Source organism: Vibrio coralliilyticus ATCC BAA-450 (assembly GCF_000176135.1).
In the GTDB taxonomy this organism is placed as follows: Bacteria; Pseudomonadota; Gammaproteobacteria; order Enterobacterales; family Vibrionaceae; genus Vibrio; species Vibrio coralliilyticus.
On sequence record NZ_ACZN01000017.1, the window covers coordinates 403700 to 634385 of the forward strand.

Genomic DNA, 230686 nt, shown 5'->3' on the forward strand with positions numbered 1-230686 from the left:
CAGATATGGCAAATTTGAGTCATAAATCGTTTTCGGTACGTGGTTCACGTCTGGCGCTGATTTCAGTTTGCTAGCTAATTGAAAAACAGAAGAGGCTGGGCTGGAACTTAATACTTTAGGACCAAGAAAATGCTCAGATGCACTGTAATTACCTTCTGGCATTTCTATTCCTAAAGCCAACTGACAGTAATCATTTACTTTTTCGTTTTCAAAATGTCTTGTGAGTAATTGATGAGCATTTTCTCTCTTATTATAGTGCTCAACTACATTTCGAATGTTGATTCCTTCAAACAATTTATTCTCCTTAGTCAATTAATATACATAACGCCCGCGTAATAGGCGTGAGCTTGCGAACGTCCTGATTAACCTGTTTGTTATGTTCAACTGTCTACGAACTAACTGCACAAGCTCGGGTGACATTTTTTGACCATTCCACTGTATCGCAACTAGGAATGGAAAGCCCTTGTGGTAAAGTAACCTCATCTCCACATGCTTTATTTAATTGTTCTTGAGTTAAGCCTTTTACATTACTCATATCCAAAATAGATAATTGCGTTCTGACTAAAGTCGCGTCAGTAAAATCAGCACCATCAAGAGTAGCGCCATAAAAGTCAACGTCAGTTAAAAATGCTCCTTTAAAACTCGAATTTCTCGCCTCAATACCACTCAGATCTGCACGGTACATAGATGCATTCGAGAAATTCACCGAGTCAGCTTCAGCAGCGCTCAAACAACTATTGTCTAGTTTTGCTTCGGTAAAATCGCTACCCACTAAGTCAGCAAAAGCAAAGTACATATCTGTTAATGGAGCATCTCGTAGATAAGAATATCTGAAGTTAGTATTAGACTTGGCGGTTAACTCAGTTAAATCGACGCCGTAATTATGTAGTGTAATTAATATTTGTCCTCGTTCTGGGCTTAATCTTAATTCTGTAACCAACGGAACCGGGTCTTGGGCTAACAATTGTCCAGAAGACCCGGAGAGTAACTTCGAATTGATCATCTCACCAGCCCACAATGCTAACCCAGAATCACTACCACCCGCAGAAAGAATCGACTCGACAGATGTTTCCTCACTGTTGACCCAACGATATGGCGATAGTGCATTTACCAATCCGATAATGCGACTATATAGACGTTTACTAAGGCAATAAGTGTCGCCCCTCTGCGCAAGAACCGGATACTGTTCCGGTGCACATACTTTTGGATCTCCACTTGTTTCTTTCTCGATAGATCCAACAATAAGGGGGAACAACTGAAATAGTTGATTGTTACGTTGAGACTCCACCAAATAGCTATCAACGATCGCTAAGTGGTTCTGCAAGTCTAGCTTCTTATTCTGTTCAAAGAACAGAAAATTGGCGTGTAACGCTAGGAAGCCACCTACTCCCAAGGTTAATACGATGGCTGGACGTCCGAAGAAGACATAACGAAATAGTGCGCCCCATGCCCCCATTTTACGATTAGCAGTCCATTCATTATTTACTGTTGCACGATATACATTTCGAAAAACTTCCAAAAGGCGGTGTTCCTGCCCAACTATTTCATCTTCACAGTTTTTTAACCGTGAGTCCAAGGAGGATATTTCATTAGTGTTTAACGATGCTTCAGAGTTATTTGTTCCATTCATAGCGACTCCTTTCCCTACTCCGAGAATTCGACTACATATATATAATGCCGCATTAAGGTGTGAGCAACGCTGCCAACAAACTTAACCATACCACCGAAAACACAGAGCAAAACGTTGAGAATCACTCTTAAGTACTTTGTTAGAAAAACTAGAATACTCGTACATCTCCATCTAAAAAGGTATTGGAAAAACTAGTACTCTTAGTAACATGATCCCCAAATATGGTATCGTACTTAAGAAGGACAAATGTTCCTTTTGTGAATGAATCAAATCTACAACTTTGATTTTCTAGCTTTCCACACAATTTTTCTTGTAAGGCAAAGGGGAGTTTTTCTTCATTTGAAACTGTAAAATCTACCAAATCTTCTGGTGACGAACTTTCACTAATTTCTTGCACATATTTAGACAATGGTGCTATCGGAAAATCATGATCCTCACCAGAACGAATGATCAAGTTATCTATATGATACTGCTTACGAATACTATCTTTTGAAATGATTTCTTGATCTGTTCCTTTCCAGAAAGTGGCAGTTACATTTTTAGCAGACACAGTAGAGCCATTTTTAACAACAGCAACCACGTAAGGTTCATCAATTCCCCAGTAATTTTTTAGTTCGATAGATTGAATTTCTATTTCTGTAGGATTCTGGTCTTTAATAAGAGCTTCACTATTTTTCATAGAACTAGGTGTCTCAGGTGGCAATACGAGCTTATTTTGGAGGTCTCTCCAGACATCCATTTTACAATTAGCCGACTTGTTGACAATTGAAGCAAGATCTTTTTGAAGGACACCTTCATATTCATTGCTCTCGTATTTTACCGCTCCTTCTAGTCCTAAATCAGCTAACTTTTTTACTATGCCACTCACCTTCGCTTTTGCTTCTCCAGTAAGTTGTACACCTTCTGTTCCTCCTGATAACGGAACATTGTCGCAAAGTTCTTTTGCTGTAGTGACTATTAAATTAAGTGCCTCTTTTTGTTTATCTAGTTCATAGCCGTAGCTACTCCAAGATAGTGCCATTCCTGTAGCTAAAATACTGATTAATGAAAATTTCAAATTAAACTCCTTTTCTAATATTTGTATATTGTGTGAGCTAACTCTAGCCAAAAGTATGCATGCTCAATTTCACCACGCAATAATGTGCTAAGCACCTCTGTTAACCCTATGAAAGGCATGGAATATAACAAACATAACCATGGTGAATGAGTGTGGAGATCTCAAAAATAAGCAACTGATAACATGCGCATCGAGTTGAATTTAAAAAATGTGAAAGAAAGCGGGTTTGGGGGGATGCAAAGGATCATGAGAGCAGCTTGCACAAGCATCAGCTCAAGGCGTCGTAACGCTAAAGTAAACTCTATAGCTTAACCAAGCGTTCAAATTTTATATAAATATACGCTTATAGTTTAGCTCTATTTAATTCAAACATTTACTCTTAAATAAGTAATTTTACGTAAACAAATACCTTCTGTTTATCGAGTAAACATCATCGTAATAATATTTCCACCATTTGATATTTACGTTATTAGTTTACGTTGAAGATAATAAAGAAAAGGCCGCGTAAGCGGCCTGATTAGATTGAGTAAAACCTTAGCCACCCCTTATACCACCTAATGCGTAGCACATATTCGGTTGGAGCATGATAGCTTTACCATCAAGATAGCAGAGCTCGTATCGGTCTGAGCTTGGAAGCGAGCTATTCGATGAAAATACAAATGGCGAAAACAACAAAGCTAAAGAAATAAATATTCCCCTCATATTACCTCCTATATTTATTCAGCAATTTAAATATAGTCAAATAATATTAATATTACTTATTTTTATTGCTCTATTGGTTTTATTACTTTACAAGGATTACCCGCTGCTACCACATTAGGTGGAATATCTTTTGTGACAACACTACCTGCGCCCACCACACTGTTTTCTCCTATAGACACGCCCGGACAGACGATAACACCACCGCCCAGCCATACATTGTCACCAATCGTGATAGGCGTACCGAACTCTACGCCCTCTTCCACTCGACCTTTAACATCTAATGGGTGACCAGCGGTGTAGATTTGTACATTCGGTGCAAACAATACGTTGTCACCGATATGGACTTCCGCTACGTCTAGCACAACGCAATTAAAGTTAGCGTAGAAGTTTTTACCCAACTTAATGTTGGAGCCATAATCACAGCGAAACGGTGGCTCTAAAAAAGCACCTTCGGAATCTGGAATTAAGGTGTCTATTGCATCGCGCCATTCATCCGTATCAGGAATGCTATTGTTGAGCTTTTGCAGCACTTTGCGACATTCAATACGCTCGCCATAAAGTTGCTTGTCCCATGCATCATAGGGCTCACCAGCGAGCATTTTCTCTTTTTCACTTCTCATTACGCACTTACCTTTAACCACAGCACATCATAGGCTGATAAAACAATCTCATCGCCGAGGAAATGCTTTCCAGAAAGCAGATCCTTCGTCTGTCGAGTGCCCAAAATATCGCATATTGACGCTGGGATTGTTTGCTCCATTTCACCAAAATTGCAGAGAGCGAGAAGTTGCTCACCCTTTGCGTTGGTTCGGCAGTAAGCAAAAAGTTGCGAACGATAAGTTTCAAGAATTTCAGTCTTTGCATTACCCAATTCTGGATGAGATTGGCGTATTGCCACCAGCTGATTTAAATCAGTCCAGATTCGGTTTTGATACGTGCCTTTTTCTCTGGCTTGTTCAATCGCCTTATCGGTAATCGATGGGCGGTTCACCCAACGTGCGTCATCGCGTTTGAATTCATCACCTAGGTAGCTGTGGTCATTTAAAATGCCGAGCTCGTCTCCCTGATAAATCAACGGAATACCACCGATGCTAAGGTTGATACTGTTCAATAGACGAATACGTTTAAGTGCAAATTCGATTGCTTGTGAATCGTCGGCTTCAATCGCTTTTTCTAAGCCCGCTAGAGATGCTAACGAGCCGCACACTCTACAATCTCCCGTAGTCGGGTTTTCTTGAAACGGCACGCCCTGAGAGAATGAACCCTCAAACTTGCCGGTGTAAAACTGATTTAGGAAGCGGCGGTGATCATAGCCGTTAATGCCAAGCTGCTCAGCTACAGCATCGTCAAACGTCCAACCAATATCATCGTGACAACGAATGTAGTTCACCCATGAACACTGGTCTGAGATCTCGAAGCTTTTCTTTAGAGACGCTGTCAGTAGCTTGGTTTCACGCGTAGCTAAGCTCTCCCACATCAGCGCCATCATTAATGGGTTGTAGGACAACTGACATTCTTGTTTGTCGATATACTGTGCCACTTCATCTGGGTGCACAATCGCTTCTGATTTGAACAACACAGCAGGCGCTGCGATCTGCAAACAAGTGTTGAAACACTGAATCAAGGTGTGTGCCTTCGGCAAGCTCTCACATTGAGTCCATTTCTCTTTCCAGATGAACGCTAATGCATCAAGACGTAACCCTTCACAGCCGATGTTGGCGAGGAACAGCATTTCATCGGTAATGGCGTTAAACACCGCTGGGTTTGAATAGTTGAGATCCCATTGGAAGCTGTTGAATGTCGTCCAAACGTACTTCTCTACATCCTCTAAGAATGTAAAACTGCCACGGCGAACGGTCGGGAAGATCTCGCGACAAGTTTGGTTGTACTCATCCACTTCCTTTTTATCGGTGAAGAAGTAGTAAAAGTCTTCAAACTCGGGGTTACCCTTACGTGCTTGCTCTGCCCAGTAGTGTTCATCTGAGGTGTGATTGAACACGAAATCCAACACTAGGCTAATGCCTTCATCACTCAACGCCTCAGCGAGCTGCGCCAGATCTTTCTCCGTGCCCAGTTTGGGATCTACCTTGCGGTAATCAGACACTGCATAGCCGCCATCGCTGTCACCTTCCGGCGCTTTGTAAAGCGGCATCAGGTGCAGATAATTGATACCAAGTGACTTGAGGTACGGGATCTTCATTTGCAGATTTTTCAAATCACCAGCAAACAGATCCACATATACAGCCATGCCAAGCATCTTTTCACTGCGATACCAAGCTGGATCTTTAAGTCGTTTCTCATCAAGGTTCTTCCACTTACGTTTACGACCAGAAAAGGCCTTGGCAAGCACTACCACCAGATTTTGTAGGTGCAAGAAAAAATCATAACGCTCGCCATAAAGCGTGTGCAGTTGCCCGACTAAGGATGGAAAATGCTGCGCCAGACGTTCAAGAAACACCTTCTCGTCTTTTTTAGTTAGCTTTGGCAGCTCTACTGAATCAAGCACTTGTTGTAGTGCTTGCTTAGTTTGTAATTCGTTTAACATGTTTTCTCTCCTGCCAAGCTAGAGACTTGAACGTTGCGAAGTGCTAGCGAGCCGCTATCCACGCTTAGAGCGACACTTGCTTGCGTCTCTTTGGCATAAACAAGGTTGGTAAAGCTGAATTGGCCAGCGTTGATCAGTAGCTCGACTGAGCCTTTGTCTATCAACACTTCGACTTGGAATTTGTTATCAATCGGTAAAGTCACCCGATAGTCATGTGGGAAGTGCTCATCAATCCGTTCAGTGCCAAACTGACCACGGCGCACTGATCGCACCTCAACCCCTTGTTCTACAAGAACAAACTCAAAGTAAACCGGATTATCTTGGTAAGCATTCAAGTGCAACGTTTGTGTATCTTGTAGAGCCACATCCGCGCTGAACTTCATGGCTTCTTGTTGGCTGTAAAGACTAATCGCTTGTTCGTCACTTGGCTCTGGCGTTTGCACATCAAGACTTAACGCCTGATTAAGCTCTTTGACAAAGCGTTGCCCTACACGTAACCCTGCTTTACCTTCAAACAGGAACAGCTCACGAGGCATAGCCATCGAACTGCGAAACTCTTGGGTTGGTAACTCAAGCGAGTACTGATGATTACTCATCCATGTACTGACGATACGGCGGCCATCTTCAACTGGGATATCAGAGAAAGACTGAGTCGCGTAGTAATCACGACCGAAATCGAGCCACAATACGGTCTCAGGATGGTTATGATTCACAAAGGTTTCACCATCAAAATCACCAATGAAGTACTGTGTACCTGCACCGCCACAGTGTGCGCCCTCACCAATGCCAACCACCAGCACCCAACGTTTTTCTTGCAAGCCTTCGATCGGCAGTTCAAACAAGTCTGGGCATTCCCAAGGGCCTTTGCTATGGGCACCGTGGCGGTAACCAAACTCGCTCACCAAACGCCAGTCCAATAAGTTAGTTGAACGGTAGAACTCAATATGTTGACCGCAAGACACCACCATCACCCACGCTTGGCTTTGCTCATGCCAAATCACCTTAGGATCACGGAAATCTGGGTTACCACGTGCAGAGATGATCGGTGCTCCATCAGCGTATTTTTTCCACGTTAAGCCATCTTGACTATAAGCAAGTGACTGCTGCTGAATTGGGTCTTCCATTTCAGTGCCATCAGCCAATCTCACTTTGGGTTGAATAAACGACGTGTAGAACGCCAATAAGCCTGGTTTGCCCGCCTCGAATAAGCCTGAAGTGTTATGCCAATCAACAATCGCACTTCCCGAGAAACACATGCCAGATTCATCGGGATAGAGCGCTGGCTCAAGCTCTTGCCAATCAATCAGGTTGGTACTGATTTTGTGCCCCCAGTGCATTGGCCCCCAAACGGTGTCGCTCGGGTAATACTGGTAGAACTGGTGATAATGACCATTGAAGAACACTAATCCGTTTGGATCATTCATCCAACCCGAATCCGGTGTCATGTGAAGGTATGGGCGGTATTTTTCTGTCATTTTCCAACCTGTAAAGTCGTTGAATACGTCTGGGTTTGGTTCAAAAAAAGGAGCCGGACAGGCTCCAAACGGACTCAAAGCTGCCAATGTCAGTCCAAAACCAGAAATATTGATTGCAGTGGAAACTCTCCTCCTGAGCATCAGGAGGATAGGTCATTTTAGAAGCTGTAGTTCACGCCAATCAGACCAAATGGCAGGGTGTTTTCGCCGTCTTGACCATCGCCGAACACCACATCAACTGTTTTGTAGCTGAACTCGCCAAATACGCTCCAGTTTTTCGAAATAGGATAGTTAGCCGAAGCACCTAGCTTGACGTAATCTTCAGAGTGTAAGCTTGCACCAGTACGGTCATTTTCTTTATCGAACTTGCCGATTTCAGCGAAGAGAGCAGCGCTCCAGTGACCGAAGCTGTACCACATCCCCGGTTTAATGATGGTTTCCGTTTCAACTTCTTTATCGGAGTCACCTTTAGCATCCCAAACACCTTGCTGGTAGCGGAAGTTAATCCATGCCCCCATGTTTTTCGCGATCTTGAAGCCAAAGCCTGGTTCTAGTTCGTAGTAGTCAAAGTTTCCGAGGTTTTGCTTAATCTCGACGTGATACAGAGCGTAGCCATGAAAATCTAGCCAATCGTTAATCTGGTATGAGCCAAATACTTTACCTTCAGGCGTGCTTCGCTTATCCGCGCTTTCCTGAGCGTATTTCACACCCCAACCGATGCTGCCATTGTCAATGGCGTAAGATTTATTCAGGTATATCTCTGTAATGTCATTCACTCCGTCATGATCGGCACTAAATAGCTCTCCTGAGTAGTTAAACTCTCGAGCCATGTAGAAGCCAAAGTCCACACCCGCCCAGTCTTCGTGTCGGAAGTTGCCATTCGCTAGTGAGTATTTGACTTTGCCGCCATTGTTCAGCACTTCGCCGTTTTTGACTTCTTTCCACTGCTCGATTTCAACGTTGGTGCCAATCGTACCGTGCAGTTTGCTGTCTTCACGTGGCTCAGCATTCAGTGCTGTTAACAACTCAGCTTTCGAATACTCGTTTTCTAGCGCGCTCAGCTTGGCTTTCAGCTCAGCTTCTTCAGGGTTAATTTTTTCGTTGGCGATTGCCACGCCGGAAATTGTGAGTGCAAGAAGTACAGAGGATGCCACTACTGTCTTTTTCATGAGGTATACCTTATTATCTCAGTGTTACTGTCTGTCCCGCGCCAACGGGATAGTTTTTTTGATGCCTGCGCCAACAGGCATTAAGTGCACATTCAAATCAGTCGAAAGCTGAATTTTGAATGCAGTAATCCAGAGCCCGCCGCCAAGCGGGCTTTTTTATTGTTGTTATGATTTAGGGGTAACTAGCTGGCTTGCTGAATTTGCGGTGGAAGCGTTATCAGGTCATCAATGGTTTTACCACGCTTAAACGCCAGCCCTTTGCTATCGAAAAGATGACACTTCTCAGCAGGAATTCGGATATTTAGCCTTTGACCGATTTCAACGTGGACAGTCCCCGGCACACGCACCAAGACTTCCTGACCGCCACGAACCAGTGTGGTGTAAAGCAGCGATTCCGTTCCCAGACGCTCTAGACCTTCAACAATAACGCCCACTCCCTTCTCATCGAGGTGGATATCTTCTGGTCTGATGCCCAAAGTCATTAGCGCGCCCTGAGTTGCAGCAGTCGCGTCAACATCGGCTTCAAATGTGTAATCACCCACTTCTACCCTTGCCTGATCGCCAGTCGCCTCAACCAATGTTGCTGGCAGCAAGTTCATTTTCGGTGATCCGATGAAACCGGCGACAAACAGAGTTTGTGGGAAGTAGTACAGCTCCAGAGGCGAGCCGACTTGCTCTACCACACCGGCACGAAGGACAACTATTTTGTCCGCCAGCGTCATCGCTTCTACTTGATCGTGCGTGACATAAATAACCGTCGACTTCAGTTTCTGGTGATATTCCGCCAACTGTAGACGCATGCGAACACGCAGCGAAGCATCTAAGTTTGATAGCGGTTCATCTAGCAGGAACAGCTTAGGGTTGCGCACAATCGCTCGGCCAATCGCCACACGTTGACGTTGACCGCCTGATAGCTGACTAGGTTTCTGCTTCAACAGGTTAGTCAGTTCCAGCATTTCCGCTACCTGGCGAACTGCTGAATCAATATCTTCTTTGCTTTTCTTCGCCAGTTTCAGGCCGAAAGCAATATTTTCGTAGACCGTCATATGCGGATAAAGCGCATAAGATTGGAACACCATGCCGATGCCACGGTCTGTAGGCGAAAGGTTGTTCACCACTTCACCATCTAAGCACATCTCTCCTGATGAAATCTCCTCCAAGCCAGCCACCATACGTAGCATGGTTGACTTACCACACCCTGATGGGCCAACGAATACCGTGAACTCTCCGTCTTCAATGGTCAGGTTGGCATCCTTGATGATGTGTGCACCATCAGGATAGATTTTATTGATGTTCTTCAGTTCTAAACGTGCCATTGTTCTACCTACGTCTTTAATGAGGGCGAGCAAGCTCGCCCATTGTTATTGTTGCTACAGGATTTCAGCCAAAGTCAGCTTGGCAGTATCATCGAAGCGCCATGTCGCGTGACCAACACGGTCGTTAGGACCAATACCGACAACACGCATTCCCGCTTCTTTTGCCGCATCTACACCTGCTTCTGCATCTTCAACCACGATGCACTCGTCAGCGTTTACACCGACTTGACCCGCCGCGTGGATGAACACGTCCGGCGCTGGTTTAGAGCGCTGCACTGACCAGCCGTCACCAATCGCATCAAACAGAGGCGTTAGGCCAAGGCGATGCAAGATAGGACGTGCGTTCTTACTTGCTGACGCCAACGCGACTTTTATGCCACGTGCATTTAGCTCAAGTAGAAACTGCTCAATACCCGGTAGAACGTCTTTTGCAGAAATCGTATTCAGCAGATCCACGTAGTAATCGTTCTTTCGCTTCATCAGCTCTGCAAACTTCTCTTCGCTGATCTCTTTACCGTTCAGGATGATGTTCAGAGACGCCTGACGAGACACACCACGCAGCTGTTCGTTGATTTCGCGGTCGAAGTAGTAACCTTCTTCGTTCGCCATACGTTGCCACGCTTGGTAGTGCAGCTCTGCGGTATCGGTAATGACGCCATCCAGGTCGAAAATGAATGCCTTACACATTGAAAGTCACCTCTGTTGAATCGATAACTCGTGGCTCGCCTGCAACTTCGATGTTTAGCGCTTGGCCGTTGAATTCAGGGCGTTCAATACGAACTTGCTCTTGATCTACCGTTACTTCCAAACGCTCACCTTTCCAGTAGATTGGGAAGTTCAGGCTGTCCCACTCTTTTGGAAGGTTAGGGTTAATACGAAGGTTGCCACCTAGCATACGTACGCCACCGAAACCGTAAACTACACACTGCCACATGCCGCCAATAGACGCCGCGTGAATACCGTGATCAGAGCTCTTCATGTTCTGGCCGATATCGATAGATGCTGCCTGTTGAAACAAATCGTAAGACAGCTCTGGGTTACCCACATCAGACGCCAATACCGAGTGCGTAGATAAGCTCAGCGATGAATCGTGTAGCGTCTTCGGCTCGTAGTAGTTCCAGTTTGCTAGCTTAGTTTCAAGGTCGAACTTATCTTCTTGCTGAAGGAACAGCACCATGATGTCCGCCTGCTTAGAAACTTGCATCTCGTTAACCTGCTCTAGGTTGTAGTCTTGGAACAGACCACCAACGAATGGCTGCTCTTTGTACTTAGTCAGGTCAATGATTTCTTTCTGCAGGTAAGTGTCATCCTGTGGGATAACCTTATCTTCTTCACGTGGCTGTGGCAGATAGATGTTGTCTACGCGCTCTAGCCACATCTTGCGAGCTTCAATTAGGTTTAGCTTGTCAGAAAGCTTAGCCAGTAGTTCTGGGTTAGACGTTTCTAGATCTTCGTAGTAACGAATCGCCAGCTTGATGTTCTCTACTGCCATGTAGTTAGTGAACGCATTGTTGTCGATGTGCTCTTTGTACTCATCAGGGCCGATAACATTGCAGATACCCCACATGTCGCGATCTTCTAGCCACTCTAGACGGCTAGTCCAGAACGTTGCTGTGTCGAACATGATCTCGTAGCCCATGTCGTCCATGAACTTCTGGTCACCTGTGATTTGGTAGTACTGCCACAATGCGTAAGTGATGTCACATGTGATGTGCTGCTCGATAAAGCCAGACCAGATCTTGGTCGACTTGCCCGTGATGATGTCTACTGCACCCCATACTGGCGTTACTTCTTCACCCGTTAGCGCTGATTCCCATGGGAACTGTGCACCGATGTAGCCGTTGTCTTTTGCTTTCTTACGAGCGCCGTCTAGCGTTTTGAAACGGTACTCAAGTAGGCTGCGCGCCACTTCTGGCATGGTGTAAATAAAGAACGGAAGCATGAAGACTTCTGTATCCCAAAATGAGTGGCCTTTGTAGCCTTCGCCAGAGAGACCTTTCGCACCGATACCGAAACGAGAGTCATGCATTGGTGTAAAGATGTTCAATTGGTATTGAGCAAAACGGATCGCAAGTTGGTCGAAATCGCTACCACCAATTTGAATGCTCATGCCTGCCCAACGTTTATCCCACTCTGCTGCACTCTCTTCTAAAAGCTCATCAAAGCTGCGGTCTGCATTGTTTTTAAGATTAGTCAACGCATGGTCACGCAGAGCCTGAAGTTCGTAGCCTTCAACATCGAACTGCTTATCGCGAGACGTATGCACCACACCAACTTTCTCTGTGCCGAACGTTTCACCCGCTTTCAGGTCGTGGTGGATGTTTAGCCATACTTTACGGCGGTCCATTTGCAGACCTGGATCAATCTCAGTTTCCTGACCATCCACAAGGTAGCGGTGAGATGTTAGGAATACAAAGTCTACTTTGCTTTCTGTAGTGTGCTGCAGAAGCTCGATAAAACGCTTGTCGTAAATACGCTTTTCACCTTCGTGGAAGTGCTGTGCGCCTGAGTTAGAAAGCTGCGCGTCCACACCAGAGCGGATTTCGATTTTCGCATCGCTGTTTAAAGCTTTAACTTGAACGTCGAATGCCATTAGATGAAGGTTTGCTTGCGAGAAGAAACGGCGGAAGCGCATTTCGAAGCTTTTACCTTCTGTGTTTGTCCAAGTGAATTCACGGATTAACTCACCGTTTTTCACGTTTAGACGACGAGAGTAGTTGCTTACCTCGCCTGTTTCTAGGTGAAAACGACGGCCATCAATGAAGATTTCAATCGCACTCATGTCTGCAGAGTTTGGCAGCTCGGTCACTTCGTCTGCGTCAAACTTGTTGTAAGTACCCGCAACAAAAAGGTTGCGAACCTGTCCCACGTATTTTTCTTCCGTTGCACTACGCGCGCCCATGTAGCCATTTCCTTGGCTCATTACTACTTCACATTTACCTTGGAAAGCTGAGTCAAAAGCCGTCTCTTCAACGATCCAGTTTTTTAGTTCGCCTTGACCAGCGTTGTAGTTCATAAACATCTTAAATATCCCCGAAATTTAACCTTTAACAGCGGAAGAAATGTCGTTACCCACGAAGTAACGTTGGAAAACCATAAATACAATTAGTACTGGGATTGTTGACAGGAAAGCCCCCGCCAAGATCAGGTTCCAGTCACCTGCTACGCCATAGGCGTTACGTAAACTCAATAGACCAACGGGAAGCGTGAATGCATCAGCTGGGCTGTTGATCACCACCAGTGGCCAGAAGAAGTCGTTCCACGCACCTTGGAAACCAAGGATGGTCACCGACAAGATGGCTGGCTTCGCCAGTGGCATAAATACCTTCCAAAGAATCACAGCGGGGCTTGCACCATCTACGATTGCCGCTTCTTCCAGTTCTTTCGGAATGTTCTCGAAGAACTGTTTCATGATCAGGACCTGACCCGAAGCAACGACCGCCGTAATGACCGCCCATGGCGTATTCAATAAGCCGATATCTTTATAAATTAGGTAGTTAGAGATGAAGGTTACTTGTCCCGGAATCATCATGCTGAACAACATGAAAGCAAACACAGCGCGGGCACCAGTGAACTTCAATCGAGCTAAGGCATAACCAGCAGTACATGCAAAGAACAGGGTCAGAATGACCTTACCAATCGCAATGAAGAACGAGTTGATGGTCCAGCTCATGAACAGGCTCTTACCGGTCTCTAAACTGACTGACTCGGTGTACACGCGAACGTAAGACTTAAACACGTAACCAATCACACCCGGTGCCGCGTTATCCCATGCAGCAACACGGCCACGACGTTCCATCTTGCTTGGTGCTAGTGTGCTATCAATCAGAACCTGCCCGCGCGGCGCTTCTATCGTCAGTGGTAGCGTTGCAATCTCAGGACCTTGACCTTGATACTTGATGGAAAATGCCCACGTTTGGCTGTGGCCTTGCTTAGTAAGTTCACGGCGACCACGTTTTTCTATAAACGTCACGTTGTCATTGGTGTCTACCAACACTGGCTCGCTGACTTGTGCGTAATCAGCAGCAAAGTCGGTCACGATAGCCGCAGCCATACCTGTACCAGGGCGACGACGTGGCACTTCAATTTCAGGTATTTTCAGTTCCTTGCCGTCTTCCACCGCGTAAGTCACGGTGAAGTTCACTTCTGCGCCCGGAGCGAAACCACCGAACATTGGCGCATCGTTACCTTCTTTACCGAGCTGGTAAGCCGCGCCCCAGTTACTAGGTTGAACCTGAGCAAAGTTGAACTTAAATGGCTGCTCCAACGGGTCATCTTTCAGACTCGCCAAGAACGCCACCACGAAGGTCCCTAACATCACTGTCGCCACGAGTAGTAAGGCACTGTAAACCCAGGCTACTTTTGCCCAGCGACGACGCGCTTGAAACTTTGAAATCTCTTCCATAGATGCCATAGGTTTTGCATCCTCATGGTTGATTGCTGACATTTGGTTAGCCATCTGCTTTCTCCTTCACTCCAAAGATTTTCTGCAGATAAACCACTGCCAGCGTGATAAACGCCAATACCAATGCCGCTGCGCTTGCCATACCAATTTGCGGAGTGCCACCTGGTGGGAACGCATTGTGATATACGTAGTACGCCAGAGTAATACGAGACTCTAATGGTGCTGCCGAGCCAAGCAGTGCCACTTGGTCAAACATCTGCAACGTACCGATAATCGAGAAAGTCACGACCACGAACGTCACCGGTGCTAACTGAGGAATCGTAATGTTCCAGTGCTGCTGCCATTTGTTTGCACCATCAATATGAGCCGCTTCATAAAGCTCACCCGGAATGCCTTGTAAACCGGCTAAGAACAACAACATGAATGTTGGAATCGTGGTGTAAATGTTCTGAATGACAATTGCCCACAGAGTCAAAGGCATTGGACCGACGTTATCACGAGTATTTAGCCAGTTGACCTCAACCACGTCTTTCGTCACTTCAATCCAACCCACTGCACTTGCCACAAAAGTCGCGACGCCCGCAATGATGAAGGAAAGTATCGCCCATGCAGGGTCAAACCAACCAACGGGCAGACCTTTCATTCGGTCTTTCGTCACCAAAACAAACTGAGTCACAATGGCCACAAGCGCAAAGCAGCTCAGGTGCGGGTAGTGATTGACAACATCCGTCACAAAGCCATTTAAGTAACCGTTCTTTTGGTAGAACCAAATGAAGATCAAGGTGACAGCGGCACTCGACAAAATACTCGGTAAGTAAAATGCCGTTCTAAAGAAGCTTTTGGCACGAATTTTTGAGTTGACTAAAATTGCTAAGCCGAGTGCTAAGACAGTTTGCACACACGTTACAATCAGAGAAAACCAAACGGTGTTAGCCAAAGAAAGTAAAAACAGATCATCGGTCAGCAGCGCTTTGAAGTTTGCCAGACCGACCCAGATTGCATCGCTGAATAAGTCGTACTCAGTAAAACTGAAGTAAACCGTTCTAACCAACGCGTAAAGAAAGAACACCACCAAAGTCAGTACAAATGGCCCAGCAAGGAGCCATCCATAAACTTGTTGGCGTAAACGTAAAGAGTTCATCACTCGCCCCGTTACTTCGCTGTCAGTGCATCGTATTTCGCTTGTGCCATTTTGATCGCTTCTTTTTGCGTCATCTGACCAAGCAACACTGAATTCAATGCTTCGTTAATCGGAGTCATCCATGCCGTGCCGTAATTTCCAAATGCGAATGGCTCTACATTTCCTTCAAGAGCACCATCAAACACTTGTTTTGCAAGTTCATTTTCTGCCTTCTGCTGTGCGAAGAACTCTGATTTACCAAGAGCTTCACGACTTGGCAGAGCAAGGCCTGAATCCAATACCCATTCCTGCGCTTTCTGGCTCGTCAAAATTTCTACCGCTTTTTGCGTTGCTTCGACGTTCTTACCATCTGCGTTAACGCCCCAAGCGACAGTGAACAATAAGTTGCCGCGTTCACCACTCACTGGATCTTTTGGCATCAAGGTCGTGCCGTAAGGCAGGTTCGGTGCCTTATCGCGTAAGTAGCCACTTATCCAGTTCCCTTCTAACGCAATAGCCGTTTCTTCGGTACCGAAGCAACCACCACCCCAACCCTGACCAAGGTCCGTTGCCAGAATGCCCACTTTGTCTTCTGTTACTAATCCAGTGTAGAAGTTAAATGCACGTTCGAAGTTTTCATCCAGAATGGTTTTGCCTTCTTCATTGAATGGCTTCCAACCAGTTGAGAGTGCAAAAGGCGCAAAACGGGCATAATCAGGCATGACACAAATGCCTGATACCTCATCCGCTAAAGCATCTTTCACATCAAGAAGTTTTTTACGTAAGTCTTCCCATGAATCTTTATTCGTTGGATAAGCAACTTCCGCATCATCAAAGATGTCTTTGTTGTATTGCAGTGCAATGGTGTTGAAATCTTTAGCGACGCCGTACTGCTTGCCTTCGAGAGTAAACGCGGAGTTTAGGCTTGGAATAATGTTAGTACTGACTTTGTCGAGTTGTGGCGCATTAACAGCAACCTTACCCGAGCCAACTAACGCGTTGGCCATTACAACATCGATGTAGAAAGCATCTGGCGCGGTTCCTGCGGAAAGAGAGTTAGTGATGAACTGAGAGAAATCACCTTCCACAGCTTGATACTTAACAGTAAGCCCTGCTTTCTTAAAATCTTCGGTCAGAACTTCGTTCACTAACTTGTTCAGAACCACAACATCGTTACCACCCCATCCGGCGATGGTCACTTCTGTATTTGCGACTACTTTTGCAGAAAGGCCAGCAGCAAGTAGGGATACTGCTAATATTGTTTTTTTCATCGTGCCCTCAAATCTCGTTTCTTTAAATCTGAGAGTATTATGCGCATTTTACGTAAGCGCTTACGTTAAGTTGATCACATTACGCTTTCATGACGTTTAAGAATAAAAAAAGCATGACTTAAGTCATGCTTTTTGAGTGTTCTGTTAATTATTTGATCTATTTTTACGTCGTTTTACCCAATTTTAAGCCTACAGGAACGATAGAACCTACAGGTTGCTCTCGCAAAATCGCTTGTTCTAGCATGCTCGCTACGCGTTCAGCAATTTTATCCGTATCTTGAACAACGGTTGTCAGCTCCTTCGAGATCCCCGGTAATCCGTCGTAGCCAACTACGGAAAAATCTTCAGGAATCGAGTAACCACGGTCTTTCAATGCCGCAATCACGCCCAAAGCGGTTTCATCACATTCACATACAAAACCTTGATAACCTTCAAGCTGTTTACGTTCCATTTGCGTAAAGAAGCGATACGCCGCGATTTCTCCCAACGGTTCTGCACCAGTCCGTAGCTCTCTGACAGGTAAAGCGTTGCTTGCCATGACGGACATGTAACCTTGATGTCTGAACTGATAACCATCGCCATAAGTGGTTGGTGTGACAAAGCAAATATCGGTCAGACCTTTATCTACAAGGTGTTGTGTCGCTTCTCGACCACCATTGAAGTCATCAGGTGCAACCCAAAACGAACCTTCACTCATCCCAATACAAACGAAGGGTAATTCCATTTTTTTACACGCTTCAATTCTCGGGTCGTCATTTGTGATACCAAGGAGCACCGCTCCGCCAACCTGTTCAAGCTCTACTTCGCCAAAGCTGACTGGTAAAAGATTCCGACCTGAATTACGAATAGCCGCCGACAACGATGGCCAAAGCATTCCGAGGTAACGAGACGCGTAAAAGTCATGTGGTCCCAGAGAAATAGCAATTGTATTCTTGTGGCTGCCGGTAAGTTCTCGCGCCGAGGTACTAGGGACGTAACCCAATTCTTTACATATCTCGAGTATTTTCTTTCTCGTTTTCTCGCTAATCCCGGGCTTATTATTCAAAGCTCTACTAACAGAAGCTATTGATACACCAGCGATTTTCGCCGCTTCATGTATCGTAGCTTTCTTGAGCTCTGCATCTGTTTTTGGTGCACTCACGGCGCTCTCCTACCACAAAACGTAAATTTTACGTTCATTATCTGCGCCCCAACGAAAATATCAAGGATGATTTACGTAATTTAAGCTTGTTGTCATAGAAATAATCAATACGCTCAGTTATTAAACTTGGGGCTTAATGCAATTAAAAAGCCCGCTTCAATAGAAGCGGGCTTGAGTCTTAGCGACGTTTTCAGGGCAAATTAACCAAAGTCACCAGAGATGTAGCGTTTCGTGCGGTCATTATCTGGAGCATGGAAAATCTTATCGGTTTTGCCAAATTCCTCCAGCTTACCAAGATACATAAAGCCGGTGTAATCAGAGATACGCATGGCTTGCTGCATATTGTGCGTAACAATAACAATGGTGTACTTCTCGCGTAACTCAGTAATCAGTGTTTCAATCGCAGCAGTGGCGATTGGGTCGAGAGCGGACGTAGGTTCATCCATCAGAATCACTTCTGGCTCCAACGCAATCGTACGTGCGATACACAAACGCTGTTGCTGACCACCAGACAAACCATGCGCATCAGCGTCCAGCTTGTCCTTCACTTCTTCCCATAAATGAGCACGCTTGAGTGCTTTTTCTACACGCTGTTTAATTTCATCTTTAGAAAAACAGCCCTGAATCTTCAGGCCAAACGCCATGTTCTCATAGATAGACATTGGGAATGGCGTCGGTTTCTGGAAGACCATACCGACTTTAGAGCGCAATTCATTTACATCGGTGTCTTTGAAGATGCTCTTACCATCCAGCAAAATGTCCCCTTCCACGTACTGATTGCCGTAGAGGTTGTAGATACGGTTCATGGTACGCAGTAGCGTCGATTTACCACAACCCGATGGGCCAATCAGCGCCGTCACACGGTTTTTGAAAATCGGCATAGAAACCGATTTCAACGCTGCGTCTAGGCCTTTGTTGTAGAAGAAGTTTAAATTTTGGATATCCATGCGATGTGTCGGGTTCGACACTGTTTCAAGAGATACCGAGTTATCAACCATTGTATTCATAGACGATCCGTTAAGCGTGTTGAGTGTTGCCGTGTTCATGCTTTTCTCGCTTTCAGTAACTGCGGCAACGACGTCGCCAATACATTAACTACCAAGATAAATGTTGTGATGATCAGTGCGCCTGCCCACGCCAGTTCTTGCCACGAGGCAAATGGGCTCATCGCAAACTGATAGATGGTAACCGGGAGGTTCGCCATCGGTTTGCCCATGTCTGTCGTCATGAAGCTGCTGTTTAGCGCAGTAAAGAGTAATGGCGCTGTTTCACCAGAGATACGTGCCACCGAAAGTAGTATCGCGGTAATAATACCTGGTGCTGCTGCGCGGTAACTCAACTGAGTGATCACTCGCCACTTCGGCGCCCCCACCCCACTACCCGCTTCTTTTAGCGTTGGCGGAACTAATCTCAGCATTTCTTCTGTTGAAGCAACAATCACTGGCAATGCCAACACAGCCAGCGCAATCGCGCCCGCCCAGCCGGAATAACCGCCAGTCGGTACCACAATAATCGCGTAAACAAACAGGCCAACCAGAATCGACGGTGCACTCATCAACATGCCGTTGAGAAAACGCAGTGATTCGGCAATCTTGTTGTCTGGTTGTGCTTCTGCAAGCCATGTCCCTGCCAGAATACCGATTGGCGTAGCGATCAGGATGCCTAATCCTGTGAGCATCAAGCTACCAATAATAGCGTTTTTAAGCCCACCCTCACTACCTGGCCCAGGAGTCAGCTCCGTAAACGTCATGATGTTTAGCCCTTTAACACCTTCTCCAATGAGTGTGTAAAGAATGCTGGCTAAAACGAAGACGCCAAACGCTGCCGACAATGCACAGAACACCAGAAACAGTTGATTCTTGAGTTTTCTCAAATTCATTATGAGTTCCTCAGAAGACGACGAGCAAAGCCCATAACAAAAAAGGTAATGATGAACAGAACGACACCAAGACCGATCAATGATGCAATATGAATCGGGTCTGTTGCTTCATTGAATTGCTGAGCAATCGTTGATGAGATTGAACTTGCTGGCATGAAGAACGAGAACTCAATACGGCTCGCACCACCAATGACAAACGCGACCGCCATGGTCTCACCCAGCGCTCGGCCTAAGCCAAGAATGCCTGCACTGACCGTTGCATTCTTCACTTTCGGGATAAGCACTTTAGTAATCACCTCGAACGGTGTTGCACCCGTTCCGTAGGCGGCTTCGCGCAGAACATCCGGAATCGATCTCAATGCATCTCGCGTCAGAGACGTCATGATTGGTAAGATCATAAACGACAGAATGATCCCCGCCGCTAAAAGACCAATACCAATCGGTGGTCCATTAAACCATTGACCAATCAATGGAATGTCCACCAGATGCGTGCCAGCCCAAAGCTGGAAACCCTCAGAGAACCAAGGAACAAACGCGAACAAGCCCCACATACCGTAGATAATACTTGGTACAGCTGCGAGTAGTTCAATAGCTTTGCTGACTGGTTGGCTTACCCATTTTGGTGCCAGCTCGGCAAGAAAGATTGCAGTACCTAGTGCAATAGGCGTTGCGATAACAATAGCGATGAATGAAGTGACCAGCGTGCCGTAAATCGCCGACGCTGCACCGAATTGACCCCCAATAGGGTCCCAAATATCTCTGAAAACAAATCCCGGACCAAATTCTTTAAATGCAGGCCAACCACCTTCAATTAAAGAAAGAACAATCCCCGTCAGAGTAATAAAAATCAATAAAGCGCTGGCAAAACTCAGTTTGCTGAAAATTGAGTCGCCATCGACTTTATTTTTTAACGTTAATGCTGTCATAACAATTTAATCAGCCCCACCAGCCGAGCTGGTGAGGCATAGGTTCATTAGTGAATGATCGTTTTACCGTCAGATTTCAGACCTTGCTTCCAAGTGTCGTTCACCATGTTCACAACCTTGGTTGGCATCGGGATGTAATCGAGTTCTTCCGCAGCTTTACCTTGTGTGTAGCTCCATTCAAAGAACTTAACGATTTCTTTCGCTTTGCCTGCATCAGCCTGATTTTTGTGCATTAGGATGAAAGTCGCAGCAGTCATTGGCCATGAGTGTGCACCCGGCTGGTTGTTCAATAGCAAGTGGTAGCCCGGAGCATTATCCCAATCCGCGTTTGCAGCCGCTGATTGGAAGTTTTCCATCGTTGGCATCAGGAAATCACCGTCGTGCGCTTGCATCTGGGTGTAAGCAAGATTGTTTTGCTTGGCAAACGCATACTCAACGTAACCAATTGCACCACGCGTACGGTTTACGAAGTTCGCAACCCCTGCATTACCGTTGCCGCCGATAGTGGTCGCTTTACTTGGCCATGTAATGTCTTTACCAACTCCAATTTGCTCGTGCCACTCAGGGCTAACTTGGTCAAGGTACTCAGTAAAGTTGAAGGTTGTGCCTGAACCGTCTGAACGGTGAACCACATAGATAGGTTGGCTTGGTAGCTCAACGCCTTTATTGATGGCTGCAATCGCTGGGTCATTCCAGTTCTTGATGTTACCTAGGTAGATGTCTGCCAGCACTTTACCTGTTAGCTTAACTTCACCGGCATCGATGCCAGGGATGTTAACAACAGGAACGATAGCCCCCATTACCATTGGAAATTGAATCATTCCTTCTTTTTTCAGCTCTTCGATAGTCAGAGGTGCATCCGTCGCACCAAAATCGACGGTTTTTGCTGTGATCTGACGGATACCGCCGCCTGAACCAATCGCCTGATAGTTGATCTGAACGCCCGTTTCCTTTTGGTACTGCTCAGCCCACTTAGCGTAGATAGGGTGAGGGAATGTCGCACCAGCGCCGTTAATCGTCGTGTTGGCAGCTACGCCAAAGGATGCTGCCGCCAGTACTGAAGTCACTAGAGCTGATTTGATGAATTTCACAATATATCTCCGATATAAATAAGCAAATGGTAGGGCTAATTAAAGTGAAATCTAATTAGCCCGTATTAGTTTTAGTGTTCAAGTAAAACTAAAGATATTGAAATAACTTCAACAGTCGATCGATGCTGACCAATCAACAAAGCGGAGATTAGAAATACAATGTGACAGATTTATTAAAAAACGATGTCAACCAACTAGTCGTGAATAACAATTATAGAAACCAAATATAATTTGATAAAAAAACTTCACAGAATATTCTTAGGCTAATTCAAAGTGTAATAAAATATATACTCAATGCTATTTATAAAACGCTTAGATTAAGCATTGATGAAGAGTTCATGCTCAATTAAGATTAACCGATGGACATGCTACTCATCTTCAAGATCTACCTGCTGTACGGGTTGGCGTTTTTTGCCATCTTCTTTGCGATCCTGTTTCGCAATCTTAAAAAAAGCCGTATTGCCATTGCCTCCGCACTCCCCACGCTGGCGTTGTTTGGTCTAATTCATGGTTTTCACGAATGGTCTGAACTGTACCTAGTCCTTTATGAGCACGATTTTCCCCTCACCCGCGATTTACACATCTTCATGGTGTTTAAACTTTGGGTTTCCTACATCGCATTGGGGGCGTTTGCTTGGAAAATGCTCGATCTTACCCGCTGGCGCTATACTCGCGTACTCAAAGGGGGCACGCTTGCGGTCGTAACTCTGTTTGTGTTCAGCCTGTTTTATCGCTACGGTCACAACGAATTTGCTGTTTATCTCAACAATACTGCGAACCAAATACGCTGGGTATTCGGTCTAGGCGCCGGTGCTTTATCCGGTTTTGCCATGATGAGCTACGCCAACGTACTGGAAAAAGAAGGCCATGGCGCCTCACTGCCATTCAAGCTTACGGGCCTAGCTCTCATCTTGTATGGTTTCAGCGCTGGTATACTGACTGTCGATTATGGTCTGTGGGTACTGATATTGCGTACCGCTTGTGCACTCGCCATTTTGGTCACGCTTTGGTCCGCTTTGCGGGTGTTTGATGATGAGAAAAACAAGCAAATCGAAGCCGCGATTCAACAAACCCAGCAGGATGCCAAACTTAAAGAGCTGGGTGAACTCACCTCTGCGGTTGCCCATGAAATAAAAACCCCGCTCAGTAGCGCAATGATGAGCTGCGATTTACTCGAGAATAGCTTGCCTGAAGACGACACTTATAAACGACACATCTCGCGTATTCGTCAAGGCTTGGAACGTTCAGCGGAAATCAGTCACGAAGTACTGAACTACGCCCACCACAAACCAATTGAACGTGAAAATGTGTGTGTTGCAAAAGTCATTCAGTCCGCGTTGTCGCTGAATCAATATCGCCTGGAAGGCTTCCAAATAGGATTAAGCCTTGACGAGACACTGAGTGTCACTGGCGATGCTGGGCAATTGGAAGAAGTGATGACCAATATAATCAGTAACGCAATCGACGCCAGCCAAAGCCACAAGCAGCTCTACATCGAAACGTATCAAGATAAGCTTGTGGCCATACTTTCCATTTCTGACTGGGGTACTGGCATGCCTCAGGAAAAGCTAGAACAAGCTAAGACCCCTTTCTTTACCACCAAACCGCGAGGTGAAGGGACTGGGATGGGCCTTGCTATTAGCAACCAAATCATACTACAACATGGTGGGGAGCTGCTGCTCAGGAACTCCAAGAAGAGTGACCAAGTCACCGGCCTCACTGTGGAAATTCGTTTACCTAGGAATATCGAATGACATTGAAACTCCTGCTAGCCGAAGATGATCAAGAACTGAGAGAAGTCTTGATTGAGGCACTGACTCTAGAATCTTTTGAAGTCACGGCTTTCGACAACGCAGAAGATGCTTTAGACGCCGCCTCAGAAAACCCTTTTGATTTGGCGCTATTTGACGTTGTTATGCCTGGTATGACGGGAGTTGAAGCGCTAACCGCCTTGCGCCGCCTCCACCCTAATATCGGCATAGTGATTACCACAGCTTTTGCCACTGTTGATGTCGCTGTCGACGCCATGAAAAAGGGCGCGGATGAGTTTCTGACCAAGCCGTTTAATTTGCCGACATTATCGGTGACATTAAAACGTGTTCATGCCGAACGTTCTCCAAAGACACCTAAACAGGAACGCAATAACGATCTGATTTTCAGTGCATTATCGAACCCGATACGCCGCAGTGTCATCAAACAACTTAAAGTGCACCGCAAACTCAAATTCATGGATTTATGTCGTGTGGTTGGTATTGAGGATCACACCAAGTTTAACTTCCACCTCAAGCAACTGGTTAACAGTGGTTTGGTCGTGAAAGAGGAAGGGAAAATTTATTCTCTCTCCCAACTAGGGTTACAAGTTCACTCAGGGATGTTGCAGTAAATTACAATACGCTTTAGAACAGAGTCTCAGATTGCAGCAAGGATGCTCTTCTCCACCAATATTATTTTTTTATTTCAGAAACATCGCTATTTCATTGCCAATAAATAAAATCAATAAACAAGATTTATATTAAACTCTCCTATTTATCACAACCAACCAACTCAAACGCTCAGGGAATATATTTAATATGATTCATCTCAGAACCAATCAATAATCCTTATGCTATTCAACCAAAATAATAACCGTGATATTCATGTTTGAGCTCAAAATAAAAACTAATGAAGGTCGTTATTTTAGGTTAATAGCCAATAAGCAAAAAGTTAATATTCCATTTCTATTCTCAGATTCACATTTTACTGAGGATAGAAGGCTATGCTGCTTCCCAAACGTTTCGCTTCATTATCGTTTAAACGCTCTTTTGTGACGATATCACTTATTGGTCTACTCATAGGTTGTGATGAGGAGGTCATTGTTGAGCAAGATACTCGCGATCTTGACATTAACCCACGAGCGACCAACTTCAATCTTACTATTGGTATGGATTTCGATAATCCGCCAACAGGCTCTAAGGTGAGCCCGCAGAATGTAGGCAAGACATACCCTGTTACTATCGAAGAGCTAGGCTCTCTACTAGACGTCCCCTCCTTTGACGGCTCAATAGCGAAATCATTGACTGGCCTTAACGCGCTTCGATTTTCCGATCTAAGAGCGTCAGAGCACAGAACCGTCAGCTTCTGGTTTAAGCTCGAAGAAACCCAGCCGGAGCAGGAAGTTCTCTCACTAATGAACGGTTCACACGGTGAAGCGAGAAGCCGAGAGCCCGTCTTATTGCTGAATACACAAGACGACACACTAGAGCTATGGCGTAAGTACGAAGGTACACAAATTCCAGATACTCAATTACCGAGCCAATTGTTTTCTGGAGTTAAGGTTCCCCGCGGAAAGTGGGTACAACTCACTATGGCAAGCAACCAACACTCAACCAGCGTTTATCTCAATGGTGAGCGAGTAGCGACAGGCGCACCAATTGCTTTGGCTTCTATGCACCTCGCGTTCGGGGCAAGTCCAGGGTATGACAGTCACTTGGAAGACATCCCTTCTGCTGACGTTGCAATGGACAACATTCGTGTCTATTCACAGGATATGGGAGCACAATATGCCAGAGCACTCTATCGCTATGATTTAGGCGAAAGACGTACACTGCCAGTCAATAACCCTGTTCCGTCCACAGGGGTTACAGGTGTGAGCAGTACAGACACGCTGCTGCAATGGTCGCATCCTGATGAGTTTAAGGCACAGCAGGACGTCACTTACAAAGTGTTGGTTTCTGACCGCTCAGATTTCTCGAATGTACTGTATGAGTGGACGACAACAGACAAAGCACTTCAGACCCGCAGTTTGCTGCCAGAGACCCAATACTACTGGCGAGTTGATGTTGAGTCCTCTTCAGACAAAGTAACCGGAGACGTTTGGCAATTCACCACAGAAGCGGCGAATCAGAACCCGGACGAGCTGACAACCATGTCATACAACATCTGGCATGCAGGGTCGGCGCCGGATCCTCTGCGTAGCCAAGAATACGTTTATGAACAGATCATTCACTCTGGTGCCGATGTTATCTTTATGCAGGAAGCTTATGGTTATCAGGAGGCATTAGCTAACCGCCTAGGGTTTGAATACAGAACCTCCGGTGCTAATGATAACCTCGCGATTTTCAGTCGCTACCCGATTAAGGAAACCTTAGGCAGCTGTAACAACCACATTTGTGGTGTCAGAATTGATATGGGCAACGGTAAGCTTGTAGACGCTTATTCAATCTGGCTAACTTCAGGCGACGACATCGTCAACTTGTTACCGGATCCTGCATATTCTAATCAAGAATTGATCACCAAGGATGATTCAGCGAGAGCACAACCGCTCGAAGGCATTCTGACGCAAATCGAAAAAGACTCTGAACAAGGCATTCCTGTCATTATTGGGGGGGACTTTAATACCTTGTCCTATGTAGATACAACGGCGGAAACCAATATCTTTGGTCGCGGTAATATCGACTTACCTACCATGAGAGTGGCAGATAGCCACAACTACGTTGATAGCTATCGCGAAGTAAACCCAGATGTTCTACACAATAAATGCATCACATGGACACCCTTCTTCAAAGGCAATTCAGGTGCAGGGAGAATCGATTTTATCTTGTATAAAGGAGATAATCTGAGTGCAGAAGAGAGCTACTGCCTACTGGATGATGGCCATAGTGAGATGCATCCGTCCGATCACGGCGCTGTAGTGACTCGATTTTCAATTTACTAATCGACACAAGAAAGCTGGCTTCACAGCCAGCTTTCCATTGGATACTTAACCCGACTTTTTAAGAATTTCAGCAATATGAGTTAATCCACGGCTCTCAGCGTGTTGCAGAGCACTTTCCCCCTGGTTGTCTCTGATATTGGCATCGGCACCATGTTTTAAAAGCTCTTTAACTATCATCTGATAGTTTTCCGTGTCTTTACCCAGTACCGCCACTTCCATTAATGCTGTCCAGCCAAGGTCATTAACATGATTGATGTTTGTCCGGCCATCTTCGAGCAAAATTTTAACGGTTTCAAGGTAACCTTTCTCAGCAGCAGGAATCAAAGCTGTGCCACCGTAATGATTGGTCGAAGCAAAATCGATGTCATACTTTAATAGCTCAACCAACGCTTTATTTTTGCCTTTAGCCCCTGCCATTAGAAACGGCGTGTAGTTAATATCGTCATAGCGAGAACGTTGTTTGAGATCGGCCCCTTGCTTGACCAACCAAGCAATCATTGCAGGATCATCATTTTCTGTCGCGATATAGACGGCCGTTTTTCCGTTGCTAGACAACGTATTAACACACTGCTGAGGGTGCTCTGAAGCGTTTAGGCGGGCGATGTTGCCAAAGGAAACGCTTTGAAAAAAGTCACTGCAGTCGGCAGATAACGCTGGCGAGCTAAGCAGTAGCGCGGCTAAAGCAAATGGTGTTCTCATCGTTTCTCCTTACGATACGTCACTTCCTTCATTTCTGATGAAGTTGATCCCTTAAATAAGTTTAGACAAGCGCGATAAAACAGCGATCAGAATGCTATTCTAGTGCTTTGTAGATTGAGCGGTATGAGCATAAAAGTCGATGTTGCATGCCGCTGGGAAACATCTGTATGGGAGCAACATCTCATCGCTCGCACTCGACATTAAGAGAGATATTCACGGTGATAATCAGAGCCCTAATCAACCATTCACAACGAATTTGGTATCTTTTACAATAAGCCCTGTTGCTCTTCTCTCTTGGAATTCACGGATGAACACCACGCACCTAAAAGCGCTCCTTCTAGCTATCGAAACAGGCTCTATTTCCGCAGCAGCGCGAAAGCTCGGCAAAAAGCAGTCTCAAGTTAGCCAATGGATCTCCGATCTGGAGATTGATCTTGGCGTCAGTTTCTTTGACCGCACAGGAAACAAAAGCACGCTTAGCCAACAAGGTGAACAACTGCTTCCATCACTGACTCATACACTGGCACAGCTAGAAAAGCTGGCTGAAAAAGCTTCCGCTTTGAGCGCAGGAGAGCCTACAACAATTCGTATTGGTATTGAGCATTACGTGCCTGAGGCCCCTTTGTTAAATGCCATTCAACAGCTATTCCTATTACCTAACCTTCATGTAGAAATCTATCGCGATGAACAAACAGGCTTACGAGATGCTTTACTTAATGGCGAAACCGATCTTGTTGTCCAGCATGAGTCAAATCAGCTCCATCAGGACGATGTGGAATACACAAAGTTGGGCAACTATCTTGAAGGTCTGGTATGCCACCACTCTCTCGCTCTTGCTTCTGCTCAGCCCATATCGGTGGATGTATTAAGCGAGTACAAAGAGCTAATTTGGGGACAGTTAGGTGACGAAGAAGGCGAAGGATACAGTCCAGATTACGCGGTAATCAATGACCTAACCATGTTAATCAAGCTACTCGAAGCTGGACAAGGGTTTGCTTTTCTCCCGCTCGCTAATATCACTCAGCAAATTCAGGATGGTACGTTGGTTAGATTAACGTCTGAATTTGAACAAAGTGAGATCCCCCGACGGGTGGAATTAAGTTGGAGACCGGGATTGACTCTCTCTAAAACAGGTCATCAGATCATCGAGTCACTGAAGCAATGCCACGAGTTTCTTGCTTAATCGGAGACTAATGCGTCCCACCAGTCATAAAGGTATAACGCAATATAAATTGGCACCAAAGCCCAAAGCAGTGGGTCGTCGTAAACGTTTTCTGTCGTGCCAATCGTCGCGACGGCCAACATCATCAGCTCTGAAATACCTATAAAAAGCAATGCTTTAGTAAGATGAGCAAGCAAGCGATGGGATTGCTGATGGATATTGGTTTTCTGGTACGTAGCTTCAAATACTCCCACAATCGCAGCCGCCATCAACAGACCGACCACCGCTAAAATGGACGACTGATTGCTTCTATCCATCTCCTGCATCGCATCAAACGTCAGCTCAAATAACATGGGCACCGCTAACATTAGAATGAATGCTTGTTTAACAGCAACTTCGGCTAAAAATATCGGTGATTTCAACACGCTAATCCCTCAAAATACAACGCCGCACGTTTAACGTGCGGCGTTGTGACTTATTCGTCGATGTCGTAGACGATTTGACCGTTAAGAATCGTCATCCATATATCTGTCTTTTTGATTTTCTCGGCAGACAATTGGGTAATGTCACGCGACAAGATGGCAAAATCCGCCGCCTTACCCACTTCTATTGACCCTGTAATATCATCAAGACCTAAGCTTGTTGCCGCATTGATAGTATAGGCGTCTATCGCATCTTCAACACTTGGCAGGCCCGTTTTCCCCATGATTAGGCTATTGGCAATGCCCACCAGCGGGTTGATGTCGTGTACATTCCAGTCACTGCTTAAGGAGACGTTAGCCCCTGTGTCGAAGATGGCTTTCAGGTTCATCAAAGCACGTGTACGCTTGGCTCCAAGAAACGCTTCTGCCCATTGATGATCATGATAAGCAACGTAATCAGAGCCGACTTGAAAATCCGCAGTCACATTCAATTTCGCAAAACGTTCTACATCTTTAGAGTTCACCAACTCAACGTGTGTCAGTGTGTAATCCTTTGCACCGCCTTGCTGACGCATCGCTTCTATAGCATTGAGTGATTCACGAATCGCACCATCACCTATCGCATGGATGTGGGCACCATAGCCAATCTTATCCAATGCTTTGAGCCACTCTTCCATCGCCTCGGGTGGGATGTAGTTGATGCCGTAAGGCTCATCTGGGATGTAAGTATCCAGATAAGGTGCAAGCGTCTTCGCTGTCCCATTAACTAAAATTCCGTCACTGTACATTTTGACCTGATCCACCAGAAGTAGCTGAGATTTGTCCGTCGCTAATACCTCAGACAAAAACGATAACTGCGGCTGCATTGAATCCGTCGGGTAAATCCAAGGTCTTAAGGAAACACGCGCAGTGAGGTCACCCCGTTTCTCGGCTTCCTTCCATACTTCATACCACCCACGCTTCCAGTAAAGTCGGCCATCACCGATGGTCGTAATACCGTGTGAGCGAGCTTCATCCAAACCAGTCATCATACCTTCGTAGCTTTGATCGAATTGCTCTTCAAGGCTGTTCCACGCTATCTCCATCACGATATCGCCGGCGTTATCCAACAAGATACCATTGAGCTCGCCTGTGTATTCGTCTTTGAGAATCTTCCCGCCTTGCGGCTCTGGCGAATTCTTGTTGATCCCTGCTTTTTCTAGTGCTGCAGAATTGACCCACATTGAGTGCGAAGTTTGCTCCATGATGATGACTGGCTGATCAGGAAAGACTGAATCAATGACCTCCAGAGGCGTACGTCTGTTGTCCTCTGCCAGTAATGCCTCGATCGAGAAACCGTAGCCCATCACCCACTCCCCTCGACGCGCGTCTTTACGACATGCTTTCAGGTAAGGGATTTGCTCTTCTAATCCCGCATCCATACTCAGCTCACACTGGCCTCCTGCTTCTGATGCAGCCTCGAAGACATGGTTGTGATTGTCGATAAAGCCGGGCGCAATAAAGCCACCGTCTAAATCTATGGTTTCCGTCGATGAGCGAGTGAAGCTCTGCATGTCTGAGGCTTTGCCTACGTAAAGAATTTTACCTTTCGAAATGGCAATTGAATCCGCAGTTTGATAGCCATAGATGCTGGCATTAGTTAGCACCATGTCGGCGGAATCCGCTGCGTAAGTATTGGCTGTCATAGTGAGACTCGCGAGTAGTGTCAGAGTGTAAGCGCGTTTCATTGGCTTGGTTTCCTTGTTATTCATCCCTAACGTTTCACAGTATAGGGGCTGTCTTAACGCACAGCCTAACAAGTCCTTGGATTTAGTGAAAAATAGTCACTATCAGAGTTTTGGGATAGCATTGATTGCCCTGAACCAATCCATTCCGTTCGACACCGTTACTCTTTTAAAATAAGACGATTGCCATCACCTTAAGCCTCGGCGCAGTAACAAGAAGTCGTGAAGATGTGGAAACCTTTATCAACCGCGTTGATGAGCAAATTTATCGAAGCAAAAGTGGTGGCCGAAATCAGTATTCATATACGGCTTAGTATGTAAAGATGCCCAGTGCGATATTCAAGGAGGAAAGATGTCAGACTACAGGGCAACTATTCGTTGGCAGCGAGCCGAGCACGAAAAATTTAGTGACAATCAATACAGCCGTGGGCACCAGTGGGAGTTCGATGGAGGTGTCAGTGTCCCCGCTTCAGCATCACCTCATGTGGTTCCATTGCCTTATTCGGTCGAAGAAAATGTCGATCCTGAAGAGGCATTTATTGCCGCTATTTCAAGCTGCCACATGCTGACTTTTCTGGGCATCGCTGCTAAACGTCGTTACGTCATCGACTCTTATGTTGATGAAGCCATAGGCATTATGGAAGAAGATGACAAAGGTCGAACCTCGGTAACGAAAGTAACCCTAAGACCTAACATCGTGTTTTCTGGTAGCAAGCAACCTGATTACGCCCAGTTAGAGAAGATGCATAACCTCGCTCATCAACACTGTTTCATCGCCAACTCTGTTAAAACCGAAATCGTGACAGAAATTCTTACTCCCTAAATCGCTGCTGATCCGACAAGAATTAAGGCGGGTAGAGATCCCGTGATGAGTGTATTCATGCTAAACTCTGCGCCAAACACAGGGTTTACCCCGCTTCACTATTCAGATTCAGAGTGTACAGATGCCATTCTCTAAGCTCGGCTTAAGCCAACCAATTACCGACGCCATTCAGCAACTGGGTTATGACAAACCCACAACAATTCAAACCAAAGCCATTCCCGTGGTTCTGCGTGGCGAAGATTTAATTGCAGCCGCACAAACAGGTACAGGTAAAACCGCCAGCTTTGTATTGCCAATGCTCGAAAAATTGAGTCAGGGCGAAACTCAGCGTAAGAAACGTATTCGTGGTTTGATTCTCACGCCAACACGTGAGCTGGCTGTACAGGTTGAAGAGAAGATTCGAGATTACGGCCAACACCTCGCTCTTACTTCACTTGCGATGTACGGTGGTGTGGATGAACAGGCACAGAAACAGGCCCTAATTGAAGGCGTTGATATTCTGGTCGCGACACCCGGTCGACTGATCGATATGTATGGCAAACGCGCCGTACATTTTGAGGAAGTAGAAATGTTGGTGCTGGATGAAGCCGACCGCATGCTCGATATGGGGTTTATTGACGACATCAACAAAATCCTTGACCGACTGCCAACCGATATCCAGCACTTGCTGTTCTCCGCGACTCTGTCGAACAAAGTTCGTGATTTGGCGAAAACGGCAGTACACGACCCTTATGAGATTTCCATCGCGGCCAACCAAGCGTCGAAAAAGAACATCGAACAATGGCTAATTACGGTCGATAAAGACAAGAAGTCAGCGCTGTTAAGCCACTTGATCAAAGAAAATGACTGGGATCAAGCGCTGATCTTCATCGAGACTAAACACGGTGCTGCGAAATTGGCTCAACAGTTGGAAAAGCGCGGTATTGAAGCAGAGGCGTTCCACAGCGGTCGTAGCCAAGCGGTACGTTCTAAATTACTCGAAGATTTCAAAGCTGGAAAAATCCAATACATGATCGCCACTGGAGTCGGCGCTCGTGGTATTGATATTGAAGGGCTAACTCGTGTGATTAACTATGACCTGCCTTTCCCTGCTGACGAATACGTGCACCGTATTGGTCGAACAGGTCGTGCGGACGCACAAGGCGAGGCCATCTCCTTTGTCTCAAAAGATAACTTCAAGAATTTGTGCATGATCGAAAGCCGACTCGGCCATCTGATTGAACGTCGCGAAGTTGAAGGGTTTGAACCGCGTAAACCTGTGCCTATTTCCATTCTCAATTATGTGCCTAAGCACAAGCGTCAAAACAAGGATTCATGATGAACGCACCTACCAAAATTCTCTTTTTTGAGTTTCTTACTCCACTGATCACTTCTGGTAAGAAAACCATTACCATTCGTGATGAGTCAGAATCTCATTACGTGCCGGGTACTCAGGTTGAAGTATTCACTTTGGAGAAAGACGAAAAAGTGTGTGAGGTGAAGATCCTAGCGGTAGAGCCCCTTCACTTTGAAGACATCAACGAGTTTCACGCTGAGCAAGAAGCGATTGAACTGCCAAAGCTTAAGCAGCTGATTCGTGAAATCTACCCCAACACCGACGAGCTATTCCTGATTACTTATGAGCTGGTTGATGCATGATCGACTTTGATTTTCGCCCGGCCACACCGGGCGATTTCGACTTCTTATTCTCTCTCAAAAAGAACGCAGAATACGAAGCGATAAAAGCCATATTTGGTTGGGATGAAGAAGTACAGCAGCGTATTCATCATGAAGAATGGCAGGAAGACCAGCCTACCATCGTGACTGTTGGCGGCCAGCCCGCTGGTAGCTTTTTGCTGCAAGATAAAGGCGAGCATCTGTATTTTTGTCGTTTCTTCCTTCTGGCCCGATACCACGGTAAAGGGATGGGAAGCAAAATACTGCAATACTGTATTGAGCTAGCCGACGCCCAACGTAAGCCGATCCAACTGTGTTATTTGCAAGGAAACCGTGTGGGCAGTCTTTATCAACGCTTCGGGTTCCAATTCACGTTCGAAGATAACGCTTTTGTCTACATGAAAAGAGAACCTCTCATTTAACTCTCATGTTCTCAAAATAATCATATATGAGTGCTTCGTAACGTCCATCTTGCTTCATATCGAATAATACTTGATCAAAGCGCTGGAGCAATTCGGCATGGCTGCGGTCTTTGGAAAATGCAATGTAGCTGGGCGTTGCTTCAATAGGAGGCGATAAAATATCAATGTCGCTATCTAGTCCTTCTCTGACCAAAATGCTTCGGGCACCAAATTCATTGTTTACCCAAATATCAGCGCGTTTTGTACGGACGAGATGAGCGCATTCGACAGTGCTGTTTCTCTGGAAAATAAGCCGAAAGCGACCCTCTTCTATCTTAGCATCCATTCGTTTTCCATAACTCACACCATTGACGACACACAAAGCGATTTTGGATACATCACCCGCTAAAATTTCCTCAGGTTTGTAGTCACTACCTTTAAGCGCCATCAAACTAATATTTTGGACGAAGAGCACATTTTGACTAAAATCTGCAAATTTTTCTCGCTCAGGATTTTTAAAGGCGGTGAAAATGCCATCCGCACGACCACGCTTTACCAGTGTAAGGGCTCTGGCCCAAGGCAATACGGTGATGTTGACTGGTGTTTCCAACTGATGGAACACATACCTCACTAGCTCTACAGCAACCCCTGAAACCTGCTGTCCCTGCATTTCTATATAGGGCGGGTATTCAAGTGTGACCAAATCAACCGGCCTTGCAGCACAAGGTTTTAGTGCCACTAGAGCAAGAATGATTGTTCCTAAACGCAACCACTTCATCCTGTCTCCTTCACATAAGCCAATGATTAAATGAGAAAGTTCTATGCAACCATAGAGCAATAACGCAATTGCATAACACTTAAGACCTTCTACACTTACATATCGTTAATATTAATATCACTAGACAATATCGTTTGACTTTTTACGTAAATCATCAGTTTTTGTAGCAGTTAACACGAGGATTCTATGGTTCGCTCTTCTTTAAGTCGTTTTCAATATTTCCCAATTCTCGCCCTTGCTCTTTCTATGGTAGTCGGTGGTTACTATTACGACAAAACCCTAGACAATTGGGTAACTGATATCGTCAGTAACTACATGTCTAATCTGCTTGACGACGTCTCGCATCAGATTCAAGAAAAAGAGCTCGACCTCTATGACATGAGCCAACCTGAAATAGACGACTTCCTCGATAACCTTTCGCAATCCAGCTTTGAACAAAGATTTACCATCATACACAGCTCGGGAGCCGTGCTGGGAGACTCACAACTTACCAATAGGGAGATTTCCCAGTTGGAAGATCACAGTAGCAGACCCGAGATAAGTGCTGCTCTTTCCGGTGAAACTGGTTTATCCAAACGATTTAGCCAGTCCTTAAACCAAGAGTTACTTTATGTCGCTAAGAAGCTCGAACTTCCTGAAGACGACCATGGCCACGACTCAACTTATGTTCTCAGACTCGCGATGCCAATGACTTCGCTTTATGCCATGTCCGCCGACCTCAAATTAATTGAGCACGCGCTAATGGCATTTTCGCTGGCCATTTTGATTCTCTTAACCTGGTTGAGTAACCGAAAAATCTACAAGCTTGTTAAAGAAGAAAGAGATCAACAGGAGTACCGTATTCAAAAAAGTACTCAAGAGATTGAGCTACTCCACCAACTCGCAAATATGCTCGCCGCTTGTAACAGCGTCAAAGAGGCACAAGTTGTCGTCGCAGACATCATTCCAAGAGTGCTAGGCAAAGTGAACGGTTGTGTTTCCATCATGCGTGACTCACGCAATCAACTCGAAGTTAAACTCGACTGGGGAGGAGAATGGCCCGCGAGTAAACTCTACGCCCCCAATGACTGCTGGGCATTACGCAAAGGTAAATACCACCTATCGAAAGAAAAACACCATAACCTCTCTTGCACCCATATGAGTAGTTCTTCCATTGAAGGGCTCACGTTGTGCGTTCCGCTAACCGCTCATGGTAATACTGTCGGCATGTTCCATCTCTATTTTGATGAACAATCTGAAGAAATATCCGAAGACATCAAACAACTCGCCTTCACGATTGCTGAGCATCTCGGATTGGCATTAGCTAACTTGAGCCTTCAAGAGAAACTGCGCTCGCAGGCGATGCGCGATCCGTTAACGGGGCTCTTCAATCGCCGTTACTTTGAGGAGATATTCGAAAAAGAATGGGCGAAAGCCTCTCAAGATGATTGTCCGATGTCCTTGCTGATGTTGGATTTAGATCATTTCAAACGTTTTAATGATAACTTCGGCCATGACGCGGGAGATTATGTTCTCAAGGAAGTCGCAAACTTGCTGAAACGCGAAATTGGCGACGAACACGTTGCCTGTCGTCTTGGTGGTGAAGAACTGGCGGTGATAAGCCCTAATTGCTCCATCAGCGAATCTATGGAGCTGGCGAACCAAATTGTCAATTCCGTCAGAGATTTGCATTTAGACATGAAGGGCTTATCTCTGGGTCAACTTGGTGTCTCAATTGGGGTAACGACCTTCCCAGATTTAAATACCTCTACCACCGAACTCATTAAAGCGGCCGATACTGCCCTTTATCAGGCCAAAGACAACGGGCGGAGCCAAGCGGTACATACTCAATCAAAAGAATATCTTAAACAGCTAGAGACTGGCGCTCACTCTGAAAGCAGAGACGTGCTACCACTGAAACTCTAGGGCTTCATCTTACTTACTCTGCTTGCTCCTATCACAGGAGCAAGCGCTATTTCCCACTCCATCGTTCGTTCATGTTTTATAAAGACCAACAACCACTAGACGACTGGTCTAATTTAATCTATAGTCCGCTCCATGAATGAAAAAACAAACGACACTCGCCAACATATTCTCAATGTGGGTTACGAATTAGTAGTGAACAAAGGTTTCACCGCCGTCGGTTTATCTGAATTGCTCAAAACTGCCGATGTGCCAAAAGGTTCCTTTTATCACTATTTCAAATCCAAAGAACAATTTGGTGAAGCACTTATTGAAGACTATTTCAGAAGCTACCTAGCTCGCATCAATGCGATTTTTAATGCTGATGAAGGTACTGGCAACCAACGTTTAATGGGGTACTTCTCACGCTGGTTAGATGTAGAAAATGGCGTCTGCAATGCCAACCGTTGCCTAGTGGTTAAGCTTAGTGCCGAGGTTTCTGACTTGTCTGAGCCGATGCGAATCACTCTTGCAAGCGGTGCGGGACAAGTCATTGATTCCATTGCTCAGTGCATAGAATCCGGTATCGAAGACGGTTCGATAAAGGTATTGGATGCGCAGCAAGTCGCGACCCAGCTATACCAACAATGGCTTGGCGCTAGCCTTCTAAACAAACTGGTTCAGGATCACTCACATCTTGAACGTAGCTTAGAGACCACTGAGTCTCTACTTAGCGCTTAAGTTACACATTCCCGTTTGGCTTATTAACCCAACGGGAATTTTTTGAAATTATAACTAGACGACTGGTCTAATAATAGGAAACACAATGACTAACAACGTAAACCGACGCATTGTCCTTGCTTCACGCCCTGTAGGGGCTCCTGTTACCGAAAACTTCCGCTTAGAAGAAGCGGAGAAACCGACGCCTGCTCAAGGTGAATTGCTGCTACGAAGCGTCTATCTGTCGCTCGATCCATACATGCGTGGCCGCATGAACGATGCGAAATCCTATGCAGACCCTGTTGCTATCGACGATGTAATGGTCGGCGGCACAGTGTGTCAGGTTGAAGTTTCGAATCATCCAGATTACCAAGTGGGCGAATGGGTATTGGCTTTCACTGGTTGGCAAGATTATGGCATTTCAGATGGTGAAGGCTTGATTAAAATGGGCATGAACCCATTACACCCTTCCTATGCACTGGGTGTAATGGGTATGCCAGGCTTCACCGCTTACATGGGCTTGCTGGATATCGGCCAACCTAAAGCTGGCGATACCTTGGTAGTTGCAGCCGCAACAGGCGCGGTAGGCTCGATGGTCGGACAGATCGGTAAACTCAAAGGTTGCCGTGTTATTGGTGTTGCCGGTGGTGAGGAAAAGTGTCGTTATGCTAAAGAACAGCTCGGCTTTGATGAATGTATCGATCACAAAGCAGAAGATTTTGCAGATCAGTTAGCCAAAGCGTGTGATAAAGGCATCGACGTCTACTTTGAAAATGTTGGCGGTAAAGTGTTTGACGCTGTGATGCCGCTTCTGAACACAGGCGCTCGAATTCCACTGTGTGGCCTGATTTCTCAATACAATGCAACGTCTCTTCCTGAAGGCCCTGACAGAATGTCAATGCTGATGGCTCAACTGCTGATCAAACGAATCAAAATGCAGGGCTTTATCATCTTTGATGATTACGCTCACCGCTATGAAGAGTTTGCAACCGATATGAGCCAGTGGCTTGCGGAAGGCAAAATTCACTATCGCGAGCATTTGGTGGAAGGTTTTGACAAGGCACCAGAAGCATTTATCGGCCTTCTTGAAGGTAAGAACTTTGGCAAACTGGTTGTAAAAACCAACAATCCACTATAATCGGAGGTCAACGTGATTAAACTGCATCACCTTAATCAATCTCGCTCCAAGCGTATTATCTGGCTGTTGGAAGAGCTGGGTATCGATTATGACATCGTACCTTATCACCGCGACAGCGTGACCTTTCTCGCACCACCAGAGCTTAAATCTATTCACCCTCTGGGCAAATCTCCGGTGATTGAAGAAGACGGACGAGTCATTACGGAGTCTGGCGCAATCACTGAATATCTTATCGACAAGTATGCGTCAGAAAAGCTTGCGCCAGCCAAAGGCTCTGATGACCACCTCGATTACCTACAATGGCTGCACTTTGCAGAAAGCTCTGCTGCCCTGCCGTTATTGCTAAAAATATTCGTGTCCAAAGATGGCGCTCAAATGAACTTTCTTCCGGATTATGCCGAGGTAGAGCTGCATAAGGTCATGAGTTATGTCGACCATCGCTTGGAAGGTAAGCGTTACCTAGTCGCCGATAAACTCACTGGTGCGGATATTATGATGTCATTTATTGTTGATATTCTGACTAACTTTGGCTTGCTTGAGCGCTACACCAATATTGCCCGGTATGCCTCACAACTTGCGAGCCACGACAGCTGGCAGACCGCCGAACAGCTTGAGAGCAAGTTCGGTTAACCACTCCTGTACAGGGTTACCATTCTGAGATGGTAGCCCTGCTTCCCCTTTAAAAATTCCCCTGTTATTTTTTCCTCTTACGCCATCAGTATCCATGAGATAGAAAACATCTATCAATAACATAGCCACAACCAGTTTTATAAAAATCCACTCGCCATCTATTCTCAATGCTAGAAAGTCAGTCCAATGACGGACATTCAATTAGACGCTTTGCCAATGGAAGACGTCTTTGGCTTTAAGCAAATAACGAATAATTCGATTGCCACCGACATAAGAAAAATCAAAGTGGCGACCGTGAATAAGCGACACTAAAGGAGCAAATCATGGAACACAAAAACGTGAATACTGGCGGTAAATGTCCTGTCATGCATGGCGGTGCAACTTCTTCAGACTCATCTAACGTAGCTTGGTGGCCAAACGCGCTCAACCTCGACATCTTGCATCAGCATGACCAGAAATCGAATCCAATGGGCCTGGACTTTAACTATCGTGAAGAACTTAAAAAGCTCGACGTTGAAGCACTAAAAAATGATGTTAAAGCACTGATGACCGATAGCCAAGACTGGTGGCCAGCAGACTGGGGACATTATGGCGGTCTAATGATTCGTATGGCGTGGCACTCAGCAGGCTCTTATCGTACAGGCGATGGTCGCGGTGGTGCAGATACCGGTAACCAACGCTTTGCTCCACTCAATTCCTGGCCTGATAACGCGAACTTGGACAAAGCTCGTCGCTTGCTTTGGCCTATCAAGCAGAAGTATGGCAATAAAATCAGCTGGGCTGATCTGATGATCCTTGCTGGCAACATGGCCTATGAATCTATGGGGCTGAAAACCTTCGGTTTTGCATTTGGTCGTGAAGACATCTGGCATCCAGAAAAAGACATCTACTGGGGTGCAGAAACAGAATGGCTAGCAGAAAGCGGTGGTGAAAACAGTCGCTATTCGGGTGAGCGTGACTTAGAAAACCCACTTGCCGCCGTCATGATGGGCCTCATCTACGTCAACCCTGAAGGTGTCGATGGAAAACCAGACCCACTGAAAACGGCTCAAGACATGCGTGTCACTTTTGAACGTATGGGAATGAATGACGAAGAAACCGTCGCATTGACCGCTGGCGGCCACACAGTTGGTAAGGCCCACGGTAACGGTGACGCTGCTAAACTCGGTGCTGAACCTGAGCGTGCAGAGCTAGATGAACAAGGTCTTGGTTGGAATAACCACACCTCTCGCGGTATTGGCCGTGACACAGTGACCAGTGGGTTGGAAGGTGCATGGACAACCCATCCAACTCAATGGGATAACGGCTTCTTCCATCTTCTGTTCAGCTATGACTGGTCTTTGCAAAAAAGCCCAGCAGGTGCATGGCAGTGGGAACCAGACAACATCAAAGAGGAAGACAAACCTGTTGATGTCGAAGATTCAAGTATTCGTCACAACCCAATCATGACTGATGCCGATATGGCGCTCAAGATTGATCCTGAATACCGCAAGATCTCAGAGCGCTTCTACAACGATCCTGCTTACTTCTCCGACACCTTCGCTCGTGCTTGGTTTAAGCTGACGCACCGCGATATGGGGCCAAAATCTCGCTACTTTGGCCCAGATGTTCCGGCAGAAGAGCTAACTTGGCAAGATCCTGTCCCTGCTGGTCAAAGCAATTACGATGTTGAAGCGGTCAAAGCTAAAATCGCCGCAAGTGGTTTAAGCGTTAGCGATATGGTTTCAACCGCTTGGGACAGTGCTCGTACCTATCGTAACTCAGACAAACGTGGCGGCGCGAATGGTGCTCGTATCCGCCTTGCGCCACAAAATCAGTGGAAAGGTAACGAACCTGAAAAGCTCGCTAAAGTACTTTCGGTACTAGAAGGTATCGCCTCTGAGTCAGGGGTGAGTGTTGCCGATACCATAGTTCTTGCAGGTAACGTTGGCATTGAGCAAGCAGCACGCGCCGCTGGTGTAGACATCTCCGTTCCTTTTGCTCCGGGACGTGGTGATGCAAGTGCTGCGCAGACGGATGTCGATTCATTTGATGTGTTAGAGCCTGTCGCTGACGGATTCCGAAACTGGCAGAAGCAGCATTACGCAGTAAGTCCTGAAGAATTGATGCTAGACCATGCACAGCTATTGGGTTTAACAGCACCAGAAATGACGGTTCTAATTGGTGGTATGCGTGTTCTTGGGACCAACCACTCTGGCTCTCGCCACGGTGTATTAACAGATAATGTTGGTGCGCTGACGAACGATTTCTTCGTCAACCTGACAGACATGCGATACACATGGAAACCAACAGGGCGTAACTCCTACTCTATTGTCGAACGCAGCAGCGGTGACGAAAAATGGACAGCAACCCGAGTCGACCTTGTGTTTGGATCTAACTCCATCCTACGCGCTTACGCTGAAGTCTACGCTCAGGATGATAACAAAGAGAAATTCGTCCGCGACTTCGTAGCCGCTTGGACCAAAGTAATGAATGCTGACCGCTTTGATTTGAAACAGTAACTTGCACTGACGCCCCACGGCTTTTGTGAGTCCGTGGGGTAACAGGGAATCGATCTGGACAGATGTTTAACTCATCAACAATTTGGCAAAAAACTGTAGGTTGCACTAGTTTTAAGTATGTAACAGCAGTTAAGAAAAGAAGCGCATATACGGCTTCACCAATCCATTAACCATAGATGTTACAAATGAGGAGAGTTGGCTATGAAAGGATTCGAATTCTTTAAGTTATTTGACACCAAAGAGCTGTTCATCTTCTACTGATACTGAGCAACCCGCTTGAGTCAGTACTGAAATCCATACGCCGATCGCTAACCTGCACGCATCGGCGTATTGTTTTATTCAGCGCTTATTGTCTTTTCGCCACCGCTTTCATCAGAACAGAAGTATCCATACGTCCGTAGCCATCTTGTTGTAGCTCAGCGTATTGCTCATCGACCTTCTTAGTTAACGGTAAATCAAGTCCGACTCGTTCCGCTTCTTTTAGGCAGAACCCTAAGTCTTTACGCATCCAATCAATGGCAAAACCAAAATCAAACTTATCTTGTGACATTGTCACGGCGCGATTTTCCATTTGCCATGAACCCGCTGCACCATGTTTGAGGGTTTCAACCACTTGTTCTACATCCAAACCAGATTTTTGAGCGAGTAGCAACGCTTCGCTAAGCCCTTGGAGAATACCGCCAATACAGATTTGGTTAACCATTTTACAGCGTTGACCCTGACCATTCTCTCCCAGCAACGTCATTTGTTTAGAGTACACATCCATCACTGGTGAGATTTCTTCGAACACCGCTTGGTCACCACCACACATAATGGTCAGCACGCCGTTTTCCGCACCCGCTTGACCACCAGAAACTGGCGCATCAATAAACTGATTGCCGTTTTCTTTTGCTGCTGCCGCCAATTCAACTGCTAGCTCAGCGGACGTTGTCGTATGGTCTACCAGCACGGCTTCTGCCTTCAATCCAGCAAGAACGCCATCTTCACCGTAAATAACACTGCGTACGTCGTCGTCATTACCCACACAAACAAACACAACATCACAATCCTGAGCCGCTTGTTTAGGCGTCTCACACGCAATACCTTGGTATTCCTCAGCCCATTTGTCTGCTTTGGTTTTAGTGCGGTTAAACACTTTGGTGGAATATCCGGCTTTACTTAAGTAACCCGCCATAGGGTAGCCCATCACACCAAGGCCAATAAACGCGACTTTCTGCTGACTCATTCTGATTTCCCTTTATGATTTTGTAATTAGGGACACAGTCTACTAAACATTCTCTCTTTGGTTTACTACAAATACTCACTATCCAGTTAAACAAGAGCCCCATTAAGGGGCTCAATCTCTAAAGACAACACTCATTTACACTTTGACCAAGTCTTACCTTTGTCCAAGGAACATTCCAACGAAGATGTACCATTGTGGTAATAAGTATTCTTCCACCAATCACCAATAGCATTTCTTGAAATTGAGATACCGTCGAATTTGTAAGGTGTTACAGCCACTTGAGAAGACTTGGATCTCACCCATGTATGTGCCCCGTAATCTGAGTCGTCATTGAAATCTGAGGATATATAACTTAGTTGATCCAATGTACTACGGCTAAAACTATCGATCTTCTGTTCAATGTTTACCCATTCTGGATACTTAGGATCGGGATGATAGCTAAAAATATGCTGGGCACGTAACATACCATCACGATAATTATTAACGACTGACACTTCCAAAGATTGGGTGAAATTACTTCCCACATTATTGTTTTTGCAGCTATCCCAATCCAGTTCTTGCGTGCTTGAGCTGTTACTGACACGGTAAGTTTTCAGAGAGTTGGGTTGAACAAGCTGCTCAATTGACTCCGTGATATAACAGCTGTAGCTGGCGTTATCTTCGTTGATCCATAATGAAGCATTCTTAGTGTAATCAAACCCTGCTTTCTTTTTCGTATTTCGCTCTGTATGGCGGGTTAATAGCACTTCGGTCTTTAAGTCTTCTAACACTTCATATTCTGTGTGTACCAGCTTAGTTTCAGTGAGGACCGTTTTGACCTTATACCACTTATCGACTTTTTGCTTTGTATCTTCGTCCCAGTACTTCCAGTAGTAATCTATGTAGGCTTGATGAACCCCTGAGTTCTCCAGTTGAAGTGCTTTGGTATCACTGTACGACTGTCTAATCGCGGGCATCATCTTCTGAGCTAATTCGTACAGCTCTTTGTTATCATCCTTAATGAAATCGCCGTAAATTTTATCTACTGCGATGTTGTAACGGGCCGCAATACGATGATCGTGCTCCTTCACATTTTGAATAACCTTTTCTTGGGTGTTAACAGCTGATCTCAACGCCGTACAACTGGTGATACCGCTTTCATGCAGATCTTCCTGAATTTGATTCCACAATACCGTCGTTAGAGGAGTTGTGGATTTTATCTCATGCTCAGAACTCAGTGTCATCGCTGGAGGAAAAACAAGCTGATACGGTTTACTGATAGGCGTATTAGGAGCATCTGCATCAATCGCACCGACAGGGACATTTACGACAATAGGCGCGTAATCAATACAATCAGAGTTGCTACCAGACAAGGATAAGCGATAGCTGCCCTCAGAATTAGTCACAGCACTCGGCTCGCCAGAGTCTAACTGACCGTTGTAGTTGATATCTAGGAACGCCGTCGCTCCAGAGATGTATCCATCAATAGCCACACCTTGAAGACTTCGTGTTTGTGATGAAGCGCTAGAGCTAGATGAGCCACCGTCGCCGCCTCCCCCGCATGCGACTATGCCTATAGAGAAGGGGACAACAGCAAGAAGTTTAAGATTCATTGCAAAATTTCCGATGAAAAGTGAAAGGCAAAAACGCGCCACTAAGGATTTAATGGCGCGTAGCGTTATAGCAGTGGTTAACGCATTGAGAATACTAACGGCTATACACTTGGAAAAACATGTAAGAAATGGAGGAAAATAGTGCATGTTTTTTCATTCAAATGGCCTACTTTCTCACTAAGCCCACTATTCTTAACTACTCATTGTTTTGTTGCAAAAGTGCAGCTGTAACCTTAAGTACTGTTAGTCTAGTATTGTTAAGAACCTTATCGTTATTGGTGAAAGGAGGCAGTGAACTTGAACATTGAGCCCACTCACCAAGTTGGCTTTCAGAACACTCATATACAGAGCGGCCATCATCGTAGTCAGTTTCCATATACCAATCTCCATTTGAGTCCTTTGTTGTAATCACTTGATACTGTAACGACTCATTTTGACCAAACACACTTTGCCCAAACTCAGCTTTCGATCTCACCCAACGTACTGAGTCGTGAGCCGAGTTTTCACTAAAATCGGTGCCTATATAGAAAAAACTTCCCAGCAAATTTCCATTAACATTATTCAAAGTAGGATCCACGTCTACCCATTTGGCATAGGGCGTATGTTGGTCATAAGTAAAACGATGCCCAGTAATAACTGTCCCTTGATCCTGACTATTATTAATCGCCATCACTTCTATGGTTTGCTCAAAATCAGCCCCACCAACATAATTACCAAAACAATCGTCCATACTGGACTCTTTTTTAATACCAGATTGATTGGTTACTTCATAAATAGTCATTGAATTTGCATCGGTAACTCGAGATTCCTCAATAGTTTCTTTAATTGTGCAATTAAATGAACGACTCAAAATAGACTCTTGATTACCCTCAGCTTCTCTACGCAGGCTGTACTCTCTTGTATAGGACAAGTCACTATTCTCGGCTGTGTGTGTCACAATATGCTCAAGCAATTGAGGGTCAACAAGCTCGCTCGTTACTTCATATGCTCTTGTTTCTACCTTTGAATCACTCTTTGTCACTTGAACTTTGTACCATTGGTCGTTCAGCTCGCCATTGGTATCCTTTTTACTGCGCACAATGTAACTAACGTATGCTTCTTCGGCTGCTGGGTTTTCTTGTCTCAACATTTTTGATTCACGATAAGACTCCTTGATTACTGGCATTAGTTTCTGTGTAAGCGCTTTTACTTCACTGTCATCCTCTTTTATGAAGTCACTATACAGTTGCTCTACACTAACGTTATTCCGGCTCGCCACACCGTTTTCTAATTCCTGAATGCTATTGTCTGTAATGCCTTGCAACTGAATCGCAAGTTTTAGGTCTGCACAACTACTCATAGCATTATCTTCTAGGTCCAGTTTTAGCTTCATCTCGTTCCAAAGCATGGAAGTCAATGGGGTCGTTGACCTAATTTCAGAATCTGAAGTCGTCATCTTTACTGGAGGAAAGAACAGCTGATACGGCTCTTCAATTGGATTGTTTGGATCGTCAGCATCAATGGCACCAACAGGTACATCAACCACGATTGGCACGTAATCAACACAATCTGCATTATCTCCGGATAGAGAAAGCTCATATCGACCATTGGCATCGGTAATACTCTTTGGTTCACCGCTATCAAGCTCACCGTTGTAGTTCAGATCAAGAAATGCAGTCGCACCTGAGATGTAGCCATCAATAGCGACACCTTGAATTGATTTAGATTGAAGAGAGGAGGGTGAAGTGGATGACGAGGTTGCTCCTCCGTCACCACCTCCACAGGCTGTCAAAAGTGTAGAAACAGTCGCGATAGTTATAATTTTGGAAGTCATGATAATAAGCCCTGACACATATTTCCTATGGGTAAAACTGCACCGCACAGAGCAAGTGCATCCTGATGTGTAATCATTGGTAACACGTGCCGATGGTATAGGCTTTGATAGGCATAAAACATGAAAGGGTTTAACGAAAACCATGCATGTTTTATTAACCATCCATTATCAACAAAATGGTATTAAATTATTGTTTTTCCTTATCAATCCAAAGCTTGTAGAACTCGCTCAGTCCAGATTTATTCGTTTCAACGCCATGAACTTCAAGGCTACGTGAAATCTTTTCTTTGCCATGGAACAGAGGCAAAAGCAGGTTATTGTCATACAAAGCCTGCTCAATTTTCCGCAATGAATAGACGTATAAAATATCGCTCATTGCGTGCTTCACTTGCTCATAATGAACATCCATTTCTGTTTGATCGTAAATGAATTTCAGGCCGGAGCTAGCAAGAAGCCAGTCATACAATCCAAACTCTTCAGGCTGCTCTATGACTTCTTCAATAAATAGAATATCGGCATGGCCGCTGACTGAACTTGGATTACTGATATCCTCTAACTCGAGAATTTCAAGGGTTAGTCCGGTTTCTAGAATTGTACTTTGTATCCACCCAGCGATCTTTTGCAGACAAGGAATCGTCAGTCGAGGCATGGTCAGTACTAAGTGTCCACTTAAGCGTGGTGGCGCGTCATCAGAAACACTGTCAAAGCAAGGCGCAAAACCTACATCATTAACAACAGTTTCTGAGTCCAAATTAGCTCGGCAACGACGTAAGTACTCAACAAGTTCAAGGAGGTCGTTTCGGCTGATTCCTGCATTAGGCCTTGTGTTGATGGCAAGGTAAGACAAAGCATTGATAGTACTCTCCTCACAATCTCCATCCTTATTGAAACTGATGCTGAAGTCACTCAGCTCTGAAGAAGAAGACAAGGTGATCTTATCTAGCAAGGCGGATTGCGCATAGTAATTACGATGTCGTTTTAACACCAAGCGCTCTCGATCCCAATCTTTCAGATAGAAAGGACCGCTTCCTATATACGTACTTAGGCCACTTGAGAAGTACGCTGATTTGAGGCGATAAATCGAAGCATGAACCAAACATAAAACATGCAAAAACAAAGCATTAGGTTGCTGGAGCTCAATCGTTACTTGCCCTGCATCGAGGATGCGTATTTCAACAACCTGCTCAAAGAGATACTTCACCGGTCCGTCGGTAGCTTTTAGCTTGTTAAGGCATTCAGCGACATCAGTAGCTTCTAAATTTTCCCCGTCATGGCAAACTATCCCCTGACGGAGCCACAAATGAATAAAACGCCCTTCTACCTTCCAACAATGCGCCAGTCCCGCTTGAATACGTCCTGATTCATCTTGCACTAATAGCGTACTGTAAATGCTACGGATTACCTGCATCTCAGCGATGCGGTATGTCTTAGCTGGTTCTAGTGTATCTACCCATGGATATTCAGTGATTAGCAAGCTATCGCAACGCTCATTGGCACTCGCTCGCGTTGCTGTTGCTTCAGCCATAGCTTTTACAGCAAGGTGTCCATAAAGCTCCATCAAACGAGAAATACAAGAAAAGCGCCCTTGTTCTAGCTCTTTATAAAAGATTTGTTCTAGTGCTCCCTGCAGATTATGCAAGATCTTAAACTGACTGAGTTTTCCTCTTCCCTTAGAGGGAAGCCAACTGATCCAACCTATCTCAGACAAGCTTTTCAGAATATTAGAAGTGTTTCTTCTCGAAGTTGATAATGCTATCTCCAGTTCATCGATCGACAGATGATATGTTTTCCCCGCCTCATATTTTATAAGCAGTTGCTGGAGTCTGCGTAAGCTTACGTCGTTCAATGGCCACCTTAACTCAACAAATAATAAATGACGGTTTCGTCAACGTTATAAAAAAGTGCTCGAGCTGACACTTTGTACAACTTTCAAACAGTTCGTTCAAAAAATAACCTCAATCCCTGCAAAGTTCTACTCTACTAGAAATTTTATAAATTGGACCCCTACAGAATGTGACCGTAATTCAGTCTTCTATTTCGAGCACTACTAATAGCAAGCCATAAAAATATCATTAGCCTGAATATCAATAACGAGAAACACCCTATGAAAAAAATAACAACTTTACTCGCTGCCACCGCTGCTCTCAGCGTACCGCAAGTCACTTATGCCGATGCAATCCTGCATGCATTCAACTGGAAATATTCGGATGTAACGAATAACGCCCAGCAAATCGCTGCGAACGGATTCAAAAAGGTTCTGATTTCACCCGCTATGAAATCTAGTGGCACCCAATGGTGGGCACGCTATCAGCCTCAGGATTTTCGTGTTATCGATTCTCCTCTGGGCAATAAGCAAGATTTAGAAGCGATGATTGCTGCACTTAAAGCGCAAGGTGTAGACGTTTATGCCGATGTCGTTCTGAATCATATGGCCAACGAAGCGTCAAAGCGTAGCGACCTGAATTACCCTGGTACTGAAGTGCTTAACGACTACTCTGCACGCTCAAGTTATTACGCCAACCAGACATTGTTTGGCGACTTGAGTCAGAACCTGTTCTCTGGCAATGACTTTCACGCTGCCGGTTGTATCACCAACTGGAACGACCCAGGTCACGTTCAGTACTGGAGACTTTGTGGTGATAATGGCGATACCGGATTACCAGATTTGGATCCAAACAATTGGGTGGTGTCACAGCAGAAGCAATACCTTCAGGCACTTAAGTCGATGGGAATTAAAGGCTTCCGCATCGATGCTGTCAAACACATGAGTCAGTACCAGATCGACCAGATTTTCACATCAGACATTACGTCTGGAATGCATGTATTTGGCGAAGTCATTACCAGTGGTGGTAAGGGCGATAGTGGCTATGAAGCCTTTTTGGCCCCTTACCTGAACAATACCAATCACGCTGCTTACGATTTCCCTCTGTTCGCTTCTATTCGCGGCGCTTTCTCTTTCGGTGGCGGATTAAACCAACTTCATGATCCTCAAGCCTACGGTCAAGCGTTAGAAAACTCACGCGCCATTACCTTCACCGTGACTCATGACATTCCAACCAATGATGGCTTCCGTTATCAAATCATGGATCCTAAGGATGAGCAGCTAGCTTACGCATACGTTTTGGGTAAAGACGGTGGTACGCCACTTGTCTATAGTGATGAGCTACCAGATAGCGAAGATAGAGATAATGGTCGCTGGGCTGACGTCTGGAAAGACGCCACTATGATTAACATGCTCAAGTTCCACAACTCGATGCAGGGTAAATCAATGACCGTCTTACACAGTGACCAGTGCACGCTGGTCTTCAAACGTGGTAAGGAAGGCGTAGTCGGCATCAACAAGTGTGGCGATGCGAAATCCGTTACTGTGGATACGTACCAACACGAGTTCAATTGGAACGTTTCGTACAAAGATACGCTAACGGGAGATACAACTGTCGTGAGTTCGCGTAACCATACGTTTAACATTCCGGCACGCACAGCTAGAATGTGGATGCTGTAGTTTCCGCTGAAATAACAAAGGTCTGGTAAATACCAGACCTTTTTTATGTGTAAGCCTTTAATATTACTTGGCTAATTCGTAGTTTTCCTGCATTTCCTGAGGAGCAATACCGTATTCATAATCAGCAAGGTAACCGTCTTTGTAGACTTTCATTCCCTGCTCATCCCAGCTCACTTTGATAATGGCGGTTTTGCCATCTTCACTGCCGAGTAATTTCAGCATCTCGTCATCAATCTTGATGGCTTTGATGGTTTTAATTCGCTTGAACGGCTTAAACTCTGTCGACGTTGGCAACTTTCCATAGGTTTTCTGCCAAGTTTCTTTTGGCACTAACCACTGATTATAGACTTCACCCACAATCGGCTCTGGCATACTGGCTATCACCACGCTGTCCGTCATCACGTTGCGCGTTTCAAGGCTATAACCGCCTTTACCATCTGAGACATAGGTAGGGAAATCGCTTCCCAGCTCTGATGCCTCAGGCAAACGGCCCAATGTCGCGGATTTTTTCACGTACAAATCCGCAGACTCAAATTTGTTCATGATTTCAGGGATGTTTTGAAATTCAACCGGTTTGGCAAATGCTGCAAAAGGAACGGACAATGCAGTGCTTAACGCTGCTATAGTGAAAATGTTTTTCATGAGAGTACTTTGGTATAGAACAGTTGACGATAAAGTAAATAACAAAACAATAAATAGCAAACGATTCAATCACTCCAAATATCGGATTGTGACCTTCTCCTAACCTCACCTTAACAATCGATAAATCCACGTCATATCAGCGCTTTTACTATAATTTAGAAGTGTGCAAGAATGAGCGCCCGAACCGTTAAGGATTATGCTGTACCCATGAAAATTCAAGCCGCTATCTTTGATATGGATGGCCTACTGTTAGACACCGAGCGTGTATGCATGCGAGTCTTTAAGCAAGCCTGTGTGAACGTCAACCTGCCTTTCTATGAAGACGTTTATCTCTCCATCATCGGGCGTAACGCCGCGGGCATAGAAAAGATCTTTCGAGCTGCCTATGGGGATGATCTCGACAAACTCCACAATGAGTGGCGCCGCAACTACGACGCTATTGTCAAACACCAACCAATCCCAGTAAAAGAAGGCGTCGTGGAACTGTTGGAATGGCTTAAAGAACAGCAAATTCCAACCGCAGTGGCAACCTCTACTCACCGTGACGTCGCAGAAATTAAACTGCGCCTTGCGGGTTTAGACAAGTACTTTGATAGCCTGACTTGCGGCTGTGAAGTGTCTGTCGGCAAGCCGGACCCAGAAATCTATCTATTGGCTGCTGACCGCCTCAATGTTGAAGCTGAACACTGTATCGCGTTCGAAGACTCCAATAACGGGGTAAAAAGTGCAGTCGCCGCCAACATGACCACCTATCAAATCCCCGATTTGCTCGAACCCTGTGAAGAGGTGAAAGCATTGGGGCATAGCATTCAACCGTCACTACTTAACGTACTGGCAGAATTGAAAGCCCAATAAAAAAACAGCCCTGCATATCACTTGCAGGGCTGCTTTGTCTCATGAGTGTTATTTCTCAATCCGCATTACCGCTTCCAAATGCGCTCTCATTTCGGTTTCCGCAAGGTCACCACTCGCGTTATTAACTAAAACACCTGCTGGCACCCGCTCAAAATATTTTTGTAATACGGAAGTGGCTCTCTAGGATATTCTTATATCCAGAAACAATTTTTCAGAACCTTTGGTTCTAATGAGAATACCCGTTGGGGCTTTTATCTTTTTGAATCTGTCCCAAGATAAGGAAGTGCCGGATATCAATTTTGGATAAGGAATAACAATGACTAACCAATACGTACCACCAAAAGTTTGGAAGATGGAAGATGAAAATGGCGGCCAGTGGGCCAGCATTAACCGACCGGACTCAGGCGCCCGTCATGAGCAGGCGCTCCCTGTGGGCTCACACCCAATCCAGCTTCATTCAATGGGCACACCAAATGGCCAAAAAGTCACGATTATGCTTGAGGAACTTCTCGCGCTTGGTGTCAGTGAAGCTGAATATGATGCTTATTTGATAAAAATTGGCGACGGTGATCAGTTTGGTTCTGGCTTTGTCGAGGTGAACCCAAACTCCAAGATCCCAGCATTGGTTGACCGCTCAGGTGACACACCAATCAATGTATTCGAATCAGGTAATATTCTGCTTTACCTCGCCGAGAAATTCGGCCATTTCCTACCAACAGATGTCGCGGCGAAAACAGAGGTCATGAACTGGCTGTTCTGGCTTCAGGGGTCTGCGCCGTACCTAGGCGGTGGTTTTGGTCATTTCTACGCCTACGCGCCAGAGAAGTTTGAATACCCAATCAATCGCTTCTCAATGGAGGCGAAGCGTCAACTGGACGTGTTAGACAAGCAGCTGGCAAACAATACCTTTATCGCGGGTGAAGAGTACAGTATTGCAGACATCGCTATCTGGCCTTGGTACGGAAACTTAGTGTTAGGAAATGCCTATGATGCAGGTGAGTTCTTAGATGTCGATAGTTATAAACACCTTAAGCGTTGGGCTGAAGCCATTGAAGCTCGCCAAGCAGTCCAGCGTGGTCGTATCGTCAACCGCGCATGGGGCGAAGAGTGGGAACAAGTACCAGAACGCCACAGCGCTGAAGATATCGATAAGGTACTTAAACTCAAACCTTAGGCCATAAAGCACAACAATAAACCCTCTCATTCAAAATGAGAGGGTTTATTTTATTCCACCGCCCCTGCAAGGCACACTAATTAGGAAAACGCCGCCGGCAATCACATCCTCTTTTCTTGCACTACAACTCCACCAGAGTTAAGTGTCACGAATCCATAGCGATATCTGGTTTCTTCCCAACCAATGTCGCCAACAATGAAGAAAAAAAACTAAAGAAATCATCTCTTTTTTCCTTCCTCGCTCACGATTAGCATTTCCAATCAAACACACCGACTGAGATGCGATTATGAAAATTGAGCACGTTGCGCTCTGGACCAAACAGCTAGAGTTACTAAAAGATTTCTACATCAAGTATTTCAACGCGACGCCCAATCAAAAATACCATAACAGTGAAAAGAGCTTCTCTTCTTACTTCCTATCTTTTAGCAGTGGTTGCCGCCTAGAGCTAATGCAAATGGACAGCATTCCAGAGTCAAAAGATGACCTTTATGACCAGTTCACTGGTTTTATCCATATTGCCATTTCACTTGGCTCAGAACAGGCGGTAGATCAATTAACTCAACGCTTAGTTGAAGATGGCTACGAGATACTCAGCAGCCCAAGAACAACGGGGGACGGCTACTACGAAAGTTGCTTCTTTGACCCGGACGGAAACCGAATTGAGCTAACGGTTTAGACAAACCTTTTATCTTCAGAATATGACAAAACATACCTCGTCGATTAAACCCTAAAAACTGTCTGTATTTGTCGCTAGTACTCTCCGCTATACTTCGCCCGATTTAACTCAAAGCTCTGGATTTACGCTCCAGTTCGCTAAAAGGAAAAAACATGACAGATTACGTAGTATGCGCACTTTACAAGTTTGTGCGTCTTGAAGATTATGTGGAACTTCGTGAGCCGCTAAAAGCGCTGATGGAACAACATGAAATCCGTGGCACGCTCTTGCTTGCTAACGAAGGCATCAACGGTACGGTCGCTTCTAGCCGTGAAGGTATCGACACTCTTCTCGCCTGGTTCAAGCAGGATTCTCGCCTTGCAGATATCGTTTACAAAGAGTCATTCGACACAAACCAACCGTTTAATCGTACCAAGGTTAAGCTGAAAAAAGAGATTGTGACGCTCGGTGTAGAAGGCATCGACCCTCGTCATGTCGTCGGTACTTACGTTAAGCCAGACGAGTGGAATGAGCTGATCTCAGATCCAGAAGTTTTCGTCGTCGATACACGTAATGACTACGAAATCGAAATTGGTACGTTCAAAAATGCCGTTAACCCGAAAACAGACACTTTCCGCGATTTCCCTGAGTACGTGGCAGAAAACATGGATCCAGCAAAGCACAAGAAAGTCGCTATGTTCTGTACTGGTGGTATTCGTTGTGAAAAGTCTACGGCTTACATGAAGGAACAAGGCTTCGAAGAGGTATACCACCTGGAAGGCGGCATCCTGAAGTATCTTGAAGAAGTGCCTGAAGAAGAAAGCATGTGGGAAGGCGATTGCTACGTATTCGATGGCCGTGTCGCGGTAAACCACCAGCTAGAGAAAAGTGGCTACGAGATGTGTAATGCGTGTCGTTTGCCGATTACACAGGAAGACATGGAATCTGAAGCGTTTGAGAAAGGCGTTAGCTGCCCTAAATGTATCGACAAGCATACAGATGAGCAAAAAGCACGCTTCCGTGAGCGTGAAAAGCAAGTTCAACTCGCTAACAAACGCGGCGAAACGCACGTTGGAGGCGAGGCCGATCAGGTGATTGCTCAACGTCGAAAAGAAAAGATTGCACGTAAAGAACAGCAAAGAAAATCTAAGTAACGCCTACTCGTTCTGAATTCAATCCCCTCTGTATTTTTACGAGGGGATTTTTTTGCACGCCTGAAAACGCTATCGCTCACTTGGAAACACTGCCGTTCACATCAATTCGATGGCTAGCTAACAATTAGTGTCGAACACATCACAGCACAAACCTAACTGTCACCGAGACAAACGCGTGATCACTCGCCTGCTTGTCCCGCTCAAAACTGGGATTTATCAGGTGATTGTCGAGCGTCGAATAGGACGTCACATCGGCCATTGAGTACTGCGAGTCGGGCTGAAACTCCTGCGAAAATAAGATGTAGTCGAGCACGTTACCTTTTGCGAAATGATAGTGTGTGGGCGGACGCTCTGCCCCAGGCTGCTTTATAACGAAAATGTCCCAACTGTCTCGCAGCATAAGGAAGGATTCGCCTTCGATAACTTTGGTCAGTAAGCCTGTGATGTCGCTGCTGATCGGCTGATTCATATCCCCCACCAGAACAGTCGGGATCGGATGCTTCGCGTATTGTTGTTCCATCGCTAATCTTAACATCACCGCCTCCCATCCTCTTTGCTGGCTTGAAAGCCATTGGCCCACCAGCGGTTGTCCTTCACCTTCTTCTATTGCTTCGGTGGCTCTCTGAGATTTTAGGTGGCTAACATAAACAGCGACTTCACCGATATCTGGCACTTCTACCACAGCAAAAACGGGCTGACGGCTAAACTCCGGCTGCGGGATTGAATAGCCTGCTAGCGATGATGCCGGTAACGTGACCGCTTCAACATGCGAGATCGGGTATTTAGAAGCCAGAGCCACAACGGGGTGGGAGTAGATGTAATCACTTTCAATGTTTGGGCTATCAACACTAGCGAAATACGAGTACCCCAACTCTTCGAATAGCTGGCGGGCAGCATCGAGACTAAATACTTCCTGAACTCCAATAATGTCTGCATTGAGGTTCAGAATGGCATTTTTTGTCCATTGGCATTTAGCTTCCCACGCGTCAGCGTCATAGATATTTTCAAAGTCATAGAACGCACCGGGGGGTTCGATGAAATTGAACAAATTGGCAGTGGCAAATGTAAGTCTTTTGTCGGTAAGCAAAGCGCGACCTTATTGGTTCTAATTAGTGTTTAGTGTAACCACATCTCTATCAATCTGCTGACTGATAAGCCTGTTAAGCAGTCCAAGTTGCTGTAATAGTCACGGTTGGAACCAAAGCGAGAACATTAAGTCTGTTCACCCACTCCGCCTATGGCGTCGGTTTATTCTTTTCAGCACTGCTCTTATCTTGAAGCACCTCATTAGTCGCCGCCATTATCAGAAGAAAACATCACCTGATTGTGCGCCAGCGCACTGTCTGACATCCATACATCAAACAGGGTTGATTCGATTATTGAAAACGATAATAATTATCATTACAAAAAGTTTGAGGTCAGTATGGATAGCCAGAAACCGCTTTATAATGCTTTCTTTAAAGCACAAGACAGATTTGTTGAACGCTACACACCTTGTGGATTCGAGCCCGATATCATTCACGATTACATTCACTGGGCGATGACCTTGTCTTCGTTCTATGAGCAAGGTACCGAGAATGAGAACCCACTGCTGTGTGAACTTTACCTACGTCAGGTGTATTTTCATTTGATTGAAGCCATTCAAGATCCGGTGAGAAGTCGCACGTTCCGACGGGTCTGCCTCGACGCTATTCATACTCCCCTACTATGCTTAAAGCGCTACTACTACCAGTGGGAAGATGGCGACATTAAGTTTTTAAACCTACAACAACAATTGCAGCGCATCCAGACGCCGCACGATTAAATTCAAAAGGATCACCAATGACTCAATCTTCTGCCCCACAGACATTCCGTGTTGAAAAAGACAGCATGGGAGAAGTGAAAGTACCCACGAACGCTCTGTATCAAGCGCAAACACAGCGCGCAGTGGACAACTTTCATTTCAGCAAACATACGATGCCAACCGCGTTTATTCAGGCGCTGGCATACGTAAAGCAAACAGCCGCTTTAACGAATGCTCAACTGGGTCTGATGGAAGGTGATATTGCGAATGCGATAGCCGACGCAGCGCAAACCATTATTGATGGTCAGCACTTAGAACACTTCCCGATTGACGTTTTTCAAACTGGATCAGGCACCAGTTCGAACATGAATGCTAATGAAGTGATAGCTACGTTAGCCAGTGATATTCTGGGCGGTGACGTGAACCCTAACGACCATGTCAATATGGGTCAAAGCAGCAACGACGTTGTTCCAACAGCGATTCAGGTCAGCGCAGCACTAACAGTCGAAAAACAGCTTATCCCAGCGTTAAATCATTTCATTGAGACGCTACAGAGTAAGCGTAATGAAATCGGCCATGTTGTGAAAACAGGCAGAACGCACCTAATGGACGCCATGCCAATCACATTTGATCAAGAGCTTGGCGGTTGGCAATTCCAGCTTGAACAAGCGAAGCAAGGAATTGAACAAAGCCTGATTGACGTTAAAGCTTTGGCCCAAGGTGGCACCGCTGTGGGAACAGGTATCAATGCTGATCCAAGATTTGCTAAAGCCTTTGCAGATAACCTCTCTCAGGCAACACGCCTACAGTTCACCTCTAGCGAAAACTTCTTCTATAACCTAAGCAGTCAGGATGCCTTGGTCGCACTTTCCGGTCAGCTCAAAACGGCTGCCGTTGCCATCATGAAAATTTCGAACGATCTACGCTGGATGAATTCGGGCCCACTTGCTGGCTTGGGTGAGATTGAACTTCAAGGCCTACAGCCAGGCTCTTCTATTATGCCGGGCAAAGTAAACCCAGTGATCCCAGAGGCCGCAGCCATGGCAGCCGCACAAGTCATCGGCAACGACACCACCATCACCGTAGGCGGCCAATCTGGCAACTTCCAGCTTAACGTCATGCTGCCTGTGATCGCTCACAATGTACTGGAAAGCATCGAACTGTTAGCCAACAGCGCAATTGCTCTGGCAGACAAAGCGGTCGCGACCTTCAATGTCCGTGAAGACAACCTTCAAGTCGCATTAGCGAAAAACCCAATACTGGTGACGGCGCTCAACCCTGTTATTGGCTATTTGAAAGCAGCTGAAGTGGCTAAGAAAGCATACAAACAAGGACGTGCCATTATTGACGTGGCAGAAGAAGAAACGGACCTTGATCGCGCTACGCTAGAGCGTTTGCTAGATCCGGCGAAGCTGACTCAAGGTGGTGTTGCAGAATAAACCCGATAGCACACATCCTTGTGCTGTGTGCTCTGGTTTAGATCCAAGCCAGAGTAATAAGCAAAAATGGGACAGCAATCATTGATGCCATTTTTGCCAGTGACAACATCTCGCGAAGTACAATTTCACGCTTAGGTGATATCGTGTGCTTCGCTGGATGCGCCACTATCGCTTGGGCATTGTTCATAGTTCCTCAAACATGCGCTTATGTTAGTGGAGGCGCGATTCTAAAGCCTAATCTGAGGGACCGCAATGCCTATAGCCGTCAGAGTTCGGTCAAAACACCATCACATGATCCACCATGACCTTACCTTCACGATAAACCAAGACCATTTCAGCGACGTAATCTCCTTCAACTCGACTGAAACCTTGCTTCCAGACAAAAGCTGCTGAATCAGGGCGCTTGAACAGTGCCACTGGTTCTCGACCAGTGAACACGCCCTTTTGTGACTGATACTGTTTCACGACACGCTTAAAATAATCGGGCTTTACGATATCGCGCAAGCGCGGGGTAAAATCCTGCACATGTTTCGCATGATTTATCTCCGTCGACGCCTGCATTAAATTATCCATTAGTGGATTGGCTAGGTCCCAAAGAGCTTGCTCACTCATTTGCTCAAAGTCCATTTCAACCTCTGTAGTAACTGTATGAAGAAAAAGAAGAAATCACGACAAATTAATCACTAGATTAATTTTGTATGAATTAAGTTTCTGTATCTATAGTTAATCGAGAATATATCCTATTTAGAAAATCAATGGTATCGCTTCGCTTAGCGACACCTTCACCTTAACTTGCTGATTTGGAGTACTTTATGAAACGGTTCTTGATCGGTTCTGTTCTGATTTCGCTGTTAACGGCCTGTACACAAGATGACTCATCCCAAGCCCTTGGTACGTTGGAGAGAGACCGTGTCACCTTCACTGCAACAGCCAACGAAATCATCCGTGCGTTACCCGCGACAGAAGGCTCACAAGTACAGCAAGGCGAAGTGTTGGTTCAACTTGATACCACCAGCCAAGAAGCGGTGCTCGCTCGTGCAGTTGCTGAGCAATCCAAAGCAGAAGCTTACCTACTCAAATTGACCAATGGTGAACGCCCAGAAGACATTGCCGCTTCCCAAGCTCGTGTTAAACGTGCTGAAGCCCAATTAACTGAAGCTCAGAAGAATTACACCCGAAAAGCGGAGCTGGTTGAAAAGCGGTTGATCAGTCAATCAGAACAAGACACTGCACTTGCCGCACGCGACTCCGCGAAAGCCGAACTGGACTCAGCCAAAGAAGAGTTTAGCAAGCTGACAGCTGGTTCACGCCTTGAAGATATCGAACAAGCGAAAGCCGAGCTCGCGGCTTCTGTTGCTGATGTGACTCTCCAGCAACAGAAGCTTAGCGAGCTCACCATTACCGCGACCCGTGATGGGGTACTGGACAACTTGCCTTACAATTTGGGCGAACGCGTTCCCGTCAATGGCGTGGTCGCCGTCATACAGGCTAGCCGTGTCCCATATGCGCGTGTTTACGTGCCTGCTAGCCATCGCGTTGAATTCGTTCCGGGTAAATCAGTTTCCGTTACTGTAGACGGCGTTGAAAATCCAATCTCTGGGACAGTTCGTTGGGTTGCTAGCGAGCCCTCATTTACGCCCTATTATGCGCTCACCGAAGACGAGCGTTCTCGCTTGATGTATCTGGCGGAAGTTGACCTTGAGTCCTCGGCACAGCGACTACCTTCTGGCATCCCGGCACAAATCGACTTGTCTGGAGAGTAGCGCCAATGGAATATGCGATTAAAGCAGAGAATGTAGTAAAGAGGTTTGGCGATTTCACCTCCATCGACGACATCACGCTCAATGTACCCAAGGGCAGTATTTACGGCTTTCTTGGACCGAATGGCTGTGGGAAGTCCACCACCATCCGCGTGCTGACGGGTTTGCTAAGCCCAAGTGAAGGTGACGTCGATGTATTGGGGTTGGAAATACCACGCCAATCTGAACTGCTGCGCCTCAAAATTGGCTACATGACGCAGAAGTTTTCTCTCTACGACGATTTAACCGTAGAGGAAAACTTAGAGTTTATCGGTCAAATATTTGGGATGGGGTCAAAGCACCTCACGCAACGTATCAATGAACAACTGAAAACCTACGGTTTGGACCAGCGACGAAAACAACGTGTCGGTGGAATGAGCGGTGGCCAGAAGCAGCGCCTTTCTCTCGCAGCCGCTACTATGCATCAACCTGAACTCTTGTTTCTTGATGAACCGACTTCTGCCGTTGATCCTGAAAACCGCCGCGAATTCTGGGAACAGCTTTTTGATCTGTCTGACCAAGGTACAACAATTCTGGTTACGACTCACTACATGGATGAAGCGGAACGTTGCCACAGACTGGCCATCATGGAGGCAGGAAGAATTCGTGCCGATGGCGAGCCAGAACAGTTGATGGCCGATATGGGTGTCAATATTGTTGAGGTCAAAGCAGACAATTTGCGGACACTGAAGGAGTCCCTTCTTGCCAGAGAGGAAGTGCGCTCTGCCGCACAATTAGGCATTCGCCTGCGGGTTTTGATTCATCAACATATCCAAGATCCGATTGCATGGTTGCGCGAGCAGTTTCCTGAACTCATCAAAGCGGAAATGAATCTAGCCAGACCGAGCCTAGAAGATGTGTTTGTCACCGTCACGGGAGAAGGAAGACAATGATCCAGTCTATCGCTCGCATGAAGGCGATCATGTTTAAAGAAATCCGTCAGCTTTCCCGTGATCGCATCACCTTTGGCATGGTCGTGATGATTCCCCTGATTCAGCTGCTGCTATTTGGTTTTGCGATAAACACCGACGTACGCAATATTCCAATCGGTGTTGTAGACCAAAGTCAGAGCACCACCGGACGCGTCATAACAGAATCCATTAAGGTCACCCAGGTGGTTGACGTCAAAGCTACATACCCGACCGCGGACCAGGCAGAACAAGCGATTCAGAACGGTGAAATACGTGCTGCTCTAATCATTCCATCTGACCTGACGCAACGAATGACCCAAGGTCGCGTGCTGGGGCAATGGGTGGTTGATGGTTCCGATACCATGATCAGTTCTGCGATTCTGGCACTGCAGAATATGCCATTAACGGACTTTGATTTTGATATCCGCCCTGAACAACAAAAAACCTTTGAAGTTGCTTTATTCTACAACCCAAGTCGTCGCTCTGCGGTGAATATCGTACCGGGTCTACTTGGTGTCATTCTGACAATGACGATGATTCTATTTACCAGCGCAGCCATTGTAAGAGAAAGGGAACGTGGCAATCTGGAATTGTTAATCACTACACCAATCCACTCTTTCGAATTGATGGTCGCTAAAATCGTCCCATATATTTTTGTCGGCCTGATTCAGGTGTTCATCATTCTGGGATTAGGCCACTTCATCTTTGATGTCCCGATTAACGGAGCCATTAGCCAGATCCTTCTAGGAACGCTGTTGTTTATCTCCGCAAGCCTGACTCTTGGCTTGGTGATCTCGACCATAGCGTCGACTCAGCTTCAGGCCATGCAGATGACCGTCTTTATCTTGCTGCCTTCGATACTATTGTCTGGCTTTATGTTCCCGTATGAAGCGATGCCTATTGCGGCTCAATGGATTTCTGAAGCTTTACCCGCCACACACTTTATGCGCTTAATTCGCGGTATTGTACTACGTGGCTCTGATCTAAGCGGTATGTGGCACGACACATTATGGCTGGCCTGCTTTACTGTGATTGGTCTATTGATCGCCTCAACGAGGTTCAAGAAGTCGTTGGATTAAAGGAAAGCGCCCCTCGATGATGAGGGGCGTTTTTACATTAACGGATATTTTGCGCGATTCGCCATAGCACGCCAGAAGGATCGATCAGACAAAACTCCAACATACCCCACGGTTGTTCAATCAACTCCGTCACTTTGCACTCAAAGTCCTTTTCGATACCGGACGCCTTAACATGCTCCAACCAACCCATCGCATCCTCTACAAGTAAATGCATCATCGCGTTTTCTGCATGTTCAACTTGATAGTAGTTCTGCAGCAGAAAAGCGGTGTTATCTTTTCGCATGTAAGCAACGTCACCAAAGACTGAAGCAACCTCAAATCCCAACGCCTGATAAAATCGTTGCGAAATTTCAAAGTCTTTGCTGGGAATAAAGGATTTAATTTCCGTAATCGCCAGATTTGCCATAGTTACCATCCAAAGGCTGATTAAGTTATTTGGAGGGTAACCTAGCTAAAATCTTCACACAACAAGTTGAGAATAATAATCAATAACCAATCTCAGTTTTGACTAGAAAATGGTCTGAACCAGCAGGATTAGGTGAACTTTGGCGCTGACAGATCTTTCTACCTGCATTCACAGATTGTAGCCACAAGTGGTCAATTGCGATCATGGAAACCGGCGGCGTATTGAACGCTTGAGACCAATTGGGCCAGCTTGCGACTGGGGCTTTCTGGAAAGTTGGAAACAGTTTGGCAAAACGTAAACTAGCGGAGGAGAGATTAAAGTCTCCCAATACCATAACTTCATCACTTGGATAGATTTCTATCAGCGACTCAATGGTCCTAATTAGTGCATTTCGCCTGTACCACAACTCTTTAGTCCTTGGTGAAGTTGGATGCGCCACAATGAGAGTCATAGCGCTTTGATTGTGGGGATACCAGGTCCCACGAATAATATTTTGTTCATCCGGCGTCATAAACACCGACATATTTTTTAACGGAGAAACACTCAGAATCATCTGGCTTGAGGGATAACCCACACCTTTCTGGCCGCCATAGAAGTAGGGATAGATGTCACTGAGCATCTTCAGCCTTTCACCAATTTCTGGCGCGACTTCTTGCATCACAACTAAGTCTGCAGGCTTGGTAAGCAAGTAATTGATGAACGCATTTACATCAGGGTTCTCATAGTAGAGGTTGAACTGCACTACTGAGACAGAATTCGCACAGCGAGACACCAAATTTTGATTGGACTTTGGAGCCATCAAGGTAAACGCACCTGCCAGAACAATACATATTGCACTTGGTGCCCATTTTAATCTTAAGGCAAAAATCAGTGCGAAAACGATGTAGACGATTAAAAACAGACTTGGGTAAGCAACGATGTTTTCCACCCACCAAGTTGCTTCTTTTAAAGAGAGCCCTGCCCACAGCAATGCTGGGCTGTAAACGATCAACCAGATTTTCCAACGCCTCACTGTAAGTCCTTTTAAAGTGGAGCTTTATTTAAGTATGTACCATCTCTGGCTAAATATGGTTTTTTATTATTTCAATCAGTTTTCTAGACTGACGAAGTACTTTGAGACGAGTGTTAATGTATGCCTGAACTCACTCATCAATTTGACTGAAAAAACAAGATAAATGGAATAATCGTCAATGAGCTGACTGAATATCCGGATATCGATTTTCCTAATGCCACAATTAATACTAGGCTATTAGTAAGCAATTACACACATAATAACTTGCTATGAATAAACAACGTCAACTTGGCATCGACAAGCAACTTGTCATTGTCACGCTCCTCGTGAGTCTCGTTCTCGCATTCGTTATGGCGGGAGTAAACTTCTACGTTGATTACCAAGTGGAGCAAAACAACTTAGATAAACAAATGCTTCAAATTGAAGACAGCTACGTCACAAGCCTGCAAAACAGCCTGTGGATTGAAGACCAAAAGCAACTCACGACTCAAGCCTCAAGCATCTTCCAGTTACCTGCAGTCGATCGATTAACCATCATCGACAGCAAAAGTACTCTTATAGAATTAGGTAACGAAATCACAGGTAAGAAGGTTACTAACGTCTGGGATTTAACTTACCAACTCGGCAACAAGAGCTTTACGCTCGGGCAATTAAGAATTGAAACCGATTTAGCTCCTGTCTATCACGCATTATGGCAAAAGTTCTTATTTCTGCTGGTGATGACCTTGATACAGACCTTACTCATTGTTTCCTGCTTATTATGGCTAACAATGAAACTGATCTTAAAACCCATTTCTCACCTTTCATCTGCAATGGCTGATTTCCATACCAGCCCGACTCCCGACAAACTGGTGATGCCAAAACGATTGTTCCACGATGAGATCAGCCATCTGACAGACAAATACAATCAATGTGCAGAGCAGCTACGAGTCAATTACCAGCAAATCATCGAGTCAAAAAAAAAGGCAGAAATCGCTAATGTTAAGAAAAGTGAATTCCTAGCCAACATGAGCCACGAAATTCGCACCCCAATGAATGGGATCGTCGGCGTCGCTGAACTACTTAAAGAAACCAAGCCGAATGAAGTTCAGCGCAACTACGTCGATATTTTGCTGACGTCGTCCCATACCTTGCTCGATATTATCAATGACATCCTCGATTTTTCGAAAATAGAAGCCGGCCACTTCGAATTGGATCCTACCAAGTTTGACCTCAAATCACTTATCCAACAGCAAGCCAACGAATATAGCATCCGCGCCAAGCAACAAGAGCTGTTCTTCGACTGCAATATAGACCCAGCTGTACCTCAGGAAATAGAGGCTGATTCTGTCAGGCTGAAGCAGGTCATCAATAACTTGATCGGCAACGCCCTTAAGTTCACCCATCGTGGATATGTTGAGCTCAACATCAAGCTGTTGGAAAACGAGACAGGCAACCAACTTCAGTTTGAAGTCAAAGATACAGGGATTGGTATCGCCAAAGACAAACTCGACTCAATCTTTGACAAGTTTCAACAAGCCGATGGCAGCACAGCCCGACAATACGGAGGAACGGGGTTGGGGCTGGCGATAAGCCAAAAAATCGTTGAGTTGATGGGTGGTAAGCTCCAGGTGACCAGTGAAGTTGATCTTGGCAGCAGCTTTTATTTTTCTATCCCAATAGATACTCCATCAACGGCTATTGGGGGTATTGTTCAATCGTCACCAAATCTGGTTGAGTTTCCAGCTTCTTCTGGTACTCAGATGAAGAAGTTGTCTCCGAAATACAAAACTGGCCTCAAAGTGTTGGTTGTTGAAGATACTCGAGTAAACCAACAAGTGATTCAAGTAATGCTTAATTTGCTTGGTTTGGAGGTAGATATAGCGAATAACGGCGTCGAAGCTTTGGAATATTGTCAGCAGAATGAGGTGGACGCCATCTTGATGGACTGTCATATGCCTGTCATGGATGGTTACGAAGCAACACAGAAAATTCGTCAGCTCGAAGGTTGGGCGGCCTATGTACCTATCATTGCTGTCACAGCTAACGTGATCAAGGAGGATCGTGAGCGTTGTTTTGAAATCGGTATGAATGGTTTTCTCTCTAAACCGGTTAAGCCTAAAGAAATAGAAGAAGCACTAATTGATTACGTCCCAGCTTATCAGAGTGCACAGAACAGAGCCAAAGTCGCCAATGGCAATAATTTGGACACACCAAGCTCGCGCTCTTAGTATGAGAGTTAAAACCATTAGGCACCTGAGGGCCAAACGAAAGGATGAGATAGAAGCATTCACAAATAGTTAATCTTCATGAGTCAGACTACTTATTGATCAAATTATCATCTAAATTTGAAGGTAGATGTGATAAAGGGAAGAGCTATGAGTAGGATTTTTGCGATAATTTTGTTGTTCGTGTGCTCACCCTTATCTGTCGCCCAAAATAGTGACAAAGTCGTAAAATTGGTTGTCGGTGATTGGGAACCGTATACCAGCAGCCTGAATAACCCAAATTATAAAATTGCCGAAGACCTGGTCATCGCTGCTTACCAAACGCAAGGCTATAGTGTCACTATCGACTATCATCCTTGGAGCAGAGCTTATCGTTACGTTGAGTCAGGCAAATATGACGGAACATTCCCTTGGTTTAAGAACGATGAACGACAATCCCTTTTCATCTTCTCAGAATCCCTGTTCACACAAAAAATTGTCTTTTTCTACCATGTCGACAGCAACTTTGATTGGCAAAAATCATTGGATTTAAACAACTACCATATTGGTGCGACACAAGCCTATGAAGTGACCCGCTTGCTCCAGTCGCAGGGCGTAAAAGTCGAGGTTGCCAATGAGGACCAAAGTAATTTTATTAAACTAGGGAAACAACGCATAGACGCTTACCCAGCGGCGGTTGAACGTGGTTACTACATGATGGGCACGATACTTTCTGCCATACAGATAAATAAGATCCGGATTCACCCTAAGCCAATTATGGAAAAAGACATGTACACTATGTTCTCTAAGCATGATCATGAGCGTAGTGCACGCCTTAGTGAAGCACTCAGTTTAGGCATCCAACAATTGATTCAATCGGGTGAATACCAAAAGATCATCAGTGTAGAAAATCAAATTTCTGTCTCTCACCCGTCCGACTTATAAAAAGAGCTCTGAGTGAAAATAAACTGTCATAATTACTAGTTACCCTGCCTTGCGAAAACAACCTACATCACTGAGAGACGCTCCATGACCAAACCTTTGTACGTATTCGATCTAGATGAAACATTAATCAAAGCAGACAGTGCGATGATTTGGAATGAGTTTTTAGTCGAGAAAGGTATTGTCGATGATGCAAGTTTCCTCACAGAAGATCAGCGACTGATGGCATTGTATTCTCAGGGAAAGCTAGACATGGATGACTACCTCAAGTTCGCCATGGCCCCTATTGCCCACCTCTCTTTAGGAGAAGTTGAGAAGCTGGTCAACGAATGCGTTGATAAAGGGATTGCCCCAAAGCAATTTCAACAATCTATCCCGCTGTTAGAACAGCTCAATAAGCAAGGCGTCGACACATTAATTATCTCCGCAACCGTGAGCTTTATTGTCGAAGCCGTGGCACGGCATCTAGGCGTTGAGCAATCCATGGGGATCGAATTGGTCACCGAGGACGATCGTTACACGGCAAAAGTGTCCGGTGTTCCAAGCTATCGAGAGGGTAAGGTAACTAGACTAGAACAGTGGCTCAGTGCCAGAGACGAAACCTATTCAGAGATCCACTTTTACACTGATTCAATCAATGACCTGCCCTTATGTGAGCGCGCTGACTACGCTTACTTAGTCAACCCTTGTCCTCGATTAAAAGCCATCGCAGATCGTCCAAACTGGACCATTCTACACTGGGACTGATAATGTCAATTTAGGCGGTTGCACCGCCTTCAATTCAGGGTGTATACCTCAGCCCAAGCATGGTGCACCCGTCTTCGTAGTAACGACCCGTGATCACTTCAAACCCATAAGCACCGTAATAGTCTTTCAAATGTTCCTGCGATGAAATGAAAATAGAGCTGCTAGTATGTATCTCTCTCAGCGTATCAAAGCTCAATTTCATCAGTTCATGACCAATCTGACGGCCACGATGACTTATCGCAACGATCACTCGCCCGATGCATACATCATTGGCGCTGGTATCAATCAGTTCTAACACTTCTTCCGGGTAACCTAGGCCCTGCGGCATCAATCGGCTATACGCAACCAGCTTTCCGTCTTCATAGCCCATCACATGTCGCGTTTCAGGGTGAGTATCTTTCCCATCTAAGTCACTGTAAGGCGATTGTTGCTCAACAATAAAGATATCAACTCGTAGACGCAGAAAGTCATACAGTTCATTCACAGATAATTCGGCAAACCTCTTTACTCGCCACTCTAACATTGCATTTCTCCTTACATTGGTGGGAGCCAAATTAATATTCACCTCATCAATAATCATTAACCTTTGTTAAGCTAGGCGACAAAACTTCTCAACTGACTAATGTTGACATACAGGTTACAAAGCAAGCCCAAAAGCCGCTAAAATCACAGTGAACCCTATATTTAATGAGTAAATTGATGCCTTTAGGTAAGTTGGCTGCGTGCTTTTTGTTTCTGTTTCCTCTAGTCGCACAAGCGCAGAGTCTCCAAGAAAATTGGCAATCGCTTTATCAGCAAAATTGGCAGGCTACCGAACTCAAAGTCACACAGCAGCAGCTCAGCCAGTACCCTGCTGAATTACTCACACAGCAGGCTCGCTACCCAGATTTCAAACAATACAACTGGCAAGAGATCGAGCAGGTTTATCGAGTGTCTCAAACCTGTCAGAAAAATGAGCAGCACAACGCTAACCTTAATGACGCCATCGAGTTTGAACTGGCAATGTGCAATGATCAGTTGCTCACCGATGATTGGTTTCAAGCGCACACGCTGTTGCACCCAGCTGGCGGGAGCTTTGCAGACCGCTATCTGGATCGTCAACCTAACTACCAACCTAGCCATACGATACGTCGCTACTTAACCATCGACAATCCGCAGCACCCTTTGCATGCGGCACTATCCACTCTGTCCAATGAAGGACGTGAAGCCCTACTGAACGGATACCGTGCATGGATGGAAAAAGACACCTTGTGGCTAAGTGGAGAACAAGGTTGGAAAGCCGTGACAGCTGAAACGTGGCAACCTGTTGCAAAGCGACTGGAGATCACGCTATCAGGCCCAAATTGCACCTTCCGCTACAGCAACCTTTGCATCAGTGATGTTGCCGAGAACGTGCTCGCATTACGTTTATTTGTCGCAGGTTTGTCGATTTTGATTCTCTTTATAACGGTCAAAACCCTTTACACGAGACGCCAGCAAAGCCGTGAGAAACGCTTCATATTGCAGTTGTTGACCCATGAACTGCGCACACCGATCACCAGCCTAGGCCTAACCGTGGAAATGTTCCGCAGTCAGTTTGATCGCTTACCAAACGACACTCAAGATGCCGTCTGGCGATTAATGTCTGATCACCAACGGCTTTCTCAACTGACTGAAAACAGTAAGATCTACCTCAGCACACAGCGTTCTCAACAATTGCTCAAACAAACGGCTTCTCTGGATGATTGGCTAGAACATACCTGTGAGAAGCACGCCCTTAGCTACCAGCTCAGTCAAGATAGAGAACTCACTTTACCCTTTTACTGGTTGTCGATTTGTTTAGACAATTTGATTAAAAATGCCAAACAGCACGGGCATGGCAAGATTGAAATTCGTGCCACTCTCACCCATAAGCTCGTCATTGAAGTGACCGATCAAGGCTACTTTCCTTCCGCCATGGCTCAATTTTTCACTAAGTTCCAAGGGAAAACAAACCATGAAAACATGGGAATAGGCTTGAGCATTGTCGAGCATTTAATGAAACTCATGGGAGGTAAGTTGATTGTACGACGCCGCCCAACTCGCTGTATTTTGGAGCTACCGCTATGAAGAGCTTATTGCTGATCGAAGATGACAAACTACTTGGACAGGGATTAGTTTCTCTATTTGAATCCAATGGCTACCATTGCGTCTGGGTACAAGAAACCAGAAAAGTAGAACAACTCTGGTTTAAAGCGGATTTGGTTATCCTTGATCGACAACTGAGCGATGGAGACAGCCTAAAACATTTACCACACTGGCTGCTTCTCAAGGCCGTACCTGTCATTATCCTGACCGCCAAAATCGACACCGAGCAAAAAGTGGAAGGCCTGATGGCTGGTGCCAAAGATTACGTTACTAAGCCATTTTCCCATGATGAATTGCTTGCCAGAGTAGTTAGTCAGCTGAGGCCCTTAGGCGCGAGCTATCTCTGTTATGGCGGAATTGAACTCCATCTAGCGAAACGTGAAGCCATGTTCAACGATCAACTTGTAACGTTAAAACCTAAGGAGTTTCAGTTACTGGTGCTCTTGATTCAGAATCAGGGAAGAGTATTCCACCGTGATGAGTTGCTCAACAAAGTATGGGGCTATCAAGCCTTCCCGAGTACGAGAACGATAGACAACCATATTTTGCGACTGAGGCAAAAGCTTCCAGTCCTTAACATCGAAACACATCGAGGGGTCGGCTATCGTCTCAATGAGGAGGCGCTATGAAACGTCGGCTCTTGAGTACACTTGCTTGCCTCATCTTTCCACTCTCCACCCAGGCAACTTGGTTTGAGGACACGCCACTTGCGCGCACTTATCAAGCGCTGCTTAACAATCAGCCTCAATTGGCCTGGCAGGAATTGCATCTGGCCCTTAACCAGCAAGATATCGATCGTCAATATTGGTTACCTGTCAAACAAGAGATTTTGAACCAGTCTCAGTGTGGTCAGCAACTGATGGCTAACTCTTCATCGCTACCCGCGGCTCTAAGCGTCAGCTTTGTACGCCGTTCAGGCCTGTCTTCACAAGGTTTCCAAATAAAAATTTCGGCTGAAAACACTCAGAATGACTTAACGATTGAGCTTATTGATCCGTCAGTCAAGCAGCTATTAAACGGAGAGCTGTCTCAACAAAGTGACTATCAGGAAATTGAAACCGACGAGTTGCTGATCGAGCCCTTATCTGGCCTATATAAACTCAAGTTGGGAAATACTGTTTACCCTTTGCTGGTGGCCATGCCAGAGAATCAAAACTGGACACGTCTAGACAATTCGATGCAACGAATACATTTAACCCTTCCAGTAACCGAAAGCAGCTGCGCCAAGCCCACTGCTACGTGGCAATGGTTTGACAGCCAATATTTGATGCTGGGAATGAGAAAACCGATTTCGTCACTTGTTGCTCCTGTTCCTCGCTCAACGCAGATCCCTGACGGCGCCAAACACCTGAGTGCCACCGTGTCTGTGTTTGAATACCAACAAGGCTTAAAGATTGAGTACATTCAACGTATAGCCATTCCTTTTGCTCCCTAAATCCACGAATGGCTACGAATAGAGACAATTGGGTGACAATCATTTAAGCCGCCTCAGCTGTAATGGGTTCCTTAGTTTTTCAAGGAATCCATCATGCTTTTTCAAGCCCGTTCTTTAACGCAATATGCTGCATTGCCTTTGTTGGTATTAGCAACCAGTGTTCAAGCTCAGTCCATCGCTCTTAGTGACAAAAACAATCAGATTTCTATTTCACCGCAAGATTTAGAAATTAGCTGGAATGATCTCATTGTTAACAGCCAAGCGATGAAAGTGAATCAACATACTCAGGTGGCTTCTGATTTGGTGTCAGTTTCAAAAACAGAAGCCCGTTGGACGCTTCAGCCAAGTGGTATTCGTGTATCGACTAAACTGGTTAAGGAGGCGTTAAAAATAAGCTTCGCTGCTCCGAGTAAGCCAGCCATTAAACGTAACCAGCCCCTCACGTTAAGCTGGTTTGATTTGCCTCAGGAGCGAACCAAAACACTCTTTCTTCCTTTCAGTGAAGGCATGCGCATCCCGACAGACAATCAAGTATGGGCAGATTATCTGGCCGAAGAGCACTCTGGTTCTAATACTACCCAAGGCCTCAAGATGCCCTTCTGGACAGCACAACAAGACAATCGTTACATCAGCTATCAATTACTGAATGCCACAAACAACACGCTAAATTTCTCGAATGCTCACCCCAAAATTGACATGTTGGCGGAGCATCAATTCACTCCTCTCAATCAACACCAAGATTTTACTGTTCAGATCAAGCTTGGTAATGATTGGATGGATGGAGCCAAAGCGTACAGGCAATGGCGCATTGATCATAATCAGTCGACGACACTCGCGGAAAGAATGAAGAACACCTCTCAGATCAAGCAACTGATTGGGGCAAGCCAAGTGTATCTGTTTGGTAAGGATTTGCTGAGCACCGATGATGTCACCAACTGGTGGGGACTCAAGCAGTGGTATTTTGAGCAGGCAGAGCTGACCATTCCTCCACAAGCACTCAAAGAGATTCAACCACTGAAAAAAGGTAAGGACTGGCTAAGTCGCTATCACAAGCAGTTGTTGATTGATTCGCTTAATGATTCGCTACACCAAAAATTTCCTTCACCGGCACCGACACTCAGCAACAATGCGATTGCAGCTCAATACCACGCTGCCCAGCAGCAAAAGCAGTGGCTGAAAGAAAATGCGGCGTCTTATCTGCTCAAACCTGAGCGCTGGGGGCAAGCATTATCAACAGATATGTTGACCAACTTAAAACAAGCTGGGCTCACCAAACTCTGGCTGGGTTTTGATAACTGGATGCCGGCGTTTTATCAACCAAACGTCGTGGACGACGCTAAGCAAGCGGGCTATCTGGTCGCCACTTACGACTCTTACAACACTGCCATTCCTCTAGGGCTTAATGACGGATGGCTGACGGCTCAGTTACCCGAACTAATGAGACAACATTGCTCAATAGAGCTTGCTAATGGAGAAAAGAAAAAAGGCTTCCGAGGCAACGGTTACTACCTTAACCCAAACTGCGAACTGGATTACGTAAAACAGCGAGTACTGGATGTCGTCAAATATGGTCGCTTCAACAGCCTATTTCTCGACGTCGATGCCACCGCGATGGCAAGAGAAGATTACAGCGATGGCAGTAGCGAGAAAGATATGCTTGAAGCTTTTAACCAACGCATGAACTGGATAACGAAACAAGACGGCCTCGTACTGGGGTCAGAAGATGGCAACAGCCTGACAACCCGAGGCATCGCGTTTGCTCATGGTCTTGAAACCGTCGGCTTTGGCTGGACAGACAACGAAATGAAAAACGATGCTCGTTCACCGTATTTTCTGGGCCGCTGGTATCCAGACCACAAACCTGACTTCTTCTTTAAACAGGCAAAAGTAAAAGAACCCTATAAAACCCTGCTTTTTGCTCCACAATATCGAGTACCTTTGTACCAGATTGTTTTCCACGACGAAGTGGTCAACAGTCATCACTGGCACAGTGACAGCCTCAAATTTAGTAATGTGCAGGCGGAGCGCGATTTGATCTCTATGCTCTACAACACGCCTCCAATGGTACACCTGACACGAGATGAAGCGAATTCTCCTGATAGCCCAAGACTCAAAGCACTGGCTCATTATCAGCAAGGTTATACCCCCATGCATGAACAGCTTTGGGATAAACAGCTTACCGAGTTCAAATGGCTCGGCAAGTCTGGGTTGGTGCAGCAAACGACGTTCAGCGATGGAAGTACGATCACCGCCAATTTCAGCTCGAAACCGATCACCTACGCTAGCATTACGCTCCCGGCTCAGTCTGTACTGGCACAACTCAGTACTGGTCGAAACATCAAGTGGCAGGCCAATCCAAATCAATGACAACAGAGCGGCGAATATCGCTTTTGTCTAGTGGAGAAAATGCCCGGTTTGAAGGTAGCTGATCGTTTGTTTCGCGACTTCGGCATCATAGCGCATCGCAGTGTGACTCACGTCTAAGGTGATAAAATCTGCCATATTGCTGACTTTCGCTGACTCAACAGACACCAGCCCATCGTTGAGAGAATGGAAAAGTTCGGCTGTTCCCGATGATTCTGAAGTACCAGCAATCACCCCGACTGGATAATAAGGAGGTGGCAATCTCTGCCCAAGGGATTGCTCTCCCGTTGTCAGCGACTGGCTGACTTCTCCCGCAATCGACATCAGAAAATGCCCTTTCATGCTGTCAGCCACTTCGCTACCTTTGTTCGGTGTGCCAAGCAGCACAACTTTACCGAGTCGCTTATCTTGCGCCAGCTGTTCATCGTTTGCTAGATATGAGCGAATCGCCAAGCCGCCAAGTGAATGACCGACAAAGTGAACGGTGGAGTAACCTGATACACATTGATCAATCTGGGAGGTGGTTTCTTCTTTCCACTTCTGTAGAGACTGACCAATGGAAGAATAATTGAGACGACACACCGCATAACCTGCGTCAGTAAGACTGTTTTTCAGGCCTCGCATCGCGAAGTCACTGCGGCCTAAACCATGAGCGACAACAACAAGTGGCGTATCAGGCGAATACATTGTTGTGGAAGTACAGCCCAACAATAGGCTGGTTAGTATGAATAGCGTCATCAGTTTAGGTTTGATATTCATAAGAAATCTCTGATTCAGGGCAGCCTGTGAATTATATTTCCCCTTACTCGCATCCGAGATTCATTTAACGCCATTGTGCATTCACATCACGCCATTCTAGCTGCAATCTGTCGCACGAATTTTTCATAAATGAAATTTATAATTTCATATTTATCATTTAAATTAAATTTACATTAATGTTACTTTAAACGGCGTTGGTTACACTGATACAAAGTCATTCTAAAGACCACGAATACTTTATAACAGTTTGGATACGGAAATTAGACCAACAATCTCCAAACTAAAAAATTTAAATTGTTGCCCTTGTTTGCCCGTACAGTCTGCCCACTGTGCGGGTATTTTCTTTCAACCCCACTCTACAAACTCTACTCTGTTCACAATATTGCTTTAATTAATCATTTGATTAAATAGTGTTGAATTTTTCACATATCGGATACAAATACACCAATCTATAATTAATCAAACGTTTAATATTAGAGGCAGTATTCGTGGCTGATTCTCCCCGTAAAGCAGGCAGGCCGAGCAAAGATATCGATGCTCGAACTCAACTCATTGAACACGCCAGAGATCTCTTCACCGTAATGGCTTATGACAAAGTGTCGACCCGGTTAGTTGCTAAACGTGCGGGCGTGAATGTCGCTATGATTCGGTACTACTTCGGTAGCAAAGAAGGGCTGTTTGAAACCATGCTTCGAGAAACGCTCGAACCAATGAAGCAACAGCTCAAAACACTGGCTGCGGATAGCAATCAGAAGAACTTCCTCGACCTAATGCGCACCTATTATCGTGAAATGGTCAAAATACCCCAGTTTCCTCGGCTTGTCGCGCAAGTCATGAACATGCCACCGTCTGAAACACAACGAAAGCTATTGGAGAAAGTCTTTGACGACATTGGGAAACCGATGCAGCACGTCATCTTCGATCAACTGGCTGATAGTGGTGTACTACGTAAAGACGTTGACCCGACCTTATGCCGCGTTTCCTACGTTAGCTTAATGGTTTTTCCCTTTATTGCTCCGCAAGCCCTACTCAATATCCACGGCATTGAACTCAATGAAGAGTTCTTGAACCGCTTGTTCGAGCACAATATCAAACTTATGACGCAAGGTTTTCTGCAACCTTCACACACAACGGAATGACGTTATGAAACTCAATCGAAAACTACTCTTTTTCCCGGCACTTGCTGTCGGAATACTCATCTTAGTTCTCGCGGTTAAAATGAAGCCTGAGTTACCCGTCAAACCTGCTGGTGACCGAGCCCGACTGGTTGAAACTATGTCGCTCGAACTAAAATCGGTCGCCCCCATCGCCATCGGATTTGGCAAAGTGGCACCGAAGCTAGAATGGAAGGCAATTGCGGAAGTGACAGGCAAAGTGGTTTATCGCCACCCCCAACTCAACAAAGGGCAAGTGTTAAGAGCGGGAACGGAAATTCTCAGAATTGACCCACTCGATTATGAACTCAAACTTGTGCAGGCTCAGGCTGACCTTAAATCTTCTCAAACCTCTTTAGCCAAACTGACACTCGAAGAAGAAAATCTTAAACAGACGTTAAAGATTGAAACCAATCGTCTGAACATTGCTAACAAAGAGCTGGAACGCAAACAGAACCTGAGAAAGAAAGGGCTAACTTCTCAATCCGATGTCGACCAGCAAGAGCAGAGTGCACTGTCACAACGCAAATTAGTCCTCGATATCGACAATCAGATCGGTCTGATGCCTGATGAAAAACGAGTCGCGGAAGCACTGGTTAAAGTCAATGCCTCTAAAGTTGAAGAAGCACAGCGAGCGCTGGAAAAAACCATCATTACGCTTCCTTACGATCTCAGAATTGCTGATATAGAAATCGAGCAGAATCAGGTCGTGAACCTTCAACAAACCATGGTTACAGCACACGGCATTGAAGTAATGGAAGTGGAAGCACAACTCTCGATCCACGATATGCACACCTTGGCGTCGAGCCTTGGTGAGTTCGGTCGTGATTCGGATGGGATTCCACAGCCTGACACCATTTTCATTGGTGCAACCATTGAACTGAACAGCGGTAATCTTAATGCAAGCTGGCCCGCGCGAGTGGCACGTATCAGCGAAACCGTTGACCCAAATCAGGCCACCGTCGGCGTCATCCTCGAAGTGCAGCAGGATTACCGTAACCTTAACCCAACGTCTGTCCCACCTTTAGTTAACGGTATGTTTGTCAGAGCTAAAATTGAAGGCCAGGAAAACCCAAGCTGGGTCATACCAGAACGCGCACTGCATGGCGACCGAATTTACGTCAAAGGTCAAGACAACAAGCTGCAGATACGCACAGTGAAAGTGCTTTATCGCCGCGACAATAACGTCATTATCGACGGCAATCTGGAGCAAGGCGAAAAACTGATCATTAACGATCTGCTGCCCGCGATTGAAGGTATGCTGCTTAAGGAAGAGAACCGTGACGCAGAGGGGTCTGAATCATGATTCGATTCTTTGCTAAACACCCGACAGCCGCCAATCTGTTAATGCTGACGTTGCTGATTTTGGGTATCACTTCACTGCCTAATATTAAACGCGAAACCTTCCCCGAGTTTGATCCGCCTTACATTATGGCTGGGGTTACCTATCCAGGCGCTTCACCACAAGAAGTTGAGGAAAGCATCTGTGTACGATTAGAAGATGCCGTTGACGGCTTGGCCAACATTGAAGAAACCCAATGTGAAGCCATCGAAGGCTCTGCTCGTCTGATCTTAAAGCTGAACGAAAAAGCAGACATCGGCCGTATGCTAGTCGATGTTCAGACTCAAATTAACGCCATTAACGACTTTCCTCAGGAGATTGAATCTCCCGTGGTTCAGGAACTGGACTGGAATGAGCCTGTTGTTGATGTTGCGATTACCGCGAATACCACTTGGCCAGAACTGAAAGCCTATGCAGAGCAGCTTAAAAGAACGTTAAAGCTAGATTATGACGTCTCTCTAGTAGAAGTAGCGGGCTTCTCTGATCATCAATTTCGCGTGGAGCTGGATAGTCAGGCTATGCGACAGCTTGGTTTGAGTGTCGGCGACATTGCCGAACAGATTGGTCGCCAGAACGTCAAGCTTCCGAGTGGTAATGTCGAAACACCAGATAAGAACTTTCTGATCCGTTTTGACGAAAGAAGAGTCACCCCACAAGAACTCGAATCCATTGTTGTAGGTTCCGGCCCGAATGGCTCGCTCATTCGTCTACGCGATATTGCAACCATTACCGATCGCTTTGAATTGGACGAACAAAAGGTGTTATTTGACGGTCACCCTTCCGCGTTGCTTAAAGTGAGCAAAAACAAAGAAGATGACGCACTGAGGATCAAAGAGCGTGTCGCCCAGTTTGTTGAAGACCAACAAGCAATAGCACCAGACGGCGTTAAGCTTGAGCTGACCAATGATTTGTCCTCGGTACTTTGGGATCGCCTAACCATGATGGTCAAAAATGGTTGGCAAGGGATCATCTTGGTGTTTGCAACCATGTGGCTGTTCTTTAGCCTACGCTATTCATTCTGGGTCGCAGCAGGGTTACCTGTTGCATTTCTCGGCGGTTTGTTTCTCATGGCTCAACTGGGCCTATCCATCAATATCATGTCACTTGTCGGTCTGCTCATGGCCATCGGCATTATGATGGACGATGCGATTGTGATTGCAGAATCTATCGCCGCGCATCTGGATAGAGGAGAAAAGGTCGATGATGCAGTGACCAATGGCGTTAAGAAAGTTCTACCGGGTGTTATTTCTTCTTTCCTTACCACTGTGTGTATTTTTGGTAGCCTGCTGTTCTTGCAAGGTGAGATGGGTGCTGTACTTAAGGCCGTTCCGCAGGTATTGATTCTGGTACTGACACTCAGTCTTGTCGAAGCATTTCTGATCTTACCCAACCACCTTTCGCACTCATTACACAAAGAGAAAAAGGAAAAGCCACCAGCAAAGTTCAAACAAAAGCTGCTCGATGGATTTGAAAACTTCCGTAATACCAAATTGGTCAGTGCGGTTGAGAAAGTCGTAGAATACCGTTACGCCTTTATTGGTGGTGTCTTTGCGTTACTTCTGATTTCTGCAGCGACGTTAGCGGGCGGGTTACTCAAATTTCAGCCTTTTCCTGAGCTTGATGGGGATATTGCTGAAGCACGAATCATTCTTCCTCCCGGCTCTTCCCTTTCTCAGACTGAAGCGGTGGTCGATAAGATCGTCACCTCAGCCCGAAAGCTGGACAAAGAATGGAGTGAGAAAGTCGAAAATGGCACACCATTGGTTCAACACATCACTAGCCAGTTCAACGCCAATGCGGACGCCAATGAGTCTGGGCCTCACATCGCCACTGTGCGTTTGGATTTACTCGGTGCTGAAAGCCGAAACACATTGATTGAGGAATTCATTGCAGCTTGGCGTGAAGACGTCGGTGAGCTCGCTGATCCAATATCTTTGGTCTACAAACAACCAACAATGGGACCGGGCGGGCGTGCCATTGAGATCCGTGCTAAGCATGATGATCTCGACGCACTAAAAGCCGCTTCTATCGAAATTCAGCAATATCTCAATGAGTTTGATGGCGTACACGGCGTGTTGGATGACATGCGAATGGGCAAAGAGGAAGTGCTAGTCAAACTTCGCCCCGGTGCCGAAACCTATGGCGTTAACGGCCAACTCATCGCCAATCAGTTACGCGCTGCCTTTTTCGGCCAAACGGCAGACGAAATTCAAGTAGGTGTGGAGAACATTTCGATCGAAGTGCGTTTGGACAAAGTCCAAGCTGGGGATCTGCAACAATTGGCCAACTTCCCCATCATTTTATCTGATGGCAGCCAGATCCCGCTGGCCACTATCGCTACTCTGGATTTCCAACGTAACTATGTGCGAATCCAACGCATTGATGGGCTGCGTACCATCAGCGTATTCGGCGATATTGATAACACCAAAGCCAATTCCACAGCCATCATCGCCCAGTTCCAAAAAGACGAAGCGCCTAAGTTGATGCAGAAATATCCGGGACTACGCTTCGATTTTGAAGGCGAAGCAAAAGACACCGCGGAAACGGGAGCTTCAATGGGTAAAGGCTTCTTACTTGGGCTATTTGGGGTGTTCGCCATCCTTAGTTACCAGTTCCGTAGCTACCTCGAACCATTCGTGGTGATGTTAGCCATTCCATTGGCATTTGTTGGTGTCGTCTGGGGGCACATCCTGCTCGGTCACTCACTCAGCATGCCTAGTTTAATGGGCTTTGTTTCCCTTGCAGGGATTGTCGTCAATGATTCCATTCTACTGGTTCAGTACATCCGACATCATGTGGACGAGGGCGACAATGTTCATGACTCCGTTGTCAAAGCAAGCCGGGAACGTTTCAGAGCTGTATTCCTCACTTCTATGACCACAGCAGCCGGTTTGTTACCTCTGTTAACTGAAACCAGCTTGCAAGCGCAAGTTATCCAACCACTAGTGATTTCAATTGTGTTTGGTATCTTCGCTTCAACTCTACTGGTGCTGTTTATGATCCCTGCCGCGTACGCCATCCTCGCCGATTTCGGCGTAGTGCGTAAGCATGAGGAGATTTAACAACCTCTATTAACAAGCAAGGGCTGTGAAGTTCACAGCCCTTTTCACTTACACTTTTCTTAGAACAAACATTTGGTAGCCGTATTGATGTAAGTAGTTCTGGTGCATATGTAATTCTGACTTCATATCGATTAGTGCCTGAGAAGCTTGTAGAGAGCTCCCCAGTTCACCAACTCTAGACACGAGAGGATCGACAAAGTTATTCCATGACTGTTGGCTTAGAGTAAACGTCTCTACTACTTCATAGCCTGCCTGACGCATTTGCGCGATGCGCTTATCTACGGTCACCATATCCGGATACTCTTTTTGATAGAAATTCGAGACATCGGAGTCAGGATTATCTGTTAACCACACAAGATCGCTCACGACAAGGTAACCGCTTGGTTTTAGGTGGGCTTTCCAGCTTTTGAGCGCATTCTCTACTCCCATAATGTAAGCACTGCCCTCAGACCAAATCACATCAAACTGAGCGGCTTCAAATGGCATGTCCGTCATGCTGGCACAAATCGCATTCACTTGTTTTTCAACGGGTATTCCTTCTTGTAAGCTTCTGAGACTTGCTTCGTCGTTATCCAACGCGGTAATACGGAATTCCGAATGAGACGCTAAGACCCCGGTGGCGATGCCTTTACCGCAGCCGACTTCCAGTAAAGCCCCTTTATTCTGGGATAATGCACTCAATGCACGCAATGTATCCTGCTCAGAGCCGGGGCCAAGTCTCTTCAATCCCGTAAAAATCTGCTCGAAATCTGCCATATATTGTTCGTGTTCATTCATATCTTTTGATAACCATTTCAATCTCAATGCCTGCTTTTCGCTGAAGCCCTGTTTTATCAACCACTCCATGTGAGCCGAAGGGGCGTGCTCCTCCATCTCCTGGTGCCAATCGCGCATTGAATTCATCCCCAACATGGCTGACAGCAGTTCCTTGGCTTTCTTCTTGCGTTGGATCTCCTCATCCAGCGCGTTCAGTCTTTGCAGTAACTTGTTTCTGTCGATTTTCGACTCCAGACATTCAAGACACTCTTCCAATGTCAAGCCACCTGCCTGTAGCTGCTGCAACAGACGCACCCTTTGCACATCTTTGTCTGTGTACATCCGGTATCCATTGGCTTGTCTGGTCCCTTGAATCAAACCCAGTTTTTCGTAATACAAAAGAGTGGAACGACTTAAGCCGATTTGTTCTGCGAGTTGAGAAATTCGATACATGCTTCGTCCTCATGTTGATATCAACACTATAAACTATGAAGCTTTAGACAGGTCAATAGAGAAAACTGACTTTAGGTGGATTAAAGAAAAGGGGGCCTAGTTGCCCCCTTGTATCCGAATTACTGTTCAACAACCTCCGACGTCGAGCGACGGGTCAGTTTCTGTTTTATCCAGCGGAAGATACCCTTAATGTCATCCAACATCAGGTACAAGCAAGGAACGAGCACTAAAGTTAACAAGGTTGCAAATAGCACAGCGAAACCTAAAGCAACCGCCATTGGAATCACGAATCTTGCCTGCAAACTCGTTTCGAACATAATCGGCAAGACCCCAACGAACGTAGTGATTGAAGTCAGTGTAATTGCACGGAACCTTGCACAACCTGCTTCAATCACAGCCTCCTTAATTGCCACCCCACGAGCACGCACATGATTGACGTAATCGGTCATGACCAAGGAGTCATTCACCACTACCCCAGCGGCGGCTATCAAACCAAAGGTCGACATCATGCTGAGATCTAAACCAAACCAGTAGTGTCCCCAGATTGCGCCAGTGAGACTAAACGGGATGACTGACATGATGATCAACGGCTGAGTGTAACTCTTTAACGGCACGGCTAATAAGATGTAGACGATGATCATCCCTGCGACAAAGAAGATTTTTTGCTCATCTTGCTGAGCTTGCTGTTCTTCAATGGTTCCGCCTAACTGGCTTTTCACGCCAGGATAACCAGATAGAATATCCGGTATGATTTGCTCATGGACCCGCTCTACAATTTCACTTGGCTCCACCAGCTCTTCATCAATCGAGCCGTAGACATACACACTGCGGAAGCCACCTTCTCGGCGAATACTGCTCACACCCGGTTTCTGGTTGATTTCTACTACATCTCCCAGCATTACCTTTTTGCCTTCGGGTGTAGTGATCACCGCATAGCGTAGAGAGGCGAAGGCTTCTCGCGTCAATTTAGGGTAACGAACCATGACTTTGATCTCTTCGCCATCCCTAAGCACGCGTTGTGCTTCACCACCGTAAAAACTACCGCCGACTTGCACGGCAATATCAGACAAATTAAGCCCGAGGTCGTAAGCGACAGGTGCCAGAGACAGTAAAACTTCCTGACTACCCGCATCAATAGAAGACGAAATATCAAATAAGCCTTCTTCTTGCTTCAGTTTCACAATCAGCGCACGTCCCGCTTCATTCAAAGTGTCAATGTCTGAGCCGTAAAGAAGGAAACCAAACTCGTCCCCTTTCTCATCGTCATTGACGTTGTCAGAGACATTGAGCATCTTCAGCCCCGGTATATTCGGCATCTCTTCACGCCAACGACGCGCCAACTCAAAGGTATTGAAAGGACGCAGTTCTTCGTCAACTAACGGGATCACCAATCGACCTTCTTTGCGGCCCTGGCTGAAAGTCAAAATATCCCGGATCATCTTCTGGCCGGTTTGCTGCTCCGTTTCCCTATCGATACGTAACACAGTACTTTCGATCTGTTTGAGCGCTTCAATGGTCTGTTCACTCGACACATTGTCGTTCATCACCAGCTTAATACTTGGGAAGTCATGCGGCACTTTCGGCGATGGTATGATTCTCACATAGTTCGCCATAACCAGAGCAATACTGATCACAAGCAACGCCGCGAATCCAGCAAATACACTCCAGCGCCAGTAAGTACAAGCGGTAACAAAGCGCTTGTAGGGGCCATGAACAAAACTAAAGAAACGCTGGTTGAATCTATCTCGCCAGCTTCCCTTTTTAATCGGCTTAAAGTTCGAATGTGCCAAATGTGACGGTAAGATCAGCTTGGACTCAATCAAGCTGAAGATGAGACACAGAATCACTATCGCTGCGATACCAAAGAAAAAGGCACGCTCAATTCCCTTCGACATTAAAAACGGCGCAAATACAGCAATTGTGGTCAGGACACCAAAGGTTGCAGGAGTTGCCACGCGCTTAACGCCGCGTACCACGTTATCAACCCCACCGCCGCTTTTCTCTATCTCAGAATAAGCACTCTCACCAATGACAATGGCATCATCGACGACTATCCCTAACACCATAATGAAAGCGAACAGTGAGACAATATTGATGCTGACGCCAATCGCAGGCATTAACATCACAGCCCCAAGGAAGCAGACAGGTAAGCCTATCATTACCCACATCGCAAGTTTGACACGCAAGAAAAGGCTGAGCATCAATGCAACCAGAACAGCACCTTGCAGCAGGTTTTTAAGCATCATATCGAGGCGTGCGTTGAGGTAATAGGTCATGTCGACCAGCGTTTTGATCTTCAGGTCTGCGGGTAAGCTTGTGTTCTTTTGCTCTATATAAGCCTTTACTGACTCCGCTACCGTGACCATATTTTGGTCTTTGGTCGCTTTTACAGACAGGTAAATAGCATTCTCGCCAGAATACTTAAAGTAGCGATCATCTTCGGTAAAACCATCTTTGATGGTCGCAATATCTTGCAGCAAGACCCGACCGCCATTAGCACCGATCTTGACCGGAATATCACGAAACTCTTCACCGCTGTAATACTGATTCTCAATGCGAACCGAAATCATCCCAGCGTTGGTTCTGACCTCGCCCGCCGAGTAGTTAGCGGAGTAGCGTTGAATCGCCTGACTCACATCATTGAGAGTGAGACTATATTTGCGTAGCACCTGTGGCTCTACTTCAATCGCAATTTCATACTCTGGCGCACTCAGCTCTACCAGAGCAACATTTTGCAACTGCAGCAGCTCATCTTCGATCTGCTTAGCTATCGGTTTGAGTTCCAGTAGCGAACGGTTACCGACCAGCGCCATTTCAATCACATCCTGCCTAAACTCAAACTGGTAAACCTGAATCGGCTCCATTCCCGCTGGGAAGTTAGATACAGAATCGACCTTTTGTTTGACTTTATCCAGCACGTCTTCGACGTCTTGATCGACATCGACTTCAATCTCAATAGCGCCACTACCACGAGAAGCTGTGGTGACCGCCTTTTTTATCCCCGTTACATCTTTTAGAGATTCTTCCAACTTAATGAGAATACTCTCTTCGATTTCTTGAGGCGAAGCGCCCGGATACTGCGCACTAACATTGATGTAGTTAACCTCAATATTGGGGAACATTTGTCTCTGAATGAAGAAGAAACTCACCGTACCAACAATCAGGACAAACACCATCAACAGGTTAGCGGCGACTGGATTGTGAGCAAAGTAGGCAATCAAGCCCTTTTGTTTAGAATCGTCCATGCTATAACCCCTACTGTTCACTTTCAGTGACGGCAACTTCTACCCGCATACCTTTTTGCGGATATTCAGGTACCGTCAGAACAATCTGGTCTTCGTCAGATAAACCTTCGCTGATCAGCATAAACTCTTGCTCGGCGCGTAACACGTTGACGATACGAGGTTCCAATTCGTTATCTTCGTTGACAACCCAAACCTGTCGGTTGTTGACCAACTCCTGAGGTAAACGGTAAATGTGTTTGAGTTCTTTACCGATAAACTGCACTTCCACATAAGAGCCAAACTTGAGCGGTGAAGCGTCGGATTCAATGGCGTACGGGTCATCAACACGGACCACCATATTGATCATTCGAGTAGCACTATCAACCACGCCAAGATCACGCTCGATTACTCCCTCTCGCTTCGCATCAATAATACCTCGTTGCACCACTGTGGCTGAGACTCCGGCGTAGTTTTCCGGCAAGAAAGCGCTGTCAAAGCCAGCAATCGGAATATGAACCTCACCTGCTTCAATATTGTTAAGCGTCGCGACATGTGCGCCAGCTGAAATATATTGCCCGACACCAATATCGCGTGATACCACCAGCGCATCATAGGGTGCAACGATTTTGCAGTTTTCAAGATCGCGCTTTGCCCGCTTAAGACCAGCCTGCGCTGATTTAACCTGTGCCATGGCACTCAGCACCTGGGGCTTGCGTAAATAAAGATCTGTTACCTGCTTAGCTGGCAGGTTTTTCGCCTGGCGCTTCGCCACCTCTGCTTTTGCTTTTTCTTCAATTAAAGACGCCTGAGCGCTGGCCAAATTCGCTTCTGCCTGTAATACCGCGGCCTGATAGTTGTCGCTCTCGATTGAAAACAGCGTCTCTCCACGTTTAACGACCCCACCTGCAACAAAATTGGGGTGCCAGCTCGTTACCTCACCAGATACCTGAGCAGAAACTTGCGTCACCTCTACGGGCAACAGTTCACCGTGACTGGTGATCAGTACTTTATGATCGCTTGATTTCACTGACGCTACAGTCACAGTTAACGGCTTTTTCTCTGGTTTAGTTTCTGTGCTTTCTGCTGCGCTTGAGGCAATTGCAGCATAGCCACCGTAGGCTCCTCCGAGGATGACAACGGGAAGCAACCAACGTAACGGCTTAGTTTTCATAAAAAGTCCTTATTAGAATGACAGCCTATTATTTTTCTGCTCTTACGAGGCAGGCTTTGTTTTATACGAGTAAGCTATAGCTTCGACATCATAAAGATATGAAATATCCATAAAATTAATGCTTTTAATTGGTAATCCATTTCACCGATGACGAATTGCTTGCACTAAAGGCGTGAGCAAAGAGAGTGCCAACAACAAAGTTCATAAAATACAAACAGTTAAATAAAACAAGCCAAACGCCGAAATAAATTAATTAGGTGAATATGTTTATATGTTGGCGAAATTTACCTCTGGATTTATGGCAGCCGATTTAAAATAATGAAATCAACCATGTTAAACGGAGAGAGTAATGAATAAGGTTTATCTTTTTGATTGGGGAAACACGCTCATGGTCGACTTCCCAGATCAGCAGGGGAAAATGTATCTATGGCCGAACGTAGAGGCCGTAGATAAAGCGGAACAGACACTTAAGTCGCTCAGCCGCCATTTCCCAGTCTACGTAGCAACCAGCGCTCAAGACTCAACCGAACGTGAAATCCAACAAGCCTTTCAAAGGGTCGGATTAGATCCCTATATTAACGGCTATTTCTGCAAGGCTAACTTAGGCCTAGAGAAGAATAGTGCTGAGTTTTATCTCGAAATTGCCAAATCACTTTGCCATCACCCCTCTGAACTGGTGATGGTCGGCGACATTCTTGAGAAAGATATCTACCCCGCAGAGAAAGCAGGATTACAGACCATTTGGTACAACCCAACAAATCTTCCTGTTCCAAAAGGCGTTCGCAGTATTCAAAGTCTAGAAGCGCTACTCGAAGACAGATAAAAACGGCTTAATATAGCATTAAACCGTTTGACTGCTTTATCTAAGATGCTGAGGATTGCTGGGGTTGATAACGACCCGGTTTATGATTCATTGCCAAGATTAGGTTTGTGGCAATGGCGCCAACTACTGAAAGCAGAATAAGAGAAAGATCGACAATAAACAGAGATAAAACAACGATTGTGCAATCCAGCACCATCTGAACTTTACCTGCTCGAATGCCAAAGCGCTCCTGAAGGAATAACGCCAGAATGTTAAACCCTCCTAGGCTCATTTTGTGGCGAAAGATAACTAGCATCCCCATGCCTATTAAGCCTCCACCCAGCAGAGCAGCGTATAAAGGTTCAATGCGAGCTATCTCAATGACATGATGCAGATGATCAACAGCAAGGGAAACAATACTGACAGCGACAAATGTATTGACGGTAAATCGCCAACCCATGCGAGCGATAGACAGAGCATAGAACGGCAGGTTAAGCATAAAAAATACCTGACCGAAGCTAAAGTCGCTGACTTTCGTCAGGAATATCGCCAAGCCAGCAGTCCCACCAGTCAGTAACCCAACTTTATTGAAGAAAATAACTCCGAGAGAGACCAAAGCGCTCCCTAAGATAAGTGCGAGCAAATTCTCACGTAAACTGTGTTCTTTATCCATGTTGGCTTCCTATCCAAATACGATTCACAAAACCATGCGTGAACCAAACGCGGATAAGATGTCGATAATTGACAATAATGTCGAGATAATGCGTTAAATCTATCAATAAACGGGTGTTTAAAGAAATGTACAACCTCTTAGAAAGGCCAGTGAATTTAAAGGCGATTTGAATCTATTCTGCCCTAATTTCAATCATTGATTGAAGTTAACCGAACAGACTTAGAACCTTTTTTGCAGACTGTAGTTTTCCCATCAAAACACGCGGATCCCGCCATCTGTTTCGCTCTGTACATCGCCTCGTCGGCAATACTTAATAAGACTTCTTTGTTCTTAGTCTGATCAGGGAAATAACTGACGCCAATACTAGCTCCTACTTTGAGGGTTCGGCCGTTGAACTCAATCGGTGCGTTAATCGCATCCAGCAGTTGCTCAGCCTTTTTTGCAACAATATCAAAGTCATGCAAAAGATCGAGGCAGATAACGAACTCATCCCCCCCAAAACGGCCAACAAAATCAGATTCACGGATTGCCGCTGTGATACGACTTGCCACCTCAACAAGAATGGCGTCTCCCGCTTCATGGCCAAATGTGTCATTGACGGACTTAAAGTCATCCAAATCAATGAAGAAAATAGCCAGTTTACACTGAGTACGGTTCGCTTTAACGATCGCATTCTCTAATGCTTTATCAAATGCTCTGCGGTTGACGAGATTCGTCAGAGGGTCGTGCTCTGATAAAAATATCAGCTGCTCCTGCTTATGTTTGAGCTGCTGAGTCTGGCGCATCACCTCTTCTTCCAGTTCTTGCTTAGTTACTGTTGTTTCACACAATGACATTGTCATCTGATTAAAAAATTGCGCCATGATTCGAAACTCAGTATCCATTTTCACTGCTTCGACTTTTGAGTCTAATTTCCCTTCAGCCAAGTCGATAATCGCATTCTTCATTGCTTCGGCACCGGATTTAAAGCGGAACGAAATCAACCAAGCCGTCGCACTGACCAAGACTGAACAGATGATCAACCATGCTGCCGCATAAAGCATAACTTGATGCAGGCTGTTTGCATTACGGTTAAGTACAGACTGATGAACATAAGCCAGCTCTTCTGTCATGTTCTGAACAATCATGTTGTAACGAGAGTGGAGTAAGCCTCGCGCATTGATGTTTGCGGACCCCTGCTCGTCGAGGCCATTGATGGATAAAAAGTACACTTGTTTTTCTTTATTCAGCAGCGCATTTAAGCTGTGATTCATACGCTGGATATTTCCTAGCTGACTGTTGTTCTGCTTATAAGCTGTCAATTTGGTCGCTAACTCCGCCTGAGCCAATTCCACTTGATTGAGGCTGGATTCATCACCAAACTGAAGGAAGACCCACAACTGGCTTCTGAGTAAATCAACGCACAATTGTAAATCAATGATCTGATCCAATTCGGCTTTTGTTTCACGTTGTTCTCCCGCCACTTTCGCAAAAGAAATGATGATGAATAACGTCAGCATCAAGGTTGTCGTTGATAGTACAAACAGCTTTTTAAACAGTGAATCCAACATAGCTTACTCTCGCAAAGCAATGATTTGTTGATAGGGTTGAGTAAAGAACAAGTCTCTGAAGTCGGGTTGTTCGCTCCCGACCAGTCCGCTTTCTACTGCCCATCTCGCTTGTAATTGCAGATTAGAAAGCAACGAATTGCCCAGCGATAAACGGAAAACATAGTCTTCCCATGACCACTTAACTTGATTGGCAGGAATATTGAGGCGTTTAGTAATGATGCCCAAAGCCTTGTCCGGATTTGCATTGATCCATTCCACAGCTTCATCAAGAGCGCCCAATAATTGCGTGGGCTCATTACCGGCAAACTCAAGATAAGGAGTGGTCGACAGTAAATTGAAGGACTGTTGATAAATCCCCGGAGTACCCAGATTACTCACTTCGGCAGCAGATAAGATGTCGGCTTTGTAACCCATTGGCTCCCAAGCTGAAATCGCTTCCACACGATAGGACAGTAACGCTGGAACCAACTCATGAGGCTGGAGATAGACTTTTTCTACATTGAGGGTTTTGAGATTGTTGGCAATCAGCACAGAATCAAAATAAAACTCGCTGGCACTGCCTTTTACTACACCTACTTTCTTACCTTGTAGCGCTCCCACGTCTCCGACTTCAGAGGGGTTTAGCGTAAGCAGCTTAAGGTCATTATCTGACTCAACAAAGCTCACCAGCAATGCCAAATCTTTACGCTCAAAACTCTGAAACATCACTACCGATTCGGAGGCGGTCGCGTACTCGACATCTCGATTTAGCATCAATTGGGTACAGGCTATTCCACTAGCACAAGGGTACAAAGTGACATCAAGATCATAGTCATCGAAAAGGCCAAGGTGTTCAGCAATCAAAAAGGGAGAAGCCAGCGGAGTCAAAGAGACACCGACTCTTATTTTGGTATCATTGGTCTTGTTTCGCGATTCATACTGACTGGCAAACAAAGCTGCTACTCCAATGAGTAAGGAGCCAAGACCTAAAGCCATTAAATTCCGTTTAACAAGTGGCATAACATACACACTCTAAAATAAGAAACCTAGCACATATAAAGTTAGCTTATAGAATTGTGACTTTGGAAGGGAACACGACTTTTTATAGAAATCTGTGTAACTCTTTATCATTTGCGTGAAATTAATCACATAAATCAGCGACTAAAGCATCACGTTTCTCAAAAAGCGGCGCTCAATAAAAAGTATTCGAACAGTAATCTCTCTCAACCTCTAGGTCGTAAAACAAACTATAAGTCATAGTTATACATTTAAATATCTCTCAAACAGCTTAACTCTAGGGTATCTAATGAAAGTACTTATTTTTGGTGGAAACGGCGGTATTGGACACGCAATTTGCCGGAATTTAGCCCAACATAGTCCTGATATTGAAGTACACGCTACTTATAGAAATCAGCAACCAACCCATTCTCATGAAACAATCATTTGGCACAAACTAGATGTGACAGATGAGGCGCAACTGCAATTGCTAGCGAATGAGATAGAGCAACTAGATTGGATTATTAACGCGGTTGGATTGTTACATGATGAACACCATGGGCCCGAAAAGAACCTCAAATCATTTGATCCCGATTTTTACCTAAAAAACATCATGAATAATGCGATGCCGACGATGCTGATCGCCAAACACTTTCAAAGCGCCTTGAAGCATAGTAGCCAGCCAAAGCTCGCAACTATCTCAGCCAAAGTCGGCAGCATTAAAGATAATCAATTGGGAGGCTGGTATAGCTATCGCTCATCTAAAGCGGCACTCAATATGCTACTCAAAACCCTCAGTATTGAATGGGGAAGAACTATGCCCAAAGCATGCGTTCTTTCACTGCATCCAGGGACAACGGACACCGAATTATCAAAACCTTTTCAAGCCAATGTACCAGAGGGAAAACTGTTTGAACCTGATAGAGTGGCCGCAGATCTCGTCAACATCATTTCCGAAGCAACTTCGGATATCAGCGGCAGCTTTCTTGCTTATAACGGTGAAGAACTGCCTTGGTGATTACGACTTCTTCTACATCGCTCCGAACAATACTTAACCTCCTCCCAACAATGGCGCCACTTATGGCGCCATGTAAATGGTCTACTGCAGACCACACACATTTTTTTCGGTAAATGCTGTTTCTTCATGCAGTTAGCGCTCACAACGCTTAAGTCTTCTTTTTATATTGCCTTCTTTGACCATGAAATCGAATAACGGCGCAAATAAATTAGCAAACAGAATAGCCAGCATTATCCCCTCGGGGTATGCAGGGTTAAGCGCTCTAATGCCTATTGTCATAACACCAATGAGGATGCCATATGCCCATTTACCTTTGTTAGTAAACGCAGCCGAGACAGGGTCCGTGGCCATGAAGAAAGTGCCAAATGCCACACCACCCAATACGAAGTGCCAGTAGAAAGGCATCGAGAACATGGGGTTAGTTTGAGAACCAATCACGTTAAGCAGTGTTGAAGTAACAGCTAAACCCATGATAACGCCCGCGACAATCCGCCACGATGCGATTCTCATCGCTATGAGAAGCAAGCCAGCGAGCATGATCAGCAACGTAGAAACTTCTCCCATCGAACCGGGAAGATTACCCAAGAACGCGTCGCTCCAACGCAACACTTCACCAGTCATATTGTTTATCAGAGCACCTTGACCACCTTCATACCATTGACTCAGCGGTGTCGCTCCAGAATAACCATCAGCGGCAACCCATACCGCGCCTCCTGACATGTTGGCAGGATAGGCAAAGTAGAGAAACGCTCTCCCAGCCAGAGCAGGATTCAAAAAATTTCGACCTGTGCCACCAAATATCTCTTTTGCCACGACAATACCAAAGGTGATACCGAGTGCAGCTTGCCAAAGAGGGATGGTAGGAGGAAGAATGAGAGAGAAGAGTACAGAGCTCACGAAGAAACCTTCGTTTACTTCATGTTTCCTCACAACTGCAAACAATACTTCCCAAAAGCCTCCGACAACAAAAACGGTGGCGTAAACTGGTAGAAAGTAACTTGCCCCAAGCAGCATTTTGCTCATCCAGCCGGCATCGGCGACCCCCTGAGCGGAGCCGAATGCCAACATTAGTCTCCAACTATCAGCAACAACGGTCTCCAATTCTGCCACAGAGTATACGCTTAACAGAGCCATGGAGGACTGGTTACCAACATTGTACATCCCCCAAAACATGGCAGGGAAAGTCGCCAGCCACACCATTATCATAATGCGTTTCAAATCAATGCTGTCACGCACATGTGTCACACCTCTATTCACTAAACCTGGGGTATAAAATATGGTCGCAGCGGCCTCGAACACGGGATAAAACTTCTCATACTTACCGCCCGGTTCGAAATCGGGGGCTATGGCATCCAGTCTACTTTTCAAGCTCATATCTTTACTTCCGAATTAAGTTTTCAATCTTATCTACGAGCATTTTTGTCGTTTGGCGCACTACTAATTTTCTTAGGTTGTGAACAATCAACTGCCAGACATCGTACATAACAGCATATTCGTCGCGAGGAGCATGTTATGGAAACGCTGGCAGTGGACTTAGCAAGATTTCAGTTCGCGTTCACAGTATCTTTTCACATCATTTTTCCAGCCTTTACCATTGGATTAGCGAGCTATTTAGCCGTGTTAGAGGGTTTGTGGCTTAAAACAAACAACGAAAAGTACTTACAGCTGTACAAGTATTGGCTGAAAATCTTCGCCATCAGTTTCGGTATGGGGGTAGTCAGCGGCATCGTGCTTAGCTATCAATTCGGCACGAACTGGAGTGTCTTCGCAGACAAGACGGGGCCAATACTCGGACCTTTAATGGGCTATGAGGTTTTCACCGCTTTCTTCCTCGAAGCAGGCTTTCTCGGCGTGATGCTATTCGGAATGGACAGGGTCGGTAAAAAGCTGCACTTTGCTTCAACTTGTGTTGTCGCTTTCGGCACATTTCTTTCTGCATTTTGGATACTTTCCGTCAACAGCTGGATGCAAACACCCGCAGGTTATTCAATCAATGAAGTGGGTCAATTCATCCCAGAAAGTTGGTTTGAAATCGTGTTCAACCCTTCTTTTCCATATCGATTAGTTCACATGCTACTCGCTGCCTACCTAACCACAGCCTTTGTCGTTGCTGCTGTAGGTGCCTACCACTTGCTATCTGCTCCCCACAACCCTCTGGCTAGGACAATGTTCTCAATGGCTATGTGGATGGCGGCCATTGTCACGCCAATACAGATTGTTGCCGGTGACATGCATGGTTTGAATACCTTGGAGCATCAACCAGCTAAAGTCGCGGCTATGGAAGGTCATTACCAATCACACAAAGGTGCGCCGCTAATCTTGTTTGGTATCCCCAATGATGAAACTCAGGAAGTGGAATATAAGGTCGAAATCCCCAAACTTGGCAGCCTGATTCTGACACATGACTGGGATGGTGAAGTAAAAGGCTTAGATGCATTTCCAGCCGACGAACACCCTCCTGTTGCTATCGTATTCTGGAGTTTCAGGGTTATGGTCGGCATTGGCTTTGGCATGCTATTCATAGGTCTTTGTAGTTTATGGCTAAGAAAGAGAAAAACTCTGTTTAAAACGCCTTGGTTCCACAAACTGTGCGTACTCTTTGGCCCGGCAGGTTTTATTGCTGTACTAGCTGGCTGGATAACCACTGAAGTGGGTCGCCAACCATACACCGTATATGGACTACTCACTACCGCCGATTCTGCGTCGCCTATTGACGCCGCAGCGATAAGCGTTTCCTTAACCGCGTTTATCGTTGTGTATTTTGTTGTCTTCGGAGCTGGATTCTTTTATCTGTTGCGCTTGATGCGTAAATCACCAACAAAATATGAAGAGTCGTTGGACAGTCGTCTCCCTGATGGCACAGATTCTCCACCTGCTTCTCATTCCAACCATCTAACGTGAGGAAGGCGATATGGATTACGCACTAATATGGTACGGATTAATCGGTTTAGCTGTCCTCATCTATGTAATTTTGGATGGGTTTGATCTGGGAATTGGTATTCTCTACCCCAGCGCTCACAGTGAAAACGAACGCGATCTCATGATGAACAGTATCGCTCCTGTGTGGGATGGTAACGAAACTTGGCTGGTGTTAGGTGGTGGCGGCTTGTTCGCGGTATTCCCGCTGGCTTATGCCGTCGTCATGCCAGCACTCTATGCCCCGCTGATCCTTATGCTTTTAGGGCTCATACTACGAGGGGTTTCGTTTGAATACCGCTTTCGAACCAAACGAGGCAAATTCCTGTGGGACGGAGCCTTCTTTTTGGGTTCATTACTAGCAACAGCGATGCAAGGCATTATGCTCGGTGCCCTTCTTCAAGGTATCAAAGTGGATGGACGTTCGTATGCTGGCGGCTGGTTTGACTGGTTAAGCCCCTTCAGCGTGTTCTGTGCTGTGGCCTTAGTTTGCGCTTACGTATTGTTAGGTGCTTGCTGGTTAATCATGAAATTGCCCGATGATCTGATCAACCGTTACTATACGGTCGCAAAACGTTGGGGGTTGGCACTCGTTACCTGTATCGCAATCGCTAGCTTATGGTTACCACTCAGTAATGGTTTGGTATTCGAACGTTGGTTCAGTTTCCCTAACGCGCTGCTCTTCCTTTTCATTCCAATTGCTGCAGCATTGTGTATCTGGACACTATTTTCCGCTTTGTTGGAACACAAGGCACTCAAGGCGTACCTGTGCGGCATAGGACTGTTTGTTATCTCTGCGCTTGGTTTTGGCGTAAGCACTTTCCCCTACCTAGTTCCATTTGCACTGACATACCAAGAGGTCGCAGGCCCAGATTCAAGCCTTGCTTTCTTGTTGGTCGGAGCGGCTATTTTGCTACCCATGATCATCGCCTACAGCGCTTATTCATACTGGGTATTCAGAGGAAAGCTAAAACACGGTGAGGGGTACCACTGATGAAACAATTTGGATGGTTTTTCTTGATATGGTTGGCGAGTGTTTTTTCACTCGCCGTTATTTCGATGTCAATTCGTTGGATACTTTTTTAGAGGAGTAGGTTTAACCAATCACAACCAAACCAAACTTCGACAGTAGCTGCTCTTGCTGCCAATCACAGATCTTCACACCGTTGAGTGAGACCCTACGCATGTCTAAACCTTCCAGGTCAACATGAGTTAAGTCTGCGCTTTCCAAGTTGAATGTGCCCCACTGTTCTTTGCTGAATTCACCACGTGACAAATCCGCGCCCAACATACTGGCTCCGAACAGGTTGGCACCACTCCAACGATTTTCAAACAGCTCGCACTTTTCTAGCAATGCACGTTCAAAGTTGGCGTAACTCAGGTTACACCCAGTTATGTATGCAGAACAAAAGTAAGCTGAATGGCTAATACGATTAACAAAATTTGCTCGCTGAAAGTTCGCACCTTTTAAATCGCACTTTCTAAATTCGATACCAAAACAATCAGCACCAACAAACTGACTCATGGCTAACATACAGTTTTCAAAACTGGCATCCTTGAGGTTGGCATATTGGAAGCTGCACCCTTCCAGCGCTTGCGCTTCAATGAATTTGCAGTTGATGAACTTTGCATCACGTAAATCCGCTCGGTCAAAGCTGCATTTAATGAACTGACAACCCTCATACACCTGCTGCTGTAAGTCCTGATGAGAGAAGTCTTGCTGATGATACGTCTGATCTTTTATAGACATGTGTTCTCCTTAGTTGGCGCAAGACTAGCACTCTAAGCCTTTGTTTTTCCACAAAAATAAAACCTTAAACATCAAGAACTTAAAACACCCCAAAATCGCCAATTTAAGGCATCAAAATGGCGGTTTAAGGGTGTGCTACTTTGAAATTTGAAGGCGCGTATCAAGAAAAAAGTTTCAACCTTTAAATTACTGTTCAGATGACCGTTTTAAAAAGTAAAAAGGCGTAGAGCAATTGGAGCAGTTTTGCTCTAATACATGGCAGTTAATCTTAAGAGATCATGTAATGGAAGAAATCTATTTTGCCGGAGGCTGCTTGTGGGGTGTACAGGAGTTTATGAAACATCTGCCCGGAGTAATCGTAACTGAAGCCGGGAGAGCCAATGGCACTAATCAGGATACCAAAGGGGAATATGATGGCTATGCGGAATGCGTCCGCACTCAGTTTGACCCTGAAAAAGTATCAGTTCTGGAATTGATGGATTTCTTCTTTGAAATTATCGATCCTTACAGCCTCAACAAGCAAGGCGAAGATATCGGTAAAAAATACCGCACTGGTGTATATAGCATAAACCATAAGCATTTGACTCAGGCTCAGGACTTTATTGAGTCTCGTTCAGATCGCGAACGTATTGTGGTAGAGATACTTCCGCTGACCAACTATGTTAAAAGCGATGATGAACATCAGGATCGCCTAACCCTCCACCCAGACGATTATTGCCACATTCCGATAGATTTACTGCACAAATACAAAAACCAATAAATAAAAAGGCCAGAGCAATGCTCTGGCCTCTCGTTAGCAAGTTCAAACAGCTCTTACACTTGGAACTTGTTAAGGTTTTTGTGTAAATCAATCACATTCATCGCGATGGTTTCACTTGCAGCCGCTGTATTCTTTGTTTCTTCCGCGGTCTCTTCTGCTAACGTTTTGATACTGGTCAGGTTATTGTCCAAATCTTGCGCCACCGTCGATTGTTCCTCAGCAGCAGCTGCAATTTGTAAGTTCAAGCCAGCGATCTGATTGACCGATTCAGCAGCAACAGAGAAGGTATTGGCAGACTCCGAGCTTTTCTCAAGACAAAGCTTCGCGGTATCTGTTCCTTTCTTCATACTTGATACGGCATTTTTCGCTTCCGACTGCAACGTATCGACTAACTTCTGAATATCTACGGTTGCTTCTTGAGTGCGCTGAGCGAGTGAACGAACCTCGTCCGCAACCACCGCAAAACCACGCCCTGTTTCACCTGCGCGAGCCGCTTCGATGGCAGCATTCAAAGCAAGCAAGTTAGTTTGTTCAGCGATACCTTGAATAGATTCCAGTACTTGGCCGATATTGTTGGTTTCAGAAACAAGGTTTTCAATCACACCGGATGATGTGGTCACCTCATTCGCAAGCTCTTGGATAACCTCTTGAGTAGCTAGCGCTTCTTTCTGACCTTCCATTACGTGCTTTCTCACTTCATCAGTCACCGAAGACGCGTTTGCTGTACTGTTCGCCACTTCCTGTGTCGTCGCGTTCATTTGGTTAATCGCTGTCGCTACCTGCTCGATATCACAACGCTGCTTTTCAACGTTCTGCAACGTACGCTGCATAGCTGAAACTGCGACTTCTGATGACTGCCCGAGTTCTTCCGCCTTAGAGTTGATTTGAGTGATGGTTCCCATCAACACACCCAAGAACTTATTGAATGCGTTTGCCACGGTACCCGTTTCATCGCGGGACGAGTCATCCAATCGAATGGTCAAGTCGCCATCTCCTTCAGCCACCTGCTTAAGTCTGTCGATGAGATTCATTATTGGGGTGCGAATAGCACGTGTGACCAAGAAAGGCATAAGAATACCTAAAACTATTGACACTGAAGCAATGATCGTCATCCACTTGATCGCGTATTTCTCATCCTCTTCAGCTTGAAGTGCACTGGCGAGAGTAAAGTTTTGCACTTCATCGAGAATCGAAATCAACGATTTATCAATTTCATCTTCATGTGCTTCCACTTTCTTAGAGAACTCGAGCATCTCTTCGATTTGACCATTGCTGCCGTAGTCCATTGTTTTGTCAACTTCACCAACAAGCGTGCTGTAAGACTTCTCGACAACTTTCAGCTCGCCAAGAAGCTTCTTGAATTTTTCTTGAGCCTCAACTGAGTGCAACAGTGGTATGGCTTTCTCAATGAACTCTTCAACTTCATAGAGTTCTTTTTCGGTTTTGACCGTCAGGTCATGAACCTTTTTCTTAGCTTCTTCGAATACACTCATCTGGGCCAATCCTTGCTCAACGCGGATCGCTTTAATGAGTGCTCTTTCGAACAGAATCGCTTGTTCCAACTGATGCTCTGTCACCACCGTCAACATTTTAGTTAACGGGATATCTTCTTCTGCGATATCAACCAGCTCGTTACCAATCTTGTTCATTTGATAAAGGGCAAAAACGCCCATAATAATCATGGCAAGCAACTGGGACAACCCGAGCAAATACACCTTCTGGGCAATGGTTAATCTAGATAACATGCCTATCCCCCTCAATCCTTTTTAACGAAATGCTTGATCATTCGCATGGCAAAGCTTTTATGCTCCAGCAGGTAATCGAGGTCTCCTTTGTGATCCATAAAATCACTAAATCCAGGAATCGACGACCCAAGGTGCTGGTCAAGAACTTTGAAGCCCATTTTCCAATCAGGGAAACTGCGAGTGCTTATATGATGAAAACCGATACGGTTAATGTTGGTGTGACGAGTGTCTTTCTGTATCTTACTGAATAGTGATTCGACGCTGTTTTCAGGCCCTTCTAAAACTTGGATGAAGGTGCCATAACCGTCGTAAAGGAGAAGGCCAGTAATTTCGTTGTCCGTATTATTCTTACGTGCTTTCGACAGAATCGCTTCCAATTGATCTTGCTTAAGCCGTTGAACCGCTTTGCTGACATACACGAGTTCAATCATTTCCATTTATGGCTCCCATCACTTATATGTCCTAAGCCAGTGTGTTCAATTTTTATGACTCGGGCATAACTTGTTCTGAACTGATTTTGCTCCATCAAGACGACAGATAAAGCTTTGATAACAGATTCTTATCAAAAGTGTTTCTTGTATTGAGATACTTTCAAAAGACTCTGCACTAAAACCTTACCACCTAATAGGTAACCAAACATTAACAATATACTTACAATTTACATGCCAGATGAGAAAGCGTGAACAGCTGTGAGATTTGAGTGAAAACACATGATAATATCCATCAAGTGCATATTATCAATTGCATATTGCAACATAAGTCGCAATATGCAATTGCAATGTGGTTAAGGTGAGTAATAACCACACAAAACATATGGAAAAGAGTTGCTTAGATTTTTTGCTGACTTTTTACGGTTGGCATTAATGCTCCAATCCGCCAGTCAAATTTTACGGCACATACAGCCAACAATATCCCAATAACTCCCAAACCTTGCGATAGATTCACCACATTATCAAAGGCAAAGTAATCCACCACTAAAGCGGTCACGGGGTACACGAAAGATAAAATGGCGATGAGATGAGTGGTGAGTTTTTGAAAGGCATCATACATGATGACGTACATAAATCCGGTATTTACCAAACCAAGTGTGAGTAACGCTCCCCACTGAACTGGAATCTTCGGCAGCGCCGACCAATCCACCATAGGTAACAGTAAGACAACACCCACACTGAGCTGAACAAGTGCAATCACGCTTGGCGATACTTGGCTGACTTCTTTGGTCAATAATGTCGTCACTGTGTACAACAGTGCAGCACCCAGTGCCAATAACAGCCCAAACAATATTTTCTGGCTGCCAACATCTTCACCTTGCAGCAAAATACTTAGCTGCTTTAGATCCAGATCAGTCACTAACACCAACCCCAGCAATGCTACTGATAGCCACACAATGAGATTCACGCTTGGCAGTTGCCTTGCCATCAGTGAACCAGCAACAACTAACATAATTGGTTGCATGTGGTAAGCAATCGTAGCAATAGAGAAAGGGATATAATCAAAAGAGGCAAAGAGCAAAACCCAGTTACCCACCAAAGTAATACCACCCGCCAAAATCAACCCAAGTACTTTTCTATTCAGGCCTGCAGTAAACGAACCATACTGCCATTTAACGTAACCAGCCAGAAACAGGCCTGCGATCAAACAGCGGAAAAATACGACATTCCAAAACGATTGACCTGACTCAATCACAAACAATCCTATGGTTCCCGATAACACCATAGCGGTGATCATTTTGATGGTGCCGGCTTCTGTATCATTCCTATACATAATTCATCCCCTTGAATCTACTAAGTAATACACATAGATTAAGAAGTAATCCCCCACAAAGGCATGGCGAAATGAAGCTCATTTTTCAGTGAGACTTAAAAAAGGAAGACAAATATGCGTAAGAACCTTAAAAACGAAGATTGGACGCTGGACGCCATCGATAGCCAACTACTCGACTTACTTAACGAGAACGCACGAATGCCAGTCGCAGAGCTAGCCAGAGAAGTGAAAATGTCGTCTCCGAGCGTTAACGAGCGACTCAAACGTATGGAAGAGTTCGGCGTTATTTCAGGATATCGGGTTCAACTCGCACCAGAAAATTTAGGATTCCCACTTGAAGCCATCGTACGTATGCGTCAACTACCAGGAAAGATAAAACAGCTGGAAGCCATGATCATCGAAACGCCAGAGTTTATTGAATGCGACAAAGTCACTGGTGAAGATTGTTTTTATGCTCGGATGCGTTTCGGCACAATGGAGCAATTGGATGAAATCCTAGACAAAGTATCCTCTCTGGCTGAAACCAATACCTCCATTGTGAAATCAACACCCGTCAAACGACGTAACGTGCCTTACCAATATTCTCGCTCACAAAAATAATGGGCGAGCAAAACTCTGCTCACCCATCTTAATCTTCGCTCAATGAATAAATCCATTCATCGACTTTGACCTGCTAACTTAGCGCTTGCCGCTCTGTGTTTTTCCGAGGCAGGTTTTACAATCAAACCGATGCCTATCAGAAACAACGCACTCGCGATGACTTGCGGCATAGAGAGCACTTCGTCATACATGAAATAGCCACTGACTAAAGCGAATACTGGAACAAGCAAAGTCAAAGGTGCTGCGGTGCTTAACGGGTACTTAATCAGCGTTCGATTCCAGACCCAGTAACCAAACAAGGTGGTTGGGTAAGCCTGAAAAACCACTGCAATTGTCGTGTTCATATCCCAGTTTTCATACGCTTGCCAAAGGATTTGTTCACCGTGCAATGCCGTCGCGAACAACACGAGCGGTACAGGCGCAAACAACATTCCCCATACATTAAATGCAAAAGCCTGTTTGGTTTTGGAAGCTTTAACGATGACTCCCATTAAGGTCCAACTGATTGCCGCAATCATAATCAACATAAGGCCTGAAGCAGTAATATTACCGTTGGTCGCAGACACCAGCACCAGCAGCGCGACCATAGCAAGCAAAGCCCCCATCAATTTTCGAGGTGACGACTTTTCTTTAAAGACAAAAAGCCCGACCGCCATGCCGATCAATACGTTGCTCGACAGCAAAACCGAAGACATTCCGGAAGACAAACCCGCAGTAATCGACCAAGACGCCATGCCCCAGATCCCGACGCCAAACACTAACCCATAACTGACCAGATAGCGCCAAGCCACATTTGGTCTGGCGATGAAAAAGATCGCCGGGATCACCGCAAGCGCGAAACGGGCAGCTGTCGCAATCAGTGGGTGAACATTGGTAATCCCCATTTTGATCATTGAGAAGTTAAATCCCCAAATAGCCATGACGAATACCGCAAGTATTAGGTCGTTTTTTTTCATTGTTATCCCTCCATTCATTCTGTGAATATGAGTATCGCTTGCGAGCAAAAAGGGATACAGATACAATTTTTCAAATAAAAACCAGTACAGTTGTTATGATGATGAGCATTTATAAGCAGTTAGCCAATCAATTCATTGAAGATATTCAACACGCTAAGCTGTGTGAAGGGGACAAAATGCCCTCTTTACGGCAACTCTCACAGCAGCACTCTGTCAGTATGTCGACCGCCGTTAGTTGCTATCAAGAGCTGGAGTCACAAGGGTGGATCCAATCCCGCCCGCAAGCAGGTCACTTCGTCGCACCTCGCCAGCACTCCCATCAGACACCCGAGCTCAAACAGTTTGTCAGCACCGTATCAACAGTCCGCAACTTCAATTCCGTACATTCTGCACTGCGAGGCCCATTAGGTGTTTCCAGTACCGCCAATGATGAACAAGCCGTAACAGAGCTCGAACGCAGTTTTCGCCGAGCCTTGCGCCGAATGGGCGACCGACTCAACCACTATCCTGATGTTCAGGGAGAGCCTTTGCTGCGTCAGGCATTATCGACTCACTTTTCTAAAGTCGGCGTACACTTTTCTGCCAGTGATCTTGTCGTCACAGCTGGTTGTATGTCAGCGTTAAAAGCAGCGATTGAATCCTGCACTGAGACAGGTGATGCTATCGCAATCAGTTCACCATGCTTCAACGGCATCATCGAATTACTTGGTCAGATGGCGCGAAAAATTGTCGAGATTCCCTCTTTAGACGACGGCATCGATTTAGCACAACTGGAAGCACACTTTCAGCAAGGCAATGTCAAGGCGGGTATTTTCTGTACTTCTCATATGAACCCACAGGGGATCAGCATGTCGGCTCAGCAAAAACAAACGCTGGCGCAACTGGCAAATCAATACCAGATTCCTGTGATTGAAGACGACGTTTACCTAGAGCTATCCTACTCTGACCATACGCCTTTGCCTGCAAAATATTACGATCAAGCTGGTTATATTCTCTGGTGCGGCTCAGTTTCAAAGAGCCTGTCTCCGGGTTATCGATTAGGCTGGTGCTTGCCCGGTCGTTACAAGTCAACCTATCAAGGTCAGTTTGGAGCGAGTTGCTATGGAGTTTCGACTCCGGTTCAGTTAGCCGTGGCTGACTTCATTGATTCTGGCCAGTACGCCAAGCAACTCAGACGCAGAAAGCAAAAGCTACTTTCGCTAAGAAAAGACTATCTCGACTATCTAACCGCGCAGTTGCCCGAGCACATAAAGATCAGCAACCCACAAGGCGGTATGGTGCTTTGGATCCAAGCTCCGGGTTTGGACAGTAAACAGTTACAGAGCGAAATCGAAACTCACAAAATTGATATCCGCCTCGGGCATCTCTTTACCACTCTCGATCTCTATTCCGACTGTGTGAGAATAAATATGGGTTACCCGCTTGAAGGGCGTGCAAAAGAAGAATTGGACACGCTTATTGATCTTTTGATTACGCTTTCTGACTAACGGCGGCACATCTGCATGCCATTGAGATAGTGCTTAGGCGTCACGCCGAGGGCTTTTTTGAAGTGAGCAGACAAGTGGCTTTGATCGTAGAAGCCGCAATCAGTCGCGACAATCGACGGTGCCACACCTTGACGCAAAAGCGTCTGAGCATGGCGAATCCTCAGCTGTATCTGATATTGATGAGGCGCCAAACCGTAAGCCTGCTTAAACTGTCTCAATAATGTGTATTTGTTAATGCCGGCCAGATTTGCCAGCTCATCGATGGTTAAGTTTTGGTGTGAATACTCTCTGATATAATCACGCACTCGTTCGATGTTAGCCTTTGCACTGGCCGTCTCACCATCCGGCAACTTAGAACCGGAAGCACGAGCAAGACTGGAGAGAAAAGTGATCAACAAGGATTCCAGCACTAGAGCAGGCGCATCGATATCCGAGTATTCAAATAAGGTGCGTAAGTGATTCGTCAACGCCGGATTTTCAATTGTTGGCGTCTGAAACGAAGGGCTGTAGTGGCGACCATCGGTGTAATCGGCCAACACTTTGTTTACCACTTCAGGGGTTGGGTAAATGGCACGATAGCTCCACCCATTGTCACTGGCTGATTGACCGGTGTGGATAGCATCTGCATTTACTGCCACTAAAGAACCCGCACCAGACAAGTGGTTGCCACCTTTGTAGAAGAATTTCTGTGCACCACGTTCAATGATGCCGATGGCATAACCTTCGTGAACGTGAGGAGAAAAGTGTTCATCTTTGTAATGGGCATAGACACTCTCGATGCCTTCAAAGCATTTGATTTGCGAATACGTTGAATTCACCCAGACTCCCTCCTTGATCGTTCTATTACTTAACGCTAATCGAGTTTGAGAAAGGCTTCAAGTCAATTTCATCCTATTACTTTTCTACTCACAGTTAACCTAACTATCTAATAATTATAGAAATAACAAAGAACGCTCTTATATTTGAACGAAAACCAAGCAATAAAATGAGCTTAAAACGCCAATATCGTCCTATCTCGAAAGCATGAAACACAGAAAAATGGTGTAAAAAGAGATAGGAAAACCAAGATGCTTCAACACACTGACATGCTCGCTTATATCATGACTTGCCTAATCGCAGCAGGTACACCAGGCCCCGGCACTCTTGCCGTCATCAACTCTTCGATTATTAAAGGCACCAAACGCACCATTCCTCTTATGTGCGGGATTATTACCGGGATGGCGCTGGTTGCTACAGCTACGATTCTTGGGTTATCAGCCATCATTTTAAGTTCACAATCGCTGTTCAAAGCCGTTCAATTCATAGGAACTGGCTACATATTCTATCTTGGTGTTGTGAGCTTACTGCGCTCCCACCCTAGTGAAGGTGATGATGCTCCGCAAACCACTCACCGTACTACCGTATTCACTTCTGGAGTGATGTTATCTGTGTTTAACCCCAAAACTATTGTCTTTTTTGTCGCACTACTGCCCGCTTTCATCAACACTGAAGCCAATAGCTTACAAACTGGTATTGAGCTCACTGTAATCCTTTTATTATGTACCTTTTCCGTACACCTTATTTACGCGTTTGCTGGCAGTTATGCCGCCCAGTTTATTAAAGCGAAAACTCATTGGATCGAGGTTGCCACAGGTTTATTGTTCATCGCTCTTGCTATCTTTATGTTGATAAACACATTTTAAGTGAATCACACTCCCCTCTTTCTTCAGGCTTGTATTTCATCATTCACATCTAAATTTCCAATTTTGTCGAAATATATTGACGAACCAGTCACAAAACTTTAAATTTCGAATATTCTGGAAATTTAGATTTCATCAACATTTTGGTGTGGGAAGGTAAACATGACCGAGCAAGTAATCATTATTGGTGCAGGGCAAGCTGGGCTATCGACCGCTTACTATTTGAAAAGAAATGGTATTGACCCACTGATCTTAGATGCGAATCCAACACATGGCGGCGCTTGGTTACATGCATGGGATAGCCTGAGACTATTTTCACCAAAGGAGTACAGCTCGCTTTCTGGTTTTATGATGCCTAAAACTCGCGAGGCTTACCCTAGCCGTGATGAAGTGATCGACTATTTCGGCAAATATGAGCAGCGTTATCAGTTTCGTATTGAACGTCCTGTGAAAGTGCTGGATGTCACTAAGTTCGAAGACACTTTTCATATCACAACAGATAACGGGGAATTCCTCGCGAAAGCCGTTGTATCTGCGACTGGTAACTTTTCAGGCCAATTCATTCCAACTTTCCCCGGCCTAGAGCGCTTTATAGGTGATCAGGTACATTCTGCAGACTACAAAAACAATGCGATATTCGCTGGTAAGAACGTCGCGGTGATAGGCAGCGGTAACTCAGGATCTCAGATATTGGCTGAAGTATCTCAAGTCGCCAATACGCACTGGTTTACCAATCGCCCTCTCGATTACCTCGATGATGAACTGGATGGACGTTACTTATTCGAGCTTTCTACAAAACGTTATTACGCCGCGATGAAGGGTGAAAAGCTAGAAAACACCGATGACTTCTCCAAAATCGTCATGGTTGACTCGGTCAAAGAAGCACGTGAACGCGGAGTGTTGATTCGTGAAGAAGACATTGAATCTTTTAGCGAGCATGAAATTATCACTGCTAACAAACGCATTGCCATTGATGCAGTTATCTGGTGCACAGGCTTTAAGACTCAGCTCAACCACCTGAAAGGCTTACAGCTAAATACGGATCTACAAAGTTTGACTCAAGGCACTCGCTCTACTCAGCATTCAGGCCTATGGCTGATTGGTTATGGGGAATGGTCTGGCTACGCTTCGGCGACCATTATCGGCGTACAAAAGCATGCCCGAGAAACCGCCCGCCAGATAGCCGAGTCTTTTGAATTGATTGCAAGCTAGAATCTAGGTTCAGTAATGAAAAAGCCCCCACTCTCAGTGAGTAGGGGCTGTTTTTCATTCATTACGCGTTTTCGAGTTCAGGCTCGCTGATGGATGCTTTCAAGCCTTTAGCAAGACGCTCGACTGCTACCGTTAGCTCCTCTGGCGAGGCATTAGTGTAGTTAAGTCTTAATGCGGGCTTGGCTTCATCTGCATTTGGATAGAACACTGGGCTTGGCACAACCGCAACGCCATTCCCTAGTAACGCTTTTGCCAGTGCAAATGTGTCGCAAGATGGCAACGTCACCCAAATGAACATGCCTCCTTCAACAGGCTTCACTTCGCAGCCAGCTGGTAGTTGCTTTTGCAGCTCAGAAAATAGCTTCTCATAGCGAGATTGGTACAAGTCTCTAACCGTACCAATGTGCTGTTCAAAGCCTTGGTGTTTCAGCAAGCCCAGAAGTAGCGCTTGCATAGGGACACTTGAGTGTAAGTCAGCACCTTGCTTGATCTTGATGAGTGGCTCAAGATATTCACTCTTACCACTGACGACACCAACTCGCAGACCTGGAGACGCAATCTTTGAGAAAGAGCGCAGCACAATAGAGTGTTGTGGACAGAAATCAGAGACCAATGGAATCGCTTGACCTGAGAATCTAAGTTCACGGTACGGTGCATCTTCAATCAGAACAACATTGTATTGCTCACACAGTGCACCAACCTTTTGGCGAGTTTCCAACGTCCAGCACACACCAGTTGGGTTATGAAAATCTGGTACGGCGTAGAACATCTTAGGTGATTGTTCAGCGAAGCTCTTCTCAAGCGCTTGTAAATCAGGGCCCGCCTCCGTCTGAGGTACAGTGACAATATCCGCCTGAACCAAACCAAACACCTGCATCGCACCAAGGTAGCTAGGTGCTTCCATGACCACTTTGTCACCTAGGTTTACATAAGCACGAGCGATCAGGTCTAGCCCTTGCTGTGATCCTGTACACGCCATTACTGAGTGCGTCTCTGGCAACTCAAAATACTCTGTCAGGAACTCTAAAAGTGGGGCGTAACCTGCAGTTGCCCCGTACTGGAAAACTTCCGGCATTGATGAAAGGCTTTCTAGTGTTGGCTTCATTAATTCAATTGGAAATGTACTTTCATCTGGTAAGCCACCCGCAAGCGAGATGACATTCTTATCCGATGCGGCAGCGAGAATTTCACGAATATAAGACGACGAGATTTGTTGCAGGGAGCGAGCGATTTCCATAACAGTTCCTGAGTGTAATTTTAGAATTTTTATCGTCGAAAAGACGTTAATGAAGTGTATAACCCATTGATGAAAATAGGATGTCCGTTTATGCTGTTCAACATGTCCATTTATGCTATTTTTCTTTATGAGCCGACAACACATATTCCGAATCAATGACGTGCTTTATCACATTCATAAAGACATCAGTAAATCCTTACCAGCCAAGGAATTAGCGGACATCGCAGCGTATTCTGAGCAGCACTTTCACCGCGTTTTTAAGCAGGTTGTCGGAGAATCCATCCATCAGTATATTCGCCGAACACGAATGGAGTACGCCGCAAATCAACTAATGTTTGATCCGCATTCCTCGGTATTGGACATCGCCAACAAATGTGGCTTTCACTCTGTTTCTTCGTTCAGCCGCGCATTTAAATCCACTTTCAGTGTCTCACCAGGAGAATGGCGAAAGCACGAGCAACAAAATATCGATAAGCCCTATCTCAAAGATCCTGAAATCGCCGCAGGCTATTATCGCGTCGCAAAGAAAACTCTTCCCGAGCCTAAAATCATCGAAACCTCCGATCGTCTCGCTGCCTATGTTCGCCATGTAGGTTACAGCCGAACCGTAAAAAATGCTTGGCGAGTCTTAAATGCATGGGCAAGCAGCGAGGGGCGTGACACATCACGTCAATACGGTTTGCATCATTCAAACCCAGCGTTGGTTGAACTGGATAACTGTCGCTACGTTGCGTGTATCGAGATAGACAAACCAATCAAGGTTCGAGGTGTGGTTAATCAGTTAGTGATACCGGGTGGATTACATGCCGTGTTTCGTCTCACTGGAGTGTATGGAGAGCTGCTTCCTCAAATCAGTAAGGTTCATGAACAATGGTTACCCGAATCTGGCTTTAAATTGGGGTCAACACCCGCGTATGTTCACTATCATAGGAACCACTTCCTACATGACGATGAGCACTTTGAACTCGACTTTTACCTCCCTATCAGTTTCTATTAGGCAGTCACTTAGCTCGCAATCATCAAGGCTCGGATTGAATTAATTAAACCTCTTCTGTTAACGTGTTATTTCTCATTAACAACGGAGCTGTTCAATGGACTCAAGCAGACTAAACCAATATCTTTCTAAGATCGGTCTGTCATACATACCCCAAACCACAATCGACGATCTCACTGCCCTCCATCGTGCTCAACATCGCAGAATTCCTTTTGAAAACTTTGATGTAGCACTGCGCCGCACCATCCATTTATCTGAGGACGCTTTGTTCGAGAAACTGGTTCTGAGTGAACGTGGGGGCTACTGCTTTGAAGTGAATGCCTTGCTTCTTAGTGCTCTCAAGAGTCTTGGCTTTGATGCAAAACCGCTGCTTGGTCGGGTACATCTTGGGCCAGAACCATCCAGCCGCAGCCATCAGGTATCGCTCGTTGTGCTTGAGGGGCAGGAATGGATTGTCGATGTTGGCTTCGGGGCCCAGACTCCGCGTGCTCCTATACCTGTTGTTTTCGACAGGGAAATCACCACCGACTTACAGACCTTACGGTTTGTAAAACATCCTCTATTTGGCGCCATGCTTCAGGCAAAAATAGACGATAACTGGATTGATCTTTATAGCCTTGATTTCACTCACGTTTGCGAAAGCGATATTGCTTGCGGCAATTTCTACACCTCGACCAGCCCTGACTCCACTTTCTTGCAAAAGCGGGTGGCAACAATAACCACAGATAACGGCATCATCACGCTGCTTAACAGCACGTTAAAGATAAAAACGAACGAACATACAGAGGAAAAAGAGATTGCTGAGGACGAAGGCTATCTTGGTGTTTTAAAAGAAACGTTTGGCATCGAACTGGACGCAAGCTTTGACGATTTAATACCACTCAGCCCAAATATTTAGCGGTGTTGGTAGAGCAGATGTAAGCAAGACATCTGCTCTGAACAACGGACCTACAAGTTAAGCTCAATTCGGGTTAAGTCCCTCTTTCAAGCAGGCTTTTTAGTTTAAGCCGTTGGTTTACTGTCTCGGGTTTCTACCAGAGCAGATTTCGCTTTCAAAGTCGCTACGATAAGGGTTTATATCAAGACCGCCTCGTCGCGTGTATCTAGCAAAAACTGTCAGCTTTTCAGGAGCACAGCATCGTTTGATATCAGAATAGATGCGCTCGACGCATTGCTCGTGAAACTCATTATGTTCACGGAATGAGATTAGATATTTCAGAAGACTCTCATGATTGATTTTAGCTCCCGTATAACGGATGTATACGCTTCCCCAATCTGGCTGATTCGTCACCAAACAGTTCGACTTCAAAAGGTGGGAACATAAAGATTCAGAGACATATTCATCCACAGTGCTTCCGGAGAGCGAATCCTCATCATACTCAAACGAGTCTACGGTGATATCCAAACCATCAATGCAATCAAATTGCTTATTTATTGAGGTTTGTTGTGGTTCATCTACACCCATAAATGACACCGTCACTTCAGCACCAGCAGCATTAGTTAAGTCGGACTGCATTTTCTCAATAACAATATCTTTCGACTCAAAACGTGTTTGATTGAAGCTATTTAAATACAATTTGAATGACTTCGATTCAATCAAGTTGTTGGACGTATGAGGAATAATAAACTCCGCGATTGCGACGATCGGCTTACCTTTATTGTTCAACCATGACACTTCAAAAGCCGTCCATAAGTCATAACCAGCATGAGTAGCGACCTTAAGGTCTTTAATCTCATCTCTGCCTTTTTGTCTTGGGATAGGATCGAGTAACTCAGGTTGATACTGAGAGATATACTCGCTTTTTTTACCTAGGTTCTTATCATAGGTTGTCATTATTATTTAATTCCTTGACGTTGATTAAGCGGGAAAACAATTTCCTTGCGAAATAAATTGGCGCGACACTGAACAGTGCATATAAGATCTTAATAGTAACCTGGCTGAGAAACATTACGAACAGCACGTCATTTGGTAGTACATTAAAGAATGCAATACTAATAAATAGTGCGCTATCCACTACAGATGCGATACTGGTACTTGCTATGACTCGAATGGCGAGCCATCGAGATTGTGTGGCGATCTTTATTTTGTTCAGGACGTAAGCATTGATGTTCTCAGAAATAAAGTAAGAACTTAAAGAAGCTAAGAACACTGAGGTCATACTCGTGACAAGCGAAGTATACTGTTCATCCATCGCTTGCCATGGGCCTATGCTAGGAATAGTGGTGGATAAATAGAGAAGAACGAGTATCCCAGCATTGACCACTGTCGATTGTATGATGGCTTTTCTGGCGAGCTTTAAACCAAAGTATTCGTTTAATATATCAACAAATATAAATGAAATTGGGTAAAGAAATATTGCGGCAGGTACAATTAAGCCTGTGTTGAATATTTCTACAGGTTTAATTCCGGTAATGTTTGACAATGTAAAAAGAGAACACAGACAAAGTACGAGAAAAGAGTAACTCATCCAATAACTTTCATGTCTGTCCTCTAGCTCGTATGCTCCTTCAAAGCTCGATTTTGAATAAACTTTCTTACATACTTCAACTAATTCATTTCGATTTAGATCATCAGCAACTTCACTGGAAATAAGATCTTTAGCGGGCATATTCACGACCTTTCCAGTTCCCCGTATCATCACGCTAGCCATCATTTCAGGGGCACCATTAAAGCCAATCAATTTATATTTTTTATTAAACACAAAAACGTTCCTCGAGTATTACTCCAAAAAGAAAATCGCCTTCTAAAAGAGAAGTGTTAGGGGGAAGAGAATGCAATGCACCACCGCGAACAATGAGCTTACTCAGCTCTTTTTCATTGTGATTCGAGCGATCAATAATCAGTAGATTGCCCTTGGTAAAATAATTAGACAAAACCTGACCCACTCTAATCGCTACGATGTTACTCCCTTCAGAAAAGTGGTAGGTAAGGGGATAATCAGTGACCAGGTCGCCGATGTAATATTCACTTTTCTGGATGAACTCCATTTCACTCAGAATCGGAACAGCAATTGGGTTCTTGTTTCCGCATACCGACACGACAGGTGTTTCAGATAGAAGATCTTCTAGGGATTCGTTTTGAATGATATGACAGGTTGTTCCAAAGAAGTTAGCAATGCGTTCAACCGTCGAGGTCTGCACTCTTTCAACCTTGCCATCAAGTATTTTATAGATAGTCGAACGCGTAACACCGGTTTTGCGACTTAATGACGCCTTCGTTTCTTTACTCTTATTTAGGCCAAACTGTATGTTGTCTCTGAGTATGTCCAGTTGCTCACTGTTGTTCTTCATTTATGTGCCTTTTGGTCATAAAGCGAGGCCAGACCTCTCCCAAAAAGCAAATGATATCAGTATCATATTAAAAAACAATTAAATATACACATGCATGCATAATGTGTACACTAAAGTGTATCTTTTACTGTTGGTAAATAATCATGAATACAGAAGACCTAGAGTCTCGCCTTCAAGAGATAACCTACTGGTGCCGGTTGATTCACGCAGAGCCCGAGAAAAAAGAGGCGATAAGCTACCTCTATGTTCACACACAGCTACTACTGGACGAACTTCAGAATAAGAAACCTACCAACCAAGTGATTCACCAGAAATAAAACGTTGGACTTGGTCATGACCAAAAGACTCAACCATTAAATGTTTATCAACAGCTGCATTGATAATTGGACTCTAAAACAAAAGGCTCTCCACATAGGAGAGCCTTTTTCGTTTCAGTCGACTTCTTATGACAAATGATTATTTGATTAAAAGAAGTCGCCCTGTCAGAGCTGGAACAGAAACCGCACCGGATGTTGCCTGAACATTAATCAGCTCACCACTCATCAAGTCTTCAAATTCGTCTGTCGATTTGACTCTTGTTAAATCGACATTGAGTGTTTGTTCCGATGTTGATGTGTTCAGCACATAGATGATCTGCTCATCACCATTCACTTTCAGGTCAGCATACAGGTTGTCATCCAACCATAAGTTGCGCCTCTCACCCGCATAAAGCGCCGGATGTTCACTACGAACCTGCATAATTTGAGTCAGATAGTTTTTCACATCTTGTTGCTCAGCAGTCAGTGTCACCCCAGTCACGCCTTGCACTTTCGCGCTTGAGCGAGCGACATGATCATCACACAGCCCCTGAGAGGCACAATCTGATGTGACCTTGTCCGAGAAGTTAGCGACTTCGTCACCAATCTCTTCACCATAGTAGAGTGTGATTGGTCCAGAGTAAGCCGCTAGAAAGCTAAACGCGGCTTTGTGTCGTTTGACTGCTTCACCAAGATTGCCACGCTGAATCAGGTCACCGAAGCGCAACAAGTCATGGTTACCAAGCATTAAGTTTGGCATCGCATGGTAAGGCGATTTAGCGCGGTTGTTCCACTCTGCATCCAAAACACGGGCATTGTTGCTCGCCCCTGATTCTTCAACCGCCAGAGCTTGAACTAAGCCGTAGCGTAACGGGAAGTTGAACGCCGACGAAAGGCCCGGTTGTGAGTCACTGCCATAGGTTGTTGCCGTAATCTCATCTGCACCTTTCCAGACTTCACCGACCATGTAGCCCAGTGTTCCCCATTGCTTACCAGCATTCTTATTGTCCAGTGAGGCTTGCTCTACTGCAGCTCGAATGTTGCGCCATGCCTCAAGTGGAAGCTGATAAGATTGGTCGAGACGCCAGCCGTCAATACCAAACTCTTTCACCCAATAAGTTGCCACCTCTGTGAAGAAGGCTTCACTCGCTGCATCTGGGTAATTCACATACATACCCGGGTAACCCTCTTCCCCTCTCAGGCTTGGTAGCTTACCCGTTGGGGAAGGTTTCACACCAGTAAGGTTAGTATGACCGAACACCCCATCTAAAAGCACGTATAGACCTTTAGCGTGAGCAGCATCAACCAGTTCTTTCAGCTTCTCATTCGTGCCAAATTTAGGATCGACATTGAAGTAGTCACAAGCAAAATAGCCCGTGGCGTCAAGGCGATCATCACCAGCCTGGCCCGCACAAGAATCAAACACAGGTGTTAACCACAACGCATTCACGTTTAAGCTTGCAATGTAATCAAGACTGTCAATGACACCCTGAAGGTCTCCATTGTGGTGCGAATTGCCGTAGCCCACACCATAGTTATGGTCTGGGTCTCCATCGACAAATGACTCCACCATCACCTGATAGATCCTCAGATCACAAGCTTTGCTGTCATCCTGATAGCAGGCATAGTCAAGATTTGTATCTACGACAGATACTACCAACGCGGATTGGTCTGAAGCGTCTAACGTAAATTTGTACACGCCTTGCTCGGTCACTGTCACCTTGATATTGCCATTACCTGCATCCTCAAGTGTTACGGAACCGTTGCCAGTTGAGAAGCCACCAAAACCAAGATTGATCGTACTCCAGTCAGAAGAAGCCAGTTTGAACTCATACTCTCCCGGAGTGAGGTAGCCTTCAAAGGCGTACACACCGTCACCCTGATAGGCCATTTCATCACTGGTACTCCAGCCATTCATTGAGCCACGAACGTATACTTTTGTAGAACCGTAAGGCGCGACATCAACTGGCTTACTATCAATATTCAGCCCTTCTCCTTGCGCACCATTTTGTGTCTGGACAAAGACAGCCGCAGTTAATGGTGGAATAGTGAAAGCGCCGTCTTCAAACTTCGCCTGCTTAACGACTGAATCAGACGAGGCTTTCAACACAGGATGCAACTCAAAGCTTTGTGCTCCAGCAATCTGAATGGTTTGTGCTGAAGTATTGGCATTAATCGCAACAACAATTGAGTCGAAGTTGCTATCAAGGTCTGCGCCTACACTCACCCCATCATTCACCGACATCACAATCATGCCCGGTAATGTCGACGGCCCAGTATTATGGAAACGTACACGCTTCAAGACTTGCTCTTCACTCACTAAACGAAGCAATGGCGTGCCGGAACGAATCTTCAGCAGTTCCTTGAAGACCTTGTCTGTCCAAGCAATATGCTCCGGAGTTGCCACGGTATTCGGGTTGCTAATGATTGATTGGATAGCACTCCAGTTAGCCTGATCTTTGTCAGCACGTGGCAGACCAATGTTCCAGTTATTCGTCTGCTTACTGAAATCGACTTTGTTGTACCAATCACCACTGTCGTAACTATCGCGTTCCATGGATTTAGAGCGTAGTAATTCAGACCCCATGTGCAAGAATGGTACACCTTGTCCGAGCATTACAGTTGATAGACCTACGATCTGCATCCGTGCACGGTCTGCTGGCGTAGCGCTGGCATCGGCTTTGTACTGGTTGAAATCCCACAACGTTTGGTTGTCATGCTTTGAAACATAGTTAATGGATTCCTGAGGATCGAGCGTATAAGCCGCACCTTGCCCTCCGTACTGGAAGTCACGACCGTACACAGTGGCACCGCTATACGTTTCTAACGGGTAGTTTTGCAGATTACCTGTCATACCGTAACGGATAAGATCCATCTTCGATTTCAGATCATCATTGAATCGGCTACCCGCATTAGCAAAACCCGGATTTTCAAGCAAGGCATCACCACTATCGAATGGACCACCACCGCGTACACCATCACGTAGACGATCGTTGTAAGTCCCTATGCCTGTACCCGCCATCGGCCATTGGGTTGCGTTTTCACCACGTTGACCATCAGCAACTTCACCAAAGTTCCAACCTTCGCCATAGAACCAAGTGTCTTCATCTACTAACTTGGTTTTCTCATACACGTGCAGCATGCTCGACTTCATCAGGTGTCCCATCAAATCGAAGCGGAAGCCATCGATCTTATAGTCCTGAGCCCACATCACTACACTGTCTGCCACCAGTTTCTCGAACATGCGGTTCTCAGACGCAGTGTTATCACAACAGGTTGAGTTCTCGACAGCACCCGTGATCGGATTCAGGCGATGGTAGTAACCTGGCACCGCTTTATCGAGCACAGATTTATCATACAAGCCTGACGAATAGGTGTGGTTGTAGACAACATCCTGTACCACTCTGAAGCCCATATCGTGAAGCTTCTGCACCATCTGACGATACTCACGAATACGCGAAATGCCATCTTTTGCAACAGCATAGCTGCCTTCTGGTGCGTTGTAGTGGAATGGGTCATAACCCCAGTTGAATCCATCCAGTGGACGAACATCTGCGAGCAATGCCTGTGCTTCGCCACTGTTAGGGTCCGTTTGTTCTAACAAAGACAGAATGGTTGCACCGCGTGAAGTACCATCGCTACACAACTTGGCATCAGGATTAATGCCGCAAAGTTTTTCTACGGTATCGGTCAGATTCACCGTCTTCGCTGGATCTTCAGGGATGGAAGCCAAATCGTAAGTCGGTAGAAGATGGATCGTTGTCAGGCCAGCTTCTTTTAACGACTTCAACTGCTTAACACTGTCGCGTTCATCTTCTAAGAAGGCCAGATACTTACCGTTGTTTGCTGGTGTACCCTGCGTATCGCTGACACTAAAGTCACGTACATGGAGCTCGTAAATGATGTGATCTTCTGGATTCTCCAGCTCTGGAATCGATTGACTGTCCCAACCTGCCGGTTTGGTTTCATCATCGGTGAGATCAACCAGTTGAGAGTGCAAACTGGACGTACTCAGAGAGAGAGAATAAGGGTCAGTAGTCATCATCCACTCAACGTGGTCGGTTTTCGGATGGTAAGCCTTCACACGGTAACGATAGAACACATTCTTCAGTGAAGCATCGCCTTGGTAATGCCAGATGCCAGTTGCTGAGTCGACAGTCAAACTGAATGGCGATTGTGCGATTAGTGCTTTATCCTGATCGTACAAATACAGTTCAACATCTTGAGCTGTTGGCGCCCAAAGCGCAAAGTTCGCACTATCGCCTTCAATCCAGCTACCCAATTTAGCTTCATCCGCATCATTTGGTCCTGCGGTGTAAAGCGTGTCGACAACACCCGGAATCTGGACACGAGTTGCGACCAACGGTTTGCCTTCATCATCGAGTGCCACTGCAATTAGCTGTGTTTTCAGCAACGCTTTAGCCGTCTCAGTATCAACATCCAGATAGAAACCGACACGATCTTTCAGGTGTGGGAAGTCAGGATTGTCAACGTTGCCAGCAAATGAAATGTCGTACTTGATAAACTGTTCTGGCTGGTTGATATCACCATTACCCGCAGCACGACTCCAGATTTGATAACTGGCTGCTTCACTATGATCAAACCAAGCAATGGAATTAACATCGAGCCAGTGAGCCGCTGCACCATCAAGTTTCACCACAATTTGCTCATCTGGTGAGTATTTAACGACTGAGCTACCGTGTGTCGTATAAAGTGTATTACCTTTAGCAAATTCAGCCTTCAGATCATCACCGCCCAGCGCTTTTTCGTCACCTTTGTGCACGATGAAGTTCATACATGCACCGTGATCGGATTTCAGTGGTACAACATACTTAGCACCATATTGCGGGTCGATTTCTCCCCAAGCGTATGGGTTGCCCCAATCTACGCCGTTTAAGGCGTCAGCCGACACTGCGTCACAAGATGCGTTATTCCACAGGTGCAGCCCCCAGTCCGCGTAATTACCGTCATCTCGTTTGTAGTAAATGATCGATTCAGAATAAACAGGGGCAGGCTCGGATGAACTGTTATCTGGGCTGGTTGGGTTTGGATCGATGCTGTCTGGAATCCCATCTCCATCATCGTCGCTAGAGGCAAAGTCTCCTAGCCCATCGCCATTGGTGTCTTTACTTTCAAATCGATCTTCCGGGAACGCGTCCATGCCATTGTCGGCACCATCACCATCAATATCACTATCTTCGCTGTCAGTGATGCCATCACCATCACGATCGGCAGGTTGACTGGATGCCGAGTAAGGGTCGGTTCCTAAACGAGTTTCTTCTTCATTACTCCAACCGTCACCGTCGATATCTGAATCATGCGCATCTGGGATTTTGTCGCCATCCAGATCGGAGGGGAAGCTCGCCGATGAGTAGGGGTCGCTAGCGAGTTCTAACTCGACAACATCGCTGAAACCATCATTATCATCGTCCGTATCCGCATGATCGCCAATTCCGTCATTATCGGCATCTGCCGACTCTTTAATATCGGTTGGGAACAGATCAATCGCATCGGCTACGCCGTCACCATCGCTATCTTGCGCGATAACCGGCACACCTTGCTCATCCAGCATTAACGTCTTGTTAAGCAGTTCATTACGACCACGTTTAAGCTCTTTTCCTAATGCTTTACTGCCCAGCTCCAACGTATCCGCCAGCGCTTCCATATCTTGCTCTTCAACGGTTTCTGGCAGTAATTGCGTTAACGCCTTCGCGCTTCTTGCGACGACCACCTCTTTCTGATCAATATAATCGCTTTCAATATCTAGGTGTGGCTGTTTGAGTTGTCGACGCAGTTTGCGCAATGCTTTACGTTCGCTGACACCTTGCTGCATTTGCGCAGCAATGTAAGTCGAGAATGGTGTGACCAAAGAGTAATGGCTCGGTGCCATCAAGGTATAGTCTCTTGTCACAGCGACACCCGGAATATCAGCGTCAATCGATACGCCTCGTTGGGTTTTAGCGACAAGATAAACGTCTTCGTCTTCGATATTTAGACCTTCAAGGTCAATGGCAGCATATCCGTCTTTATCAGTGACGGCTGACGGTTCATAACGGTCTTGTCGACCATTTCCGTTGACGTCCAGCCAGACAGATGCCTTTTCGATGTAGCCATCCATCACGTTGACTTCTAGCGGGTCATTACAACCTGCCAAAAGCCCAAGTGACGCCATAGCTAGGCTCAGTTTTGTTAGCTTGATGTTCATTTTTATTTCCATTTATATTCACGTTCCACGAGCGATAAACTTTTCTGTTTGGTTAAATCGCTTCAAGCTAACGTTATATTTTTAAAACAGTTAATTTCCTCATCCTATAAAACTGATTGAGTAGGCGTAGACGGAGGGGAGGAGAAAAAATTTTAGAATCAGGCTCACAATTACAGCCCTGAAAACGATCGAAAAATTACTCAGATGATGTGCAATCAGTGAGAAATCTGACACTTTGTAGTGACGAATAAACCAACCGCTGTAGGATTACAACAAGCTGTTTCAATGTTAAGAAATTGGATCTTTAACCCAAACTGATGTCAGGTAAACAAAAGGGAATTTTGATTCATGCGATATCGGTGGCAAAGTAGCGATTACCCTACCACCTCACTTCCATCAATCACTGATTTGCGAGCAGTACTTTTCGCATCATATTAGCCAGCTGGGCTTTTTCTTGTTCATCAAACATGCTCAACATTCCGTTCATATTTGATAAGTGTGATGCTAAAGCCTCATCGACTAATTGAGCGCCCTGCTGGGTAAGCGTTACTTTACAACTGCGTCTATCATCGCCACTTGCTAATCGCTCAACCAAGCCTCGTTGAACCAACTTTTCAATCCGAGTGCTCATAGCGCCTGAGGAAATCATCAGGGTTTTGTACATTTCAGTCGGGGTCAGCGGTTGCTGATTTCGCATTAATGTCGCGAGAATATCAAACTCCAACATACTCAGTTGATGCTGCTTAAACACATGTTCCAATTGACTGTGCCAGAGCCCATGAACACGCATCAGTCTACCGACAATTCCCATGTCAGAACAATCCAACTCAGGCTTCACATCGCCCCACTGCTTCAAGATGTGGTCGACAGGATCTTGCATATCTCATCCCTCTACTAATTTATCTTTTCAAAAAGATACTTGATAAAAAGATAAATCACCATTACTTTATAAAAAGTATCTTTCATGAGAGATACTTTTTATAAAGATAGGCTACAGCGAAAGGAGGCACCAATGACACGCACACAACGAATAGCGACGTTAGCCATTACGGCATTAGCGCCTATGGTCTGGGGAAGCACTTACATCGTCACCACTGAACTTCTGCCTGCCAACAGCCCTTTGTTAGCATCGATGCTGCGCGCTTTGCCTGCTGGGATAGTATTGGTGTTGTTTTCTCGCTCGATTCCAAATGGAAGTTGGTGGACGAAACTGGCCGTACTTGGCCTACTCAACATCGGATTTTTTTTCTACTGCCTATTTTATGCTGCCACATACTTACCCGGAGGTATGGCAGCTCTGATTATGTCCATCCAGCCTATTCTGGTTATGGGACTGAGCGTGCTTTTGTTGAGAAACACATTAACTTTCACGCAAATAATCGCTAGTGGTTTGGGGATAGGTGGCATCGCCATGCTTGTGGTCAATAACCCAGGTCAACTCAATACCTCGGGAGTTGTCATGGGGCTGCTCGGTACCGTTAGCATGGCGCTAGGCGTGGTGTTAACGAAAAAGTGGGGGCGACCTTCAAACATGTCCCTGCTGAGCTTCACTGGCTGGCAACTGTTGTTTGGAGGGCTGATGCTACTCCCTGTCGCCATCAGTACAGAGGGGTTACCGCAACAAATCACGTTAACAAATGTTGTCGGTTACAGCTATCTGGCAATTGTTGGCGCCATGCTCGCCTACTCACTCTGGTTCCGTGGAATTGAAAAGCTCAGCACAGTGTCTGTCTCATTCCTTGGCTTTCTCAGCAGTGTATCTGCTGTGGTCCTCGGTTACTTGATCCTTGGTCAGACTCTGACCTGGGTTCAACTTATCGGTGCCTTAAGCGTATTAGTTTCAATTTTGCTGGCAGCCTCAGCCCCGACCTATTCAGCAACTAAAACAAACACATCATTTATTAATAGTAAAAAGGAACTCGCATGAAACTTACCATTATCTCAGGCAGCCAGCGTGCTGACTCACAAAGCCTAAAAGCAGCCCATTATTTATCGACACTGGCAGAGGCTGATTTTACGAATATCGATATTCTCGATCTCCACCAGCTCAATTTACCGTTATGGAATGAAGGCGTATGGACAGGTAGTGAGGAATGGGCTCCTTGGCGAAAGATTGCCACCCAGCTACAAGACAGTGATGCGTTTGTTTTCATCACCCCAGAGTGGCACGGTATGGCAACACCAGCTCTAAAGAACTTTTTAATGCTATCGACTGCTAAAGAGATGGCACACAAACCTGCTTTAGCCGTCAGTATCTCGGCCAGTGTTAATGGGGTTTATCCTATTAGTGAGCTTCGTTTAACCGGCAGTAAGAATAATCACGTGTGCCTGATTCCGGACCACTTAATCTTTCGCAACGTGGAAAGTCTGTTCAATCCAGATGGGAGCGTAAATGATGTGAACTTTCATGTTCGTAGTGAGTACACGATGAAGCTGTTATCCGCTTATGCACATGCACTAAAGCCAATACATCGGGATATGGTGGAGGCAGGAAAGCCATTTCAGTATGGGATGTAAAAAGAAGTGAAACATTCTTGAGCACATTCATCCGTGCTCAAGAATTTAAGCTATTTATCAGCCTTTGACATTCGGCTGATAATGATACCTTTCGATGTTTTCACCAGTAATTACCTGGATTTCAAAAGGCTCACTGGTATCTAAACCATTGGTCGCAAGTTTGGAATCGTTACGCCACAGGCGTGATGGGTAATCCATATTTGGAACATCCCCTACAGCATCAAATACACCGCGCTGTACGACTTTTCCATCTTGCACTAATTTAACTTTGTACAAATCGCGGCTAACCGAGTTAATTGTTTCACCGTATACTCGTACAATAAATGCACCATTCGAATAAAGAGAATTTAATAGCTGAGTTTGATGCTCAACTTTCTCTTGCGACCACAGACCACTTTTCGCCTTTTTAGTGTATATCCCTTTTGATTGCTCACGAGAAATATACTCAACAGATGTCACCATAGATTGAGAATTATCGAACGCCATATTATAAGTAGTGTTATTGACATCAATCTCGAACTGTTTATTTAGGTTATTCGCATCCTTTTGTATAGACGTGCTTGTGCTCTGACAACCAGTTAGTGCGACTAGTACTAAAGCACTAACTATAGAGCTTCTAAACATTGTTACTCCAACAACTGACAATTTAGTTATAAAACGCGGTGATTATACATATTAACAACTTATATAAAAGTCATTTATGGGAGCAATCTAATACTTATTAACTAATTAGTTGACAAGGTGAATATAATTTCGATGTTATTTTGAGTGATGTATTAATAACATCATTGAATTTGTTCAATCTGTTTCCGATTTCAAAGCCGCCCAAGAAGAAGGATCCCCTTCTAACGTTAGTGGATGTAACGACAAATTGGGCTTTGCATAGCTCAGTCGATACAACCTTTGAGTTACATGGTAACTATCCAGTCCTGAGATTGTGACTGCTTCCATCGATTCGATGTCGACGTATCCATCTGGTTGGATAAACTGATCCGGAATCAGGATTTCCTCCACCTCTCCAATAATTAAGCACGTATTATTTGCAGTGATATCAATGTATTCACTGAGCTTTAAACCGATTTTTAAGTTACTCTCCAACACATATGGAGCGGGGAAACACTCAGAAAAATACGGTGTTAAACCTGTTTCATCAAACTCTGACTGCGCTCTAGAGTACCGTGCTGATGTTTGATGTGCTGCTCTTGCAATGTCAGATTCGACTGAGTTAATAGAGAAAAAACCAGACTGCAAAACATTCTCGAGAGTGTGCCTGTCAACGGTGTTTGGTCTGCTGACAAAACCAAGAAGAGGAGGAGAAGAACCTATATGCACAACAGAGCTGACAATTGCGAGATTGTTGTTGCCGAATTTATCTTGGGTTCCAATCAAGTTGGCGCTTTTAAATCCCGACAAACTGTTTATTAGCCTAGCTCTCTTTCGCTCATCCATGGCAGTGATTTGAGATTTGGTAAAATTTTTATCTTTCATTGAACGTTATCTAAACCATTTAAGACATCAGAATTAACAGGCACGCAGCTAAGCGGCTAAATAGGAAAGAATCAGAAACAGTATTGCAGTCACTATCAAGGTTGGCTTCAACATAACGTGCTCCAAGAATTACAGAGATATAATCCACTTTTACGGTTCATTTATCCCATTAGATCAACTGCTTCTGACATGAGTGGACAATATTCTTTTTGCTTCCAAAACGACGTCTTCTTTCTTCTTCCATGCCCAAAGTCTGTCCCTCGCTTCCCTGCCTGCTGTATCAAGATCAATGATGGGATTTAGGTAAATGCTAGATCCTTCAATGTCGTACATTAGCGCTTCCATTGCACTCATCTTCCAAGGTTCAAAAAGCAATGAAATCGGGACGTCTTTAAGTTCTGGCACCCATTTTTTAATGAACACTCCATCGGGATCATGGTCAATTGCTTGCTTGGTCGGGTTATAGATTCTTATTGTGTTGATACCTGTAACGCCGGACTGCATTTGAAATTGCGCGTAGTGAATACCAGGTTCAAAGTCCAGAAATAAAGACGCGAGATGAGCGACTCCGTTACGCCAATCTTGAGCCAAATGATGGGTTAAAAAACTGACGAGCATCGCCCTCATCCTGAAGTTCAGATAACCAGTATGCGCGAGGCATCTCATACAAGCATCAACCAAAGGATAGCCAGTATTGCCCTCTTTCCATGCTGTGAGATGATCGTTGTTTGTCTTGGCTGAATGTTGGATCAGTGATTCATAGCCTCGATTGACGCATCTGAATTCCATCTGATGCTCCGACTCAAATTTTTGAATAAAGTGACAATGCCAATGCAGTCGTGAAGAGAATGCAATTAAGCTTCTTCTCATTCCTTTGTCGTTCCAGTGACTCAGTAGAAACTGATACACCTCACGCAGTGACAAATTCCCCCAGGCCAAATAAGGCGACAATCGTGAGCACGCCTCCCGGGAAGCCGAAGGGCTAGAGATAGAGAAATAGTAGTGCTTGACCCTCCGAGTAAAAAAGTCATTCAACGTTGCCCAGCCGACTTTGACACCCCCAGTCTGAATACCGGGCACCTTACTCAACCATGCTTCAGGAGGAGTGAAAACAATGCCAAAATCATCGTTGAGATTTGGAAGAAGAGCGCCAGCACTCAATGCGTTAGATTCGATCGGTGCGCGCATCACCCTCTGCCAATTCTTATCCCAATGTTTTCTTTCCTTACAACCTCTTACCACAGCACCATTAGCGAACTCATACCAACTAATTTGGCGGTCTTTACACCATTTCAAAACCTGTTTGTCTCGCTGAAATGTCACGTCTAGACCAGTTTCTTGGTGCGAATAGAGAGCTTCGATCTGAAATTGTTTCGCCATCTTTTCAAGAAAACTCAGTACATCACATCCACCAACCATCACTTTGGCATTGAAAGGTGCTAAATGGCCGTTGATGTCACTGAGTGACTGCCATACAAAACGCCAATGTCGTTCGGAGTAATGTGCGTTTGCTAGAAGGTCTGGTTCGAACAGATAAAAAATCAGAGTTGGAGTATCAGAGCATAATGCTGCATTAAGTGGCGCATGATCCGTTAGTCTCAGATCGCGTTTCAACCAGACTAAGTTAATCTTTTTCATAGGATTCCTCGTATCAAAGACTTGTACGAACAATCTGTATAGCAATATCAATTATTTTATATAATTACTGGTGAGCACCATGAAAATGAGTTTGAGTAAGCTAGAGAAATTCTTCTTCATCGATAAATTGATCATTCATTCTCTGGATTTGTCACTCTATCAAGCATCTGTCGTTATAGAGGGGCAGGAATATTATGTATCGGATGAGCAGGGGCTGATGCTGAAAGCTCTATCCGTCGTTGAAATGCAAAAGAAATGTTCAAAGCTAAATGTCACTAAACAATACTTGCGGCACACAAGCGCCTATGACGAGATGGTGGGTGGTCCTACAAAAGGATCCAGCAACGCTCTGGAGGTTCTGTTGTTGGACAATGAATACTACTAAGTTGACCAATTACCATTATAAATCAACAGCTCTGCGAATAACCTCTGCTCACTGATAATCAGCACCAGTCTGAAGATATCTAAACATTAGGACAATGCAGTATAAAGCCAGTCAGGAAGAATTAGACAAGCAGAAATAGAGACGATGGCAAACAGCAGCAAACCATAATGGCTGATGTTAGGCGTTGCAAAAAGATGCTTTTGATTTCGAATAAAAGACGCCTGTTGAGAGGTAATTCGCCCCCAGAATCGACTCGCTATTACGCCAAATACTAAGAAAACAACAGTGCCTATTGGCGCAAACCAAGGCCAAGCCACCTCTGCATACCTTGCTGCAAACACGGCAAATACACTGGCAATACTGCCTACAATCACCCCTATCTCGTTCGACCTAGACCAAAACAAACCAAGCACAAAAGAGCCTAGTCGAATGCCAACAAAAATGGACGTAAGGCTGGCAATAGTTTTCAAAACAGATTCATTGGATACTGCCAGCAACGCAGGCACGACGACCATCGCCGCAGCAAGAAGGCTCATCTTACGTGCAACTGACTCGTAGTGCTGAGCTGTTGCGTCGCGTTGAATAAAACGTTTATAGATATCGAATGTAGCTACTGTTGCCATCGAGTTGTAAGTAGAGTCCAACGTCGACATCGCAGCGGCAGCCAATGCCGAAATAATCAAACCTACGACGACTGGATTTGTATGATTAAAAACGAAATCTAGAATCACTTCATTACTATTATCAAAGCTTTGATCTTGATAAAACACACTGAGCAATACGCCGATCAAAGCAAAAAAGAGGTAAATGAAAAAGGCGCCATACCCACACAGCAGCATCGACTTCTGCGCAGTGTGTTCATTTTTGGTTGCCAATGTTCTTTGAATAATGAGCTGATTGGTGCCATAAACACTTAAATGTAAAAAGCTCACAGCAACCACCCCTGCCCATAACGTTGTATCAATACCCAGATCAAAGTCTGCATTGATAATATTGAGGTGCTGCTTCGAAAGATGCTCTGCGGTATTGATATCCATCAGTAAGATAACCAGTATGGCAATACTTCCAATTACTAACACCACAGATTGAAGCATGTCTGTCCAGATGACTGTTGATATACCACCCGCATAGGTGTAGCAAGCAGTAAAAAGACTGATATAGATAATAGCTTCGGAAATAGAAACGGGCAGAACCTGGACAAGAATCAGGGCGACGGCATACAGGATCACGCCAGCAGAAATACACTGAACAATCAGAAACACCATTGAGTTGATCGTTCTGGCATAAACACCGAAGCGCAGCTCTAGATACTCATAAATTGAGGTCAGACCGAGCTTATAGAACACTGGAACAAAGAAAATAACCGCAAAGAAAATTACGATGGGATAGTTGAGGTGGATACTCATCGCTTCCATACCTGAGCTGTACACCCAACCTGGCATTCCTACAAACGTCATTGCGCTAATGTAAGTCGCGAGAATCGAAACCCCAGCAGTAAACCAACCAAACTGCTTATCTCCAGTAGAAAAATCCCCACCAGCACGGCCACGTTTATTAACTAAGTAGCTGATCAGTATGGTTATAAATATATAAATAGCAACAATTGCAAAGCTTGAGTACGTAACCATTTTTAGATTTCACCTGATAGCATAGTGCCGTAAATCACGTACTCATCATACTTAAAAGGATCTGATACCTGGCATTTCTTCACCATTACTGTGATTACTGTCACTTGATTTGATTACTTTTCGCACATTAACTGTTAGAACACTCAAAATGGCGATCTTGATCACCAAAAACAACAAAATGGGTACGCACTCATTTTAAAGTTGATTTTGATCACGGATCCAATCACAGCAAAAAATCTATGATCCACAGCGAAATACAGAGTGGTCAGATCCGAGAACGATCGTTTTAATTCTGACTTACAAAACTAAAAAACCGAGTAAAATAGAGGTTTATCGGTCATGAATTCGAAAAAACACATGAGCGAAGTTCCTATAATTCAAAGGGTCACCGCCTATCTAGCGATACTAGTCGGATACTTTTTCTATTGTTATAACTTTGTAATTATTGACTACGTACGCCCATATATTGTTGAAGCCTATGACGGCATTAGCCTGTCTGATACTGCTCAATTCTACACCTGGCAGTCAGTAGGCGCGCTGATCGGGGCGTTGAGCTGTGCCTGGTTTGCGACCAAGTTTGGTAAAAAATCAACTTTGATTACCATCACAGCTCTAAACGGCGGTGCCACCATCATCAATATGATGTTTACCGACTATACAACCTGGGCAGCGATGCGATTCATTATTGGATTATCGTTGGGTGGCTACTTCACGGTGGCAGTCAGCTTAATGATTGGCCTATTTACCCCAACGGTTCGAGGTAAGCTAACGGCATTTGCTTCATCGATGTTCTCAGTCGCTCTGATGGTGATGGGGGCTTATGCAGCGTTCATTTCCAGCATTGATGCTCCATGGGAAAGCTTGATGTGGGTCGGCGGTATCCCTCCATTAGTCGCCGCACTAGCGATGATTTTTGTTCTACCAAGTGACAAAAAGGTCATCGCCTATGGTGAAGAGGAGCAGGTTTCTGAATCAGGCACATCCACTCCAGCTAAACAAGGTTCTTGGGGTGAAATGCTCAGCAGACCCTATCGAACCTTGACCATCAGCTGCATTTTGTTGGCGGGCCTTAATTTCTATGGTTTCCAATTCTTCAGCGGCTTCGTAACCACTTACCTGAAAGAAGTTCGTCAGTTTGATGGAGCCACTATCGGAGTCATCTTCTCCATTTCTGCTTTTGGGTCTCTATTTGGAGCCTGGGTTTGGGGAGCAATCGCCGACAAATATGGACGAAAGGTTAACGCATTCGGCTTCATCCTCGCAGGCGTGATGGCATCTGTATTCTTCATTGCGCCGAGTGACGTCATGATCGGGAGCCTGAACATGCTGGCTATCCTCGGTTTAATTTACAACTTCGGCTTATCTTCATCAGCAGTATGGGGTGGCTATTTCTCTGAGCTATTCCCTGCACACCTTCGCAGCTACGGCGCTGCTCTGTTCCATGGTGGTCGAATCATCGGCATGTGGGCGCCAATGGTATTGATCTTTATTCAGGAACGTACCGACCTACAAACTGCTATGTGGGGCTCACCGATTGTATGGATTGTCGCAGGCTTGCTCTGGCTATCACTGCCAGAAACCTTGAAAGGTGGCTTATTCGACAAGAAGAAACGAGCGGAAGCCGCTCAAGCATAACTGAGTCAGATTTTCCGGCCTGAACACTGGGCAGGCCGGTTCCAAAAACTTTTCGAGTCCTGTTCCAACATCTGGCTCGACGTATCAAGAGAGCAAATTATGGCTAAATATCAAGAAGCAAAACGCATCGTGCGTGATTATTTCAACGCAATGGAAAACGCGACTCATGAGAATGTTGCAGAAGTACTAAAAGCACATACCTCAGAAGATTACTTGTGGCGCGGAGTCTACCCTTTCCGCGAGCAAGAAGGAGCTCAAGCTGTCGCCGAGGTTTTCTGGGCGCCGTTGATGAAATCAATGACACGCATGCAGCGCCGTCAGGATATTTTTATTGGCGGTAACAACGAAATCAATCCAGATGAAATTTGGGTAATGAGCATGGGGCACTTTATGGGCCTATTCGATGCAGAGTATCTCGGGATGCGCCCAACAGGGAAGATCATGAACGTTCGCTACGCTGAGTTTAACTGCGTAGAAAACGGTAAGATCACAAAAACAGGTTTGTTCCTCGATCTGCTTGGCGTGATGGATCAAGCTGGCTGTTACCCACTTCCTCCTTCAACTGGTCAGCATTTTGTTTATCCTGGGCCACGTAATCATGACGGCCTGCTATTTGACGATGCGCAACTGGAAGAAGGCCAAGCGACTCTCGACTTGGTTAACAAAATGGTCGATGACCTGTCTTCACTGAACGATAGCGGCGCTATGGGTTGCCCACCAGAAGTTCTCGAAAAGAGTTGGTCAAAAGACATGATTTGGTATGGTCCGTGTGGTATTGGCGCTTCTTACACAATTCCGCGTTACCAACAACAGCACCAGTTGCCATTCCGCAATAACTTGAAGGACAAGAAGTTCAACGGCCACGTTTGTCGATTCGCAGAAGGTAACTTCTCTTGCTTCTTCGGTTGGCCAAATCTTTCCAATACGCCAATTGGAGGCTTCCTTGGAATGACAGGTGGTGAAATCCGTGCTGACATGCAGGTGGTTGACGTGTATTACCGTGACGGTGACAAACTATCTGAAAACTGGGTCTTGATTGATCTTCCATACTGGCTGAAACAACAAGGCCTTGATGTATTTGAGCGCACTCAAGCAATCCTAAACCCTTCTCTGTAATTATCCCTCAATGCCTGAGCAACTCTTCGCTCAGGCATTGAATCTCAACCGACATATACACTCAGAAGTAAAGCATCTGGACGCAACAAAGCTTTTGTTAATCTCATCGCGTTAAATTATCCATTTATCAGGTACTTTGCTTAAAGTACTCAATCGGATTCAAGGACGAATATGTTGGAGCAGGTTATCGGGATTCTATTCCCGGTCTTCGCGCTGGTTTTAGTCGGTTTTTCTGTTGGACGCTGGCTCAAACCTGACTTTCGCCCAATCAATCGCATCAATATGGATGCGTTTACGCCAGCATTAGTGTTTTCGTCATTAGTCTCAATGCCGTTGGACACCGAACAAGTCCCGTTGCTTAGCGCTTCATTAATCGCGGTACTCTTGCCGGGGGTTTTAATGATCCCCATCTGTAAACTTGCAGGCCTGCGCTATAAAGCATGGGCTCCCCCTCACATGTTTCGTAACAGTGGTAATCTGGCGATTCCACTCTTTACCTATACCTTTGGTGATACAGCCTTGGCATCAGCAGTGCTATTGTTCGTTGTTTCAGCCTGTATCCACGTTAGTCTTGGACTCGCGCTGCTAAGCGAAGGAAACCCTTTTAAGCAAGTCATTCGTATGCCGGTCTTTCTCGCTGCATTTGCCGCCATGGTGCTTAACCTGAGCGGGATCGGTGTGTGGGAACCACTTTATGAAGCGACGGCGTTGCTTGGCCAAGCAGCAGTGCCAGTAATGCTACTCTCACTGGGTGCACAGATGTGTAATATGCGATTGAGCGGGCTTAGAGTAGGGATTTTCTGCACTCTTCAGTCTCTGGCAACGGGTGCGGCTGCTTTCTGGGTAATTTATACCTTTATCCCTCTGCCAGCCATGCAGTTACAAATGATGGTGCTGTTTACTATGCTACCGCCTGCCGTCATGAATTATATGTTTGCAGAACGATTTAACATCGAGCCGAATCGTGTGGCATCCATGGTACTGTTTGGCAACTTCTTCAGTATTCTAACCTTACCGCTATTATTGACTTTCGCTCTGTCCCTCGGCTGACCATTCTTCGGGATTAGTGAGCATTGTTTTCCCTTTGAATGTTTCAGCTCGGATGTCCTGTGGGTTATAAATGGCACAAGATTCCATCGATAAACAACCACAGCCTATGCAGCCTCCAAGGTCATCCTGTAATGCTTTAAGCTGTTGAATTCGATGATCCAGCAAATCATGCCAACCTGATGCCATGCGCTCCCATTGCTGACGATTGGGTGCTTGATGTTTAGGTAAATGAGACAGAGACTGGGCAATCTCTTCCAATGTCAGTCCGACTTCCTGCGCTGCTTTAATTACAGCGATTCGACGTAACACACTGCGGTGATAGCGACGTTGGTTACCTTGATTCCGCCAACTGAAAATAAGCCCCTTTTGCTCGTAAAAATGCAACGCAGAGACTTTTACCCCAGCACGCTTTGCGACCTCTCCGACGGTCATCTCCATATACCTCTCCCTCCTTTCTGGCTATCTCAGTTAAATAAACACAAAAAAGCGCTTTACCTTAAGTTAACTTGAGGTTTTAGAGTAACACCAAGTTGGCTTGCAGTGGAGAATAACAATGCAATTAATTATGAAAAACAGAACCATGCCCTACTTGAGTGGCCGTTTCTTTGATGGAATTTCTTCCGGTTTATTTATGATGGCTTTACCTTGGGTCATGCTGGAAACGCCAGGCATGGGCCCTTTTGTGGCTATGGTCGCCTTAGCGTGTACAGCAATTTCTTTTTTCCTGACCCCTTTGTTTTCCACTCTCATCGACAGGCATTCAAGAAAATCGCTGCTAGTACTGGTTCAGATTTTACAATCATCGACAGCCGCCATCGTCATGTTGGCCTACGGACTAGGCATTGAATCAAACTGGTTGCTGGCTACGGCACAATTAGTCTTCTGGGTTTCAAGCAACCTTGCTTGGACTGCAAACAACGCTTTTACACAGGAAAACTATGGCCCACATGAGTACGCGGCGATTTCAGGCAAACAGGAAATTATTCTACAGGGTACTACGTTGGGTGCTGGTGCGTTGGGCGTTGTCTTACTGCAAATCTGGGGCATGCTCGAATTTGCGGCGTTTGCCGCGGCAGCGTCTGGCTTATCAACGTTAAGCTATCTAGTGACGCCATATCGTCAGAAATTGCGTCAGAACAAAACCACATCCTTTATTGGCCAAATGAAAGAGAGTAAGGAGATATTCACTGCTCAGCCTCGCTTTTACGCATTCTTGTTACTCTCAGCATTGAGTTATCCGATCCTGACCTTCTTAAGCAAACTGGTGCCAATCTGGTTTTCAGAAGTCGGGATCTCGGGAGACTGGTATGCAGGCTACAACATCGCCTTTGGTTTAGGATCATTGATGACAGGTTTGTTTGTCGCCAAATTGCTTAATCTGGCATCTCACCAGTCCACCATGCTCTACTCAATGGCCATAGCGTCCGTGATGCTGATTGGTATGAGCTTCTCTGTTCACCCAGCATACTTATTGATATTCACACTGTTTTTCGGTTCATTTAACGCTCTCAATCGCATTGCCCGAACCAATTGGATGCACCACACAATTAGGGTCGAGCAGAGAGGTCGAGCCGATGGTGGATTGCAGATGTTTGCGACCATGATACAGAGCGTCAGCTACACAGCAATTGCCTTACTAAGCCATTACGGAATCACTCAATATGGCTTCATGCTGGCGGCAGTCTCTATGATAGGCGCAGTGTTAACGATGCATCAGCTCAATAAGCACGATGATATAGAGCCAGAAATCATCGTTCAGAACTAAAACACCATGATACAGCCTGAGAATTTCAGGCTGTATCGACAGAAAATATGGAAATACTCGCCTATAAGTAGGGATATCTGGATCTTTGGCCTAAATTTATTAGGTAGAACATTGAATATACCACCAAGGAGTTGGTGCATGTTTGACAGTCTTGCCGAAAAATTCAGTCAGTTTAATCCCATCCAGTGGATAATCGTTTTCTCCATTCTGGTTTCACCTGCAGCCCTCTATCTAATGTTTGCACAAGCGTGGATCGGGCTATTAGCACTCGTGCTATATCATTGCCTGATGCTGGCTATGTTTTATGCCTTAAGCCAGATGCTAAACCAAGTCCGAAATGCGGCTAGGCAGCTCTCTGAGGGGGATCTAACGGTACGTATTCCACTACAAGATCCCGAAGCGCGATCATTATCCCGGACAGTCAATCGCATCGGAGAAGATATCTCGCGTACCGTTCATGCCCTTGGTAAATCAACTACAAGGCTGCTGGACGTTGCAGATACCGTACAGAAAGACTCAGAAATATCGCAAGCCGGCGCCATTGGTCAAAAGCAAGATGTCGACAGCGCTAAAACCATCATCAATGAGTTGTCTGATATCACTCAGCAAGTCTCTGAACATTGCGAATCAACTGCAAATTTGGCGAACGAAGCCAAACTCAAAGCCGATCAGGGTTCACGCGACATGGTAGCGCTGGAGGAAGCACTCAACAGTGCTAACCAACATATTGAAAACTCCAATGAACATTTCCAGTCGCTCATGGAAGAAACCACTCAAATCAGCCAGGTAATGGAAACCATAAGCAGCATCGCAGACCAAACCAACTTACTGGCATTAAACGCAGCCATTGAAAGTGCACGTGCTGGTGAACAAGGGCGCGGTTTTGCTGTCGTTGCTGATGAAGTCCGAACTCTGGCAATGCGAACACAGGAAGCAACAGAAGAGATCCGGGGTAAGATCAACAACCTGCAAGCAAAAACCGATGACGTGCTTGAAACTATGAAGGAAAACAAAACCAGTATGGACAAATCGTTAGCGTTAGCTTCAACTGCTGAACAGTCTTTTAAGGCGCTAAATCTGCAAATTGAAGAAGTCCGCTCTTACGGCCAGCAGATAGCCCGTTCATCAGAAACGCAATTGAGTCAAACACATGACCTGGACAGCTGTTTGCAGCAAATCACGCAAGAATCTGACAATAACGTCCAGTCAACACGTGAAACATTACGAGCTAGTATCACAGTACGAAACTTGTCAGGGGAAATTGATTCACTGCTGCACCGATTCGAAACCAATCAGACTCAGATTCAGCAGGAAGAGTCAAAACGCGACAAGCTGATGGAGTGGAATGAGCAGCTCGATATTGGGCTGGATGAAATTAACCGCCAACATCAAACCTTGCTGCACTTGATTAATGAGCTGTATTACTTACTCAAACACAACTATGGTCTCTCTTCGATCAAACGCGTCGTACAAGGTTTGATCGATTACACGGCTAACCACTTTAAATATGAAGAAACTCTGTTTGCTCAGATTGGCTATGAGCAGACACAGGAACACATTGATAAACACGCTCAACTCGTCGATGAAGTGTTGGCGTTTCAAAAACGCGTTGAGCGCGGAGAAGACATAGGTGAAGAGCTGATGAGTTTTCTCAAAAACTGGTTAAGCCAGCATATTATGCGCGAAGATAAAGCTTACACCGATGCCTTTAAGCAAAACGGATTAAATTGAGCCGCTTACGCCATAGCCAAAACGAGCAAGATAGTGCCACACCTTTTTCACATTTTGCTCGTCAAACCCTTGCTGATAAATAGCGTGAGACAGCACATCAGGCGTAATCAAGTTACTTACGGCAATCTGCCTAGCCAATTCAATAAATTCCTCACCGCGGTATTCCGGAAAAGCAGAAAAAACATCCACCTCTGCTCGATAGCCTTCATGGCACTCGATTTTACAAGGTAACTCATTCGCCAGCTTCTCTATATTTGTCCCTTGGTAAATTGGGTCGAGTACAAGGGCATCAACGTCTCTATCAATGCGGATTTCACCATGGATATGTGCTTCAACATAGCGATCTAACTCGTCCGGGATGTCACCCTCTGCCAATGCAATCAGAGTTGAGACTTGCTCAGCAGTAGCAAAGTCTTCAGGCTCATAGAAACTGTCTGGATAACAAAAAGTGGTGCGTTCCAAAACATGGGGTTTCAGCCTGAAATACGAAGAACCAAAACGAGGAGCGCCGCCAGCGACGCTTTCGATGAAATGAAGTGCGCCATATTTCGGACGAAGATGATCGCAGCTCTGATCGTACACGCCTTCAAAAACACGCTGCTCCCACTTCCAACGGTCACCCCCATGGAATGCGGTCAAACCACCATTACTGGTGCCTGTTTGAAACTGAGACTTGAGCACGCCATCTTCCGCCATCGCGGACAATATAGGTCTCCCCTCTTTGGTCATTCGATCAGGGTGAAAGTTAATCGTGACGGGAAATGGACACAATGTATTCACAGTTGATGACTTAGCGCGAATAACCTCGATGGCTCGATTAATCAAATCCTCTTCTGAACATGGTTCGAATTTCTTGTCCAACCTTCCTCCTAGGCACGTGCCATTGCACGTATTTCTGCAATCTCGTCAACATCAATTTGTAACGATTCAAGGAACTCCTGATGAGCATCAGGCTCCATTCGTTCAAATTGTTTATGCCAGTTAGCCATATCTTCTTCAGTCATGCCAGAACTTCTAAGCACGTTGACCCAGCGCTCTTTGGTCAGCAAATTCTGGTCAAACAAAATCGGCTGCTCTAGGAGAGCTAAAATCGCTTTTTGTTGCTGGCGCAATGTCTGGATCTCGCGTTCCAAGGCAGTAAACTGATCGCGCAACGTCTGTTCTTGTTTATGCTCATCACTACGGTCCAGCAACGGCTCAATGTCCTGAACCGGCAAGCCAAATGATCGGTAAGACATGATGCTTTCTAAACGCCGACGCTCTTTCTCCCCATACCAACGATAGCCATTGTCTGAGCGAGTGGCAGGCGTCAGCAAGCCAACACGTTCGTAGTACAGCACTGTGGTTCTGGAAACATTACACGCTTTGGCTAATTGAGTGACAGTCAACATAAGCAACCTTATGAAATCGTTTTGTTTTTATATAGCATAGGTAAGATAGCGCTGGCTATGATGATCATGGCGCCAACGATCGCCATCCAGTTCGGTATTTCAGCAAACAACCAGTAGCCAAACAGCAGTGAGTATAGGATTTTTGCGTATTCCACATTGGCAATCACATTCGCCTCACCATATTTGTAGGCGGAAATCCCGATCCATTGTGCAAAGGATGACAACACACCGACACAAATCAGCAAACCAAATTCAGAAGCCGAAGGCCATTGCCAGTTACGTAAGCTGGGGATCAATGCCATCAAGCCGACAAAAATCGCCTGATAGGCCAGCAAAGTGATCTTGGGTTCGACTTGCGCCACTTTACGAACACACACCACCGCTACAGCAGCCCCTAACGCGCCGACCAAACCTAGCCCGACATAGAGTAATGATCCTTGTTCAAAACTCGGCTGCACCACCAGCATCACGCCGATAAACCCGACCATAATCGTAAACAGGCGTGATGCCGAAATACTCTCGGCCAAGAATAACCTTGAAATACAAGCAACAAACAAAACTTGGGTAAAACCTAATGCTGTCGCGTCTGCCAGAGGAATGTTGCTTACGGTAACAAACCCGAGATACAAAGCGGTGAATGCGCCAAGAATACGGAATGTATGTAATTTGAGTCTTTTGGGCTTTAGCAATACCTGAATATTGCTACAGATTGCCGGGGTAAGTAGCACGACGAACACCAATTGGCGAAACAACAGAATCTGAAATACCGCCATAGTGTCGCTCAGAATCCGGACAATAACGCCCACAACCGTGAAAGTCGCCGTCGAGATGAGTGCAAGCAGGACTCCTTTCCAAATGTTAGGTAACAATGAGAATCGGCTTCGCAATGACTGCAACCGACCTGAGGAATGGGTATGACTTGACAACATAGTAACCTCCATTCAATGGACAAAATGGAAGGTTAAAGCCTTCACCTATAGACGGGTCAATGGTGACTTTACTTCTATTTTTGAACTCACCTATCGTCTAAGGTACGGAAAACTGCATAATGCGATTAATTTTCATTATCAGGTAAGGTACAGATACAAACGATCGTTATTTGGGGCGCCGCAAGTGGGCTGGGGGCAGCGATGGCTGAACATTTCCACTCTCAAGATTACCAAGTGATTGGCATCACCCGCAATCCAGAGAAAAACCCTCGCCTTGCTCAACTGAGCATCTAGACTTGTCGTTGCGATGCCACCGTTCAGGAACAAGTGACAGTGTCGTACGCCAATTGCCTCAGGGTGCCCTGTCTGTCTCTTCAATGGGCAGTTTTCGCGCAGATGTGCCTGTTGATTACATTGGTCATCGTCACTTGATCAATGCTATGGAAGCACACGGTCTACATCGATTCCTGTTAGTGACTTCACTTGGATGTGGTGATTCATGGCAATACTTATCTGAGCGTTCAAAGCAAGGTTTCGGGGCTGCAGTGTGAGAAAAATCACTCGCAGAGGCTTGGCTAACTACAAGCCAGCTGGATTACACCATCTTACAACCTGGTGGCTTAAAAGACGGTGAGCAGACAGGCAAGGGGGAACTATCTCAGGCATGTGAGGTTCATGGCCTTATCTACCGAGAAGAAGTGGCTCGATTGGCCGAACAGTTGTTAAACGATGCCAGTAGCACCGGACAGATTTTCCAGTGCATTGATCCAACGTTAACCTATTAGTTCTAGATGAAAAGAGCCTGTCAAAAACAGGCTCTGTTTATTTTTTAGATGGTAGGTCGTACGCAAGTCGGGTCAGGCGGTTTAACTCCTGAATCATCCCTTTAACGAACAAGAAATACATGGCAATACAGCCACCGCTAAATCCCCAAAAAAACTCTGCCATAGTCTGCTCCAGAAATGGATTGAGACCGCCATTATTCTTCCCGATAACGCAACCTCACTTCGATAAATCATCACTCCTACGACGACAGAAGCGTCTGGACCTCGTATGGCACAGAACGTTGAGAATCCTATCAACAAGATAAATAAAAAAGGTAAATAGTGACTATTTTTTATTTTTATTTGGACTTTTAGATAACGTGATGAGCGCCGCTAGCTCTGCATATAGCCTCTGAGTCATAGGACTGTGTTAAGTGGATGAACTGGAGAGGAAGAAAATGGTTTAGGTAACTTTTTTCCCATTGTTAGGATGGCAAAGGCTTCCCCAAAAAAAAGAGCCTCGCGACTAGCAAGGCTCTTGATTAAACAACATTATTTAAGACAGCTTAAATCGATTCACGATACTCGATAAATGCGCATTAATGTCCGCAATACTGTGTGCATCTTCCAAAGCTTGCTGGCCGTTGCTGTCCAACTCACCAACAATATCGTTAATTGCACTCATATTACGACTCAACTCTTGGGTCACACTACTTTGCTCTTCCGCTGCTGTAGCGATTTGCGTACTCAGGTCATTAATCTCCGTGACAAAATCTGTCATTACGTCGAGACTTTCAGCGACTTCACCCGCACCTTCGGCTGTCTGACCACATTTGTCTTTGGTCGAATCCATTGAATCTACCACCGACTGACTGCCTCGCAGGAGACTGGCCAACGCCGACTCAATTTCTTCTGTACTGTCTTTAGTGCGACTCGCCAGTTTACGTACTTCATCTGCAACCACCGCAAAACCTCGGCCTTGTTCACCTGCACGAGCCGCCTCAATCGCCGCATTCAGTGCAAGTAAGTTGGTCTGCTCTGCGATATCACCAATGACACCCAAAATGGTATTAATACCATCGGTCTCTGCAGCCATCTTATTCACGTTTTCAGATGCAACACTGACATCATCCACTAAATCCTGCACGTTAGTCTGTGCCTGCGTCACCGTCACTTTTGATGCAGAGCCCGCTTCATTAGCTTTATGAGTGAGCTGAGCGGTATTTGCAGCGTCAGTCGCCATGGCTTCTGCCGTTGAGTTCATTTCTTCTATTGCTGTTACCACCTGTTCCGTTTCCTGAACATGGCTTTGAAGAATAGACGAGTTACGCTGACTCTGATCCCGCATACGGTCTACGTTACCATTGAGTTGATTGGTAGCTTCACTAATCTCCAACATCATTGATTGTAAGCTTGCAATGAACTTGTTCACACCCTCTGAAATCTGACCTAAGTCGTCATTGGTCGTGACCGTGATACGCTGGGTTAAATCACCATTACCTTCACTCAAACCAGCAATGGTTTCTTTGAGTACCAGAATTGGTCGATAAAGGATTTGCATGACAAACAGCGCGACAACGATACTGATGATGGTAGCAATCACCGCGGTCAGGATGGCAGCTTGCTTAGCGGAAGCCAGGTCTGCAAATGCAATGTCTTTGTCCAGACCGACGACAAAATACCACTTTTTACCTGCGATATTGATTTCATGGGAAAAGAACAGTTTTTCAAGATCATCTTGGTGACCATCATAAACCACATCCGTCTGACCAATAGCTTTGTTGGCTACCGTGTTGAGCCAAGGATATTTGTCAGTCTTGTTGCCTGCCTCAACATTATCCATTGAAGAAGCCAAAATTGTCGTATCGCTATTCAAGATAACAGCAACCGCTCCTGGGATACTATTGGCGCTCTTAGCAATCTCATTGAGAAAACCCAGCTGCATATCGACGGAAATCATACCACTCAGGGTCTTACGTACGATTGATACCCAGTACTCCCCGCCGCCGCTACCTTGATAAGGTTCAGTAATCGATGCTGTCGAGCTCTGTCGACCTGCCTGATACCATCCTCGGGTGGTGACATCCCCCTCAAACTTGTGGTTGGGCCAAGTAGCGGCATCTTGGTTCCAATAGGCATCACCATTAGTAAATGCAACGACGGAGCTGTTTAGATTGGTTGCATTAGCGATGATATGAGTGAGCTCAATAAAGTCATCAGATGTACCTGTGATTTCCTTATTTTCAAATTGCTTACCCAGTTTCTCTAAACCACCAACTTTCTCTCCAAGCTGGTCGGCAATTTTCTGCGCTTGCCCTTTCACATAGCTCTGGTTTGAAGCGGTAATTAACTCCACAAGTGTCTCTTCCTGCTTCACATAAGCTACGTAACTTGAAACAGACACTGATACAACCACCAGTGCAATAATGGACATGAGCAATAACTTTTTAAAACCCAGATTTCTCATCTCTTTTCGTCCCTATGCATCTTAAATTCATTCATCATAAACTTTCCATACACCATTCCATTAGGAGATATGCACGACCTAATCAACAAGTTTATTAATAGATTGTGGTAGGAATATGCCCAAACACCAAATTTGATAACTAATTGAAACAGCTTAATTGCATTCACAACAGCGATATATCCAAATATGTGAACCGATGCACCAAAGTAAACAAATATCAAGTGTCTCACTTTTGAGCCAGCGCACTATATAAATATGTAACAATATGAATACAAAATATTCATGACAGAAATCAATTTTCAACTTTGGAACATTGAATAGCCTTTCTACTCACCTTCAAAATCAAAACATAAACTATAAGAATGGCTTAACGATGAAACTCAGCGATCTCACCGTCAAATATAAACTGGCGACCATTGTTGCCTTGGCAATAATTTTTATTGCGATGGCGTGTACCTATAATTTGATCCAACAACGGACAAGCTCCCTGAATGAACGAGAAGACAAACTCAGTGCTCAAGTGGAAGCGACCGTGAGTTTGGTTCAGCACTATTACGATCAGAGACAAACTCTTGGGGAGGAAGCTGCAAAGCAGCAAGCATTGGACGCGATTAAAGCGCTGCGTTATGACGAGTCCAACTATTTTTGGATTCTCGACCAGAAGATGCAGGTGGTCATGCATCCGATTAAACCAGCACTCAACGGGCAAAATGCCGAGAACTTTAAAGACGGTGCTGGTAAATTTCACTGGCGAGAAATGGTCGCTATTTCTCAAACAAGCGCGCAGAAAGGGTTCCTTGACTATCAGTGGAAGAGCCCGCAAGGCGAGCTTAAAGATAAGATTTCCTACGTTCAACTTTTCCCTGAGTGGGGCTGGATTATCGGTTCAGGTCTACTAGTGGCTGATATTCAAGAGGCATTTTATGCACTTGCCTTAAAGGAGGCGTTTGTTGCTTCTATCCTGTCAGCCATCTTGCTCGCCATGGGCTACACAATTTCAAACAACATCATCACACCATTGCACCGATTGATCGATAACACCCACAAGATCGCGGATGGCGATCTTCGTGTACGTATGAATATGTCGAGGAAAGATGAGCTGGGCGAAATGAGCCAGCAAATCGACAAAATGCTGAGCAAGCTTCAGGATACTTTACGCACTGCGCACCAGTCTGCAGAACAGTCCAGTGCTATGGCATGTAATATTGCTCAAGCCAGTGAAGAGGCCGCAACCAGCGTAAATTCTCAACATGCACAGTTAGAGCTTTTGTCGACAGCAATGACTGAAATGAGTGCGACGATTTCAGATGTTGCAACCAACGCAGAGAACACCGCAGTAAGTACTAACAAAGTGGTCGAACACGCTCATCGCAATGATCAAACTATGCAAACCACTTCAAATACGATTGCGGAGGTGTCTCGCAATATTTCTACGGCTCATGATTTGGTGACGGATCTCCAAACTGGCGTCAACGAAATCAGCAATGTGGTCGGTGTGATTAGAGACGTTTCTGAACAAACAAACTTACTCGCCTTAAATGCCGCCATTGAAGCAGCCCGTGCAGGTGAACAAGGCCGTGGTTTTGCGGTAGTCGCTGATGAAGTGCGTAATTTGGCTAGCCGAACACAGAATTCCACAAACGAAGTCCAAGTGACGATTGAAAAGCTTATTGAGCAAGCTGGCAGAACCTTTACGGCAATGCAAAGCAGCAATGAAAAAGTTGACGAAAGCGTCTCGGCATCGAACAAAACTCGCGAGCAGCTTGATGTAATAGTGTCAGAGATGCAGAATGCCAACGATATGGTGGCACAGATTGCTGCTGCTTCGGAACAACAAAGTACTGTGGCCACAGAAATGAACGAAAATGTGTCTGGCATTCACTTGGCAGCCAATGAGGTACTTCAGGCTTCTCACTCTCTAGCTGAAGACAGTCAACTGATGGCTAATACAGCTGAGCACCTCACAGACCAACTAAAATATTTTAAAGTTTAATCCACCGCGATCAAAAAGCCGCTGCCAGATGAATCTGGCAGCGGCTTTTTATTGTTGGCTATTTTTACTTTTTAGCGTTCACTGCTTTTACGAAGATTTCCTGAGCACCTTCAACATTAAGTGCCTTCGCTTCTTCCAACAGACTGATTGCCTTGTTCAAGTCATTCGACTCAACCGCAGCGGTAATTGCCTGATGATAGTATTTTTGAGTTTCAGGCTGTACAACTTCAACACTCTTTGCCATTACTGGTTTGGTGTTGGTCTCTGCTGAGCTTGAAGAGCCCAACTGCTTGAAGAAGCCTAAACGATCAATAGAAACTTCCACTTTGCCGTACTCAGAGTTTGGAATGGCAATATCTTTTACTTCTGGTAGATAGTTTCCACGCCCCTCTGCATCTAATCTTGCAGGGTGGGCAACCATGGTCGCTTTACCCAATTCACTCTTATCGGTGTAGACAATCAGGTAAACAGACTCAGTATGAGTTGGCGGAAAGAAATCAACTTCTGCAACTAAGCGGTTACCAAGATTCAGGCGAGGCTTAGTGTATTCAAATTTTTCGCTTCCGTAGTTTTCTAGCTCACGACCATTTTTATCGACAATTAGCGCTCTAGGAACAAACGCCGTATCCCCAATCATACTAGTGATGGTGATTGAGTACTCACCACGGTCTGCAGGTAATTCAAACATCGCAACAGGGCTGTTGATGTCTTGGTACTTTAACGTCTGAGACTTAGGGGTAATTTCTACGATGGTGCTACTTGGCAACTTCATCGTCACAGCCTGCAACGCAGAGATTGAGTCTACTTGCTCAGCTTGTGCAGTTTGAACTTGTTGGATTACTTCAGGAGATTGGCAGCCTGCTAGTGCAACGCAGCCACTAAGGACGAGGGCACGAAAATACATAGGGTTTTCCTTATTTTATTTTTTTAAATACTCAGGGGGAAAAGTGCTTAAAAAAATAGCCGACAATTGTCGGCTATCATAATCGGACTTAGACAATTAGGACAGTAATTTGTCTATTACCACCAAGCTTCTACCTGAACACCAACAACGTATTCAGAATCTTCGCCTGTACCAAATGCGTTGTCGTTTTCTGTATCAGTGATGTAAGAACCGTACACGCGTAGTTCTGGACGAGCCCAGAAGCTGTCACCCATCGCCCAACCTTGAGCAACAGTCAGTTTAGTGTTGCCGAAGTCTTCAGTCGCAGTACCTGCAGAGTTGATCTTCTCACCTGAGTTTACACCCGCTTCAAAGATAGTACGCATTGTGTCGTTCCACTTATACATAGGGCGAACAACTACCGAGTACTGGTCAATGTCAAACTTAGAAGAAGTTGTCGTGTTACCGATATCGCTACCTGCTAGGTATGCTAGTTGGTGGCCCATTTCCCAGTTTTCACCAAGGTTCATTACACCCCAGTTGATCAAGCGGTAACCAGATGCGTCATTCTGTGAATCATTACCACGGTTGTAGTATGCGCCAGAGCCGAAGTTAGCAACTTGAGTACCGTAACCATTTGTACCAAATTGAAGCACAGTCTGGTTGAAACCGTTAGACATACCTTGGTGGATAATTGCAGACGCTAATAGACCGTCGTCTGCCGCTTCTGTACCGTCAGCTGTTTCTGTAGAGAAGTTGTAAGCTAGTGCTAGTTCAAGAGATGCATCTTCCCAAAGGCCAATGTTTGCAAGACGTGTATCTAGAATGTAGCCAGCAGACTGTTTTACATTGTTTGCCGTGACTTCGCCGTCTTGAATAATCGCAACAGAAAGCTTCTGGTTACCTACTGAAAGGTTTTCAATACCACCACCAGTACCAGATGTGTTTAGGAAGTAGAAGTCAGTGATGTGGATATCTTTACGTTGGTAGTACGTTTTACCCGCCCACATGGTTGCTTCTTTATCTGAAGCAATCAGGCCTTTTGCTTTAACAGCGAACTGAGCGACGTTTATATCTCCAGCTTCCCAGCCTGATTTACCATCATCATTACCTTTCGCTAACATTGACTCAACGCGCCAAGTTTGTTCACCCGTTTTCAGCTCTTCCGCAAAACCAAACTCGTAGTAGTTGTCGTTTTCGTTACCTAGACGACCAATACCGTTTTTGCTTACAGAGACATCACCACCAGTGTTGTCACTGATACCAGTGCCAGCACGGAAGTAACCATTGAAATCTACTGCGAAAGCAGAACCAGCCGCTAATGTCGCAGCCACTGCGGCAGCAATTACACTTACTTTTTTCATTTTTAACTCCATTTAGGGTTTATTATTCTTTTAACTCGCTCGTTGATTCGCTCTGAAAAGGCAGGAACAGAACCCATCAAAAAGAGAGGTAAGATGGGCCAAGCTATATTGCCTAAACCCCATTTGCTTCAACTGCTGACAAGATTACCGATAAGGCTCAAGGATGACTTCCTCCACCTAAAACTTATTTTGGGGGGATGAGAAGGGATGAGAAAAATAACCGCACGACGTACATTAGGCTTATGTCACAAATATAAGGGGGAGGAGGTATAAGATTCTTTTATAGCTACCTCACAAAATGTCACATAGCTCACCTTTTAAACAAAAAAACATCTCCGCCATGAAATAAAATTACATTTTTATTTTATACATAAGGTTCTTGACGTCTCTTCGACAAAGCTATTTACTTACTTGTAGTTACTAAATTACAAACTAATACCAAATATTAACGATGCCTTGTTCTCGCCCCTATCCTCTTGGTGCTACGTTGAATCACGAAGGCTGTAACTTCGCGATTTACGCACCTAAGAATAAAGATCTCCAACTTGCGCTTTTTGATGAAAAAAATAATTACCAAACCTTTTCACTCACCAATGAATATGCAGGGATAAAACACACTTTTATTCCCGGAGTGAAGGCTGGGCAAAGATACGGTTTTATAATTGGTGACGAAGATAACCTTCAGTTAATTTCAGACCCGTATGCAAAAGCGCTGGATAAGCCACTTTTTTACGAAACCCCTTTTAATTCAGCAAAGAGCTTTGATTTATCCAAATGTGTGGTCATTCAAAATGAGTTTGATTGGCAGGGCATAGAGAAACCATATCGACCACGCGAAGAAATGGTGTTATTTGAAACTCATGTTAAAGGAGTCTCAAAGCTAAACCCCAACGTACCAACGCAATACCAGGGGAGCTATCTTGGTTTAGTTAGCGATGCAATGCTTGCGTTCTACAAAGAGCAGCAGATTAATACTTTACAACTGTTGCCCATTGCCGCTTGTATGCACGAGCCGCACCTACTCAAGATGGATAAGGTCAATTACTGGGGCTACAACCCTTATGTGTTTATGGCTCCGGACCCTCGCTACGCTGCTCAAGATGCAGTAACTGAACTCAAAACAGCGATTCGTGAACTTCACCGACATGGTATCGAGGTAATCCTCGATGTTGTGTATAACCACACTGCAGAAGGCGATGAAAAAGGCCCAGTGTTTAACTTAAAAGCACTGGATGATCGTTACTACTTTAAGTACGGTGAGCATTTTGCAAATTTTACAGGTTGTGGGAATACCCTCGACTTATCCTACCAACCAGCTCTCAATCTAGTGATGGATACCCTTAGGTATTGGGTTGAAGAGTATCAAATCGATGGTTTCCGCTTCGATCTTGCGGCAACTTTGGGGAGAGAAGGCGAAGACTTCAATCCAAATTCTGGCTTCTTCAAAGCGGTGGCTCAAGACCCAGTCCTCAAAGAAGTCAAGCTTATCGCTGAGCCATGGGATATCGGCCCTAACGGCTATCAAGTGGGTAACTTCCCATTTGGCTGGAATGAATGTAACGACCGACTACGGGATATTACTCGCAGCTTCTGGCGAGGCGATCAAGGTTACCTGAAAGAGTTTGCGACGCGGCTGATGGGCTCACGTGACCTATACAGCGCTGCAAACTGGCCATACAAGCTGACCGTTAACTACATTACTTATCACGATGGCTTCTCGATGCAGGATCTGGTGTCTTACCGTCACAAACACAATGAGGCCAATGGTGAACAAAACCGAGATGGCCACGGAGACAATCGTTCCGATAACTATGGCGTTGAAGGTGACACTGAAAACCCAAGCATCATCGAAAAACGTGAGAAGCAAAAGCGTAATTTTATGGCCAGCCTACTATTCGCTTTTGGTATTCCTCATATACTGACCGCTGACGTGCTTTCACATAGCCAAAAAGGCAACAACAATGCCTACTGTCAGGATAATGAACTGAGTTGGCTGAATTGGCAGTCCTCTCATGAAAAAGACGAATTCAAAACCTGGCTAGCGAATATGGTTCAGGCACGACAAACTTACATGGTGCCATTTATTCGAGCATTTAGTGGGGAGAACAGAAACGACAATCGCATCCATTGGCGACGCATTGACGGCACATTCATGGAACACGACGATTGGAATCAGCTTAGTTCGGTTGCCCTTCAGTTGGGTATCGGCAAACATGGTGACGAGTTATTCTACTGCATCAACCAAACCAACGCGCCAGCACGCTTCAGTTTACCTAGCGAGAATCAGCAGCAATGGACCATGGTATGCAATACTGACAATCACGAATTGCATCAGACCATAGATCACAAGCAAGTCCTAATCGCTCCCAGTTCAATGGCCATCTTCCACGCGAAAGCTTAATCCTTCGCTGTTCTGATAAGTCACCATCAGAACAGCGACTATCTACTTGATTAGATAACCTTTTTCTCCAACAATATCCCTAAGCTGGTAACACTGGCAAAGGAGGACACATGGCTGAAAAAATCTCTACAACTGCACTGGCAAAATTGCGTCAAACTGATGCTAAGCAGTTGTTTCAGGAGCTTAAGCTGGCGGGTTATATCAATCGCTCAGAGGATGCGTGGGTATTGACGGAGCTTGGGGAAAAGTTTGGCGGAGAGTATGTCCAGCACCAGAAGTTCGGTCAGTTTATCGTCTGGCCAGAAAACCTCCTGATAGATACCGCCGCAACGAGCGGTAAGTCTTTAAGTGCGACCCAAATTGGCGAGCGTTTCTCGCTCAATGCTAAGAAGATCAACCAACTCCTTCAGGAGCTGGGTTGGTTGCAAAAGGTCAACGCAGGCTGGGAAGTTACAGCTAATGGTCTCAAAGTCGGTGGCTACCAGAGAGAAGACAAAGAGAGTGGTAATCACTTTGCTGTCTGGCATGACTCCATCATCCGCAACAAACGCCTGAAACAGTCGGTAATAGAATTTTCCGGCCAAGATGCTGAAGCTCACGCAACAGACAAATCCATATCGAGTTTTCGACAGAAGTTCGAAGCTAAACACCGCACGCTGGATGGGCACTACGTACGCTCAAAAGCAGAGTTGAAGATTGATAACTGGCTCTATATGAATGGCATTGTTCACGCCTATGACCGTCAATTACCTATTGAAGAAGATGTCCTCAGCGATTTCTATCTGCCCACGGGCAAAGTCTACTTGCAATATTGGGGGCGTGATGCCGGAGCATTCCCCGAGAACGAAAAAGCCGACATCAAACGAATATACGAGCAACATCAATTTGATTTGATTGAAGTCGAGCCTGAAGACATCGACAAACTTGACGATGTCCTCCCTGCTAAATTAAGAGAGTTTGGCATTTCGGCATACTGAGCGAATACCTACCTCAGGCAGCCAACTTAATATCCTTACTCAGAACGTAAAAATCCGATATTGGTCACCCAATATCGGATTTTAAAATTCAATCAAATACTATTTATTTTGAAAGATTAGCCACGGTAGTAACGTTGAGGAACAAATGGCATTTTTTCAATAGTCATAGGCAGCTTCTTACCACGAACATCTGCGAACAATTCAGTGCCGATTGCTGCAAGATCTGCACGTACATAAGCCATTGAGACAGGCTTACCTGCGTTTGGACCCGCTGTACCACTGGTCACGACACCGACTTTGTTGTCATCAGCATCAAACAGCTCAGCACCCTCACGTACTGGCGCTTTCGTCTGACCTACTAGACCAACGCGCTTACGTGATACGTCTTTAGTTTCAATCTGCTTAAGGATGATATCCGCACCAGGGAAACCACCAGCGCGCTCACCATCTGTACGACGAACTTTCTGAATACCCCAAAGAAGGCTTGCTTCTACAGGTGTCGTCGTTGTATCAAGATCGTGTCCGTATAGGCACAGACCACACTCTAGACGAAGTGAATCACGTGCACCAAGACCAATCCACTCCACTTCTTCTTCCGCTGTTAGCTTCTGCGCAAGTTCTTCAGCATGCGTGTTCGGCACAGAGATTTCATAACCGTCTTCACCTGTGTAGCCACTACGGCTAACGATGCACTCAACACCTAGGATGTCTAACTTCTTCACATCCATAAATAGCATCTCGGCTACTCTGGGTTGAAACGCTTAAGCACATCGACTGCTTTAGGACCTTGAAGAGCCAGCAATGCGCGATCATCGATGATCTCTAGCTCAACACCCGTTGGTAAGTGAGCTTCAAGGTGGTTGATGTCCTGCTCTTTACACGCTGCGTTAACCACAACAAATAGGTGGTCGCCTAGGTTTGCCACCATTAGGTCATCCATGATGCCGCCTTCTTCATTAGTAAAGAAAGCATAGCGCTGGTTGCCCTGTGGTAGGTCAATGATGTCAACTGGAACTAACGACTCAAGAAACGCTGCGGCACCTTCACCGTGCAAACGAAGTTGTCCCATGTGAGACACATCAAAAAGACCCGCAGCGTCGCGAGTATGTAAGTGCTCTTTCTTTACACCCAGTTTGTATTGGACTGGCATGTCGTAGCCTGCGAAAGGAACCATTTTCGCACCAGCTTCTACGTGAAGCGTATGAAGTGGTGTTTTGAGTAGATCTTGAGTCATTGTTGTCTCCATTTAATCAGGTTCGTTTCCCGTTCAAGGAAACCTTGTTTCCAATAATAAACACGAGTGGAGAATTTTTGCACCATTAACAACAAGGGAACAGTCTAAAGTGTGACATTTAACATCATATTCACATTCAAAGGGGCAAAAAGAAAGCGCCATCTCAGACTGATTCTGTCCGAGATGGCGCTATTGTACTCATCTAAATCGCAAAAGCAAACGTTTGCCTTCACTATACGAAATTCTTTATAAATCGTGTTATTTAGCGGTCACCCACAAAATATTGGCATCCTGCTCACTGGTTGAGATGAGCATATGGCCCATGTTTGCGTCATAATAAACACTGTCACCTTCACTCAATTCTACCGGTTCGTAAAACTCCGAATAGAACATGACAGAGCCAGACAAAATCAGCAAAAACTCTTCACCGTCATGACGTACCCAATCACCGTACTCTTCAAAGTTTCGCGCATGAACTTGGCTTTTAAAAGGCATCATTTTCTTATTGGAAAGCTGAGTCGCCAAGAGCTCATGTTCGTAGGTCGGTGTCGGGTGTGGTTTTCCCTGCTTATTCTTAGTGATATCCCTACGTCCTGTTGCCACCTTTTTTCTAGGCGGTTCAAATAGTTGAGGCATATCTATCTGCAATCCAAGCGCCAGTTTCTGCATCGCCTGAAACGTAGGAGAAATCTGCTCATTCTCTATCTTACTTAGGGTCGAACGAGCGAGGCCAGTGCGTTGACTTGCCTCTTCAAGAGTAATCCCTAACTTACCGCGAATATCCTTGATTCTCTCACCCAATTTTAGGGGTTCGATGTTTTGATCGACGGCCTCTTTTGCCAGAGTCAAAGATGGGTACTCATCATAGATATCTTCGGGCATGCTTCCCTCTTATTAAACGTCCACTTCCTGTTCCATTTTCATTGTGCACGAACCCATTCAGAGAGGAAAGATAACAATAGGAAATAAAGCGTGCTCTCGGTAACAGTTTTAGAAACCATGTTTCCAATAGGAAATTTTTGGTTGATTGTTCCTTCGACAACCGCTATGTTACCAACTTGTTAGTTGTAGAGATGCTATTTCCGAACTGACTGATAAAGTGATTTAACAGTGAGATTCGGCTTTTCCCCAAGATTTGACACATCGCTTAGGGGTATAGAATTCACCCTGTCTTCGTTTTTGAGGGCAGTAAATAGAAAGAGGACTAACGAGAGCGATAACCCTATTAATAATCTCGTTAGCACGAATGGAAGGTCATCTACCATGAACAACACTTACCAAAATCACAGCCTAGAGAACTTTTTCTCGACTAATCTTGCTGCTACAGACGACGCGGTTTTCGCAGGTATCCAAGCGGAGAACACTCGTCAGAACGAACAAATCGAGCTCATTGCTTCAGAAAACATTGTTTCAAAAGCAGTGATGCAAGCTCAAGGCACTTGCCTAACCAACAAATACGCAGAAGGCTACCCTGGTCGTCGTTACTACGGCGGTTGTGAACATGTTGATACCGTAGAAGCAATCGCGATTGAGCGCGCTAAACAGCTGTTCAAATGCGATTTCGCTAACGTTCAGCCTCACTCTGGTGCACAGGCAAACGGCGCAGTTAAACTTGCTCTGCTTCAACCTGGCGATACTATCCTAGGCATGTCTCTGGATGCTGGCGGCCACCTAACTCACGGTGCGCGCCCTGCTCTTTCTGGTAAATGGTTCAACGCTGTTCAGTACGGTGTGGATCGTGAATCACTAGAAATCAACTACGAAGACGTTCGTGCTCTGGCACTTGAGCACAAACCAAAAATGATCATCGCAGGTGGTAGTGCTATTCCTCGTACTATCGACTTCGCAAAATTCCGTGAAATCGCTGATGAAGTTGATGCGATTCTAATGGTCGATATGGCGCACATCGCAGGTCTGATTGCGACTGGTGCTCACCCTAGCCCACTGCCACACGCACACGTTGTTACAACGACAACGCATAAAACATTGCGTGGCCCACGCGGCGGTATGATTCTGACCAACCACGAAGACATCATCAAGAAAATTAACTCAGCGGTATTCCCAGGCCTTCAAGGTGGCCCACTGATGCACGTGATCGCAGCTAAAGCCGTCGCTTTCGGTGAAGCTTTAGGCCCTGAATTCAATACTTATATTGATTCAGTGATCAATAACGCAAAAGTTCTGGCGGAAGTATTGCAAACTCGCGGTTGTGACATTGTGACTGGCGGCACTGACACGCACCTGATGCTGGTTGACCTTCGTCCTAAGGGCTTGAAAGGTAACAAAGCAGAAGAAGCGTTGGAGCGTGCAGGGATCACATGTAACAAAAATGGCATCCCATTCGATTCAGAGAAGCCTATGATTACATCGGGCATCCGTTTAGGGACGCCTGCGGGGACAAGCCGCGGCTTTGGCGCTGAAGAATTCAAACTCATCGGTAACTGGATTGGCGATGTACTGGACGGATTGGTGAACAACCCTGAAGGTGACGCAGAAGTAGAACAACGCGTTCGCAAAGAAGTGAAAGCGCTGTGTAATCGCTACCCACTTTACCAATAAACAATTTAATCAAAGTTATATTTTTGGAGATTAAGCAATGGACAACACACTGAAGTTTGCAGATAGCCACGAGTGGGTACGTGACAACGGTGACGGCACAGTAACTATCGGTATTTCAGAGCATGCACAAGAAATGCTAGGTGACGTTGTATTCGTAGACCTACCTGAAGTTGAAGCAGAAATCGAAGCGGGTGATAGCTTCTCTTTGGTTGAATCTGTAAAAGCAGCTTCAGATATCTACGCGCCAATCACTGGTGAGATTCTAGAAATCAACGAAGAGTTAGAAGATAGCCCAGAGCTAATCAACGAAGAACCTTTCGAAGGCGGTTGGATTGTTAAAGTGAAGATGTCAGATGCATCAGAGCTAGACAATCTGAAAAGCGCAGAAGAGTACCTAAACTCGATCGAAGACGAGTAATTAGGACGAGTTTAAAGCTGCCCCCAAACGGGAGGCAGCTTTTTTTCAAAGTTCGGACGTATAATTATTTATATCAGTAATGATATCCGATACCCGAATGATGGAGTAGGTAAAGGACAATGACTGAATTACTTCAAAGCCTCAGCACACAAAATGAGTTCGTTGCTCGCCACAACGGCCCAAATAAATCTGACCAACAAAAAATGTTGGATGCGATCAATGTTGCCAGTCTTGACGCACTGATCGACGAAACCGTACCAGCTCAAATTCGCCTAGAGCAGCCAATGACAATGGCTGAAGCATTGAGCGAAGCAGACATGCTGGCTGCGATGCGTGAATTCGCAGATCAAAACCAAATTAAACGTACATTCATCGGTCAGGGTTACTACAACACCTTTACGCCAAACGTGATTCTACGTAACGTATTGGAAAACCCAGGCTGGTACACAGCTTATACCCCTTACCAACCAGAAATTTCTCAAGGCCGTCTAGAAGCATTGCTGAACTATCAGCAAATGGTGATGGACTTGACGGGAATGGATATCGCGAACGCATCTCTTCTTGATGAAGCGACGGCGGCTGGTGAAGCGATGACGCTTTGTAAGCGTGCCGGCAAGAGCAAGAGCAACGTCTTCTTCGTAGCAGACGATGTTCACCCACAAACGCTAGAAGTGGTTAAGACTCGCGCTAAATACATCGGCTTTGACGTACAAGTTGGTTCTCTCGAATCTCTTCCTGAGCAAGATGTCTTCGGTGCATTGGTACAATACCCAGGTACTACGGGTGAAGTGCGCGACCTAACGGACATCATCGCCAAAGCACAAGCCAACAAAACACTAGTTGCCGTAGCCACTGACCTACTTGCTTCAGCGCTATTGAAGCCAGCAGGCGAAATGGGTGCAGACGTTGTCATCGGTTCTGCTCAACGTTTCGGCGTACCTATGGGTTACGGTGGTCCACACGCAGCCTTTATGGCAACACGTGAAAAGCACAAGCGTACAATCCCAGGCCGTGTTATTGGTGTGTCTATCGATACTAAGGGCAACCAAGCTCTGCGTATGGCTATGCAAACTCGTGAGCAGCACATCCGCCGCGAGAAAGCGACATCAAACATCTGTACGGCTCAGGCGCTACTGGCAAACATGGCTTCATTCTACGCGGTTTACCACGGCGCAGAAGGTCTACGTACTATTGCTCGTCGTACTCACCACATGACAGCTATTCTTGCAGCTGGTCTGACTAAGTCAGGCTATGAGCTCGCGCACAACAGCTTCTTCGATACCATAACTATCAACACTGCTGGTAAGACAGAAGAGCTGTACGCGAAAGCACAAGCAGCAGACATCAACCTACGCAAGCTAGACGGCAAGCTAGGCGTGAGCTTCGATGAAACAACGACAACGGGCGACATCGAAGCACTATTTGCCGTATTCGGCGTAAAAGAAGAAATCAACGCGCTTTCTTCTGAAATTGCAGGCAACGAGTTCGCGGCCATTCCTGAAGCGCTTCGTCGTACTTCAGAATACCTAACTCACCCAGTATTCAACACGCACCACAGCGAAACGCAGATGATGCGTTACCTGAAACAGCTTGAGAACAAAGACTTCTCGCTGACGCACGGTATGATTCCACTGGGCAGCTGTACAATGAAGCTGAATGCTGCGGCTGAGATGATCCCTGTAACTTGGCCTGAATTCGGCTCAATTCACCCATTCGCGCCAATCGAACAAGCTGCAGGTTACTCAGCTCTAGCGAAAGACTTGAAAGAGAAACTGTGTGAAATCACAGGTTACGATGCATTCTCACTACAACCAAACTCTGGTGCGTCTGGTGAGTACGCTGGTCTTATCGCGATTCAGCGCTACCATGACAGCCGTGGTGAAGGTCACCGTAACGTTTGTTTGATCCCAAGCTCTGCGCACGGTACTAACCCTGCGACAGCATCTATGGTGTCAATGAAAGTAGTCGTGGTGAAATGTGATGACGACGGTAACATTGATATCGACGATCTAGCGGAAAAAATCGAGAAGCACAAAGATAACCTTTCTAGCATTATGATCACTTACCCTTCTACGCACGGTGTGTACGAAGAGCAAGTGAAAGAAGTGTGTGAAATGGTTCATGCTGCTGGCGGTCAGGTTTACCTAGACGGCGCAAACATGAACGCACAGGTTGGCTTGACGTCTCCAGGCTTCATCGGCTCTGACGTTTCTCACCTGAACCTGCACAAAACCTTCTGTATCCCACACGGTGGTGGCGGTCCGGGTATGGGTCCTATCGGTGTGAAATCGCACCTAGCGCCATTCCTTCCTGGCCACATCGAGAACGGTGTTGAAGGCGATGACTTTGCTATCTCGGCAGCTGACCTAGGTAGCGCTTCTATTCTGCCTATCTCTTGGGCTTACATCGCCATGATGGGTGAAGCTGGCCTTACAGATGCAACTAAAGTTGCGATTCTGAACGCGAACTACATGATGGAGCGCCTACGCCCTCACTACCCTGTTCTTTACCGTGGTACGAACGGCCGCGTAGCACACGAATGTATTATTGATATTCGTCCGCTAAAAGAAGAAACAGGTATCAGCGAAGAAGATATCGCGAAGCGTCTGATGGACTACGGCTTCCACGCACCAACTATGTCGTTCCCTGTTGCAGGTACGCTAATGGTTGAGCCAACAGAATCCGAAGATCTAGAAGAGATCGACCGCTTCTGTGAAGCAATGATCGCAATTCGCGAAGAGATGGCTAAAGTGAAGAATGGTGAATGGCCACTAGAGAATAACCCTCTGGTTAATGCACCGCATACTCAAGTTGATCTTTCTGCTGCAGAATGGGATCGCCCATACTCGCGCGAACTTGGGCTGTTTCCCTTCACCTGCCACTAAGTCTTGGAAGTACTGGCCTACCGTTAACCGTGTAGATAACGTATACGGTGACCGTAACCTAATCTGTTCTTGTCCTAGCATCGAGAATTACGAAGACTAAGTTCATTTTTCCTATACAGATAAATCAAAGGCGAACCTCAAGGTTCGCCTTTTTATTTTCTTTTTATCACCCTGCCAATACACCACTAAAAACACATTCATCACTTAAATATATAAGTTCTGTGCTTTAGAGCTAAAACTCACCAAATTGCATATAAAAACACATAACTCATTATTTTATAAAGTGAATCTCATCAATATAATCCCACTCAATTTATATTGAGAGAAATATTTAATGATGAAATCTAAAGCCTATTTATTACTTTCGATTCTCACCTGAACACTCTCTTTCGAAAAAACACCCTTGTCTATTCACTAGTGTTGTTTCAACTCAAAACTATCTATCAGGAAAAATAACAATGAAAACATCAACGTTAGCCAGAAAGGCTTTGCTAAGTTGCGCTTTGCTTGGAATAAGTAGCACAGCCTATGCAATCGACATTGCGGTAAAGTGCCCCGATGCACCCGTTAACTCAGTGATCCTTGATAAAGGATACGTGTACGTAGTGGTTGATAACCAACTAATCAAAAATAAGACGTTATTGGATAACCTAGAAAAAGGCCATATCCGTTTCTGTACCAGTCAAGTCACTGATATGTATGAACTCTTCAAAGATCGCCAATCTTTCAATGGCGAAATCAGTGATTGGGATACATCTAACGTAACTAACATGAGTAGAGTATTCATGAATGCAAAGAGTTTCAACCAAGACATCGGCCACTGGGATACGTCTAGTGTCCGAAGTATGGCGTATACGTTCTCGGGTGCATCCAAATTCAACCAAGATATCGGGCATTGGGATACCTCCAGTGTAATAAGTATGCTGGGCACGTTCAGTTTCGCTTCAAACTTCAACCAGGATATCGGCCATTGGGACACGAGCAACGTATACGATTTTAGAACGATGTTTCAGGGTGCTTCATCATTCGATCAAGACATAGGCCACTGGAATACATCTAACGTAACTGACATGGGCAGAGCATTCATGAATGCAAAGAGTTTCAACCAAGATATCGGCCATTGGGATACCTCAAACGTCACTAATATGTTGTGGATGTTCGGTGGTGCTAAGACGTTCGATCAAGACATTGGCTACTGGGACACATCAAAAGTAACCAATATGATGCATATGTTTTATGAGGCTAAAGCGTTTAATCAAGATATTGGAAGCTGGGATACCTCTAACGTCACAGATATGACTAACATGTTCGCTCGAACAGCGGCATTTAACCAAGACATTGGCCGCTGGAATACCACTAAAGTAAAAAATATGAGAGGTATGTTTAATGCTGCAACAGCTTTTAATCAAGATATCGGTCACTGGAACACTTCAAGTGTGACTAATATGTCGAGTATGTTTAGCTCAGCTAGAGCTTTTAATCAAAACATTGGCAGATGGGACACTTCAAAAGTAACTAATATGATAAGCATGTTCAACTATGCAAGGAGCTTCAACCAAGATATTGGGAATTGGGACACATCAAAAGTTACTGATATGCGAAACATCTTTTACTATGCTGATGTTTTTGACCAACCTATTGGGCAATGGAACACATCTAATGTTACTACCATGTCTAACATGTTTTACCACGCTGAAAGCTTCAACCAGAGCATAGCTCAATGGGATACATCAAACGTCACTGATATGAGCAATATGTTCAGGTACGCAAAATCGTTTGACCAGGATATTGGGCAGTGGAATACGTCTAATGTGACCACCATGTCGAACATGTTTGACAGTGCTGAGAGCTTCAACCAGAGCATTGACCAATGGGATACATCAAACGTCACAAGCATGATCCAGATGTTCAGAAATGCATACAGATTCAATCAAGATATTGGCCGCTGGGACACCGCTAATGTGACATCTATGTCTTCCATGTTTAACTTCGCTAAAAACTTCAACCACAACATTGGCCAATGGGATACGTCAAATGTCACGGATATGAGCCAGATGTTTAGCACTGCACATAAATTTAATCAAGACATTGGGCAGTGGAATACCGAAAATACAACCAATATGTTCCGTATGTTCAGCAGCGCAAGTAGCTTTAACCAAGATATTAGCCACTGGAATACCTCAAACGTCACAAATATGTCTTTAATGTTCACTTACGCCACCGAATTTAATCAGGATATTGGTCGATGGGATACTTCCAATGTTACTGATATGGGGCATATGTTCTATTTCGCCAAAAACATGCATCAGGATATTAGCATTTGGGACGTAACCAGCGTCAGTGAGCACAGCAACTTTGCCAAAGCTAGTGCCCTTACCGAAGAACAACTTCCAGTCTTTGTTCACTAGATAACAAGCCCTATATCGAATAAAAGGCTAGTTCTTGACTAGCCTTTTCTACATGCTAGCACTACGGCACTAACAGCAGTTTACCCATTACTTTTCCTGCTTGAAGTTGTTCATGGGCTGTGCCCGCCTCCGATAGAGGTACTGTCGAATAAATAGGGGTCACCAACCCTTTATCCAGTAGTGCATAGATAGATTCCATAGATCGTTTCACTAGCGGATAGTTACTAAAGTAAGTCGCATAAATTTCTGAGTACGAAATGGTTGGAGCTTTGGCAAAATGCTTAACGACTTCAGCCTGAGTGTTTGTTTCACCCACTCCCGCCAGAAAACCAAAGATCACGATATGGCCTAACGTTGCCAGCACTTCTAAATCATCAGAGATACTGTCTCCTGCCACTGGATTGAAGATATAGTCCACTCCATGACCGTTAGTGACTTCTTTAACTTTATCAACCCAGTTGCCAGTCGAATTAAACGCGAAATCTGCGCCTAAACTTAGCGCCTGCTCTACCTTGCTATCTTTTCTGTCAAGTGCAATAACGGTAATCCCAGCAGCCTTTGCCAACTGAATCAGTGCCGTCCCCACCCCGCCAGTAGACGCATAAATCAATGCTGTTCGACCCTGCTCAGCTCGCACAACATTGTGTAGCATGTGATAAGCCGTAAAGTAAGTCACTGGCATGGAGCCCGCTTGCAACAAATCGGCAGATTCTGGCAACGCAATTAACTTATCAGCCTCAACCGCAGTGTATTCCGCATATGTTGACAAACCTATTGGGCCAAGAAACGCAACTTTTTGCCCTTGTTCCAATTCAGTATCATTGGCATCAACAACAATGCCACTACCCTCTACTCCAGAAATAAATGGAAGTTCTGGCATCATACCAGGAGGCATATTCCCTTCTCTGATTATGGTATCGATGAAATTCACTGGTGCGGCATGTACCTGTACCAACACTTGTCCCGGCTTTAGCTCGGGTTTTGCGACCTCTTTGTATAAAAGTTTTTCGCTGCCACCAGTCTGTTCAATTACAATCGCTTTCATGCTTTCTCCAAAATTCGTTTAGCTTTTGCTCGCAGGAAAATACTAAGTGATATTTTTAAGCTGCGTAATTGGCATAACCGGATAACAGAATTGCAAAAGTGGGATTATAAAGATTAACTGATCTCTGAATAACGCTCTTTTATATAGCTGACAATGTGCTTAATTTGGCTTTGCGCATGTCGCCTACCAAAATAATAAGCATACATCGAGCGTGTCCTTGGCTGAAGAGAATCAACCTTTACTTCGAGTAAGGATTGGTTTCTTATCATTGAAGTTGGCAAGTATGCCAAGTACCTCCCACTCATAACCGCATGGAGGGCTAATTCCAAATCATCTACGAGCAACTCAGCCATAGGGCTGAGGCTAACTTCTCCTTTCTCCTGAGTAACAAATGCCCATTGTTTTGCGGGCAAAGAAACAACCGCAGGTAAAGACTCAATCAGTGCTGAAGATACATACCCAGTGAGTTGGTGTTTTTCAATAAATGAAGGGGTTGCACAAACACTGTAAGGTATGTCCCAGAGGTGAAGTGCTATTGCTGAAGAATCCACTAAGGGACCAACTCTGAACGCAAAATCAATATCATCTTGTATCAGGTTTAAATTGGTATTAGACAGAGAAACGTCAAGTTTGAGTTCAGAGTGCTGACTAGCGAAATCAATGAGCCAAGGCCCCAGAAAGTCTAGGCCCGCTCTAACTGGCATAGATACTTTTAAACTACCTTGAAACGACACCTCAGCATCAACCGCGTGATTGATAGATTGTCGAATGGAACCAAACATTGGCGCGCAGTCTCGGTAAAGCTCATACCCACGGGACGATACCTTGACTTCTCGTGTTGAACGATGAAGGAGCTTTAACCCCAAATTATTTTCTAACGCATCAATACGTCTACTGACGGTACTGTGTGGCATGGACAACAACTCAGCCGTTTTTTTCAAACTACCCGTTTCGACCACACTAAAAAAAATGTTCAAATCATCCAATACTCGTTTCATTCTGGCTCCATGAATTAAACAACTAATTAGATATTATCCCATTTTTGCGCATCTAGGGTTAGTTATACCTTGGATATCAGTTCGAAGGTATGCCTTAGATCTTCATCACTTATGTTGAGCAGATTATCGCCCACATACCACTCAACAACCGACTGGTGTGGGTGACCTGTAACCTGCGGATGCCCAATCCAGATCCCCTTTTCTTTCGCCAGCTGCTTTTGCACTTCTAACGCTTTTTCATGACTAAACGGCAGTATCAAATGCAGCATATTCGATTGTGGTTGTATCGGATTGGCGACAAGCGTCGGATACTCTTCAAGGATTCGGTAGATTTGTTTGGTACGCTCAAACAGAGTTGGGAGCTGCTTAAGCCTCTGATCAAACTGCATGGCCGCTGAGACAACATAAGGGGTACGATGATAAACATTGCCTCCCTGACGCTTCATCCAAATCGATGCTCGCTCAACAAATTCCTTTGAGCCCAGCAGCATAGAACCACCTAAACCATTGATACCTTTGTAAAGAGAAACATAAGCCGTATCAAAACCTTTAGCGATTTGATGGTGCTCTTTCTGATAGTAGGCCGCGGTTTCCCAAAGCCTTGCACCATCCATGTGTAGATGAATGCCATTCGTCGCGCAGTAGGACTTAATCTCCTCCAGACTTTCCCAATCAGGCAATTGCCCGCCAATTTCACGCATAGGCAGTTCATACAATACCGCCGCAATTTCATCAGGCCACGCTTTCAGATCTTTCAGTGACCATGTTTGATATTGGTTACCAATCGGAAGAATACTGAAACGATTTTGCAACTGATAACCTTGCCTTTCATGGATATAGATATGGCTGGAAGGATGCATTGCGACCACTGGGTTGCGCTTCTCTTTAGTGACCAATTCCAATACGGTGGGCTGCGTCATCGTCCCCGTAATCACGAACAAAGCCGCCTCGTAACCAAGCAAGTCCGCAATTTTTTGTTCAAACGCCTGAATGGTTTCTCCTTCGCCATAAACGTCGTGAGCCACATTGTGTTCTTCACACCATGCGGCCATTTTGGCAAAGTGCTCTGCCGGCGTGTCTTCTTTGTTACCGGGGAAAATCGTATGACAAAGCTGTTTCAACTGACTGCTCATTATTATTCTTTCCTTGAGGTTGTAGAGGTATTTGTCTTTCTGCCGTCACCTATGGCTAAGCGTTATCGGTCCATATGCTTAAACTGCAATTCAACCAAACGCTGGTAGAGCTCACAGCTTTGCAGTAGCTCATTATGGTTACCCACATCCACAAGCTTGCCGTGGTCTAACACGGCAATCTGATCGGCATGCTGAATTGTCGACAAGCGATGAGCAATGATGATGGTGGTTCGGTTGCGCATCAGCTCTTCCAACGCCTGTTGAACATGATGTTCACTTTCGCTGTCCAGTGCGCTGGTCGCTTCGTCTAACAACAAAATATTCGGGTCTTTGAGAATGGCCCGTGCAATTGCAATACGCTGGCGCTGGCCGCCAGACAAGCGCACTCCACGCTCACCAAGGAAGCTATCGTAACCTTCTGGTAATTTCATAATGAAATCATGAGCGTGTGCTTTTTTCGCCGCTTCAATCACCTGCTCATCGGTCGCATCTGGGTTGCCATAACGGATGTTGTGAAGGACATTATTACTGAACAATGCAGGTTGTTGAGGCACGAGAGCCATTTGCTGGCGCAGTTCATTAGGATCCATTTGGCGAACATCAACGCCACCCAAAGTCACTTGCCCTGATTGCGGATCATAGAAACGCTGAAGAAGTTCGAACAACGTGGTTTTCCCTGCCCCAGAAGGCCCAACCAATGCCAGTACTTTTCCTTCTTCAGCCTTGAGAGCTAAGTTCTCAATCGCGGCATGTTCAGGTCTCGAAGGGTAATGGAAAGTGACATCATCAAATATTACTTCGCTGGCGAGTTGTTGGGTCGATACCACCTTATCACTAGGAGCAACAATGTGGCTCTCAACCTGCAGAATCTCAATAAGCCTTTCGGTTGCCCCTGCCGCTCGTTGCAGTTCTCCCAACACCTCAGAAATGGTTGCTAATGAAGAGGCTACCATAATGGCGTAGAAAACAAACGCACCAAGATCACCACCAGACATAGTGCCATTGATGACATCACTACCGCCTACCCAGAGCATACCTGAGATCGCGCTGAAGACGATGACAATCACACCCGAAATCAATATCGCGCGCTGCTTTACTCTTTGTCGGCCAATCTCGAACGCTCGCTCGACTTCCGTAGCAAATGACGCTCTTTCCTGGGCTTCATGGCTGTAGCTCTGGACGGTTTTGATATGTTCAATCGCTTCACCTGCATAGCTACCTACATCAGCCATTGAGTCCTGACTTTGACGAGATAAGGCTCGCACCCGTCGGCCATAAAACAAAATAGGTACAAGGATAAAGGGGACCGATGCTAAAACAATGAGCGTCAGTTTGATGTTAGTGGCGAACAGCATGATCACTGCGCCAACGCACATCAACGCGCTACGCATCGCCATTGAAAACGACGACCCAATGATGCTTTGCAACAATGTCGTATCTGTTGTGATTCGCGACATAATGTCGCCGCTGCCATTGGTTTCAAAGTAACTAGGGTGAAGGGTAATCACATGGTTAAAGACCGCAAGCCTGATGTCAGCACTCACCCTTTCCCCTACTGAAGAAACAAGGTAGAAGCGAAAGAAAGTGCCGATAGAAATCATCACCGTCAGTGCAAGAATGAGTTGAATGGCGCTACTGAGCTCTTGCGTCGACTGCTGAGCAAAACCTTCATCGATCAACAGGCGCACACCTTGGCCAACAGACAGTGTTAATGACGCAGTGAAGACCAATGCCACCAACGCGGCGATGACCTTCCATTGATACGGTCTGATGAATTTAATCAGTTCTAGAAGAATACCGAGATTCTTACTTTTTCCTTGAGAAGATGAGCTGGTTTGTTGATTAAGAGTGGAACTCGTCTGATGCTGCTCAGCACTTTGCATAAATACGCCTTGGTTATTGGGCAGTTCAGGTCAAAAGCAAAGGCTTGCTTCCACCATACTATGCGAGAGAACTGTCTCTGAGATTACCACTGGCTCTCGATATCATTCAATACCTGTCACCTAGGTAACCAAGCTCAACGCCAGATCGCTACCTCTTCGAATAACCATCATTTCTTCGCGTATCACGTATTATTTTGTTACATCCGGTCTGAAAATCTATTCGTTTTTTGCATAAAAACCACTTGAATATGGATGCAACTACCTGACTGAGAACAAATATCATTTCCCTAATAAGCCGTTACAATTGTGTGCTGGCGAATACGTTTCTTGATTGGTTAAAATTTACCCAACACCAAGGAGGTATGTATGAAACGATTCGAGAACATACTTTTTGCTACACAGGGATTCCCCGGCCACAGCGACGCCTTAGGTCAAGCTCTTCGTATTGCCGCCAGCAATCATGTTCATGTCTCAGGCTTAGTTGCCTGCCCTGAGTTTCCAGATGACATGCAACAATACCAACAAACCTACCAGCAAGCTCTGCACAATTCGGTACAACAGAGCATTGAACAGCTTCGAGACCAACAAGACATTTCAGCTGAGCAGGTTCCATTTCCGCTCACCATCCGAAGCAGCGAGCAGCCCGCGGTTTGTGTTATTAAAGAAGCCATTGCAGCGCATCATGATTTGGTTATTAAGGAAGCAGAGCCTCTCAACGAAGGCGCTGAAGGTTTTAAAGCGATAGACATGACACTACTGCGTAAGTGTCCATGCCCGGTCTGGCTACAAAGGCCAAGTGAAAAGCCAAGAGGCGCAAGGCGGGTAGCTGTCGCAATTGATCCCATGACCGTAGATGCAGATCATCACGCCCTCTCTCTACGATTACTGGAACTCTCCCGTTCAATTGCAGATACATGTGATAGTCGACTCCATATCATTTCATGTTGGGAACATTACCTAGAGAGTTACCTCGACAATCATGTCTGGATCCAAGTAGATGAGGCACAACTTGCCAGCGACGTGCTAAGTGCGAGAAGAAACCATGAGCAGGCTCTTCAAGTTCTGATAGACGAAGCAGGAATATCGGGAGAAATGGTTATACACCACATTCACGGCAAGCCAGACGAGAAGATCCCTGAAAGCGTCGATGAACAGGAAATCGATGTGTTAGTCATGGGCACATTGGCAAGAACTGGTATTTCAGGTTTTGTCATCGGCAACACCGCGGAGAACATACTGCAATCCATCAATTGTTCTTTGGTAGCACTTAAGCCCGAAGGCTTCATTTCCCCTATAAGTTAGAACGCACCAGTACTGTTATTGATGAAAACAACCCATTTCGTGTTTTGAACATTAGCTTACTAAAGCTATTCAGGAGGAAGGTATGAAACCATTATGCCCACTTTGCCATACGGAAATGCTTGAACGCTCAAACATCCACATCTGTCCAAGAAATGACATCGGTGATTGCTCATATGATGCACTTGGTATGGAAGAGGATGAGCCAGCGATTATCTTCAATCAAGAAACAGCCATGAGTGAATTGCGCTCGTACTCGGTATCCGAATGTAAGTAATTCTTAGCGAGGAGTACAACGTAATTGGGCCGCCCGCAACTCGTTTCGGCGGCCCTGAGGTAAAGCAGATTAAACGTTCTTAATCTCCATCATCAACTCAATGGGTGGTGCTATTGAATAAGCTAATTAACGGTAATCACACTCATAGTTTGACAAGCCAATCTCTCGTTTGGTTGCTGTTCCCCTTACTGCCGATAGCCATTTTTTCTGCGCTCATCAGCCTCTATCAATCGGGAGGAGTCAACTGGCAAACGAACTGGGTTCCTGGACTGGGTATAAACTTCAGTTTCAAGTTGGACGGATTATCGTTCTTATTCGCTTGCTTGATTAGCGGTATCGGTGCACTTATTCAGATATACGCACTAGCTTACCTCAAGGACAACCCCTCTCGGTTTTCATTCCATGTCTATCTAACGCTATTTATGCTCGCAATGCTAGGTGTGGTTACGAGCGATAACGTTCTTCTTCTCTTTGTTTTCTGGGAGTTGACGACCATTACCTCTTACCTCCTGATTGGCTTTAATCATGAGAAAGAAAAATCACGCAAGAACGCACTGCAATCTCTGATCGTCACTGGCGCGGGGGGCCTTGCCCTATTAGCTGGCTTGATCCTACTTGGCGAAATGGCAGGCAGTTACGAGATAAGCGAGATTGTGAGAAACAGTGCAGCGATCGCACAACATGAGTGGTTTATTGCTTCACTGTTACTGATTTTGCTCGGCGCATTTACTAAATCAGCACAATTCCCGTTTCATTTCTGGTTACCCAATGCCATGGCAGCCCCAACACCAGTGAGCGCCTATCTACATTCGGCCACCATGGTTAAAGCCGGTGTTTACCTGCTTGCCCGTGTTTCGCCCGTTTACTCACACAGTGATATTTGGTTTTATACGCTGGGCATAGTTGGTGGATTCACTGCCATTTGGTGTGCGCTACTTGCACTCAAGCAAACCGACCTAAAGCTGATGCTAGCGTATAGCACTAACGTTGCACTGGGAAAATTAGTCCTTCTGATTGGCATGGGGACCGAGTTTGCGATCACAACGGCGCTGCTGTTCATATTGGCACATTCGTTCTACAAAGCAGCCCTGTTTATGGTCGTGGGTAACATAGATAAAGCGACCGGAACTCGCGACATTCGACGACTTCACAGCTTGAAAGCTGTGTTGGTACTGAGTTTCAGTGCTGCCGTTATCGCGGCACTATCAAAGTCAGGCGTCCCTCCTTTGCTCGGTTTTTTGAGCAAAGAGTATATGTACAAGTCGGGGCTAGAAGTAAATATTCTCATCACCACCGTATTTCTTATTGTTAACATCACTATGGTGGCGCTTGTGCTTGCTTTACTCGTAAAACCCTTTTTCAGCAACCATGAAGAAAACCCTATTCCAGCGAAGACCGTAGAAGTAAGCAAAGGGTTATGGATACCAGCAATGCTACTTGCCATAGGAAGTGTGCTCGTGCCGACGCTGGGTTTAGATTGGATCAACAACAAGATTGTCATACCTGGTATTTTGTCGAGTTTGCCAAATTCAACACCAGAAGCGGCCAAACTGTGGCAGGGGGTTAACCTACCTCTGGTATTGAGTGCTTTCACCTTATTGCTGGGTTATGCCTTATATCGTGTATACCCAAGGTTATTGGAAAGTTGGCACCACAAAATACCCCCATTGCTCAAAGCAGAGTCTGTGTTCGATAAGATCATGTCGAGTATGATGCACTTCGCGAAATGGCAAACGCAGTTACTGCAGCAAAAACGGTTGAGTCACTACGTGCTAATGTTCTTTTTTGTATTGGCTGGTGTGTTGTTAAGTAGTCCGCTGTCGATACCACAAGAACGCTTCGCCGCTTTGGGTAACATCAGTTTTTATGAGAGCAGCATAGCTTTGCTGCTCATCTCAGCAGCCTTGGTATGTACGTTTACCACGTCTCGCTTATTGGCCGTTTCAGCACTAGGCGTGGTGGGCTTTATGACAACGTTGGTTTTCATGCTTTATAGCGCACCAGATGTTGCCAAGACCTTGCTGCTGGTGGAAACCTTGATGGTCGTATTTGTAGTGCTCTTGATACGTCATATTCCAGGCTTACTCACAGTCCCCCAGCATCCAATCCGCCGTAAGCTACTGCACGGTGCTATTGCGATTGTTATTGGTGTATCAGTAACAGCACTACTCATCCACATTACATCACAACCTCTAGATTCGACACTCGCAAGCTTCTTTGCGCAGAACAGCGTACTAGGTGGACATGGTCGCAACATAGTAAACGTGATTCTAGTGGATTTTCGTGCCTTTGATACGTTAGGGGAAGTGATCGTCGTCGTCATGGCTGGCATTGCTGCCGTGAGCTTAGTAAAAACGCATTATCACAAACGCAACCGAATCCACTCTCTCATCTTTGCAACGACAGCACACATCGTAGCGGCGTTGATGTTGGTGTTCTCCCTTTATCTCTTATTACGTGGTCACAATGAACCCGGCGGAGGTTTTATCGGTGCACTGATTGCGGTAATCGGTTTTGCACTCTTGATGTTTGCAGAATCTCCACAGTACGTGCGAGACCGCTTGTATTACTCACCATTTAGGATTGCTCTGTTTGGTATCTTTATTAGCTTTATTGCGGGCTTGATGAGCCTTGCTTTCAATTTACCCTTCTTAACCGGTTTATGGTGGAAAGACATTTTGCCACTCGGCACACCGTTAATATTCGATGTGGGCATTTATCTCGCCATCTTTGGTGGCGTCATGGGTATGTTGCTGCGCATTAATGAGGAGCTAGAGTAATGGAAATACTATGGAGTCTCGTTGTGGGTGTGTTCGTTGCCGCCAGCATTTACCTCATGCTGGAGCGACACATACTGCGCTTGCTATTCGGTTTGATCTTATTAAGCAGCGCTATAAACATCGCAATTTTCACCGCAGGACGATTAACACCAGGATTGCCTCCGCTGATAGATGCGCATTCCGTACTGCCACCAGAAGGAGCTGCAAACCCTCTCCCTCAAGCCTTAATCCTGACTGCAATTGTGATCGGCTTCGGGCTGCTGGTTTTTGCATTGATGCTATTTTACCGCGCCTATTCAGAGGCAGGGTCGGCGGATATCGATGCTATGAGACGCTCAGAGGAGGATGAATGACCACGATTTGGCTGACATTACCCGTAGTAGTATCACTCCTCACTGCTGTCGCTATATTTTGCGCAAAGCGCAGAAACGATCTGGTCGATGTGATAAGTAGCACGAGCGCAGTCTCTGTTCCAGTGATTGCCGCCTTGCTGACACATGACGTGATTCAAAGTGGGCCGCAAGCAGTAGCTTTTGGTCAATGGGCGGCTCCATTTGGCATCGTCTTTGTTGCAGATTATCTAGCTGCGGCCATGGTGATGGTAACGTCCATCATTGGTGTTATCAGTGTGTTTTATACAAAGGCCGATCTTCAAGATAAGCGCTCATACGGCACTTTCCATGCGCTCATACACGTATTGCTTGCAGGCGTGTACGGTGCGTTTCTTACAGGAGATATTTTTAATCTCTATGTCTGGTTCGAGGTGATGTTGATTGCATCATTTGGTTTAATGGTGTTGGACGGTTCAAAGAAACAAGTGGATGGAGCCGTCAAATACGTGATGCTCAACTTGATTTCAACGTTAGTCTTTTTACTGGCGATCGGCTTGCTTTATGGCGCAACAGGTACTCTGAATCTCGCCGATTTACACGCCAAAACTGGGCTAATACCACCAGATACAAAAACCTTACTCGCGGCACTATTTTTATTTGCTTTTGCTATAAAAGCGGCTCTGTTCCCTGTTTTTGCTTGGCTTCCAGCCTCTTATCATACCTTGCCGAGTGCTGTTGTCGCCCTGTTCGCTGCCTTACTAACCAAGGTTGGGGTGTACGCTCTAATCCGTACATTCACTTTAGTTTTCCCATTATCAGAAAGTGGTTGGCAACCCACGTTGATGTGGGTTGCAGGGCTTACTATGCTGACTGGCGTGTTAGGCGCAGCGAGTCAGCAAAATATCAAAAAGATCCTATCATTCCATATCATTAGCCAAATTGGTTACATGATCATGGGGTTAGCCGTCTACACCCCGATTGCAATCGCGGGTGCGGTTTTCTATATCATCCACCACATATTAGTTAAAGCAAACTTATTCCTAATTGGTGGGTTCATAGAGCGTAAATATGGCTCTAGCAACCTTAGGCAATTAGGTGGCGTATATAAAGCGATGCCATGGCTCGCCTTTCTGTTTCTTATATCTGCGTTTTCTTTGGCGGGCTTTCCACCTCTGTCTGGGTTCTGGGGGAAGTTTCTTGTTATCAAAGCCAGCTTGCAAACCGAGCATTATTGGCTGGCTGGGTCAGCGCTTTTAGTTGGTCTTTTAACGGTATTTTCTATGACCAAAATCTGGAACGAAGTATTTTGGAAAGCCGCGCCACAAGGTGTAGAAGAGAAACCAATAGCTCAGCCCACAAAATGGCTCTACTGCGCACCCATCGCAATATTAACAGCGCTGAGTCTGACCATCGGTTTAGCCGCTGAACCACTGTATCAGTTTGCTGTTGAAGCAGCAGAACAGCTACTTGATCCGCAAGACTACATTCACGCCGTCCTTGGGGAAAGCCGAGTCGAACATGATTCTGGACTAATACGTTTTGTCGAGAGTACGACGGGAGGAAACCAATGATTTACCTTTTTTTGAATCTCTTCCTCGCTCTGGCATGGATGTTACTCAATGGCGACTACACTAGTTTTAACTTTATTGTAGGGTTTGCTGTCGGCTTCGTTGCATTGAGACTAAGCCAACCTTTCGGTTTGAAAACCAGTTACTTCCGGCGTTTTCGGGCCTTGGTTGGTTTACTTCTCTACTTCTGTTACGAGATGGTGATATCCGTCGCCAGGGTCTGTTGGGATGTCATCACTCCGACGCATCTAAGTGATCCAGATATTGTTCATGTACCGCTGGATGTTTCCACCGATTTAGAGATATCCCTACTGGCGAATATGGTCTCACTTACACCGGGTAGTTTGAGCCTAGATATCACCGCAGATAAAAAGCATATGGTGGTGCATGCGATGTTCGCTCCTGAACATGAAAAGGTGATCAGGGAAATTAAAGATGGTTTGGAGAAGCGAATTTTGGAGGTGACTCGTGGCTGAATGGTTACAAATAAGTGACTGGCTACAAACCAGCACGACGATAGCTTACACAGGGTTACTACTCAGCGTCGTCATGGCGTTCATCCGTTTGATTCTTGGGCCAACACTGGCAGACAGAGTTATCGCACTTGATTTGATTGCATTTATCACAGTGGGATTCATTGCCGTTTATACGTTGGATAGTGGACAACAGTCATTGTTGGATGTCGCAATTACACTCGGTCTGGTTGCGTTTCTGGGAACTATCGCGTTTGCAAGACTGATTTTCAAAAGAAAAGGAGAGGCATCATGAACATTATCGTGGGTGTACTGCTTTGCCTCGGTACCCTGTTTATTCTCATTGCGAGCCTGGGTATTTTGCGAATGCCAGACCTTTATATGAGAATGCACGCAGCTACAAAGGCGGGAACAGTCGGGTTGGCCTCGCTTCTACTGGCTGTGGCAATAGCGATTCCGGATATCACCGTCATTTCCAGAGTAATCGGGACCATGTTGTTTATCTTTATTACCGCTCCCGTCGCTGCACATTTGCTTGGTAAGGCAACGAAAGAAAGCGGTTATCAAATCTGGCGCAGGATGAAATAGGCGGATAATCTAGGGCAAGCGTTTTGGCAATCGGATCGTAAAACTCACACCTTGGTTAGAGGTAAATTCCAGCGTTCCTTTGAGCTTCTGAGTCACCAGATTAAACACCAAATTCAAGCCAATGCCCGTCCCACCGCGTGCTCTTCGGCTGGTATAGAAAGGCTCAAATATCTTTTTGTGTAGCTCTGGTTCCACACCGCAACCATTATCGTCAAACTGAAACACCACCATGTCGCCTTCAAGCCGCACATCTATGTCAATCCGAGGATTAGGCTGCTGTTCAAACGCATGGTGGATACTATTGAGAATCAGATGAGAAAATACTTGTGTCAACGCACCAGATAAACTGTGCATCGTAAGACCTGGTTCAACAATTAGTTCCGGCTCTACCCCAGCTTTATGAGTCTCTGGATGTAGGCTTGCGAGAAGCGCTTGAAGCACTTCAGTAACCTCGAAATCCGTGCAATCTTCAGAAACCTGATTCACTGCCGTTTGCTTAAAGCTCTGCACCAGTTTAGAAGCCCGATTCAAGTTATCCATAAGTAATTCGATGGCCTGTGCCTGCTGCGTCACATAATTATCAAACTGTTCGCTGGTCAGAGACTGAGCTTCGAACGCAGCCTTGAGCTTGGTATTTGATTCGTGGATTAGCGACGATGACGTGATCGCGATACCTAATGGTGTATTGACCTCATGAGCAATCCCCGCGACTAATCCACCCAACGCCGACAGCTTTTCTGATTCGATTAACTGCTCTTGCGTTCTCTTCAATTGGTCCATGCTTTGCTCTAAAGCCAGAGTTCGTTCTGTGACTTTCTCTTCTAGTGTCTCATTGAGATTTTCTAGCTTACTCTGAGCATTGACCCTCTCTTGAATCTCCTGATAAAGCTCTTGGTTTGATTTTTCCAGCTCCGAGAGAAAGTGATTAAAGTAATTTGCCAACTGAGCTAACTCATCATTCGAGCCCGAATTATCTTCCACTCGCACGCTATAGTTACCATCAGAGGCCTTACCTATCCACTGCATGACATTTTTCAACGGCAATACGATAGAGCGACTGAGAAGTAAGTTAGACGGTACGATGAGCAAAATGGAGACTAACAGCACAATGGCATGAATAACCTTAAGGTCGAACAGCGGTTGGTTAAGTTCTTGAACATAAGTAGAGGAAACGATGTACCATTTGTACTCGGGCAAATATCGAAAAACTGCGATTTTCTCACGATGTTCCGGCTCTTGTGGGTTCTTCCACGTATATTTAATTGTACCGTTTTTTTCTTTAAGCATTTGTTGAACGAACAACTGACCTCTTGAGTCACGCACGTTATAGAAGTTGCCATCGTAATAAGGGTGAACAATGGCGTCTCCTTGATCGTTGAGCACGTAAGAATACCCAGTTTCATCAAAGTGAAGCTTGGATATTGATTCACTGAAATCCTCGATGTCCACCAAACTGGCAAACTCTTCACGATAAGAAGATGAAGTGATGATCCAATCCCACGGCTCAAAATACACCATGTACAGCGCCTTTGGTCGCTCAACGAGCTCATCAGGGTTTTTCCACTGATATTCAAGATAACCTTGTCTGGCCGCTACTTGCTTCTGAATAAATTCGTACTTCATCAAGCTCACGTCAAGCAATGGCTGCTTTGGATGGACTCGGATGATCCCTTCGGAGTCGACAACATAAGGATACCCTGTAACACCGATTTGTTGATTTAGTAGGAAATTAGCGGCGCGTTGCTTCGCTTCTTGCTCAGACAGATTGCCTGACTGATATTGACGATACTGCTGCTCTACATATTGCAGATTGAACTCTGAGATACCTCGCAAGTAATTCCTGATCGTAATATCGACCGTAGTCGCAATATTATTGGTGATAGACTCAGTTGCCGTTGTGAGCTCTTTCTCTACGCCTTTTTCTACAAGATCTCGCATCAAGACGTAATTCGAGAGATTGGCGATGTTAAGGACGAGCAAAAACAGTAGCAGATAACCGAACATGAGTCGGTTTCTAATAGAAAGTTTACGAAAAAAGGTCTGAAGCAGCTGCATAACCATCCGCTATTGGCATATCGGTTAATAAAGCATAGACCTGATTCTACCGAGCTGTGTACACAAGTCAGTGGTAAAGCGCCAAAGAATCTAGGTTAACGATGTTCACCAGCGAAGATGCCAAAAGTCAGAACATTGAGCGTATCGGTCACACTTTCCAGTGAACTTAGAATTTGCCGAGTCGGCTCATTATCGAGGAGAGCTTGTCCATCAATACCCTTGCCTTTTGACTCAGGTTTGTCTGCGGTCGTTACTTCTTTGATATCCGTTGTTTCTTCAACGATATGTTCTTCTGTCACTTTATCTGAAGAGATATCCTCAGTACTTGCACAGGCTGTAGCCGTACAACAGAAACTACACAAAAGAAAGAACTTAGTACGAAACATAGCGGCTCAACAGAAATAAAACATCGTTCAATTGTATTGCAACAAATGCTTTCTATCCAGTGTATTAACCAAATACCTCACAGCAGTTGCTGCAGAAAAGCCAGTTGCTGCTTTTCCTGCTCTGTCATTTGGTACTCTTCATCCGTCAGCGTACCGGAATCAAATCGACCAACTGGATAACTCTCGGCATCGCTCTGTCCATAACCTGCTTTTTCTCCAGGGTGACCTGACATACGTTCAATCACCACATCACGTAGCTCTAGATCGATCTCGCCCTCTGGCAAGACTCGTTTAAACGCTTTTAACTCCACTGTTTGCTCACCCTCTGACAATCGTTGCTTCTCAACTAAAGACGCAATGGCTTTACCGCCTTGCTGATAGAGGTTCGCGCGGAGTCTGAATATGCCTTCTTTATCGATTTGTAACGTGACCGGAATCTTCATATCAGGCCCCTGAGCATATCCTTCTGATACTGACACCACGCTCGCTACTGAATGATATAAACGCACATCGGCACTAACAATATCTTTTCCTCGTTCAAAGTCGACACGTGCTATTAGTCTCAGTTCTTCTGGCCAATCGTTACCCGGCGTGATTTGCCACTGCATTTCATCCGAAGGCAATGTCGTTAGGACTTGCTGCGTGGCAACAGAAACGACATCCAATGAAGCGCCAAGAACGGTCTGCTGCGTTTTGAGCTCAACCGCAATCTGTTCGGGGTAAAAATGCCGAAACTTTTTAATGCTCAACGAAGCCGTAGACTTGCCGTCCAATATCGGAGTCTCTACCACTTCAAATGCATTCCAGTTCAAGTAGGGACTGCTCTCATTAACTATCGGTTGAGAGTATGATGGGTATTGAAGAATTTGTTGATGTTTGATGGCCACTTGCTTTAACTTCAATGCCACTGCCTTCGTCTCGATAGAGTTTGCTCTCTCTGTCGAGGCCTGCTTTGAAACAACCAAGCGATTGTCCGCTTCAGGAAGGGGAACTGCATCATGACCCACTTTGCCCCTAGGCTTGGCGTATTCGGATGTCTCAACGGGGTTTGGCCAAAAAATGAAGCCTGCTGCTGTCAACGCAGTGATGAAGCTGAATACCCATAACTTAGTCTTCATAAGGTTCTCCAGAAAATCAGGGCTGAGTCGTCTCACTCAGCCCTGCATACGATCAGTTTAGGCCAACCGCAATTTCGGACATGGTGTCTTTATTAGACCCTTGTACGTACAGATATTTGGTTCCCCACCAGCCGTTTTCCTTGTAAGTTGTTACCCCGACAGATTGGCCATTGGCTAGCGTCACATCCGTCACACTGGAGGTAACTTCTCCTTTGTGTTTCGGACCCACTACATCACTGTGGCTGTAGTCGTCTCCCATGATCAAGGGATAGTGCTCAGGCATCAAGTTAGAAACGCCTTTGCTTTGAGAAGCTATCTTACCGTTCATCGCTAAACTTGTTGAACAGCTGTCGTAACTTCCTGACTCTGCTGCGCCACAAGCGGAATGCGCCGCCACAACACCGTCATCATTGCCGGGAAGAAAAACCGACGTCGTTTTGAAATAGTCAGTCCCGTTCCCAATAAACCGAATTCGTGGGATGCGGTGCTCTGACAGACGTGCTATCTGGCGCGCATTGGAAACTTTTAGATCATTGAGTACACCTGAGTTTTCCTGATTAGGCATTTCCCCCAACCACAGTGAAATAGCGTAGCGCATCGCACTGTTTGCCCAGCCTCCCCCTTCGATGATGTTGACCACAATATCCCCAAGCTCAGAGCCACCACCAGCACCAGCAAAATCGTAAGTAGCGACAACATTGAGAGGCTCTAATCCAGCGTTAGTCAGCCAGTTTTCCTGATTATCTAGCAGGTATCGTGCAACAAGATCGCCAGCGGAGTGCGTCACAAAAATACACCCTGACTGGCAGGTCCCGTTGCGGGAAAGCTCCTGGAGTTTAGGCCAAGCGTATTCGCTGGAGATTTTGCCTTCAACACGTTCATAAGCAGGCCAGTCAATCCGAGCGTCAGCGTATTGGAGCCAGTACTCTTTCCAGTAATCTTCACCTTCCAGCTCAACCTGAGCGGCATCAGGTTTGGACTGTAATTGATCCGATTGAAAGCCGTGAATCAGCACGACCTTGTAGTTTCCTATGGCAGCATGTGTAAAACTAGAAAACGCAATTGCCACTGCAATGGAGGCAATCTTTGTCATTATTTTCATGATGTTATTAACCTTTTCGTCCTGAAATTAGCGTTATTTGCTTTGTCATCAGCGAGCAAAATTCCAAACATCGAAACCACTTTTGCTCGTTAAATAGGATTAGTCTTCGGCTCTCTTTTATTCAACTCATCCGATGAGAGCCTTTGCACTAGGTTAAAAAAACAACACATAAATGTTAACAATTTGAGATCTAAGACAGATTTACAATAACTATTGATATGAATTTTATTGCTTATCGTTTAGGTGTCACTAAAACGACATGTTTTACTGATATGAGGATCAACCCACGAAATGCTTAACTATCCGGAATGATTGACTTTTTATACTACACTGATAAGTAAGAGCACTTTGCTAGGTTACCGTGTTATCACGTAGACTGTTTAGTAAACCCTAAATTAAATATGCCATGATTACTTGGAAACAACCGCTGCAAGATTTCGAATGGTTAATACATCAAGTCTGGTATCTGGAGCTAGAGGCTGACGATGTCATCACGCAACAACCAAGGCTCATTCCCAATCCAAGGGCTCATTTGCTCTTTACGCCGGATGAACAAAAGTACAGTTACGACAGCGGCATAACTAAATTTGAAGGTAAAGGGAGTCACCTGCTTTCGGTGAGCGATCAGTTACTGTTATTAGACGACTCTGCTCCACTAAAACGTATCGGTGTCACTTTCAGGCCCGAGGGGCTGTACCTACTCAATTCTTCTGTCGGTCATCATCTTAACCAATGCAGCTGGCCTACTTGGTTGGATACGTTTTTCGGGCCCGCACTCCACAACCAGCTATGGCAATCGAATGACAAATCACACCTGCTTGATGTGTTTCATCACCATTTCCATCAGCTCAACCTAAACCGCAAAAAAGACCGCGCTTTCTCTATTACACACCAAGCGACCAAAATAGTAGAAAATCGCCTATCCGACTGGAGTATCGAGCAGATTGCCGACCAATGTGCATGTTCTAGAAGAACCTTAGAAAGGCACTTCAAACAAGTTACAGGGCTCAGCGTTAAGCAATATCTCATGATAATGAAACTGGAAGAAATTGTGTTGTCTATCTATGAGCAAGATGCCGATCCCGACTGGGCTGAATTTGCACAAGCATTTGGTTTTAGTGATCAGTCCCATTTAATCCGCCAACTCAAAGATCAGCTCAATCGGACACCAGCTAAGTACCTCAAAGACCGAGACCTCACCATCGACATCTACGGGGACTTCGAATAACACTTGTCGCAAATATCCAATTTTCGGCGCAGATGTTGATCTACCATGCTGAGCAAATTGAGAGGTACACAATGACATACAAAAAACTAAAACGTGGTGAATCAATCTCCTTTGGCGACTCACTAAACATCAAACTGATTCAACGCGAAGATTTAAACGACATCATCCCAATGCTTAACGACCAAGAGGTCAACGCCTACTTGTTCTTTGCTCCCGCAGAGGAAAGTATGTTTCACGCGTTTTTTACCCCAATCATTGAAAACACTGAACACGCAATAAACAAAGGTAATTGGCCAGACAGCCCAACATTTGTCATTCGGGACAAACAAGGCCACTACATGGGTATGTGCGGATTATCTAAGGTGATGTTTCTCGAAGGTAACTACGAAGTCGGGTATCAACTTCCCGTCCACGCATGGGGCAAAGGGATCGCTACTCGTGCCTGTCGCTTGCTCACCGATATTGCATTTAACGAGTTAGGTAGCCACAAAGTCAGTGCTGACTGCTATGGCGCTAACACAGGTTCATACAAAACTATGGAGAAATGCGGTTTTACCTTTGAAGGTCGCCAAATTGACTACTACAAGGTTGAATCTGGATTCGACGATAAAGTGTATTACGGTATAACGGCTAAGCAGTACTTCCAAAAATCACCAAACCAATAGTTTTTACTCTGATGGGCCATAAAATATTGCCAGACAGGCTATGTTTTCGAGAGATTACACTAGACCACACAGGAAAAGCTCTCCTACAATCTCGACATTGGGCCCATCAAACTAATATAAGGAGGAACCCCATGACTAAGTGTGAATTACATTTCGCGCGCTTCTTCAGCAATCACGCAAGCTCAAGTTTTACTGGTATCGTGCTGCGATAACCTTTGCTTGAGCGAAGATTAATACATACAGACTAGAGTCTCTTCTCTCTGGCTTACCGGGTTATCGTCAGCAATGTTTGACGAAAGGCATCTTCATGCCTGTAATTCTTGAGTAAGTTATGAGCACTTTACTATCTGCACAATCTATTTCTTATCAAACGACTTCAGCTCCTTTGCTTGAAGACATCTCATTCACCCTAAAAAAAGGCGACCGAATCGGCTTAGTCGGTCACAACGGTTGCGGTAAAAGTACCCTTCTAAATCTACTCCATGGTGGAATTCAAGCAAATTCCGGAACTATTACAACAGCCAGTCATTGCCAGTTAGAATGCGTGGAGCAGCATCTTCCACAATCTCTGATGCACCGGTCGATGATTGATGCGGTACTTGATCGTTTACCTGACAATGAGCGAATCAGCCAGCGCTGGCGTGCTGAACTCATCCTTTCCGATATGGGATTCGATTCATCACATTGGGCATTAATTACTTCTAGCTTAAGTGGAGGCCAACATACCCGTTTGCTGTTAGCCAGAGCATTGATCGTGGAACCTGACCTACTCTTGCTGGATGAACCTAGTAACCACCTCGATCTGACGACATTGCTGTGGTTAGAGCAATTCTTGCTAGGTTGGAACGGCAGCTTTGTGCTTGTATCACACGACCGGAGATTGCTGGACAACACCACCAATTGCACCTGGATACTGCGTGACAATAGCCTGCACTTCTTTCAACTGCCCTGCTCCGAAGCTTTGGAAATGCTTGAAGCACGTGATGAAGCTGACATGAAGCGTCATCAAGCGGAGCAAAAAGAAATTGACCGTATTGAGAAGAGCGCGAAACGCCTCGCTGTTTGGGGGCATGTTTACGACAATGAAGACTTGTCGCGAAAAGCCAAGAACATGGAAAAGCGAGTCGAGAAGCTCAAAGACGATCAGACGACACTCACGTCTGGGGCACCCTGGAAGTTGGAGTTAAAAGGCGAACGCTTAAAAGCGGACCGCTTACTGCAAATATCCGATCTGGATGTCTCTCCATCGTCCGAAGGTCCATGCTTATTCAATATCGTGGCTAACCAATTGAAAAGTGGCGATCGGGTGGCCATTGTTGGCAAAAATGGAGGGGGTAAATCAACCTTGCTGAAAACGCTATGGCAAAGCTACCAGCAGGAAGACGCGGTGAAACAAGGTATTGTTTTTCATCCTAGAGCGAACGTTGGCTTTTACGATCAGAGCCTTAAGCAACTGGACGATAACAAAACCTTATTGGACGCTCTGGCGAGCTTCACTTCTGCACCAGAAGAAAAGCGTAAGATGGCGCTGATCAGCGCTGGATTCCCGTACCTTAGACACAATCAGAATGTTCATCAACTGAGTGGTGGCGAACGCTCACGCTTGTTGCTTATCGGGTTAACTCTGGCGAACTACCACCTTCTCCTGCTCGATGAGCCAACCAATCACTTGGATCTCAAAGGCAAAGAAGAACTGGCAGAAACGCTAACTAATTTTGCAGGCGGACTATTACTCGTCACGCATGACAGAGAGTTAATTGAAGCAAGCTGCAATCGTTTTTGGTATATCAAGGGAAATTCTCTGGAGGAGTGGTTAGACCCGCAACAGCTGTATCAAGCAATGAGCTCCGAGTCATCCCTTACCTCAAATGAAACAGTAACCAAGGAAGCGAGAGTAGCGTCTCATTTACCTCTAACGGACGGGCTTACTGATGAAGAGCAATTGATTGAAAAACTCTATGACCTCGAAACGAAACTCGAGGAAGATGTATCGAGAAAAGCCAAACATCAAAAACCAAAGCTTCAGGCTTTGTGGCGCGATGAAATAGCTATCATTAACCAAAAACTCGGTATTGAGTGATACACCGTTTGGTGAGCTACAACCTAATGCAAGGCCGCCGACTCCGGCGGCTTTCTCATTCAGTTCAACCACTTCTATTTGACGAAAACCCGTGCTCATCGCTAGTATCAGCCTCACAAATACTAGAATGATAAAAATTAATATGACAGAACAAAAAGTACGTTGGGGCATTGCCGGGCTGGGTAAAATTGCACATCGATTTGCCGCCGATCTCACTCAGCATGTCGACAACGCTTGTCTATATGCCGTCGCAGCCAGAGATGAACAACGCGCTGATGCTTTTGCCCAGCAATATCAGGCTGAGCACGCTTATTCTTCTTATCTAGCCATGGCAGAAGACCCAAATGTTGATGCCGTATACATTGCGACTATCCATCCGTTTCACAAAAGCATGGTTGAACTGTTCTTGAACCACGGCAAGCATGTTCTGGTTGAAAAGCCAGCTTTCACTAATACCCAAGACTGGGACGACATGAAGGCACTGGCAGATAAACAAGGCCTAGTGCTCATGGAAGCAATGAAGTCAGTGACTTTCCCAGCTTACCGAGCGCTACGGGATTTCATTCAAAAAAACAGTATTGAGATAGAATCAATCGAAGCGGCGTTCGGCAACTGGCATGAATTTGATGTTCAACAGCAGATTTTCAACCCTAATTTATGCGGCGGTGCGACTTTAGATGTCGGCGTTTATGCGCTCTGGCTATACGCGGATCTTTGCCAGCTCAAACAGAGTGAGATCCAACCGCCATCGGTGTCCTATCAGAAGCACAACAATGAATCCAAGGTCGATGAAACTGTAGAGTTTACGTTTACTCACGGTATCAAGGGGAAGATTGGCGCTTCAATCAGCCAACGCCTAAAACGTGTCGCGACAATACGTGGGCCCGAGGTCGAAATTGTTATCCAAGATAAGTGGTGGAATCCAACCATCATTGATGTAACTTACAAAGGTGAACATACCCAGATCTCACACTTACCTGCAGGCGGTGGATTTGAGTTTGAAGCTTCTCATTTATCCCAGCTGATCATTGATGGTAAATCGAGCTCGGACTTCGTTCCTCATGAAACCAGTCGCCAGGTGATTGCTCTCATGGAACGAAGCCTGAAAGACAATGGATTCTCGCACTTGCTTCACGCCTCTCATCATTAAACATCACCGTAGCGCCGATCTTTTGCTTGGCGCTTTTTATTCATAAAGGCCGAGCGAAACTCGGGTTGCAATCGGATCCTCATGAACTAGAGGAAGGGGACTACATTTCGTACCCTGGAGACTTACCGCATATGTTTGAAGCGCTGGAAGAAGATACACGGGCAATGTTGATTTCAGAATATCGGTAGAAATGAAAAGGCGAGCAACATTGCTCGCCTTTCGCATTAGCCATCAGTTCGATATCAAATTTCATAGAACCAAGAATCTTGCTGCAAATCTAGGAGTTCTGGCTCGCCACCCTCAAGCTGATACAAATGGAACTGTTGTAACGGCGGAGAGTAGACATGCAGCGTAACCAGAGGCTCATCATCAGCCTGCAAATTGGATATCTGGTGAATATCGTTGTCTTTGCTGACAGTCACGCTACCTTGCTGGTAATGGGAGGATTGAGACGCGTAAATATGACCGTTCGCTGCCGTTTCAAATAAGGTCTCTGTCGCTTCACCATGCAGCACACGCACGCCACAGGCGGTATTTAAGTGGTCATGAATTTTGCTTCTCTGACCATTTAGCCAACTCAAGATGAGCACTTCACAGTGGTCATTTTTAAATAGTCGCTTTCGACAGTAACTGTCTTCATCAAAGCTGGCTAATGCCTTTATTTCGGTGTCATTCAAAGCCACGTTTTCAAGTATGAATCTTATCGTTGCAAGCGACAGTGGTTTGTTAGACAACTTAATTTGCTCCATAAGCTCCTGAAAATTAAGTCGGTAGTCACTATCAAGTAACGCAGCCAGTGCTGGAGCTTGCTGCTGAGTTATCGCTGAATGTCGCAAATTGTCCTCCTCACACATCCTGTTATGTTTTGGCAAGCACGCCTAATTGCCTTTAGATGTTGCATGAGTAGACAATTAGCTGCATAAAAAGTGTCACATAGAAATGTCATTCGTAGAAGGTCATCACGATTTTACAAGTAATTAACAATTGGACGAGTTACTTTATAAAATCGAAAAAATTAAGAATCTGCTACGACCTCTGAGACATCGCTTACGCCGCACTGAGAATCGCTGTACAGTATGCACAAACAAAAACAGGACATCGTCAATGACAAAAACGACTTTAATCACCGGTGCCAGTCGAGGGATTGGTAAAGCACTATCGCACTACTTTGCTAAACAAGGTTACAACTTGGTATTGATTGCAAAGCAAGAAGCAACTCTTAAACATGTGTTTGATGAGTTAAGTGAAGAGTTTCCTCATCTCAGCATCGAAACCCACAGTCTAGATTTCGCGCAGCCTGAAGTTACTGCGAATTCTTTTAAGGTGATTCTAGATCAGCTTGAATCCATTGATGTCCTGGTAAACAGTGCTGGCGTCCTAAAAGCAGGTCATATTGATCTGACGTTCCAAAAGTTGTCTGAGTTAATGAATGTCAACCTACTTTCTACCATTGCAGTGTGTAATGCCGTGGCAGAAAAAATGAAACAACAAGGAATCGGGGAAATCTATAATCTAGGGTCGACCGCAGGGCTATCTCCTGTACCAAAGATTGCGGCTTACTCAGCCACTAAAGCAGCAATGGTAAGCTATAGCCAGTCCCTTTATCAGGAACTACTGCCGCACAATGTTCAAGTGTGTTGCTTGTGTCCAAGCGTTGTAGATACAGATATGACCAATGATGGACGAATCAAAAACGAACTAAAAATCGAACCTGAAGATTTAGCAAAAGCGATAGATTTTGCCCGCAGCCTGTCAACAGGTGCAGCGATGTCGATCTTACCTATTCGTTGTAAAGTCATCGACTTAGAAAATAGCTGATTCGCGATGAAGCAATAAAAAAGGGCTACCAATGGTAGCCCTTAGCATTTTCCTTTAACTTATTAGCGACTTTCTAGCTCTTCGAAAATCGCTTCCGCATCAACAACACCACCAGAGATTGACAGTGTGCTGAACGGTACAAGTTCTTCTGGAGTAGAAGGTTTCTTAACCAATAGTTCAGGGTAAGTACGCGCTTTACTCATCAGCAGTTCTTTAAGCTCAACGGCAGACAGGTCTGGATAGTGCGACCATACCATTGCAGCTACACCAGAAACGACTGGCGCTGCCATACTTGTGCCGCTGTACGCTGCGTAGTTGTTATCTGGAGTTGAAGACAGAACACGGTAACCCGGAGCAAAGACATCAACCGTCTCCTGACCAAAGTTACTGAAGCTTGCAACCAGTGAGTCATCTGCATATTTCGCTGATGCACCAATGTCCATCCATGTTGAGATTGGCTTAGACCAAGAGTGCTTAGCGAAACGGTTCGGGAAGCTTGGCTTGATGTCGTTATCGTTGCGGCTGTTACCGGCAGAATGCACAATCAGTACGCCTTTACGTGCTGCGTAACGGAATGCGTGGTCCACGATGTACTTACGTGGCGAGTAGCTCTTACCAAAGCTCATGTTGATGATCTTCGCACCGTTATCAACAGCGTAGCGAACCGCGTTAGCGATATCTTTATCCCTTTCGTCACCATTTGGTACCATACGTACCGCCATGATTTGAGCGTAATCAGCAAGGCCATCAATACCAATACCATTGCGACGTTCCGCGGCAATAATACCTGCTACGTGAGTACCATGAGCGCCAACAGGACCTTTCACATCGTTGTTACCGTAGCCCTTCTCCCAAGGGTTGTGGATGTTATCCATCACGATGTCACGACGCGTGTCTAGCTCTAGATTGTAGTGGTAGTCCAGAGACTCTTGGTAGCGGCTTCTGCGTGATTCTAGGTAATCGAATGAGTACCAAGATTCAAATACGCCAAGCAGGCCTTTAGCGGCTGCAACCACTTCAGGGTTTGAGTGCTCAAGTAAAATTTGTAGGCCGTCGACAGTAAAGTCTTTGTGGTCCGTTAACTGAGTGATTTGATCTTTGTACTGATTCGCTTGCTCAGTCGCTGCCGTCACTTGATCAAGAGAAGTCTGGTTGTATTCAACTGATTCTAGATAGTCTGCTTCTACGCCCTTGTAGTATTCACGCTTCTTACGCGGAATCCAGTGATTACCTTCTTTCAGCTTCAGATATTTTTTGTACTCACGAGTCACTTCTAGTGTGTCTTGATCCACATTGACACCAAGAGAGTTACCAAGGAAGTTCCAACCGTGAACGTCATCGATATATCCGTTACCGTCATCATCGATGCCGTTACCTGGAATTTCGTCTTCGTTAGTCCAAAGTTTGTTTTTCAGATCTTCATGGTCAACATCAACACCTGAGTCAAGAACCGCAACAATCACAGGCTGTGGCTTTAAAGGTGGCAGTAGTGATTCATAAACATAATCGGCACCCACACCCTGCAGGCTAGAGTAGTTTGCAGAAGCATTAAACCAGTCTCCACGATCATCTGACGGGTTGCTCATCATGCGCATTGAGAACAATGCGAAAGGTTTAACTGGCTTAGGCGAGTAATCTTCAACAATGTTACCTTTCACATCTTTGATGAAAGGCGAGTTTGCTGGAACTGGTTCAGCACTGACGCTGACTGAAACCGACGCTGAAGCCATCATAGCGACAGCAAGCGCGGAAAGCTTATATCCGTTTGTCATTCTGTTACATCCTATTTAATTATACGCTTACAAAGCGCACAAAAGATAAAATGCAACTCAATTAAGATCATTCACAAAATCAATTAAATGAGTATAAGATCTCACTAAGAGAGATATTTATCGCTCAAAATTTGAGATAAATTCTATTAATAATATCAACATTTATATAACGCATGATGTATATTAATTTAATCTTTTAATTCATAAGCTTAAGATCATTAATTAAATAGATATCTATTCATAAATATCCAATAAATTATTATCAAATAACTCATTAATAATTTAAAATTTTATTTATTCCGAGATACCTCAATATTTATTAATATCATTATCTACAATAAATAATGGAACACCGATCATGAAAAATTGGAAACTTCAGAAAATACCTACGTGTGACATTGTGGTATCCGTTGGATTATTGATTTATTTTAGTTGCTCATCATTACTAATAGGTAAGAGACATGTCCCAGCTAATGCCACAACTCAACTTATCTCATCTGCCACTGCAACAAGCTCTAGTCGATTCGATCTACCACGCCTTTATTGACCACGAAGATGTTCTTGCTGCGGTATTGCTAGGTTCCTTGGCCGCTGAGACAGGTGACAGGGTTTCTGATGCCGATGTTATTGTCTTCACGACCAATGGTTTTCATAGAAAATCGGATCTAGCTTACCGAGCATTTGAAAGCAACAAAGAGATCTTTTACTGTCTCGAGGGCTTCCACAATGACCATGCTTTTTTCAAGAAATATATCTTCAACGATATGACCAGTGCAGAGATTCACTGTCTCGATCTAGAAGAACCTTTCATGCTCTCAAAACCTTATAAGGTACTATTTGATAAATCAGATATCGTCACCTCCCGCCTTACTGATGCGCCAGCACCCAAGCATAAAGACTTCCCAGCTTATACTAGCGGTGATCAAGGGCTTATTTGGGAGTTATTCGACTGCATCAAATGGCTCAGCCGTGACGACACCAACTTAGCAAAAGAATACATTAAGAAGCTGGCTAACAAGCTTTAAGTACGTCCAGTCCCACACTGGTATGGAGACTCTTTGAATCGTCCAATTTTATACATCTTTTCTGGATTACCAGCCTCTGGTAAATCAACACTTGCTCAGCGCCTCGCTCAACATACATCATCAATATATGTGCGTATTGATACGGTCGAACAAGGCTTGCGAGACCTATGCAGCTTTAAAGTAGAAGGGGAAGGCTACCGGCTCAGCTACAGAATCATTGAAGACAACCTTCGACTAGGTATTAGCGCGATTGCAGACTCTTGTAACCCCATAGAACTCACACGACGTGAATGGCGTGATGTCGCCACCAGTGTAGACGCCCGCTTTGTCGACATTGAAATTTGGTGCTCGGATAAAGAAGAGCATAAACATCGTGTTCAAACACGACCTAACACAGTTAAAAACCTTGTCTTGCCAAATTGGGAACAGGTTGAAAATCGCCACTATGAAGCATGGCCTGATGACGTTATCAGGATTGATACCGCTGGAAAAAGCATTGAGCAAGCCTTCACAGAATTGCTAGATAAGCTTGAAGTCTGGTCATCTCCTGCTTAACTAGACTGTGTATAACTCTTTGAAATCTAAAAATACTAATGTCTCAGGAGCCAGTATGGAGCAGAACAACGCCTTTCAGGAACAGATCCCCAATAACCATTGTTTTGGCTGTGGAGCCGAAAATACGATGGGGCTACAAATCAAAAGCTACTGGAATGGAGACAATGAATCTGTTTGTACTTTCACTCCTTCTGCTCATCACAGTGCTGGCCCTTTGCATTTCCTCAATGGTGGGATCATCTCTACCATCATTGATTGCCACTGTGTCTGTACTGCCATAGCGAAAGGTTATTACATGCAGGGCAGAGAGATTGGATCAGGTGAAGCGATTTGGTTTGCAACCGGAAGTTTAGATGTCAAATTCCTCAGACCGGTTCCCATAGACGATGACGTTCAACTTATCGCTTCTATCATTGAAGCGAAAGACAACAAAATAGAGCTCCAATGCGAGCTGTTTTCTGGAAACACACTTTGCTGTCAAAGTCGAGTTGTAGCCGTCAAAGTGCCTAATGAGTGGTTTGAAGGCCGATAAACACAACTAAAAAAGCCAGCGACTCGCGTCACTGGCTTTGCGTAAACCATTCAACTTATAATGTCGAACCAGTCATTAGAACTTGTAACCGCCACCGATCATAAATACCCACGGGTCAATTTGTACGTCTGTTGAGAACTCCGTAGAGCCAGCTTTGTACGTCGCTGTTGTATCGATATCGGCATACCAAACAGAAGCATTCAGGAACCAGTCTTCGTTAAGCATGTAGTCCACGCCAAGGTTTGCAGCTAGGCCCCAAGAGTCATCTAAGGAAAGATCGCTCAAACCCGCACCAGTCCCCGTACCATTTAGCTCTTCGTCAAAGAAAACTGTGTAGTTGATACCTGCACCAACATAAGGACGAATCTCACTGCTCGCATCACCGAAGTAGTACTGAACCATAAAAGTTGGTGGCAGATGCTTTGTCTCAGCAATGTCACCTAAGTTACCAAAGTTAGTTGAAATTTTGTGTGAGAAAGGGGTCGCAGCAAGTACTTCTAGGCTGATGTTGTCAGTCAACATATAACCAAAAGTCAGGCCAAGCTGAGTGTTGGAATCTACACCGAACTCAGAACCTGCGTTATTTAGTACGTCACCACTGCTATCATTTGGCGCTACGGTTGCGATACCAGCGCGGACAATAAAATCACCTTCTTGGTGAGCTAGAACATTACCGGAAACAAGGGCAGCAACGACTGCCAAACCACATACTGTTTTTTTCATTGTTGATTTCCTTACGTAGGGCTTTCTTTTAATTAATGATTGAGGGAATCTTATTTATTGTGGCGTGCAAGTTAACACACAAAGACCTTACTCTTTTGATGGAAATCAATTTGTGAATTTTATTGATTAGCGATTTACATTTGTTTCGACTTGATCACCTTTTCAATGCAAAACAATGACATTTATGTAATGCAGCCTTTGCGTGTGTCACAGACAAAAAAAGCTCCCGAAGGAGCTTTTTGTTTAGATATGTTTGCGGTTAGCCTGTGGTTTCAGGCTCACTTTGTTTGGCAAGTTGAATCTCTTGTTGTCGCAACATCGCGTCAAGTTCATCTCGACGTATCTTAAATGCGGTCATTTCACTTTTCGGAACTGAGCTCGCCATTGGTATATTAGCCGTCATGGCATTAACAGGCCTGCCACGGTCAATCAATTCATAGTGAATATGAGGACCAGTCACACGGCCAGTCGCACCAGACAAGCCAATTCTTTCACCACGTGATACTTTCTGCCCTTTTCGAACGAGGATTTTACTCAGGTGCAGATAACGCGTTTTGTAGCGGCTACCGTGCTGGATCACAACATAGTTACCCGCATATGGGTGTTTACGGGTCATGACAACCACACCGTCACCAGTTGACACAATCGGCGTACCTGTTGGCGCAGCCCAGTCAGTACCATTGTGCGGAGCAATTCGCCCAGTGACTGGGTGTTTCCGCGTTGGGTTAAAGTTAGAACTTAGTCGGTAATTTGCGTTGAGCGGTTTACGTTGGAATGCGCGTTGCAGGCTATTACCATTCTTATCGTAGTACTGTCCATCAGAGTGAAGGTAAGCCGTCACTTCTTTACCGCGATTATAGATTTTCACCGCTTGAAGCTCTTTGTTACCCGTTAGTTGCTCGCCAACATATTGCTTCGACAAGACCACTTCAAACACATCCCCAGCACGGAGATCGCGGGCAAAGTTAAGCTTGTCTTTGAGCAGCGATACGATCTGTTCGTTTTCACTACTTCCTAACCCCAATCGGTGCAGAGATTGAGAGAAGCTGCCTGCGATTTCCCCAACTAGCGCTTGTTCTTTCCAAGTGCCAGGAATCTTCACATCCTCAAAGGTATAACTGCCATCATCGTGACGATTATAAACAGCGCGTTCTACGATGCTGAACTCAAGCTCCATTTTCGCTAAGTTCTTAGTTTCAGCATCTCGCCAAAATCTTAGAGTATTTCCAGGTTTTAAAGTATCCAGCGCAAGATAGTTAAGATCTGTTTCCATAATCTTCATCAGCTCGCTATAACCAAAGCCTAGCTGGCTGAAAATGGAACTCAGATTGTCGCCTTTCTGAATCACGTACTCATAGTTTGGCATGTCATGAATGACTTCAACATCAGTAAGCAAGTCATTCACAATGCTGGATTCAGGAAGCGAAAGATCAATAGTGCGCTGATACTGGTTGCTTTTGTTTGTTGCAGATAAAACCAATGCGGCAACAACAGGAAGGCTCAAAAGCATCATTTTTCTCGACTTGGAGAGCTCTCGAAAGCGAGATGTCAATCTTTTGGATTGCACAGTTTGACCTTATTGCTTGAATTTCAGAAAGGCCTAAGGGTACGAATTTATGCCTAGCTTGTCACCTATGGAATGTCAGGTTTGGATCAAAAAAGGCGCAAACGCGCCTTTATAAATATGACTTATGGTTGATAGTAATCACCCACTTTCACATGCATTCAGATTACTGATAAGTGGAAACTAAACCATTATCTGAGCCGAAACCGTTTGGCTGATATTGGTCCGCATTCGGATCGTTTATCCACTTTTCATTATCAACCAAATAACGAAATTCAAATTCACTGTCTTTCGGCAAACGCGTTTTAAACTTGTAGGATTTACTCTTAGCCACCTTCTTCATTTCGGTTGGTTGCCAATCCAGAAAATCCGCTACGATAGCCACTGACTGTCCAACTTGTTCCGCAGCAAGTTCGAACGTTACTTCTACTTCATCTTTAGTTTTAAAGAATCGCTTATTGATCATGTTTAACTCCATTAACGACAAAAACAAATCCATCTCATAACTTGTCAGGCCAAATAATAAGCAATCCGTACTCCATGCACAATACCGTATTGAACACTGATTATTCGACACGTTCCAGGCTATCCTGCCCAGTCAACTCGAAAAGTATAGTAGTTGAAATGGTAGGCTCATGTGACATGGGTTGATCAGCATCACGTTGTTTAATACTCACACTAATATTGTGCTGCTGTTTTTCTAGTGCATCGACGACGATCCGGTCCCCCAGAAATTGAGCTTCTTTCGAAATCATGCGTTTTCTAAAATCATCATAGTGAAACGTGGCTAGATAGTAGAACACGCCGGAGCCCTGATTTGAGACAGTCATAATCGAGGCAAACATCGTGGGGGTAATCTGAAGCAACTTGCTTGTATCAACAGTGACGACGCCACGCTCTTCACCATCTTCATACGTGCCACTTGCCAGACCTTTCGTTGGGTTTAGCTCTTCCATAAACGTATAAGCCTGACTTTCGGGCACTTTCACCGTCCAAGGGTTTGTAGTCGAAAGACCAAAAACAGACTGCATAACCACATCACTGCTTGCAGCATGATTAGGAAACTTTGCCATTATCTCTTCATCAGAAAGACTGAATCGGTACAGGCCAGCGATCGTGACTACTATTAATAAGAGGATCGGAATCAAAAGAATCAGAGGAATTGGTAAAAGGCGCTTTTTCATCTTGTAGTATGTCTTATCAGATACATGAACATAGTGACGTCATGTTAGCAGCAAGGACAAGGAGATAAAATGGAACACGAGCAGAAAATACGTATGGCCGATTGCAGTTGTGGGCAGGTCAATCTGGTTTGTCGTGGTGAACCAGTCAGAACGTCAGTCTGTCACTGCTTTGAATGTCAAAAGAGAACCGGGAGCGTTTTCGGAGTCCAGGCTAGATTTAATCAAGAGCAAGTTTCTTTCAGCGGTGATCTTGTCGAATACACTCGTATCAGTGATTCAGGTAATGAAGTCACCTACTCTTTTTGCCCTAGGTGCAGCACGACAATGTCACTCAAACTCAGTGCCGCCCGAGATTTCATTGTTATACCTGTCGGTATTTTCCAAGAGCAGGATTTTCAGACCCCAAGTTTCTCTGTTTACGAAGAAAAGCAACACGGCTGGGTCAAATTTGACTGCCAGATGGAACATCACCATTAACAGAATGAGATATTGATTCACAAACCTTCTCTTAATTTGGGCTGTACTCTGTATTCAGCTCTCACAGTGACGGACAATGATATGAAGTTTGTGGTTTTACTTTCAGGATTGATGTTTCTTTCCACAGCACACTCCACCGAAACGGAAAAAGCGTATGAATGGGTGACCGATCTCGACTTGATGTTTCAGTTGGATGATACTCCCGATACCGTTGAAACATTCAACGATCAGGGCATGGAGTTTACTCACTACTTTTACAGTAGCCTGAACCATTCTTTTCTAGTCAACATTGAAACCGGTGAAGTGTGCCACGCCTATATCGGACCCGAAAGAAAAAGCTGTTTTCCATGCGGTGAAAATGAAGTCAGTGACGTCTGTCCGTAGCGGATAGCGATTTGCCTCAAACCTTTTCGTTCTTCAAACAAAGAGACCATTCTATGCAGATCACTCTGGTTCAGAACAAGGTGTTTTATAAAGACAAAGCACGCAATCTTGACCATATTTCCTCATTAGTCGCTAACCAAAAAGAGGTTGGTGAAATTCTGCTTCTTCCTGAGCTTTCAACGACAGGTTACATTTTTAACACCACAGAAGAAATTCATGCGCTTTGTGAGGACTTTTCTGACAGCGAAACGATAGCCACACTGCAGAATCTGGCTAAGCGGCACAATACCTTAGTTGTTGCGGGGCTGGCGGAAAGGCATAGCGATCAGTTTTATAACAGTGTGGCTGTAGTAGATGAACATGGGCTAAAAACTCGCTTTCGCAAGGTCAGCCAAACCAATATCGATAAGCGTTACTTCTCACGAGGTGACCAGCTAACCTGTTTCGAACACAAAGGAGTGAAGTTTGGTATCGCTATTTGCTTTGATCTCTGGTTTCCAGAAATCACTCGCGAATATGCCAAGCAAGGTATCGATGTACTGCTGCATCCAGCGAACTTTGGTGGCGAATACAGCTTGCATGTCGCGAGAGCAAAAGCACTCGAAAATGGTTACTACATAGTGACCTGCAATCGTGTGGGCGAAGATGTGACTGAAGAGTTGGTTGGAGAATATCGTGGCGACAGCCGGATTTGCACACCTAATGGGGAGTTGATTGCCCCTTTCCACCAAGAAGAAGCCATCTATACTCTCGACATTGAATGCCCGTTGCCGACACCACGCAAAGTACTCGGTGTGGAACTGCTTCCTGAAATGGCCTCAGTGAGTGACGTGCTGAGCTAAAAAAAGAGCCAGCGTAGTCGCTGGCTCATGTCGTATTCAAAAGCAAACCTATCTATAGCGCATGATCCAGTTGGTATTTACCGATCATTTCCCCTTCGTTATTTAGGAAACGCTGGTAGGAGAAAGGTGAAATATCAACACAAGTCGGTAAACTTCTCACCAACTCATCGAGAATTCGACCCGTAATCGCTGAGGTCAGCATACCGGTACGGAAATGGCCGCATGCATTGAGGTAACCTTCTACACCCGGAACCGGACCAAGAATCGGTAACTCATCTGGTGAGCCAGGACGCAACCCCGCCCAACAGCGCTTGATGTTCATGTCCTTGAGAGCAGGGATGGATTTCATCGCCCCCTGACCTAACTGCTTGATGTACTTAATATCATTGCTGGTATCAAATCCACGTTCTTCGGTCGTAGAACCAATCAAGATCTCACCGTTGTCTTTCTGCGCGATGTAACAATCACTGGTCGTCAAACAGCCGTTAAGTAACTTCGGTAGCTTCTCTGTGATGATCACCTGCCCTTTAACCGGGAAGACTGGCAGCTTATAACCTGTTGCCCATTGGCTGATAGTTTCTGCCCAAGCACCTGCAGCATTGACCATCATTTTACACGGTAAAACACCCTGTTCTGTTTTCACTGCTGTAACGCGATTACCCTGCCTCTCAACTCCTGTCACTTTAGTATTGAGATAAAGTTCAACCCCGTTCTGGCGAGCGGCTTCCAAATACGCTTCATTGAGGCGATACGGATTAATTTGATGGTCACAATCAAACTCCATCGCGCCAATGGCGTCTTTGGATACATTCGGTTCTTCGGAATGCAATTCTTCTTGAGAAACCCAACGAACATGATTGTGACGATTAGGCACCGCTGCTGCGATTTGTTCAGCGTACATCCGGTCATATTTATCGAACATCACAAACTTCAGGCCAGTGCGTTCAAATTTGAAGTCGACACCGTGGTTTTCAACCAGCTCCTCGTATAGTGCCGGGTACATCGCATTCGACATCATCGCCATATCAAAAAATGGTTCTGGCATAATATGCGGGTTCATTTCCGGTGCTTCATTTGCTCCTGACTCCTGCATTTGCTTCGATAATGTTTTAAATAGAATGACGCCACAGCCGAGACCAGTCGATTCACCCATTGCCCATAGTCCACCGGCAGATGCACGAGACGCATTTCCCGGGTATTTGAAATCAACGACAGCAATCTTGAGATCTTTCTGACGACTCAGGAAGTACGCAATGGACGCACCTATAACACCACCACCACAAATGACTACATCATACGCTTTCATTACTCTTCCTCCAGCGCTGCAAATGGGATTGGATCGAGTGGGAATCTAGGGCGAACTAGGCCTTGTTCCTGACTGAATCCTTCTTTCTTCAATCGGTCGTAGCAATAGTGGGCACAGGTTTTGCCTTGGCAATCCCCCATTGTCACGCGGGTGCGCATTTTTAAGGTCACAATGTCTCGGCAACCTTGAGCTATCGCTTCATCTATCGCTTTTTTCTTCACCTGTTCACAGCGACAAATTACGGTATCTTCCTCTGGTAGAGAGAGCAGGCCGAGTTCGCGGAAACCCGCATTATCAAAGGCCTGACGGAAGCGATAGAGACGTGACAACTTACGCCGCATTGCAGCAATGTACTGCTCTGCGTCTGCACTACCCAGTTTGCCAAGTTCACAAGCAATAGCTTTTGCGGCGATCTTACCTTCCAGCATGGCAGCATCGGCACCCGCAATTTTAGCGCTGTCACCTGCACAGAAAATGTTCTCCTGACTGCTTCGCTGCCATTTATCGACAGCAGGGATTGCCCCACTCATGTGGTCATATTCAATATCGAGGCCGATAAGCTGAGCGAGTTGCGAGCGAGCCGCAAAGCCATAGCCCACCCCTAGCGTATCCACAACATGAGTCACAGCTTGAGAGTGATCTGGGAACCAGTTGTCATCGTAAGGCGCAACGGTTACTTCATTGAGCTGGCGGACACCTTCTGCTTTCACCAACCCCCATCCATAGTGGAGCGGGATATTATGTTGCTTGAGGTACCACATCATCGATAGCCCATCCAACGCTTGTTGAGGGCGGTTGAGCATCGCCAGCGTTTCTTTGGCTACCGACGAAAACTTCGCAGCTTCATAAATAGCTTCAACCTGACAACCCGCTTTATGTAGTTGGCAAGCGACCAGAACTAACAGCGGGCCACTCCCTGTAATCACGACTTTGTTACCCGGTCTGACTAGCCCACTTTTGAGCTGAAGCTGTATCGCACCTAAAAGCATCACACCCGGAAGCTGCCATCCCGAAAAAGGGATGCTTCGTTCCTGACACCCCGTCGCCAATAGCAAATGGTCATACTCGATATTAGACAGTTCGTGGTCATGGGTAACCAATAGATTGTTGTCACCCAAAGGCCCTAAGACTCGTGTCTGAGTCCGCAAGTCAATGAAAGACGCATTGCTTTGATAGTCCTCTTGAAGCTTGTCCATCGCATTGGTCAGCTTTTCGTCCAGATGGGGCATGTCCGCCGTTTTTCGCCATGGTCCTCGATAAATAACACCACCAGCTTTAGGTGCTTCATCAATCACAGTGGAATGAATACCAAAGCGTGCAAGTTCAGTTGCTGCCGACATACCTGCCGGTCCACCACCTACAATCACGACTTTCTTAGTCATATCTCACCCCCTTGCTCAAGTACCAAGTTTCGGCTGGTCTCAACCTCCATATCTGGCTTGACGATAGTCTGGCAGGCTCTCTGCTTGTGGCGACCATCAATGTGCAACAAACAACAGTGACATACCCCCATCCCGCAGTATGGGCCGGATTCAGCACCGTAATCATTTGTCATCAACTGACGAATATTTGAAGCCAACAAAGCGCTTAGCACACTTTCACCTTCAACCGCCGGAATGGGTTTCCCGTCAACATTTATGGTGAAGGGCTTATCGAGCACCTTAGTAATATCTTGGTTTCTTTTTGTAATAGAATTCATATACCTCTCCAATGCAACAAAGCGCATACGCATCATACCCATAAAAAAAGTAAGGGAAATGATCAAAAAAGACGCATTTTCAATTTAAAAAGAACCATCACAATTATTAAGGGAAATACTTGTGCTACTACTCAGTATCTCATCAGACCACTGCAAAAATATGGAAGACAAGAACGAAAGTTGGTTCAAAGAAGAACAGAAATATATGTAATATTTATTAAATGGAAGGGTTTTATTGGATTAGAAAAATTAATTTAGATGACATAAACAAAATTCTGACTTTCGAATTCTTCAAGCTCGAACAACCGATCTAGCATCTCCTGATTAAGCCTGCTCCCTCTCTTAATTAAGACTTTTCCGTTTGGCAGGGAGACATCACGTTTTATTTCAATCCCTGGTTTTAGATCGCCAATACTGACGCAATATTCAAATGTACTTGTATTATTTCTGCGCTTATCTTCTAGCATATGAAAATAAGTATTCAGAATGAGCGGATCATAATGACTCTTAGATTTTTCTTTCATTAAACTTTCAGCAACCGCAGGCAAACGAAGCTTTGTTCTATCAACGTGATTGACCGTTAGATAATCGTAATCCTTCACCACTCTTATAATTCTCGACAATACAGGGATTTGCTCTCCTTTTAATCCTTCAGGAAACCCTGTTCCATCCATATTTTCATCCTGATATTGGATTCCCGCGAGAAGTGGTTGGAATGACGCATTATGCAGAAGTAAGTCAGCGGCTTTATGACCTGAGCCACACGGGCCAATGTGATGAGCTGTGTACGCTGAAGATAACTGCTGTTTAGACTGACAAGAGACCATGCCAATAAGATGGAGCAGAGCCGCTTGATAAGCTTGATCATTTGATACTTCAGATGACGTTATATGCCCTGCAAGCTCCTTGACGTGTTCAGCGATTCTCAGCAAATCTTGCTTTTCAACATGAACACTTTCAGAGATCACGTTCACCAACAAACTCAACGTATTATTCATCAGTTCTTTGTGCCTATGGCTTGCACTTTTGTACTTTAGATCGAGTTGTTTAATGTGTTTATTCTTCTCCTCTATCTGCCCTTGCAAGCTTTCATTATCTCGGAGAAGCTTAGCGTTGATGGCTTCCTGATGTTTCGCATATTTTTCTATGCCTCCCGTCATTTCAAACTGGGACTTGAGCCGAAGCAGCGTTTTCTTTACCTCTTCGTTTTCCCATGGTTTAGGTAATACATAGCTAACATCCCCTTCGTTGATAAACGCTGTTAAATCATTCTTCTCCGCATTACTTGATAGTGCGACACGTATAGCCCCAGGTTGGACATACCTAGCCTCATAAAAGAATTTGGAACTACTCATGGACGGCATATTGGAATCCGCAACAACGATGGAGACTTCGTAGTCATTGAGATATGTCAGGGCCGAAATCGGGTCATTAAATGTCACAACACTGAAGTCTTTCCTTAGCAGTCGTGACAGTGCACGAGTGATTTGAACTTCACTATCAACGATAATGAGTTTTACTGCGGTGTCTCCATCCATAAGAGCTCCCTGCCACTAGTGATGGTTTGATATAGGTAAGCGCACAGTGAATTTGGTGCCTTTACCGACTTTACTCACTACATCGATTTTGCCCCCATGATTATTCACCACCCCATGGCAAATAGATAACCCTAGCCCTGTGTTGCTCATGTCCATGCGAGTGGTGAAAAAGGGATCAAAGATTTGAGGCAGATTTTCTTCAGCAATACCGATCCCACTATCCACAATATGAACGACTACGTATTTGTCACAAAGGCTCGTCATCACTTTGATTACACCGAGTTCACGGCCAATTGCCTGTAACGAATTCTGCAGTAAATTAACAAAGAGCTGTTCAAGTTGATGTGCACTACATGAAACTAAAGCATTTTCAGCATCGTAAGACTCAATAATCCGACAGTTCGACTCAATACGATCTGAGAGGCTTTCAATTGATGATGACAAAATGACGTTAATATCTCTTAAATCGAATTGCTCATCACTGTAATCTGCAAACGTCTTGATATTAGAAAGTATGCTGTCAATTTTCAAAGCCCCTTCTGACGTTGCCTTGATAAGCTCATCGCTGTCTTCGAAGACAAAGTCGAGATCTTCTTCTTCACAAATTCGATCAATTCGGCTCAACACTTCCTTCGCAACCACAGGATGTGCCGACGCAACCGCAGCAAAGGTTTTGTACTCTGTCACTAATACCTTGAAAAAGCGATTGTAGTCTCTAAGCGTATTAATGTTGCTCAAGACATAGCTGATAGGTTCATTGATTTCTCTGAGAAGCCCAGAGCTTACCTGACCGAGATTCGACAGCTTCTCATCTCTCTCTAGCCTAGCTTCCATATCCTTGATACGTTGGTTCGACTCAACAAGAGAATGATGCTTTTTTGTGACCTTAACTAATGCTTCTTCGAAGCGTGACAACACCCGATTGTATTGACGGGCAATCATTCCAATCTCAGATGTCGGATCGTAATCGACTCGCTGTGTAAAATCACCGCTCGCCTCCTGATGCTGAATGACAGCGACGAGATCATAGAGATCACTGCCCGCTTCATGAGAAGAGATATTAAGACCGATAACCTCTTCTTCCTGCTTCACTCGCAAAGAAATCACTTTGTTAAGCAGGTAGAAACTCAAATAGCTGATAGGAAAGACGAATGCACTGGTCGCGCTAATACCGAATATTTGAATCAGTAACTGGCTGGTTCTATCTTCTGCTATCAGTGCTCCAGAAAATGCGTCTTGAGGTGCGAATAAAGCGACAGCCAAGGTCCCCCAGATACCATTTGCCAAATGAACAGGGATTGCTCCAACTGCATCATCAATTTTCTTTCGAATTAACAAATGGTTGGTCAAGGTATAAATCAGTGCAGCAACCATACCTATCACAACCGCACTAGGTGCATTGACTAAGTTACAGTTCGCGGTAATTGCCACCAGTCCCGAAAGAATACCGTTGCAGAAATGAGGAACATGCACTCGCTTAATCAAGTGAAGCGAGACCAATGCGGACGTTAATCCGCCCATCGCTCCAGCGAGTATGGTATTGAGGATAATATTGAAAGTATTTGAACTGAATGCAAGCGAGCTGCCCGCGTTGAATCCCAACCATCCAATCCATAGGAATACGACACCTGCGACCGTCTGTACCAAACTGCTGTGATTAAAAGCCTGCCCGTCTTTGAAACGGTTCAACCTTGGTCCAATCACAATCACTGCGGCTAACGCCGCCCAGCCGCCCACCGCATGCACCGCTGTCGAACCAGCAAAATCGACAAAGCCGTATTGCGATAACCAACCTTGTTCCGCCCACACCCAGTGACCCACAACAGGGTAAATAAAGGCAGCAACCAGAACAGAAATCGCAATATAGCCCTTCAGGCTACCTCGCTCTGCGATAGCACCGGAAATAATCGTAACCGATGTGGCACAAAACACCATTTGATAAAAGAAAAATGCACCCTCATCAATAGCATCAAATTTCGGGATCATGAACTGATTAGTGCCTGCCAGTCCTTGCCAAGATTCACCAAACATAATGCCGTAACCAACCAGCCAATACAGTCCCAGAACCACAGCTAAGTCGATTAAATTCTTAGCCGCTACATTGACCGTATTTTTTCGTCGTACAGTGCCAGCTTCAAGCAGCAAGAAGCCGACCTGCATCAGCAGGACCAGCAACGTACACAAAAATACGAACAATGAATTCATAACACCTATATGTTTTCAGCGCCTTATTAAGCAACTGAACTTACATCCATGTAATTGCATATGAGTATAAATATAGATCCAAATTCAACAGATTGGTTTACGGCGAAGCAGCCTTCACACGAGTCGAAAAGCGCAAATGGTGACTTAAGTGTTCGTTACCTATACTCAACATGGGCCCCAGGCACATGGAGGTTTGTATGAGTATTGCAACACGATTAGACCAATATCTAAGCGAACACGATATCCCGTTCCAGACAGTCAGGCATAGCCACAGCCAAAGCTCACTTCAGAGCGGTGTTGCTGCAGGTATACCTTTGGTGTGTCTGGCAAAGGGCATCGTTCTGGAAGATCACGATGGTCATCACATGATGGCTGTTTTACCCGCCAACAATAAGATCAGCTTGTCCCGGCTAAATGACGAGCTAAATGCCAATTTCCATCTTGTTAAAGAGCGACAGATTTATGAGATGTTCGACGATTGTGAGAATGGTGCCATACCACCTGTTGGTAGCGCCTACCATATATCGACCACTTATGATGAAGTGTTGACTCGCCAGAACTACGTCTACTTTGAAGCAGGCGATCATGAAACCTTGATCAAACTCGATCAGGAATCTTTTCGCCAATTAATGGGCCAGAGCAAAATGATGAGATTCAGTAGCCAGATCTTCCATTAACTTGCTTTAAACCGAAATCCGGTGACGATTCATCATCAAAAGAAGTCCACCAATTGGTGGACTTCTTTACCTTACTATTGCTTCTGATCCTGAGCGTTCTCAGGACTAAAGCTAGCCACAATATCTACTTCATCAAAGTTGCGGTAACCACGAATCATAATGTTGAACTCACCAGCTGGTTTGTTAAACACGCACTGTTCGTTGCTGCCATTCTGGAACGGACGACAGTCATATTCTGTTTTCGAAACCGGACCTTCATAGGTCACGTATAGATCCGCATCGCCACTGCGTGGGCCTGTAATGGAAATCGTTACTTCGCCCGGCTCTGTAGTGCGGAAAACAAAAAACTGTTCATCGAAATAACCGGATGTCAGGTTCTCCACTGGTGTACCGTTTTCCAGCTCCTTCACTGGCGACTCTGCGTCATCCAAACTGGTTTCCACCAAGTATGCGATGGCTAACTTAGCAAATTTAGTCGCATGGCTTGCGGTTGGGTCGGAGTTCTCCAACGTGTCGTGCTCAGTGTGGATATGCGGGTTGTAATCATTGAACATGGTTTCAAATGGCATTGCTGACGGGTAACCAGCGTTATGCCAAGAAGCGTGGTCAGAACAGGCGTAGCCACAGCGGTCAAAATCATAAGTAATTTCACTCGCGTAGGTATCAATCAGCTCGCTGAGAAATTCCGTTAAATTCGCGTCTGTGTAATCGTTGATGAAAGTAATGTCATGAGCCGAACCATTGTAGTTGGTCATATCCAGTTGCAGAGCAGAGACAACATCCGCCTGCTCGCCTTTCAGCGTTTGAGCGATGTCCTGAGAACCTCGCAAACCCACTTCTTCTGCAGCATAGCCATAGAACTTGATGGTGCGATCTGGCTGGATACCGCTAGCAATCATAAGACGCAATGCTTCTGTCACGGTTGCAATACCCGAAGCGTCATCATCGGCTCCCGGTGATATTGTACCTTCGGTTGTCCATGACCCAACTGTTGAATCTAGGTGACCACCCACCACAACGATCTCGTCTGGATGCTTGGCACCGACTAAAGTTACTTCAACCGATTTCTGTGGGTAATCACTGTGTGAGATTTGCTGAGCGGAGGCATAAGGTACATCCTTAATCTCTTCTTGCCAGCGCTCTAGCAACCAGTCCGAAGCAGCGATACCCGTAGAAGTGGTATAAAAACGGTTAGTAAAGCTGGTTAGGTTTTCAATGGTAGTAACCATGTTGTTTGGCTCAACCTGCGCAATCAACGACTCGACCGTATCGTGGTGGCTAATCACCGGCTTCTCAAACGTACTCATCGACAGTGGCATACCCGCCGCTTTCATTGCGCTTGCCTTGTCCTCATGCACCATGTAACCACCACAACGGTGTTTCGCTTCATGCATATGACTGGAGAGTGCCGCCAGCTGCTTCTCATTGATTTTGGCAACCACAGCATTTGGATTTGCTGCAAAGCCGCTAAATACCGCTGCACCATGCTGCGTTATCAAATGCTGAGCATCAGCATCCGTCGTAATCCATACTTCCCCATCTTTCAATACGTTGGCATCTGATGCTGCAAAAGCAGAAGCGCTCCCAAATAGAGCTAAAGCTAATAATGTCTTTTTCATAGCAGAACTGAGTTCCTTGTAAATTCTGTAGACGTGATACAAAGCAGGGCTCCATTCGGAGCCCTGTCGTTTTTAGAATGGATTAGTTGGCTTTGATGAAGCGGTAGCGCTTCGTTTCAGAACAAACGTCACCTGAGGTACATACTTGGTACTCAACATCAATCGTGCCGTTGTGACGGAACTTATCGACGTAAGAAGTAAATTCAGTTGCACCCACCACTTTGCCGTTACGTTTCACAACAAAGTAGTCGTCTGTTAGGTATTCCCAAGCCAGCTTAACGCGTGCTTTACCGTTAGGCTGTTTGTTACCAAATTTCAGCTTAAGTGGGAATGCGTCTGTTGCCGTATCTTCAATTGTGATGGTCTTGTTGGTAGTCGTTGCAGCACCGGCATTATCCGTTACCGTCAGAGTCACAACGTAATCACCAGCTGCCGCGTAAGTGTGGCTAACCACTGCACCTGACTGAGAGTTACCGTCACCAAGGTTCCACTGGTAAGAAACAATGTCCCCATCGCTATCACTACTTGTACTGGTTAGGTCAACTTTCTTGCCTGTGACAACGTGATCGAATGAAGCGACTGGTGGAACGTTAGTGCTACCAGAATCAAACGATGCTTTTAGGTTTGCATCAGCATACTCTGAGTAACCGAATACGTTGACGGTGTAACGACCAGCCGTTGGGTTTTCGATGACACAAACTTCATCAGTCACCGACTCACTCTTACAGATGTTTTCCTGCGAGCTTGGCGCATAGTCAAGGCCAACATAGATGTCTGGGTCACCGGTTGAAACACCAAGTTCTACTGTTAGCTTATCTTTACCTTCAGGCACTTCGATGTCGAAGTAGGTCTTCGAACCTGTACCGCCGGCAACAGTAACAGCTTGGCCATTTTCTAGACGCTGATACTCTGGTTCTGGCGGTAGCGGTGGCTCTGCACATGGCTCAACACCAACAACACCAAACGCTGCTACGACATCTTCTGAGTTGTAACCTAGGTCATCTGCTGCGTTTTTCACACCACAAGCACCTTGCCAGAAGTCACTGTCTTCTGCCCAGTAGATCTGGTTAGCCAGAACAAACAGTTCGAACGCCTTCTTAGTATCCCAACCCTGAGTGGTAGCGATGTGATAGAAAGCTTTATTGAATACACCCGAGCTGTAGTGAACATTCAGCCCATCGTAGTAATCAGAAGCGTGGTTGATAGAAGAACCGTCACGTGAAGGATCGTCCATGTAGCGCAGTGCACCGTCTGCTTTGAAGATGTCACGACCGACCATCCAGTCGTTGGTCCCTTTCATGTAGTATTCAGCAGCTTCACCAGCGATATCTGAGAAGGCTTCATTCATACCACCAGATTGATTCGCGTAGATAAGACCTGAGTTTTGCTCAGTGAAACCATGGCTGACTTCGTGCGCAGACACATCCAGACTCACCAATGGGTAGAAGTAACTTTCACCGTCACCGAAGGTCATCGCCTGACCATCCCAGAAGGCATTTTCATAGCCGTTGCCGTAGTGAACACGCATCATCAGTTTGAATGTAAGCGGCGCTGTATCAAACCAATCTTTGTACATGTCGAATACAACGTTACCGAAGTAATGCGCATCGTTCAGTGGAGAATAAGCACCGTTAATTTCTTTGTGCTCGTTGCGCGGACATTCGTAGGAATAAGGCGTGGTACCTGAAGTTGCACCGTTTAGATCCACAGTTACAACGTTATCGGATTCCATTACACATTCAGTGCCGTTTTCCGTCACATCAAGATAGTGGTAATCAGTACCGTATTCATATTGACCCGTTTTCTCGTTACCACCAGGACCAGTACCGATTTGGGCATGGGCAATACCTTCCCAGCGGTCGATGATTTCACCGCTGTGTGCATCCAGCATAGTAAACGGACGCGATGGGTGTGCTTTACCTTCAATCAGATAAGAGATTACGTAAATCAGACGAGTTTTATCACCGTCTTGATATACATAAAGATCGTCTTTTGCGTTCGCTAAAGATGGGCTCGCAGCAACACCAGCTTTAAGATCTTTGCTCGCTAACTCTAGTGCTTGTGCGCGGTTTAAAGAAGGTTTTACGAACTTACGATCAACGCCGGCCATCTTAACGTATTTGCCCTGAACAGCTTTTAGGGCACCGCCTTTGGCACTTTGCGTTGCGTTTAGGTAGTGGCCCCACACAGGCACTCCCCAGATGTTTTGCTGGACTTTAACTTTGTAGATGCCACGCTTTTTCAGATTCACTTCTTTTACCATTTTGAAGCTGGAAGCATTGTCGACACCAAGCTGAGAATTCAGCCCAGAAAATGATGTAAAGTTGATTGGTTTGCTTAAATAAACTGACTCACCGGCATGTGCAGATAGTGACATCGCACTCGCCACGGCTACTGCCAAAAAACGCTTGGCTATTTTCATTATGATTCTCCTTATCGTGGCATTTTATAAATGCCGGGGAGAAACATATCATTAACAATTAGAATTAATACTCACTATTCTTAATAATTATTTAATAAACCAAACAAGCGCACAATATGATTAGTATTTATTTTATCAATCATAAAATAAATTAATTAAATTCAACCTAAAAACAAATAGTGTTAAATATATAGATTATAACGTCACGATAAGAATAATAGTTATTTGTATAATACAAATAATTATTATAGATAGAACTATCTAATTCCAATTCAATCAATAAAATCAGTTAATTATTGAATGCAGTAGGAGATTAAACGACAAACCATCATAAAGGGATAATTATTTGAATATTAATCTCATTAAAAATAAATGAGTAAAATAATATTTATAAGCACGTAAATAGCATACTGCATTCAAAATATAAACCACACAACAATGATGATTATTGAATAAATCGAACTCGGCTGAATAATAAGATTAGTGCGACCAAGAGCTGAAGTATAAAGCATGAAACGAACACCGCTTGCTCACCAAAGCTAGCAACCATATACCCTGACGCTGCTAAACCAAACGGCATGAGCAACTTAAACAACGAACCCGTAATTCCCGTTAGCCTGCCGAGGCATTGCTCATCGAACGCTTCCTGGCGGTAACTCCAGATGCAGATCGAGCTGTATAAGCCAATGGCAGAGATCCACAAGAAGGCAAAGACCAGACTCCACACTCCGGGAAGCACCAGAGGAATGAGGAAACCAAACGCCTCCAACGCAATTGAGGCAATCAATAACTGGCCTAAACCAAACTTGGTACGTATTTTATCTGCGGTAAATGAACCCAATAAGCCACCCACACCCGAAGCGGCAATCAAGTAGCTCACTTCAACTGAATTCAGACTGAGAGTGGATTTCGCATAGAAAATCGACTGAATCCAGAATATTGCACCTGTAGTGTTAATTACCATCACGGCCAAGGTGATGTACCACATATTGGTTTCAGCACGCAGTATCGCCCACCCTTCCGCCAATGCTTTTAGCACGGGGGGATGCGATTTCGGCTCTGGTTTCACTAAAGCTAACTTTTCCAGTTGCCAATAGGCCAGCACCAGCATCGCTGCCACTCCAAGAAAGACATTATGAATCGCTGACAAGAGCATCAACGCACCAGAAAGTACCGGTCCAACCGTTTCCATAAAACTACTCAGCGAACTCATGCGCGCAATAGCAGTATTTTGCAGTTCATGAGGAATACCGTTTTTCATCATCGCCATGCGTGCATTGTGATAACCGTAATTACACGCCATCATGAAAAACGCCGACGGAAAAAGAACCCAGAGCGGGTTATCCAACCATTCCACCGCAAAATAACAACTCAATACCATCAGCAACTGGCCTAACAACATCATTTGAGACCAGCGCTTTTTGTCGACTCTATCGACCCATACACCAATAAACAGCGCCAGCAATAAATTAGGTAGGAATTCAACTGCTCGCATCCAGCCCATCATCTGAGACGACTGAGTCAATTCATACACCAACAAAGGCAATGCCAAATTATAAATCTGGGCACTAAACGCCACGAACAATGCGCTGGAAAAGAGCACCACAAACGATCTATTTTTCCACACTGAATTTTGAGGGTGAGATAACGTCTCCATCGAATAATCCTTTCTTCCTGATAAGAATCCACTATTATCCGAATCAAAAGATGAAGAAAAATAGAAATAAGAAAAAGGAATTTCACCTTTATGCGTTACTGGAAATCCCTCGCGTTCTGCCGTGATAATCTGCAGTTTGAGCAGTGGCGGCCAATGTCCTTGGATAATTTCAGCCAATCACTGGACTGCACAAGACGCAATGCCCAATTGCTCATTAAGCGATTGATTAAAGAACGCTTCCTGGAGTGGCAGCCGGGGGTAGGCCGAGGTAATTTACCCAATGCAAAGCTATTGAAGTGCCCAAACGAACGATTGGAGCAACAAGCTTTTCGTCTATTAGAAGAAGGAAAAGTCGCGCAGGCTCTATTGCTGGTCAAGGATTCACATCGTGATAATTTTTTGGAAAACTATCTCGCTCAGTTTCAGCCGAAAGATGCGTCAAAACATATACTAAAGATCCCTTTCTACCGCGGCACCCATTGCCTAGATCCCGTTCTGATCACGCGGCGAACAGAAATCCACCTTGCAAGCTATCTGTATGCCAATCTGCTTACCATCAATACCGATCATCTCGGCATACAAGCTGATCTGGCACACTCATGGAAACTGAGCGGCCATACACTTGAAGTAACATTACGCAAAGGGCTTAAATTTCAAGACGGCAGTCCTTTGCTCGCTCAAGATATCAAAGCTCACTTTGAACGATTAATGAACTCAGACGCTAGCTGCAAAGCTCTGTTTGAATGTATCGATGACGTCGCCGTAATCAATGACCTATCTATTCACTTTGTCAGCAATTCAATGTCGAGTCTACTGCCTAAGCTGCTGATACACTCTGCCATGGGTATCACCAAAACAAGCAAAGGTGCGATAGTCGGAACTGGCCCATTCTGCTTAGAAGAGCAATCTGAGTGGCGAACACTAATGACCATTAACCCGCACTATCACGGATTCAGACCTTGGATAGACGGTATTGAGATCTGGAACATTGGTGATAAAGCTAAAAACTTTGACCTAAACAGTCATGTCGTACATGGCAGCCACATACGTGAAGGACACGCATCTGGCTTCCGTGCACAAAATCAATGGGAGGAAGGTTGTGTCTACGCAACATTCAACGTGAATCGTAATGGCTGGATGACCAAACGAGCTCACCGGGCTGCGCTGCAAGAGGTTTTATCTCATATGGGCGCGCCGCAATCGCAACAGTGCGAAGCGCTCGCTGGAGCGAGCGGCATGATGTCTTCTCCCGAGTCACTCAGACCATCAGCGTTAGATTTAATTGTAGAATATATTCGTTCGCTCCCTAAGCCGGAAGCGCCTCTCTCTGTCGTCACCTACCAACTTGCAACCCATATAGAAACCGCTCAGCTAGTTGTCGAATCGCTAGAAAAGTTAGGTATAGATGCCAAACTGACCGTTCATGAATACCCCGTGTTTGACCAACTCAGCACCTTATCTCAAGCGGATGTCATCATTTGTGGCGAAGTATTCGGTGAAGATACTGAAATGTCTTGGTTAGGCTGGTTATTTAACACCAGTGCTCTTACCGCCTGCCTGACCAATAAAGAGCAACATTGGATCAAGCAGAAATGTACTCAAGCAATGGCACAACCTAAGCTAGCTGCGAGACTCAAACAGTTTGAAAAGATTGAGAAAAGCTTAATCAGAAATGGCATTTATCAACCACTCTTTCATGTAGAGCAGGACCTCAATATCTCAGACACCGTGACAGCGCCTGCACTGCTTGCCAACGGTTGGATAGACTTCAATCAGGTGGTGATGAAATAGGTGGATCGACTAACGTCACTTTACCCTGTTTGTCGATTCGATAGCGCAGTAAGTCTTGTGCAAGGAATAAGTTGCCAGAGTATACCTGCTCAGCCTCTGAGCGAATAATCTCGACTGACAGCTCTGCTTCAGGGTGAAGCTGATAACGTGGGCTGAAATGGGTGAGAATCAAGTTAGGGATACCAGCGACTTCGGCAAACTCCGCAACCAACTTTCCGTAGCTATGGCCAAACTCTTTCGCCTGTTTGGCGAAAGCTTCGGCATAAGTCGACTCATGTACCAGCAAATGGCACTCTTCACATAAGTGCTTGAGCAACTCAGGATCGGCATTGTCACCGGCGATAACAAGCTTTCTCGGCCCGTGTTCCAAATAAGTGAACTCTTCGCTGATCAGCGTTTTGCCTTCATGTTCGACATTTTGCCCTTTGACTAATTGCCCCCATAGCGGGCCTCGAGGAACACCTTGCTGTGCCAGCTTGTCAAAATCTAGATAGGCTTTAATCGTACTTTCCGTAAAACAATAGGCGAAGGAAGGCACGCGATGCTCTAATTCACACAATGAAATGGTGAATTGGCCGATCGTCATTGAGGGTAAAGATTCAGCAGAGACAAACTGAAGATCGTAAGGCAGGTGAAGCTTAGTAAATTGCATTGTCGCTTCAAGCCACTCTCGAATTCCTTTCGGCGCAATAATGATTAATGGGTCTGAACGACGATTCATACCAGCGCTGGCAAGTAATCCCGGTAAACCGTAGCAATGATCACCATGTAAGTGAGTAATGAAAATCGCCTTAAGGTAATTGAGAGACAAAGGCGTATGCAGCAATTGGTGTTGGGTGGCTTCACCACAATCAACCAGAAACCAGCCTTTGCCCTTGCTTTCCATTACAGCCGTTGCAGAGACATTTCTGGCTTTGGTTGGAGTCCCTGATGACGTCCCTAATACACAGATTTCCATAACTTACCTTATTGTTGCTCCAGCCAGTCAGATAACGCTTTGACCGATTCATTCGGCTCTTGATTGGCCGAAAGCAAAAAGTAACTATTGCCAGATCGGATACGTTTATCAAACGGGCAGAGCAAGCGATTTGACTTTATGTCCTGCTCCGCCAAGGTCACGTCCCCCACTGTCATCCCAAACCCCTGTTGAGCCGCGTTCATGGCCTGATCTAACGTAGCAAACGTCTGATTCCCTTTCCCTTTAAGTGTAGATTCGTCACAACTGTTGCACCAAAGCATCCAGTCAGATTGCTCTGGGTTTGCATGTAACCAAGTAAAGCGATTAACCAAATTGTCGTGTATAGATTCATCTGGCTCAACGAATTGTGACCACAGCTGAGGAGAACAAACGGGCGCAAGAATTTCGTCAAACAACAAGGTTTGGGAAACCTGCTTACTTCGCACTGGCTTACCATAAACGATCACCATATCAAAACTATCAAAGTCCGGATGAAACTGGTGCTTAGTGGTTGAAGTCAGTTCTACATTCACTTCAGGGTTGGCTTGCTGAAAATTAGCTAAGCGCGCCAGTAACCAAGTGGTAATACAACTTGGTGCCAGCAGTTTCACACGGTTGGCACTTTCGGACACTTCTCTCACCGATCTTTGTAAGCGCTTGATGATGTCCTGCGCGAGTGGAATGAACATACTCCCTTCAGGCGTCAGGGCAAGCCCTCGAGCGCGGCGATAAAACAAGCTCACTCCCATCAAAGATTCGAGAGACTGAATCTGCCGACTTACCGCGCCTTGCGTCATGTTGAGCGACTCGGCGGCATGGGTCAGGTTAAGGTATTCGGCGGTTGCCAAGAATGCCTGTAAGTTTTTCGTCGAAGGTAAGCGCATCATTACCACCATACTAGCTATGCATTTTTTGCATAGCTAGTATGCCTTTATTTCGATTCTACTCAAATAGGTTTTTGACTACATTTTTATCAAATAAGAAATTCTAGTTATTAATTTGATTTCTATTCGATTAATTATGCAGTAAAGGAATATTGAAATGGCGTCACTGGCAGACAAGATTGCACCAGATAACATAAAAAAATTAATACCTTATCAATCCGCACGGCGACTTGGAGGTTCTGGTCGACTATGGCTCAACGCCAACGAGTTAGAGCAACCACTGCATTTCAGTGACCAACAAAATGCTTACCATCGTTACCCTGACTTTTTGCCTCAGGACATCGCTTCTGCTTATCAGGATTACTGCCACACCCAAAAGCCCGTTCTCGCAGTGAGAGGCGCTGATGAAGCGATTGACCTTCTCGTGCGCACTTTCTGCCAACCGGGTAAAAGCCGTATCGCTATCTGTAGCCCTACGTATGCGATGTATGAATTTTGTGCTGATTCACTTGCCGTTGAAACCATTGACGTCCCTTTGCTTGCGCCGGATTTTGCTCTGGATGTGGACGGTGTTGTGAAAGCGGCAGAGTCGGCAAACTTGGTGTTTCTTTGCTCACCCAATAACCCGACAGGCCAGATGCTTAGTCGACAAGATGTGCTATCTGTTCTCGATCAAACACAAGATCAGGCTTTGGTTGTTGTGGACGAGGCATACATTGAGTTTGAACTTGAAAAAAGCGTTGTCAGCTTAATCGAGCAATACCCTAATCTAGTTGTTATTCGTACTCTCTCTAAAGCCTTTGGCCTTGCGGCAGTGCGCTGTGGCTTCATCATCGCTGATACATCCGTCATGAACTACCTATATAAAATGGTTCCCCCTTACCCAATGCCAGACAGTTCAGCCGAGATCGTGTTAAACGCACTGAGCCCAGAAGGGTTGGCCAAAGTGACACAAAGTACCCAACAGTTGATCGCCACTAAAAATTGGTTTGTTGACCAGATCCAGTCATTAAGCTGGATTGAAAAGGTCTACCCTTCTTCCACCAACTTCGTGCTGATTCGCACTCGACCGGATGTCGATCTGTTCAACTACTTGCTTAAAGCTGGAATTGTCACCCGCAATCAATCACATGAACCGAGCCTGAAACACTGCGTGAGAATCACGATTGGCTCACAAGAATCTATGCAGGAAGTCGCTACCATCATTAGCCACTTCGCTGACCCAGTATCAACGAAAAACGAAGATAAGGATTTCGAACATGAAAAAAGTGCTTAGTGTCATTGCTTGTACTGCTACCCTTCTGTCTACACCCACTTTTGCAAAGCAAGTACGTCTGGCATCTGACTTCACTTACCCGCCGTTTAACTACAAAGATCAGAGCGGCAACCCAACGGGATTCGACATTGAAATTGCCGACGCGCTGTGTGCTGAAGCCAAACTGGACTGTACTTGGGTCGCCCAAAATTGGGACTCGCTCATTCCGAGCCTACTGGCACGAAAGTCAGATGTCATCATGGCTTCGATGCGCATTACGGAAGAGCGTAAAAAGCGTGTACTGTTTACCAACAAGTATTACCAGACTCCGGCTCGTTTTGTCACAGCGACGGACGCTAAGGTCGACATTTCAGCACAAGGGATGAAAGACAAAGTTATCGGTGTTCAAGGTGGCACAATTCACGATCGCTACGTAACGGACAAGTTCGGTGACGTCGCAGAGATCAAACGTTATACCGGTCAAGATGAAGTCTACATTGATATGGTAAACGGTCGCTTGGATCTGACTTTTGGTAATTCAGATCAGCTAGCCTTAGCGTTTCTGGCCAAAGACATTGGTCAGGGGTTCAAGTTTGTCGGTCAACCTGTTACCGACAAAGCTTACATAGGTGAGGGAACAGCGTTAGCATTACGTCAGAATGACAAAGCATTGGCTGAGAAATTCAATAAAGCCATTGTCGCCATTCGCGCCAACGGTACGTATGACAAGATTGCGAAAAAGTACTTCTCTTTTGACATCTACGGCGAAGAGCTGTAAATCCATTCGGGCCTGTCTTCAGGCCCTTTTTTATCGCTTAGCCGCCTGTTTTCGATAACGAAGCATCACCGCGCTATCCGGCTGATAAGCGTCAATCAAAGCCGCCAGCTTCCCTTGTTTTTTCAACGTTTCAAAGCTGTGGCTTAAAGCGCTCACCACCTCTGGTGATGTTTGTTTCCCCGTAACTAACCACAGCGCTTTGCACAATTGCTTTACTTTCATTACTTCGACAAAGTTATCGGGATCAAAGCCATATTGTTCCATACGATAGGGGTAACTGACCGTTACTAAAGGTGCGTAGTCGACCCGATTCGCACGCAGCAAACGAATCGCATCTTTACCGTAGTTAACAGGGATAATCCGCTGAAAGCCCAGAGACTCGATCAACTCTTCAAATGAACCCTCGGTTTGTGCACCAAAACGATAGCCTTTGAGCGCCTGCAGCTCATCCGTTTCTAATTTAGGCCCAGTAATATGACGATAGATCCCGACTTCATAGGGAGAGACTTCACCAATCCAATGAAATTTATCCTCTCTCACGGGCGTACGCGATACAGAGAAGAACAAGGCGTTCGCGCGATTCTGCGTAATTCGCATTGCCCGTTTCCACGGAGTGAAGTGCACCTGATGAACTTCCATCGGCAGGGATTGAGCAGCGTCTTGTACCACAGCTTCGACAAACTTGACCACATAACCTTCTGCCACACCATCTACTTCCACCTGTAGCGGCGGAAATTCCTGAGTGTAGAGTTCCAGTTCCACGGGATGGGGATGCGCGTCACTGGCAGTGGATACGATCAAGCTTGACGCGCAGAGGAAGGTTTTTATCTTTGTTATCCAGCGCAGCATTGAGTGTTTATTCTATTTTTATAGCAGCAAATTTAGCGAACTACTATAAATGACAATTATGTCGGGTCAATGCCATACAGGTCCAATTTGTCGGATGACACTGTCTCTTTTATTAGAGGAGATATAAGAATTTCTCGCTAGTCTTTTCGAACTAGGCTGAAGTTGCTTAATAATTGACGGACAAAAGAAAAGCCCCAATTGGGGCTTTCATTATTTAGAATATCTTGCCATTGCCGCTTGCTCTTTAGGCACCACGGTTTTACCAATAGGAGCCAGCGAGATGTACGCCAGTTTGAGGTGCTGAATAGCAAATGGAATACCAATAATGGTCACAAAACACGCCACCGCTGACAGGATGTGGCCTATCGCTAACCAGATACCTGCAAACACAAACCAAATGACGTTGCCGACCAAACCGAGCGGGCTGGTTCCAATATCCATTTCATTGGTCAGCTCATCTCGAGCAATCGCTTCCTGACCAAATGGGAAGAAGGAAAAATTCCCCATTACAAAACAGGCACGTCCCCATGGAATACCCACGATGCTGATGAAAGCCAGCAGACCGAAGAACCACCACATCAGGCCCATCACAACGCCACCGAGCAAAAACCAAATTATATTACCTATCGTTCTCATAACCTGTTGTTTCTCCTTTTAGAAAACCTTAACCGAACACACTCTCATAGTGTTCTACGGTCGGGAATGGATCATAAAAATGATGTAAAAGTGCTTTCCATTCCTGGTACTCAGCAGATTGTCTGAATCCGATTTCATGGTCTTCCAATGTTTGCCAGTTCACTAGCAAAATATAGCGCCCCGGATTTTCCATACAGCGTTGCAACTGATGTGAAACATAGCCTTTCATACTTGAGATGATGGCCTGAGCTTTTGCAAAGTTTTGCTCAAACTCTTTCTCCATATCCGGCTTCACATCCAAGATTGCGACTTCTAGTATCATGGTTTTTCCTTAACCTAAGATGAACATCAATAAAAATAACTTATATTAAGCCCTGCCAGACTGCCGTCGCACCACTGACGGTACACAGCATCAATGCTCCAAGACGAATCTTCTCTTTGGGTAGAGATTGAGTCGTTGCTAAAGCGAGTTTATAACCCAACCACGCAGCAGGAAGAAGAGGAATACTGATCCACAGATGATGTGTCGTCAAAAAGCCCGCAGGCATTTGGATAATCAATGAAATGATTGAGCTGAACACAAAAAAGGCCGACAAATTGCCTCTCAACTGATTCGCTTCCTGATGTTGTAACAACAAGGCCATCGGCGGTCCACCTATACCTGAACTTGTGCCGAAAAAGCCAGAAAAGAAACCGGCAACGCCCATGCGGGTTGGTGTCGGTTCAATACGAAAAGGAAGTAAGCTCACTGCGACAGCAAACAGCACCAATAGACCAAGCCAGAGTGCCAACAAGTCGGTAGATACCATCACCAATAGCACGCCTCCCGCTATAGAGCCAGGGACACGGCCAATCAACGCCATCTTAAGCCCACCAATCTCTACGCTATCACGGTGCTTCAAAGCATTCAGAATTGAGATATAGAGCGCTACCAAGCAGATAGGGGCGGGAACATAATCTGGCGAGACAAGAAACAGTAGAGGCGCGGCAACAATCGCTAAGCCAAAACCGATCGCTGTCTGTACGAACGAGCCAAGGAAAATCAGGAAAGCAGCAAGCAATGCCTCTGTCGTTATCCATTCAGCAAACATATAAAGAAAGACCGTTGGGAACAAAGGTCTTCATCATAATCTAATTTGTTCTCAAGCGGTCCCAAAAATACCTTCTGGCACGTTTTTATTTTCCACCACGCTAGAGATTGAATTACAAGGCTTCAATATGCTCCAAATAATACTCTGCCTTTTGCAAAATCTCACTTTGTGCATGGTCATCAAGATTGTCCCAAGATCGATAAATAACGCCAATACGTGGGTTCTGCGTTAGCATTTCTCTGTGTTTATGCATGAAGCGCCAATACAAGCTATTCAACGGGCATGCGTTGTCCTGCGTTTTTTCACTATGGTTATAATGGCACCTTTTGCAGTAGTCACTCATTCGATTGATGTACGAGCCACTCGCAGCATAAGGTTTAGTTCCCACAATGCCTCCATCCGCGAACAGAGCCATACCTCGGGTGTTAGGCATTTCTACCCATTCAATCGCATCCACATAGATACCGAGATACCATTCATCAACCTGGGCTGGATCAATCTCTGTTAACAAACAAAAGTTGCCCGTCACCATGAGTCTTTGAATATGATGCGCATAGGCAAAATCCAACGACTGCCCGATGGCTTCCTTCATACATGCCATCTTCGTCTCTCCAGACCAAAAATACTCAGGCAAGTGGCGTTTAGCGTCGAAGTGGTTGTGCTCAGCATAATCTGGCATATTGGCCCAATACACGCCTCGGATGTATTCCCTCCAACCGAGTATTTGACGTATAAAGCCTTCTGCCTGAGAAATATCAATGTCTGGGTTTGACTCATACGCTGACAACGCACTATCAATGACTTCGAGAGGGTGAAGCATTTTGCTGTTTAAGGCGAAGGACAATCGACTATGGTAAAGCGACCATTTTGATTCATGCGCCTGCGTCATTGCATCTTGAAACCGACCAAAGTTAGGTAGGCATACGGAGCAAAAGTGGGCAAGCAATGTCAGACTTTGATTGCGGTTAATCGGCCATAACAACGGGCCTTCAAGTTGCCCTATGGTGCTGATATTGTGCCGCTCAAGCGACGCTCTTATCTCGGTGACATCATTACCAAACATTAGAGGGGTCGGCAAACGATCTATATCCGCTGCTTTGAGTTTGTTGCGATTGTTCGCATCGTAATTCCACTTTCCACCTTTAGGTTTTCCATCATCCATTAAGATGCTGAAATTTTTTCGCATTTTACGATAGAAGTGCTCCATCATAATGTGCTTTCCTTGAGGAAAGTGCTGCTCAATCTGCTCAAAAGGAAGAAGGAAGTGTTCACACTCTGTACGTTGAATACGGCAGCCTTGTATCTCTATTTCATCGAGGAGCGTTGCTAAACGAAACTCATCTGGTCTTTGATACTCGAACACTGTTGCACCAAACTTTTTGACATAGTGATGAACGAGTTGCGAGACATCAGAAAATTCCAAAGTTTGGTCCAGATTGAGATGCAACACTTCGTGCCCATCTTGCTGAAGCTCATGCGCAAAGGCCTGCATTGCAGCGAAAAATGCACACACCTTTTGTATGTGATGCCTAACATAAGTTGCCTCTGGATGGAGCTCTGCAATCAAGTACAACACTGATTTGTCTGACTCTTTAAACCAAGAGTGACGCATATTGAGCTGATCGCCGAGAATAAGGCGGATAGTGTTAAACGTCATCTTACTCATCCCCTTTTAAACAAGAGAGTGGCCAGTCGACCATATCAACATGATCACTTGGTATAATCACTTTGTTTCCATGCCACCGCTCTATGAAAACCTTATCTGGATCGTACATTTCCGTTTGTTTCGCTAAATTAAAACGACGAGAATCTCTAGGATCCGCACCCACGCCCGCCAAATATTGCCAGTTCCCCCAGTTCGAAGCGACATCATAATCAACGAGTTGAGTCTCGAAGTAGGCGGCCCCGTAGCGCCAATCCAAACCAAGTTCATGAATCAAACAACTTGCTACGAGCTGCCTGCCTCTATTGGACATGTAGCCCGTCGCTTTAAGCTGATTCATGCAAGCATTGACGATTGGGTATTGAGTTTCACCATGCTTCCATTGCTGAAAACGGTAGCTGTAAAAACTTGTCAATGGTGTAGCATCTTTCAAGCCGGAAAACTTAAACAGACGTCTTCCCCATAGTTTTCCGTACCAATGGAAATACTCACGCCACAACAGCTCAAAGAAAATCCAGTATGTTGAGTCATTTGCCCCCTCCCTCTGCTCATACTCTTGAAGCAATACAAAGATCCTCTTCGGACTCAGGCATCCTACGGCTAGCCACGGAGAAAACTTAGTAGAAAAGTCAAAACCATCAAGCTCGTTGCGAGTTTGTTTGTAGTGACTTGCTAAAGATGTAGCAAAGTAACCTGAACAGTGAGCAAGCCCTAAAGTTTCTCCGCCAGCGAATAGCTGACACGATACCTCTTCCATGTTTAATGTGCTGATTACCTGCGCAGGTGGTTCTGGCAATGCAGACAGGCTTGAATCTACACCGATAGGAAGGTGCTCGACTTGCTTTCTGAATTGAGTAAAAGTGCTTGGCAATTCACCTAACGTAAAAGGGAGAAGGCGTTGGCTGAAGAGTGTGTTAACTGGCTCTTGAATGCAGGTGAGATCCGAGTGTAGCTGAGACAACCTATCGACTACGCTTTGCTCATTGACACCGGAAAAAAGATCACAGTAAAAATGCGTGACGCCGTAATCTTGGATAAAACGATTGAGAACATCCAGGGGACGGTCATCAAAAACGAGCAATTTCTGGCCCATGTTTTCGAGAGACTGCGATAAACAGGCCACGGATTGTTGCAGAAATGCCAATCTCTCAGAGCCTAAACTCTGCTCTTGTGAATAACGAACCAGATATCTGTCCATTTGAGGCAAGCAATAGACGCAAAGCAGGCTGTCAACTTCGCAACTCGCCTGCCATAGCAATGGGTTATCTTGGATGCGAAGATCGCAAGTGAACCAGTAAAGACCAACTTTTTGTTTCAAGTCTCAGCTCCTGACTTTTCTCTTTCACGTTAGTACGTGAAAAACAGGAACTAAGACTTGTGGCGAATAAATTTATTACGCTACTGCAAAGCGTCGAACAGGCTTGTCGTTGATTGGTAGGTGAATAATCACCGCAGCAAACGCGAGAACAACCGTCGACCACCAAATGGGCTCATAAGAACCGTAGTAATCGTAAATACGGCCACCAGCCCAAGCGCCTAAGAAGCTACCGACCTGATGTGTGAAAAAGACCAGCCCATAAAGCGTCGACAGATACTTAGCACCAAAGATCTGCCTCACTAAGCCAGACGTCAATGGCACCGTACCTAGCCAACAAAAACCAATGGCCGCACCAAATATCGCCGCTGTATGCTCTGTGACTGGCAACGTCACAAATGCGCCAATCACCATGGTACGCATCAGATACAGAGCCGACATCACATGGCGTTTGCTGAATTTATCACCCATCACTCCCCAAAAGTAAGAGCCGAAGATATTGAAAACCCCGACGTAGGCGAGTGCCATCGCAGCCGTTGATGCTGGTAACTGTTTGTCTGCTAAATAGCTAGGTAGGTGCGTCGCAATGAACATCACATGGAAGCCGCAAACGAAGAAACCAAGATGGATCAGCCAATAGCCTCTATGAGAAAACGCCTCTCTTAACGCCTGCTTAAGCGTTAAATGATCTTCCTTTGTTTCACTGACAGAGTTTCCTTGGCTGGCCGTTGTTTTCGGCGCTCGCATAAACAATGCAAATGCAATCATTGTTGAGCAGAGAATAGCGAAGCTCTGTAATGCCCCTTGCCACCCCAAATCACTCAGCAGCATCTGCGCTCCGGGAATCGTAGCAAACATACCAAAGGAGCCTGCAGCAGTGGTCAAGCCAAACGCTTTTGCTGCGTGCTCCGCAGGGACAACTTTAGCAACAGCACCAAGGACAATGACATAGCTGGTTGCGCTCAGGCCCAAACCAACGAGAACACCAAGTGTCCAATAAAGTGTTGAAGGTTCGACAGCGATAGAGGTCAAATACAGGCCGACGCCATACGCGATAGCACCTGCAATGATGATGCGTTTAGCACCAAACCGGTCGGCAGCCATACCGACAAACGGCTGAAAGACACCAAACAACAAATTTTGCAGCGCAATAGCAAAGCTGAAAAATTCACGTCCTGTGTGAAAGTAATCGGAAACTGGCATCATGAAGATGCCAAATGATTGCCTGATACCCAGGCAGATAACCAGAATGGCGATGCCTAACCAGACCATTGCTGGAAAACGGAAAATGCTCATGAACTTACCCTAATGATGGTGATGATGAGAATGGTCACCGGACATATCGTGGCTTTGCTGGTGGCAACCGCTATTGATGGCCTGCTCGGCTAACAATTCCATAAGACGTGGGGACTGATGAACGGCCAACAGAGTTAGGCAAAGCAATACAGTCATTCTCACAAGCTGAGCAAAAAGTGATTGAGAAAACATGATTCATAGTCTCAGCAAGAAAATAAAGAGCGCGAAGTGTATTGAGCCTCTCGTTATGACTCAAATGACATTTTCACAATGACTCTATGCATGTTAGTCATAGAGTCATTGTAAATTCCTCAATCACCCGTTACGCCACTCTGTGGCGGCTTCAATCGCACTGGTCAATCCGTGCCACTCAAGCAAGCTTCTTTGGTAGTCCGCCGCTTTGCCTTGAAGAGAAAGGCCGTAACTCTCAAGCCGGTAAGCTAATATCGCATAGAAGGCGTCAACCATGGTTGGCTCATCGTACATAAACGGCAACCGAGCCTTGACAAAAATGGTGTTGATACGCGTAAGATCAGAGGACAGTTCTTGCATAGGAAGTGGGTCAACATCCGGTTTATCCAGAGTAAACGAACAATACGTTCTCAATGCAACAAAGCCTGAGTGCATTTCACTGCATAAACTCCGTGCTTCTGCTCGTTGAGACTCGCTTTGAGGTAACAATTTCCCTCCCGATAGCTCGTTTAAATACTCACTAATAGCAAGCGAATCATGGATTACACAGTTGTTATCCGTAGTGAGTGCTGGTACGAGCCCTGTCGGAGACATCAGTTTAAGCTGTTCTTTCGCCTCAGGTTTCGTTAGATCGATCACCTGAGTTTCCATCTCTATTCCAGCAATATAAGCACATATCCAAGCGCGCAAAGACCACGTAGAATCTGTTCCAACAATTAAACGCATGTTTCAACCTCCTGTTTAACCAGCTCAAACCCTTCATCAAGCCAGCCAGTGACTCCCCCAATCATTTTTTTCACAGATCTACCAAGTTTTGCCAAACGAATCGCCGCCTTCTCGGTGCCATTACAGTGTGGCCCCGCACAATACACCACAAACTGTGCATCTGGTGGAAAGGCACTCAGGCCCTTTTCATTCAACCTCGGGTGAGGAATGTTAATCGCTCCCTTCACGTGTCCTTGCGCAAACAGCTCTTCTCCTCTGACATCAAGCAACACAAAATCCATACGATCATTGCTGATGGCATGATGAACATCCCAGCAGTCTGTCTCAAACTCCAATAGCCGACTGAAATGCGCCAACGCGCGCTCACTACTGGCGGCTGGAACTCTAGTTACTGCACTTGTCATAACGTCTCCTTGTTTGTCTTTTGAATCATTATTGCGTTGAAATGAGCAACTCAACACTGGCCTAAAAGTCAATATTCGATAATAATCAGCCAAAGACTATTGCTCACTAACGAGTTTCCAGATGATCAAAGTTGCCATTCTTGCCCACTCTCACATCACCTTGTTTGAAATGTCCTGCGCTGCGGAACTGTTTGCCTTGCCTCGACCAGAGTTCGATCCTTGGTATGACTGCGAGATCATTAATATGGAGAATAAAGATTTTGACAGCACAGGCGGTGTTACTCTCAGGACGAAATTCGTAGAGAGTTTAAAGAGTTACCACACATTGATCATTCCCGGCTGGCCGACTGGAGACTACGCGATTCCTCCCCTGATTCAGCGCGAGATTCGTCAGTTTGTCGCTGATGGTAAACGCGTTTTGTCGCTCTGTTCAGGCTCTTTTTTACTTGGGAAACTCGGACTGCTTAAAGGACGTAAAGCCACCACACACTGGATGTATGAAAACGCATTTCGTGAGCAGTTCCCCGATGTCGAATACCAGAAAGATGTACTTTACGTATTGGACGGGCAGATTGGGTGTTCGGCCGGAAGTGCATCTGCTCTCGACCTTGGTCTGGCGATTATCCGTCACGATTATGGCTATCAGATTGCCAATCAGGTCGCGAAAAGGCTGGTCATATCTTCCCACCGAACAGGCGGACAAGCGCAGTTTGTTGAAACACCCATGCTCAAAGTTCCGGGCACATTTTCACAAGCTATCGCCTGGGCGTCTGCGAATCTGGATAAAGCAATCACTGTCGAAGACTGGGCTCAACAAGCCAGCATGTCTCGACGTACTTTTGATCGTAAATTTCGCGCCAGTTTCAGCCTTTCCCCTAAAGAATGGCTAATCCAACAGCGCATCGAAAGGGCAAAAGGGTTGCTGGAAACCGAGTCCCTACCAATCGAACAATTGGCTAACCAAGCAGGGTTTGATAACGCCGTCACCATGCGCCATCATTTTCGCCGCTTGGTGGGCGTTTCACCGCAGAAGTACAGAGCGCAGTTTGGTCAAAACTGAGAGAGAAATTGACCTTAATCAAACGTATGGCGTTTCTATCCTTTGTGACGATGTGAAAACGACAACGCGCTGATAGCATGGCTGACGTCGTTCACTACCGAAGTCAGCTATGGATGCAAAAATGAATCAGGTGCTATTGGAAATAGCCCTCAACCTGAGCTCTAACCTCAACAGCGAAGCCCAGTATCAGCATTTGATTGATGGTATTGATCGGGTATTTCCATGCGATGCCAGCGCACTATTCATTTTGGATCAGGATGGATTTCTCACCCCCGTTGCGGTGAAAGGCTTGTCCACCAGCGTCCTCGGTCGACGGTTCTTTCCTCAAGCGCACCCGAGGCTGGAAGCAATCATGGCAAGCAAGCAACCGGTTCGGTTTAGCGCCGATTGTGATCTACCTGATCCCTTTAGTGGTGTACTACTCAGTGAAGAAGCTGAGCTAGATGTGCATGACTGCCTCGGTTGCAGCTTATACGTGGATGGGCAACTGGTCGGCATACTGACTCTTGATTCTCTCAACATCGGCGCGTTTGATGCCATAGAGCCAATGACCATTGAGACATTCGCAGCACTGGCGGCTGCCACGTTACGCAATATTGGCCAAATTAAAGCGCTCAAAGCCCAAAATCGCAAACAGCGCTCTGTCACCCAAACCCTGATTCAGCAAGCTCGCTCAAAACAGGGTGAGATGGTCGGTCTTAGCCCTCAAATTCAACAGCTTAGAACCAATATTGCCACCGTCGCTCAATCAGATTATGCCGTTCTAATCACAGGTGAAACGGGTGTAGGGAAAGAGTTAGTGGCTCACAGTGTCCATGCGCAATCAAGCCGCCGAGACAAACCAATGATTTACGTCAACTGCGCCGCTTTACCCGAAGGCTTGGCAGAAAGTGAGCTATTCGGCCATGTCAAAGGGGCATTCACCGGTGCCAACAGCTCACGAGCAGGTAAATTCGAGCTGGCCGATGGTGGTACCATTTTTCTTGATGAATTGGGAGAGCTACCTTTAGTTCTGCAAGCAAAACTGCTGCGTGTGATTCAGCAAGGTGAGCTGCAGCGTGTCGGTAGTGACAAGCATTTACTGGTCAATGTAAGAATTATTGCTGCGACGAACCGTTTACTTGAAAATGAAGTCGAGCAAGGGCAATTTCGCGCCGACTTATTCCACCGTCTAAATGTGTTCCCGATTTCCGTTCCAGCGCTACGTAAGCGCGAGGGTGATATTCCTGTTCTTGCAGGCTATCTTCTGGAAAAAGTCCGTAGCCAGTTCAACATCCCTAACTTGCATTTACACCCCAAAGCCTTGGTGCTTTTGGAAAAACAGAACTGGCCCGGTAATGTACGAGAACTGGAACATACACTAACCCGCGCAGCGTTAAGAGCCATTCAGGAGCAACAGCAGATTATTCACCTCAATCACTTTGACGGCGGTTTTGAGAATACGGATGTAAAAAGCACATCACACTACCTGCCGCAAAGTAGCCAAGGAATGAGAGATCTCGTCGAATCTTACCAGAAAGACCTCATTGTTCACGCACTGAAAAAATCGAACCGTACTTGGTCTAAAGCGGCGGAGTTTCTACAAATGGATCGCGGCAATTTATACCGAATGGGGAAAAAGCTAGGCGTTGAAGCCTAAGTTCAATAACACATAGGTAGGCCCGCAGGCCTACCTGATCTCTCACAATCGTCTAACAAGACTAAGCCAAAGAAAATGTCGCCTCCGAACAGCCCCCTTTCTGGTGTGACTGTCTTAGTTTTTCCTTGAGATAAACAATGAGTTCATCAACAGCTACCTGAGTAATTGTCCCCTCCTCACGACATTTTATCGCTAGACTGTTTTCAGTTAGCTCTTTGTCTCTCACTGTAAGCACATATTTCAGCCACGTTGTTGAAGTTTCAATCTCCCAACGACTGAGTTGTATCGATCATTTTCAGTGCCTGCTGATAGAACACTTCGATCAAAACCAGAATCGAGTCATGCTCTTGCCATGTAAACCTTGAGATACGACCTTGGTTTTGAATGAGTCCACACTGCTTCGAATATTCAATTGTAGGAAGTGAACACTCAATAAATTGATAAGGGCTACGCTTAACCGATTGATAGGAGAAAAGCAGTTGCTCTCCCAATGATTGACCTTCCAAGCCGCAATACGCAGCGACTGTCTTTTCATGTTTAGAAAACAAAGTTGATTTGGCCCAAACCAAAGGCAAAGCGCCATCACACAGTATCACTTCCCGAGTGTAAATCGGGCTTTGACTGACCACACGTAACGGTTGAATCAGGAAATCTTCACTCGCAGAACGCAAAATCTGTGTCAGTGAGCCCAAGTCTTTCATTGCTTGAGGCACACCTGCTGAGTCAATCACGCGGAAATTCATGCCACTTCCTCCACAACCGTCTCTCTGAGGTCAGGGACGAACTTGAAGCACAATAGGCTTACCACACCAATTAAACTACCCAGCAATAGGAAAAAACGCTCTGTACCAAACAGGTTTTGCAAATCGAGCACGAAGGCGCTCAACGCCTGCCCCAGAAAATAGAACATCACAAAACCGCTCAGCACGGATGTTCTCAGCGCTGGTATGCTCGTCTGAATAATCAGGTGAGTGAGCACTGGCAGCAATAATCCAAACCCAATACCTGTGCTGACTAATACTATGTACGCGCGCCAATCATATTGTGTTTGCGACAACGCCCAAAATGAGGTGGTGAAACACATGAGACAAAGTGCCATGACAAGTTTCTCACCATAGTTGATGACGCCATGTCTAAAGAAATACGCTACGAAGGCTGACAACAGACTCATCGCCCCCATCGCCAACCCCGTTTCAGAGCTGTTGAAACTTTGAGACGTTTTCAATAGATAAGGTAAGCCAAGCAATACTAGGTAGTATGACAACATACCCACACACCCAAGTAGATAAAACGGCAAAACCGACCTAAAGCCCAACCAGCCCAGTTTAGGCCGAAATTGAGTACGCACTTTTTTACTTGAGGGAATTCCTTTTAACGACAGTGCGAGTGTCAGCAAAGCAATCAGGTAAATAGTAAAAGGCAGTCGCCAATGCAAAGAGGCTAACCAACCGCTGGCAACGACAAAAGCAATCCCTCCAAGGTTTACCGCAATGGCCTGTTGAGAGATGAAATGCACTCTTTCCTGACCTGAAAAGTAGTCGCTAATCAACTGGTTGATAACCGTCATGCAGATGACGATACTTGCCCCGAAAATGACTCTTCCAACAAGCAACGCTGCTAATGAATCCAGCCACAAGCCACTACTACCCGCGACTCCATAAAATCCAAGCCCTAACATTAAGCTTTTCTTCTCCCCCAAGTGGTCAATCATACGACTCACAAATGGCGCAAAGCCAATGACCGCAATGGAGGGAAGCGTCATTAACAGTGAAACGCCGAACGGGTCATCAAACACATGGTTTAGTTCAGTCAAAGACGGCGCAATCGCAGCATTGGCCATGACGAGTAAGCTGCTACCAAGTAGTAAACAGGCTCGGGTTAAGTTAGGAACTGATGAGGTTTTCATTATTGGCCTTAAGTAGGGCTGACATAGGCCAAAGGTTAGAAGTTTTCACTCAAGCCAAATAGCGCAAAATTGGCAACACAGCGTTGCTTTGGATATAGGTTTCAATGTGTTATTAAAGAATCAAATTGAGAGAGAAAGCAGATAGTATGGACTGGAACCTAAACGATCTTCCGATATTTATTGCCGTCACAGAAACTGGCAGCGTTTCAAAAGCAGCAAAAAGGCTTGGCAATCAAAAATCCAGTGTCAGCCGAGCCATAAACAGATTGGAAGAGTCGTTGAATATTAAACTGCTTGAGAGAAACAGCCGACATCTGAACCTGACCTCAGACGGAGAACAGCTATACAATCAACTTAAGCCGCTGATGCAGAACCTGTCTGCAATCAAAGAGCAAGTTCCATCGCAAAGTCTATGCGGCACTCTCCGCATCGCCACTACGTTCGCCTTTTCTCGGGAAATATTGTCACCTAACCTTAAGGCCTTCACCGAACGTTACCCCGATATACAGCTATCTATTCGCAGCATGTCGCACCGTGCTCACTTACTGGAAGACAAACTTGATCTCGCGATTCAGCTCGGTGATTTAGCCCCTTCTGGTTTTTATGCCAAAAGGCTCACTGTTGTGAAATTACTCTGGTTCTGCACACCTGAATACTTGCTGGCGAATCCAGAGCTCCAATCGGCTACGTTGGAGACTTTGCAACAGCACGTCAGTTTTTATCACGAGCAGGAGAATAACCAGTCGGTGCTGTACTCAACAATGACTGATGGCAGTAAACAAACCATAGAATTTAAACATGCCAACCAACTGGATGATGTTCTTCTGGTGCGAGATATGGTCGCATCTGGTAGTGGCGTTTCCCTGCTACCTGACATTTACTGCCGTCAATTATGTCGTGACGGCAAGCTAGTGCAAATCGCCCATGAACTTAACGTTTTACCGCATGTGAATATTTCAGCCGTTTACGCTAGCAAAACCACTCATTCTCCTCGTTTAAAAGCCATGCTCAACTTTATGGAGGAAATCACCGCACAGTACGTTGGCGAGTGTTAAACGTAAACTCGCTCAGAGCTCGGTATTGAGAAAACATCAAAAACGCCACGTATGTAACTAATTTCATTATATAAGTCATGCCATAATAGTGCTTCACACCACCATTTTATGGACTGAAATGACTGCAACTCAATACCTCAAAGATCTTAACCAGCGTTACCTAGACGTTCATCGTACCAAAGAAGATTTGTTCTGGGACACCTACATGGGGATCAGTAACGAACATGATCGTTTTGCCACTGCGCAAACCGCATGGACTCACTTCCTGAGTAATGCCGATCAGATTTCTGACATCGAACAACAGCTCAGCACGCTCAATGAAATAGCCGACTTAGAAAAGCGTAAACAAACTCAGATAGGGCTTGAAGGCTGGCTAGCCACTTTCCGCTCACACGCTATCGAAGGAGATAAAGCTCAGGCACTCAAGACAGAACTGATAGCATTTGAAACGGAACTATTTGAGAAAAAACAAAATCATGCACTGGTTTACGTCAACGAAGAAGGAGAACAAGTTGACGCCTCTTTACCAGCACTACGCTCAACCATAATGGCAAACGATAATGAAGCCGTGCGCCAGTCAGCACATCAAACATTGTTAGATCTTGAGCAATGGTTACTTGGCAATGGCTTTATCGATTTAGTCAAACTGCGTAACCAGTTTGCCCGCTCGTTGGGGTACGATAATTTCTTCGATTACTCAGTACTGAAAAACGAAAAAATGACCACCACTGAGTTGTTTACCATTCTGGATGATTTCGAGCAGCGGACCAGACAAGTTAATCTCACCAGCTTAGATAAACTCGCCAGTGAGAAAGGCCAAAATGCGCTCACAGGTTACAACTTCAATTACTCTTTTTCTGGCGATTCGATGCGTGAGTTGGATCCATACGTTCCGTTTTCCAAGTCACTCAGACGCTGGGTAGAATCTTTTGGCCGGCTGAACATTGATTACTCTGGTGCAGAACTCACTCTGGACTTGCTGGATCGTCAAGGTAAATACCAAAACGGTTTTTGCCACGGCCCGATACCTTCGTTTTATGACGACGGGCGATGGATAGCAGCCAAGGTCAATTTCACCAGTAACGCAAAGCCTGATCAGATCGGCAGCGGTTATGATGGCATCAACACCCTTTTCCATGAAGGGGGACATGCCGCCCACTTTGCTAACGTCAAGATGAACTCACCTTGTTTTTCTCAGGAGTTTGCACCGACGTCCATGGCTTATGCCGAAACTCAATCCATGTTCTGTGACAGCCTGCTGAATGATGCTGACTGGCTGAAACAATACGCTCTGGATGCGAATGGAAATCCAGTTCCAGACGAGCTCATTCAATCGATGATCAATAGCAGCCAGCCGTTTAAAGCGTATCAGGAACGTAGCATTTTGGTGGTGCCTTACTTTGAGCGAGCCTTGTATCAGCTTAGCGATGAGGAACTGACGGCAGAACACATTACAGCATTGGCTCGTCAGTGTGAAAAGCAGATTCTGGGACTAGAATGCAGCCCTCGCCCATTGATGGCGATTCCTCATTTACTTTCTGACGAAGCGTCCTGTGCTTATCACGGTTACTTGCTTGCCAACATGGCCGTCTATCAGACACGCGCTTACTTCCTCAACAGGTTTGGGTACCTGACTGACAACCCTGAAATTGGCCCTTTGCTGGCAGAGCATTATTGGCGTGCAGGCAATCACTTGTCTCACAATGACACCATCAAGAGTCTGACGGGGGAAGGCTTCAATGCCAAATATCTTGCCGAGGCATGTAGCCTCACCGCCGAGCAAACGTGGGAAATTCAGAAACAAAAGATTACTGATTTAAACTCCCGTGAACGACCCGATGCCGCACCGTTGAATGCAAAGATCAGTATTGTTGATGGTGCTGATTGCTTAGCTGACAACGCTACATCCGATGAGCTGATGTGCAAGCAGTTTGAAGACTACATAGCAAAAACGTACGGCTGTTAATCTTCTCTATGAGCCAGATTCAGGTCTGGCTCATCTCCCATTTAATGGAATTGATGTTAAAAGCACATCGCGCGTTCCAGCTCACCCCATCATGATAATCATCATCTAACTTTCTGTTTTACTCACTTATCCTCAGCTCAAAATTCATACATTTTAATGACTATCTTATTTACTGTTTAGCTCTTTGCAGCATTTATTGATGTGTTATTTACATCATCACCGTTGTCATCTAGACAACATCCCCATATCCAAATAAAGGTAAATTCTTTAAGTATCAAATATTTAAATAGTGGCACGCTCTCTGCAGTTATAGCGCTAAACAAATCCAAGCGGCGTGACCGCATAAAGACTATTACTGGAGAAGCGCAATGTTCTGTATTCAATGTGAACAGACTATTCAAACCCCAACTGTTAAAGGTTGTTCTTTCGCCCAAGGCATGTGTGGCAAAACATCTGAAGTTTCCGATCTACAAGATGTACTGGTCTATACCCTTGAAGGTGTTTCGTACTGGGCAGAACAAGCTCGTCGCTTTGACATTATTGATGACGAAGTTAATCAATGGGCGCCAAAAGCCTTCTTCTCGACCTTAACCAATGTGAATTTCGACCCCGAACGTATTCTTGAACTCGCTGCACAGGCTGCGCAGTTTAAATCCCGACTAAAAGAGCAGACACTCGCTGCGGCAAAACTGGCTGACGTTGAACTTGAGCCCGCACCTAAAGTCGCTAATTTCGAGTTACCAGCGAGTGCTGAAGCGATCCTCGAATTTGCTCCTCAGGTTGCGGTCAACCGTGGCTATCAGGAGATCAGTGAAGATGTGATTGGTTTACGTCTGCTGTGCCTTTACGGCCTGAAAGGTGCTGCCGCTTACATGGAACACGCACGCGTCTTGGAGCAAACCAATAACGATATTTACGCTGAGTATCATGAAATCATGGCGTGGCTAGGCACTGATCCAGAAGATCTTAACGCTTTGCTTGAATGTTCAATGCGTATTGGTCTGATGAACTACAAAGTTATGGAAATGCTAGACCTTGGTGAAACCACTACTTTCGGCCACCCAGAGCCAACTCAGGTCAACGTTAAACCAGTTAAAGGCAAATGTATTTTGGTTTCGGGGCATGACCTGCATGACCTAGAGAAAATTCTTCAGCAAACCGAAGGAACCGGAATCAACGTTTACACCAACGGTGAAATGCTCCCTGCGCACGGTTATCCTGAGCTGAAAAAATACCCGCACCTGGTCGGCAACTACGGCAGCGCATGGCAAAACCAGCAGAAAGAGTTTGCTAACTTCCCTGGCGCGATTGTCATGACGTCTAACTGTCTGTTGAACCCGAACATGGGTCAGTACTCAGATCGCTTGTTCACGCGTAGCATCGTTGGCTGGCCCGGGTGTTGCACACATTGAAGGTGATGATTTTAGTCAGGTGATTGAGTGTGCACTGGCGCAAGACGGTTTCCAACACGATGAAATTGAACACATGATCACCGTAGGCTTTGGTCGCAATGCGTTGATGAGTGCAGCCCCAGCAGTGGTTGAGCAGGTCAAAGAAGGGAACATTAAGCACTTCTTCTTAGTTGGTGGTTGTGACGGCGACAAAGCAGAACGTAGCTACTACACCGACTTCACCGCTAGCGCGCCTGAAGATACTCTGATCCTGACACTGGCCTGTGGTAAGTTCCGCTTCAACAAAAATCAGTTTGGCGACATCAACGGTATCCCGCGCTTACTGGATGTTGGCCAGTGTAATGACGCCTATTCAGCCATTCAGCTTGCCCTAGCATTGTCGAAAGAATTTGACTGCGACATCAACGAACTGCCGCTAACACTCGTGCTGTCTTGGTTTGAGCAGAAAGCCATCGTGATATTGCTGACTCTGTTTGCTTTAGGTGTGAAAGGCATCTATACAGGCCCAACCGCACCTGCATTCCTGACCGATAACCTCATCCAAATCATTCAGGACAAATTCGACATGCGCAGCATCGGCAATGTTGAAGACGATCTGAAAACTATCCTAGCAGCTTAATCCCTGCCTTTTGATAGCCCAGTCAGTTTGTTTGGCTGGGCTCTTTTACTTGTGAGGAATTATGATTCGCGAATGGCAAAACAACCAACCCGCCCGACTTCGTTGTGTTGATAAATGGCAGGAAACATCGGATACCGTCAGCTTGACTCTGACCTCTGATACTCCCCTACCAAATGGATTTGATTTCAAACCGGGTCAGTTTATTTCGTTAGGTTTTGAGTTCGACGGCAAGGTGGAATACCGCGCGTATTCTGTTTCTTCGTTACCGGGGGAATCGCATCTTAAATTGACCGTCAAACGAGTCGAGAATGGCTTGGTATCCAACTACATCATTGACCACTTCAATTCCGGAGATAGCGTCTTGGCACTGGCGCCGACTGGACCATTCAACAGCATCGATTGCCCACCGATGCATAAAGTGGCTTTGCTCAGTGCAGGTTGCGGCATCACACCTGTCATGTCGATGGCAAAACATTGGCTGAAAACCAAAGCAGACGTCGAGATAACCTTTATTCACATGGCGAAAAGCGCTGCTCAGACTATCTACTTTGATGAGCTGGAGTCCATGGATGCGCAATACCCAAATTTCCACCTGAAGTTACTGCTTAAAGACAATACAGGCACACGCCACCCGCAAGGACGGCTCGACAGAGAGTGGTTAGCCAAACTCTGCCCAGACCTTAACCAACGCACAGTTTATCTCTGCGGACCAACTCTGTTTATGCAGGATATGGAGAGCAACGCGTTGGCACTGGGCGTTGAGGCGGCGCAATTCCATCAGGAAAGCTTTACCCCTATCGAAGCTCATAATGAAAGCTCGTCAGATGGTGTTGTTCAGTTCGAAGTGCCAGCGTTTGGCGTATCAAAAGAAATCAGCCAAGGCGCTACCTTAGCTGACGTGCTGGAAGAAAACGGGGTGCCAATTATTATCGCCTGTCGCAGCGGCATGTGTGGATCCTGCAAATGTAAAGTGATTAAGGGCGAAGTCAGCCGCACCAGTACGGAAACGCTGACTGAAGAAGATCTCGCCAATGGTTATACCTTAGCGTGTTCGAGCCAAATTCAGTCCGACGTCGAAGTTGAGTTGTGTTAATCAGCGCGATTTAACCAGATCAACAAAGCGAGACACCAGTGGATTGCTATTGTCTCGCTGCCAAACCAACCCAACCTGCCAACTGGTATACTCACCACCTAAGGGTATATAACGTACGCTTGGGCTATGAATTTGCTGAGCACTTTTCGGCATAATGGTGTATCCAAGCCGCGCAGACACTAATGCCAGCAAAGTTAAAATATCATCTGCTTCTTGATCCGCGGCTAAATTTTGGTGCTGACTCATCAAGTAACGTTCAATCTGAAGATTGAGCCCGGGGCCACGATTGGAGGCCAATTTGAGGTAATGCATGTTTCGCAACGAACACCAGAGATTGCCTTCATCCAAGTGCTCACTCTCGTGGACAGCCACAACCAACTGATCAGAATAAAGCGCTACTGCATCGTATCTGCCTTCATCAGGTATTCGATTGAAGCTCAAATCCAATTCACCGCTATTCAATTTCTCCAACTGAGTTTGAGAAGGAATGTCATTGAGCGTCATGCTGACATCGGGATAACGTTGTTTAAATTGTGCCACCCAGTGCGGTGCCTGATGATATGTCGAAATACCAAAGCCAATGTTGAGATGTCCAGCTACGCCCTGAGAAACGAGCTCAGACAGTCGGTGAAACTGCTCGAACCGTTCGACCAGTTGTTTAGCTTCAGGCAACAGGGTCTGCCCCGCGGCACTCAGTACTGCACCATGCCTGCCTCGTTCAAACAGACGAGCAGCCGTCTTCTCTTCCAAGCGCTGAATCTTTTTCGTTAGCGCTGACTGGGTGATGAACAGACGCTCCGATGCCAAGCGGTAGTTCTTGCTCTCTGCCAATACACAGAAAGCTTTCAGGTGCTCCAAATCCATTCCAATTACTCATTGAATGTCGAATATCTTTCATTATATGGAATTGATAAAGATATCTAAACTCGATGTCAGTTACTTAACTGGAGAGATCACAATGAAGAAGCTGAAAGTGGCATCGGTTCAATTTAACCATCACGCCGGAGACAAAGCGTACAATTTTTCGACAATCAAAAAGTTTGTTTATGATGCTCAAACTCAGGGCGTAGAACTTATTACCTTTCCAGAAATGTGCATCAGCGGCTACTGGCACCTCAACACACTGGAACGCCATGAGATTGAACAACAGGCAGAAGCTGTGCCTAACGGCCCATCCAGTCAGGCTTTGCTGGAGCTATCACGAGAAACGGGAATCACCATTGGTGCTGGCCTGATTGAAATTGATGCCGACGGCAATTTGTACAACACCTTTATTCTCGCCATGTCAGATGGTCAAATCACTAAACATCGTAAATTGCATACTTTTGTTAGCCAATACATGAGCAGTGGCAACGAATACACGGTAGTCGATACGCCTCACGGCTGGCGAGTGGGTATTTTGATTTGCTGGGATAACAATCTGGTTGAGAATGTTCGCATCACGGCTCTTAAAGGCGCTGACTTGTTGTTAGCCCCCCACCAGACAGGCGGCTGCCATTCGAGAAGCCCGAACGCTATGGGGCTCATTGACCCTCAACTATGGCACAACAGAGATTCCAACCCGCAGGCGATCAAATCGGAGATGCAAGGCAGAAAAGGCCGAGAGTGGTTGATGCGCTGGCTACCCGCCCGTGCTCACGATAATGGCCTTTTCCTAATATTCAGCAACGGCGTTGGCGTCGATGTTGATGAAGTGCGTACTGGCAATGCGATGATTCTTAACCCTTATGGCGAGATCATCACTGAAACGGACAGTGTCGAAGACGATATGGTGATAGCGGAACTCGACCCAACAGAGCTGGAAATGTGTACTGGTCGACGTTGGATTCGTGGACGACGACCGGACTTATACACCGATCTGACCCAACCTCTTGGGCATGAGCTGGATCCGTACCATGCCCGCTTTGATGATAAATAGCCCATATACAAGTTAGCCCGCTAAGTCAGACTTAGCGGGCTAATTCATCAAGCAATGTCAATCAACGTATCAAAAGATCCAATGTGCGACCAATACAATGATTGGCAGCGTAACTAGCGTTCTTAGCAGGAAGATGGCTACCAACTCCAAAAAGTTCACAGGGACTTTACTGCTTAGAATTACAGAACCAGTCTCTGACATGAAAATCAGCTGAGTTACAGACAACGCTGCCACAACAAACTTGGTCAGATCAGCATTAATCGTCGACGCTGCAATGATCGAAGGTACGTACATATCAGCAAAACCAACAAGCATAGTTTCTGCCGCCGCAGCCGCTTCCGGAACATTCAACGCATTTAGCAGTGGAATGAACGGTGCACCCAGCAATGAGAATAATGGTGTCGTTTCAGCGACAACCAGACCTAAAGTACCGATCGCCATAACCACAGGTAGCACGCTGATTACCATGTCCAGTGCGTTGTGCACACCTTCTTTAGCTACCGCTCCAAGGCTTTTCACTTTGCTTGCTCTGTGCAGTGCCAACTTCAAGCCAAAGCCCATAACCGACTGACCCGCAGGCACCAATTCGTCATTACGATTAGGCTTAGTACCATCAATGTACAGGTCTTTCTTATACGATAATGGTGGCAGATACTGAATCACCATCGCGGCAATCACGCCAGACAAACAGATAGAGAAGTAGAACGGGACAAAGAAATTCTCTAAGCCAACCTGAGTTAATACCACCAGTGAGAAAGAAATCCCAACCGGAGAAAACATAGTCGCGACAACCGCTGCTTCACGCGCAGTGTATTTTTTGTCTTCATATTGTTTACTGGTCAGAATCACCCCAACGGTGCCATCACCTAGCCAAGAAGACATACAGTCAATCGCAGCACGACCTGGCAAACGGAAAACTGGGCGCATAAAACGGCTCAGAACAGTACCCAGCAACTCAAGCAAACCAAAGTTGAGTAACAGTGGTAGCAGCAAACCGGCTAGGAAGAAAGTCACCAGTAAAGAAGGCAGAAGGTCATTAAGAACCAGCCCACCCGTATTGCCGTTCCAAATCACTTCAGGCCCGATCTGATGCAATGCCATAAGAGTGAACACCGCACCTAAAACTCGAACGACCAGCCAAACTGGCGTCAGAACAAACAGCCTTGTCATCAATGCAGATTGAGTCACAAAAGTTGGCTTGATGAGACTGGCAAGAATAGAAGCGACCGCAGAGAAGCAAATCACAGCGGTGACTGTTGGTAAAATCGCATCCCCAAGGATAGCTTTGACGCCTTTCGCCATCAGCGCTAGCGGAAAGGTGAAGTTGCCATCAATGGTTAACGGTGCAAGGAAAAAGAAAAGGCCCAACAAAGACGGAATTGCGAACATCAATATGTTGCGACTGTTTTTGTGGTTCTCTTCGGCTAAAAGTGTATCACTCATCTGACTGCTCCCTAGATGATTATATTTTCACAATTAGTGAATAAGTTCTCTTTGCCGAAATTATAACGACAAAGATTTCACACTCAAGCAAATAATGAAAAATAATTCACTAAAAACGCATAACAATATAAATCAATACGTTATGGAGCTAAGGTAATTGGTGGCATTTTGTACGCACGTGCTTTAATAATAACCACAGACTCTTTAATTACTTACTTTTATATCGAGCATAAATATGACTATTTATGCATCAACCATAAGCAAAGTGATTCGAGTAGCCCCGATGAATAGAGTTAGCGGATAATAGGTATCTGAAATGAAAACGTTGCCCCCCCTGTTAAGGTCAACTCAATATCACGAACCATTTCAATCAAAAAAGCACTGCCATCAATTTCCAACTTCTGCTCGTCTACAATCTCAAACAGCGCTTCTAAAGCCGCACTGTAAGCAACATCAGAAATCAGATACACCTCAGCGCACAGGTAGTACCCTTCAGGAATCACAAAATCGTAGAGAGCTTCGTCGACTTGCCAATCACCAATGAACGTCTCAATTTGATCCCATACTTTTTCAAGTTGGTTTATCGGCGTTGCACCGAGCAAATTGACTGTTCTTTTGCCGTAGAGCTCGATAACCGAATCCCAATCAGGATCTTCCAGAGCAATCTTTTTCATGCCTCTTTTGGGATACCAAATCAATTCGGTCGGCATTGATTCTGCCAATTCAGTTTCAATCGATTGTTGAGTACCAGGGTGAGCAAGCTTAGCAATAAACTCAGACGTCTCTCGCGGTGTAGATTCGTAACCCATTTTGCGAATTTGTTTCGCGGTAACCCCAAGCTCTCTTTTCAAAGCCTTACCTAAAGCTTGTGAGGAAGAGAAGCCACAGTAGTGAGCAATTTCCATCACACTCCAAGGTTCATCATTGAGCAGCAAATTCACCGCCACTTGCAGGCGTAAGCGACTAAGATACTGCCCCGGTGTCTCATGAAACAATTCGCTAAACTGGCGATGGAAATGATAAGGAGAAATCGCGCTTTCGGTTGCTATTTGCTCCCACGACCTGTGCTCAGCCAGTTCTTCATGCATTAGCTTCAATGCATGTGCAAAGCGCTTTCTGAGATGCTCAGGTAATGGCTCCAACAAAGCAATTTCAGGCACCAGTTTGAATGCAGGTTTCTCTTGTTGTGACATTGATACGGACCTCACTGGGGCGACAGGATCACTATCGCCCGCCAACCGAATAAAATCAATTACGCTCAGCATTATGCAGGCTCAAGCGCCAACTCATCTTCCATCACTTTAGGCGCCTTACGACTGGTCATCCCCAACAATATAGGGATCAGCAGTAACGTCACCGCAGTAGCGAACAATTCGCCAAACACCAGAGAAACCGCAGCAGGTTTAAGATACTGAGCCTGCTCAGCCGTTTCACTGAGTAGTGGTAACAAGCCACATACTGTTGTTATCGTGGTGAGAAAAATGGCCCGCAAGCGACTGGTTCCAGCCGTGACTAATGCCTGCTTTAGCGGTACACCACTGCGGTATTCTGCATTAAAGCGCGTGATCAGTACCAATGAGTCATTGATCACTATTCCCGTCATTGCCATCATGCCAAACATAGACAGCAAACTGATTGGCAGATCCATCAAGTAGTGCCCAAAGATCGCCCCAGCAAAACCAAATGGAATCACCGCCATGATGATGAATGGCTGCCAATAAGACTTCAGCGGAACCGCCAACAAGATGTAAATCAGCAGAATGGTCAAAATCATCGCTGAGCGGAAGCCGTCAGAGACTTCACCAATCTCTTCAAATTCGCCGCCTGCTTTGATCCGAACTCCTGGATACTGCTGATGCAGCGTTTTGATCTCAGAGCTGAGCTGAGCCATTGTCTGCTCAGGCGCCTGAACGTCTCGGTTTTGCTTCCAATAGAGGTTTACCACTTGCTCACGATTACGTCGGTAGAGTATCTGAGGCTCCTGCTCATGACGAAATTCAGCAATATCACCGAGTAAGACACTCTTCCCTTCAGACAGCAACACCATCGTCTGCTCAAGCTGAGCGAGGGTTTTACGCTCTGAACGAGGATACTGCAACAGCACCTTAGTTTCTTGGCCTTGTTCTAACAGGCGGTGAATTTCTCGCTCACCAAATGCCTCACCCGCCAATCGCGCCAACTTGTCTTGCGTCAATCCGAGCTGTTGACCGTATTCATTCAGCACTAGCCGCACCTGAGGCTGGCCGCTTTTACCATCATCATAAATATCCGCCACGCCAGGCAAAGCAGCCAGTTTGTCCACTAACTGGCTACTGACGCGCTTAGCAAGTTCACGGTCGCTGGATGATATCGAGATGAATGTTCCACCAGCAGGCGCTTCAGCCGCACTAAACTGAACTGAATAGGCTCCTTCAATGTTCCCAGTATGAGTACGCCAACTATCGGTCAGTAAATTACCCGGCAAGAGGCTCAGGGCTTCACTGGTTAGCTCGGCGGTCACTTCCACCTCTCCATAACCACCCGACCACGCAAGCAGGTTTACCACGGGTGGCTGGCTCAACGGGTAGTCTTGCATCAGCTCGTCTTCGACGTTGATCATCGCCTGTTCGATTTGATCTAAGGCTTTCTTTTGTAACGGCAAAGGGGCACCGTCTTCTAGCTCAACTTTCGCGGTAACGTATCGACCGGGGATTTCGGGGAAAATGGCACTTCGAATCGTCCCAGTAGACCACATGCCATACGCCAGTACGATAGCGGCGACAAAGCCCAGCAGTGATGCCAGTTTGTAATCCAACACCTTTTCCAAGGTGGGCTTATACACTCTGAAATTGAACCACTCCAAACCACCTTGAGCCACAGACTGAATGCGAGAGAAAATGCCATTAGATTTTTTACTCACGGACAACTGCGCTAGGTGTGATGGCAGAATAAACTTACTTTCAATCAGAGAGAAGATCAGCGCAAATATCACCACAGCGGAGAACCCAGCCAGAATCTTGGCAAAATCGTTGTTAATCCAAAGCATTGGCGAAAATGCCGCAATAGTGGTCAAAACACCAAATACCGTTGCAACGGTAACCGAGTGTACACCGTGCCATGCCGCTTTGCGCCCACTCGCATGTTTGCCTCGCTGCTCGTGAATGGCCTCGCCAACAACCACGGCATCATCGACTAGAATCCCCAATACCAGAATAAAGCCAAACAAAGTGATGTCATTGATGCTGTAGTTAGCCAGTTGCATCGCTCCTAAGGTACCTGCGATAGCGACTGGTATACCCACGGCCACCCAAAATGCCAGTTTCAGCTCAAGAAAAATGCCCAGTAGCACCACAACAATCAAAAGGC

198 protein-coding genes and 4 pseudogenes (2 of these 202 cut by a window edge) are annotated in these 230686 nt (G+C 45.5%); 93 read left to right on the forward strand and 109 right to left on the reverse strand.

Going from position 1 to position 230686, the window contains the following annotated elements; translation table 11 throughout:
- From VIC_RS17030 to pstS, 18 genes are all read right to left on the reverse strand, one after another.
- Positions 1–294 carry the start of a hypothetical protein gene (locus tag VIC_RS17030; protein ID WP_006961316.1) on the reverse strand. Its footprint begins 345 nt before the window's first position, so 294 of the gene's 639 nt are visible here — the first part of the coding sequence; it begins with the start codon at positions 292–294; its stop codon lies off the left edge, out of view.
- 94 nt (positions 295–388) lie between these two features.
- A complete protein-coding gene (locus VIC_RS26060; RefSeq protein WP_006961317.1) occupies positions 389–1630 on the reverse strand; it encodes a pentapeptide repeat-containing protein in 1242 nt (413 codons plus the stop codon).
- Positions 1631–1778: 148 nt separating this feature from the next.
- Positions 1779–2687 carry a hypothetical protein gene (locus VIC_RS17040; RefSeq protein ID WP_006961318.1) on the reverse strand — a complete coding sequence of 303 codons (909 nt, stop codon included), beginning with the start codon at positions 2685–2687 and terminating at the stop codon, positions 1779–1781.
- 764 nt (positions 2688–3451) lie between these two features.
- Positions 3452–4009 carry a sugar O-acetyltransferase gene (locus tag VIC_RS17045; RefSeq protein ID WP_006961319.1) on the reverse strand — a complete coding sequence of 186 codons (558 nt, stop codon included), beginning with the start codon at positions 4007–4009 and terminating at the stop codon, positions 3452–3454.
- Positions 4009–5934, reverse strand: a complete 1926-nt coding sequence (locus tag VIC_RS17050) for an alpha-amylase family protein (RefSeq protein ID WP_006961320.1) — start codon at positions 5932–5934, stop codon at positions 4009–4011. The genes VIC_RS17045 and VIC_RS17050 overlap by 1 nt, the downstream gene beginning before the upstream one ends.
- Complete coding sequence (locus tag VIC_RS17055; protein ID WP_236612185.1) at positions 5928–7496, reverse strand: glycoside hydrolase family 32 protein; 1569 nt, start codon at positions 7494–7496, stop codon at positions 5928–5930. Before VIC_RS17055 ends, VIC_RS17050 begins: the two co-directional genes overlap by 7 nt.
- A gap of 71 nt (positions 7497–7567) precedes the next feature.
- A complete protein-coding gene (locus tag VIC_RS17060; protein ID WP_006961322.1) occupies positions 7568–8578 on the reverse strand; it encodes an OmpG porin family protein in 1011 nt (336 codons plus the stop codon).
- Between the two features lie 182 nt (positions 8579–8760).
- Positions 8761–9894: an ABC transporter ATP-binding protein gene (locus tag VIC_RS17065; protein ID WP_006961323.1), complete on the reverse strand. Its 1134-nt coding sequence runs from the start codon at positions 9892–9894 to the stop codon at positions 8761–8763.
- A 54-nt stretch (positions 9895–9948) separates the two neighbouring features.
- Positions 9949–10581 (reverse strand): beta-phosphoglucomutase, encoded by a 633-nt coding sequence (pgmB, locus tag VIC_RS17070; RefSeq protein ID WP_006961324.1) that lies wholly within the window; start codon positions 10579–10581, stop codon positions 9949–9951.
- Positions 10574–12916: a glycoside hydrolase family 65 protein gene (locus tag VIC_RS17075; RefSeq protein ID WP_006961325.1), complete on the reverse strand. Its 2343-nt coding sequence runs from the start codon at positions 12914–12916 to the stop codon at positions 10574–10576. The genes pgmB and VIC_RS17075 overlap by 8 nt, the downstream gene beginning before the upstream one ends.
- Before the next feature lie 18 nt (positions 12917–12934).
- Positions 12935–14353, reverse strand: coding sequence for a carbohydrate ABC transporter permease (locus VIC_RS17080; protein WP_006961326.1), 1419 nt, complete (start codon positions 14351–14353; stop codon positions 12935–12937).
- Positions 14346–15440 carry a carbohydrate ABC transporter permease gene (locus tag VIC_RS17085; RefSeq protein ID WP_006961327.1) on the reverse strand — a complete coding sequence of 365 codons (1095 nt, stop codon included), beginning with the start codon at positions 15438–15440 and terminating at the stop codon, positions 14346–14348. The genes VIC_RS17080 and VIC_RS17085 overlap by 8 nt, the downstream gene beginning before the upstream one ends.
- An 11-nt stretch (positions 15441–15451) precedes the next feature.
- On the reverse strand, positions 15452–16690 hold the full coding sequence (locus VIC_RS17090) for a type 2 periplasmic-binding domain-containing protein (protein WP_006961328.1): 1239 nt from the start codon (positions 16688–16690) through the stop codon (positions 15452–15454).
- A 163-nt stretch (positions 16691–16853) separates the two neighbouring features.
- The gene (locus tag VIC_RS17095; protein ID WP_021457422.1) at positions 16854–17831 is read right to left on the reverse strand and encodes a LacI family DNA-binding transcriptional regulator; all 978 of its coding nucleotides are present in this window, start codon (positions 17829–17831) and stop codon (positions 16854–16856) included.
- A gap of 200 nt (positions 17832–18031) precedes the next feature.
- Positions 18032–18838: a phosphate ABC transporter ATP-binding protein PstB gene (pstB, locus tag VIC_RS17100; protein WP_006961330.1), complete on the reverse strand. Its 807-nt coding sequence runs from the start codon at positions 18836–18838 to the stop codon at positions 18032–18034.
- Between the two features lie 35 nt (positions 18839–18873).
- Entirely contained in the window at positions 18874–19710 is an 837-nt protein-coding gene (pstA, locus tag VIC_RS17105; protein WP_006961331.1) for a phosphate ABC transporter permease PstA, read from the reverse strand.
- Complete coding sequence (gene pstC / locus VIC_RS17110) at positions 19710–20636, reverse strand: phosphate ABC transporter permease subunit PstC (protein WP_006961332.1); 927 nt, start codon at positions 20634–20636, stop codon at positions 19710–19712. Before pstC ends, pstA begins: the two co-directional genes overlap by 1 nt.
- Positions 20637–20683: 47 nt before the next feature.
- Positions 20684–21727, reverse strand: a complete 1044-nt coding sequence (gene pstS, locus VIC_RS17115) for a phosphate ABC transporter substrate-binding protein PstS (RefSeq protein WP_006961333.1) — start codon at positions 21725–21727, stop codon at positions 20684–20686.
- A gap of 359 nt (positions 21728–22086) precedes the next feature.
- Here pstS and VIC_RS17120 point away from each other — a divergent pair, with 359 nt between their 5' ends.
- The 3 genes from VIC_RS17120 (at position 22087) to VIC_RS17130 (ending at position 26420) form a co-directional block, all read left to right on the forward strand.
- Positions 22087–23481 (forward strand): sensor histidine kinase, encoded by a 1395-nt coding sequence (locus VIC_RS17120; protein ID WP_006961334.1) that lies wholly within the window; start codon positions 22087–22089, stop codon positions 23479–23481.
- Complete coding sequence (locus VIC_RS17125) at positions 23478–24110, forward strand: response regulator (protein ID WP_006961335.1); 633 nt, start codon at positions 23478–23480, stop codon at positions 24108–24110. Before VIC_RS17120 ends, VIC_RS17125 begins: the two co-directional genes overlap by 4 nt.
- A gap of 372 nt (positions 24111–24482) precedes the next feature.
- Positions 24483–26420 (forward strand): endonuclease/exonuclease/phosphatase family protein, encoded by a 1938-nt coding sequence (locus VIC_RS17130; RefSeq protein ID WP_006961336.1) that lies wholly within the window; start codon positions 24483–24485, stop codon positions 26418–26420.
- A gap of 45 nt (positions 26421–26465) precedes the next feature.
- On the opposite strand, the gene VIC_RS17135 is transcribed toward VIC_RS17130, so the two are convergent.
- Positions 26466–27119 carry an ankyrin repeat domain-containing protein gene (locus VIC_RS17135; RefSeq protein WP_006961337.1) on the reverse strand — a complete coding sequence of 218 codons (654 nt, stop codon included), beginning with the start codon at positions 27117–27119 and terminating at the stop codon, positions 26466–26468.
- 307 nt (positions 27120–27426) lie between these two features.
- Here VIC_RS17135 and VIC_RS17140 point away from each other — a divergent pair, with 307 nt between their 5' ends.
- Positions 27427–28302, forward strand: a complete 876-nt coding sequence (locus VIC_RS17140) for a LysR family transcriptional regulator (RefSeq protein ID WP_006961338.1) — start codon at positions 27427–27429, stop codon at positions 28300–28302.
- Here VIC_RS17140 and VIC_RS27080 read toward each other — a convergent pair.
- Positions 28299–28703, reverse strand: coding sequence for a hypothetical protein (locus VIC_RS27080; protein ID WP_031342908.1), 405 nt, complete (start codon positions 28701–28703; stop codon positions 28299–28301). The two genes, VIC_RS17140 and VIC_RS27080, sit on opposite strands and share 4 nt — an antisense overlap.
- Positions 28704–28756: 53 nt before the next feature.
- Complete coding sequence (locus tag VIC_RS17150) at positions 28757–30430, reverse strand: amidohydrolase (protein WP_006961340.1); 1674 nt, start codon at positions 30428–30430, stop codon at positions 28757–28759.
- 349 nt (positions 30431–30779) lie between these two features.
- On the opposite strand from VIC_RS17150, the gene VIC_RS17155 reads away from it, so the two are divergent.
- The 4 genes from VIC_RS17155 (at position 30780) to VIC_RS17170 (ending at position 33328) form a co-directional block, all read left to right on the forward strand.
- Entirely contained in the window at positions 30780–31250 is a 471-nt protein-coding gene (locus tag VIC_RS17155) for an OsmC family protein (RefSeq protein WP_006961341.1), read from the forward strand.
- A gap of 121 nt (positions 31251–31371) precedes the next feature.
- Complete coding sequence (locus VIC_RS17160; RefSeq protein ID WP_006961342.1) at positions 31372–32568, forward strand: DEAD/DEAH box helicase; 1197 nt, start codon at positions 31372–31374, stop codon at positions 32566–32568.
- Positions 32565–32888 (forward strand): N(4)-acetylcytidine aminohydrolase, encoded by a 324-nt coding sequence (yqfB, locus tag VIC_RS17165; protein ID WP_086026961.1) that lies wholly within the window; start codon positions 32565–32567, stop codon positions 32886–32888. Before VIC_RS17160 ends, yqfB begins: the two co-directional genes overlap by 4 nt.
- Complete coding sequence (locus VIC_RS17170) at positions 32888–33328, forward strand: GNAT family N-acetyltransferase (RefSeq protein ID WP_039952245.1); 441 nt, start codon at positions 32888–32890, stop codon at positions 33326–33328. The genes yqfB and VIC_RS17170 overlap by 1 nt, the downstream gene beginning before the upstream one ends.
- On the opposite strand, the gene VIC_RS17175 is transcribed toward VIC_RS17170, so the two are convergent.
- Entirely contained in the window at positions 33321–34085 is a 765-nt protein-coding gene (locus VIC_RS17175; protein WP_006961345.1) for a substrate-binding periplasmic protein, read from the reverse strand. The genes VIC_RS17170 and VIC_RS17175 overlap by 8 nt on opposite strands.
- A gap of 186 nt (positions 34086–34271) precedes the next feature.
- Here VIC_RS17175 and VIC_RS17180 point away from each other — a divergent pair, with 186 nt between their 5' ends.
- The 6 genes from VIC_RS17180 to katG all read left to right on the forward strand — a co-directional run bounded on the left by VIC_RS17180 (position 34272) and on the right by katG (position 40955).
- Positions 34272–35990 carry a sensor domain-containing diguanylate cyclase gene (locus VIC_RS17180; protein WP_006961346.1) on the forward strand — a complete coding sequence of 573 codons (1719 nt, stop codon included), beginning with the start codon at positions 34272–34274 and terminating at the stop codon, positions 35988–35990.
- 132 nt (positions 35991–36122) lie between these two features.
- Positions 36123–36707, forward strand: coding sequence for a TetR/AcrR family transcriptional regulator (locus tag VIC_RS17185; protein ID WP_006961347.1), 585 nt, complete (start codon positions 36123–36125; stop codon positions 36705–36707).
- 85 nt (positions 36708–36792) lie between these two features.
- Positions 36793–37824 carry an NADP-dependent oxidoreductase gene (locus VIC_RS17190; RefSeq protein WP_006961348.1) on the forward strand — a complete coding sequence of 344 codons (1032 nt, stop codon included), beginning with the start codon at positions 36793–36795 and terminating at the stop codon, positions 37822–37824.
- Between the two features lie 12 nt (positions 37825–37836).
- Positions 37837–38454 (forward strand): glutathione S-transferase family protein, encoded by a 618-nt coding sequence (locus VIC_RS17195; protein WP_006961349.1) that lies wholly within the window; start codon positions 37837–37839, stop codon positions 38452–38454.
- Between the two features lie 186 nt (positions 38455–38640).
- Entirely contained in the window at positions 38641–38766 is a 126-nt protein-coding gene (locus tag VIC_RS27150) for a hypothetical protein (protein WP_006961350.1), read from the forward strand.
- 11 nt (positions 38767–38777) lie between these two features.
- Positions 38778–40955, forward strand: a complete 2178-nt coding sequence (gene katG, locus VIC_RS17200) for a catalase/peroxidase HPI (protein ID WP_006961351.1) — start codon at positions 38778–38780, stop codon at positions 40953–40955.
- A 346-nt stretch (positions 40956–41301) separates the two neighbouring features.
- Here the strand turns inward: katG and VIC_RS17205 are convergent, their stop codons facing one another.
- The 4 genes from VIC_RS17205 to VIC_RS17220 all read right to left on the reverse strand — a co-directional run bounded on the left by VIC_RS17205 (position 41302) and on the right by VIC_RS17220 (position 47431).
- A complete protein-coding gene (locus VIC_RS17205) occupies positions 41302–42180 on the reverse strand; it encodes an NAD(P)-dependent oxidoreductase (protein WP_006961352.1) in 879 nt (292 codons plus the stop codon).
- A gap of 131 nt (positions 42181–42311) precedes the next feature.
- Complete coding sequence (locus VIC_RS17210; RefSeq protein WP_039952154.1) at positions 42312–43772, reverse strand: hypothetical protein; 1461 nt, start codon at positions 43770–43772, stop codon at positions 42312–42314.
- Positions 43773–43968: 196 nt separating this feature from the next.
- Positions 43969–45585 carry a hypothetical protein gene (locus tag VIC_RS17215; protein WP_236612186.1) on the reverse strand — a complete coding sequence of 539 codons (1617 nt, stop codon included), beginning with the start codon at positions 45583–45585 and terminating at the stop codon, positions 43969–43971.
- Positions 45586–45772: 187 nt separating this feature from the next.
- Entirely contained in the window at positions 45773–47431 is a 1659-nt protein-coding gene (locus VIC_RS17220) for an ABC transporter substrate-binding protein (RefSeq protein WP_006961355.1), read from the reverse strand.
- Between the two features lie 258 nt (positions 47432–47689).
- Between VIC_RS17220 and VIC_RS17225 the strand changes: the two genes are divergently transcribed.
- A complete protein-coding gene (locus VIC_RS17225; protein WP_006961356.1) occupies positions 47690–49087 on the forward strand; it encodes an alpha-amylase family protein in 1398 nt (465 codons plus the stop codon).
- 63 nt (positions 49088–49150) lie between these two features.
- Here VIC_RS17225 and VIC_RS17230 read toward each other — a convergent pair whose 3' ends face one another.
- On the reverse strand, positions 49151–49729 hold the full coding sequence (locus tag VIC_RS17230; protein ID WP_006961357.1) for a hypothetical protein: 579 nt from the start codon (positions 49727–49729) through the stop codon (positions 49151–49153).
- 207 nt (positions 49730–49936) lie between these two features.
- Between VIC_RS17230 and VIC_RS17235 the strand changes: the two genes are divergently transcribed.
- The 4 genes from VIC_RS17235 to trhO all read left to right on the forward strand — a co-directional run bounded on the left by VIC_RS17235 (position 49937) and on the right by trhO (position 53567).
- Positions 49937–50584, forward strand: coding sequence for an HAD family hydrolase (locus VIC_RS17235; protein ID WP_006961358.1), 648 nt, complete (start codon positions 49937–49939; stop codon positions 50582–50584).
- 316 nt (positions 50585–50900) lie between these two features.
- Complete coding sequence (yghU, locus tag VIC_RS17240) at positions 50901–51758, forward strand: glutathione-dependent disulfide-bond oxidoreductase (protein WP_006961359.1); 858 nt, start codon at positions 50901–50903, stop codon at positions 51756–51758.
- Positions 51759–52044: 286 nt separating this feature from the next.
- The gene (locus VIC_RS17245; RefSeq protein ID WP_006961360.1) at positions 52045–52434 is read left to right on the forward strand and encodes a VOC family protein; all 390 of its coding nucleotides are present in this window, start codon (positions 52045–52047) and stop codon (positions 52432–52434) included.
- Between the two features lie 152 nt (positions 52435–52586).
- Positions 52587–53567 (forward strand): oxygen-dependent tRNA uridine(34) hydroxylase TrhO, encoded by a 981-nt coding sequence (trhO, locus tag VIC_RS17250; protein ID WP_006961361.1) that lies wholly within the window; start codon positions 52587–52589, stop codon positions 53565–53567.
- Positions 53568–53706: 139 nt separating this feature from the next.
- On the opposite strand, the gene VIC_RS17255 is transcribed toward trhO, so the two are convergent.
- Entirely contained in the window at positions 53707–54654 is a 948-nt protein-coding gene (locus VIC_RS17255; RefSeq protein WP_006961362.1) for an endonuclease/exonuclease/phosphatase family protein, read from the reverse strand.
- A 336-nt stretch (positions 54655–54990) separates the two neighbouring features.
- Between VIC_RS17255 and VIC_RS17260 the strand changes: the two genes are divergently transcribed.
- Together VIC_RS17260 and VIC_RS17265 are read left to right on the forward strand one after the other, a co-directional pair.
- The gene (locus VIC_RS17260) at positions 54991–55371 is read left to right on the forward strand and encodes a hypothetical protein (protein WP_006961363.1); all 381 of its coding nucleotides are present in this window, start codon (positions 54991–54993) and stop codon (positions 55369–55371) included.
- Between the two features lie 17 nt (positions 55372–55388).
- Positions 55389–56789 carry a class II fumarate hydratase gene (locus VIC_RS17265; RefSeq protein WP_006961364.1) on the forward strand — a complete coding sequence of 467 codons (1401 nt, stop codon included), beginning with the start codon at positions 55389–55391 and terminating at the stop codon, positions 56787–56789.
- A 37-nt stretch (positions 56790–56826) separates the two neighbouring features.
- Here VIC_RS17265 and VIC_RS26880 read toward each other — a convergent pair whose 3' ends face one another.
- Together VIC_RS26880 and VIC_RS17275 are read right to left on the reverse strand one after the other, a co-directional pair.
- Positions 56827–56976, reverse strand: a complete 150-nt coding sequence (locus VIC_RS26880) for a hypothetical protein (RefSeq protein ID WP_006961365.1) — start codon at positions 56974–56976, stop codon at positions 56827–56829.
- 89 nt (positions 56977–57065) lie between these two features.
- Complete coding sequence (locus VIC_RS17275) at positions 57066–57416, reverse strand: hypothetical protein (protein WP_006961366.1); 351 nt, start codon at positions 57414–57416, stop codon at positions 57066–57068.
- A gap of 185 nt (positions 57417–57601) precedes the next feature.
- Here VIC_RS17275 and VIC_RS17280 point away from each other — a divergent pair, with 185 nt between their 5' ends.
- Genes VIC_RS17280 through VIC_RS17290 form a run of 3 tightly spaced genes read left to right on the forward strand, consistent with a single transcriptional unit; the run spans position 57602 to position 60578 of the window.
- On the forward strand, positions 57602–58552 hold the full coding sequence (locus tag VIC_RS17280) for an HlyD family secretion protein (RefSeq protein ID WP_006961367.1): 951 nt from the start codon (positions 57602–57604) through the stop codon (positions 58550–58552).
- A gap of 5 nt (positions 58553–58557) precedes the next feature.
- Entirely contained in the window at positions 58558–59481 is a 924-nt protein-coding gene (locus VIC_RS17285) for an ABC transporter ATP-binding protein (protein WP_006961368.1), read from the forward strand.
- Positions 59478–60578, forward strand: a complete 1101-nt coding sequence (locus tag VIC_RS17290) for an ABC transporter permease (RefSeq protein WP_006961369.1) — start codon at positions 59478–59480, stop codon at positions 60576–60578. The genes VIC_RS17285 and VIC_RS17290 overlap by 4 nt, the downstream gene beginning before the upstream one ends.
- Before the next feature lie 37 nt (positions 60579–60615).
- Here VIC_RS17290 and VIC_RS17295 read toward each other — a convergent pair whose 3' ends face one another.
- Together VIC_RS17295 and VIC_RS17300 are read right to left on the reverse strand one after the other, a co-directional pair.
- Positions 60616–60984, reverse strand: coding sequence for a VOC family protein (locus tag VIC_RS17295; protein ID WP_006961370.1), 369 nt, complete (start codon positions 60982–60984; stop codon positions 60616–60618).
- A gap of 79 nt (positions 60985–61063) precedes the next feature.
- A complete protein-coding gene (locus tag VIC_RS17300) occupies positions 61064–61996 on the reverse strand; it encodes an endonuclease/exonuclease/phosphatase family protein (protein WP_006961371.1) in 933 nt (310 codons plus the stop codon).
- Between the two features lie 269 nt (positions 61997–62265).
- On the opposite strand from VIC_RS17300, the gene VIC_RS17305 reads away from it, so the two are divergent.
- The 3 genes from VIC_RS17305 (at position 62266) to VIC_RS17315 (ending at position 65871) form a co-directional block, all read left to right on the forward strand.
- The gene (locus VIC_RS17305; protein ID WP_039952155.1) at positions 62266–64206 is read left to right on the forward strand and encodes an ATP-binding protein; all 1941 of its coding nucleotides are present in this window, start codon (positions 62266–62268) and stop codon (positions 64204–64206) included.
- Positions 64207–64353: 147 nt separating this feature from the next.
- Entirely contained in the window at positions 64354–65127 is a 774-nt protein-coding gene (locus VIC_RS17310; protein WP_006961373.1) for a substrate-binding periplasmic protein, read from the forward strand.
- A gap of 84 nt (positions 65128–65211) precedes the next feature.
- Entirely contained in the window at positions 65212–65871 is a 660-nt protein-coding gene (locus VIC_RS17315; RefSeq protein ID WP_006961374.1) for an HAD family hydrolase, read from the forward strand.
- A gap of 34 nt (positions 65872–65905) precedes the next feature.
- Here the strand turns inward: VIC_RS17315 and VIC_RS17320 are convergent, their stop codons facing one another.
- Complete coding sequence (locus VIC_RS17320) at positions 65906–66394, reverse strand: GNAT family N-acetyltransferase (RefSeq protein ID WP_006961375.1); 489 nt, start codon at positions 66392–66394, stop codon at positions 65906–65908.
- 176 nt (positions 66395–66570) lie between these two features.
- On the opposite strand from VIC_RS17320, the gene VIC_RS17325 reads away from it, so the two are divergent.
- The 4 genes from VIC_RS17325 (at position 66571) to VIC_RS17340 (ending at position 71779) form a co-directional block, all read left to right on the forward strand.
- Complete coding sequence (locus tag VIC_RS17325; protein WP_006961376.1) at positions 66571–67959, forward strand: ATP-binding protein; 1389 nt, start codon at positions 66571–66573, stop codon at positions 67957–67959.
- A complete protein-coding gene (locus tag VIC_RS17330; protein ID WP_006961377.1) occupies positions 67956–68606 on the forward strand; it encodes a response regulator transcription factor in 651 nt (216 codons plus the stop codon). Before VIC_RS17325 ends, VIC_RS17330 begins: the two co-directional genes overlap by 4 nt.
- Positions 68603–69412, forward strand: coding sequence for a DUF2861 family protein (locus tag VIC_RS17335; protein ID WP_006961378.1), 810 nt, complete (start codon positions 68603–68605; stop codon positions 69410–69412). Before VIC_RS17330 ends, VIC_RS17335 begins: the two co-directional genes overlap by 4 nt.
- A gap of 93 nt (positions 69413–69505) precedes the next feature.
- On the forward strand, positions 69506–71779 hold the full coding sequence (locus tag VIC_RS17340) for a glycoside hydrolase (protein ID WP_006961379.1): 2274 nt from the start codon (positions 69506–69508) through the stop codon (positions 71777–71779).
- 27 nt (positions 71780–71806) lie between these two features.
- On the opposite strand, the gene VIC_RS17345 is transcribed toward VIC_RS17340, so the two are convergent.
- Positions 71807–72535 (reverse strand): alpha/beta hydrolase, encoded by a 729-nt coding sequence (locus VIC_RS17345; RefSeq protein WP_006961380.1) that lies wholly within the window; start codon positions 72533–72535, stop codon positions 71807–71809.
- Between the two features lie 488 nt (positions 72536–73023).
- On the opposite strand from VIC_RS17345, the gene VIC_RS17350 reads away from it, so the two are divergent.
- From VIC_RS17350 to VIC_RS17360, 3 genes are read left to right on the forward strand one after another with little or no spacing between them, the layout of a single operon-like run.
- Positions 73024–73674 carry a TetR/AcrR family transcriptional regulator gene (locus VIC_RS17350; protein WP_006961381.1) on the forward strand — a complete coding sequence of 217 codons (651 nt, stop codon included), beginning with the start codon at positions 73024–73026 and terminating at the stop codon, positions 73672–73674.
- 4 nt (positions 73675–73678) lie between these two features.
- Positions 73679–74995 carry an efflux RND transporter periplasmic adaptor subunit gene (locus tag VIC_RS17355; protein WP_006961383.1) on the forward strand — a complete coding sequence of 439 codons (1317 nt, stop codon included), beginning with the start codon at positions 73679–73681 and terminating at the stop codon, positions 74993–74995.
- Positions 74992–78093 (forward strand): efflux RND transporter permease subunit, encoded by a 3102-nt coding sequence (locus VIC_RS17360; protein ID WP_006961385.1) that lies wholly within the window; start codon positions 74992–74994, stop codon positions 78091–78093. The genes VIC_RS17355 and VIC_RS17360 overlap by 4 nt, the downstream gene beginning before the upstream one ends.
- Positions 78094–78141: 48 nt before the next feature.
- Here the strand turns inward: VIC_RS17360 and VIC_RS17365 are convergent, their stop codons facing one another.
- From VIC_RS17365 to VIC_RS17375, 3 genes are all read right to left on the reverse strand, one after another.
- Positions 78142–79302: a MerR family transcriptional regulator gene (locus tag VIC_RS17365; protein WP_006961387.1), complete on the reverse strand. Its 1161-nt coding sequence runs from the start codon at positions 79300–79302 to the stop codon at positions 78142–78144.
- Positions 79303–79421: 119 nt separating this feature from the next.
- On the reverse strand, positions 79422–82547 hold the full coding sequence (locus tag VIC_RS17370; RefSeq protein WP_006961388.1) for an efflux RND transporter permease subunit: 3126 nt from the start codon (positions 82545–82547) through the stop codon (positions 79422–79424).
- 10 nt (positions 82548–82557) lie between these two features.
- Positions 82558–83697, reverse strand: a complete 1140-nt coding sequence (locus VIC_RS17375) for an efflux RND transporter periplasmic adaptor subunit (RefSeq protein ID WP_006961389.1) — start codon at positions 83695–83697, stop codon at positions 82558–82560.
- Positions 83698–84046: 349 nt separating this feature from the next.
- On the opposite strand from VIC_RS17375, the gene VIC_RS17380 reads away from it, so the two are divergent.
- Positions 84047–84520 carry an HAD family hydrolase gene (locus tag VIC_RS17380; RefSeq protein ID WP_006961390.1) on the forward strand — a complete coding sequence of 158 codons (474 nt, stop codon included), beginning with the start codon at positions 84047–84049 and terminating at the stop codon, positions 84518–84520.
- 40 nt (positions 84521–84560) lie between these two features.
- Here VIC_RS17380 and VIC_RS17385 read toward each other — a convergent pair whose 3' ends face one another.
- The 3 genes from VIC_RS17385 to VIC_RS17395 all read right to left on the reverse strand — a co-directional run bounded on the left by VIC_RS17385 (position 84561) and on the right by VIC_RS17395 (position 87697).
- Complete coding sequence (locus tag VIC_RS17385; RefSeq protein ID WP_006961391.1) at positions 84561–85172, reverse strand: YitT family protein; 612 nt, start codon at positions 85170–85172, stop codon at positions 84561–84563.
- A gap of 188 nt (positions 85173–85360) precedes the next feature.
- Positions 85361–86722: a diguanylate cyclase domain-containing protein gene (locus VIC_RS17390; protein ID WP_006961392.1), complete on the reverse strand. Its 1362-nt coding sequence runs from the start codon at positions 86720–86722 to the stop codon at positions 85361–85363.
- A gap of 3 nt (positions 86723–86725) precedes the next feature.
- Positions 86726–87697, reverse strand: coding sequence for an ABC transporter substrate-binding protein (locus VIC_RS17395; protein ID WP_006961393.1), 972 nt, complete (start codon positions 87695–87697; stop codon positions 86726–86728).
- A gap of 310 nt (positions 87698–88007) precedes the next feature.
- On the opposite strand from VIC_RS17395, the gene VIC_RS17400 reads away from it, so the two are divergent.
- The gene (locus VIC_RS17400) at positions 88008–88715 is read left to right on the forward strand and encodes an SDR family oxidoreductase (protein ID WP_006961394.1); all 708 of its coding nucleotides are present in this window, start codon (positions 88008–88010) and stop codon (positions 88713–88715) included.
- Here the strand turns inward: VIC_RS17400 and VIC_RS26350 are convergent.
- Together VIC_RS26350 and VIC_RS17405 are read right to left on the reverse strand one after the other, a co-directional pair.
- Complete coding sequence (locus VIC_RS26350; protein ID WP_080555942.1) at positions 88688–88843, reverse strand: DUF2256 domain-containing protein; 156 nt, start codon at positions 88841–88843, stop codon at positions 88688–88690. The two genes, VIC_RS17400 and VIC_RS26350, sit on opposite strands and share 28 nt — an antisense overlap.
- A gap of 4 nt (positions 88844–88847) precedes the next feature.
- Entirely contained in the window at positions 88848–90089 is a 1242-nt protein-coding gene (locus tag VIC_RS17405) for an NADH:ubiquinone reductase (Na(+)-transporting) subunit B (protein WP_006961395.1), read from the reverse strand.
- A gap of 138 nt (positions 90090–90227) precedes the next feature.
- On the opposite strand from VIC_RS17405, the gene VIC_RS17410 reads away from it, so the two are divergent.
- Genes VIC_RS17410 through VIC_RS27280 form a run of 3 tightly spaced genes read left to right on the forward strand, consistent with a single transcriptional unit; the run spans position 90228 to position 92717 of the window.
- Positions 90228–91616 (forward strand): cytochrome ubiquinol oxidase subunit I, encoded by a 1389-nt coding sequence (locus VIC_RS17410; RefSeq protein ID WP_006961396.1) that lies wholly within the window; start codon positions 90228–90230, stop codon positions 91614–91616.
- A gap of 10 nt (positions 91617–91626) precedes the next feature.
- Positions 91627–92625, forward strand: coding sequence for a cytochrome d ubiquinol oxidase subunit II (gene cydB / locus VIC_RS17415; protein ID WP_006961397.1), 999 nt, complete (start codon positions 91627–91629; stop codon positions 92623–92625).
- Positions 92625–92717 carry a DUF2474 family protein gene (locus VIC_RS27280; protein WP_080555943.1) on the forward strand — a complete coding sequence of 31 codons (93 nt, stop codon included), beginning with the start codon at positions 92625–92627 and terminating at the stop codon, positions 92715–92717. The genes cydB and VIC_RS27280 overlap by 1 nt, the downstream gene beginning before the upstream one ends.
- Positions 92718–92727: 10 nt before the next feature.
- Here the strand turns inward: VIC_RS27280 and VIC_RS17420 are convergent, their stop codons facing one another.
- Positions 92728–93381 carry a Qnr family pentapeptide repeat protein gene (locus tag VIC_RS17420; protein ID WP_006961398.1) on the reverse strand — a complete coding sequence of 218 codons (654 nt, stop codon included), beginning with the start codon at positions 93379–93381 and terminating at the stop codon, positions 92728–92730.
- A gap of 283 nt (positions 93382–93664) precedes the next feature.
- Here VIC_RS17420 and VIC_RS17425 point away from each other — a divergent pair, with 283 nt between their 5' ends.
- Positions 93665–94141, forward strand: a complete 477-nt coding sequence (locus tag VIC_RS17425; protein ID WP_006961399.1) for a peptide-methionine (S)-S-oxide reductase — start codon at positions 93665–93667, stop codon at positions 94139–94141.
- 53 nt (positions 94142–94194) lie between these two features.
- Here the strand turns inward: VIC_RS17425 and VIC_RS17430 are convergent, their stop codons facing one another.
- The 3 genes from VIC_RS17430 to VIC_RS17440 form a co-directional block, all read right to left on the reverse strand.
- Complete coding sequence (locus VIC_RS17430) at positions 94195–95886, reverse strand: methyl-accepting chemotaxis protein (RefSeq protein WP_080555944.1); 1692 nt, start codon at positions 95884–95886, stop codon at positions 94195–94197.
- Positions 95887–95897: 11 nt separating this feature from the next.
- Entirely contained in the window at positions 95898–96323 is a 426-nt protein-coding gene (locus VIC_RS17435; protein WP_006961401.1) for a BLUF domain-containing protein, read from the reverse strand.
- A gap of 391 nt (positions 96324–96714) precedes the next feature.
- On the reverse strand, positions 96715–97650 hold the full coding sequence (locus tag VIC_RS17440; protein WP_039952157.1) for a DMT family transporter: 936 nt from the start codon (positions 97648–97650) through the stop codon (positions 96715–96717).
- Positions 97651–97764: 114 nt separating this feature from the next.
- On the opposite strand from VIC_RS17440, the gene VIC_RS17445 reads away from it, so the two are divergent.
- Positions 97765–98250 carry an Lrp/AsnC family transcriptional regulator gene (locus VIC_RS17445; RefSeq protein WP_006961403.1) on the forward strand — a complete coding sequence of 162 codons (486 nt, stop codon included), beginning with the start codon at positions 97765–97767 and terminating at the stop codon, positions 98248–98250.
- A 56-nt stretch (positions 98251–98306) separates the two neighbouring features.
- On the opposite strand, the gene VIC_RS17450 is transcribed toward VIC_RS17445, so the two are convergent.
- Complete coding sequence (locus VIC_RS17450) at positions 98307–99206, reverse strand: EamA family transporter (RefSeq protein ID WP_006961404.1); 900 nt, start codon at positions 99204–99206, stop codon at positions 98307–98309.
- A 101-nt stretch (positions 99207–99307) separates the two neighbouring features.
- Between VIC_RS17450 and VIC_RS17455 the strand changes: the two genes are divergently transcribed.
- Entirely contained in the window at positions 99308–100693 is a 1386-nt protein-coding gene (locus tag VIC_RS17455; protein WP_039952249.1) for an aminotransferase-like domain-containing protein, read from the forward strand.
- Here VIC_RS17455 and VIC_RS17460 read toward each other — a convergent pair.
- Complete coding sequence (locus VIC_RS17460; RefSeq protein ID WP_006961406.1) at positions 100690–101511, reverse strand: AraC family transcriptional regulator; 822 nt, start codon at positions 101509–101511, stop codon at positions 100690–100692. The genes VIC_RS17455 and VIC_RS17460 overlap by 4 nt on opposite strands.
- 249 nt (positions 101512–101760) lie before the next feature.
- On the opposite strand from VIC_RS17460, the gene VIC_RS17465 reads away from it, so the two are divergent.
- Both VIC_RS17465 and VIC_RS17470 read left to right on the forward strand, forming a co-directional pair.
- A complete protein-coding gene (locus tag VIC_RS17465; protein ID WP_006961407.1) occupies positions 101761–102375 on the forward strand; it encodes a LysE family translocator in 615 nt (204 codons plus the stop codon).
- 159 nt (positions 102376–102534) lie between these two features.
- Positions 102535–103584: an ArsO family NAD(P)H-dependent flavin-containing monooxygenase gene (locus VIC_RS17470; RefSeq protein WP_006961408.1), complete on the forward strand. Its 1050-nt coding sequence runs from the start codon at positions 102535–102537 to the stop codon at positions 103582–103584.
- A gap of 61 nt (positions 103585–103645) precedes the next feature.
- Here the strand turns inward: VIC_RS17470 and VIC_RS17475 are convergent, their stop codons facing one another.
- On the reverse strand, positions 103646–104821 hold the full coding sequence (locus tag VIC_RS17475; RefSeq protein ID WP_006961409.1) for an aminotransferase-like domain-containing protein: 1176 nt from the start codon (positions 104819–104821) through the stop codon (positions 103646–103648).
- A gap of 127 nt (positions 104822–104948) precedes the next feature.
- Between VIC_RS17475 and VIC_RS17480 the strand changes: the two genes are divergently transcribed.
- Together VIC_RS17480 and VIC_RS17485 are read left to right on the forward strand one after the other, a co-directional pair.
- Positions 104949–105818, forward strand: coding sequence for an AraC family transcriptional regulator (locus VIC_RS17480; RefSeq protein WP_043009986.1), 870 nt, complete (start codon positions 104949–104951; stop codon positions 105816–105818).
- A 94-nt stretch (positions 105819–105912) separates the two neighbouring features.
- Complete coding sequence (locus VIC_RS17485; protein WP_006961411.1) at positions 105913–106713, forward strand: arylamine N-acetyltransferase family protein; 801 nt, start codon at positions 105913–105915, stop codon at positions 106711–106713.
- Between the two features lie 117 nt (positions 106714–106830).
- On the opposite strand, the gene queF is transcribed toward VIC_RS17485, so the two are convergent.
- Genes queF through VIC_RS17500 form a run of 3 tightly spaced genes read right to left on the reverse strand, consistent with a single transcriptional unit; the run spans position 106831 to position 109106 of the window.
- A complete protein-coding gene (queF, locus tag VIC_RS17490) occupies positions 106831–107649 on the reverse strand; it encodes an NADPH-dependent 7-cyano-7-deazaguanine reductase QueF (RefSeq protein WP_006961412.1) in 819 nt (272 codons plus the stop codon).
- On the reverse strand, positions 107636–108517 hold the full coding sequence (locus VIC_RS17495) for a queuosine precursor transporter (RefSeq protein WP_006961413.1): 882 nt from the start codon (positions 108515–108517) through the stop codon (positions 107636–107638). The genes queF and VIC_RS17495 overlap by 14 nt, the downstream gene beginning before the upstream one ends.
- The gene (locus tag VIC_RS17500) at positions 108510–109106 is read right to left on the reverse strand and encodes a helix-turn-helix domain-containing protein (RefSeq protein ID WP_006961414.1); all 597 of its coding nucleotides are present in this window, start codon (positions 109104–109106) and stop codon (positions 108510–108512) included. Before VIC_RS17500 ends, VIC_RS17495 begins: the two co-directional genes overlap by 8 nt.
- 143 nt (positions 109107–109249) lie before the next feature.
- Here VIC_RS17500 and VIC_RS26885 point away from each other — a divergent pair, with 143 nt between their 5' ends.
- Positions 109250–109423 (forward strand): hypothetical protein, encoded by a 174-nt coding sequence (locus VIC_RS26885; protein ID WP_006961415.1) that lies wholly within the window; start codon positions 109250–109252, stop codon positions 109421–109423.
- Between the two features lie 139 nt (positions 109424–109562).
- Here VIC_RS26885 and pulA read toward each other — a convergent pair whose 3' ends face one another.
- On the reverse strand, positions 109563–115607 hold the full coding sequence (pulA, locus tag VIC_RS17505) for a pullulanase-type alpha-1,6-glucosidase (protein ID WP_006961416.1): 6045 nt from the start codon (positions 115605–115607) through the stop codon (positions 109563–109565).
- Positions 115608–116007: 400 nt separating this feature from the next.
- Positions 116008–116487 carry a MarR family winged helix-turn-helix transcriptional regulator gene (locus VIC_RS17510; protein ID WP_006961417.1) on the reverse strand — a complete coding sequence of 160 codons (480 nt, stop codon included), beginning with the start codon at positions 116485–116487 and terminating at the stop codon, positions 116008–116010.
- A 132-nt stretch (positions 116488–116619) separates the two neighbouring features.
- Between VIC_RS17510 and VIC_RS17515 the strand changes: the two genes are divergently transcribed.
- Together VIC_RS17515 and VIC_RS17520 are read left to right on the forward strand one after the other, a co-directional pair.
- Positions 116620–117534: an EamA family transporter gene (locus VIC_RS17515; RefSeq protein ID WP_006961418.1), complete on the forward strand. Its 915-nt coding sequence runs from the start codon at positions 116620–116622 to the stop codon at positions 117532–117534.
- Positions 117531–118124, forward strand: a complete 594-nt coding sequence (locus tag VIC_RS17520; RefSeq protein WP_006961419.1) for an NADPH-dependent FMN reductase — start codon at positions 117531–117533, stop codon at positions 118122–118124. Before VIC_RS17515 ends, VIC_RS17520 begins: the two co-directional genes overlap by 4 nt.
- Positions 118125–118181: 57 nt before the next feature.
- On the opposite strand, the gene VIC_RS17525 is transcribed toward VIC_RS17520, so the two are convergent.
- From VIC_RS17525 to VIC_RS17535, 3 genes are all read right to left on the reverse strand, one after another.
- The gene (locus VIC_RS17525) at positions 118182–118748 is read right to left on the reverse strand and encodes a hypothetical protein (RefSeq protein ID WP_039952158.1); all 567 of its coding nucleotides are present in this window, start codon (positions 118746–118748) and stop codon (positions 118182–118184) included.
- Positions 118749–118922: 174 nt separating this feature from the next.
- On the reverse strand, positions 118923–119612 hold the full coding sequence (locus VIC_RS17530) for a flavin reductase family protein (RefSeq protein ID WP_006961421.1): 690 nt from the start codon (positions 119610–119612) through the stop codon (positions 118923–118925).
- Positions 119613–119786: 174 nt separating this feature from the next.
- The gene (locus VIC_RS17535; RefSeq protein WP_006961423.1) at positions 119787–121250 is read right to left on the reverse strand and encodes a cryptochrome/deoxyribodipyrimidine photo-lyase family protein; all 1464 of its coding nucleotides are present in this window, start codon (positions 121248–121250) and stop codon (positions 119787–119789) included.
- Between the two features lie 79 nt (positions 121251–121329).
- On the opposite strand from VIC_RS17535, the gene VIC_RS17540 reads away from it, so the two are divergent.
- Positions 121330–121635, forward strand: coding sequence for a DUF6482 family protein (locus tag VIC_RS17540; protein ID WP_006961424.1), 306 nt, complete (start codon positions 121330–121332; stop codon positions 121633–121635).
- 86 nt (positions 121636–121721) lie between these two features.
- Here VIC_RS17540 and VIC_RS17545 read toward each other — a convergent pair whose 3' ends face one another.
- The gene (locus tag VIC_RS17545) at positions 121722–123263 is read right to left on the reverse strand and encodes a sodium:solute symporter family protein (RefSeq protein ID WP_006961425.1); all 1542 of its coding nucleotides are present in this window, start codon (positions 123261–123263) and stop codon (positions 121722–121724) included.
- Positions 123264–123602: 339 nt separating this feature from the next.
- Here VIC_RS17545 and VIC_RS17550 point away from each other — a divergent pair, with 339 nt between their 5' ends.
- From VIC_RS17550 to VIC_RS17560, 3 genes are all read left to right on the forward strand, one after another.
- The gene (locus tag VIC_RS17550) at positions 123603–124898 is read left to right on the forward strand and encodes an MFS transporter (RefSeq protein ID WP_006961426.1); all 1296 of its coding nucleotides are present in this window, start codon (positions 123603–123605) and stop codon (positions 124896–124898) included.
- Between the two features lie 99 nt (positions 124899–124997).
- Positions 124998–126014: a nuclear transport factor 2 family protein gene (locus tag VIC_RS17555; protein ID WP_006961427.1), complete on the forward strand. Its 1017-nt coding sequence runs from the start codon at positions 124998–125000 to the stop codon at positions 126012–126014.
- Between the two features lie 171 nt (positions 126015–126185).
- Positions 126186–127064 carry an AEC family transporter gene (locus tag VIC_RS17560; protein WP_006961428.1) on the forward strand — a complete coding sequence of 293 codons (879 nt, stop codon included), beginning with the start codon at positions 126186–126188 and terminating at the stop codon, positions 127062–127064.
- Here VIC_RS17560 and soxR read toward each other — a convergent pair.
- A complete protein-coding gene (gene soxR / locus VIC_RS17565; RefSeq protein ID WP_006961429.1) occupies positions 127035–127502 on the reverse strand; it encodes a redox-sensitive transcriptional activator SoxR in 468 nt (155 codons plus the stop codon). The two genes, VIC_RS17560 and soxR, sit on opposite strands and share 30 nt — an antisense overlap.
- 115 nt (positions 127503–127617) lie before the next feature.
- Between soxR and VIC_RS17570 the strand changes: the two genes are divergently transcribed.
- Both VIC_RS17570 and VIC_RS17575 read left to right on the forward strand, forming a co-directional pair.
- The gene (locus tag VIC_RS17570; RefSeq protein ID WP_006961430.1) at positions 127618–128829 is read left to right on the forward strand and encodes an MFS transporter; all 1212 of its coding nucleotides are present in this window, start codon (positions 127618–127620) and stop codon (positions 128827–128829) included.
- A 138-nt stretch (positions 128830–128967) separates the two neighbouring features.
- Entirely contained in the window at positions 128968–130560 is a 1593-nt protein-coding gene (locus VIC_RS17575) for a bacteriohemerythrin (protein WP_006961431.1), read from the forward strand.
- Here the strand turns inward: VIC_RS17575 and VIC_RS17580 are convergent.
- Genes VIC_RS17580 through VIC_RS17590 form a run of 3 tightly spaced genes read right to left on the reverse strand, consistent with a single transcriptional unit; the run spans position 130552 to position 132880 of the window.
- Positions 130552–131421, reverse strand: a complete 870-nt coding sequence (locus VIC_RS17580; RefSeq protein WP_050778634.1) for a DUF3626 domain-containing protein — start codon at positions 131419–131421, stop codon at positions 130552–130554. The genes VIC_RS17575 and VIC_RS17580 overlap by 9 nt on opposite strands.
- A gap of 8 nt (positions 131422–131429) precedes the next feature.
- On the reverse strand, positions 131430–131951 hold the full coding sequence (locus VIC_RS17585; protein WP_006961433.1) for a MerR family transcriptional regulator: 522 nt from the start codon (positions 131949–131951) through the stop codon (positions 131430–131432).
- A gap of 8 nt (positions 131952–131959) precedes the next feature.
- Positions 131960–132880, reverse strand: a complete 921-nt coding sequence (locus tag VIC_RS17590) for a DMT family transporter (RefSeq protein ID WP_236612187.1) — start codon at positions 132878–132880, stop codon at positions 131960–131962.
- Between the two features lie 153 nt (positions 132881–133033).
- Between VIC_RS17590 and VIC_RS17595 the strand changes: the two are divergent.
- Positions 133034–133665, forward strand: a pseudogene (locus VIC_RS17595) (SDR family NAD(P)-dependent oxidoreductase).
- 37 nt (positions 133666–133702) lie between these two features.
- Here the strand turns inward: VIC_RS17595 and VIC_RS27155 are convergent.
- Together VIC_RS27155 and VIC_RS17600 are read right to left on the reverse strand one after the other, a co-directional pair.
- Positions 133703–133828, reverse strand: coding sequence for a hypothetical protein (locus VIC_RS27155; RefSeq protein ID WP_006961436.1), 126 nt, complete (start codon positions 133826–133828; stop codon positions 133703–133705).
- 372 nt (positions 133829–134200) lie between these two features.
- Positions 134201–136111, reverse strand: coding sequence for a methyl-accepting chemotaxis protein (locus VIC_RS17600; RefSeq protein WP_039952160.1), 1911 nt, complete (start codon positions 136109–136111; stop codon positions 134201–134203).
- A 373-nt stretch (positions 136112–136484) separates the two neighbouring features.
- Between VIC_RS17600 and VIC_RS17610 the strand changes: the two genes are divergently transcribed.
- Positions 136485–138104, forward strand: a complete 1620-nt coding sequence (locus VIC_RS17610; protein WP_006961438.1) for a methyl-accepting chemotaxis protein — start codon at positions 136485–136487, stop codon at positions 138102–138104.
- Positions 138105–138168: 64 nt separating this feature from the next.
- On the opposite strand, the gene VIC_RS17615 is transcribed toward VIC_RS17610, so the two are convergent.
- The gene (locus tag VIC_RS17615) at positions 138169–139008 is read right to left on the reverse strand and encodes a MalM family protein (RefSeq protein ID WP_006961439.1); all 840 of its coding nucleotides are present in this window, start codon (positions 139006–139008) and stop codon (positions 138169–138171) included.
- A gap of 116 nt (positions 139009–139124) precedes the next feature.
- On the reverse strand, positions 139125–140351 hold the full coding sequence (gene lamB, locus VIC_RS17620; protein ID WP_006961440.1) for a maltoporin LamB: 1227 nt from the start codon (positions 140349–140351) through the stop codon (positions 139125–139127).
- Between the two features lie 451 nt (positions 140352–140802).
- On the opposite strand from lamB, the gene glgX reads away from it, so the two are divergent.
- Entirely contained in the window at positions 140803–142752 is a 1950-nt protein-coding gene (gene glgX / locus VIC_RS17625) for a glycogen debranching protein GlgX (protein ID WP_039952163.1), read from the forward strand.
- A gap of 110 nt (positions 142753–142862) precedes the next feature.
- The gene (locus tag VIC_RS17630; RefSeq protein ID WP_006961442.1) at positions 142863–143729 is read left to right on the forward strand and encodes a hypothetical protein; all 867 of its coding nucleotides are present in this window, start codon (positions 142863–142865) and stop codon (positions 143727–143729) included.
- 116 nt (positions 143730–143845) lie between these two features.
- Here VIC_RS17630 and gcvT read toward each other — a convergent pair.
- Both gcvT and VIC_RS17640 read right to left on the reverse strand, forming a co-directional pair.
- Positions 143846–144963 (reverse strand): annotated as a pseudogene (gene gcvT / locus VIC_RS17635) (glycine cleavage system aminomethyltransferase GcvT).
- A 258-nt stretch (positions 144964–145221) separates the two neighbouring features.
- Positions 145222–145845: a helix-turn-helix domain-containing protein gene (locus tag VIC_RS17640; RefSeq protein WP_006961443.1), complete on the reverse strand. Its 624-nt coding sequence runs from the start codon at positions 145843–145845 to the stop codon at positions 145222–145224.
- Positions 145846–146226: 381 nt separating this feature from the next.
- Here VIC_RS17640 and VIC_RS17645 point away from each other — a divergent pair, with 381 nt between their 5' ends.
- From VIC_RS17645 to VIC_RS17660, 4 genes and pseudogenes are all read left to right on the forward strand, one after another.
- The gene (locus tag VIC_RS17645) at positions 146227–147522 is read left to right on the forward strand and encodes a serine hydroxymethyltransferase (protein ID WP_006961444.1); all 1296 of its coding nucleotides are present in this window, start codon (positions 146227–146229) and stop codon (positions 147520–147522) included.
- A 37-nt stretch (positions 147523–147559) separates the two neighbouring features.
- Positions 147560–147940, forward strand: a complete 381-nt coding sequence (gcvH, locus tag VIC_RS17650; RefSeq protein ID WP_006961445.1) for a glycine cleavage system protein GcvH — start codon at positions 147560–147562, stop codon at positions 147938–147940.
- Positions 147941–148059: 119 nt separating this feature from the next.
- Positions 148060–150925: pseudogene (gene gcvP / locus VIC_RS17655) on the forward strand (aminomethyl-transferring glycine dehydrogenase).
- Between the two features lie 358 nt (positions 150926–151283).
- Complete coding sequence (locus VIC_RS17660; protein ID WP_006961447.1) at positions 151284–153233, forward strand: BspA family leucine-rich repeat surface protein; 1950 nt, start codon at positions 151284–151286, stop codon at positions 153231–153233.
- A 61-nt stretch (positions 153234–153294) separates the two neighbouring features.
- Here VIC_RS17660 and VIC_RS17665 read toward each other — a convergent pair whose 3' ends face one another.
- From VIC_RS17665 to VIC_RS17680, 4 genes are all read right to left on the reverse strand, one after another.
- Positions 153295–154278: a quinone oxidoreductase family protein gene (locus VIC_RS17665; RefSeq protein ID WP_006961448.1), complete on the reverse strand. Its 984-nt coding sequence runs from the start codon at positions 154276–154278 to the stop codon at positions 153295–153297.
- Positions 154279–154391: 113 nt separating this feature from the next.
- Positions 154392–155276 carry a LysR family transcriptional regulator gene (locus VIC_RS17670; protein ID WP_006961449.1) on the reverse strand — a complete coding sequence of 295 codons (885 nt, stop codon included), beginning with the start codon at positions 155274–155276 and terminating at the stop codon, positions 154392–154394.
- A gap of 62 nt (positions 155277–155338) precedes the next feature.
- Positions 155339–156409 carry a threonine aldolase family protein gene (locus VIC_RS17675; RefSeq protein ID WP_006961450.1) on the reverse strand — a complete coding sequence of 357 codons (1071 nt, stop codon included), beginning with the start codon at positions 156407–156409 and terminating at the stop codon, positions 155339–155341.
- Positions 156410–156471: 62 nt separating this feature from the next.
- On the reverse strand, positions 156472–158292 hold the full coding sequence (locus VIC_RS17680) for an ABC transporter ATP-binding protein/permease (RefSeq protein ID WP_006961451.1): 1821 nt from the start codon (positions 158290–158292) through the stop codon (positions 156472–156474).
- Positions 158293–158658: 366 nt separating this feature from the next.
- Between VIC_RS17680 and VIC_RS17685 the strand changes: the two genes are divergently transcribed.
- The 8 genes from VIC_RS17685 to mnhG all read left to right on the forward strand — a co-directional run bounded on the left by VIC_RS17685 (position 158659) and on the right by mnhG (position 165609).
- Positions 158659–159594 (forward strand): universal stress protein, encoded by a 936-nt coding sequence (locus VIC_RS17685; protein ID WP_006961452.1) that lies wholly within the window; start codon positions 158659–158661, stop codon positions 159592–159594.
- Positions 159595–159676: 82 nt separating this feature from the next.
- Positions 159677–159868 (forward strand): hypothetical protein, encoded by a 192-nt coding sequence (locus VIC_RS17690; protein WP_006961455.1) that lies wholly within the window; start codon positions 159677–159679, stop codon positions 159866–159868.
- 173 nt (positions 159869–160041) lie between these two features.
- A complete protein-coding gene (gene mbhE / locus VIC_RS17695; RefSeq protein ID WP_050778643.1) occupies positions 160042–162648 on the forward strand; it encodes a hydrogen gas-evolving membrane-bound hydrogenase subunit E in 2607 nt (868 codons plus the stop codon).
- Positions 162648–163001, forward strand: coding sequence for a Na+/H+ antiporter subunit C (locus VIC_RS17700; protein WP_039952165.1), 354 nt, complete (start codon positions 162648–162650; stop codon positions 162999–163001). Before mbhE ends, VIC_RS17700 begins: the two co-directional genes overlap by 1 nt.
- Positions 162998–164551, forward strand: coding sequence for a Na+/H+ antiporter subunit D (locus tag VIC_RS17705; protein ID WP_006961462.1), 1554 nt, complete (start codon positions 162998–163000; stop codon positions 164549–164551). Before VIC_RS17700 ends, VIC_RS17705 begins: the two co-directional genes overlap by 4 nt.
- The gene (locus VIC_RS17710; RefSeq protein WP_006961464.1) at positions 164548–165024 is read left to right on the forward strand and encodes a Na+/H+ antiporter subunit E; all 477 of its coding nucleotides are present in this window, start codon (positions 164548–164550) and stop codon (positions 165022–165024) included. The genes VIC_RS17705 and VIC_RS17710 overlap by 4 nt, the downstream gene beginning before the upstream one ends.
- A 10-nt stretch (positions 165025–165034) precedes the next feature.
- On the forward strand, positions 165035–165316 hold the full coding sequence (locus VIC_RS17715; protein WP_039952260.1) for a cation:proton antiporter: 282 nt from the start codon (positions 165035–165037) through the stop codon (positions 165314–165316).
- Complete coding sequence (gene mnhG, locus VIC_RS17720) at positions 165313–165609, forward strand: monovalent cation/H(+) antiporter subunit G (RefSeq protein ID WP_006961469.1); 297 nt, start codon at positions 165313–165315, stop codon at positions 165607–165609. The genes VIC_RS17715 and mnhG overlap by 4 nt, the downstream gene beginning before the upstream one ends.
- A 9-nt stretch (positions 165610–165618) precedes the next feature.
- On the opposite strand, the gene VIC_RS17725 is transcribed toward mnhG, so the two are convergent.
- From VIC_RS17725 to VIC_RS17740, 4 genes are all read right to left on the reverse strand, one after another.
- Positions 165619–167613 (reverse strand): cache domain-containing protein, encoded by a 1995-nt coding sequence (locus VIC_RS17725; RefSeq protein ID WP_006961470.1) that lies wholly within the window; start codon positions 167611–167613, stop codon positions 165619–165621.
- A gap of 146 nt (positions 167614–167759) precedes the next feature.
- Positions 167760–168050 (reverse strand): hypothetical protein, encoded by a 291-nt coding sequence (locus tag VIC_RS17730; RefSeq protein WP_006961471.1) that lies wholly within the window; start codon positions 168048–168050, stop codon positions 167760–167762.
- Positions 168051–168127: 77 nt separating this feature from the next.
- Positions 168128–169168 carry a hypothetical protein gene (locus VIC_RS17735; protein ID WP_006961472.1) on the reverse strand — a complete coding sequence of 347 codons (1041 nt, stop codon included), beginning with the start codon at positions 169166–169168 and terminating at the stop codon, positions 168128–168130.
- Between the two features lie 52 nt (positions 169169–169220).
- A complete protein-coding gene (locus tag VIC_RS17740) occupies positions 169221–170270 on the reverse strand; it encodes a hypothetical protein (protein ID WP_039952167.1) in 1050 nt (349 codons plus the stop codon).
- A gap of 406 nt (positions 170271–170676) precedes the next feature.
- Here VIC_RS17740 and VIC_RS17745 point away from each other — a divergent pair, with 406 nt between their 5' ends.
- The 4 genes from VIC_RS17745 to VIC_RS17760 all read left to right on the forward strand — a co-directional run bounded on the left by VIC_RS17745 (position 170677) and on the right by VIC_RS17760 (position 175393).
- Complete coding sequence (locus VIC_RS17745) at positions 170677–171498, forward strand: helix-turn-helix transcriptional regulator (RefSeq protein ID WP_006961474.1); 822 nt, start codon at positions 170677–170679, stop codon at positions 171496–171498.
- A gap of 71 nt (positions 171499–171569) precedes the next feature.
- Positions 171570–172163: a GNAT family N-acetyltransferase gene (locus tag VIC_RS17750; RefSeq protein ID WP_006961475.1), complete on the forward strand. Its 594-nt coding sequence runs from the start codon at positions 171570–171572 to the stop codon at positions 172161–172163.
- A 331-nt stretch (positions 172164–172494) separates the two neighbouring features.
- A complete protein-coding gene (locus VIC_RS17755) occupies positions 172495–174243 on the forward strand; it encodes an ABC-F family ATP-binding cassette domain-containing protein (RefSeq protein WP_006961476.1) in 1749 nt (582 codons plus the stop codon).
- A 142-nt stretch (positions 174244–174385) separates the two neighbouring features.
- Entirely contained in the window at positions 174386–175393 is a 1008-nt protein-coding gene (locus VIC_RS17760; protein ID WP_006961477.1) for a Gfo/Idh/MocA family protein, read from the forward strand.
- A 100-nt stretch (positions 175394–175493) separates the two neighbouring features.
- Here the strand turns inward: VIC_RS17760 and VIC_RS26760 are convergent, their stop codons facing one another.
- Both VIC_RS26760 and VIC_RS17765 read right to left on the reverse strand, forming a co-directional pair.
- Positions 175494–175646, reverse strand: a complete 153-nt coding sequence (locus tag VIC_RS26760; protein WP_154351820.1) for a hypothetical protein — start codon at positions 175644–175646, stop codon at positions 175494–175496.
- Complete coding sequence (locus VIC_RS17765) at positions 175636–176229, reverse strand: cysteine dioxygenase (RefSeq protein ID WP_006961479.1); 594 nt, start codon at positions 176227–176229, stop codon at positions 175636–175638. The genes VIC_RS26760 and VIC_RS17765 overlap by 11 nt, the downstream gene beginning before the upstream one ends.
- A gap of 268 nt (positions 176230–176497) precedes the next feature.
- Here VIC_RS17765 and VIC_RS17770 point away from each other — a divergent pair, with 268 nt between their 5' ends.
- The gene (locus VIC_RS17770) at positions 176498–177211 is read left to right on the forward strand and encodes an SDR family NAD(P)-dependent oxidoreductase (RefSeq protein WP_006961480.1); all 714 of its coding nucleotides are present in this window, start codon (positions 176498–176500) and stop codon (positions 177209–177211) included.
- A gap of 62 nt (positions 177212–177273) precedes the next feature.
- Here VIC_RS17770 and VIC_RS17775 read toward each other — a convergent pair whose 3' ends face one another.
- A complete protein-coding gene (locus VIC_RS17775) occupies positions 177274–178983 on the reverse strand; it encodes a S8 family peptidase (protein WP_006961481.1) in 1710 nt (569 codons plus the stop codon).
- A 461-nt stretch (positions 178984–179444) separates the two neighbouring features.
- On the opposite strand from VIC_RS17775, the gene VIC_RS17780 reads away from it, so the two are divergent.
- From VIC_RS17780 to VIC_RS17790, 3 genes are read left to right on the forward strand one after another with little or no spacing between them, the layout of a single operon-like run.
- A complete protein-coding gene (locus VIC_RS17780; protein WP_006961482.1) occupies positions 179445–180008 on the forward strand; it encodes a hypothetical protein in 564 nt (187 codons plus the stop codon).
- 33 nt (positions 180009–180041) lie between these two features.
- On the forward strand, positions 180042–180563 hold the full coding sequence (locus tag VIC_RS17785; RefSeq protein ID WP_006961483.1) for a P-loop nucleotide/nucleoside kinase family protein: 522 nt from the start codon (positions 180042–180044) through the stop codon (positions 180561–180563).
- 55 nt (positions 180564–180618) lie between these two features.
- The gene (locus VIC_RS17790) at positions 180619–181095 is read left to right on the forward strand and encodes a PaaI family thioesterase (RefSeq protein WP_006961484.1); all 477 of its coding nucleotides are present in this window, start codon (positions 180619–180621) and stop codon (positions 181093–181095) included.
- A 75-nt stretch (positions 181096–181170) separates the two neighbouring features.
- On the opposite strand, the gene ompW is transcribed toward VIC_RS17790, so the two are convergent.
- From ompW to VIC_RS17810, 4 genes are all read right to left on the reverse strand, one after another.
- A complete protein-coding gene (gene ompW, locus VIC_RS17795) occupies positions 181171–181818 on the reverse strand; it encodes an outer membrane protein OmpW (protein ID WP_006961485.1) in 648 nt (215 codons plus the stop codon).
- 259 nt (positions 181819–182077) lie between these two features.
- Positions 182078–183331, reverse strand: coding sequence for a peptidoglycan DD-metalloendopeptidase family protein (locus VIC_RS17800; protein ID WP_006961486.1), 1254 nt, complete (start codon positions 183329–183331; stop codon positions 182078–182080).
- 217 nt (positions 183332–183548) lie between these two features.
- Positions 183549–183848: an isoamylase early set domain-containing protein gene (locus VIC_RS17805; RefSeq protein WP_006961487.1), complete on the reverse strand. Its 300-nt coding sequence runs from the start codon at positions 183846–183848 to the stop codon at positions 183549–183551.
- Positions 183849–183948: 100 nt separating this feature from the next.
- Positions 183949–184566 carry a hypothetical protein gene (locus VIC_RS17810; protein ID WP_006961488.1) on the reverse strand — a complete coding sequence of 206 codons (618 nt, stop codon included), beginning with the start codon at positions 184564–184566 and terminating at the stop codon, positions 183949–183951.
- A 69-nt stretch (positions 184567–184635) separates the two neighbouring features.
- Here VIC_RS17810 and VIC_RS17815 point away from each other — a divergent pair, with 69 nt between their 5' ends.
- The 3 genes from VIC_RS17815 (at position 184636) to VIC_RS17825 (ending at position 186269) form a co-directional block, all read left to right on the forward strand.
- Complete coding sequence (locus VIC_RS17815; protein WP_039952169.1) at positions 184636–185043, forward strand: GFA family protein; 408 nt, start codon at positions 184636–184638, stop codon at positions 185041–185043.
- An 81-nt stretch (positions 185044–185124) separates the two neighbouring features.
- On the forward strand, positions 185125–185427 hold the full coding sequence (locus tag VIC_RS17820) for a hypothetical protein (RefSeq protein WP_006961490.1): 303 nt from the start codon (positions 185125–185127) through the stop codon (positions 185425–185427).
- Between the two features lie 53 nt (positions 185428–185480).
- Complete coding sequence (locus VIC_RS17825) at positions 185481–186269, forward strand: carbon-nitrogen hydrolase family protein (protein WP_006961491.1); 789 nt, start codon at positions 185481–185483, stop codon at positions 186267–186269.
- A gap of 52 nt (positions 186270–186321) precedes the next feature.
- Here VIC_RS17825 and VIC_RS17830 read toward each other — a convergent pair whose 3' ends face one another.
- The 5 genes from VIC_RS17830 to amt all read right to left on the reverse strand — a co-directional run bounded on the left by VIC_RS17830 (position 186322) and on the right by amt (position 193017).
- Positions 186322–187575 (reverse strand): NAD(P)/FAD-dependent oxidoreductase, encoded by a 1254-nt coding sequence (locus VIC_RS17830; RefSeq protein ID WP_006961492.1) that lies wholly within the window; start codon positions 187573–187575, stop codon positions 186322–186324.
- On the reverse strand, positions 187575–188957 hold the full coding sequence (locus VIC_RS17835; RefSeq protein ID WP_006961493.1) for an FAD/NAD(P)-dependent oxidoreductase: 1383 nt from the start codon (positions 188955–188957) through the stop codon (positions 187575–187577). The genes VIC_RS17830 and VIC_RS17835 overlap by 1 nt, the downstream gene beginning before the upstream one ends.
- Positions 188954–189274 (reverse strand): (2Fe-2S)-binding protein, encoded by a 321-nt coding sequence (locus VIC_RS17840; RefSeq protein WP_021455536.1) that lies wholly within the window; start codon positions 189272–189274, stop codon positions 188954–188956. Before VIC_RS17840 ends, VIC_RS17835 begins: the two co-directional genes overlap by 4 nt.
- A gap of 254 nt (positions 189275–189528) precedes the next feature.
- Entirely contained in the window at positions 189529–190812 is a 1284-nt protein-coding gene (locus VIC_RS17845) for an HD domain-containing phosphohydrolase (RefSeq protein ID WP_006961495.1), read from the reverse strand.
- 15 nt (positions 190813–190827) lie between these two features.
- Complete coding sequence (gene amt / locus VIC_RS17850) at positions 190828–193017, reverse strand: ammonium transporter (RefSeq protein ID WP_006961496.1); 2190 nt, start codon at positions 193015–193017, stop codon at positions 190828–190830.
- A gap of 197 nt (positions 193018–193214) precedes the next feature.
- Here amt and VIC_RS17855 point away from each other — a divergent pair, with 197 nt between their 5' ends.
- Positions 193215–193694, forward strand: coding sequence for an aminoacyl-tRNA deacylase (locus VIC_RS17855; protein ID WP_006961497.1), 480 nt, complete (start codon positions 193215–193217; stop codon positions 193692–193694).
- 74 nt (positions 193695–193768) lie between these two features.
- Here VIC_RS17855 and VIC_RS17860 read toward each other — a convergent pair whose 3' ends face one another.
- The 3 genes from VIC_RS17860 to VIC_RS17870 form a co-directional block, all read right to left on the reverse strand.
- Entirely contained in the window at positions 193769–195313 is a 1545-nt protein-coding gene (locus VIC_RS17860) for a M28 family metallopeptidase (RefSeq protein WP_006961498.1), read from the reverse strand.
- Between the two features lie 82 nt (positions 195314–195395).
- Positions 195396–197735, reverse strand: a complete 2340-nt coding sequence (locus VIC_RS17865) for a M4 family metallopeptidase (RefSeq protein WP_006961499.1) — start codon at positions 197733–197735, stop codon at positions 195396–195398.
- Positions 197736–198180: 445 nt separating this feature from the next.
- Positions 198181–199392, reverse strand: a complete 1212-nt coding sequence (locus VIC_RS17870; RefSeq protein WP_006961500.1) for an MFS transporter — start codon at positions 199390–199392, stop codon at positions 198181–198183.
- 90 nt (positions 199393–199482) lie between these two features.
- On the opposite strand from VIC_RS17870, the gene VIC_RS17875 reads away from it, so the two are divergent.
- Positions 199483–201183, forward strand: coding sequence for an ABC transporter substrate-binding protein (locus tag VIC_RS17875; RefSeq protein ID WP_006961501.1), 1701 nt, complete (start codon positions 199483–199485; stop codon positions 201181–201183).
- Here the strand turns inward: VIC_RS17875 and VIC_RS17880 are convergent.
- Together VIC_RS17880 and VIC_RS17885 are read right to left on the reverse strand one after the other, a co-directional pair.
- A complete protein-coding gene (locus VIC_RS17880) occupies positions 201161–202141 on the reverse strand; it encodes a ribonuclease Z (RefSeq protein ID WP_006961502.1) in 981 nt (326 codons plus the stop codon). The genes VIC_RS17875 and VIC_RS17880 overlap by 23 nt on opposite strands.
- An 8-nt stretch (positions 202142–202149) precedes the next feature.
- Positions 202150–203025 (reverse strand): LysR substrate-binding domain-containing protein, encoded by an 876-nt coding sequence (locus VIC_RS17885; RefSeq protein ID WP_006961503.1) that lies wholly within the window; start codon positions 203023–203025, stop codon positions 202150–202152.
- 157 nt (positions 203026–203182) lie between these two features.
- Here VIC_RS17885 and hisC point away from each other — a divergent pair, with 157 nt between their 5' ends.
- Both hisC and VIC_RS17895 read left to right on the forward strand, forming a co-directional pair.
- Complete coding sequence (hisC, locus tag VIC_RS17890; protein WP_006961504.1) at positions 203183–204301, forward strand: histidinol-phosphate transaminase; 1119 nt, start codon at positions 203183–203185, stop codon at positions 204299–204301.
- Positions 204285–205058, forward strand: a complete 774-nt coding sequence (locus tag VIC_RS17895) for an ABC transporter substrate-binding protein (protein ID WP_006961505.1) — start codon at positions 204285–204287, stop codon at positions 205056–205058. The genes hisC and VIC_RS17895 overlap by 17 nt, the downstream gene beginning before the upstream one ends.
- Before the next feature lie 30 nt (positions 205059–205088).
- Here VIC_RS17895 and VIC_RS17900 read toward each other — a convergent pair whose 3' ends face one another.
- The 10 genes from VIC_RS17900 to VIC_RS17940 form a co-directional block, all read right to left on the reverse strand.
- Positions 205089–205859 (reverse strand): substrate-binding periplasmic protein, encoded by a 771-nt coding sequence (locus tag VIC_RS17900; RefSeq protein WP_229628988.1) that lies wholly within the window; start codon positions 205857–205859, stop codon positions 205089–205091.
- 258 nt (positions 205860–206117) lie between these two features.
- Positions 206118–206543 carry a YccF domain-containing protein gene (locus tag VIC_RS17905; protein ID WP_006961507.1) on the reverse strand — a complete coding sequence of 142 codons (426 nt, stop codon included), beginning with the start codon at positions 206541–206543 and terminating at the stop codon, positions 206118–206120.
- A gap of 28 nt (positions 206544–206571) precedes the next feature.
- Positions 206572–206865, reverse strand: a complete 294-nt coding sequence (locus VIC_RS17910; RefSeq protein ID WP_006961508.1) for an antibiotic biosynthesis monooxygenase family protein — start codon at positions 206863–206865, stop codon at positions 206572–206574.
- Positions 206866–206905: 40 nt separating this feature from the next.
- Positions 206906–207634 (reverse strand): sulfite exporter TauE/SafE family protein, encoded by a 729-nt coding sequence (locus tag VIC_RS17915; protein WP_006961509.1) that lies wholly within the window; start codon positions 207632–207634, stop codon positions 206906–206908.
- 112 nt (positions 207635–207746) lie between these two features.
- Positions 207747–209291, reverse strand: coding sequence for a cryptochrome/photolyase family protein (locus tag VIC_RS17920; RefSeq protein ID WP_006961510.1), 1545 nt, complete (start codon positions 209289–209291; stop codon positions 207747–207749).
- A 1-nt stretch (position 209292) separates the two neighbouring features.
- A complete protein-coding gene (locus tag VIC_RS17925; protein ID WP_006961511.1) occupies positions 209293–210615 on the reverse strand; it encodes a DASH family cryptochrome in 1323 nt (440 codons plus the stop codon).
- 75 nt (positions 210616–210690) lie between these two features.
- Positions 210691–211908, reverse strand: a complete 1218-nt coding sequence (locus VIC_RS17930) for an MFS transporter (RefSeq protein WP_006961512.1) — start codon at positions 211906–211908, stop codon at positions 210691–210693.
- A 9-nt stretch (positions 211909–211917) separates the two neighbouring features.
- Complete coding sequence (locus VIC_RS26365) at positions 211918–212100, reverse strand: hypothetical protein (RefSeq protein WP_006961513.1); 183 nt, start codon at positions 212098–212100, stop codon at positions 211918–211920.
- 123 nt (positions 212101–212223) lie between these two features.
- On the reverse strand, positions 212224–212826 hold the full coding sequence (locus VIC_RS17935) for a glutathione S-transferase N-terminal domain-containing protein (protein WP_039952172.1): 603 nt from the start codon (positions 212824–212826) through the stop codon (positions 212224–212226).
- On the reverse strand, positions 212817–213230 hold the full coding sequence (locus tag VIC_RS17940) for a rhodanese-like domain-containing protein (protein WP_006961515.1): 414 nt from the start codon (positions 213228–213230) through the stop codon (positions 212817–212819). The genes VIC_RS17935 and VIC_RS17940 overlap by 10 nt, the downstream gene beginning before the upstream one ends.
- Positions 213231–213351: 121 nt before the next feature.
- Here VIC_RS17940 and VIC_RS17945 point away from each other — a divergent pair, with 121 nt between their 5' ends.
- Positions 213352–214290 (forward strand): helix-turn-helix domain-containing protein, encoded by a 939-nt coding sequence (locus tag VIC_RS17945; RefSeq protein ID WP_006961516.1) that lies wholly within the window; start codon positions 213352–213354, stop codon positions 214288–214290.
- Positions 214291–214399: 109 nt separating this feature from the next.
- The gene (norR, locus tag VIC_RS17950) at positions 214400–215929 is read left to right on the forward strand and encodes a nitric oxide reductase transcriptional regulator NorR (protein WP_039952174.1); all 1530 of its coding nucleotides are present in this window, start codon (positions 214400–214402) and stop codon (positions 215927–215929) included.
- Between the two features lie 260 nt (positions 215930–216189).
- Here norR and VIC_RS17955 read toward each other — a convergent pair whose 3' ends face one another.
- Both VIC_RS17955 and VIC_RS17960 read right to left on the reverse strand, forming a co-directional pair.
- Positions 216190–216672: a chorismate--pyruvate lyase family protein gene (locus VIC_RS17955; protein ID WP_006961518.1), complete on the reverse strand. Its 483-nt coding sequence runs from the start codon at positions 216670–216672 to the stop codon at positions 216190–216192.
- Positions 216669–217835, reverse strand: coding sequence for an MFS transporter (locus tag VIC_RS17960; RefSeq protein WP_006961519.1), 1167 nt, complete (start codon positions 217833–217835; stop codon positions 216669–216671). Before VIC_RS17960 ends, VIC_RS17955 begins: the two co-directional genes overlap by 4 nt.
- A 146-nt stretch (positions 217836–217981) precedes the next feature.
- Here VIC_RS17960 and VIC_RS17965 point away from each other — a divergent pair, with 146 nt between their 5' ends.
- From VIC_RS17965 to VIC_RS17980, 4 genes and pseudogenes are all read left to right on the forward strand, one after another.
- Complete coding sequence (locus VIC_RS17965; protein WP_006961520.1) at positions 217982–218890, forward strand: LysR family transcriptional regulator; 909 nt, start codon at positions 217982–217984, stop codon at positions 218888–218890.
- A 118-nt stretch (positions 218891–219008) separates the two neighbouring features.
- Positions 219009–220856: a M3 family metallopeptidase gene (locus VIC_RS17970; protein WP_006961521.1), complete on the forward strand. Its 1848-nt coding sequence runs from the start codon at positions 219009–219011 to the stop codon at positions 220854–220856.
- Between the two features lie 368 nt (positions 220857–221224).
- Positions 221225–222887 (forward strand): annotated as a pseudogene (hcp, locus tag VIC_RS17975) (hydroxylamine reductase).
- A gap of 61 nt (positions 222888–222948) precedes the next feature.
- A complete protein-coding gene (locus VIC_RS17980; protein WP_006961522.1) occupies positions 222949–223980 on the forward strand; it encodes an FAD-binding oxidoreductase in 1032 nt (343 codons plus the stop codon).
- On the opposite strand, the gene VIC_RS17985 is transcribed toward VIC_RS17980, so the two are convergent.
- The gene (locus tag VIC_RS17985; RefSeq protein WP_006961523.1) at positions 223981–224844 is read right to left on the reverse strand and encodes a LysR family transcriptional regulator; all 864 of its coding nucleotides are present in this window, start codon (positions 224842–224844) and stop codon (positions 223981–223983) included. It abuts the gene before it with no gap.
- 94 nt (positions 224845–224938) lie between these two features.
- Here VIC_RS17985 and VIC_RS17990 point away from each other — a divergent pair, with 94 nt between their 5' ends.
- A complete protein-coding gene (locus VIC_RS17990; RefSeq protein ID WP_006961524.1) occupies positions 224939–225898 on the forward strand; it encodes a nitrilase family protein in 960 nt (319 codons plus the stop codon).
- A gap of 69 nt (positions 225899–225967) precedes the next feature.
- Here the strand turns inward: VIC_RS17990 and VIC_RS17995 are convergent, their stop codons facing one another.
- The 3 genes from VIC_RS17995 to VIC_RS18005 all read right to left on the reverse strand — a co-directional run.
- Positions 225968–227341 (reverse strand): YjiH family protein, encoded by a 1374-nt coding sequence (locus VIC_RS17995; protein ID WP_006961525.1) that lies wholly within the window; start codon positions 227339–227341, stop codon positions 225968–225970.
- Positions 227342–227634: 293 nt separating this feature from the next.
- Complete coding sequence (locus tag VIC_RS18000; RefSeq protein ID WP_006961526.1) at positions 227635–228534, reverse strand: helix-turn-helix domain-containing protein; 900 nt, start codon at positions 228532–228534, stop codon at positions 227635–227637.
- Positions 228535–228605: 71 nt separating this feature from the next.
- Positions 228606–230686, reverse strand: the 3' portion of a protein-coding gene (locus tag VIC_RS18005; RefSeq protein WP_006961527.1) for an efflux RND transporter permease subunit. 1009 nt of this gene lie beyond the right edge of the window; the window shows 2081 of its 3090 coding nt (coding positions 1010–3090); its start codon lies off the right edge, out of view — the gene reads right to left on this strand; its stop codon occupies positions 228606–228608.

Coding starts and splice junctions, on each gene's coding strand:
- VIC_RS17690 (WP_006961455.1), top strand. CDS start 159,677: ATGAAACCATTATGCCCACTTTGCCATACGGAAATGCTTGAACGCTCA.
- VIC_RS17440 (WP_039952157.1), bottom strand. CDS start 97,650: ATGTATAGGAATGATACAGAAGCCGGCACCATCAAAATGATCACCGCT.
- VIC_RS17805 (WP_006961487.1), bottom strand. CDS start 183,848: ATGATCAATAAGCGATTCTTTAAAACTAAAGATGAAGTAGAAGTAACG.
- VIC_RS17810 (WP_006961488.1), bottom strand. CDS start 184,566: ATGAAAAAGCGCCTTTTACCAATTCCTCTGATTCTTTTGATTCCGATC.
- VIC_RS17915 (WP_006961509.1), bottom strand. CDS start 207,634: ATGTTTGCTGAATGGATAACGACAGAGGCATTGCTTGCTGCTTTCCTG.
- VIC_RS17080 (WP_006961326.1), bottom strand. CDS start 14,353: ATGGCTAACCAAATGTCAGCAATCAACCATGAGGATGCAAAACCTATG.
- VIC_RS17995 (WP_006961525.1), bottom strand. CDS start 227,341: ATGAGTGATACACTTTTAGCCGAAGAGAACCACAAAAACAGTCGCAAC.
- VIC_RS17225 (WP_006961356.1), top strand. CDS start 47,690: ATGAAAAAAATAACAACTTTACTCGCTGCCACCGCTGCTCTCAGCGTA.
- VIC_RS17585 (WP_006961433.1), bottom strand. CDS start 131,951: ATGTTGACTGTCACTCAATTAGCCAAAGCGTGTAATGTTTCCAGAACC.
- VIC_RS17355 (WP_006961383.1), top strand. CDS start 73,679: ATGAAACTCAATCGAAAACTACTCTTTTTCCCGGCACTTGCTGTCGGA.
- VIC_RS17045 (WP_006961319.1), bottom strand. CDS start 4,009: ATGAGAAGTGAAAAAGAGAAAATGCTCGCTGGTGAGCCCTATGATGCA.
- VIC_RS17775 (WP_006961481.1), bottom strand. CDS start 178,983: ATGACAAACGGATATAAGCTTTCCGCGCTTGCTGTCGCTATGATGGCT.
- VIC_RS17235 (WP_006961358.1), top strand. CDS start 49,937: ATGAAAATTCAAGCCGCTATCTTTGATATGGATGGCCTACTGTTAGAC.
- VIC_RS17840 (WP_021455536.1), bottom strand. CDS start 189,274: ATGAATTCTATTACAAAAAGAAACCAAGATATTACTAAGGTGCTCGAT.
- VIC_RS17470 (WP_006961408.1), top strand. CDS start 102,535: ATGACCGAGCAAGTAATCATTATTGGTGCAGGGCAAGCTGGGCTATCG.
- VIC_RS17175 (WP_006961345.1), bottom strand. CDS start 34,085: ATGAAGTGGTTGCGTTTAGGAACAATCATTCTTGCTCTAGTGGCACTA.
- VIC_RS17455 (WP_039952249.1), top strand. CDS start 99,308: ATGAGCATTTATAAGCAGTTAGCCAATCAATTCATTGAAGATATTCAA.
- VIC_RS17945 (WP_006961516.1), top strand. CDS start 213,352: ATGATCAAAGTTGCCATTCTTGCCCACTCTCACATCACCTTGTTTGAA.
- VIC_RS17190 (WP_006961348.1), top strand. CDS start 36,793: ATGACTAACAACGTAAACCGACGCATTGTCCTTGCTTCACGCCCTGTA.
- VIC_RS17865 (WP_006961499.1), bottom strand. CDS start 197,735: ATGAAAATAGCCAAGCGTTTTTTGGCAGTAGCCGTGGCGAGTGCGATG.
- VIC_RS17370 (WP_006961388.1), bottom strand. CDS start 82,547: ATGGACGATTCTAAACAAAAGGGCTTGATTGCCTACTTTGCTCACAAT.
- VIC_RS17645 (WP_006961444.1), top strand. CDS start 146,227: ATGAACAACACTTACCAAAATCACAGCCTAGAGAACTTTTTCTCGACT.
- VIC_RS17930 (WP_006961512.1), bottom strand. CDS start 211,908: ATGAGCATTTTCCGTTTTCCAGCAATGGTCTGGTTAGGCATCGCCATT.
- VIC_RS17530 (WP_006961421.1), bottom strand. CDS start 119,612: ATGAAAGATAAAAATTTTACCAAATCTCAAATCACTGCCATGGATGAG.
- VIC_RS17560 (WP_006961428.1), top strand. CDS start 126,186: ATGTTGGAGCAGGTTATCGGGATTCTATTCCCGGTCTTCGCGCTGGTT.
- VIC_RS26880 (WP_006961365.1), bottom strand. CDS start 56,976: ATGAACAATGCCCAAGCGATAGTGGCGCATCCAGCGAAGCACACGATA.
- soxR (WP_006961429.1), bottom strand. CDS start 127,502: ATGGAGATGACCGTCGGAGAGGTCGCAAAGCGTGCTGGGGTAAAAGTC.
- VIC_RS17545 (WP_006961425.1), bottom strand. CDS start 123,263: ATGGTTACGTACTCAAGCTTTGCAATTGTTGCTATTTATATATTTATA.
- VIC_RS17815 (WP_039952169.1), top strand. CDS start 184,636: ATGGAACACGAGCAGAAAATACGTATGGCCGATTGCAGTTGTGGGCAG.
- VIC_RS17700 (WP_039952165.1), top strand. CDS start 162,648: ATGGAAATACTATGGAGTCTCGTTGTGGGTGTGTTCGTTGCCGCCAGC.
- VIC_RS17435 (WP_006961401.1), bottom strand. CDS start 96,323: ATGGAAATGATTGAACTCGTGTATGTCAGCAAAGCGGTTCAACGGCTT.
- VIC_RS17425 (WP_006961399.1), top strand. CDS start 93,665: ATGGAAGAAATCTATTTTGCCGGAGGCTGCTTGTGGGGTGTACAGGAG.
- VIC_RS17075 (WP_006961325.1), bottom strand. CDS start 12,916: ATGTTTATGAACTACAACGCTGGTCAAGGCGAACTAAAAAACTGGATC.
- VIC_RS17920 (WP_006961510.1), bottom strand. CDS start 209,291: ATGACGTTTAACACTATCCGCCTTATTCTCGGCGATCAGCTCAATATG.
- VIC_RS17570 (WP_006961430.1), top strand. CDS start 127,618: ATGCAATTAATTATGAAAAACAGAACCATGCCCTACTTGAGTGGCCGT.
- VIC_RS17955 (WP_006961518.1), bottom strand. CDS start 216,672: ATGAATTTCCGCGTGATTGACTCAGCAGGTGTGCCTCAAGCAATGAAA.
- VIC_RS17335 (WP_006961378.1), top strand. CDS start 68,603: ATGAAACGTCGGCTCTTGAGTACACTTGCTTGCCTCATCTTTCCACTC.
- VIC_RS26350 (WP_080555942.1), bottom strand. CDS start 88,843: ATGAAGAAACAGCATTTACCGAAAAAAATGTGTGTGGTCTGCAGTAGA.
- VIC_RS17610 (WP_006961438.1), top strand. CDS start 136,485: ATGAAACTCAGCGATCTCACCGTCAAATATAAACTGGCGACCATTGTT.
- VIC_RS17260 (WP_006961363.1), top strand. CDS start 54,991: ATGGATAGCCAGAAACCGCTTTATAATGCTTTCTTTAAAGCACAAGAC.
- VIC_RS17835 (WP_006961493.1), bottom strand. CDS start 188,957: ATGACTAAGAAAGTCGTGATTGTAGGTGGTGGACCGGCAGGTATGTCG.
- VIC_RS17330 (WP_006961377.1), top strand. CDS start 67,956: ATGAAGAGCTTATTGCTGATCGAAGATGACAAACTACTTGGACAGGGA.
- VIC_RS17855 (WP_006961497.1), top strand. CDS start 193,215: ATGAGTATTGCAACACGATTAGACCAATATCTAAGCGAACACGATATC.
- VIC_RS17895 (WP_006961505.1), top strand. CDS start 204,285: ATGAAAAAAGTGCTTAGTGTCATTGCTTGTACTGCTACCCTTCTGTCT.
- VIC_RS17520 (WP_006961419.1), top strand. CDS start 117,531: ATGAAACTTACCATTATCTCAGGCAGCCAGCGTGCTGACTCACAAAGC.
- VIC_RS17685 (WP_006961452.1), top strand. CDS start 158,659: ATGAAACGATTCGAGAACATACTTTTTGCTACACAGGGATTCCCCGGC.
- VIC_RS17315 (WP_006961374.1), top strand. CDS start 65,212: ATGACCAAACCTTTGTACGTATTCGATCTAGATGAAACATTAATCAAA.
- pstC (WP_006961332.1), bottom strand. CDS start 20,636: ATGACAGCATTAACGTTAAAAAATAAAGTCGATGGCGACTCAATTTTC.
- VIC_RS17290 (WP_006961369.1), top strand. CDS start 59,478: ATGATCCAGTCTATCGCTCGCATGAAGGCGATCATGTTTAAAGAAATC.
- VIC_RS17730 (WP_006961471.1), bottom strand. CDS start 168,050: ATGTTTCGTACTAAGTTCTTTCTTTTGTGTAGTTTCTGTTGTACGGCT.
- katG (WP_006961351.1), top strand. CDS start 38,778: ATGGAACACAAAAACGTGAATACTGGCGGTAAATGTCCTGTCATGCAT.
- pstB (WP_006961330.1), bottom strand. CDS start 18,838: ATGAATACAATGGTTGATAACTCGGTATCTCTTGAAACAGTGTCGAAC.
- VIC_RS17990 (WP_006961524.1), top strand. CDS start 224,939: ATGAAGAAGCTGAAAGTGGCATCGGTTCAATTTAACCATCACGCCGGA.
- VIC_RS17275 (WP_006961366.1), bottom strand. CDS start 57,416: ATGGACTTTGAGCAAATGAGTGAGCAAGCTCTTTGGGACCTAGCCAAT.
- VIC_RS17665 (WP_006961448.1), bottom strand. CDS start 154,278: ATGAAAGCGATTGTAATTGAACAGACTGGTGGCAGCGAAAAACTTTTA.
- VIC_RS17970 (WP_006961521.1), top strand. CDS start 219,009: ATGACTGCAACTCAATACCTCAAAGATCTTAACCAGCGTTACCTAGAC.
- VIC_RS17875 (WP_006961501.1), top strand. CDS start 199,483: ATGCGTTACTGGAAATCCCTCGCGTTCTGCCGTGATAATCTGCAGTTT.
- glgX (WP_039952163.1), top strand. CDS start 140,803: ATGCCTTGTTCTCGCCCCTATCCTCTTGGTGCTACGTTGAATCACGAA.
- VIC_RS17450 (WP_006961404.1), bottom strand. CDS start 99,206: ATGAAAAAAAACGACCTAATACTTGCGGTATTCGTCATGGCTATTTGG.
- VIC_RS17395 (WP_006961393.1), bottom strand. CDS start 87,697: ATGGCTTTAGGTCTTGGCTCCTTACTCATTGGAGTAGCAGCTTTGTTT.
- gcvH (WP_006961445.1), top strand. CDS start 147,560: ATGGACAACACACTGAAGTTTGCAGATAGCCACGAGTGGGTACGTGAC.
- VIC_RS17910 (WP_006961508.1), bottom strand. CDS start 206,865: ATGATACTAGAAGTCGCAATCTTGGATGTGAAGCCGGATATGGAGAAA.
- VIC_RS17050 (WP_006961320.1), bottom strand. CDS start 5,934: ATGTTAAACGAATTACAAACTAAGCAAGCACTACAACAAGTGCTTGAT.
- VIC_RS17725 (WP_006961470.1), bottom strand. CDS start 167,613: ATGTTCGGTTATCTGCTACTGTTTTTGCTCGTCCTTAACATCGCCAAT.
- VIC_RS17710 (WP_006961464.1), top strand. CDS start 164,548: ATGATTTACCTTTTTTTGAATCTCTTCCTCGCTCTGGCATGGATGTTA.
- VIC_RS17410 (WP_006961396.1), top strand. CDS start 90,228: ATGGAAACGCTGGCAGTGGACTTAGCAAGATTTCAGTTCGCGTTCACA.
- VIC_RS17555 (WP_006961427.1), top strand. CDS start 124,998: ATGGCTAAATATCAAGAAGCAAAACGCATCGTGCGTGATTATTTCAAC.
- VIC_RS17285 (WP_006961368.1), top strand. CDS start 58,558: ATGGAATATGCGATTAAAGCAGAGAATGTAGTAAAGAGGTTTGGCGAT.
- VIC_RS17820 (WP_006961490.1), top strand. CDS start 185,125: ATGAAGTTTGTGGTTTTACTTTCAGGATTGATGTTTCTTTCCACAGCA.
- VIC_RS17905 (WP_006961507.1), bottom strand. CDS start 206,543: ATGAGAACGATAGGTAATATAATTTGGTTTTTGCTCGGTGGCGTTGTG.
- hisC (WP_006961504.1), top strand. CDS start 203,183: ATGGCGTCACTGGCAGACAAGATTGCACCAGATAACATAAAAAAATTA.
- VIC_RS17760 (WP_006961477.1), top strand. CDS start 174,386: ATGACAGAACAAAAAGTACGTTGGGGCATTGCCGGGCTGGGTAAAATT.
- yqfB (WP_086026961.1), top strand. CDS start 32,565: ATGATGAACGCACCTACCAAAATTCTCTTTTTTGAGTTTCTTACTCCA.
- VIC_RS17770 (WP_006961480.1), top strand. CDS start 176,498: ATGACAAAAACGACTTTAATCACCGGTGCCAGTCGAGGGATTGGTAAA.
- VIC_RS17745 (WP_006961474.1), top strand. CDS start 170,677: ATGATTACTTGGAAACAACCGCTGCAAGATTTCGAATGGTTAATACAT.
- VIC_RS17630 (WP_006961442.1), top strand. CDS start 142,863: ATGGCTGAAAAAATCTCTACAACTGCACTGGCAAAATTGCGTCAAACT.
- VIC_RS17445 (WP_006961403.1), top strand. CDS start 97,765: ATGCGTAAGAACCTTAAAAACGAAGATTGGACGCTGGACGCCATCGAT.
- yghU (WP_006961359.1), top strand. CDS start 50,901: ATGACTAACCAATACGTACCACCAAAAGTTTGGAAGATGGAAGATGAA.
- VIC_RS17750 (WP_006961475.1), top strand. CDS start 171,570: ATGACATACAAAAAACTAAAACGTGGTGAATCAATCTCCTTTGGCGAC.
- VIC_RS17985 (WP_006961523.1), bottom strand. CDS start 224,844: ATGGATTTGGAGCACCTGAAAGCTTTCTGTGTATTGGCAGAGAGCAAG.
- VIC_RS27150 (WP_006961350.1), top strand. CDS start 38,641: ATGACGGACATTCAATTAGACGCTTTGCCAATGGAAGACGTCTTTGGC.
- ompW (WP_006961485.1), bottom strand. CDS start 181,818: ATGAAAAAAACAGTATGTGGTTTGGCAGTCGTTGCTGCCCTTGTTTCC.
- VIC_RS17980 (WP_006961522.1), top strand. CDS start 222,949: ATGATTCGCGAATGGCAAAACAACCAACCCGCCCGACTTCGTTGTGTT.
- VIC_RS17125 (WP_006961335.1), top strand. CDS start 23,478: ATGACATTGAAACTCCTGCTAGCCGAAGATGATCAAGAACTGAGAGAA.
- VIC_RS17960 (WP_006961519.1), bottom strand. CDS start 217,835: ATGAAAACCTCATCAGTTCCTAACTTAACCCGAGCCTGTTTACTACTT.
- VIC_RS17340 (WP_006961379.1), top strand. CDS start 69,506: ATGCTTTTTCAAGCCCGTTCTTTAACGCAATATGCTGCATTGCCTTTG.
- VIC_RS17265 (WP_006961364.1), top strand. CDS start 55,389: ATGACTCAATCTTCTGCCCCACAGACATTCCGTGTTGAAAAAGACAGC.
- VIC_RS17385 (WP_006961391.1), bottom strand. CDS start 85,172: ATGGATAAAGAACACAGTTTACGTGAGAATTTGCTCGCACTTATCTTA.
- VIC_RS18000 (WP_006961526.1), bottom strand. CDS start 228,534: ATGTCACAACAAGAGAAACCTGCATTCAAACTGGTGCCTGAAATTGCT.
- VIC_RS17065 (WP_006961323.1), bottom strand. CDS start 9,894: ATGGCACGTTTAGAACTGAAGAACATCAATAAAATCTATCCTGATGGT.
- VIC_RS17705 (WP_006961462.1), top strand. CDS start 162,998: ATGACCACGATTTGGCTGACATTACCCGTAGTAGTATCACTCCTCACT.
- mnhG (WP_006961469.1), top strand. CDS start 165,313: ATGAACATTATCGTGGGTGTACTGCTTTGCCTCGGTACCCTGTTTATT.
- VIC_RS17880 (WP_006961502.1), bottom strand. CDS start 202,141: ATGGAAATCTGTGTATTAGGGACGTCATCAGGGACTCCAACCAAAGCC.
- pstA (WP_006961331.1), bottom strand. CDS start 19,710: ATGAATTTGAGAAAACTCAAGAATCAACTGTTTCTGGTGTTCTGTGCA.
- VIC_RS17400 (WP_006961394.1), top strand. CDS start 88,008: ATGAAAGTACTTATTTTTGGTGGAAACGGCGGTATTGGACACGCAATT.
- VIC_RS17615 (WP_006961439.1), bottom strand. CDS start 139,008: ATGTATTTTCGTGCCCTCGTCCTTAGTGGCTGCGTTGCACTAGCAGGC.
- VIC_RS17150 (WP_006961340.1), bottom strand. CDS start 30,430: ATGAAACGCGCTTACACTCTGACACTACTCGCGAGTCTCACTATGACA.
- cydB (WP_006961397.1), top strand. CDS start 91,627: ATGGATTACGCACTAATATGGTACGGATTAATCGGTTTAGCTGTCCTC.
- VIC_RS17940 (WP_006961515.1), bottom strand. CDS start 213,230: ATGACAAGTGCAGTAACTAGAGTTCCAGCCGCCAGTAGTGAGCGCGCG.
- VIC_RS17085 (WP_006961327.1), bottom strand. CDS start 15,440: ATGAACTCTTTACGTTTACGCCAACAAGTTTATGGATGGCTCCTTGCT.
- VIC_RS17735 (WP_006961472.1), bottom strand. CDS start 169,168: ATGAAGACTAAGTTATGGGTATTCAGCTTCATCACTGCGTTGACAGCA.
- norR (WP_039952174.1), top strand. CDS start 214,400: ATGGATGCAAAAATGAATCAGGTGCTATTGGAAATAGCCCTCAACCTG.
- VIC_RS17375 (WP_006961389.1), bottom strand. CDS start 83,697: ATGAAAACTAAGCCGTTACGTTGGTTGCTTCCCGTTGTCATCCTCGGA.
- VIC_RS17420 (WP_006961398.1), bottom strand. CDS start 93,381: ATGTCTATAAAAGATCAGACGTATCATCAGCAAGACTTCTCTCATCAG.
- VIC_RS17670 (WP_006961449.1), bottom strand. CDS start 155,276: ATGAAACGAGTATTGGATGATTTGAACATTTTTTTTAGTGTGGTCGAA.
- VIC_RS17360 (WP_006961385.1), top strand. CDS start 74,992: ATGATTCGATTCTTTGCTAAACACCCGACAGCCGCCAATCTGTTAATG.
- VIC_RS17870 (WP_006961500.1), bottom strand. CDS start 199,392: ATGGAGACGTTATCTCACCCTCAAAATTCAGTGTGGAAAAATAGATCG.
- VIC_RS17510 (WP_006961417.1), bottom strand. CDS start 116,487: ATGCAAGATCCTGTCGACCACATCTTGAAGCAGTGGGGCGATGTGAAG.
- VIC_RS17205 (WP_006961352.1), bottom strand. CDS start 42,180: ATGAGTCAGCAGAAAGTCGCGTTTATTGGCCTTGGTGTGATGGGCTAC.
- VIC_RS27280 (WP_080555943.1), top strand. CDS start 92,625: ATGAAACAATTTGGATGGTTTTTCTTGATATGGTTGGCGAGTGTTTTT.
- VIC_RS17640 (WP_006961443.1), bottom strand. CDS start 145,845: ATGCCCGAAGATATCTATGATGAGTACCCATCTTTGACTCTGGCAAAA.
- VIC_RS17325 (WP_006961376.1), top strand. CDS start 66,571: ATGCCTTTAGGTAAGTTGGCTGCGTGCTTTTTGTTTCTGTTTCCTCTA.
- VIC_RS17465 (WP_006961407.1), top strand. CDS start 101,761: ATGCTTCAACACACTGACATGCTCGCTTATATCATGACTTGCCTAATC.
- pulA (WP_006961416.1), bottom strand. CDS start 115,607: ATGAACATCAAGCTAACAAAACTGAGCCTAGCTATGGCGTCACTTGGG.
- VIC_RS17230 (WP_006961357.1), bottom strand. CDS start 49,729: ATGAAAAACATTTTCACTATAGCAGCGTTAAGCACTGCATTGTCCGTT.
- VIC_RS17660 (WP_006961447.1), top strand. CDS start 151,284: ATGAAAACATCAACGTTAGCCAGAAAGGCTTTGCTAAGTTGCGCTTTG.
- VIC_RS17575 (WP_006961431.1), top strand. CDS start 128,968: ATGTTTGACAGTCTTGCCGAAAAATTCAGTCAGTTTAATCCCATCCAG.
- VIC_RS17280 (WP_006961367.1), top strand. CDS start 57,602: ATGAAACGGTTCTTGATCGGTTCTGTTCTGATTTCGCTGTTAACGGCC.
- VIC_RS17380 (WP_006961390.1), top strand. CDS start 84,047: ATGAATAAGGTTTATCTTTTTGATTGGGGAAACACGCTCATGGTCGAC.
- VIC_RS17885 (WP_006961503.1), bottom strand. CDS start 203,025: ATGCGCTTACCTTCGACGAAAAACTTACAGGCATTCTTGGCAACCGCC.
- VIC_RS17215 (WP_236612186.1), bottom strand. CDS start 45,585: ATGACTTCCAAAATTATAACTATCGCGACTGTTTCTACACTTTTGACA.
- VIC_RS17060 (WP_006961322.1), bottom strand. CDS start 8,578: ATGAAAAAGACAGTAGTGGCATCCTCTGTACTTCTTGCACTCACAATT.
- VIC_RS17590 (WP_236612187.1), bottom strand. CDS start 132,880: ATGTTGTCAAGTCATACCCATTCCTCAGGTCGGTTGCAGTCATTGCGA.
- VIC_RS17475 (WP_006961409.1), bottom strand. CDS start 104,821: ATGGAAATCGCTCGCTCCCTGCAACAAATCTCGTCGTCTTATATTCGT.
- VIC_RS17180 (WP_006961346.1), top strand. CDS start 34,272: ATGGTTCGCTCTTCTTTAAGTCGTTTTCAATATTTCCCAATTCTCGCC.
- VIC_RS17740 (WP_039952167.1), bottom strand. CDS start 170,270: ATGAAAATAATGACAAAGATTGCCTCCATTGCAGTGGCAATTGCGTTT.
- VIC_RS17755 (WP_006961476.1), top strand. CDS start 172,495: ATGAGCACTTTACTATCTGCACAATCTATTTCTTATCAAACGACTTCA.
- VIC_RS17140 (WP_006961338.1), top strand. CDS start 27,427: ATGAACACCACGCACCTAAAAGCGCTCCTTCTAGCTATCGAAACAGGC.
- VIC_RS17965 (WP_006961520.1), top strand. CDS start 217,982: ATGGACTGGAACCTAAACGATCTTCCGATATTTATTGCCGTCACAGAA.
- VIC_RS17345 (WP_006961380.1), bottom strand. CDS start 72,535: ATGAATATCAAACCTAAACTGATGACGCTATTCATACTAACCAGCCTA.
- VIC_RS17500 (WP_006961414.1), bottom strand. CDS start 109,106: ATGAAGAACAACAGTGAGCAACTGGACATACTCAGAGACAACATACAG.
- VIC_RS17525 (WP_039952158.1), bottom strand. CDS start 118,748: ATGTTTAGAAGCTCTATAGTTAGTGCTTTAGTACTAGTCGCACTAACT.
- pgmB (WP_006961324.1), bottom strand. CDS start 10,581: ATGTGTAAGGCATTCATTTTCGACCTGGATGGCGTCATTACCGATACC.
- VIC_RS17680 (WP_006961451.1), bottom strand. CDS start 158,292: ATGCAAAGTGCTGAGCAGCATCAGACGAGTTCCACTCTTAATCAACAA.
- VIC_RS17305 (WP_039952155.1), top strand. CDS start 62,266: ATGAATAAACAACGTCAACTTGGCATCGACAAGCAACTTGTCATTGTC.
- VIC_RS17600 (WP_039952160.1), bottom strand. CDS start 136,111: ATGAGAAATCTGGGTTTTAAAAAGTTATTGCTCATGTCCATTATTGCA.
- VIC_RS17935 (WP_039952172.1), bottom strand. CDS start 212,826: ATGCGTTTAATTGTTGGAACAGATTCTACGTGGTCTTTGCGCGCTTGG.
- VIC_RS26885 (WP_006961415.1), top strand. CDS start 109,250: ATGAATACAGAAGACCTAGAGTCTCGCCTTCAAGAGATAACCTACTGG.
- VIC_RS17485 (WP_006961411.1), top strand. CDS start 105,913: ATGGACTCAAGCAGACTAAACCAATATCTTTCTAAGATCGGTCTGTCA.
- amt (WP_006961496.1), bottom strand. CDS start 193,017: ATGAATTCATTGTTCGTATTTTTGTGTACGTTGCTGGTCCTGCTGATG.
- VIC_RS17160 (WP_006961342.1), top strand. CDS start 31,372: ATGCCATTCTCTAAGCTCGGCTTAAGCCAACCAATTACCGACGCCATT.
- queF (WP_006961412.1), bottom strand. CDS start 107,649: ATGACAACCTATGATAAGAACCTAGGTAAAAAAAGCGAGTATATCTCT.
- VIC_RS17405 (WP_006961395.1), bottom strand. CDS start 90,089: ATGAGCTTGAAAAGTAGACTGGATGCCATAGCCCCCGATTTCGAACCG.
- VIC_RS17845 (WP_006961495.1), bottom strand. CDS start 190,812: ATGGATGGAGACACCGCAGTAAAACTCATTATCGTTGATAGTGAAGTT.
- VIC_RS17550 (WP_006961426.1), top strand. CDS start 123,603: ATGAATTCGAAAAAACACATGAGCGAAGTTCCTATAATTCAAAGGGTC.
- VIC_RS17825 (WP_006961491.1), top strand. CDS start 185,481: ATGCAGATCACTCTGGTTCAGAACAAGGTGTTTTATAAAGACAAAGCA.
- VIC_RS26365 (WP_006961513.1), bottom strand. CDS start 212,100: ATGTTTTCTCAATCACTTTTTGCTCAGCTTGTGAGAATGACTGTATTG.
- VIC_RS17365 (WP_006961387.1), bottom strand. CDS start 79,302: ATGTATCGAATTTCTCAACTCGCAGAACAAATCGGCTTAAGTCGTTCC.
- VIC_RS17135 (WP_006961337.1), bottom strand. CDS start 27,119: ATGAGAACACCATTTGCTTTAGCCGCGCTACTGCTTAGCTCGCCAGCG.
- VIC_RS17515 (WP_006961418.1), top strand. CDS start 116,620: ATGACACGCACACAACGAATAGCGACGTTAGCCATTACGGCATTAGCG.
- VIC_RS17430 (WP_080555944.1), bottom strand. CDS start 95,886: ATGTTATCTAGATTAACCATTGCCCAGAAGGTGTATTTGCTCGGGTTG.
- VIC_RS17540 (WP_006961424.1), top strand. CDS start 121,330: ATGAAAATGAGTTTGAGTAAGCTAGAGAAATTCTTCTTCATCGATAAA.
- VIC_RS17535 (WP_006961423.1), bottom strand. CDS start 121,250: ATGAAAAAGATTAACTTAGTCTGGTTGAAACGCGATCTGAGACTAACG.
- VIC_RS17390 (WP_006961392.1), bottom strand. CDS start 86,722: ATGTTGGATTCACTGTTTAAAAAGCTGTTTGTACTATCAACGACAACC.
- VIC_RS17210 (WP_039952154.1), bottom strand. CDS start 43,772: ATGAATCTTAAACTTCTTGCTGTTGTCCCCTTCTCTATAGGCATAGTC.
- VIC_RS27155 (WP_006961436.1), bottom strand. CDS start 133,828: ATGGCAGAGTTTTTTTGGGGATTTAGCGGTGGCTGTATTGCCATGTAT.
- VIC_RS17295 (WP_006961370.1), bottom strand. CDS start 60,984: ATGGCAAATCTGGCGATTACGGAAATTAAATCCTTTATTCCCAGCAAA.
- VIC_RS17120 (WP_006961334.1), top strand. CDS start 22,087: ATGGACATGCTACTCATCTTCAAGATCTACCTGCTGTACGGGTTGGCG.
- VIC_RS17310 (WP_006961373.1), top strand. CDS start 64,354: ATGAGTAGGATTTTTGCGATAATTTTGTTGTTCGTGTGCTCACCCTTA.
- VIC_RS17830 (WP_006961492.1), bottom strand. CDS start 187,575: ATGAAAGCGTATGATGTAGTCATTTGTGGTGGTGGTGTTATAGGTGCG.
- VIC_RS17480 (WP_043009986.1), top strand. CDS start 104,949: ATGAGCCGACAACACATATTCCGAATCAATGACGTGCTTTATCACATT.
- VIC_RS17675 (WP_006961450.1), bottom strand. CDS start 156,409: ATGAGCAGTCAGTTGAAACAGCTTTGTCATACGATTTTCCCCGGTAAC.
- VIC_RS26060 (WP_006961317.1), bottom strand. CDS start 1,630: ATGAATGGAACAAATAACTCTGAAGCATCGTTAAACACTAATGAAATA.
- VIC_RS17860 (WP_006961498.1), bottom strand. CDS start 195,313: ATGAAAAAGACATTATTAGCTTTAGCTCTATTTGGGAGCGCTTCTGCT.
- VIC_RS17155 (WP_006961341.1), top strand. CDS start 30,780: ATGTCAGACTACAGGGCAACTATTCGTTGGCAGCGAGCCGAGCACGAA.
- VIC_RS17800 (WP_006961486.1), bottom strand. CDS start 183,331: ATGATGCTTTTGAGCCTTCCTGTTGTTGCCGCATTGGTTTTATCTGCA.
- VIC_RS17790 (WP_006961484.1), top strand. CDS start 180,619: ATGGAGCAGAACAACGCCTTTCAGGAACAGATCCCCAATAACCATTGT.
- trhO (WP_006961361.1), top strand. CDS start 52,587: ATGACAGATTACGTAGTATGCGCACTTTACAAGTTTGTGCGTCTTGAA.
- VIC_RS26760 (WP_154351820.1), bottom strand. CDS start 175,646: ATGAAATTTGATATCGAACTGATGGCTAATGCGAAAGGCGAGCAATGT.
- VIC_RS17245 (WP_006961360.1), top strand. CDS start 52,045: ATGAAAATTGAGCACGTTGCGCTCTGGACCAAACAGCTAGAGTTACTA.
- VIC_RS17780 (WP_006961482.1), top strand. CDS start 179,445: ATGTCCCAGCTAATGCCACAACTCAACTTATCTCATCTGCCACTGCAA.
- VIC_RS17130 (WP_006961336.1), top strand. CDS start 24,483: ATGCTGCTTCCCAAACGTTTCGCTTCATTATCGTTTAAACGCTCTTTT.
- VIC_RS17320 (WP_006961375.1), bottom strand. CDS start 66,394: ATGTTAGAGTGGCGAGTAAAGAGGTTTGCCGAATTATCTGTGAATGAA.
- VIC_RS17090 (WP_006961328.1), bottom strand. CDS start 16,690: ATGAAAAAAACAATATTAGCAGTATCCCTACTTGCTGCTGGCCTTTCT.
- lamB (WP_006961440.1), bottom strand. CDS start 140,351: ATGAAAAAAGTAAGTGTAATTGCTGCCGCAGTGGCTGCGACATTAGCG.
- VIC_RS17185 (WP_006961347.1), top strand. CDS start 36,123: ATGAATGAAAAAACAAACGACACTCGCCAACATATTCTCAATGTGGGT.